248 protein-coding genes, 1 pseudogene and 2 other annotated features (2 of these 251 only partly in view) are annotated in these 230,686 nt (G+C 38.2%); of the genes and pseudogenes, 169 read left to right on the top strand and 80 right to left on the bottom strand.

The features are described 5' to 3' along the window. Window positions 1–30 carry the final stretch of a hypothetical protein gene (locus tag IHV12_RS09205; RefSeq protein WP_197190665.1) on the top strand. It extends 1,881 nt beyond the left edge of the window, so the window shows 30 of its 1,911 coding nt (coding positions 1,882–1,911); the start codon falls outside the window, past its left edge; it ends in the stop codon at window positions 28–30. 241 nt (window positions 31–271) lie between these two features. After that, on the top strand, window positions 272–1,792 hold the full coding sequence (locus tag IHV12_RS09200; RefSeq protein WP_197127088.1) for an MDR family MFS transporter: 1,521 nt from the start codon (window positions 272–274) through the stop codon (window positions 1,790–1,792). Window positions 1,793–1,837: 45 nt separating this feature from the next. On the opposite strand, the gene IHV12_RS09195 is transcribed toward IHV12_RS09200, so the two are convergent. Continuing rightward, window positions 1,838–2,488, bottom strand: a complete 651-nt coding sequence (locus IHV12_RS09195) for a hypothetical protein (protein WP_197190664.1) — start codon at window positions 2,486–2,488, stop codon at window positions 1,838–1,840. Window positions 2,489–2,645: 157 nt separating this feature from the next. Here IHV12_RS09195 and IHV12_RS09190 point away from each other — a divergent pair, with 157 nt between their 5' ends. From IHV12_RS09190 to IHV12_RS09170, 5 genes are all read left to right on the top strand, one after another. Next, window positions 2,646–2,954 (top strand): hypothetical protein, encoded by a 309-nt coding sequence (locus IHV12_RS09190; RefSeq protein ID WP_197190663.1) that lies wholly within the window; start codon window positions 2,646–2,648, stop codon window positions 2,952–2,954. A gap of 175 nt (window positions 2,955–3,129) precedes the next feature. After that, complete coding sequence (locus IHV12_RS09185) at window positions 3,130–4,482, top strand: hemolysin family protein (RefSeq protein ID WP_197128159.1); 1,353 nt, start codon at window positions 3,130–3,132, stop codon at window positions 4,480–4,482. A gap of 89 nt (window positions 4,483–4,571) precedes the next feature. After that, window positions 4,572–4,796, top strand: a complete 225-nt coding sequence (locus tag IHV12_RS09180) for a hypothetical protein (RefSeq protein WP_197190662.1) — start codon at window positions 4,572–4,574, stop codon at window positions 4,794–4,796. Window positions 4,797–4,961: 165 nt separating this feature from the next. Then, window positions 4,962–5,207: a hypothetical protein gene (locus IHV12_RS09175; protein ID WP_197127092.1), complete on the top strand. Its 246-nt coding sequence runs from the start codon at window positions 4,962–4,964 to the stop codon at window positions 5,205–5,207. 131 nt (window positions 5,208–5,338) lie between these two features. Beyond that, a complete protein-coding gene (locus IHV12_RS09170) occupies window positions 5,339–7,159 on the top strand; it encodes a PAS domain S-box protein (RefSeq protein ID WP_197127093.1) in 1,821 nt (606 codons plus the stop codon). A 58-nt stretch (window positions 7,160–7,217) separates the two neighbouring features. Here the strand turns inward: IHV12_RS09170 and IHV12_RS09165 are convergent, their stop codons facing one another. Next, a complete protein-coding gene (locus IHV12_RS09165) occupies window positions 7,218–7,373 on the bottom strand; it encodes a hypothetical protein (protein ID WP_197127094.1) in 156 nt (51 codons plus the stop codon). 282 nt (window positions 7,374–7,655) lie between these two features. Between IHV12_RS09165 and IHV12_RS09160 the strand changes: the two genes are divergently transcribed. After that, window positions 7,656–9,404 carry an alkaline phosphatase D family protein gene (locus IHV12_RS09160; protein ID WP_197127095.1) on the top strand — a complete coding sequence of 583 codons (1,749 nt, stop codon included), beginning with the start codon at window positions 7,656–7,658 and terminating at the stop codon, window positions 9,402–9,404. Window positions 9,405–9,722: 318 nt separating this feature from the next. Here IHV12_RS09160 and IHV12_RS09155 read toward each other — a convergent pair whose 3' ends face one another. Next, window positions 9,723–11,816, bottom strand: coding sequence for a DNA topoisomerase III (locus tag IHV12_RS09155; RefSeq protein WP_197190661.1), 2,094 nt, complete (start codon window positions 11,814–11,816; stop codon window positions 9,723–9,725). A gap of 191 nt (window positions 11,817–12,007) precedes the next feature. On the opposite strand from IHV12_RS09155, the gene IHV12_RS09150 reads away from it, so the two are divergent. The 5 genes from IHV12_RS09150 (at window position 12,008) to IHV12_RS09130 (ending at window position 16,062) form a co-directional block, all read left to right on the top strand. Beyond that, the gene (locus IHV12_RS09150) at window positions 12,008–13,225 is read left to right on the top strand and encodes an MFS transporter (RefSeq protein WP_197190660.1); all 1,218 of its coding nucleotides are present in this window, start codon (window positions 12,008–12,010) and stop codon (window positions 13,223–13,225) included. A 189-nt stretch (window positions 13,226–13,414) separates the two neighbouring features. Next, on the top strand, window positions 13,415–13,969 hold the full coding sequence (locus IHV12_RS09145) for a bifunctional transcriptional activator/DNA repair enzyme AdaA (protein ID WP_197128160.1): 555 nt from the start codon (window positions 13,415–13,417) through the stop codon (window positions 13,967–13,969). Continuing rightward, window positions 13,956–14,852: a DNA-3-methyladenine glycosylase family protein gene (locus tag IHV12_RS09140; RefSeq protein ID WP_197127098.1), complete on the top strand. Its 897-nt coding sequence runs from the start codon at window positions 13,956–13,958 to the stop codon at window positions 14,850–14,852. The genes IHV12_RS09145 and IHV12_RS09140 overlap by 14 nt, the downstream gene beginning before the upstream one ends. Further along, on the top strand, window positions 14,845–15,333 hold the full coding sequence (locus tag IHV12_RS09135; protein ID WP_197127099.1) for a methylated-DNA--[protein]-cysteine S-methyltransferase: 489 nt from the start codon (window positions 14,845–14,847) through the stop codon (window positions 15,331–15,333). Before IHV12_RS09140 ends, IHV12_RS09135 begins: the two co-directional genes overlap by 8 nt. Window positions 15,334–15,525: 192 nt before the next feature. After that, on the top strand, window positions 15,526–16,062 hold the full coding sequence (locus IHV12_RS09130; RefSeq protein WP_197127100.1) for a hypothetical protein: 537 nt from the start codon (window positions 15,526–15,528) through the stop codon (window positions 16,060–16,062). 89 nt (window positions 16,063–16,151) lie between these two features. On the opposite strand, the gene IHV12_RS09125 is transcribed toward IHV12_RS09130, so the two are convergent. After that, window positions 16,152–17,330 (bottom strand): NupC/NupG family nucleoside CNT transporter, encoded by a 1,179-nt coding sequence (locus IHV12_RS09125; protein WP_197127101.1) that lies wholly within the window; start codon window positions 17,328–17,330, stop codon window positions 16,152–16,154. 190 nt (window positions 17,331–17,520) lie between these two features. Here IHV12_RS09125 and IHV12_RS09120 point away from each other — a divergent pair, with 190 nt between their 5' ends. The 4 genes from IHV12_RS09120 to IHV12_RS09105 all read left to right on the top strand — a co-directional run bounded on the left by IHV12_RS09120 (window position 17,521) and on the right by IHV12_RS09105 (window position 21,934). Further along, the gene (locus tag IHV12_RS09120; RefSeq protein WP_197190659.1) at window positions 17,521–18,078 is read left to right on the top strand and encodes a cysteine hydrolase family protein; all 558 of its coding nucleotides are present in this window, start codon (window positions 17,521–17,523) and stop codon (window positions 18,076–18,078) included. An 81-nt stretch (window positions 18,079–18,159) separates the two neighbouring features. After that, window positions 18,160–18,633 carry a DinB family protein gene (locus IHV12_RS09115; protein ID WP_197190658.1) on the top strand — a complete coding sequence of 158 codons (474 nt, stop codon included), beginning with the start codon at window positions 18,160–18,162 and terminating at the stop codon, window positions 18,631–18,633. A 202-nt stretch (window positions 18,634–18,835) separates the two neighbouring features. Then, on the top strand, window positions 18,836–21,151 hold the full coding sequence (helD, locus tag IHV12_RS09110; protein ID WP_197190657.1) for an RNA polymerase recycling motor HelD: 2,316 nt from the start codon (window positions 18,836–18,838) through the stop codon (window positions 21,149–21,151). 336 nt (window positions 21,152–21,487) lie between these two features. After that, complete coding sequence (locus IHV12_RS09105; protein WP_197127105.1) at window positions 21,488–21,934, top strand: DUF4385 domain-containing protein; 447 nt, start codon at window positions 21,488–21,490, stop codon at window positions 21,932–21,934. A 54-nt stretch (window positions 21,935–21,988) separates the two neighbouring features. Here IHV12_RS09105 and IHV12_RS09100 read toward each other — a convergent pair whose 3' ends face one another. Then, window positions 21,989–22,366 (bottom strand): DUF1428 family protein, encoded by a 378-nt coding sequence (locus IHV12_RS09100; protein ID WP_197127106.1) that lies wholly within the window; start codon window positions 22,364–22,366, stop codon window positions 21,989–21,991. Then, a complete protein-coding gene (locus tag IHV12_RS09095) occupies window positions 22,363–23,214 on the bottom strand; it encodes an alpha/beta fold hydrolase (RefSeq protein WP_197190656.1) in 852 nt (283 codons plus the stop codon). The genes IHV12_RS09100 and IHV12_RS09095 overlap by 4 nt, the downstream gene beginning before the upstream one ends. A 182-nt stretch (window positions 23,215–23,396) precedes the next feature. Here IHV12_RS09095 and IHV12_RS09090 point away from each other — a divergent pair, with 182 nt between their 5' ends. From IHV12_RS09090 to hmpA, 3 genes are all read left to right on the top strand, one after another. Further along, a complete protein-coding gene (locus IHV12_RS09090) occupies window positions 23,397–23,843 on the top strand; it encodes a hypothetical protein (RefSeq protein ID WP_197190655.1) in 447 nt (148 codons plus the stop codon). 17 nt (window positions 23,844–23,860) lie between these two features. Next, a complete protein-coding gene (locus IHV12_RS09085) occupies window positions 23,861–24,364 on the top strand; it encodes a hypothetical protein (RefSeq protein ID WP_197190654.1) in 504 nt (167 codons plus the stop codon). 109 nt (window positions 24,365–24,473) lie between these two features. Further along, window positions 24,474–25,685 (top strand): NO-inducible flavohemoprotein, encoded by a 1,212-nt coding sequence (gene hmpA / locus IHV12_RS09080; protein WP_197190653.1) that lies wholly within the window; start codon window positions 24,474–24,476, stop codon window positions 25,683–25,685. A 38-nt stretch (window positions 25,686–25,723) separates the two neighbouring features. Here hmpA and IHV12_RS09075 read toward each other — a convergent pair whose 3' ends face one another. The 5 genes and pseudogenes from IHV12_RS09075 to IHV12_RS09060 form a co-directional block, all read right to left on the bottom strand. Continuing rightward, window positions 25,724–26,053 (bottom strand): hypothetical protein, encoded by a 330-nt coding sequence (locus IHV12_RS09075; protein ID WP_197190652.1) that lies wholly within the window; start codon window positions 26,051–26,053, stop codon window positions 25,724–25,726. A 116-nt stretch (window positions 26,054–26,169) separates the two neighbouring features. Next, a complete protein-coding gene (locus IHV12_RS09070; RefSeq protein WP_197127112.1) occupies window positions 26,170–27,198 on the bottom strand; it encodes an ABC transporter permease subunit in 1,029 nt (342 codons plus the stop codon). 1 nt (window position 27,199) lies between these two features. Further along, window positions 27,200–28,153 carry an ABC transporter permease subunit gene (locus tag IHV12_RS09065; protein WP_197127113.1) on the bottom strand — a complete coding sequence of 318 codons (954 nt, stop codon included), beginning with the start codon at window positions 28,151–28,153 and terminating at the stop codon, window positions 27,200–27,202. A gap of 118 nt (window positions 28,154–28,271) precedes the next feature. Continuing rightward, a pseudogene (locus tag IHV12_RS22625) lies at window positions 28,272–28,436 on the bottom strand (DinB family protein); the annotation flags it as partial. A gap of 3 nt (window positions 28,437–28,439) precedes the next feature. Next, window positions 28,440–28,919 (bottom strand): GyrI-like domain-containing protein, encoded by a 480-nt coding sequence (locus IHV12_RS09060; RefSeq protein WP_197127114.1) that lies wholly within the window; start codon window positions 28,917–28,919, stop codon window positions 28,440–28,442. Window positions 28,920–29,174: 255 nt separating this feature from the next. Between IHV12_RS09060 and IHV12_RS09055 the strand changes: the two genes are divergently transcribed. From IHV12_RS09055 to IHV12_RS09045, 3 genes are all read left to right on the top strand, one after another. Further along, the gene (locus tag IHV12_RS09055) at window positions 29,175–30,527 is read left to right on the top strand and encodes a glucoamylase family protein (protein ID WP_197190651.1); all 1,353 of its coding nucleotides are present in this window, start codon (window positions 29,175–29,177) and stop codon (window positions 30,525–30,527) included. A gap of 147 nt (window positions 30,528–30,674) precedes the next feature. Beyond that, window positions 30,675–31,652, top strand: a complete 978-nt coding sequence (locus IHV12_RS09050) for a hypothetical protein (RefSeq protein WP_197190650.1) — start codon at window positions 30,675–30,677, stop codon at window positions 31,650–31,652. A 210-nt stretch (window positions 31,653–31,862) separates the two neighbouring features. Further along, window positions 31,863–32,060, top strand: a complete 198-nt coding sequence (locus IHV12_RS09045; RefSeq protein ID WP_197190649.1) for a hypothetical protein — start codon at window positions 31,863–31,865, stop codon at window positions 32,058–32,060. Between the two features lie 54 nt (window positions 32,061–32,114). Here IHV12_RS09045 and IHV12_RS09040 read toward each other — a convergent pair whose 3' ends face one another. From IHV12_RS09040 to IHV12_RS09030, 3 genes are all read right to left on the bottom strand, one after another. Next, on the bottom strand, window positions 32,115–32,957 hold the full coding sequence (locus IHV12_RS09040; protein ID WP_197190648.1) for a carbohydrate ABC transporter permease: 843 nt from the start codon (window positions 32,955–32,957) through the stop codon (window positions 32,115–32,117). A 16-nt stretch (window positions 32,958–32,973) separates the two neighbouring features. Further along, on the bottom strand, window positions 32,974–33,858 hold the full coding sequence (locus IHV12_RS09035; RefSeq protein ID WP_197190647.1) for a carbohydrate ABC transporter permease: 885 nt from the start codon (window positions 33,856–33,858) through the stop codon (window positions 32,974–32,976). Window positions 33,859–33,946: 88 nt separating this feature from the next. After that, window positions 33,947–35,197, bottom strand: a complete 1,251-nt coding sequence (locus IHV12_RS09030) for a sugar ABC transporter substrate-binding protein (RefSeq protein ID WP_197190646.1) — start codon at window positions 35,195–35,197, stop codon at window positions 33,947–33,949. Window positions 35,198–35,589: 392 nt separating this feature from the next. On the opposite strand from IHV12_RS09030, the gene IHV12_RS09025 reads away from it, so the two are divergent. Both IHV12_RS09025 and IHV12_RS09020 read left to right on the top strand, forming a co-directional pair. Then, a complete protein-coding gene (locus IHV12_RS09025) occupies window positions 35,590–38,934 on the top strand; it encodes a GH36-type glycosyl hydrolase domain-containing protein (protein ID WP_197190645.1) in 3,345 nt (1,114 codons plus the stop codon). Between the two features lie 55 nt (window positions 38,935–38,989). Further along, window positions 38,990–39,958 carry a LacI family DNA-binding transcriptional regulator gene (locus tag IHV12_RS09020; RefSeq protein WP_197190644.1) on the top strand — a complete coding sequence of 323 codons (969 nt, stop codon included), beginning with the start codon at window positions 38,990–38,992 and terminating at the stop codon, window positions 39,956–39,958. A 49-nt stretch (window positions 39,959–40,007) separates the two neighbouring features. On the opposite strand, the gene IHV12_RS09015 is transcribed toward IHV12_RS09020, so the two are convergent. Beyond that, window positions 40,008–40,784, bottom strand: a complete 777-nt coding sequence (locus IHV12_RS09015; RefSeq protein ID WP_197127122.1) for a TerC family protein — start codon at window positions 40,782–40,784, stop codon at window positions 40,008–40,010. A gap of 394 nt (window positions 40,785–41,178) precedes the next feature. Here IHV12_RS09015 and IHV12_RS09010 point away from each other — a divergent pair, with 394 nt between their 5' ends. Beyond that, window positions 41,179–41,715 carry a nucleotidyltransferase family protein gene (locus IHV12_RS09010; RefSeq protein ID WP_197128161.1) on the top strand — a complete coding sequence of 179 codons (537 nt, stop codon included), beginning with the start codon at window positions 41,179–41,181 and terminating at the stop codon, window positions 41,713–41,715. A gap of 22 nt (window positions 41,716–41,737) precedes the next feature. On the opposite strand, the gene IHV12_RS09005 is transcribed toward IHV12_RS09010, so the two are convergent. The 4 genes from IHV12_RS09005 to IHV12_RS08990 form a co-directional block, all read right to left on the bottom strand. Beyond that, on the bottom strand, window positions 41,738–42,328 hold the full coding sequence (locus IHV12_RS09005) for a hypothetical protein (RefSeq protein WP_197190643.1): 591 nt from the start codon (window positions 42,326–42,328) through the stop codon (window positions 41,738–41,740). 17 nt (window positions 42,329–42,345) lie between these two features. After that, window positions 42,346–42,810: a hypothetical protein gene (locus IHV12_RS09000; RefSeq protein ID WP_197190642.1), complete on the bottom strand. Its 465-nt coding sequence runs from the start codon at window positions 42,808–42,810 to the stop codon at window positions 42,346–42,348. 2 nt (window positions 42,811–42,812) lie between these two features. Next, complete coding sequence (locus IHV12_RS08995; RefSeq protein ID WP_197190641.1) at window positions 42,813–43,202, bottom strand: VOC family protein; 390 nt, start codon at window positions 43,200–43,202, stop codon at window positions 42,813–42,815. A 146-nt stretch (window positions 43,203–43,348) separates the two neighbouring features. Continuing rightward, window positions 43,349–44,089, bottom strand: a complete 741-nt coding sequence (locus IHV12_RS08990) for an aminoglycoside phosphotransferase family protein (RefSeq protein ID WP_197190640.1) — start codon at window positions 44,087–44,089, stop codon at window positions 43,349–43,351. Between the two features lie 361 nt (window positions 44,090–44,450). Here IHV12_RS08990 and IHV12_RS08985 point away from each other — a divergent pair, with 361 nt between their 5' ends. After that, complete coding sequence (locus tag IHV12_RS08985) at window positions 44,451–46,052, top strand: MDR family MFS transporter (protein WP_197190639.1); 1,602 nt, start codon at window positions 44,451–44,453, stop codon at window positions 46,050–46,052. 57 nt (window positions 46,053–46,109) lie between these two features. On the opposite strand, the gene IHV12_RS08980 is transcribed toward IHV12_RS08985, so the two are convergent. Then, window positions 46,110–47,390 carry a serine dehydratase subunit alpha family protein gene (locus IHV12_RS08980; RefSeq protein ID WP_197190638.1) on the bottom strand — a complete coding sequence of 427 codons (1,281 nt, stop codon included), beginning with the start codon at window positions 47,388–47,390 and terminating at the stop codon, window positions 46,110–46,112. A gap of 136 nt (window positions 47,391–47,526) precedes the next feature. Here IHV12_RS08980 and IHV12_RS08975 point away from each other — a divergent pair, with 136 nt between their 5' ends. Together IHV12_RS08975 and IHV12_RS08970 are read left to right on the top strand one after the other, a co-directional pair. After that, complete coding sequence (locus tag IHV12_RS08975; RefSeq protein ID WP_197190637.1) at window positions 47,527–47,949, top strand: hypothetical protein; 423 nt, start codon at window positions 47,527–47,529, stop codon at window positions 47,947–47,949. A gap of 154 nt (window positions 47,950–48,103) precedes the next feature. Further along, a complete protein-coding gene (locus IHV12_RS08970) occupies window positions 48,104–48,553 on the top strand; it encodes a phosphotransferase (RefSeq protein ID WP_197190636.1) in 450 nt (149 codons plus the stop codon). A gap of 15 nt (window positions 48,554–48,568) precedes the next feature. On the opposite strand, the gene IHV12_RS08965 is transcribed toward IHV12_RS08970, so the two are convergent. After that, the gene (locus IHV12_RS08965) at window positions 48,569–49,177 is read right to left on the bottom strand and encodes a GNAT family N-acetyltransferase (RefSeq protein ID WP_197190635.1); all 609 of its coding nucleotides are present in this window, start codon (window positions 49,175–49,177) and stop codon (window positions 48,569–48,571) included. 76 nt (window positions 49,178–49,253) lie between these two features. On the opposite strand from IHV12_RS08965, the gene IHV12_RS22865 reads away from it, so the two are divergent. After that, window positions 49,254–49,385, top strand: coding sequence for a hypothetical protein (locus tag IHV12_RS22865; protein WP_255520063.1), 132 nt, complete (start codon window positions 49,254–49,256; stop codon window positions 49,383–49,385). 1 nt (window position 49,386) lies between these two features. On the opposite strand, the gene IHV12_RS08960 is transcribed toward IHV12_RS22865, so the two are convergent. Then, window positions 49,387–49,824, bottom strand: a complete 438-nt coding sequence (locus IHV12_RS08960) for a hypothetical protein (RefSeq protein WP_197190634.1) — start codon at window positions 49,822–49,824, stop codon at window positions 49,387–49,389. 94 nt (window positions 49,825–49,918) lie between these two features. On the opposite strand from IHV12_RS08960, the gene IHV12_RS08955 reads away from it, so the two are divergent. Next, a complete protein-coding gene (locus IHV12_RS08955) occupies window positions 49,919–50,386 on the top strand; it encodes a GNAT family N-acetyltransferase (protein WP_197190633.1) in 468 nt (155 codons plus the stop codon). 88 nt (window positions 50,387–50,474) lie between these two features. Further along, the gene (locus IHV12_RS08950; RefSeq protein ID WP_197190632.1) at window positions 50,475–52,235 is read left to right on the top strand and encodes a methyl-accepting chemotaxis protein; all 1,761 of its coding nucleotides are present in this window, start codon (window positions 50,475–50,477) and stop codon (window positions 52,233–52,235) included. Between the two features lie 64 nt (window positions 52,236–52,299). Here the strand turns inward: IHV12_RS08950 and IHV12_RS08945 are convergent, their stop codons facing one another. Then, on the bottom strand, window positions 52,300–54,027 hold the full coding sequence (locus IHV12_RS08945) for an ABC transporter ATP-binding protein (RefSeq protein ID WP_197190631.1): 1,728 nt from the start codon (window positions 54,025–54,027) through the stop codon (window positions 52,300–52,302). Beyond that, a complete protein-coding gene (locus tag IHV12_RS08940) occupies window positions 54,024–55,712 on the bottom strand; it encodes an ABC transporter ATP-binding protein (protein ID WP_231620716.1) in 1,689 nt (562 codons plus the stop codon). The genes IHV12_RS08945 and IHV12_RS08940 overlap by 4 nt, the downstream gene beginning before the upstream one ends. Before the next feature lie 251 nt (window positions 55,713–55,963). Between IHV12_RS08940 and IHV12_RS08935 the strand changes: the two genes are divergently transcribed. The 16 genes from IHV12_RS08935 (at window position 55,964) to lysS (ending at window position 69,829) form a co-directional block, all read left to right on the top strand. Further along, the gene (locus IHV12_RS08935; protein ID WP_197190629.1) at window positions 55,964–56,845 is read left to right on the top strand and encodes an SMP-30/gluconolactonase/LRE family protein; all 882 of its coding nucleotides are present in this window, start codon (window positions 55,964–55,966) and stop codon (window positions 56,843–56,845) included. 101 nt (window positions 56,846–56,946) lie between these two features. After that, complete coding sequence (locus IHV12_RS08930) at window positions 56,947–57,480, top strand: sigma-70 family RNA polymerase sigma factor (protein ID WP_197190628.1); 534 nt, start codon at window positions 56,947–56,949, stop codon at window positions 57,478–57,480. Window positions 57,481–57,482: 2 nt separating this feature from the next. Then, window positions 57,483–57,920: a PadR family transcriptional regulator gene (locus tag IHV12_RS08925; RefSeq protein ID WP_197190627.1), complete on the top strand. Its 438-nt coding sequence runs from the start codon at window positions 57,483–57,485 to the stop codon at window positions 57,918–57,920. Further along, entirely contained in the window at window positions 57,893–59,164 is a 1,272-nt protein-coding gene (locus IHV12_RS08920; protein ID WP_197190626.1) for an FtsW/RodA/SpoVE family cell cycle protein, read from the top strand. The genes IHV12_RS08925 and IHV12_RS08920 overlap by 28 nt, the downstream gene beginning before the upstream one ends. 93 nt (window positions 59,165–59,257) lie before the next feature. After that, window positions 59,258–59,611, top strand: a complete 354-nt coding sequence (locus tag IHV12_RS08915) for a YciI family protein (protein ID WP_197190896.1) — start codon at window positions 59,258–59,260, stop codon at window positions 59,609–59,611. Window positions 59,612–59,756: 145 nt separating this feature from the next. Then, entirely contained in the window at window positions 59,757–60,227 is a 471-nt protein-coding gene (locus tag IHV12_RS08910; protein ID WP_197190625.1) for an Lrp/AsnC family transcriptional regulator, read from the top strand. A gap of 3 nt (window positions 60,228–60,230) precedes the next feature. Next, entirely contained in the window at window positions 60,231–60,854 is a 624-nt protein-coding gene (locus IHV12_RS08905; RefSeq protein WP_370568787.1) for a LysE family translocator, read from the top strand. Then, entirely contained in the window at window positions 60,847–61,461 is a 615-nt protein-coding gene (locus tag IHV12_RS08900) for a LysE family translocator (RefSeq protein WP_231620698.1), read from the top strand. The genes IHV12_RS08905 and IHV12_RS08900 overlap by 8 nt, the downstream gene beginning before the upstream one ends. 354 nt (window positions 61,462–61,815) lie before the next feature. Next, entirely contained in the window at window positions 61,816–64,932 is a 3,117-nt protein-coding gene (locus IHV12_RS08895) for a GNAT family N-acetyltransferase (RefSeq protein WP_197190624.1), read from the top strand. A gap of 13 nt (window positions 64,933–64,945) precedes the next feature. After that, a complete protein-coding gene (locus tag IHV12_RS08890) occupies window positions 64,946–65,803 on the top strand; it encodes an amidohydrolase family protein (RefSeq protein WP_197190623.1) in 858 nt (285 codons plus the stop codon). Window positions 65,804–65,901: 98 nt separating this feature from the next. Next, window positions 65,902–66,462: a GNAT family N-acetyltransferase gene (locus IHV12_RS08885; RefSeq protein ID WP_197190622.1), complete on the top strand. Its 561-nt coding sequence runs from the start codon at window positions 65,902–65,904 to the stop codon at window positions 66,460–66,462. 40 nt (window positions 66,463–66,502) lie between these two features. Continuing rightward, a complete protein-coding gene (locus IHV12_RS08880) occupies window positions 66,503–66,832 on the top strand; it encodes a hypothetical protein (protein WP_197190621.1) in 330 nt (109 codons plus the stop codon). A 78-nt stretch (window positions 66,833–66,910) separates the two neighbouring features. Further along, window positions 66,911–67,150 carry a hypothetical protein gene (locus IHV12_RS08875; protein ID WP_197190620.1) on the top strand — a complete coding sequence of 80 codons (240 nt, stop codon included), beginning with the start codon at window positions 66,911–66,913 and terminating at the stop codon, window positions 67,148–67,150. A 46-nt stretch (window positions 67,151–67,196) separates the two neighbouring features. Beyond that, entirely contained in the window at window positions 67,197–67,421 is a 225-nt protein-coding gene (locus tag IHV12_RS08870) for a hypothetical protein (protein ID WP_231620697.1), read from the top strand. Window positions 67,422–67,530: 109 nt separating this feature from the next. Next, window positions 67,531–67,857, top strand: a complete 327-nt coding sequence (locus tag IHV12_RS08865) for a hypothetical protein (protein WP_197190619.1) — start codon at window positions 67,531–67,533, stop codon at window positions 67,855–67,857. Between the two features lie 86 nt (window positions 67,858–67,943). Further along, window positions 67,944–68,215 (top strand) — a binding site (T-box leader). A gap of 66 nt (window positions 68,216–68,281) precedes the next feature. Beyond that, a complete protein-coding gene (gene lysS / locus IHV12_RS08860) occupies window positions 68,282–69,829 on the top strand; it encodes a lysine--tRNA ligase (RefSeq protein ID WP_197190618.1) in 1,548 nt (515 codons plus the stop codon). A 67-nt stretch (window positions 69,830–69,896) separates the two neighbouring features. On the opposite strand, the gene IHV12_RS08855 is transcribed toward lysS, so the two are convergent. Continuing rightward, the gene (locus tag IHV12_RS08855; protein WP_197190617.1) at window positions 69,897–70,376 is read right to left on the bottom strand and encodes a DUF1641 domain-containing protein; all 480 of its coding nucleotides are present in this window, start codon (window positions 70,374–70,376) and stop codon (window positions 69,897–69,899) included. A gap of 15 nt (window positions 70,377–70,391) precedes the next feature. Next, entirely contained in the window at window positions 70,392–73,319 is a 2,928-nt protein-coding gene (gene fdhF, locus IHV12_RS08850) for a formate dehydrogenase subunit alpha (protein WP_197190893.1), read from the bottom strand. Between the two features lie 393 nt (window positions 73,320–73,712). On the opposite strand from fdhF, the gene IHV12_RS08845 reads away from it, so the two are divergent. Genes IHV12_RS08845 through IHV12_RS08835 form a run of 3 tightly spaced genes read left to right on the top strand, consistent with a single transcriptional unit; the run spans window position 73,713 to window position 75,295 of the window. Next, on the top strand, window positions 73,713–74,057 hold the full coding sequence (locus tag IHV12_RS08845; RefSeq protein ID WP_197190616.1) for a DUF2294 domain-containing protein: 345 nt from the start codon (window positions 73,713–73,715) through the stop codon (window positions 74,055–74,057). An 18-nt stretch (window positions 74,058–74,075) separates the two neighbouring features. Further along, complete coding sequence (gene fdhD, locus IHV12_RS08840) at window positions 74,076–74,867, top strand: formate dehydrogenase accessory sulfurtransferase FdhD (RefSeq protein ID WP_197190615.1); 792 nt, start codon at window positions 74,076–74,078, stop codon at window positions 74,865–74,867. Beyond that, window positions 74,864–75,295, top strand: a complete 432-nt coding sequence (locus tag IHV12_RS08835; protein ID WP_197190614.1) for an NUDIX hydrolase — start codon at window positions 74,864–74,866, stop codon at window positions 75,293–75,295. The genes fdhD and IHV12_RS08835 overlap by 4 nt, the downstream gene beginning before the upstream one ends. 89 nt (window positions 75,296–75,384) lie before the next feature. On the opposite strand, the gene IHV12_RS08830 is transcribed toward IHV12_RS08835, so the two are convergent. After that, entirely contained in the window at window positions 75,385–77,052 is a 1,668-nt protein-coding gene (locus IHV12_RS08830) for a serine hydrolase domain-containing protein (RefSeq protein WP_231618107.1), read from the bottom strand. Between the two features lie 218 nt (window positions 77,053–77,270). Here IHV12_RS08830 and mraY point away from each other — a divergent pair, with 218 nt between their 5' ends. Next, window positions 77,271–78,221, top strand: coding sequence for a phospho-N-acetylmuramoyl-pentapeptide-transferase (mraY, locus tag IHV12_RS08825; RefSeq protein WP_197190613.1), 951 nt, complete (start codon window positions 77,271–77,273; stop codon window positions 78,219–78,221). A gap of 324 nt (window positions 78,222–78,545) precedes the next feature. Here mraY and IHV12_RS08820 read toward each other — a convergent pair whose 3' ends face one another. Further along, window positions 78,546–79,724 carry an endonuclease gene (locus IHV12_RS08820; RefSeq protein WP_197190891.1) on the bottom strand — a complete coding sequence of 393 codons (1,179 nt, stop codon included), beginning with the start codon at window positions 79,722–79,724 and terminating at the stop codon, window positions 78,546–78,548. 212 nt (window positions 79,725–79,936) lie between these two features. Further along, complete coding sequence (locus IHV12_RS08815) at window positions 79,937–80,479, bottom strand: GNAT family N-acetyltransferase (RefSeq protein WP_197190612.1); 543 nt, start codon at window positions 80,477–80,479, stop codon at window positions 79,937–79,939. 115 nt (window positions 80,480–80,594) lie between these two features. Between IHV12_RS08815 and IHV12_RS08810 the strand changes: the two genes are divergently transcribed. Next, window positions 80,595–80,939 carry a winged helix-turn-helix transcriptional regulator gene (locus IHV12_RS08810; protein ID WP_197190611.1) on the top strand — a complete coding sequence of 115 codons (345 nt, stop codon included), beginning with the start codon at window positions 80,595–80,597 and terminating at the stop codon, window positions 80,937–80,939. After that, window positions 80,932–81,114 carry a cysteine-rich CWC family protein gene (locus tag IHV12_RS23065; RefSeq protein WP_197190610.1) on the top strand — a complete coding sequence of 61 codons (183 nt, stop codon included), beginning with the start codon at window positions 80,932–80,934 and terminating at the stop codon, window positions 81,112–81,114. The genes IHV12_RS08810 and IHV12_RS23065 overlap by 8 nt, the downstream gene beginning before the upstream one ends. A 33-nt stretch (window positions 81,115–81,147) precedes the next feature. Here the strand turns inward: IHV12_RS23065 and IHV12_RS08800 are convergent, their stop codons facing one another. After that, on the bottom strand, window positions 81,148–82,209 hold the full coding sequence (locus IHV12_RS08800; protein WP_197190890.1) for a DctP family TRAP transporter solute-binding subunit: 1,062 nt from the start codon (window positions 82,207–82,209) through the stop codon (window positions 81,148–81,150). Between the two features lie 95 nt (window positions 82,210–82,304). Here IHV12_RS08800 and IHV12_RS08795 point away from each other — a divergent pair, with 95 nt between their 5' ends. The 9 genes from IHV12_RS08795 (at window position 82,305) to IHV12_RS08755 (ending at window position 90,967) form a co-directional block, all read left to right on the top strand. Continuing rightward, complete coding sequence (locus tag IHV12_RS08795) at window positions 82,305–83,924, top strand: ATP-binding protein (RefSeq protein ID WP_197190609.1); 1,620 nt, start codon at window positions 82,305–82,307, stop codon at window positions 83,922–83,924. After that, a complete protein-coding gene (locus tag IHV12_RS08790) occupies window positions 83,896–84,579 on the top strand; it encodes a response regulator (protein WP_197190608.1) in 684 nt (227 codons plus the stop codon). Before IHV12_RS08795 ends, IHV12_RS08790 begins: the two co-directional genes overlap by 29 nt. 207 nt (window positions 84,580–84,786) lie before the next feature. Continuing rightward, entirely contained in the window at window positions 84,787–86,058 is a 1,272-nt protein-coding gene (gene dctP / locus IHV12_RS08785; RefSeq protein ID WP_197127158.1) for a C4-dicarboxylate transporter DctP, read from the top strand. 88 nt (window positions 86,059–86,146) lie between these two features. Continuing rightward, on the top strand, window positions 86,147–87,211 hold the full coding sequence (locus IHV12_RS08780) for an NAD(P)H-dependent flavin oxidoreductase (protein ID WP_197190607.1): 1,065 nt from the start codon (window positions 86,147–86,149) through the stop codon (window positions 87,209–87,211). A 98-nt stretch (window positions 87,212–87,309) separates the two neighbouring features. Further along, window positions 87,310–87,558: a phage holin family protein gene (locus IHV12_RS08775; RefSeq protein ID WP_191752959.1), complete on the top strand. Its 249-nt coding sequence runs from the start codon at window positions 87,310–87,312 to the stop codon at window positions 87,556–87,558. Window positions 87,559–87,712: 154 nt separating this feature from the next. Continuing rightward, window positions 87,713–88,051, top strand: a complete 339-nt coding sequence (locus IHV12_RS08770; protein ID WP_197127161.1) for an RNA polymerase sigma factor — start codon at window positions 87,713–87,715, stop codon at window positions 88,049–88,051. Between the two features lie 241 nt (window positions 88,052–88,292). Beyond that, window positions 88,293–89,546 (top strand): L-lactate MFS transporter, encoded by a 1,254-nt coding sequence (locus IHV12_RS08765; protein WP_197127162.1) that lies wholly within the window; start codon window positions 88,293–88,295, stop codon window positions 89,544–89,546. A 137-nt stretch (window positions 89,547–89,683) separates the two neighbouring features. Continuing rightward, complete coding sequence (locus IHV12_RS08760; RefSeq protein WP_197190606.1) at window positions 89,684–90,133, top strand: GNAT family N-acetyltransferase; 450 nt, start codon at window positions 89,684–89,686, stop codon at window positions 90,131–90,133. 192 nt (window positions 90,134–90,325) lie between these two features. Continuing rightward, window positions 90,326–90,967, top strand: coding sequence for a YrrS family protein (locus tag IHV12_RS08755; protein ID WP_197190605.1), 642 nt, complete (start codon window positions 90,326–90,328; stop codon window positions 90,965–90,967). A 182-nt stretch (window positions 90,968–91,149) separates the two neighbouring features. On the opposite strand, the gene IHV12_RS08750 is transcribed toward IHV12_RS08755, so the two are convergent. Next, entirely contained in the window at window positions 91,150–91,911 is a 762-nt protein-coding gene (locus IHV12_RS08750; protein ID WP_197127165.1) for a class I SAM-dependent methyltransferase, read from the bottom strand. 261 nt (window positions 91,912–92,172) lie between these two features. Here IHV12_RS08750 and IHV12_RS08745 point away from each other — a divergent pair, with 261 nt between their 5' ends. After that, window positions 92,173–92,667, top strand: a complete 495-nt coding sequence (locus tag IHV12_RS08745; protein ID WP_197190604.1) for a DinB family protein — start codon at window positions 92,173–92,175, stop codon at window positions 92,665–92,667. Between the two features lie 33 nt (window positions 92,668–92,700). After that, the gene (locus IHV12_RS08740; protein WP_197190603.1) at window positions 92,701–93,405 is read left to right on the top strand and encodes a polysaccharide deacetylase family protein; all 705 of its coding nucleotides are present in this window, start codon (window positions 92,701–92,703) and stop codon (window positions 93,403–93,405) included. A 49-nt stretch (window positions 93,406–93,454) separates the two neighbouring features. On the opposite strand, the gene IHV12_RS08735 is transcribed toward IHV12_RS08740, so the two are convergent. Then, window positions 93,455–93,907, bottom strand: a complete 453-nt coding sequence (locus IHV12_RS08735) for a universal stress protein (protein ID WP_197127168.1) — start codon at window positions 93,905–93,907, stop codon at window positions 93,455–93,457. Between the two features lie 160 nt (window positions 93,908–94,067). On the opposite strand from IHV12_RS08735, the gene IHV12_RS08730 reads away from it, so the two are divergent. The 13 genes from IHV12_RS08730 to IHV12_RS08670 all read left to right on the top strand — a co-directional run bounded on the left by IHV12_RS08730 (window position 94,068) and on the right by IHV12_RS08670 (window position 104,980). Further along, window positions 94,068–95,357 carry a phytoene desaturase family protein gene (locus tag IHV12_RS08730; protein WP_197190602.1) on the top strand — a complete coding sequence of 430 codons (1,290 nt, stop codon included), beginning with the start codon at window positions 94,068–94,070 and terminating at the stop codon, window positions 95,355–95,357. A 3-nt stretch (window positions 95,358–95,360) separates the two neighbouring features. Next, window positions 95,361–96,224: an RNA polymerase sigma-70 factor gene (locus IHV12_RS08725; protein ID WP_197127170.1), complete on the top strand. Its 864-nt coding sequence runs from the start codon at window positions 95,361–95,363 to the stop codon at window positions 96,222–96,224. A gap of 20 nt (window positions 96,225–96,244) precedes the next feature. Next, on the top strand, window positions 96,245–96,808 hold the full coding sequence (locus tag IHV12_RS08720) for a GNAT family N-acetyltransferase (protein WP_197190601.1): 564 nt from the start codon (window positions 96,245–96,247) through the stop codon (window positions 96,806–96,808). 11 nt (window positions 96,809–96,819) lie between these two features. Next, window positions 96,820–97,512, top strand: a complete 693-nt coding sequence (locus IHV12_RS08715; RefSeq protein ID WP_197190600.1) for an HAD family hydrolase — start codon at window positions 96,820–96,822, stop codon at window positions 97,510–97,512. A 255-nt stretch (window positions 97,513–97,767) separates the two neighbouring features. Next, entirely contained in the window at window positions 97,768–99,399 is a 1,632-nt protein-coding gene (locus tag IHV12_RS08710) for a M4 family metallopeptidase (RefSeq protein WP_197190599.1), read from the top strand. A gap of 437 nt (window positions 99,400–99,836) precedes the next feature. After that, window positions 99,837–100,733: an AraC family transcriptional regulator gene (locus tag IHV12_RS08705; protein WP_370568786.1), complete on the top strand. Its 897-nt coding sequence runs from the start codon at window positions 99,837–99,839 to the stop codon at window positions 100,731–100,733. Window positions 100,734–100,825: 92 nt separating this feature from the next. Next, window positions 100,826–101,995: a DNA polymerase III subunit beta gene (gene dnaN / locus IHV12_RS08700; protein WP_197190597.1), complete on the top strand. Its 1,170-nt coding sequence runs from the start codon at window positions 100,826–100,828 to the stop codon at window positions 101,993–101,995. A gap of 12 nt (window positions 101,996–102,007) precedes the next feature. Then, a complete protein-coding gene (locus IHV12_RS08695; RefSeq protein WP_197190596.1) occupies window positions 102,008–102,415 on the top strand; it encodes a GNAT family N-acetyltransferase in 408 nt (135 codons plus the stop codon). Between the two features lie 8 nt (window positions 102,416–102,423). Further along, window positions 102,424–102,978 carry a GNAT family N-acetyltransferase gene (locus IHV12_RS08690; RefSeq protein ID WP_197190595.1) on the top strand — a complete coding sequence of 185 codons (555 nt, stop codon included), beginning with the start codon at window positions 102,424–102,426 and terminating at the stop codon, window positions 102,976–102,978. Between the two features lie 233 nt (window positions 102,979–103,211). Next, window positions 103,212–103,394: an alpha/beta-type small acid-soluble spore protein gene (locus IHV12_RS08685; protein ID WP_191752941.1), complete on the top strand. Its 183-nt coding sequence runs from the start codon at window positions 103,212–103,214 to the stop codon at window positions 103,392–103,394. 152 nt (window positions 103,395–103,546) lie between these two features. Beyond that, window positions 103,547–103,984 (top strand): MarR family winged helix-turn-helix transcriptional regulator, encoded by a 438-nt coding sequence (locus tag IHV12_RS08680; RefSeq protein WP_370568785.1) that lies wholly within the window; start codon window positions 103,547–103,549, stop codon window positions 103,982–103,984. A 45-nt stretch (window positions 103,985–104,029) separates the two neighbouring features. Then, on the top strand, window positions 104,030–104,668 hold the full coding sequence (locus tag IHV12_RS08675; RefSeq protein ID WP_370568784.1) for a nitroreductase family protein: 639 nt from the start codon (window positions 104,030–104,032) through the stop codon (window positions 104,666–104,668). Window positions 104,669–104,686: 18 nt separating this feature from the next. Beyond that, on the top strand, window positions 104,687–104,980 hold the full coding sequence (locus tag IHV12_RS08670; RefSeq protein ID WP_197127183.1) for a putative quinol monooxygenase: 294 nt from the start codon (window positions 104,687–104,689) through the stop codon (window positions 104,978–104,980). 46 nt (window positions 104,981–105,026) lie between these two features. Here the strand turns inward: IHV12_RS08670 and IHV12_RS08665 are convergent, their stop codons facing one another. Both IHV12_RS08665 and IHV12_RS08660 read right to left on the bottom strand, forming a co-directional pair. Then, window positions 105,027–105,281 (bottom strand): YiaA/YiaB family inner membrane protein, encoded by a 255-nt coding sequence (locus tag IHV12_RS08665; protein WP_066392185.1) that lies wholly within the window; start codon window positions 105,279–105,281, stop codon window positions 105,027–105,029. 111 nt (window positions 105,282–105,392) lie between these two features. Next, window positions 105,393–106,958 carry a hypothetical protein gene (locus tag IHV12_RS08660; protein WP_197190594.1) on the bottom strand — a complete coding sequence of 522 codons (1,566 nt, stop codon included), beginning with the start codon at window positions 106,956–106,958 and terminating at the stop codon, window positions 105,393–105,395. A 90-nt stretch (window positions 106,959–107,048) separates the two neighbouring features. Here IHV12_RS08660 and IHV12_RS08655 point away from each other — a divergent pair, with 90 nt between their 5' ends. The 7 genes from IHV12_RS08655 to IHV12_RS08625 all read left to right on the top strand — a co-directional run bounded on the left by IHV12_RS08655 (window position 107,049) and on the right by IHV12_RS08625 (window position 116,765). Continuing rightward, the gene (locus IHV12_RS08655) at window positions 107,049–107,624 is read left to right on the top strand and encodes a GNAT family N-acetyltransferase (protein WP_197190593.1); all 576 of its coding nucleotides are present in this window, start codon (window positions 107,049–107,051) and stop codon (window positions 107,622–107,624) included. Window positions 107,625–107,820: 196 nt separating this feature from the next. Next, window positions 107,821–110,214, top strand: coding sequence for a M14 family metallopeptidase (locus tag IHV12_RS08650; RefSeq protein ID WP_197190592.1), 2,394 nt, complete (start codon window positions 107,821–107,823; stop codon window positions 110,212–110,214). Between the two features lie 395 nt (window positions 110,215–110,609). Continuing rightward, the gene (abc-f, locus tag IHV12_RS08645) at window positions 110,610–112,346 is read left to right on the top strand and encodes a ribosomal protection-like ABC-F family protein (protein WP_197190591.1); all 1,737 of its coding nucleotides are present in this window, start codon (window positions 110,610–110,612) and stop codon (window positions 112,344–112,346) included. Between the two features lie 252 nt (window positions 112,347–112,598). After that, entirely contained in the window at window positions 112,599–113,573 is a 975-nt protein-coding gene (locus IHV12_RS08640; RefSeq protein ID WP_197190590.1) for a bile acid:sodium symporter family protein, read from the top strand. A gap of 154 nt (window positions 113,574–113,727) precedes the next feature. Then, entirely contained in the window at window positions 113,728–115,002 is a 1,275-nt protein-coding gene (locus IHV12_RS08635; protein ID WP_197190589.1) for an ammonium transporter, read from the top strand. A 60-nt stretch (window positions 115,003–115,062) separates the two neighbouring features. Further along, window positions 115,063–116,040, top strand: coding sequence for a DUF294 nucleotidyltransferase-like domain-containing protein (locus tag IHV12_RS08630; protein ID WP_197190588.1), 978 nt, complete (start codon window positions 115,063–115,065; stop codon window positions 116,038–116,040). 23 nt (window positions 116,041–116,063) lie between these two features. Next, the gene (locus tag IHV12_RS08625; RefSeq protein WP_231620696.1) at window positions 116,064–116,765 is read left to right on the top strand and encodes an exonuclease domain-containing protein; all 702 of its coding nucleotides are present in this window, start codon (window positions 116,064–116,066) and stop codon (window positions 116,763–116,765) included. Between the two features lie 36 nt (window positions 116,766–116,801). Here the strand turns inward: IHV12_RS08625 and IHV12_RS08620 are convergent, their stop codons facing one another. Beyond that, window positions 116,802–117,116, bottom strand: coding sequence for a MerR family transcriptional regulator (locus tag IHV12_RS08620; protein WP_197127192.1), 315 nt, complete (start codon window positions 117,114–117,116; stop codon window positions 116,802–116,804). Between the two features lie 296 nt (window positions 117,117–117,412). On the opposite strand from IHV12_RS08620, the gene IHV12_RS08615 reads away from it, so the two are divergent. Next, window positions 117,413–118,711, top strand: a complete 1,299-nt coding sequence (locus IHV12_RS08615) for an Nramp family divalent metal transporter (RefSeq protein WP_370568783.1) — start codon at window positions 117,413–117,415, stop codon at window positions 118,709–118,711. Window positions 118,712–118,740: 29 nt separating this feature from the next. Then, window positions 118,741–119,094, top strand: a complete 354-nt coding sequence (locus IHV12_RS08610; RefSeq protein ID WP_197190889.1) for a VOC family protein — start codon at window positions 118,741–118,743, stop codon at window positions 119,092–119,094. Between the two features lie 123 nt (window positions 119,095–119,217). Here the strand turns inward: IHV12_RS08610 and IHV12_RS08605 are convergent, their stop codons facing one another. Beyond that, complete coding sequence (locus tag IHV12_RS08605) at window positions 119,218–120,267, bottom strand: NAD(P)/FAD-dependent oxidoreductase (protein WP_197190586.1); 1,050 nt, start codon at window positions 120,265–120,267, stop codon at window positions 119,218–119,220. 184 nt (window positions 120,268–120,451) lie between these two features. On the opposite strand from IHV12_RS08605, the gene IHV12_RS08600 reads away from it, so the two are divergent. The 12 genes from IHV12_RS08600 (at window position 120,452) to IHV12_RS23060 (ending at window position 132,135) form a co-directional block, all read left to right on the top strand. Beyond that, window positions 120,452–120,874 carry a DUF1801 domain-containing protein gene (locus tag IHV12_RS08600; RefSeq protein ID WP_197127194.1) on the top strand — a complete coding sequence of 141 codons (423 nt, stop codon included), beginning with the start codon at window positions 120,452–120,454 and terminating at the stop codon, window positions 120,872–120,874. A 78-nt stretch (window positions 120,875–120,952) separates the two neighbouring features. After that, entirely contained in the window at window positions 120,953–121,099 is a 147-nt protein-coding gene (locus IHV12_RS08595; RefSeq protein WP_197127195.1) for a hypothetical protein, read from the top strand. A 339-nt stretch (window positions 121,100–121,438) separates the two neighbouring features. Beyond that, window positions 121,439–122,671 carry a peptidase T gene (gene pepT / locus IHV12_RS08590; RefSeq protein WP_197190585.1) on the top strand — a complete coding sequence of 411 codons (1,233 nt, stop codon included), beginning with the start codon at window positions 121,439–121,441 and terminating at the stop codon, window positions 122,669–122,671. Window positions 122,672–122,731: 60 nt separating this feature from the next. Then, window positions 122,732–123,094, top strand: coding sequence for an NUDIX hydrolase (locus IHV12_RS08585; protein ID WP_197127197.1), 363 nt, complete (start codon window positions 122,732–122,734; stop codon window positions 123,092–123,094). Continuing rightward, window positions 123,095–123,574 carry an NUDIX domain-containing protein gene (locus IHV12_RS08580; protein ID WP_197127198.1) on the top strand — a complete coding sequence of 160 codons (480 nt, stop codon included), beginning with the start codon at window positions 123,095–123,097 and terminating at the stop codon, window positions 123,572–123,574. It begins immediately after the preceding gene. Window positions 123,575–123,692: 118 nt separating this feature from the next. Continuing rightward, window positions 123,693–124,961, top strand: coding sequence for an aminopeptidase P family protein (locus tag IHV12_RS08575; RefSeq protein ID WP_197127199.1), 1,269 nt, complete (start codon window positions 123,693–123,695; stop codon window positions 124,959–124,961). A 585-nt stretch (window positions 124,962–125,546) separates the two neighbouring features. Next, on the top strand, window positions 125,547–126,836 hold the full coding sequence (locus IHV12_RS08570) for an ABC transporter substrate-binding protein (protein ID WP_231620694.1): 1,290 nt from the start codon (window positions 125,547–125,549) through the stop codon (window positions 126,834–126,836). After that, window positions 126,814–128,487, top strand: coding sequence for an ABC transporter permease (locus tag IHV12_RS08565; RefSeq protein ID WP_197190584.1), 1,674 nt, complete (start codon window positions 126,814–126,816; stop codon window positions 128,485–128,487). The genes IHV12_RS08570 and IHV12_RS08565 overlap by 23 nt, the downstream gene beginning before the upstream one ends. Before the next feature lie 3 nt (window positions 128,488–128,490). Then, window positions 128,491–129,420, top strand: coding sequence for an ABC transporter ATP-binding protein (locus IHV12_RS08560; protein ID WP_197190583.1), 930 nt, complete (start codon window positions 128,491–128,493; stop codon window positions 129,418–129,420). Between the two features lie 27 nt (window positions 129,421–129,447). Further along, entirely contained in the window at window positions 129,448–130,101 is a 654-nt protein-coding gene (locus IHV12_RS08555; protein ID WP_197190582.1) for a TVP38/TMEM64 family protein, read from the top strand. A 10-nt stretch (window positions 130,102–130,111) separates the two neighbouring features. Then, the gene (locus IHV12_RS08550) at window positions 130,112–130,711 is read left to right on the top strand and encodes a CDP-alcohol phosphatidyltransferase family protein (protein ID WP_197190581.1); all 600 of its coding nucleotides are present in this window, start codon (window positions 130,112–130,114) and stop codon (window positions 130,709–130,711) included. Continuing rightward, entirely contained in the window at window positions 130,708–132,135 is a 1,428-nt protein-coding gene (locus tag IHV12_RS23060; protein ID WP_197190580.1) for a dihydrolipoyl dehydrogenase family protein, read from the top strand. Before IHV12_RS08550 ends, IHV12_RS23060 begins: the two co-directional genes overlap by 4 nt. Before the next feature lie 80 nt (window positions 132,136–132,215). Here the strand turns inward: IHV12_RS23060 and IHV12_RS08540 are convergent, their stop codons facing one another. After that, window positions 132,216–133,292, bottom strand: coding sequence for an FAD-dependent oxidoreductase (locus IHV12_RS08540; protein ID WP_197190579.1), 1,077 nt, complete (start codon window positions 133,290–133,292; stop codon window positions 132,216–132,218). Window positions 133,293–133,466: 174 nt separating this feature from the next. On the opposite strand from IHV12_RS08540, the gene IHV12_RS08535 reads away from it, so the two are divergent. Continuing rightward, complete coding sequence (locus IHV12_RS08535; RefSeq protein WP_197190578.1) at window positions 133,467–134,546, top strand: diguanylate cyclase; 1,080 nt, start codon at window positions 133,467–133,469, stop codon at window positions 134,544–134,546. A gap of 410 nt (window positions 134,547–134,956) precedes the next feature. On the opposite strand, the gene IHV12_RS08530 is transcribed toward IHV12_RS08535, so the two are convergent. Further along, window positions 134,957–135,295 (bottom strand): hypothetical protein, encoded by a 339-nt coding sequence (locus IHV12_RS08530; RefSeq protein ID WP_197190577.1) that lies wholly within the window; start codon window positions 135,293–135,295, stop codon window positions 134,957–134,959. 239 nt (window positions 135,296–135,534) lie between these two features. Between IHV12_RS08530 and IHV12_RS08525 the strand changes: the two genes are divergently transcribed. From IHV12_RS08525 to IHV12_RS08515, 3 genes are all read left to right on the top strand, one after another. Next, window positions 135,535–136,773 (top strand): molybdopterin-dependent oxidoreductase, encoded by a 1,239-nt coding sequence (locus IHV12_RS08525; protein WP_231620693.1) that lies wholly within the window; start codon window positions 135,535–135,537, stop codon window positions 136,771–136,773. A 189-nt stretch (window positions 136,774–136,962) separates the two neighbouring features. Beyond that, the gene (locus IHV12_RS08520; RefSeq protein WP_197190576.1) at window positions 136,963–137,457 is read left to right on the top strand and encodes a GNAT family N-acetyltransferase; all 495 of its coding nucleotides are present in this window, start codon (window positions 136,963–136,965) and stop codon (window positions 137,455–137,457) included. Between the two features lie 429 nt (window positions 137,458–137,886). Beyond that, entirely contained in the window at window positions 137,887–138,462 is a 576-nt protein-coding gene (locus IHV12_RS08515; RefSeq protein WP_197190575.1) for a hypothetical protein, read from the top strand. Window positions 138,463–138,468: 6 nt separating this feature from the next. Here the strand turns inward: IHV12_RS08515 and IHV12_RS08510 are convergent, their stop codons facing one another. Further along, entirely contained in the window at window positions 138,469–138,765 is a 297-nt protein-coding gene (locus IHV12_RS08510) for a hypothetical protein (RefSeq protein WP_197190574.1), read from the bottom strand. 121 nt (window positions 138,766–138,886) lie between these two features. Here IHV12_RS08510 and IHV12_RS08505 point away from each other — a divergent pair, with 121 nt between their 5' ends. The 4 genes from IHV12_RS08505 (at window position 138,887) to IHV12_RS08490 (ending at window position 141,579) form a co-directional block, all read left to right on the top strand. Then, complete coding sequence (locus IHV12_RS08505; protein ID WP_197190573.1) at window positions 138,887–139,900, top strand: Gfo/Idh/MocA family protein; 1,014 nt, start codon at window positions 138,887–138,889, stop codon at window positions 139,898–139,900. 75 nt (window positions 139,901–139,975) lie between these two features. Continuing rightward, complete coding sequence (locus IHV12_RS08500) at window positions 139,976–140,461, top strand: DinB family protein (RefSeq protein WP_197190572.1); 486 nt, start codon at window positions 139,976–139,978, stop codon at window positions 140,459–140,461. Between the two features lie 12 nt (window positions 140,462–140,473). Further along, complete coding sequence (locus IHV12_RS08495; RefSeq protein WP_197190571.1) at window positions 140,474–140,929, top strand: SRPBCC family protein; 456 nt, start codon at window positions 140,474–140,476, stop codon at window positions 140,927–140,929. A gap of 422 nt (window positions 140,930–141,351) precedes the next feature. Continuing rightward, window positions 141,352–141,579 carry a hypothetical protein gene (locus IHV12_RS08490; RefSeq protein ID WP_197127214.1) on the top strand — a complete coding sequence of 76 codons (228 nt, stop codon included), beginning with the start codon at window positions 141,352–141,354 and terminating at the stop codon, window positions 141,577–141,579. Window positions 141,580–141,620: 41 nt separating this feature from the next. Here the strand turns inward: IHV12_RS08490 and IHV12_RS08485 are convergent, their stop codons facing one another. Continuing rightward, window positions 141,621–141,884 (bottom strand): hypothetical protein, encoded by a 264-nt coding sequence (locus IHV12_RS08485; protein WP_197127215.1) that lies wholly within the window; start codon window positions 141,882–141,884, stop codon window positions 141,621–141,623. Between the two features lie 106 nt (window positions 141,885–141,990). Here IHV12_RS08485 and IHV12_RS08480 point away from each other — a divergent pair, with 106 nt between their 5' ends. From IHV12_RS08480 to IHV12_RS08470, 3 genes are all read left to right on the top strand, one after another. Next, complete coding sequence (locus IHV12_RS08480; protein WP_197127216.1) at window positions 141,991–142,620, top strand: LysE family transporter; 630 nt, start codon at window positions 141,991–141,993, stop codon at window positions 142,618–142,620. Between the two features lie 166 nt (window positions 142,621–142,786). Continuing rightward, window positions 142,787–144,091, top strand: coding sequence for an amino acid permease (locus tag IHV12_RS08475; RefSeq protein WP_197190886.1), 1,305 nt, complete (start codon window positions 142,787–142,789; stop codon window positions 144,089–144,091). Window positions 144,092–144,253: 162 nt separating this feature from the next. After that, window positions 144,254–144,670: a hypothetical protein gene (locus IHV12_RS08470; RefSeq protein ID WP_197190570.1), complete on the top strand. Its 417-nt coding sequence runs from the start codon at window positions 144,254–144,256 to the stop codon at window positions 144,668–144,670. Between the two features lie 78 nt (window positions 144,671–144,748). On the opposite strand, the gene IHV12_RS22610 is transcribed toward IHV12_RS08470, so the two are convergent. Continuing rightward, on the bottom strand, window positions 144,749–145,120 hold the full coding sequence (locus tag IHV12_RS22610) for a hypothetical protein (RefSeq protein WP_231620692.1): 372 nt from the start codon (window positions 145,118–145,120) through the stop codon (window positions 144,749–144,751). A gap of 153 nt (window positions 145,121–145,273) precedes the next feature. Between IHV12_RS22610 and IHV12_RS08460 the strand changes: the two genes are divergently transcribed. From IHV12_RS08460 to IHV12_RS08445, 4 genes are all read left to right on the top strand, one after another. Further along, window positions 145,274–146,296, top strand: a complete 1,023-nt coding sequence (locus tag IHV12_RS08460) for an NADP-dependent oxidoreductase (protein WP_197190569.1) — start codon at window positions 145,274–145,276, stop codon at window positions 146,294–146,296. Between the two features lie 68 nt (window positions 146,297–146,364). Next, window positions 146,365–147,381, top strand: coding sequence for a S66 family peptidase (locus IHV12_RS08455; RefSeq protein ID WP_197190568.1), 1,017 nt, complete (start codon window positions 146,365–146,367; stop codon window positions 147,379–147,381). 235 nt (window positions 147,382–147,616) lie between these two features. Next, a complete protein-coding gene (locus IHV12_RS08450; protein ID WP_197190567.1) occupies window positions 147,617–148,408 on the top strand; it encodes a DUF4397 domain-containing protein in 792 nt (263 codons plus the stop codon). After that, the gene (locus IHV12_RS08445; protein ID WP_197190566.1) at window positions 148,408–149,088 is read left to right on the top strand and encodes a class F sortase; all 681 of its coding nucleotides are present in this window, start codon (window positions 148,408–148,410) and stop codon (window positions 149,086–149,088) included. The genes IHV12_RS08450 and IHV12_RS08445 overlap by 1 nt, the downstream gene beginning before the upstream one ends. A gap of 80 nt (window positions 149,089–149,168) precedes the next feature. Here the strand turns inward: IHV12_RS08445 and IHV12_RS08440 are convergent, their stop codons facing one another. Then, entirely contained in the window at window positions 149,169–149,963 is a 795-nt protein-coding gene (locus IHV12_RS08440; RefSeq protein WP_197190565.1) for a TIGR00266 family protein, read from the bottom strand. A 21-nt stretch (window positions 149,964–149,984) separates the two neighbouring features. Next, window positions 149,985–150,416 (bottom strand): hypothetical protein, encoded by a 432-nt coding sequence (locus tag IHV12_RS08435; RefSeq protein ID WP_197190564.1) that lies wholly within the window; start codon window positions 150,414–150,416, stop codon window positions 149,985–149,987. A gap of 205 nt (window positions 150,417–150,621) precedes the next feature. Between IHV12_RS08435 and IHV12_RS08430 the strand changes: the two genes are divergently transcribed. Continuing rightward, the gene (locus IHV12_RS08430) at window positions 150,622–150,960 is read left to right on the top strand and encodes a MerR family transcriptional regulator (protein WP_197190563.1); all 339 of its coding nucleotides are present in this window, start codon (window positions 150,622–150,624) and stop codon (window positions 150,958–150,960) included. Window positions 150,961–150,978: 18 nt separating this feature from the next. On the opposite strand, the gene IHV12_RS08425 is transcribed toward IHV12_RS08430, so the two are convergent. Both IHV12_RS08425 and IHV12_RS08420 read right to left on the bottom strand, forming a co-directional pair. Further along, complete coding sequence (locus IHV12_RS08425; protein WP_197190562.1) at window positions 150,979–151,827, bottom strand: SDR family oxidoreductase; 849 nt, start codon at window positions 151,825–151,827, stop codon at window positions 150,979–150,981. 71 nt (window positions 151,828–151,898) lie between these two features. Beyond that, window positions 151,899–152,192: a hypothetical protein gene (locus IHV12_RS08420; protein ID WP_197127226.1), complete on the bottom strand. Its 294-nt coding sequence runs from the start codon at window positions 152,190–152,192 to the stop codon at window positions 151,899–151,901. A 310-nt stretch (window positions 152,193–152,502) separates the two neighbouring features. Here IHV12_RS08420 and IHV12_RS08415 point away from each other — a divergent pair, with 310 nt between their 5' ends. Then, on the top strand, window positions 152,503–153,156 hold the full coding sequence (locus IHV12_RS08415; RefSeq protein WP_197190561.1) for a C40 family peptidase: 654 nt from the start codon (window positions 152,503–152,505) through the stop codon (window positions 153,154–153,156). Between the two features lie 257 nt (window positions 153,157–153,413). Here the strand turns inward: IHV12_RS08415 and IHV12_RS08410 are convergent, their stop codons facing one another. The 3 genes from IHV12_RS08410 to IHV12_RS08400 are packed head-to-tail and all read right to left on the bottom strand — an operon-like array spanning window position 153,414 to window position 155,091. Then, the gene (locus tag IHV12_RS08410; RefSeq protein ID WP_197190560.1) at window positions 153,414–153,920 is read right to left on the bottom strand and encodes a DMT family transporter; all 507 of its coding nucleotides are present in this window, start codon (window positions 153,918–153,920) and stop codon (window positions 153,414–153,416) included. Between the two features lie 13 nt (window positions 153,921–153,933). Beyond that, window positions 153,934–154,638 carry a Crp/Fnr family transcriptional regulator gene (locus IHV12_RS08405; protein ID WP_197190559.1) on the bottom strand — a complete coding sequence of 235 codons (705 nt, stop codon included), beginning with the start codon at window positions 154,636–154,638 and terminating at the stop codon, window positions 153,934–153,936. A 27-nt stretch (window positions 154,639–154,665) separates the two neighbouring features. Then, window positions 154,666–155,091 carry a DMT family transporter gene (locus IHV12_RS08400; RefSeq protein WP_197127230.1) on the bottom strand — a complete coding sequence of 142 codons (426 nt, stop codon included), beginning with the start codon at window positions 155,089–155,091 and terminating at the stop codon, window positions 154,666–154,668. Window positions 155,092–155,292: 201 nt separating this feature from the next. Here IHV12_RS08400 and IHV12_RS08395 point away from each other — a divergent pair, with 201 nt between their 5' ends. Then, window positions 155,293–156,210: a hypothetical protein gene (locus IHV12_RS08395; RefSeq protein ID WP_197190558.1), complete on the top strand. Its 918-nt coding sequence runs from the start codon at window positions 155,293–155,295 to the stop codon at window positions 156,208–156,210. Window positions 156,211–156,462: 252 nt separating this feature from the next. Here the strand turns inward: IHV12_RS08395 and IHV12_RS08390 are convergent, their stop codons facing one another. Both IHV12_RS08390 and IHV12_RS08385 read right to left on the bottom strand, forming a co-directional pair. Beyond that, a complete protein-coding gene (locus IHV12_RS08390) occupies window positions 156,463–157,083 on the bottom strand; it encodes a cell wall hydrolase (protein WP_197127232.1) in 621 nt (206 codons plus the stop codon). 258 nt (window positions 157,084–157,341) lie between these two features. Continuing rightward, complete coding sequence (locus tag IHV12_RS08385; RefSeq protein ID WP_197190557.1) at window positions 157,342–158,127, bottom strand: lipase family protein; 786 nt, start codon at window positions 158,125–158,127, stop codon at window positions 157,342–157,344. Window positions 158,128–158,311: 184 nt separating this feature from the next. Between IHV12_RS08385 and IHV12_RS08380 the strand changes: the two genes are divergently transcribed. Then, a complete protein-coding gene (locus IHV12_RS08380) occupies window positions 158,312–159,058 on the top strand; it encodes a ZIP family metal transporter (protein WP_197127234.1) in 747 nt (248 codons plus the stop codon). A 4-nt stretch (window positions 159,059–159,062) separates the two neighbouring features. On the opposite strand, the gene IHV12_RS08375 is transcribed toward IHV12_RS08380, so the two are convergent. Together IHV12_RS08375 and IHV12_RS08370 are read right to left on the bottom strand one after the other, a co-directional pair. Further along, on the bottom strand, window positions 159,063–159,476 hold the full coding sequence (locus tag IHV12_RS08375) for a MarR family transcriptional regulator (protein WP_197127235.1): 414 nt from the start codon (window positions 159,474–159,476) through the stop codon (window positions 159,063–159,065). A gap of 208 nt (window positions 159,477–159,684) precedes the next feature. After that, window positions 159,685–161,157 carry an MDR family MFS transporter gene (locus IHV12_RS08370; protein ID WP_197190556.1) on the bottom strand — a complete coding sequence of 491 codons (1,473 nt, stop codon included), beginning with the start codon at window positions 161,155–161,157 and terminating at the stop codon, window positions 159,685–159,687. Window positions 161,158–161,517: 360 nt separating this feature from the next. On the opposite strand from IHV12_RS08370, the gene IHV12_RS08365 reads away from it, so the two are divergent. After that, the gene (locus tag IHV12_RS08365) at window positions 161,518–162,246 is read left to right on the top strand and encodes an AAA family ATPase (protein ID WP_197190555.1); all 729 of its coding nucleotides are present in this window, start codon (window positions 161,518–161,520) and stop codon (window positions 162,244–162,246) included. Between the two features lie 43 nt (window positions 162,247–162,289). Here the strand turns inward: IHV12_RS08365 and IHV12_RS08360 are convergent, their stop codons facing one another. Then, window positions 162,290–162,952 carry a GNAT family N-acetyltransferase gene (locus tag IHV12_RS08360; RefSeq protein ID WP_197190554.1) on the bottom strand — a complete coding sequence of 221 codons (663 nt, stop codon included), beginning with the start codon at window positions 162,950–162,952 and terminating at the stop codon, window positions 162,290–162,292. 135 nt (window positions 162,953–163,087) lie between these two features. On the opposite strand from IHV12_RS08360, the gene IHV12_RS08355 reads away from it, so the two are divergent. The 6 genes from IHV12_RS08355 (at window position 163,088) to IHV12_RS08330 (ending at window position 169,183) form a co-directional block, all read left to right on the top strand. After that, window positions 163,088–163,423, top strand: a complete 336-nt coding sequence (locus tag IHV12_RS08355) for a n-acetylglutamate synthase (RefSeq protein WP_197127239.1) — start codon at window positions 163,088–163,090, stop codon at window positions 163,421–163,423. Between the two features lie 194 nt (window positions 163,424–163,617). Then, entirely contained in the window at window positions 163,618–164,955 is a 1,338-nt protein-coding gene (locus IHV12_RS08350; RefSeq protein ID WP_231620691.1) for a copper amine oxidase, read from the top strand. A 64-nt stretch (window positions 164,956–165,019) separates the two neighbouring features. Next, window positions 165,020–165,997: a class F sortase gene (locus IHV12_RS08345; RefSeq protein ID WP_197190553.1), complete on the top strand. Its 978-nt coding sequence runs from the start codon at window positions 165,020–165,022 to the stop codon at window positions 165,995–165,997. Between the two features lie 173 nt (window positions 165,998–166,170). Then, window positions 166,171–166,962, top strand: a complete 792-nt coding sequence (locus IHV12_RS08340; RefSeq protein WP_197190552.1) for a nicotianamine synthase family protein — start codon at window positions 166,171–166,173, stop codon at window positions 166,960–166,962. Beyond that, entirely contained in the window at window positions 166,959–168,290 is a 1,332-nt protein-coding gene (locus IHV12_RS08335; protein ID WP_197190551.1) for an opine metallophore biosynthesis dehydrogenase, read from the top strand. The genes IHV12_RS08340 and IHV12_RS08335 overlap by 4 nt, the downstream gene beginning before the upstream one ends. Further along, on the top strand, window positions 168,287–169,183 hold the full coding sequence (locus tag IHV12_RS08330) for a DMT family transporter (protein WP_197190550.1): 897 nt from the start codon (window positions 168,287–168,289) through the stop codon (window positions 169,181–169,183). Before IHV12_RS08335 ends, IHV12_RS08330 begins: the two co-directional genes overlap by 4 nt. Before the next feature lie 34 nt (window positions 169,184–169,217). On the opposite strand, the gene IHV12_RS08325 is transcribed toward IHV12_RS08330, so the two are convergent. Further along, a complete protein-coding gene (locus IHV12_RS08325; protein ID WP_197190549.1) occupies window positions 169,218–170,585 on the bottom strand; it encodes an amino acid permease in 1,368 nt (455 codons plus the stop codon). Between the two features lie 84 nt (window positions 170,586–170,669). Next, window positions 170,670–170,898 (bottom strand) — a binding site (T-box leader). 217 nt (window positions 170,899–171,115) lie between these two features. Continuing rightward, the gene (locus IHV12_RS08320) at window positions 171,116–171,637 is read right to left on the bottom strand and encodes a DUF6843 domain-containing protein (protein WP_197127245.1); all 522 of its coding nucleotides are present in this window, start codon (window positions 171,635–171,637) and stop codon (window positions 171,116–171,118) included. Window positions 171,638–171,819: 182 nt separating this feature from the next. Between IHV12_RS08320 and IHV12_RS08315 the strand changes: the two genes are divergently transcribed. Further along, on the top strand, window positions 171,820–172,668 hold the full coding sequence (locus IHV12_RS08315) for a DUF2785 domain-containing protein (protein ID WP_197190548.1): 849 nt from the start codon (window positions 171,820–171,822) through the stop codon (window positions 172,666–172,668). A gap of 50 nt (window positions 172,669–172,718) precedes the next feature. On the opposite strand, the gene IHV12_RS08310 is transcribed toward IHV12_RS08315, so the two are convergent. Continuing rightward, complete coding sequence (locus tag IHV12_RS08310) at window positions 172,719–173,054, bottom strand: winged helix-turn-helix transcriptional regulator (protein WP_370568782.1); 336 nt, start codon at window positions 173,052–173,054, stop codon at window positions 172,719–172,721. 122 nt (window positions 173,055–173,176) lie between these two features. On the opposite strand from IHV12_RS08310, the gene IHV12_RS08305 reads away from it, so the two are divergent. From IHV12_RS08305 to IHV12_RS08295, 3 genes are all read left to right on the top strand, one after another. After that, window positions 173,177–173,671, top strand: coding sequence for a lactoylglutathione lyase family protein (locus IHV12_RS08305; RefSeq protein ID WP_197127247.1), 495 nt, complete (start codon window positions 173,177–173,179; stop codon window positions 173,669–173,671). A 137-nt stretch (window positions 173,672–173,808) separates the two neighbouring features. Further along, the gene (locus IHV12_RS08300) at window positions 173,809–174,459 is read left to right on the top strand and encodes a pentapeptide repeat-containing protein (protein WP_197127248.1); all 651 of its coding nucleotides are present in this window, start codon (window positions 173,809–173,811) and stop codon (window positions 174,457–174,459) included. A gap of 102 nt (window positions 174,460–174,561) precedes the next feature. Beyond that, window positions 174,562–174,762 carry a hypothetical protein gene (locus tag IHV12_RS08295; RefSeq protein ID WP_197190547.1) on the top strand — a complete coding sequence of 67 codons (201 nt, stop codon included), beginning with the start codon at window positions 174,562–174,564 and terminating at the stop codon, window positions 174,760–174,762. Window positions 174,763–174,819: 57 nt separating this feature from the next. Here IHV12_RS08295 and IHV12_RS08290 read toward each other — a convergent pair whose 3' ends face one another. Genes IHV12_RS08290 through IHV12_RS08275 form a run of 4 tightly spaced genes read right to left on the bottom strand, consistent with a single transcriptional unit; the run spans window position 174,820 to window position 177,840 of the window. Continuing rightward, entirely contained in the window at window positions 174,820–175,824 is a 1,005-nt protein-coding gene (locus IHV12_RS08290) for an ABC transporter permease subunit (RefSeq protein WP_197190546.1), read from the bottom strand. Window position 175,825: 1 nt separating this feature from the next. Next, complete coding sequence (locus tag IHV12_RS08285) at window positions 175,826–176,701, bottom strand: ABC transporter permease subunit (protein WP_197190545.1); 876 nt, start codon at window positions 176,699–176,701, stop codon at window positions 175,826–175,828. Then, window positions 176,694–177,296, bottom strand: coding sequence for a hypothetical protein (locus IHV12_RS08280; protein ID WP_197190544.1), 603 nt, complete (start codon window positions 177,294–177,296; stop codon window positions 176,694–176,696). Before IHV12_RS08280 ends, IHV12_RS08285 begins: the two co-directional genes overlap by 8 nt. Further along, entirely contained in the window at window positions 177,286–177,840 is a 555-nt protein-coding gene (locus IHV12_RS08275) for a sigma-70 family RNA polymerase sigma factor (protein ID WP_197190543.1), read from the bottom strand. The genes IHV12_RS08280 and IHV12_RS08275 overlap by 11 nt, the downstream gene beginning before the upstream one ends. Window positions 177,841–178,097: 257 nt before the next feature. Between IHV12_RS08275 and IHV12_RS08270 the strand changes: the two genes are divergently transcribed. Both IHV12_RS08270 and IHV12_RS08265 read left to right on the top strand, forming a co-directional pair. Continuing rightward, complete coding sequence (locus IHV12_RS08270) at window positions 178,098–178,883, top strand: aminoglycoside 6-adenylyltransferase (RefSeq protein WP_197190542.1); 786 nt, start codon at window positions 178,098–178,100, stop codon at window positions 178,881–178,883. A 16-nt stretch (window positions 178,884–178,899) separates the two neighbouring features. Next, the gene (locus IHV12_RS08265; protein WP_197127251.1) at window positions 178,900–179,040 is read left to right on the top strand and encodes a hypothetical protein; all 141 of its coding nucleotides are present in this window, start codon (window positions 178,900–178,902) and stop codon (window positions 179,038–179,040) included. A gap of 46 nt (window positions 179,041–179,086) precedes the next feature. Here IHV12_RS08265 and IHV12_RS08260 read toward each other — a convergent pair whose 3' ends face one another. Beyond that, window positions 179,087–180,280: a DUF418 domain-containing protein gene (locus IHV12_RS08260; RefSeq protein ID WP_197190541.1), complete on the bottom strand. Its 1,194-nt coding sequence runs from the start codon at window positions 180,278–180,280 to the stop codon at window positions 179,087–179,089. Window positions 180,281–180,470: 190 nt separating this feature from the next. On the opposite strand from IHV12_RS08260, the gene IHV12_RS08255 reads away from it, so the two are divergent. The 6 genes from IHV12_RS08255 to IHV12_RS08230 all read left to right on the top strand — a co-directional run bounded on the left by IHV12_RS08255 (window position 180,471) and on the right by IHV12_RS08230 (window position 184,232). Then, window positions 180,471–181,043, top strand: a complete 573-nt coding sequence (locus tag IHV12_RS08255; RefSeq protein ID WP_197127253.1) for a DUF2975 domain-containing protein — start codon at window positions 180,471–180,473, stop codon at window positions 181,041–181,043. 21 nt (window positions 181,044–181,064) lie between these two features. After that, a complete protein-coding gene (locus tag IHV12_RS08250) occupies window positions 181,065–181,268 on the top strand; it encodes a helix-turn-helix domain-containing protein (protein WP_066392329.1) in 204 nt (67 codons plus the stop codon). A gap of 28 nt (window positions 181,269–181,296) precedes the next feature. After that, window positions 181,297–181,989 carry a diphthine--ammonia ligase gene (locus IHV12_RS08245; protein ID WP_197190540.1) on the top strand — a complete coding sequence of 231 codons (693 nt, stop codon included), beginning with the start codon at window positions 181,297–181,299 and terminating at the stop codon, window positions 181,987–181,989. Further along, window positions 181,986–182,510 carry a GNAT family N-acetyltransferase gene (locus IHV12_RS08240; protein WP_197190539.1) on the top strand — a complete coding sequence of 175 codons (525 nt, stop codon included), beginning with the start codon at window positions 181,986–181,988 and terminating at the stop codon, window positions 182,508–182,510. The genes IHV12_RS08245 and IHV12_RS08240 overlap by 4 nt, the downstream gene beginning before the upstream one ends. Window positions 182,511–182,616: 106 nt before the next feature. After that, window positions 182,617–183,492, top strand: a complete 876-nt coding sequence (locus tag IHV12_RS08235; RefSeq protein ID WP_197190538.1) for a hypothetical protein — start codon at window positions 182,617–182,619, stop codon at window positions 183,490–183,492. Next, window positions 183,492–184,232 (top strand): DUF5694 domain-containing protein, encoded by a 741-nt coding sequence (locus IHV12_RS08230; RefSeq protein WP_197190537.1) that lies wholly within the window; start codon window positions 183,492–183,494, stop codon window positions 184,230–184,232. Before IHV12_RS08235 ends, IHV12_RS08230 begins: the two co-directional genes overlap by 1 nt. A 12-nt stretch (window positions 184,233–184,244) precedes the next feature. Here the strand turns inward: IHV12_RS08230 and IHV12_RS08225 are convergent, their stop codons facing one another. Next, window positions 184,245–184,481: a hypothetical protein gene (locus tag IHV12_RS08225; protein WP_197127258.1), complete on the bottom strand. Its 237-nt coding sequence runs from the start codon at window positions 184,479–184,481 to the stop codon at window positions 184,245–184,247. A gap of 84 nt (window positions 184,482–184,565) precedes the next feature. Between IHV12_RS08225 and IHV12_RS08220 the strand changes: the two genes are divergently transcribed. Then, window positions 184,566–184,898 carry a hypothetical protein gene (locus IHV12_RS08220; RefSeq protein ID WP_197190536.1) on the top strand — a complete coding sequence of 111 codons (333 nt, stop codon included), beginning with the start codon at window positions 184,566–184,568 and terminating at the stop codon, window positions 184,896–184,898. Between the two features lie 141 nt (window positions 184,899–185,039). Then, window positions 185,040–185,693 carry a uridine kinase family protein gene (locus IHV12_RS08215; RefSeq protein WP_197190535.1) on the top strand — a complete coding sequence of 218 codons (654 nt, stop codon included), beginning with the start codon at window positions 185,040–185,042 and terminating at the stop codon, window positions 185,691–185,693. A 22-nt stretch (window positions 185,694–185,715) separates the two neighbouring features. On the opposite strand, the gene IHV12_RS08210 is transcribed toward IHV12_RS08215, so the two are convergent. Further along, window positions 185,716–186,282 carry an MEDS domain-containing protein gene (locus IHV12_RS08210; RefSeq protein WP_197190534.1) on the bottom strand — a complete coding sequence of 189 codons (567 nt, stop codon included), beginning with the start codon at window positions 186,280–186,282 and terminating at the stop codon, window positions 185,716–185,718. A 197-nt stretch (window positions 186,283–186,479) separates the two neighbouring features. Between IHV12_RS08210 and IHV12_RS08205 the strand changes: the two genes are divergently transcribed. Next, complete coding sequence (locus IHV12_RS08205) at window positions 186,480–187,514, top strand: zinc-binding dehydrogenase (protein ID WP_197127261.1); 1,035 nt, start codon at window positions 186,480–186,482, stop codon at window positions 187,512–187,514. 101 nt (window positions 187,515–187,615) lie between these two features. Here the strand turns inward: IHV12_RS08205 and IHV12_RS08200 are convergent, their stop codons facing one another. Together IHV12_RS08200 and IHV12_RS08195 are read right to left on the bottom strand one after the other, a co-directional pair. Then, window positions 187,616–188,848, bottom strand: coding sequence for an MFS transporter (locus IHV12_RS08200; RefSeq protein WP_197190533.1), 1,233 nt, complete (start codon window positions 188,846–188,848; stop codon window positions 187,616–187,618). Next, window positions 188,838–189,890 (bottom strand): ArsR/SmtB family transcription factor, encoded by a 1,053-nt coding sequence (locus tag IHV12_RS08195; protein ID WP_197190532.1) that lies wholly within the window; start codon window positions 189,888–189,890, stop codon window positions 188,838–188,840. Before IHV12_RS08195 ends, IHV12_RS08200 begins: the two co-directional genes overlap by 11 nt. Before the next feature lie 169 nt (window positions 189,891–190,059). Here IHV12_RS08195 and IHV12_RS08190 point away from each other — a divergent pair, with 169 nt between their 5' ends. Further along, window positions 190,060–190,614, top strand: a complete 555-nt coding sequence (locus IHV12_RS08190) for a GNAT family N-acetyltransferase (RefSeq protein WP_197190531.1) — start codon at window positions 190,060–190,062, stop codon at window positions 190,612–190,614. Between the two features lie 198 nt (window positions 190,615–190,812). Continuing rightward, complete coding sequence (locus IHV12_RS08185; RefSeq protein ID WP_197190530.1) at window positions 190,813–191,772, top strand: LLM class oxidoreductase; 960 nt, start codon at window positions 190,813–190,815, stop codon at window positions 191,770–191,772. A gap of 192 nt (window positions 191,773–191,964) precedes the next feature. On the opposite strand, the gene IHV12_RS08180 is transcribed toward IHV12_RS08185, so the two are convergent. After that, window positions 191,965–192,840 (bottom strand): TetR/AcrR family transcriptional regulator, encoded by an 876-nt coding sequence (locus tag IHV12_RS08180; RefSeq protein ID WP_197127266.1) that lies wholly within the window; start codon window positions 192,838–192,840, stop codon window positions 191,965–191,967. Window positions 192,841–192,997: 157 nt separating this feature from the next. On the opposite strand from IHV12_RS08180, the gene IHV12_RS08175 reads away from it, so the two are divergent. Next, window positions 192,998–194,518 carry an MDR family MFS transporter gene (locus tag IHV12_RS08175; protein ID WP_197190529.1) on the top strand — a complete coding sequence of 507 codons (1,521 nt, stop codon included), beginning with the start codon at window positions 192,998–193,000 and terminating at the stop codon, window positions 194,516–194,518. A gap of 419 nt (window positions 194,519–194,937) precedes the next feature. Continuing rightward, the gene (locus IHV12_RS08170; protein ID WP_197190883.1) at window positions 194,938–196,407 is read left to right on the top strand and encodes an aldehyde dehydrogenase family protein; all 1,470 of its coding nucleotides are present in this window, start codon (window positions 194,938–194,940) and stop codon (window positions 196,405–196,407) included. 59 nt (window positions 196,408–196,466) lie between these two features. Here the strand turns inward: IHV12_RS08170 and IHV12_RS08165 are convergent, their stop codons facing one another. Further along, on the bottom strand, window positions 196,467–198,095 hold the full coding sequence (locus IHV12_RS08165; RefSeq protein ID WP_197190528.1) for a diguanylate cyclase domain-containing protein: 1,629 nt from the start codon (window positions 198,093–198,095) through the stop codon (window positions 196,467–196,469). Between the two features lie 124 nt (window positions 198,096–198,219). Here IHV12_RS08165 and IHV12_RS08160 point away from each other — a divergent pair, with 124 nt between their 5' ends. From IHV12_RS08160 to IHV12_RS08125, 8 genes are all read left to right on the top strand, one after another. After that, window positions 198,220–198,768: a DinB family protein gene (locus IHV12_RS08160; protein ID WP_197190527.1), complete on the top strand. Its 549-nt coding sequence runs from the start codon at window positions 198,220–198,222 to the stop codon at window positions 198,766–198,768. Window positions 198,769–198,901: 133 nt separating this feature from the next. After that, the gene (locus tag IHV12_RS08155) at window positions 198,902–199,666 is read left to right on the top strand and encodes an SDR family NAD(P)-dependent oxidoreductase (protein ID WP_197190526.1); all 765 of its coding nucleotides are present in this window, start codon (window positions 198,902–198,904) and stop codon (window positions 199,664–199,666) included. 216 nt (window positions 199,667–199,882) lie between these two features. Beyond that, window positions 199,883–200,347, top strand: a complete 465-nt coding sequence (locus IHV12_RS08150; RefSeq protein WP_197190525.1) for a GNAT family N-acetyltransferase — start codon at window positions 199,883–199,885, stop codon at window positions 200,345–200,347. Window positions 200,348–200,483: 136 nt separating this feature from the next. Beyond that, on the top strand, window positions 200,484–200,978 hold the full coding sequence (locus IHV12_RS08145; RefSeq protein ID WP_197190524.1) for a hypothetical protein: 495 nt from the start codon (window positions 200,484–200,486) through the stop codon (window positions 200,976–200,978). 12 nt (window positions 200,979–200,990) lie between these two features. Next, entirely contained in the window at window positions 200,991–201,266 is a 276-nt protein-coding gene (locus IHV12_RS08140; RefSeq protein ID WP_197190523.1) for a hypothetical protein, read from the top strand. Between the two features lie 82 nt (window positions 201,267–201,348). Beyond that, window positions 201,349–201,600, top strand: a complete 252-nt coding sequence (locus IHV12_RS08135) for a hypothetical protein (protein ID WP_197190522.1) — start codon at window positions 201,349–201,351, stop codon at window positions 201,598–201,600. A gap of 168 nt (window positions 201,601–201,768) precedes the next feature. Further along, window positions 201,769–203,226: a protein adenylyltransferase SelO gene (locus tag IHV12_RS08130; protein ID WP_197190521.1), complete on the top strand. Its 1,458-nt coding sequence runs from the start codon at window positions 201,769–201,771 to the stop codon at window positions 203,224–203,226. Window positions 203,227–203,451: 225 nt separating this feature from the next. Beyond that, window positions 203,452–205,398: an LTA synthase family protein gene (locus IHV12_RS08125; RefSeq protein ID WP_197190520.1), complete on the top strand. Its 1,947-nt coding sequence runs from the start codon at window positions 203,452–203,454 to the stop codon at window positions 205,396–205,398. A 95-nt stretch (window positions 205,399–205,493) separates the two neighbouring features. Here IHV12_RS08125 and IHV12_RS08120 read toward each other — a convergent pair whose 3' ends face one another. From IHV12_RS08120 to IHV12_RS08110, 3 genes are all read right to left on the bottom strand, one after another. Beyond that, window positions 205,494–205,637: a hypothetical protein gene (locus IHV12_RS08120; protein ID WP_197190519.1), complete on the bottom strand. Its 144-nt coding sequence runs from the start codon at window positions 205,635–205,637 to the stop codon at window positions 205,494–205,496. 162 nt (window positions 205,638–205,799) lie between these two features. Continuing rightward, window positions 205,800–206,486: a DUF1796 family putative cysteine peptidase gene (locus tag IHV12_RS08115; RefSeq protein ID WP_197190518.1), complete on the bottom strand. Its 687-nt coding sequence runs from the start codon at window positions 206,484–206,486 to the stop codon at window positions 205,800–205,802. A 70-nt stretch (window positions 206,487–206,556) separates the two neighbouring features. Then, on the bottom strand, window positions 206,557–207,009 hold the full coding sequence (locus tag IHV12_RS08110; protein WP_370568654.1) for a hypothetical protein: 453 nt from the start codon (window positions 207,007–207,009) through the stop codon (window positions 206,557–206,559). A gap of 148 nt (window positions 207,010–207,157) precedes the next feature. Here IHV12_RS08110 and IHV12_RS08105 point away from each other — a divergent pair, with 148 nt between their 5' ends. The 6 genes from IHV12_RS08105 (at window position 207,158) to IHV12_RS08080 (ending at window position 212,347) form a co-directional block, all read left to right on the top strand. Then, window positions 207,158–207,688, top strand: coding sequence for an RNA polymerase sigma factor (locus tag IHV12_RS08105; RefSeq protein WP_197190517.1), 531 nt, complete (start codon window positions 207,158–207,160; stop codon window positions 207,686–207,688). Further along, entirely contained in the window at window positions 207,669–208,733 is a 1,065-nt protein-coding gene (locus IHV12_RS08100; protein ID WP_197190516.1) for a hypothetical protein, read from the top strand. Before IHV12_RS08105 ends, IHV12_RS08100 begins: the two co-directional genes overlap by 20 nt. A gap of 88 nt (window positions 208,734–208,821) precedes the next feature. Continuing rightward, window positions 208,822–209,646 (top strand): prephenate dehydratase, encoded by an 825-nt coding sequence (gene pheA, locus IHV12_RS08095; protein WP_197190515.1) that lies wholly within the window; start codon window positions 208,822–208,824, stop codon window positions 209,644–209,646. Window positions 209,647–210,049: 403 nt separating this feature from the next. Then, entirely contained in the window at window positions 210,050–210,799 is a 750-nt protein-coding gene (locus IHV12_RS08090) for a hypothetical protein (RefSeq protein WP_370568781.1), read from the top strand. A gap of 330 nt (window positions 210,800–211,129) precedes the next feature. Further along, window positions 211,130–211,612, top strand: coding sequence for an NUDIX hydrolase (locus IHV12_RS08085; RefSeq protein ID WP_197190514.1), 483 nt, complete (start codon window positions 211,130–211,132; stop codon window positions 211,610–211,612). Window positions 211,613–211,675: 63 nt separating this feature from the next. After that, the gene (locus tag IHV12_RS08080) at window positions 211,676–212,347 is read left to right on the top strand and encodes a permease (RefSeq protein WP_197190513.1); all 672 of its coding nucleotides are present in this window, start codon (window positions 211,676–211,678) and stop codon (window positions 212,345–212,347) included. An 89-nt stretch (window positions 212,348–212,436) separates the two neighbouring features. On the opposite strand, the gene IHV12_RS08075 is transcribed toward IHV12_RS08080, so the two are convergent. Further along, window positions 212,437–213,090, bottom strand: coding sequence for a DsbA family oxidoreductase (locus IHV12_RS08075; protein ID WP_370568799.1), 654 nt, complete (start codon window positions 213,088–213,090; stop codon window positions 212,437–212,439). Window positions 213,091–213,192: 102 nt separating this feature from the next. Then, a complete protein-coding gene (locus IHV12_RS08070; RefSeq protein WP_197190881.1) occupies window positions 213,193–214,188 on the bottom strand; it encodes a Gfo/Idh/MocA family protein in 996 nt (331 codons plus the stop codon). Window positions 214,189–214,365: 177 nt separating this feature from the next. Between IHV12_RS08070 and IHV12_RS08065 the strand changes: the two genes are divergently transcribed. After that, complete coding sequence (locus IHV12_RS08065) at window positions 214,366–214,509, top strand: hypothetical protein (RefSeq protein WP_197127283.1); 144 nt, start codon at window positions 214,366–214,368, stop codon at window positions 214,507–214,509. A 75-nt stretch (window positions 214,510–214,584) separates the two neighbouring features. On the opposite strand, the gene IHV12_RS08060 is transcribed toward IHV12_RS08065, so the two are convergent. Further along, window positions 214,585–215,271 (bottom strand): CPBP family intramembrane glutamic endopeptidase, encoded by a 687-nt coding sequence (locus tag IHV12_RS08060; protein ID WP_197190512.1) that lies wholly within the window; start codon window positions 215,269–215,271, stop codon window positions 214,585–214,587. An 89-nt stretch (window positions 215,272–215,360) separates the two neighbouring features. On the opposite strand from IHV12_RS08060, the gene IHV12_RS08055 reads away from it, so the two are divergent. The 5 genes from IHV12_RS08055 to IHV12_RS08035 all read left to right on the top strand — a co-directional run bounded on the left by IHV12_RS08055 (window position 215,361) and on the right by IHV12_RS08035 (window position 218,657). Then, on the top strand, window positions 215,361–216,110 hold the full coding sequence (locus IHV12_RS08055) for a MerR family transcriptional regulator (protein WP_197190511.1): 750 nt from the start codon (window positions 215,361–215,363) through the stop codon (window positions 216,108–216,110). A 99-nt stretch (window positions 216,111–216,209) separates the two neighbouring features. Next, on the top strand, window positions 216,210–216,698 hold the full coding sequence (locus tag IHV12_RS08050; RefSeq protein WP_197190510.1) for a hypothetical protein: 489 nt from the start codon (window positions 216,210–216,212) through the stop codon (window positions 216,696–216,698). 137 nt (window positions 216,699–216,835) lie between these two features. Then, window positions 216,836–217,708, top strand: coding sequence for a DUF1835 domain-containing protein (locus tag IHV12_RS08045; protein WP_197190509.1), 873 nt, complete (start codon window positions 216,836–216,838; stop codon window positions 217,706–217,708). After that, window positions 217,705–218,274, top strand: coding sequence for a GNAT family N-acetyltransferase (locus IHV12_RS08040; protein WP_231620689.1), 570 nt, complete (start codon window positions 217,705–217,707; stop codon window positions 218,272–218,274). Before IHV12_RS08045 ends, IHV12_RS08040 begins: the two co-directional genes overlap by 4 nt. Window positions 218,275–218,303: 29 nt before the next feature. After that, window positions 218,304–218,657, top strand: a complete 354-nt coding sequence (locus IHV12_RS08035; protein ID WP_197190508.1) for a hypothetical protein — start codon at window positions 218,304–218,306, stop codon at window positions 218,655–218,657. On the opposite strand, the gene IHV12_RS08030 is transcribed toward IHV12_RS08035, so the two are convergent. After that, the gene (locus IHV12_RS08030) at window positions 218,650–219,504 is read right to left on the bottom strand and encodes a nuclease-related domain-containing protein (protein WP_197190507.1); all 855 of its coding nucleotides are present in this window, start codon (window positions 219,502–219,504) and stop codon (window positions 218,650–218,652) included. The two genes, IHV12_RS08035 and IHV12_RS08030, sit on opposite strands and share 8 nt — an antisense overlap. Window positions 219,505–219,924: 420 nt before the next feature. Between IHV12_RS08030 and IHV12_RS08025 the strand changes: the two genes are divergently transcribed. Both IHV12_RS08025 and IHV12_RS08020 read left to right on the top strand, forming a co-directional pair. After that, the gene (locus tag IHV12_RS08025; RefSeq protein WP_197190506.1) at window positions 219,925–220,083 is read left to right on the top strand and encodes a DUF3934 domain-containing protein; all 159 of its coding nucleotides are present in this window, start codon (window positions 219,925–219,927) and stop codon (window positions 220,081–220,083) included. 130 nt (window positions 220,084–220,213) lie between these two features. Next, entirely contained in the window at window positions 220,214–220,618 is a 405-nt protein-coding gene (locus IHV12_RS08020; RefSeq protein WP_231620688.1) for a hypothetical protein, read from the top strand. Between the two features lie 38 nt (window positions 220,619–220,656). Here IHV12_RS08020 and cphA read toward each other — a convergent pair whose 3' ends face one another. Both cphA and IHV12_RS08010 read right to left on the bottom strand, forming a co-directional pair. Further along, window positions 220,657–223,284: a cyanophycin synthetase gene (gene cphA, locus IHV12_RS08015; RefSeq protein WP_197190505.1), complete on the bottom strand. Its 2,628-nt coding sequence runs from the start codon at window positions 223,282–223,284 to the stop codon at window positions 220,657–220,659. Window positions 223,285–223,299: 15 nt separating this feature from the next. Continuing rightward, window positions 223,300–224,094 (bottom strand): cyanophycinase, encoded by a 795-nt coding sequence (locus IHV12_RS08010; protein WP_197190504.1) that lies wholly within the window; start codon window positions 224,092–224,094, stop codon window positions 223,300–223,302. 272 nt (window positions 224,095–224,366) lie between these two features. On the opposite strand from IHV12_RS08010, the gene IHV12_RS08005 reads away from it, so the two are divergent. The 3 genes from IHV12_RS08005 (at window position 224,367) to IHV12_RS07995 (ending at window position 225,670) form a co-directional block, all read left to right on the top strand. After that, the gene (locus tag IHV12_RS08005) at window positions 224,367–224,861 is read left to right on the top strand and encodes a competence protein ComK (RefSeq protein WP_197127291.1); all 495 of its coding nucleotides are present in this window, start codon (window positions 224,367–224,369) and stop codon (window positions 224,859–224,861) included. Window positions 224,862–224,984: 123 nt separating this feature from the next. Beyond that, the gene (locus tag IHV12_RS08000) at window positions 224,985–225,305 is read left to right on the top strand and encodes a hypothetical protein (RefSeq protein ID WP_197190503.1); all 321 of its coding nucleotides are present in this window, start codon (window positions 224,985–224,987) and stop codon (window positions 225,303–225,305) included. A gap of 83 nt (window positions 225,306–225,388) precedes the next feature. Further along, window positions 225,389–225,670 carry a hypothetical protein gene (locus tag IHV12_RS07995; protein ID WP_197127293.1) on the top strand — a complete coding sequence of 94 codons (282 nt, stop codon included), beginning with the start codon at window positions 225,389–225,391 and terminating at the stop codon, window positions 225,668–225,670. Window positions 225,671–225,790: 120 nt separating this feature from the next. On the opposite strand, the gene IHV12_RS07990 is transcribed toward IHV12_RS07995, so the two are convergent. The 4 genes from IHV12_RS07990 to IHV12_RS07975 form a co-directional block, all read right to left on the bottom strand. Next, window positions 225,791–227,233, bottom strand: a complete 1,443-nt coding sequence (locus IHV12_RS07990; RefSeq protein ID WP_197127294.1) for a sodium:solute symporter — start codon at window positions 227,231–227,233, stop codon at window positions 225,791–225,793. A gap of 43 nt (window positions 227,234–227,276) precedes the next feature. Then, entirely contained in the window at window positions 227,277–228,614 is a 1,338-nt protein-coding gene (locus IHV12_RS07985; protein ID WP_197190878.1) for an aspartate aminotransferase family protein, read from the bottom strand. Between the two features lie 90 nt (window positions 228,615–228,704). Then, the gene (locus IHV12_RS07980; protein WP_197190502.1) at window positions 228,705–230,087 is read right to left on the bottom strand and encodes a sigma-54 interaction domain-containing protein; all 1,383 of its coding nucleotides are present in this window, start codon (window positions 230,085–230,087) and stop codon (window positions 228,705–228,707) included. Between the two features lie 198 nt (window positions 230,088–230,285). Beyond that, window positions 230,286–230,686, bottom strand: partial view of an organic hydroperoxide resistance protein gene (locus IHV12_RS07975; RefSeq protein ID WP_066392468.1) — the 3' portion only. 22 nt of this gene lie beyond the right edge of the window; only the last 401 of its 423 coding nucleotides appear in the window; the start codon falls outside the window, past its right edge — the gene reads right to left on this strand; its stop codon occupies window positions 230,286–230,288.

The following is a 230,686-nucleotide window of genomic DNA, read 5'->3' as shown; positions in this document are numbered from 1 at the left end:
GATAATGAAGATTCTATCTTAGAACTTTAATAGGTAAGCTAAAAAGAGACGGCAGACGTGCTGTCTCTTTTTCTATGTGAAAGAATAGGAATAAGAGGTGTGGATAATTTATTAAATTCGAAATTCAACTATTTTTATAGGTTGATATGTAGAAAACACCCTAATTAAATGGAGAGAAATAGCGAAGGAAATAAATTGTTGGGGGACTGTCCCTCATGTATACTTAAGTTTATTAAGTATACATGAGGGTGTTAGGTTAGGAGATGGCGCTATGGTGCATAAAGAAACAAATCTAAAGTTAGTCGTAGCTGGTTTGTTGCTAGGTATTCTAATGGCTGCAATGGATAATACCATTGTTGCAACTGCGATGGGGACGATTGTAGCCGACCTAGGTGGTTTTGATAAATTCGTTTGGGTTACTGGCTCTTATATGGTGGCAGTAATGGCAGGGATGCCAATTTACGGAAAGTTATCCGACATGTATGGCAGAAAACGATTCTTCATTTTTGGACTTGTCGTTTTTCTTATCGGTTCTGCACTTTGCGGTCTTGCTCAAAGTATGGAGCAGCTGATAGCGTTTCGAGCGATTCAAGGTATCGGTGGTGGGGCATTGATGCCGATCGCTTTTACAATTGTTTTTGATATTTTTCCTCCAGAAAAGAGAGGGAAGATGACAGGGCTTCTTGGGGCGGTTTTCGGAACTTCGAGTGTTCTCGGACCTTTACTCGGAGCGTTCATTACAGATGCGATCAGCTGGCATTGGGTGTTCTATATTAACGTTCCAATAGGTGCAGCTTCGTTTTACTTGATCTTCCGTTATTACAAAGAAACACTGGAACACCGTGAGCAAAAGATTGACTGGTGGGGTGCCATCACACTTGTGATCGCAGTCGTTAGTTTGATGTTTGCCCTTGAACTTGGTGGCAAGACATATGCATGGGATTCAACGCAGATCGTAGCTTTGTTTACGATATTCACGGTCTTTTTCATTGTGTTCTTTGCTGTAGAACAAAAAGCATCCGAACCTATTATTTCATTTTGGATGTTTAAGAAGAGACTATTTGCTACTTCACAGATTTTAGGTTTTCTATACGGTGGAACATTCATTATACTAGCCGTTTTTATTCCTATTTTCGTTCAAGCGGTTTATGGAGGTTCTGCAACAAGTGCAGGCTTAATTCTTACACCAATGATGTTAGGTTCTGTTGCTGGAAGTATGATCGGTGGTATTTTTCAAACGAAAACCAGCTTCCGTAACCTCATGATTGTATCTGTAATTTCTTATTTTACTGGCATGTATATGCTAAGTGGTATGACACCAGATACTTCAAGAACGATGCTTACATTCTTTATGGTCACTGTAGGTTTTGGTATGGGGTTCTCGTTTTCCTTATTACCTGCAGCAACTATCAATAAGATGGAGTTTCGTTACCGAGGTTCAGCCAACTCTACAAATGCCTTTTTACGGTCATTAGGTATGACACTTGGTGTAACCATTTTTGGAGCACTTCAAAACCGAATTTTTTATGAAAGAATAAGCGAGAATTTAAAAGGCTTTGCAGGTCAAGGGTCTGCTACTATTAAAGATCTTGATCCACAAAAAGTGTTTCAGTCCGGAGAGCGTGATAAAATACCACCTGAAATACTTGATGGAATTTCAGCTTCTATGTCTGACTCCATTACAACAGTATTCACATATGCACTAATCCCAATCGCGATTTCGGCTGTTGTCATATTGTTTATGGGTAATGAACGAGTAGAGACATCGAAACAACATAAAGAAGCAAAATAATATTATAAAAGAGCTTGGGATGATAATATCCCAAGCTCTTTTAGGTTAAGCGGCACGCGTTGCTTTCTTTTCTTTTTTTGGAGCAACCGTATAGGACAACGATACGACTACATCAATCGCAAGTATCAGAGCCCAAATACGTGTGACATTATTAGCAGTATCGTTTTTGTAGAACAGATCTGTGTCTGTTGTGTCATACCAATCTTTTAAAAAAGTGTCTAGGTGTATGGATGATACGGCATCTGATAGTCCAAATACTAGCCAAAAAACACCTTGTACCGTGCTGAATAAAAAAATGTGCTTATAAAGATTTCGTCTTTCTTGCTTCGCGTGTTGCATCCCATACAGTGGTTTTGAATCGAGCTGTTCGGGTTCAGGCAATCCACGCCATTTTGCGACCTTTCGCTGAATAAAGCGATCCAACTTCTGAAAATCGCTTTTCCCATACAAAAAGGCATAAGCTATGACAACCAGAATTATGATTTGATATGTAGAGAATTCTCCTGTTCTTAAATAATCGAAATATCCCATCGCAGCAATCCATAGGTCATTTAAGAGAAAAAGAACGAAGAATGCAATGCTTAATTTCTTTAGATTGAACCAATAACGTACCACTAAAAAAGATAATGTAGAAACCCAAAATACGGTTTCTGCCAGAATTAGAAATACCCATTTATGATCCAGTACAAAATCCATTTGATGTTCATCCTTTCTTTGCTGCATTTTAAATCAGTGTTTTCTCATTTATAGAATACCACTTAAAAATGGGTAAGTCTCCCATATTTAGTATCATTTCTCTTTGTTAATATGTGATAATTAACAGGAAAAGAATATAAAAAACGGAGTGATTTTTATGTATTCAGATACAGCTTCTGAATTGCGCAGCATTCGTAGGACATTGATTGTATTAGGAATCTTGTTATTATTTGTAATCGGATCTATCAATAATGGTGGTAGCGAAGAGAATGAAGATTATCCTGTTATTACAACAAATGTAGAGAATAATCTTGTTCCATTAGGTAACGGGTATTTTGGACTGTACTCCAACTTTGAAGAAACTGGTTCGGAGCATGGAATGAAGATTTATTATTATGATGAAAAAGAAAATAAACTTGTGTTAAAAAAAGAAGAAGACTTAGACACAGTAGAAATTTCAGAATGATGGGAAAGGGTATTATGGATCACAAAAGTAAATGTAAAATACAAGTAAGTTGTTTTATTAAGTAAGTTCTTCAATTATATGATATACTTTTTCTTGATTATAAAAATTTATAACACTTAGGAGGTGACAACTTATATTCCAGTAACTTGGGGTATAAGGAGTCTTTTTGGACAGTTTGACCTTATTGAAATTACTTGCAGTAGCCGTACTTATTCTACTAACCGCTTTTTTCGTAGCAGCAGAATTTGCGATTGTTAAGATTCGTAAATCAAGAATTGACCAATTAGCTGAAGAAGGCAACAAACGAGCGATTGCAGCACAAAAGGTTATTTCAAACCTTGATGGATCACTCTCTGCCTGTCAGTTAGGTATTACAATTACAGCATTAGGTTTAGGTTGGTTAGGTGAGCCTACGGTAGAAGCAATTCTCGGTCCAGTATTTGAAAAAATGGATTTAAGCCCGGCGATTGTTCATACATTATCATTTGCAATTGCTTTTGCATCCATTACTTTTTTACACGTTGTTCTTGGTGAGCTTGCACCAAAAACAGTAGCTATTCAAAAAGCTGAAACAATCAGCTTATTGTTATCACCTGCATTGATTGGATTCTACAGAGTTATGTATCCATTCATTTGGTTCTTGAACGGAAGTGCGCAGCTTTTAGTAAGAATGTTTGGATTAAAACCAGCGTCAGAGCATGATATGGCACACACCGAGGAAGAACTACGTTTAATTCTAAGTGAGAGCTACAAAAGTGGTGAAATCAACAAATCTGAGTTCAGTTATGTAGAAAAGGTATTCGAATTTGACGACAGAACTGCAAAAGAGATCATGGTCCCTCGTACTGAAATGGTTTGTCTTTATGAAGATAATACCGTTGCAGAAAATATTAATATAATTGCAGAAGAAAAATATACACGTTACCCTGTTGTAGGGGAAGATAAAGATAATGTTCTTGGTATGGTGAATGCGAAAGAAGTATTTTTTGACTTGATTAAAGGAAAAGAATACCCTCTTGAACATTACATTAGACCAACATTGAGCGTATTTGAAAACACACCGATCAAAGAAACACTATTAAAGCTGCAGAAAAAAGGCTTTCATATGGCAGTTTTAGTTGATGAATATGGTGGAACAGCAGGTATTGTTACCATTGAAGATATTTTGGAAGAGCTTGTTGGTGAAATACGTGATGAATTTGATGACGATGAATCACCAATGATTCATGCAGTCAGTCCAAATGTTAAGCACTTTGACGGTAAAGTATTGATCGCAGAAGTGAACGACATTTATGGATTTGAAATTGATGATAGTGAACTTGATACGATTGGTGGCTGGGTCCTTTCACAGAACTCAGAAATACAAGAAAATCAGGTCATATCGTATGATGAATATGATTTCAAGGTGATTGAGATTGATGGACATCAAGTTAAAAAAATCGAAATTACGAAAAGGCTTAATCAGGATGACGAAACCTCTTCTTCATCCAAAGAATTAGAGCACAACTTAGTTGAAAAAGAAGCTTAAGTTTTAAGAGACCATCGTTAACAGATGGTCTCTTTTCTTGTTTATTATTTTTATGCAGGGAACAAATGAAGGTAAAGGAGGAGATTACTTTGAAAACTATTACTATTCAACTAGAATACGATGAAACAACAATCCAAGCATCGCAAAATATAGAAAGATTATTAGAAGAACCACTTTCTAGAACAGGATTTAAATTAGTTTCCTTATCCTCATCTTCAAAACATAATACGACTAACGGGATTAAAGATAAAGACACTACAGGAGCTGGTGGACAAACTTCGCCTGATTATGAAAAGCCACCTAACAGAAATTAAGACGGGATTTCCCGTCTTTTTTCTTTATCATTCTAATTTCCCAGGAAATCGACTTAAATTGACAGAATATATTGACAAATTTATAGTGATTATTTACTATTTAAATAACTAAACTTTTAATACAAAAGTAAAAGGGGATGAAAGATTAAAAGGGGGCTGAGGGATATGGTAAGAACACCGCAATATCGCTTTATTCGTGTGATAACAGGTAATGAAATAATGGATGTTGATCTATTTCTCTATACCAACAAAACAACTGTAGTGGTAAGTATGCTCTATTACAAACAAGAACATATTATCATGTCCTCTCATACAGCTCCGGATCGAAAAACTGCTTTGAAACAGGCATTCCATACTTTTTATGAAACTAAATTCATATATGATCAAAAACAACTATCTATAATTAACTAAAAGAAAAAATTAATCATTTTATAGTAAGAATATTTTTTAAAAAATATCTTTATTTGTAAAAGGACATGTGTTTATAATTTAGGTAATCATGAACGAAACGTTTTGATTAACGTTTTTAATGGAGGGTGGGTATGGAAACTTCAGATGGTCAAGTATTAGGAGACAGCCTTTTCATTAATCAAATGAAAACATACGCCAATCAATTTGAACATTCTGAAACACCTTTTCTTATCCAGAAAGATCGAACTTGGGTATATGTAAATCCCGCAGCAAGAAAGATATTAGAAGCGGAAGAAGAAATAATCGGTCAGCCGATATGGAATAACCTCCCAAATGAGTTGCATCATTTAGTGGAGGAAAGAATTCAAACATGCGACAAAGGTATTGCCCCTAAGCCAAGTGAACAAACATGGATCACCCAAAAAGGTAATTCTATTCAATTAGAAGTCATCGGATTTCCCCTAATGTTTACATCACACGCCACACAAATAATTATTCGAAATTTAACACAGCAGCATCTTGAAAAGAAAGAAACGCTTGATCATTTAAAGCTTATAACTGAAAACATGATAGATATTATTGGAATTGTTAGTCATGAGGGGATCTTCACCTATTTGACACCGTCCTATTTTTGGGTAACTGGTCACACTCAAAGTGAAGCGATAGGTACCACTCCATTTAACCTTGTTCATCCTGAAGATAGAGACCGTGTGATTCAAGAGTTTACTCGAATGATCATGAAGGAAATACCTCTTTCGATTGAGTATAGATACTTGAAAAAAGATGGGAGTTATATTTGGCTAGAGTCTAAAGGGACCCCTATTAGTCATAAAGACAACCTCTCTGCGATTGTAGCTTCTCGAGATATTACAAAGAGAAAAGAAGCAGAAGCTGCCTTAAGAAAGAATGAATTTAAACATAAGATTATCTTGGATCATAGCAATGATTTAATCTGCTCAGTTGACATGAATGGAGACTATTTATATGCCTCACGATCTTATAAAAATGTACTAGGAATCGAACCAAGCTCACTCCTCGGTACGAGCGCATTGAATTGTGTTCATTTGGAGGATCATGAGAGTGTAGAGAAATATATTAAATTAGTTGCCGCATTGGAAAATCCGCTACCTCTTGTTTATCGCAAGGTACATGCTTCAGGTCATCCTGTTTTATTAGAGGGGAAGGGCATGCCGATGGTGTCTGATGAAGGGGACATAGAAGGTCTCGTATTTATCTCTAGAGATATTACGGAAAAGAAAAAAGCAGATGAATATATACGAAATAGTGAAAAACTTGCCGTATTGGGAGAACTAGCAGCAGGTGTTGCTCATGAAATCAGAAATCCACTCACATCCATTAAAGGACTGTTTTCTTTAATGAAAAATAGTGAGATCGATCAAAACAAACTCTATTTATACAATGAAGTAATTTGTGAGGAACTTCATCGGATTGAATCTATCGTGAATGAGTTTATGGCATTAGCAAAACCAGACGCTACTCAATATATGAAGAATGTGAACATAATTCAACTTCTGCAAGACACTGTAATGTTACTAACGTCTGAAGCTAATTTGTACAATGTAGAAATTCGTCTATTATTTAAAGAGAGAGATCTCTTTGTCTCTTGTGAAAAGAACCAGATTAAACAAGTTTTTATCAACGTGATTAAAAATGCGATCGAAGCTATGAATGATGGCGGAATTCTCACGATAGCCATTGAAGAAACGACGGATCAGAAAATTAAACTTATCTTTGTAGATAATGGGATTGGAATTGAAGAAGAAAGATTAAAGAGCATTGGCGTCCCTTTCTTTACAAATAAGGAAAAAGGAATTGGCCTCGGCCTTACGGTTAGTAATAAAATTATTACAGAGCATAAAGGCCATCTAAAAGTAGAAAGTTACCCAGGGAAAGGAACAACCGTTTCTATCACTTTACGAAAAACGGAATAATTTAGAGCTTAAGGTTCTGAATGGAAAAGACTGAACTCGAAAAGAGAGTCCAGTCTTTTTAAATTCCGTCAAACAGCCTAAAAACACTTCTTCCAAGCAGTCGAATCAGCCAAAAAATAAGCTCAGGAATTACTAATACAAGATCAATAATTAAGTCTACCCATGTGTATGTTTCATTGTTGGACTTCTTTTTCTTTCTCCGTCTGAGTGCCATTTTGCCATCACCAATTCCTTTTAATCAAGATAAAATATCATAGATTATGTTTATGAAGTAAAGATTTAATAAAGAAGAACAGGACATAAGAAGCATAAGGTATTTTAGCGAATTGTGATTAATAACTAATGCAACAGTTCGTCTCTTTCATTGCATTATTAAGATTAGTAAGTTGTTCCTATGTGTAGTCCTTTATACGTTTACATAAAAAAATAGTTTCTTAACATTTCCTCTCTATAATGAACGTTGTACTAAATTCATTTAAAAGGGGTTGCATCAAGCATGGATGAAAGACCGATGGATGAATGGATTAAGAAGCTTACGGAAGACAGCTTAAAAAAAAACAAACTGAATCGCAGAACTTTTCTATCGGGTGCCGGGAAAATTGCAGGAATTTCACTGGGACTCACAATTGCTCAGTCGCTAGGCAGCTACGAAGTGAATGCGGCACCAAAATTTAGAAATTATCCGTTTACGCTAGGTGTAGCTTCAGGTGACCCGTTAGCAGACGGCGTTGTTTTATGGACAAGATTAGCACCAGATCCATTGAATGGCGGAGGAATGCCAAATCAAGCTGTACCTGTAAAATGGGAGATCGCAGAAGATGAACGATTTAAAAAGGTTGTGCAAAAGGGAACGGAGCTAGCGCGTCCTAATCTCGCGCACTCTGTCCACGTTGAAGTAGATGGGCTTAAGCCAAACCACGTATACTACTACCGATTCAAAAGTGGATATGAGTACAGCCCTGTAGGAAGAACGAAGACACTTCCTAGAAAAGGTGCGAATGTGAAAAGTATGACTTTTGCATTTGCATCTTGTCAGCAATATGAACATGGTTTCTTTACAGCCTATCAGCATATGTCAGAAGAAGAGCTAGATTTTGTTGTTCACTTAGGTGACTACATATACGAGTACGGACCGAATGAATATGTATCACCGTCTGGCAATGTTCGAACACATAGCGGTCCTGAGATCATGACACTCGAAGACTATCGAAACAGACATGCGCAGTATCGTTCAGATGGTAATTTGAAGGCAGCTCATGCAGCATTCCCTTGGGTCGTAACATGGGATGATCATGAAGTAGAGAACAACTATGCAAACATGATTCCCGAAAAAGGACAGTCTGTTGAAGCGTTTGTCAAACGACGTGCTGCGGGTTATCAAGCGTATTACGAGCACATGCCACTTCGTCAATCTTCTTTACCACACGGAGCTGACATGCTGCTCTATCGAGACTTCACTTATGGAAACTTGGCAATGTTCAACGTTATGGATACACGACAATATCGTGATGATCAAGCAAATGGAGACGGAAGTAAGCCGCCTACTCCTGAATCTCAAGATCCGAATCGAACGTTAACAGGAATAGAACAGGAACGATGGTTGCTTCAAAACTTAGGGAACTCTAAAGCGCATTGGAATGTTCTAGCTCAGCAAGTATTCTTTGCACAAAGAAACTATGGGACAGCTGAGGCGCCTAGGCTGAGTATGGATGCATGGGACGGGTATACGGCATCCCGTGAACGTATCACAAATTTTATACAATCAAAGAATTTAAATAATATTATTGTACTGACAGGCGATGTACATGCAAGCTGGGCGTGTGACCTGAAAGTGGATTACAATGATTCATCATCTAATGTAATTGGAGCTGAATTTGTAGGTACATCCATCACCTCGGGTGGAAATGGTGCTGATAAACGTTCTGATACTGATAAAATACTAGGATTGAATCCTCATATTAAATTCTTCAATGATTACCGTGGGTATGTACGATGTACGGTTACACCAGAAGAATGGCGAACAGATTATAAAGTCGTTCCGTTTGTCACTTCACCAGGTGCTGCTATCTCAACGCGTGCTTCCTTTGTCTATCAAAAAGATCAAAACGGTCTGCAACAGATCGGGGCAGCGAAGGTTGCAGAAGGAGTTAAGGTATCTCGTGAGGTAGAAGAAGATCGAAACAGAGCTCATGGTAAAGCACATGAGAAGCAGATGAAGAAAATCGGTGTAGAAGCTGGGCAATAAATTTAGTTAGATGCGGTTGTGACTTAGAAGCTTCTGCCACATATAAGGGTAAGTAAGAAGAGCTCCTTTGAGATTGGACAGATTAACTGTTCAATCGGACAGATAAATGCTCGAATTGGACAGATTACTCGTTCAAATGGACAGATTACTCGTTCAATTGGACAGATTAACACTCTAATCAGACAGATTCGTTATGCAATCGGACAGATTAACGTTTAAAGCGTACAAATCCAATTTACTCTAATTAAAGAAAGCTAACTTCACGAGTCAAAACTGCAATATCATGCTAGTTTTGGTTCTCGGAAGTTAGCTTTTCGTCTATTTTTTATCTTTCATCGCTGCTTTTAGAGCATCTGCTAGACTGTTTCCAAAGCCTTCATCTTCTTTGTTGTTACTATATTTCTTAAGAAGCTGGCGTTCTTCTCGCTTTGTAACCTTCTTTTTCTTGTCTTCTGCTTTTTCCACTACATTACATGGTTTACACTGAAAATAAGTCCCAGCCTTTCCGTTATGCAGTTCCATCTTTTTGTGACATTGAGGACAGCGTCGGTTCGATAGTTTAGGGTCTTTACGTCGGCGATATGAACACTCACGATCAGAGCAGACAAGCACCTTGCCGTCCCGCCCTTTAACTTCTTTCAACAACTTGCCGCATTCAGGACATTTTGAACCTGTAAGGTTATGTGCGCGATATTCCTGCGAGCTCGTCTTGATCTCCATTACAAGCTGTTTTGTTTGTTTACGGATGTTCTCTAAAAACTCTTTTGGATTTCCTTTACCACGTGCTATGGCTTCAAGTTCTTGCTCCCATTTAGCCGTCAGTTCAGGTGACTTCAGCTCATCATTTACAAGATCGATCAACTGTTTTCCTTTTGGAGTAGGATGAAGCTTATTGTTTTTACGATCAAGTACTTCAGATCCTAGAAGTCTTTCAATGATATCAGCTCGTGTTGCAGGTGTACCTAGACTGTATTTTTCCATACGAGATAAAAGGTCGGCCTCAGTAAAACGGGAAGGTGGCTCAGTGAGCTTTTTCTCCGCATTCACATCTTTAACAGAAAGGGTTTGCCCTTCTTTTAGATTGGCAAGTGCACGCGGGCTTTCTTCTTCTTTACCTGACAGCACTTTAAACCCTGGATCAAGGACTAGCGTTTCACGGGCCATAAATGTTTCACCTGCAACGTTTAATGTAGCGGTCAACGTTTCCGATCGATACACAGGGTAAAAAAGAGCAAGGAAGCGACGCGCAATCATGTCATATAATTTGCGTTCATCGTTATCGAGATCACCTAAGTGCAATGGTTCATCTGTCGGTATAATCGCATGGTGATCCGTTACTTTTGAATCGTTAAATACTTTCTTAGCTACTACGTTTCCTTTGTGCTTAAGCAAGGGCTGCACTTCTTCACGATAACCTGAAGACATCCCTTGAAGACGATCATACATCGTATTTTCCATATCTTTTGTTAAGTAGCGGGAATCTGTTCTTGGATACGTAACGAGCTTGTATTGTTCATAAAGTTTTTGTAGTACAGAAGAGGTCTTCTTAGCAGAGAAACCGAAACGACGATTGGCATCACGCTGTAACTCAGTAAGATCATAAGGCATCGGATGTGCTTCTGTTTTTTCTTTCTTTTGAAGTGAAGAGACTGTTGCTTGCTGTCCCTTTACTTTGCTTACGATGTCGTTCGCTTTTTTCTCTTCAAAAAGACGCTTCTCACCGTTATGTTCCCAAGACGCTTTTAACATACCAATCGTCGCATCAATCGTCCAAAAATCCTTCGGTTGGAACGCGTTGATCTCTTGCTCGCGGTCTAGGATCATCGCAAGTGTTGGCGTCTGCACTCGACCTGCAGAAAGCGGATCGTTGTACTTTGTTGTTAACGCTCTTGTTACGTTTAGTCCGATCAACCAGTCTGCCTCAGAGCGGCAAACAGCAGATTGATAAAGGTTGTCATACTGCTTAGCCGGTTTGAGTTGATTGAATCCATCACGAATCGCTTTATCCGTTTGAGATGAAATCCATAATCGTTTCACAGGTTTTTGCCATCTCACTTTTTCCATGATCCAGCGAGCCACAAGTTCGCCTTCACGCCCAGCATCTGTTGCGATTACAAGCTCACTAATGTCTTTTCGTTTAGAAAGTTGTTCAACTGCACGAAACTGGTGACTAACTTGTCGGATTACTTTTAGTCCCATATGGTTTGGAATAATCGGAAGGTCTTCCAAGCGCCATTGTTTATATTGCTTGTCATAGTCTTCTGGCATCTTTAACTCAACTAAATGACCAAGTGCCCAAGTAACGATGTGTTTCGGTCCCTCAATATAACTTTTATTCTGTTGCTTGCAGCCAAGAACACGAGCAAGATCACGTGCCACACTCGGCTTTTCAGCAAGGATTAATTGTTTCATAGTGTACCCCTTTCAAACTTCTACTTTAGTCATTATAACAGAGTGTAAAAATAAGAAAAAAATGAAGATTTATATCTCCTGCATGTTTTCTAAATACTGTATACTGAATAGTGAGTCTATTTTACTTTGTTAAGTATTTTTTAATCAATATAGTGACACAGTTTCGGTATAACTGAGAGGGGAAAGGGAACATGTGGAGAAACCGGAATTTTTTAATTTTGATGTTTGGACTTGCTGTATCTAGCACAGGTCTATGGGTAGGTATTATTGGGAATCTTGAATTTTTACAGATGAATGTTGAATCATCTTTTCTACAGGCACTAATTATCTTGGCTGGGTTCCTAGTAGGAATCTTTCTTGCACCGATGGCGGGTCGAATCATTGATCGCAGCAATAAGAAAAAGATACTGATCTACGCTGGATTTGCTCGATGTGCGGCTATCTTCTTTATGTATTTGGCAATCGCTTATAACAATGTTTGGTGGATGGTCGTTTATACGCTTGTTATCGGTATATCTGGAACGTTTTCTCAGCCTGCTATGCAAACCATGTTGCCCTTAATCGTAAAAAAAGAAGAACTTTTAGATGCCAATGGTGTCAACATGAACATCTTTACGGCATCAAGGATCGTAGGTACTGCACTCGGCGGAGTGATGCTAGTTGGCATGTCGCTATTTTCTTTGTACACGGTTACTCTTATTTCATATGTAATCCTTCTTATATCTACTTTCTTTTTAGATGTGGAGGAACAGCCTAAGAAAGCAGATTCCTCAGGTAGAAAGGATAATTTCTTCAGAACGCTTGGGGAATTGTATCCCATTATAAAGAACGAACGTAAAGTTGTGTATGGTATCTTTTTATTAATTCCTGCTTACCTATTTTTATCTGGATTTAACTTAATGGTGATTGAGATCAGTGAGTTGCAGGATAATGCCGGTATTAAAGGAATTCTTTATACGACTGAAGGCGTTTGTGTATTCATTGGAACATTTTTATCAAAGAAATTCTTTAGAGATAATCCGAAGTTAAGCTATATGTTCGCCATTACCTTTGTTATCGCTGCTGCACACACATCTTTGTTTTTAGCAGATCATCCAATCATGTCGGTTCTTTCTTTCGGATTGTTTGGTCTTGCTGCTGGAACGCTGTTTCCTGTTGTTACTACCATTTTCCAGACAGATGTCCCATCAGACTATCACGGCAGATTTTTCTCTATTAAAGGAATGGTTGATAATATTATATTCCAGGTTTTGATGCTGCTAACAGGCTTGTTCCTAGACACAATTGGATTTCATAAAATGGTCATAGGGTTTGGTATTACATCTTTCGTCATTGCAACAGTCATCTATTATCAATATAAGACTAAGAGTGGATCAAATAAGAATGATAGAATGGCAGCCATTAAATAAATACGGGTTCGAATGAGAGTGGCTAATCGTCACTCTTTTTTAATACTTTGGTTCTGGGTTTAGCGTTTCAATTATAGGACCATAACAGCAAGATTGAGGACGATTTGCTCAGTTAAAATGGTTAAAATAATAAAAAGATGATTGATGGAGGTGTGGTCTGTGGGTACGATACAAATGTCTTTTGATGAGATGTGGGATAAAATTATGGAATGTAACAGGTCATATGATGGCCTTTTTTATACAGCAGTAAAAACAACAAAGATTTATTGCCGTCCATCTTGTCGTTCGCGAAAACCTAAAAAGAAAAACGTAGTATTTTATGACTCAATTTCTCAATGTGAGGAAGCAGGCTATCGAGCGTGTAAAAGATGTCAGCCAGAGATCGAACATTGTCCACAAATAAATCTGATTAGAAAAGCTACAAGTTTCTTAGTAAACAATCATCAAAAAAGAATTCTTCTACAAGATGTAGCCGAACATTCTGGAGTGAGTTCATTTTATCTCGAACGATTATTTAAAGAAGAATTGAATGTTACGCCCCGAGAATATGTGGAGAACATTCGAATAGATAAAGCGGCTTATCTGTTAAGTAACACTTCAAAAACCAGCCTGGAGATATGCTACGAATCAGGATTTCAGAGTCCATCTAACTTTTACAAAACGTTTCGCACGTATAAGAATTGCTCACCAAGTGACTACCGAAAGTCCAGAGAAGCTAAGGTTACGAATCATGAGATGGACTGAAGAATTAGATGGAACATTGGAGATAGAATTGCCACCGGAATTCTCCTATAGCGAATGCCTTGTTTTTCTTGAGAGATCACCAGTAGAAGTTCTTCACCACATACATGATAAATATATTTATAAGTTAATAATTGTGAATGCTGAACTGGTCTTAATCAAGATCAGCTACAAAGATCACGTTCTTATCATCGAGTTCCCAGATAGGGAGCCACCTAACATGGATACGGTCGTTGAATATATAAGGAATTGGTTTGACTTGAATCAGGATCTTTCATCATTTTATGAAGCTGTTTCAGAAGACAGCCTATTACAGCCGCTCATAGAACGCTATTATGGTTTACGTATGATTGGTATTCCTGATCTTTTTGAAGCATTGACTTGGGCAATCATGGGACAGCAGATTAACTTGACTTTTGCCTATACTTTGAAGAAGAGGTTGGTTGAGAACTTTGGGAAAAAGCTAGTCCTTCATGAGAATGAATACTGGGCATACCCATCTCCTGAAATCATCGCAGATCTCCAGGTTGATGATTTAAGAAATCTCCAATTTACAACGCGAAAAGCGGAATATGTGATTGGTATAGCAAAAGAAATAGTGGAAGGTCGTCTGTCAAAGGAAAAACTGAGATCTTCTGAAGATCCTGCTAAACAACTTATCTCCCTCAGAGGGATCGGACCTTGGACAGCAGATTATGTGTTGATGAAATGCTTACTAAAGCCCGATGCTTTTCCAGTCGCTGACGTAGGGCTGCAGAATGCCGTGATGAAACAGTTAGAATGGCAGCAAAAGCCAACAAAGAATGAATTAAAGAAACATGCGGAAAATTGGAGTGGATGGGAAGCATACGCCACTTTTTATTTATGGAGGTCGTTATATGAGTAAGCACTATAAAGTAGAGTTAGATTCTCCTATAGGCGTTATCGAGATTTTAGGAACCGAAGACGTCGTTCAGTCCATTCTTTTCTTAGAAAAAGAGAAGGCGCTTGAGAACCAAGAGGAGATTTCTGCAGTTCTACTCGACTGCAGAAATCAACTTATAGAATACTTTCAAGGTGTAAGGCAAACTTTTACGTTTCCATTCCAATATAGCGGTACTCCTTTTCAACAAACAGTCTGGAATTCACTAATTGGTATTCCGTTCGCAGAAACCGCCTCTTATCGAGATATTGCCATCACGCTTCAAAAAGAAAAAGCGGTTCGGGCGGTAGGGAATGCCAATGGCAAGAACAAGTTAAGTATTGTGGTTCCTTGTCATCGAATAATAGGTTCAAGCGGAAGCCTAACAGGTTATGCGGGAGGCTTATGGAGAAAGGAATGGCTATTACATCATGAGAAAAAGGTTAAAGAATCACGATTAGTATAGAAAGATAACTTTTATATTAAAAGAAATAAGAATGTTAATTACAAGAATAGTTAGATAATTCAATCATATTAAGGCTTCAGGATTATTTTTAACCCTTTATAAGAAAACGGATACATTTTAATTTACAATAGTAAGAAAAAGTATTAAAATGAGAAAGTTCCAAAAAATAGAAATATATAGGGGGCTTTCTCGATGAAAAAGTTTTTAGCGGTAACAGCGGCTGCTGTACTTGCGCTTAGCGTAGGTTGCAGCAAGGAAGAAGAGAAACCAAAAGAAGAGGCTAAGCCAGCGGCTGCAGAAAAGAAAGAAGATGGAAATGCTGAAAAAATCACACTTCTTAACTTTGAAGGTGATCTTATGAACCAGCTTCGTGGATACCATGCTCCATTCAACGCATACGCTGCAGGTCTTGAAAAAGAAGGCGAAGAAGCACTTCCGCAAGCAGAGCTTGATAAATTAAAAGCAGATGCAAAAGCAAGCGGTGAAAAAGCAGTTGCAGAGATTCCATCCATTGAAGTACCATCAGATCTTTCAAAAGAAAACCAAGAAGCTGTAAAAGGTTCTCTTGAAGAGCTTAAAAAATCTTATGAAGCTCGTGTAGCTGGCTTAGAAGATGAAGCTAAAGCAACTGAAGCTGATGAGTTGTTCACAGGCTTTGAAGAAAAGTTGAATTCAGTTCACGAAAAATTAAAGTTGATCCCAGGTCAATTTGCTAAAGAAGTTCAATAATAGTTGATATTGCTGTCTCTTAAAGAGACAGCTGTTTTTTATATTTGGATACAAAAAAAGAAGCCGACGGCTTCTTTTTTTGAATTTCCTTATAGAAACAGACCCGCAATTGCAGCAGATAAGATACTTACTAAAGTTGCACCGTATAGAAGTTTTAATCCAAAACGAGCAACGGTATTACCTTGTTCTTCGTGCAGCCCTTTAACAGCTCCCGTAATGATACCGATAGAAGAGAAATTGGCGAATGAAACAAGAAAGACAGAGACGATCCCGACCGTTCGATCAGACATGTCTTTCGCGTATTTTGCTAGATCGATCATAGCTACAAATTCATTCGAAACAAGTTTGGTTGCCATGATTGTACCTGCAGAGACAGCTTCTGCCCAAGGGATACCAACTAAAAATGCAACGGGAGCAAATACATATCCGAGCATCGTTTGGAACGTAATCCCGAAAATCATATCAAACACATCGTTGATTAACGCGATTAATGCTACAAATCCAAGAAGCATGGCACCGACAATTACAGCTACTTTAAAGCCGTCCATGATGTACTCACCAAGCATCTCGAAAAAGGTTTGCTTTTCTTCTTCAATTTCGATGATGTCATCATCTTCAGTTACTTCATAAGGATTGATGATGTTTGCGATGATGAATCCGCCAAATAAGTTGAGTACGAGTGCTGTTACAACGTATTTTGGATCGATCATAGCCATGTATGCTCCTAGGATAGAAGCGGATACAGTTGACATGGCAGAAGTACAAAGCGTATATAGGCGATGCTTTGGTAGATGACCTAATAATTTTTTTACAGAGATAAATACTTCTGATTGTCCAAAAACAGCAGAAGCCACTGCGTTGTAAGACTCCAGTCTTCCTAAGCCGTTTACCTTACTTAGCGCAAAACCGATCCATTTGATGATGAATGGAAGAATTCTAAAGTGCTGTGCGATTCCTATTAATACAGAAATAAAGACGATCGGCAATAAAACAGTTAAGAAAAAAGGCATCGCAGCTTCATTTGCGAGGCCGCCGAACACGAATTCAACCCCTGCACCTGCATAACTTAACAACTTTTCGAACAGTTTTGAGATACCTTTTATAATGACAAGGCCAACGCCTGTATTTAATAGAAAGTATGTAAGGACAAGCTGTAACCCAAGCATAACCAAGATCGGCTTGTATTTGATCTTTTTGCGATCATTGCTGACAAGAAAGGCTAACAAGAAAACTGCTGCCACTCCAGCCAGAAAGATGATGTACTTCATTTTTCTTTCCTCCTAAATAACTCACTTGTTGAACCTTACTATTATTAGATAATATCCTGTTTTTCGCAACTATAAAAAATTCCTTCTTTGTTAGTATTAACCATTAAACGAAATAAATAATTGAGTTGCAAGGATTTTAGTTGTTTTAGAAGAAGTATTAATGGGATAAAAGGAAAAAGGAGCGGATCATTTGAAACATGCTTTATTGGTTATTGATGCACAGCAAGAACTGATCGAGGGGAATGAGAGTGAGCAGGGAGTTTATAACAAAGAGGGATTGCTTCAAAACATAAATAATGTAATTGAAAAAGCGAAGAAAGCCGAAGCTTCGATTGTTTTTGTTAGAGACTTAGATGTCTCTGAGGGAAGGGGACCAGGCTTTGAGGTTCATTCTGTCATTAATATACCAGAGGATGCTGAAGTTTTTGATAAAAAAGCAACGAATGCCTTTTACAACACACCTTTATTAAGTTATCTAAAAGATGAAAATATCGGCCATCTTGTTCTAATGGGTTGCAAAACAGAACATTGCATCGATACTGCTGTAAGATTCGCAACTGTCTCTGGCTTCGATGTCACCCTTGTTGAAGATGGTCACTCTACTTCAGATTCAGAAGTGTTAAAAGCAGAGCAGATCGTAAGCCATCACAATAAAGTTCTGCATGGCCACTATAATGTCGATCATTTTTCAGTTGTACGCAAGACAGAGGAAGATCTGTTCAATCCTATTCACGATAATTACCGATAAAACAAATAGCAAAACGTTTGTTTTGAAGTGAGTGTATACGTATGATGAATGGTGAAAGAGCAAATTCTAAGGAGGTTTATTATGAATCAATTAACAATTCAAAACTTTGAACTAGCGAGAAGTTTCTTTCTGAAGCAATTGGATGGTATGGATGAGTCTGCAGCAGATATCCAACCCCATGGGTTCAATAATAATATCCGCTGGCACATTGGACACGTCCTCACGACGGCGGAATACTTTATGTTCGGTTTCCCGGAACATTCTGCTAATCTACCTACGCACTATGTTGAGCTATTTAATAGAGGTACAAGTCCTGCAGATTGGAAAGGTGAAGTTCCTACACTTAAAGAACTCAAACAGCAGTTAGAAGAACAGTTAGTGCGTGTAAAAGAGATGCCAGAAGAACGCTTGTTTGAAAAGCTAGAGAAACCAGTATTCAATTTTACTACTTTTGGTGAGCTTGTGAATTTCACTGTTTTTCACGAAACGTATCACCTCGGACAAATGCATGCGATGAAAAGAGTCATCGAAAATCAAACAGCTAAACAAGCATAGTTTTTTTGAACAAAAAAACAGTGAAAACCTTTTAGGGATTCACTGTTTTTATATATGTACTTTATATACAGAAATGTGCTATTATAGAAAAGACGCACTAACTCATTAATTTTAATTATAATTGTTCCTAATTTTATTATACGATAAAACAGGAACGTGTGTCAACGATTAACTAATAAATTTTTTTGTAGGGGGAAATCGGATGACAACATGGGATCAGGAACAACGAAATGAACAAAAGCGTGTAGATCAAGTCATTCATAAACTTTCTGATGCAACAGATAAACTTCAAGATCATCTCGGAGGAAAGAAGGCAGATGTTGTTCAAATCCGAAAGAATTTTTGGTCTGATGTGACAGTTAACCTAGAAGATGCCGACGATGCGATTGAAACGGCAGCTAGCATCAAACAGCAGTCAGAGTTATTATCTGAGATTGAAAGAAGTCACACTTCTGCAGAAGCGCGACTTAAAACTTATGAAAAATTAAAAAGCTCCCCTTACTTTGGTCGAATTGATTTTAAAGAAGACGGTGAAGAGGAAACAGAACAAGTTTATATTGGAATAGCATCTTATTACGATGAACCTTCAAGTACGTTTCTTGTTCATGATTGGCGTGCGCCGATATCGAGTCTGTATTATGATCACTCTCTTGGCGAAGCTGATTTTCGTGCACCGAGTGGTACCATTGAAGGAAAGTTAGAACTAAAAAGACAATTTATGATTAAGAATGCTCATATAACAGGAATGTTTGATACGGGAGAAGCGATCGGGGACGAATTGTTACAGCACGTATTAGGAAACCAAGCGAATACACAAATGAAAAGCATTGTGGCGACAATTCAAAAAGAACAAAATGCTATCATACGAAATACAGCAAGTGATTTACTTGTTGTTCAAGGTGCAGCAGGATGTGGTAAGACATCAGCGGCTCTTCAGCGTGTAGCATTTCTGTTATACCGAGATCGAGAAACGATTCAGTCGCACCATGTTGTTTTATTTTCACCAAACAATATGTTTAACAGCTATGTAGCAAACGTATTGCCAGAACTTGGTGAAGAAAACATGGAACAAACCACGTTTCATGCTTATGTGGACCATCACTTAGGAGGAGACTACTCGATAGAAACACCTTTTGAGCAGATGGAGGAGCTCTTATCTGAACGAGAAGATTCAAAGCGTGTAGAAGCGATACAGTTTAAAGCATCAGTTGAATTTTTAAAAGCGATCCATCGCTATGCTGAGAAGTTAAGTACATCGGGCATTCAATTTTTAAATGTGAAATTTCGAGACCGTATCGTGATTCGTGCTAAACAGATCAGTGAATACTTCTATTCTCTCGATCAGAAAGAAACCGTCCCTTATCGAATGAAAAAGACGGTGGCATGGATTTTAGAAGAGCTGAAGAAAATAGAACGAAGAGAACGCAAGAAACCATGGGTTGAAAAAGAGATACAGCTTCTTGATAAAAATGTTTATACAAGGCTATATGAGAAGTTAGAGGAACGCAATAAATATGGAGCTGACTCATTCAACGATCTTGCAAGTGAACAAAAAGTGCTTTCGGCATATGTGACACGAATCGCCTTTAAATCACTTAGAGAGAGCATCGAACAGTTTTCGTTTATTGATATAAAGAGCTTATATGCTAAGTTGTTTCAGAAGAATAAACGATTGATGGAGGACGTGAACACTTGGAACGAAATCTGCAATCAAACGTTGTTTAACTTGAAACAAAACCATTTAGCGAATGAAGATGCCACTCCACTATTATATGTAAAAGAGCTATTAGTAGGTTTTCAATCGAATGCAGCAGTACGTCATGTTTTTATTGATGAAGCACAAGATTTCTCGCCGTTTCAGTTTGCTTTCATTCAGCGTATTTTCCCAAGAGCAAATCTAACGATACTAGGTGACTTGAACCAATCGATTTACGCGCATGCGTCAGATGAAACGTTCAGTATGCTCAAAAACTTATTAAACAAGAAGAATCCTGAAACGATTACTTTGCAGAGAAGTTATCGCTCTACAAAAGAAATTGTAGAGTTTACGAAAAGTCTATTGAAAGACGGAAGCGAGATTATTCCGTTTAATCGTTCAGGTGAAAAACCCGTTATTGCAGCAGTAGAACGTGAAGAAGATCATCTTGATCAGGTGAAGGATCTTGTTGGGAATTGGTTGAACAAAGGCCATGAAACGATAGCGGTGATCTGTCGTTCGGCTAAAGAGAGCAAGGCAGTTTATGAGAAGCTGAAAGTTAATCTAGATGTGCGGCTCATGATTGATGAGGATGCTTCTTTTCAAAAAGGAGTAATCGTCATCCCATCCTATTTAGCCAAAGGAATCGAGTTTGACGCAGTAACGATCTTTGATGCATCTGGTTATCAAATTGAACGAGAACGTAAATTGTTTTACACGGTTTGTACTCGAGCGATGCATGAATTAACAGTTTTTTACTCAGGGAAACCATGTCCATTTGTAGAAGGTGCATCGAAGAGTTTGTATGAGGTTGTTCAGTAAAAAGTAATCGATCCGTTGTTTCTTTAAGAAGCAGCGGATTTTTTTCTCTCATAAAACCTGTTACTTTTTGTTGTTATCTTAATATGTTGCTATTGATCCATTCCTTTCTTCTTTGCAAGTTGGTTGTAGCGGAAGGTTGCCGACTCCTACGGGACGAGCGGTCAGGTGAGACTCCTAAGGGCGCGAAGTGGCAGGAGGCTCACCGTTCGCCCCGTGGAAAGCGAACAATCTGCAGCGGAAACCAACTACTTTCAAAAGCAACAATGAATACGAAAACACTCTTTATTTTTGATTTCTTTCTTTTAGGGTAACGATAACAAAAAGGAGGAAAAGGAAATGGCTTTTGATTATGATCTTGACTTTGATACTATCGATTTTCGAAAACATCCTGAAAAGTATCGTGTCGGCCGTGGTGAGCAAGGGGTATTATTAGTGGAACCTTATAAGAGTGAGATCTTGCCGCATTGGCGCTTTAAGACCCCAGAAGAAGCAGAAAAATCTTCTAAGAAAATCTATGAACAGTTTCTAGACTATAAGAAAAATAATGACTTTGTTGGAGCGGATATGGCAAGGAAGTTTTTACAGATGGGATACACACGCGCAAGACGGTACACGAACTATAAAGGCGGAAGGAAGTATAATGAAGAAGGTGAGGTGAACAAACGAAAAATAGATCCTGTAAAAGCAAAATCAGCGTCAATCTTTGAGGAAAAGTGGAAATTAGCACGGACGGATGAAGAATATTTAAAAATGAAAAAAGCACATCAAAAAGAATTTGGGTAAGCATCTCCTTCTAGCAAGGAGATGCATTTTTTCATTATAGTGCTGGTCGTTCAATTATACGTTCACTACCTCAGTTTCAGAAACAAACTCACCAAAAACTAATTTTTCAAGTGGTGCTACAAGAGTTACAAATTCGTCTAAACGTTCTTTCATCTCTGGATCTTGATCGAAGTCCTCCATAGTCATGCGTGCATGTTCTTCAGATTGGAAGCGCAGAAGGCCGATCCAAAGTTCTTCTCCTTCATCAACTTGTAGTTTTTCAGAAATAGAGGAGAACCCATAATTTTTTGGAGAAGTGGATAATTTAAATATCTGTTCTGTTACACCTCCGTATTCTTGAAACTTTTTATTCGATCTTGACGATATTTCAAGGAACTTCTCTTTCACTTCAGGTTTCAATTTATAAAAATATACGAGTAGGTATGCCATCATTTAACCTCCGATTTTTTTAGCCATTTTGATAAAACTCCATCGATTACAACTCTGGGTCTGTCCCAGTGCAATAAGTGTGTCGTATTTGGCACTATATGTAGTTCGCCGTTCGCGTTCTTTCTAAACGTTTCAGCGGTCTGCAATCTCATTTCAGACAATCGCTCAGGTACGGTGGCGACAAGTAGAGTGATGCCTGGCGGAAGAAGGTGATAGATATCTTCTGTTTCGTTCAGATGCATGCCACGAATGATATGACGGGCAGTTTCACCTTTAGCATGCCAGCAAACCTTACCTTCTCTTTCGACACCTAGATCCTTTACAGCAATATCTTTTAACGGTGACCACATCAAGTAGTTCTTTTTTTCTGCTTGGAAAAAGTCATCCCAAGAATCGAACACATACTCATCAAAATCATTTTCATAATGATCCATTTCTTCTTCTAAAGACGAAGACCATATACGCTTTGTTTGATAGCCTCCGTCGATTAAAATCGTATCCAAAACGTGTTCAGGATAACGAACCAAATAGTGTAGAGCTAGAAAGCTTCCCCATGAATGGGATATGAGATAGAAATCGCTTACATTTAATTGTTTAAACAAACCATGAAGCCAATCAACAAGTCTAGGCATCTCATAATCCACAGCTGTGTCAAAGGGCTCAGACTTCCCGTGTCCAGGAGCATCGAATGCAATGATATAAAAATTCTTCTGTAACTCCTCGGCAACTTCTAGAAAGCTAAGGCTCGTACTTCCTAATCCGTGTAAGCAAACAATAGTAGGATTGTGAGCTTCACCCCATTCTGTAAGGTGGACTGTTTTTTCTTTGTATGTGATTGAAGATCTTCTCATCACTTTTCCAACTCCTGATTAATCGATAAGTGTTCCGTTTCATTCACTTAGTGAAGTTTTGTATCTTTCAATAGTATCATATTATTATAAAATCGTTTGAATAGTTTGAAAAGAACTAAAGGATATAGAACCATTAAATGGTAATATGATAGTGTTAAGTTAAATAGAGGAGGACGGTTAAAATGAATAGCAGCCAATATGTAAAGCGATGTTCGTTGCTGCTGTTAGCTATAATTCCTGTATTAATGGTGGGGTATTATTTTGCAGTAAATCATGAGAATCTGTTCTTTCTATATGAGTGGACGTTAATAGTGCTTGTACTTGGAGCAGGTTTAATGTCTTTAACCGGTGCCGTTAAAACAAAAGAAAAAGAAAAGTGGGTCTTACTTTCAATCGTAGCGTTTTGTGTTCAGTTTGCAGTTTTAGGTTTGTTTTTAGGGCCGTTGCATTATTATTCTATGTTTTTTGTGTATTATCCAGCAGCTATACTAGGGATGATTGTATTTGGAATCACGCTCTCTAAAGTGGATAGCTATCGATTCATTTCTGTTATCTTTATGATAATTTCCGTGCTGCTTATTGTATACATGATTCTCTTACAATCATTATGGGGGCAAGATCTAACGTAAAGAAAGCGGGGGATTAGATGTTACCGTGTCTTAAGAGAATAACGGTGATCACGTGGAGTCTGCTATTCTTATTAGCGGGGTGTACTTCATTCCGCTCCTCTAATGAAGTAAAAGTGACTTCTGAAATGAATGAGTTGATCTCGGATTATATCATCCAACATTATGATGGCGTATATCCCGAAACGGATAAACAGTTTGAAGTTCATAAGATCTATGGAGCGAAAGAAACTGGAGGAGTAACATCGGTCTATCTATATTCTTTGTTTTTGGGCTTTAACGAAAAAACGAAGACTGAGGGGCAGTCCGGCCATTCCGTTCCTGCCATAATCAAACTCAGGAGTGAAGGCGGCAAGTATGTGATCGCACATTATGAGGAACCGCGGGATGGAGCTGATTTTAAACGATCATTATATAAAATCTTTCCGAGAAAATACGCAGGAAAAGCATTAGAAGACACGAAAAATTCAGCAGATCTTCAAGAGGAAATGAAGCAAAAAGCAGAAATGTGGCTAAGAAAATAGCACTATTTATGTTCACAAAACGTCCTAAAGAAAAGTGATTCAAATCACACATTCTCTTTTATCATTCTTTTACGATAGAGTTGTAAGAAGAATACAAGGGGGAATTGACATGCTACAGCAAAGAACCATTGAAATTATTAAGTCAACCGTACCTGTTTTGCAAGTACACGGAGAAGCGATTACTTCCCGTTTTTATGAAATGCTGTTTCAGAAGCATCCTGAGCTTTTGAATATCTTTAACCACGCAAACCAGAAAAAAGGACGTCAACAAGCCGCATTAGCAAACGCAATATACGCAGCAGCAGCCAATATTGATAAGCTTGAAACCATTATTCCAGTCGTAAAAGGAATTGCCCATAAACATCGGAGTCTAGGCGTGAAGCCGGAGCATTATCCTGTGGTCGGTGAAAACCTGCTACTTGCAATTAAAGATGTTCTTGGAGATGCTGCAACAGATGAGATCATCAACGCTTGGGCAGAAGCGTATGGTGTGATCGCGGATGTCTTTATCGGTATTGAACGTAACATGTATAGTGATGCGGGTTGGGAAGGTTTCAGACCTTTTGCCATAACTCGTAAAGTAGAAGAAAGCTCTGTTATCACGTCCTTCTATTTAGAACCGGAAGATGGCATGCCACTTGCAAAATTTAAGCCCGGCCAATATGTGAGTATCAAGATGGATATACCAGGTCAGGAACACACACATATCAGACAATACAGCTTGTCTAACGCTCCAGGACAAAGCAGTTATCGGATCTCTGTTAAAAAAGAAATCGGTAGAGATACTGTCGATGGAATGGTTTCCGTTTATTTGCACGAGAGTGTTAAAGAAGGAGACATCCTTCATTTGAGCGCTCCAGCAGGTGATTTTTATTTAAATACAGATTGTGAAAAGCACGTTGTCCTTATAAGTGGTGGTGTGGGACTTACTCCTATGGTAAGTATGTTGAAAACTATAGCAAGTGAGCAACCGGAACGAGGAGTTACATTTATTCATGCTGCGATCAATGGCCAAACACACGCATTAAAGAAAGAAGTACTAGATATTGCAGAAGCTTCAGATCATATCACTACACACTTTGTGTATGAAAGTCCGTTAGATGAAGATCTAGACTACACAAAGAGGGGTTATATCGATCAAGGTTGGTTGAAGGAGATCTTACCTTTAAAAGATGATGCAGAATACTATTTCTGTGGCCCGATTCCATTTATGAGAGTGATAAATACAGCTCTGCAAGAGTTGAATATACCAAAAGAAAACATTCATTTTGAATTCTTTGGACCTGCCTCTGATCTACAGAAGGAAAGTATCAAGTCATAAAGAAGCAAAACACCTTCCTGAACGCGGAAGGTGTTTTGCTATCTACCGTAATGATAGTGAAAACGTTGTATCATCGATTTGCGTTTCACTAAGAGGAGAACCAATAAGGCCATTAGACTTATTGAAATAATCCATGCCCCTAAATAGATACCACCGATCGTAAATGCTCTAGAAATTTTTACAGAAAAGAAAATCCATCCTACAATGCCTACTGTACCTATGCATAAGTTAAGCATTAGGCTGACAAAGAAGTGGGGAAGCACCATGCCCGTATGTGATACTGTGAATTTAGCGTATTTATAGCTGATCGGTAAACCTAGTAGAAGAAACAAGGTATAAAAAATGACGTTAAGGTCTGCTTCACTCAAAGGGTTCACTCCTTTTTATTGTGTAATACTCCTTTATTCAAAAAGAACGAAAAACATGACAAATGATAAAAGACTCGATAAGGTAAATCCTTGCCTCATCGAGTCCTTCTTATACATTAATTGTCCGTTCCTGTTTTCATAATCCTATCAAACTGCTCTTGAGACAATTTCTTAACTTGTACAGGAGTTTTTGTCTTTCTTACTCTTCTTGTTCTTTTCGTGTAAGCACCTTTTGCGAGGTATTGACGTTTCATGGCTTCAACCATAAAGTTCAACGCGAGAATGGTAATTGCAAATCCTGCGAGAGGAGCAAATACGATCCAGCGATCACCACGAATTTGATAGTAGTTAGCACCAATCATGCTCGACCATTCATTGATCATAGCAACAGGCACCGTATTATTTTCTAGTGGATCGAGAGTGATAAAGTCAGTTCCACCGATAAAAACTTGTAAAATGCCAAGATGTGCTGCCAGTAGTAGGGTTGCGATTAGCTGTTGGCTGTATAGAATGCTTAATCGCGGTTTTAGATAAGGTAATACGTGTTTCCGAAGCTTGTGAATTCTGCCTCCACCAAGAACTTTAACGGAAGATATAAATTCATTCTCTAAAAACTTTGACGTTTCGTTGGCTACCGTTACCATCACGGTAGGGACTGCAATTAATATGAGAATCAGCAAAGAAAATATGGTTTGTTGATTCTTCGGAACAGACCAAGTGAAAATTTGGAGAACAGGATAGATAAGTAAATAGGCAACAATGGTTGCAGGAGCATAATAAAAGGATTCAAAGAGTTTGCTTGAAGCCCGAAGTATAGGTTTTGGCAGCTGACTCAAGATTAATCCTAGTATCGTTCCGAAAAATAGGCGAGCGAATGCGACTAAGAAGGCAAATCCTAGTGTATACTTTGCGCCGTCGATCACCTTGTGCAACATGCTGACACCAAATCGATCTGTTCCAAATGGCATTTCTTTAAAAGGAGCGATTGGTGCTGAATCAACAGGTTGTTTTTGTTCGTCAAATCGAATTTGCATCACGGGTTGTTTTTCATTCGGTACAAAATGTGAATAGATAATGCTTCCGAAAAACAAGGTGACAATAATTAGAAAGCCACTTAAAAATAACGGACTTCTCCATACAGACATCTTACGCCACCTCCTCATCATTACGCCCTAGCTTATACTCCAGAACGTAAGAGGAAAGTGTAAATAATAGATAAAACGGAACGAACATGAGCAAAACACTAACTGTAATGACATCCGGTGTCGTAGGACCGTTATCTAGCATAAAATCAGTGATGCCGGGAATCGCCATAATGGTTTCTACCATAAAGAGTGTAGAGATTAGTAACCAATACACGTTCTTTGAATAATAGAACAGACTTAAAAGTGAATTTCTTAGCATGTGAATATAAAGGATCAGCGCATATCGTATTCCTTTTGCGCGAGCAAATTCTACATACGTTTTCGAATCTTCATCATCGAGTAGAAACAGCAACGTTCTTATTAAGAAAAGAGTTGGCAAGATGCTCAAGCAAAAAATCGGTAAGAAATAGCTAGGATTTTGATCGCTATGTACGATTGGGAACAAGAGATTTCCCGTATTTCTAACATACAGAATCATGCTATATTGAATGATAACAACGATAAAGATATCGGGTAAGGACTCGAGTGAAAAAAACAAGAAACGAATTCCTTTTTGAATGCGGTCAGGTAAAATCTTGATGATTAAAGCTAGTATGATCGATGAAGCTATGGCTAGAAAGAATGCACCTAATACTAGTTTTATAGAATACAGATAAGGTTTTAAAATGGTTGGGAATAATAACTTCTCTTGTTGATATTCATAAAAAGTCACGTTTGAGAACGTTATGAGGTTTATGAACAAATCCCATATCTTATCAAGATAAGGCTCGAAAAATAATCCCAAATCCTGATTTAAAAAGAGTGCATTCTCGAGTGCACCAGAATCTAGTAAACGAGCAACAGCTTCAATACCTTGAACATTGCTGAAGAAAAGATAAGGAAGTGCACCAATGAAAAAAACACCTACGATCGGCATCAAAAAATAAACAATGCGCCGAAGGACAAGCAAATACATAAAATTTTCCCCCTAAATCTCTTTATCTCTTTTTATCTAATAAAGTTAACTATAATCATTCGACATAATCCATTATTTTCCTCTAAAGAGAATAAAAAAAGCTCCCACTTGGGGAACGTTATTTGAGTATGCTTAAGTATGTTTTCCATGGACCGACGTCACAAGCATAACGCTTAGCCAGAATTCTAGTAATCTGATTAATGTGTGTAAGATCATGAACGGCCCAGGTTGAGAGTAATTGGTGTAGGGTTATAGAGCCAAACTCAGGGTGTATTCCAGTTTTATTTTATTGAATGGTATCGTACAAATCAATTTCTAATTGATTACTTACATCAAAGGTATGAAATATCTCGATGTGCCAGTTTTTAAGGAGTCTGTTATATCCATTCTTTTGTATCCAGTTGTGCAACATTTCATAGCTGTTTTTAATTTCATCGTTTCTTCCCATATGTTTGGTCACTGCATATTTTTGAGGTGGTATGGTTAACTTCACCATGCCAGCCGGAACATCTTCATATTTTTCTACTTCAACACAAACCCAGTATCCATCTTCTTGTTTAGTTTGTGCATCAACGACGAACGCACCTATTTGTTTTGATGGATCCACGACATGCTGAATGGACGGTAATTGTGATTGCAGCGTAGTTGAAGCTTTAGGAATTTCGTGAATGTATTGATCTCCCTCACATAGCACCCTTAATCCAACTAACTTTATTTCTTTCCGTTCTTTTACAACTGGTGTTTCATAAACTGCCTTGTTGTTCATAGCAAAAACCCCTTTTTAAGACTATTTACTACTTTCTTCTAGTAAAAAAACCATTATCCTTTATTTCCCTAATAATCGGATTGATTTCCTGTTATTATCAGTTTTCTCCTACCTTTATACCGTTTATTATGAAAGCGCATACAACCTTTGGCGCAAAAGACTGTAATCTTCTTATTTATTTCATTCAAACGTGATAAACTATTGGTGAAACGTTTCGACTGATGATTTCTAAGTATGGAGAGGAGCAATGCATCCATGAAAACAAGTAAAATGATTAGCTTTGTATTAATGTTCAGTTTGTTTGCGAATGTTTTTGTAACATCATCTGCGTCCGCAACTGACAGAGGAAAAGATCATGCATTTCAAATGGAGTTAAAATCAATTGCTAAGAAGACATACAAATTTTATCAAGATCATACTGATCCAAAAACAGGTTTGACCTATGATGAGACTCGATATACAGCAGAAGGTAAGAAAGACGCAACACATACATCTCCTACAAACATTGGGATGTATATGATGAGTACAATCTCCGCTCAAGAGTTAGGTATCATCTCTAAAAAGGAAGCGGTAAAACGTATACAAGTCACGTTGAATACACTTGAAGATTTAGAAAAATGGAATGGCTTATACTACAACTGGTATAACACAAAAGATGGTTCGGTTAAAAAGGATTGGGGACAGTTCATCTCACAAGTGGATAACGGCTGGCTGTCTGCAGGGCTGATAGTAGTTGGACAAGCTTATGATGAGCTGAATCCACAAACGAGTAAGCTCGTTGAAGACATGAATTATACGACACTATATGATCCAGAAGTGGGACAATTCCGTGGTGGATATGATGTAGCACAAGGGAAATTAACCGATCATCACTACGGTTTGTTTAACACAGAACCACGTGTAGCAAGTTATATCTCGATTGGTAAAGGTGATGTGCCAAGCGATCACTGGTGGAAGATGTATCGTACGATGCCAAAAGAATGGGATTGGCAAGCACAAATTCCAGAAGGTGAAACTCATGAATATGATGGCGTTTCTGTATTTGAAGGCCATTATGAATACAAAGGTGTAAAATTCGTTCCGAGCTGGGGCGGAAGCATGTTTGAAAGTCTTATGCCTGGAATCGTATTAAATGAGGTTGAACTTGGCAAGAATGCGCTTGGGCTGAACAACAAGCGTCATGTTGAGTTACAGCAAGCTTTTGCAGAAGAAAAAGGATATAAAGCATGGGGCTTCTCTCCATCTGCAACACCAGATGGTTACAGTGAGTTTGCAGCAACACCACTAGGAACTTCTGGATACAAAGATGGCGCGACCGTAACGGCTCATGCATCTTTCTTAGCACTAGACTATGATCCAAAAGCTGTTCGAAAAAACATCAAAGCATTAAAAGAGCTCAATACGTATAGCAAGTACGGATTCTATGATTCTGTAAACGTGGAAACAGGTGAAATCGCTAAAGCTTATCTCGCGCTCGACCAAGGAATGATTATGGTTTCAATCGCTAACTATCTAAAAGATGGTGTGATTCGCGATTACTTCCACCAAGACCCCATTGGTAAGAAACCTGAGGATCTGTTGAGAAAAGAAAAGTTCTCTATTCAATAATTGTACGCAGCACCCGATTCCAAATGGATGAGGGTGTTTTTTGTTGGAGTTAGCTTGTTTTGTGGGCTTTCAGGTGGAAGTGTAGAGGTTAGCGGTGGTCAGCAGTGATTCATAGGTGCTCTGTATGAGTTTATCAGTAAAACCGAGATGCTTATCGGTGAAAAGATACAATTTAGCGGTGAACGTGTAAGAAAAATAAAAACACGTACCGTAAACGAGGATAAAAGGGTCCAGGATCTTTATGTAGAATCTATTTTTACTGACAGCTGTACCTATCATTTATTCAGCTGGAAATTTAAAAATGGAAGTGAAGAAGAGATGTGCACGAGTTTTGTTTTGCATGAAGAAGAGACGTATATTGGAATGAACTTTGATCTGTCTGAGCGGCCGATTAAAATGACTCTATCAGGTGATAATCAGCTCCTTATTTTGCAAAAAGAAGGCGGCCGTTTCCTACCAGCCATTGGCTTTAATAAAAAAGGAATCTTTATGAATCTTCATATGGTGAACCCGAATGAAGAGGGCAAATATAAAAGGAACAAAAACAGTATACATATGATGAGGTTATTTGATGAAGTGTTGTCTGAAAAAGTAAAAACATCAGTGCTGCCTACCTATCTTCAAGAAAAAGAAATCGTGAATGTTCCTGATTATAGTGTTCAAAGTTTAATAGTTGGTCCTAACAAGAAGTCGTTCCTTGTGGAACCTGGAAGAAAATATATAGACACAGATCAGCTAGAGGATAACTTTATGGTTCTTACAAATTTTTCAGTTCGAGATGCCATGGAACATGAAGATATGACCTTGCAAGGACCAGGAAGTGATCGTTATCAGCTAGTATATGGTGGATTGGTAAACAGAAGAGGTGACTTTTCCGTTGAACAAGGACTATCCATCCTGAAGCAAACCGCTCAAAGAGAAGGGGACTTTCCTACACAGTTATCTACAATATTTAGTCCAGAAGAAGAGAACATCTATTTTTCTCTTAAAGGAGATTTCAATAAAATCTATAGGTTTTCTTTCTCAGATCTGTTGATAACAACAGAGAGGGGCTTTGAGCGTAATCTAAGTTTTTTGGTAAAGAAAAAAGGAGTTTTATTGTCAGAGCTTGAGAGTTGGGGATGAAGTAAATAATGGATTTGCGGTATTGTGAAGTTTGAAAGCAATCAATTTTGCTTTATAGGCCGTAGTCTTTGATTTATAGTCCTTCAAGAAAATTTATAGTCCTTCAAATCGATTTATGGGCCTTCAAAATTGTTTATAGGCCCTAATAAATAACTTATAGGCTTTTCGACAAAAATCTACATTTCTACATGAATGATAGTGGAGGTACATATGAAGAAAACATCGGAGAAAAGATTAAACGCTTTTTTACTATTAACTGGAATCCTGTTTCTGTACTCTATCTTTTCAAAAATGTATCATTTCAACAGCATCCTAAATGATATTGTTTATGCTTTAGGGTTCATATTTGCAATCCTCATCCATCTTCATTATAGAAAGCAAAGCAAGCTCCAAAAAGTAGACAAATAAAACAAAAAGAACCCCCGATTACATATACGAATCAGGGGTTCTGCAGCAGTCACTCTATTTCATTCCTGAAATGGTATAGCCTTCAATAATGTGCTTTTGGAAGATGATGAAAATGATGACGATTGGAACAACCATGAACGTTGATCCTGCCATCTGCAACGCGAAGTTTCCTCCGTATTGTCCTTTCAAAAGGCTTAATCCGACAGAGAGTGTATACAGACTTTCGTCATTCGCGATGATTAACGGCCACAAGAAGCTGTTCCAGCCCGCGATAAACGTTAGAATACCTTGAACGGCCATAATCGGTTTAGATATAGGCAGGACGAGTTGCATGAACACGCGGAACTCACTTGCTCCATCTAGACGAGCAGCTTCAAGCAATTCGTCTGGGATAGTAGACATGAACTGGCGGAACAAGAAGATGCTGAATGCACCAACTAATCCTGGCAGAACAACACCAGCCATCGTGTTCGTCAAGCCCATCTGGTTTAAGATTAAATAAACAGGGATCATCGTTACTTGTCCAGGAATCATCATTGTTGCTAGTACAAGGTAGAAAAGCTTTTCTCTTCCTTTAAACTTGTACTTCGCAAATGCGTATCCAGCCATCGCATTAAAGAAAAGTCCGACGAAAGAACAGAGGACGACGACGATCGTATTTCGTAAATAAACACCAAAGTTCATGTTCTCAAACAGGTAGATGAAGTTCTCTGTTGTAAAGGTTTCAGGCCACAGAGTCGGTGTGAGCTGAAGGACTTCACTTTCAGGTTTGAATGCAGAAAGAATCATCCAAATAAAGGGGATGGCTACCAAAAGACCGCCAAGCGTCAAGACGATTCCTGCGATCCATTGCTGCATTTTGTATGTTTTTTTCGCATCAGATACTTTTGATTTCATGTTCTCACCTCACGTCCTAAATGTCGGCATCTTTCTTTTGCAATCGGAACTGAATCATCGTGATGATGATGATTGTTACAAACAGGACAAAAGATCCTGCAGCGGCATAACCAAAGTTGCTTAGCTGGAACCCGTTGCGATAGATGAAGAGGGCAACAGATGTAGTGCTATCCAAAGGTCCGCCGTTCGTCATAACGAATGGTTCTTCGAAGAACTGAATCCATCCGATCATCGTTGTGATCGACACGAAGAAGATAGCGTAACGAAGAAGAGGAATCGTAATCTTTGTGAGCTGTTTCCAGTTGTTCGCACCGTCTAGTTGAGCTGCCTCATAATACGTTTTCGGAATTCCTTGTAAAGCTGCTAAGAAAATAATCATGTTCACACCAATCGCGCGCCAAACAGCTAATGCGATCAATGATCCTTTGGCAATCGTTGGGTCTTGTAACCAGGGTATAGCAGGAATGCCGACTAAACCGAGTAGATAGTTGAACAGACCGAACTGTGGGTTGTATAGATACGTCCACACAACAGCTACTGCTACAACGTTTGTGATCGAAGGCATATAAAAAACAAGACGAAAAGCCTTGAAGATACGCGCTGTACCAAAGTTGATCAAAAGAGCGATACCAAGTGAACATGCGATAACGAGAGGAACACCGAATACGACATAAAAGACAGTGTTGCCGATCGATTTTAGAAAAATAGGATCTTTAAAGATATTGATATAGTTTTCGATTCCAATAAAGCTAATATTTGAATAGTCTGCAAGTCCAGCTAGGTCAATATCTGTAAAACTAATCACCAATGCAAGAACAATGGGAAAAAGAGAGAATAAAGCCAATAGTGCAAGCGCTGGTCCAATGAAGAGGTAAGGAGTCGTTTTTGAATAGCTTTTCATGTTTTCACATCCTTCATCGTTACCCGTGTTGATGATAAAAAGGGAACGAGCAGGATAACCTGCTCGTTATACCCCGGATCAACAGGATTTATTTCTTTAAGATCTCTTCAGCTTTTTTGTCGAAGTTATCTAATTCTTTCTGAACATCTGCTCCGCCTCTGTAGATCTTCTCAAAACTCTTTAAATAAGATTGAGCGATTTCTTCCCATTGCTTAATAACAGGCATCGGTTGTGAAGCTTCCATCTGTTCTCCGAATGCTTTGTAAAATTCATTTCCAGTAAGAGATTCGTCTTCCCATGCTTTTTGGGTTGCCGGAAGGGAATTCGTCATCTCCATCCATTTTAATTGTGTTTCAGGCTTACTCATATATGCTGCGAATTTTAACGCTTCTTTTTCGTGCTTCGTATGTTCAAATACAGAAAGGTTAGATCCACCTAGTGCTGAAATATTATTTTCTTTTGCCGGAAGAACAGCCGTACCCCATTTACCTTTAAGCTCAGGAGCTTGGTCGTTGATCAGTTTGATCATCCAAGGACCACTGATGAACATTGGTAGGATCCCGTCTCCACGGAAACCTTGAACGATGTCCATTCCTAGTTCTTCTTTTGGAGCTGCTCCACTCTCATAGAAGCTGTTCAAGTACTCAACCGCTTCAACGAACTTAGGATCATTGAATTTAGGCTCATTGTTAGGTCCTAATAGTTCAGCGCCGTTTTGGCGTGCGAACATGAATGACAAGCTTTGTTCTTTAGCATCGATCGAAATTCCATATTTCCCTTTTCCGCGGTCAGCTAGCTTATCAGCGGCTTCCTTCAACTCGTCCCACGTTTTAGGAGCTTCTTTAAATCCAGCTTTCTCGAGCAGGTCTGTACGATAGTAGAGCAAGCGAGTATCTACGTACCAAGGTACACCGACCATTTTGTCTTCAAACTTTGTCGTTTCAACAGAACCTTCAAAGAAATGTTTTGGATCTAGTTCCGGGTAATCTTTAACATGAGGTGTTAAATCTTTTAATGCTCCAGCGGATGCAAACTCAGGAATCCAAGTTGTACCCATCTGAACAACATCAGGTCCTTTTTTAGAAGCAACGGCTGTTAAAAGCTTATCGTGTGCTTGATCCCAAGGAAGGGCTTGTACTTTAACGTCAATCTTTGGATTTTCTTTTTCAAATTCTTCAGCGATCTTAGGAAGTGACTTTGCTTCTTCACCCATTCCCCAAACCGTAATTGTTGTTTTTCCGTCTTCTGAACCTGAAGAGCAGCCAGTTAAGACGCCGGATAGTACAAGTGCACCAACCATTGACGTAACCATCGATTTTTTAAACCAACGTTTTTTCATGTGAGTTCCCCCTATAATTTGCCTGTGAAAGCAATCAATTTTTATTATTCCCGAATTTTCTTTGAGATTATTGTTGAAACGTTTCGATAAGCACATTATAATTCAAGTTGTAATCGTTTACAACATGGAATTTTCAAAAAGAGGTTTCCTACCATAAATTGTTGGAAACATAAGGTTTCATATACTATTTCCCTTGTTACAAAAGGAAATGAAGAAGATAACAGTATGAAACTCAAAAACCTAGGAACTCTCTTGAATTTAATTGAAACGTTTCGATAAAATGCTTTCATTTATGTTAAAAGAGATGAAAACTTCATGTTTATATCAACAGAATTTACTTTATTAAGCTTTATTAACAAAATAGACATCATAAAAGAATTGAGGGATAGACAATGACAACATTAACGAAAGGGAACATCACGATTAAAGCTGGTGACTTTGCATTTGCGTTCTTAAGTACTGGTGATATCTACAAAGCTTCCCACCATGATACGATGATCAATCAATGGATGAGTAATCCGATCGATGGGTCTTTGAACAATCTTTATTTACGTGTGTTCAACAGTGAGGGTATCCATGTAACTCCGCTTCTGGGTAGTAAATCTAACAGCACCGTTTCGTATAATGAGAATCAAGTTTATTGGAGTGGTACGTTTCAAGACATCTCTTATATAGTCACTTTTTCATTAAAAGAAAGTGGTATCTGGTTTTGGGATGTTGAACTCGAAGGAAAAGCTGAGAAGGCTGATATTATTTACGGCCAAGACGTGGGACTTGCACATATCGGAGCTGTTCGAACAAATGAAGCATTCATCGCTCAGTATGTAGACCATGGTGTGTTTGAAGATGAAAAGCTAGGTTATGTGATCTGTTCACGTCAAAATCAGCCGAATGGAAAAGCCTTTCCATACCTGCAACAAGGATCGTTAACGAAATCTGTTGGTTATATAACTGATGGTTTTCAGTTCTTCGGTACTTCATATAAAGAAACAGATGTACCACAAGCGCTTTATAACGAGAACTTAGCGAGTGAAGTGTATCAATACGAATTCGCTTATATTGCACTTCAATCAGAGCGATTTGCACTTGATGGTAAACATCACATCAATTTTTATGGATGTTTTAAAGAGGATCATCAGGATGCTGTTACATCTATTGAATATAAGGATGAGATTGAATTAGCTTGGAATGAAGTTCAAGCTCAGCTAATTGAAGATACGATTGCGCTTGAAAAAGTTAATCGTAATGACCATTTTGACGGAACATTAAAAACAGTTGATCTTCAAATGGAAGAAGTGGAAGCTCTTTTCCCGGAGCGTATTTTAGAAGAGTATGAAGGAGATACGCTGCTATCCTTTTTTACACCGACCTATGAACATATCGTTTTAAAAGAAAAAGAAAGAATCGTAGAGCGACCTCATGGACATATTCTCGTTACGGGAGATAATGTGTCATTAAAAGAGGACACAATCACGACTACTTCTTATATGTATGGCATTTTCAATTCTCAATTAGTAGTAGGAAACACTTCGTTTCATAAGATGATGACAAATGCACGCAATGCGTTGAATGTTATGAAAACATCTGGTCAACGAATCTATGTTGAGTTAGATGGGAAGCTGAAACTATTAACGATGCCATCGTTGTTCGAGATGGGCTTTAACTATACGCGTTGGTTCTATAAAACGGAAGGTGAGACGTTTATTATCACAAATTACACAACAGTCGATACCCCTGAAGTTGAGCTGCATGTTAAGGCTCTTAGCGGTAGATCATATCGATTCGTTGTAACGAACCAAGTATCCATGAATAATCAAGAATACGAAGTGCCATTTAAAATGGAAAAAGAAGATGGGATCCTTTCATTCTTTGCAGATGATGCTTCTGACAGTGCAAAAACGTATGAAAATTTAAGCTATCGAATGAAGATTACGGGTACCGAGTGGAACGTAACAGACGAGAGAATCTTTGGGGATAACATGGATCGTGGATCTGCTTCTCTCGTGGTTTGCGATCTTGAACCAACACATGAGTGGGGCATCTCTCATCAAGGTCTAATCGACGGGAACAAGATTCCGTACACAAATAAGACGATTGAAACGGAAATCGAGCGCTACCGTACATTTATTCAAAACACGAACCGCGGATTCCGTTTGACTAAGGATGGAGTTGAGACACACGAGCTTCAGAAGATGAATGCCTTAGCTCATTGGTATACCCATAACATGCTTATTCACTATTCGGTACCACATGGTCTTGAGCAATATGGTGGTGCAGCTTGGGGAACGCGTGACGTTTGCCAAGGACCTGCTGAATACTTCTTAGCAACTCAGCATTATGGTGCAGTAAAAGACATCTTGCTTACAGTATATTCTCATCAGTTTGACGAGACGGGTAATTGGCCACAATGGTTTATGTTTGATCAATATTTCAAAATTCAGCAAGATGATTCACATGGAGATATCATTGTATGGCCACTGAAGTTAGTGACAGATTACCTTGCAGCTACGAATGATTTTGATATTTTACGTGAGGAAGTACCTTACACGTCTAACCTTGATTTTAACTTTACTGAGAAAAAAGAAACATTATTACAGCATATTCAAAAACAGATCCGCTACATGAAAGAGAACTTTTTACATGATACGCACCTTTCCTCATATGGAGACGGTGATTGGGATGATACGCTTCAACCTGCAAATCCACAGCTTAAAAAATTCATGTTGAGTTCATGGACGGTTGCCTTAACGTATCAAGTTATGACTCAGTTCTCCCAACAGTTACAGCATGTTGACGAAGAAGAGGCTTCTAAACTAAGCGAGCTCGCTAAAAATATTCAGGCAGACTATCAAGAGCATATGTTAGGAACCGATGTAATCCCTGGATTTGTTTACATGGAGGATCCAAAATCACCAAAATTGATGCTTCATCCTAGTGATAACACAACGGGTATTAACTATCGTCTATTACCAATGACGCGCAGTATGATTGCAGAATTGTTAACACCTGAACAGGCTGAACAGCACCTTGATCTGATCATGGAAAAGTTTTATTGCCCAGATGGCGTAAGGTTGATGGACAAACCTGCTCATTATAAAGGCGGTGTGAGTACGCATTTCAAACGTGCTGAACAAGCATCGAACTTCGGACGTGAGATCGGACTTCAATATGTTCATGCTCATATTCGTTTTGTTGAAGCCATGGCGAAGCTAGGTAAAAAAGAAGAAGTGTGGAGTGGACTAGAAAAAATCAATCCTGTTATGATTCAAGAAAAAGTTCCAAACGCAGAGCGACGTCAGAGTAATGCTTATTACTCAAGCTCTGATGGTGATTTTAAAACTCGCTATGAAGCGCAAGAACGTTTTGGTGAACTAAAAGATGGTGAAGCCAAGGTTAAAGGTGGATGGAGAATCTATTCTTCTGGTCCGGGAATTTACATGAACCAGTTGATCTCAAATTGTTTAGGTATCCGCCCACAAGGGGAGAACCTAATTATTGATCCAATATTAACAGAAGAAATGAATGGTCTAGAATTGCAGTATATGATCGACGGCAAACCTGTCAAAATGGTATTCCGAGATCGCGGTGGGGAAACGAAGCGACTCGTCGTTAATGGTCAAGAAGTGGAGAGCAGCACATATCAAAATATCTACCGAAAAGGTGGAGTGAGCGTGAACCGCTCTGAATTTGTAAATAAATTGTCAGCAGACGTGAATACCGTAGAGATTTATTCATAACCTTTCGTTATAATAAAGGAAACGTTTGCAACATGAGAGATAGGAGAGAAGTTCGTTGGTAAGTATTAAAGACATTGCAAAACAAGCAGGTGTTTCCATTTCCACGGTCTCCTATGCCTTGAACGGAAGTCCGAAAGTTACGAAGGAAACATCAGCACGAATTCTAGCGATCGCTAAAGAACTTAATTATATCCCAAGCGCAGCCGCTCGTTCCTTGAAAAAACGAGAAACAAAAATCATTGGAATCTATTTAACGAACTATAGTGGGGCTTTTTATGGACAGCTTCTGCAGGGAATGATGGAGACATTAAGCGAGAACGGCTATGAGCTTATCGTCTGTAGCGGAAAAGAGTCGCATCGTTTTCTTCCCGAGCGCATGATTGATGGTGCGATCATTCTAGATGCCACATATGAAACGAAAGAATTGTTAAGTCACGCAGAACGAGGACATAAGCTGGTCGTGATGGATCGCAGAATGGATCATCCGAACATCTCTCAAGTACTGCTTGATAATAAAGCTGGGGCTACCCTCGCGATTGATTATCTGGCTGAAAAAGGTCATCGAAAGATCTGTGTTGTTAAAGGTCCAGATATCTCGTTTGATGCGAGGCAGCGGTTAGAAGCTGTACAAAAAGCGGTACAACGCTATTCGCATATCGAGTACATCGAAATCGATGGTGATTTTAACAAGCATTCAGGTGAAGAAGCAGGAAAGAAGATTCATCAAGACTTTACAGAACCTGTAGGTGTATTCTGTTTGAATGATGAGATGGCGATCGGTATGTATAATTATTTCAGCCGTACAAATCTACGCATTGGTGAAGATGTTCATATTATCGGTTTTGATAATATTGAAGTGTCTCAATATATCCAACCGAGACTTGCGACGATCAATTATTCAAAGCATAAGTGGGGAGCATTAGCTTCTGAACTACTGCTGAATTTAATCCAAAAAAAGCAAGGTCCTGAACATGAACGAATCAACGTTAGCCTGATTGAAGGAGATTCTGTTCGAAAACGATAAAGAAGAAAGAGGAGCTATTGTCAGCTCCTCTTTTTTTGAGTTATTCAGCTTATTCAGCTTGTGATTGTGGTGATTTTTCTTTTGAAAGGAACCAACCGCCCACAGCGATTAAGACCAATACAACATAAAAAGTGATTTTCCACTCTGGTGACTTTGCAAAACCTTCAGAAAGGATAGCTAGGTCTTTGTGTGCTAGCGTATAAACAGCTAATTTTACACCAACCCATCCTACGATCAGAAAGGCTGCAATTTCAAGGCCTGGCTTGGATTGTAAGAGCTTAACAAAAAAGTTGGCCGCAAATCGCATGATGATGAGTCCAATCAACCCTCCGGCAAAGATTACTAGGAATTTTCCGCCATCTAGGCCGCCTATGTTAGGAAGTCCTGAATCGGGAAGTGCCACTGCTAATGCTACAGCTGCTAGGATTGAATCGACTGCAAACGCGATGTCAGCTAATTCGACTTTCAATACTGTCGTCCAAAAACCAGATTTTTTCTTTGCTGCTTTAGACGTTTCAGTTGATTCATCTGCTTTTTTCACCAACACTTTTCTGAAAATATGGTTGAGGGCGATAAACAGAAGGTACACAGCTCCTATAGCTTGAACCTGCCACACGTTGACTAAGAACGAAATAGCAAATAGTGATGCGAAACGGAAGAAGAAAGCCCCGACTAAACCATAAAACAATGCTTTTTTTCGTTGCTCTTCTGGTAAGTGTTTTACCATGATGGCTAAGACCAGTGCATTATCTGCCGCTAATAAGCCTTCTAATGCGATTAGCACTAACAAGATCCAACCATATTCTAACAAGATAGATAGTTCCATTGTGGTTCCTCCTTTAAAATGATAGATGCATGAATGAAGCGAGAATGATTTACATGAAGCGACCTCCTGATAACAAATAAAAAAAGACCTCTACCAATAGCAGGCAAAGGTCTTACATAGAAAAAGACCCTTACCAACCGAACGGTAAAGGTCTTGCTAACAACGAAAAGGTTGCCAATATAGCCGAGAGCACGAAGCTCCGAAATGACGACTATACTGTAAAAGCTACTCCCCTTTAGGAGTTATGAAGTTACTATTATCATATTATGCTCTCTTGGAAATTGTCAATTATTTTATGTCAGGAAAAATGTAGACACAACTAATTGTAGTATCTTTAACATATATACAGGAAAAGAGTGGATGAAAGTTGGACCAACATCAATACATAATAGACATGATAAAAAATGATGATTGGATGATGGAGATTTTACGTGCTGCCAAAACGTTAGCTTTACCAGATTGGTGGATATGTGCAGGGTTTGTTCGATCTAAAGTTTGGGATACACTTCATGACTTTCAAGAAAGAACGAGAATAGCAGATATTGATGTTGTTTATTTCTATCCTGAAGACCTCAAAAAAGAGAGTGAAAGAAAGTATGAGGAAATGCTTTTAGAACTCATTCCAGACTTGCCGTGGTCTGTAAAAAATGAAGCGAGAATGCATCTCGTCAATGATGATTTCGAACCGTACACGTCAACAGTAGATGCGATCTCCAAATTTCCTGAAACGGTAACAGCTCTAGGTGTTAAGCTAAATGAACAGGATGAAGTAATTCTTGCTGCTCCATGTGGAATTGAAGATGTTTTATGCATGGAGGTAAGACCAACGGATAGCTACAGAAGCACTGAAGATCGAAGAAAAAAATATATAGAGCGCGTGAAGAAAAAGAATTGGGAAGCTGTTTGGTACAAAGTTAGAGTGGTCGAATAGAGAAAAGCTTGAGCGCTAGTGCTCAAGCTTCTTTTTTTGACCTTAGATGTTCCTGATAGAAAGTAGAGAGCATCCGGAAATTTGAGATAAAATGAACATGCAGATTTCGTAGTTGCAAATCAATCATACTTCGTGGATGAAGACTCGAATGGTGTTTTAGTTCATCAATTTCTTTTTCAAGACTTAATGTTTGCGTTAATAGGCTGTGCAAATATTCCTTAGTACTTTCTGAATATTCCTCTTGAAACGCGAGATTGATGAGTGTATCTTTTGCTTCCTTAACCTCAAACTCCATATCAGTTAAGGTTTTCTTGGTGATGGTTATTGAATCTTTGTTGACCAACCAAGGAAGTTCATACATTTGTAATAGATATTCAACATCATTCGTGGTTAAGTCTTTAATGAATTCATCTTTCCTTTGTTGTTTGAGACGAGTTTCATACTCCATTTTGAATGTTTTTAATTCCGATCTATAATCATCTACGAGTATTTGATCTCCACCATAACGAATGGATTTTTTTAGGCTGAGAGGTGAGAATGGAAATACCCAATTAATCAATAAGAGTAGGAGGGCAAATCCAAATAAGGTCCATCGGATTCTTTTTTTCTTCATCCCCGCGTTCCTCTCCCTTAAACAGTACTTTTACTTCTGTATCTTCTTGCGTCAGATGGCCCTGAAGGCTTTTTAGGCTCATTCGGATCACGTTTTTTTCTTGGTCGGAATAAAGCATAACTTAAACAAAAACCAATCGAGCAAGTGATCCCATAACCAAACACAGCAAAAGTATTCAGTCCTTCAAACTTAGCCCAATAGAAGATAGTGAAACGGTATATCAAAAGAAAAATAATACTTAGTGCTACATATAAAAGAAGATGAAACCTAAATTTTAACCTCATTCTATCTTTAGAAGATTCAATAATAAATGCAATAGGCAATGTGCAAAAAAGAAAAAAGGGAAGTGCTGTAACAATCCCAAAGAATAGACCGAATAACACACCTTGTAGATCAAGCTTAAATGGATTCCCACCTGGAATAGCAAAAAAGAACAGTGCTCCACAAAGTACCGATATTACTGATGAAATGATGACTCTCATAACTATCTCCTAACTACCTGTTGAAGCTTTTCATTCAAGGCTTCTGAATCTTTATATTCAAATAATCCTAAGCGGTTTCCCCAAGGATCGGAAAACGTAGCCCATTTAACAGGAACTTCGACACGTTCAAAAATTTCAAACTCTTCAATATGTAAAACATCCATTAATCGTTTTCGCTCAGCATGGATATCAACAACACCTAAACGAAGAGGTCCATTTCCAACAGTGGGTGTTCCCTCAGCAACTTGCAGCCAGCAGTTAGGAAGCAGTTCCCATTCAGCAAACCCATCATGTGGAGTGAAGTCAGGTGCCCGGTTCAACAGAGTTTCATAATATTTTTGACCATCTTCCATGTTCGATACACGAACTTGAACTGTCATTTCATATATCATATGTAATTCTCCTTTACTTCATTTGTTATCTACTAACAACGTTTTTAGTGAGGCAGAGGTTTCATAACGTTTAATTACTTATTCATACCTTTATTCCTTTATTAATAATTGATAACAATAACTTTTTCTCGAAATCAGGAAGATTTTCACTTAATCGTGCTGCCGCTATCGGAATCATCCAACTCTCTAACGTTTTTTAAGGAGAACTGGTAATGTCTAGTATAACTTTTTCTATAATACATAGCTAAAAGTTTTCGTACATATAAAGTAGTTCTAAAATTTAGAAAAGATGTGCGATCTTGCAATCCGCCGTAACGCAAGATAAGGAGGGTTCGAGCTAAGTCTGCCATACGGTTGCCACATGTAGCATCAACCCAGTCAATGATTACAGCATTATCCTTTGTGATTAAAATGTTGTCAGGATGAAAATCACCGTGACACAGAGATTTGCCTTTAGGGAGTTTTTCTAACTCTTCAAGAATTCTTTTCTTTTGATCTTGAGTTAGTTCTTTTACTGAAGAAATCTTTTGTTTCAACACATCAAATTGTGTGGGAAGAGTAGGTAGTTCCTTTTCATGAACACTTGCTTGAAGAGTCGCCATCCTCCTCAAGTGATGAAGTGCTTTTCTAGGTTGAGATTCTAATAAACTCGTTAACGTGGTACCCTCGACCCTTTTATATATCAGCGCTCTTTTTCCAAAAATCGGTTTACTACACCTAACCTCAGGAACCGAAAGCCTTAACTGGTTGATCATTTTATTGACCTTATGCTCATGCTCGATAAAATCATCAGATATGTGACCATGAAAAAGCTTAACAACTTCGTTAGGAGAAAAGATAATTACCCGAGCGGTACTACCCTCGCCTATTATTTGCTTGTGCTCCACGTAAGTTTAAACCCCTCTGCTTGATTATCTATATGGATAATTTTAACACAATTAGCAAGAATAAAAGTTCAAATATTTTATTTGACTGACTGGTCATGTCCCAAGTATACTAACTAATGGTAATCGTGACTAAGTGGTCATATGATAGATGTATAATGAGTAGTTATAACTCAGTGGTAGTATTTATATAGTTGAAAGTGCAACTCGTGACTAACAAAGAAGTCTTTGAAGTAGAGGCACGGGCAATACTTAATCATGTGAAGGATTTAGTTTGTGAAGGAAATAGTGACCATATAAAACGAATTTAAAAGCATGGACGGGGATAAACGCTTACGTCCAGCTTATAAGGAGAAAGATGAACATGGAGACAACGCAAAAGCCATTAAACACGAAATTGATATTGGCCGGTTTGATCATTGGTATGTTTTTTAGTGCCTTAGAACAAACGATTGTTGGTACCGCGATGCCAACGATTATTGCTGATCTAAACGGTTTTTCTATCTTTGCTTGGGTGACGACAGCCTATTTGATCACTTCAACTACTGTAGTACCAATCGTAGGTAAACTTTCTGATCTTTACGGAAGAAGAAAGCTATATTTATTGGGGAATTTTATATTTATACTAGGATCTGCACTTTGTGGAACAGCAAATTCTATGGAAGAACTTATCATTTATCGTGGAATACAAGGAATTGGTGGAGGAATGATCATGCCTCTATCTCAAACGATTATCGGTGATATCTTTACAGCTGAACAGCGTGCAAAGTGGCAAGGTGTATTTGGTGCGATCTATGGATTGAGTTCTGTAATCGGTCCTTTTATCGGTGGACTTATGGTCGATCATATTAGCTGGCACTGGATTTTCTTGATCAATGTACCTTTTGGAATCATTTCTACAGCAATGATCGTAATCGGAATGAAGAATGAATTGATCAGAGCAGCGACAAGTAAAGTAAATATCGATTATTTTGGTATTTTTACACTGATTCCAGCCGTTGTATTGCTTTTATTAGGACTTACGTTTGGCGGAGATAAATTTGAATGGGAGTCTACAACAAGCTATTTGTTGTTTGGTGGAGTCATTGTATTATTAGCATTATTTATCACGATTGAAAAACGTGCTGTAGAACCTATCTTAAATCTGTCACTCTTTAAGAATAGAGTGTTTGCAACAACAAATATTTTAGGATTTTTGCTTGGTTTAGGTATGTTTGGAGCTATCATGTTCGTTCCCATGTACATGCAAGGAATATTAGGTGTAAGTCCGACAAAAGCAGGATCAACGATGACGCCTATGATGATTGCGCTAATCACAGCAAGCATAATCGGTGGCCGCTTATTATTGAGACTTAAATTCAGAACAGTACTAACATCTGGCATGGTGATCACAGCTGTTGGGTTCTTTTTAATGAGTACGATGGGTGTTGATTCTAATGAATTTACAGCATACGCTTATATGGTTATTCTCGGGTTTGGAATGGGTCTTGTTATGCCAACTTTAATGATTGCGGTGCAAAACGAGTTTCCAAAATCACAGCTCGGGGAGGTTACGTCTGCTTCTACATTCTTCCGTTCGATCGGAGGAACGATCGGGATCACGATCTTAAATGCCGTAATGAACCATTCACTCACAGATAAGATAAGTGAAGCAGCAAGCGGTGCTTCAAACCCGATTCTTGGAAAAGCGCTTGAAGAGATCGGGAAGAAGACAGATGCGATGTTTGGTATCTTAATCAATCCTGATCTGTTGCCACTTCCGACTGAGTTAAAAACACCTGTCATTGAAACGATTAAAGACGTGTGGTCAACTTCTTTCTCGAGTGTATTCTTAACGGGACTTATCTTTATCGGAATTGGAATTTTTGTTGCTTTATCGGTAGGGAACAGTCGTATCAAGAAAGAACCGATCGATCCAAACAAGGAAAGCGAGCAAATGTCGTCAAACCAAGCAGTTACAGAATAAACAATAAAGAGCTGATCCATGATCAGCTCTTTTCATTTTGATTTCAATCAATTGTGTTTACCGTTGTTTATTCACCATCATATCTAAAAGCACAGAATCGGTTGTACTAGATGTTTCAGCACCTAATCGGCAAAAGTTTTCAATCGTCTTTTCTACATCTTCTTCAATAAATCCATTTGTGGAAGGGATACATAAACCGTTTGATGCAAGGACAGCCGATTGGACAGCGGCACTTGAACAAGTAGCAACCTTCATAGCGCATCCGGCTTTCGCGCCGTCACAAACCATTCCACTTACGTTACCTAATGTGTTCTGAATCGCAGCCTTCATTTTTTCTAGGTTATCATCAAGCAAGTAGGTAATAGCAGCTGATGCACTAGCACCTGCAACAGTCACACCGCAGAGTGCAGACAATCGGCCGAATTTCGATTTCATATGAATCGATAGAAGGTGGCTCAATGTCACGGCTCGTAACATCTTTTCTTCAGTTACACCTAGTTTTTCTGCAGCCGCAACAACAGGCATCGTAACCGCGATCCCTTGATTTCCGCTGCCCGAATTTGCCATTACCGGCATAGTCGAACCAGCCATTCGTGCGTCAGACCCTGCAGCAGATAACGCCATACTATACGTAGCTAAGTCATCTGAAAGAATGCCCTTTTTTGTTTGGTCGTATAACGTTTTACCGACTCTTAAACCATAGTCATTTGAAAGGCCTTCTTTACAGATTGCAGAATTCAATTCGACACTTCGTTTAACAAGATCCAATCGATGAAGTGGAACTTCAGTAATGAACGTATAAAGGTCTTCGATCGTTAACTCAGGATTATCAGCTTTTTTAGAACTTGAGGACGGACCTGGCCGCGATACATCTACTAACACTTTTCCGTTTTGAGAGATAAAGCTTATGTTCGTATGGTCACCAGAGATCACAACAGTCGCTTTCTCTGTTGCGGTTTTCACTTCGACTTTAATATATAATTTTTCAGGACCGTCTGCAGTTGCAACTGAAACAATGCCTCTCTGGACTAAATCGATAGCTTTATCTTCCTCATTACGCGTAACACCTTCAAGTACTTGAAGTCCTTTCGACGGATCTCCTGCAATCATACCGAGAGCCGCTGTAAAATCGATACCTGTATGATTCATGCCGGGAATCCCTACAGATAAAGCGTTCTTGATAACATTTCCGCTCGCTTTGACAGAGATTGATGTTACCGGTTCACTAATATATTTTTTGGCAGTAGCTGATGCGAGAGCGATTGCAACAGGTTCTGTGCACCCAAGTGCAACAACTAGTTCTTTTTCAAGAAGTCTACAGATGTTTTCGTTAATCATGAATTCCACCTCATTCATTCCGCTATATTCTCTTTCTTTACAATAACTGGTGTGAGAGGTAAAAAGAAAGAGGTAAATCTTATAAATTACAAAGTAAACGCTTAAAATAATAAATGATTAAAGGAGAAAATTTTAATTGAAAACAATTTTAACAAAGATTTTACTAAAATATTTTAATGGAATTGATGGAATATCCATAGAAGAAGAACTGCACAAAACGAGTTGGCACAAAGATCTTCATTACAAAGTTAGGATCAATGGCAGGTTGTTTGCTGCTCGTTTTCTTCCGAATGATCGTTCACCCAACCAGGAATTTGGTGAGCTTACTAATGATGTTTTAGTAGAACAATTAAATTTTTGTCTATTCCTTAATATGCACGAAGTACCATTTATGAAGTTGCGAACAACAATAGAAGGAGAATTGTTCACAATTGTTGAGATTGAGCATATCATATATCGATTTGTCCTTTTTGACTGGATAGAGGGTCATCATATTACGAGTTATGTTGGTACAAGTGCAGAAAATTCGGACGAGCTGCTCGGGAATTTCACGAGATAGCTAGTCAGTACACATCAGATATTTTTAGTAAGACGTCTCATACCGTTGCCTATACATCATTTTATGACCAACTCAATAAAAAAATATTAAACGTTGAATTGTCGATACAACATTCTCATCAAATGAAATACTATTTAGAGATGTGTAATTTCATTTGGAGAACGCTAGCACTAGAAAATTGGATTTTATTGTTCAATCAGATTTAAATCCCCTTAATGTGCTTTGGGATGCCGAAGAAAGCATTAAAGGATTTGTTGATTTTGAGTCTATTGGATATACCGATCGAATCGAGGGATTAGCATGGTTAATTAAGTGGTACTCGAGAACGAATGGCATCCATTCTCGAAAGATGTCTTCAGAGGTAGCAGCAGCATTTCTGAAAGGGTATCAAATAGATAGAGCTATTCTACGATCTGAAAAAGTAAGATTATCTTCATTATTGTGGCTATCGGGCTGTTTAAATTGGAATTTTGTAAAAAGAACGATACAGATTTTAGAAAATCAACCTGAACTTCTCAATGACCACCTTACATGGTATAGAGAAAGAGGTGATTCACTTACTGACTTACTAACATTTTGTTTGAAGGAAAACGATTCCTGTTAAATAAGTTTGATTTTACTATTTAGGAATATATCGATTTTCTCTCTCAATAAAACCTTGTTTTACTGTTTTCCAATCTTCTTTTGTAATGGAATACAAAACGGCATTGCGAATATAGCCATTTGAGAGAATGCGTTCGTTCCGAATAAGTCCCTCTTTCACAGCACCTAATCGTTCAATCGCTTTTTGTGAGCGCTCATTTCGCTCGTCAGTTTTAAATTGCACACGAATAAAATCTAAAGTTTCAAAGCAGAACGTGAGAAGCAGTTGCTTACATGAAGCGTTTACGAATGTACGCTGATAATCTTTTCCGTACCAAGTGGAGCCTAACTCACACGAACGTTGAGTAGGATTTATTTCGTAAAGACGAGTAGTACCTACAATTTTCTCGTTCCTCTTGTTCACAATAGCAAATGGTAGAGCTAAACCTTCTTCACGATGTTGTATCGCATTATTAACCCATGTTTTCATTTCCTGTTGAGTGTCGATTGTAGTCAACATATAAGCCCAATTTTCAGAGTGATTAATTTGAAATAGTGGTAAAGAGTGTTCCAATTCTAAAGGAATTAGCTTAATATCGTTACTTTCTAAAGTAGGTGGATTTGTAAATAAAGTCTGGTTCTTCATTTTTATCTCTCCTAAAAAAGTGATACATATATATGTTAATATTTAGTTATTTCATACAAAGAGGTGACTAAAATTTATGGAGTTTTTTATTTTTATAATATTAATCGTGTTTTTGTTCGACGCTGCAAAAATCCGTAAGCAAAATGAAACCGTTATTTTGCAGAATGAAAAAATGATTGCACTACTAGAAGAGATAAAGAATAAATAAATTACTCTTCTTTATAAAGGTTAAAAAATTGATAATGATCTTTACCAGTAATCTTTAATACGAGTTTCTTGTTTTCTTTTAGTCGATTAAATTCCCCATCAAAAGTTACGGCTATTTGGTTTGGAAACTGATTCATTGAAAAGGTATATTTTCCAATCTCTGTTTGCTTTTTTTCTTGACCATAAGCTGTACTAAGCGTGAACGTTAGTTCTTTCGGCAGATTGTTTTTATCGTCAATATGTGTGAGCTTAAGTGAATTTGTTTTATCTACAGAGAACCCTGCTCGCCAGTAGTCATTTTCTCCAGAATAAATGATTGCGTCATTTTTGGATGTTGGTCCCCTGGTACTTGAAGTTGGAGCTGAATCTTTAAAGAAGATCGTTAAAACAGAAACAAATCCTATTAATAAAACAGCAGCTAAAATCAGCTTCCTTTTCATCCTCCACCGTTCCTCTCATCCACTACATAACAGTGTATTCTTTATTTAATGGTGAATTCCTTGTTTCAATCATTTCTAGAACGGAGGCCGATTCGTGAAAATTAGAATGTATGAGAGTAAGGATTTTCAGTCTGCAATGGAGTACTGTTTACCACCAGAACAATCATTATTTACATCTATGCCTGACGAGGTACTGAAAACGTTTCAAAGTGATATCTTCAATCAGCCTTTTGTTATTTATTTTAATCAACAACTTGTAGGTTGGTTTGCTTTATACACAGATCAGTCAGGTAATATTTATACGAATAATAAGCAGGCTATTTTATTAAAATCATTTTCAATCGATGTCAGATTTCAGAAAAGGGGATTTGGGCTCGATTCTCTGAAATTACTACCGAATATTGTGAAACAGCAGTACAAAGATAAGAATGAAATTATATTAACCGTTCATGAAACGAACGATGCCGCAATATCTCTTTACAGAAAAGCGGGATTCATCCATAAAGGTGAAAACTATAATGGGGAATATGGCATAGAAATGATTTTTCGTATGGGTATTTAGACCTTTACAAACTCTTAACCAAACCTTTACACCACTCCTTAGTAAATATTGTAATAATTTCTATACATAGACAAAAGGGGTGGCAAGTTTGAAGAAGGTTTTTCAACAAATGCGTTCACAGATTAAGAGTGTAAAGATTTCTGAACAACTGAAACGAATTACATCACAGAAATTAAAGCTTCATTTACAGACAAAGCTATTATTGATGATGCTATCGTTATTTATCTTAACCATTTCGATCGTAGGTCTTTTTAGTTATAACAAGGCATCTGAAACTACTAAAACAATTATTGAAAATCGTTTAGAACGTGAAACAGAAACTACATATGACATTGCAAAGAATCTTAAATTTAGTTTTATAAGAGATGAAGAAATGTTTAATCAGCGTGTGGCTGAAAGTATCAATTCACAATATGTGGGCCTTCAACAAGATGATATGCAAGCAACTATTTTCTTACTACAAAATGGTACGGTGATTCCGTATAAGACGAGCGGTAAAAAGCCAGTTGCTTTATCCTCAGGTGGTATGAAGAAAATCAGTGAGCTAGAAAACGGTGTTCTTCACACGTATATCCAGGATAAGCCTTACACACTAGCAATGAAACAGATCCAAGAGCTGAATGGAATCTATGTGATAGCTGTGGAAACAGAAAGTTACATGCAACCCGTTTATGAACTCAGAAACTTTATAACTGTTGCTGTAATCATTAGTATTCTTTTAACTGCATTAGTAATTATCTTCGTTATCAGAAGCATTACTTCGCCATTATTGGCGCTCAACCAAGTTATGAAACGTGTTCAAAAAGGCGATTTTAAACATAATGTGGATTATCGTTCTAGACATATTGAGATTCAGAGACTCATTGATAGCTTTAACCAGATGATGTTGTTTATTAGAAATATACATGATCAGATTCAACAAATATCAGGTGAACTAACTGTTCAAGGCAATAAACTTGAACATACGTACAGCGAGGCCAACCAATATAACGAACAACTTGTAAGAAAGATAGAGAATGTGATGACAGGGGCAAAAGAAACGGCGATAAGTTCAGAGCACAGTGTGCGACTATTCACAGATATGCAAGAAAAAGTGAGTGAGTTGAACAAAACGGTGATGACTGTAATGGATGAATTTTTATCTATGAATCATAATGCTGTTGCAGGTCAAGAAAAAGTAGAGAAGTTAGTTGGTGAGATTCATGATAACCATGACCGTTTCTTCCAACTAAACAAGATCATTGATGAGATGGGTACATACTCGAGCCACTCTCAAAATGTCATCTCTACGATTAAAGAGATTTCGGAACAAACAAAATTGCTAGCACTAAACGCTCGAATTGAAGCGGCTCGAGCAGGAGAAGCAGGAAGAGGGTTTGCAGTAGTTGCTGATGAGGTAGGAAAATTAGCAGACCAATCGAGTAAAGCAGCGGCAGATATCATTGCGACAGTAAACCAAATGAACCAAACAGCCTTACAGGCGATTCAGGAGTCACGCCTTCTTGGAGAAGCGAATCTCTCACATGTGCAGAAAGTGAAGGATACGACTGGATTCATTCAATATTTAATGAATTCAGTGGTAGACAACAATGAACGAATGGGTGAAATGAGTGTTGCTCTTCAAGAGTTAAAAGTGACGTTGCCTGAAATTGAAACGGCAGCTATTCAATTTTCAAGCATTTCTCAAGAAACTCTAGCAAGTTCAGAAGAGATGTCTGTAACTTCCGTAAAACAGAATGAAAAGATTAAACAGGCGTATCTTGTTGGAGCGACGTTATCGAGCCTGTCCCATCAATTAACTCAGGAAAGTCAGTATAAGCGTGTGAGTGAAGGAAAAGAAACAGCATAAATGAAGAAAGTGACGGGGATGGTGATCCGTCACTTTTTTAATTTTGACTCCATATATAACTGTCTTATGCTCCTACTTCCAAAGATCTTTCAGCATGTACGAGTTTTTTATACAGCGTTTCTCCTTGCATCAGTTCAAGGTGTGTTCCGGATTCCGCGATACAACCTTTATCCATGACATATATGACATCTGCGTTCTGAATGGTTGAAAGTCTATGAGCAATAATAATGGTGGTCTTGTTACATCTTATCTCATCAAAACTAGATTGAATTTGACGTTCTGTTTCAAGGTCCAATGCAGACGTGGCTTCGTCTAATAAAAGAATTTCAGGATTCGATAGTATAGCTCGGGCAAGTGCAATACGTTGTCTTTGTCCACCGGATAAAGTGATGCCTCTTTCTCCAACCTCTGTATCATACTTTTCTGGGAGAGATTCAATGTATTCATGGATATGTGCTGATTTACAAGCTGCAATTAATCTATCATCTGAATAGTTTCGTCCAAACAAAATGTTATTTTTTATAGTATCGGGAAAGAGGTAGGGTTCTTGTGAAACGAAACCTAACTGTTTAACCCAATCTTGGTAATGAAGATTTTTTAAAGGAACTTTGTTAATAAAGATAGCTCCTTGGGTAGGTTGATAGAATCGAAGTAAAAGTTTAGCAATCGTAGATTTTCCACCACCACTTGTTCCGACAAAAGCAATCTTCTTTCCTGCAGTTATCGTGAAGGAAAGTTTATCTAGTACCTTTTTAGATAGATCCTCTTCATAGGAGAATGATACATCCTGAAACGTGATACTTTCTATTTGGTTTGAAAGAGACAGATGCCCGTCTTTCTCAATAGGTCCTTCCATAACTGAACGTAATCGGTCTATGTTTGCATAAAGATTAGATAGTTCCATAGAAAAGGTAAACAATCGATGAAGGGCATCCATCAATTGTCCAGTAAACTGAAAAACAATCACAAATGTACCGATTGATAATGAACCTTGAATGACCTGATAGCCGCCATATCCTAACACAATTAAGGAAGCACCCCATTTTAAGGGTTCGCTTACTAATAACTGTTTATTGTTAATTTTTGCTTGATTCATAGCAGCATTAAAATAACGCTTAAAATATCGATTGTACTTTGAAGTTTCCCAGTCTATCCTGTTGAATGCTATTACTTCACGAGTAGAAGAGATACCTTCTTCAATATGGATAAGCAGATCAGTTCTACGATTCTGTGCTTCCTGTCCTGCTTTCCTTATTAAAGGAGAAAAGAATCTCCCCATAAAAAAATATAAGATGCTGAATACGAGGATAGCTCCTAACATGATTGGTGAAGATTGATATATAATCACTGTTAACAAAAGGATAGTAATAAGCAACTGTATGAGTCGAGGAATATGACCACCGATTATTGCTGCAACTTGCATGACATCGTTAGAGAAATAATGCACATACTTGGTAGCGCGTTCATTATGAAGCGTTTTTACGGGTATCCTTTGCATATAACTCATAAAATCAGAAGTTAGTTGGCTTATCATTTTAGCTTGAATCCGGTGAAATGTATGTGGTGCGGCCGTAAATAATAAAGCGTAAGCAACAAAGGATAAGGCAAATAAAAGTAGAATAGGGACAAGTCGATTATAGTGTCCATTTATAAATACATCGTCAATGATATATTTTTGCAGAGCTGTATTTGCAATTATTGATATTGATTCTAATATAAGTAAAGAAAGGGAGAGCAAAAATAACCATTTAATCTTTCTTATGTAATGAAACAACCATTTCATATTATTCATGAGATACCCCCAACTCTAACGGCTCGTGCTTCCTCTTGACCTTCAGCAAGAGAATAGAAAATTCCTCGCATTGCCATTAACTCCGAGTAGTTTCCTTTTTCAGCCACCTTACCTTTATCAACTACTACGATTTGATCATAATCTTGAATCGTCGATAAACGATGGGCAACTGTAAACGTTGTTTTTCCTCTTAATAGTGTGTCGAGTGCTCTCTGTACTTCTACTTCACTTACATTATCTAAGGCATATGTTGCCTCATCGAGAAGTACGATGCTAGGATTTTTCAAAAACATACGGGCAATAGAAATACGCTGTTTCTGTCCACCTGATAGCTTGATTCCTCGTTCACCTATCATTGTATCGTACCCATTTTCCAACTTCATAATAAACTCGTGTGCATATGCTGCTTTGGCAGCTGCGACGACCTGTTGCTCTGTTGCTTCAGGATCTCCAAAACGAATATTTTCTTTAACGCTAGTACCGAATAAATAAGTTTCTTGAAACACATATCCGATTGAATCACGTATCTGTGATAGCTCTAATTCTTTTAAAGACACACCATCAAGTAAGATTTCACCTTGGTTAGGGTCATAAAATCGTCCTAATAATTTTAAGAGGGTAGATTTCCCATTTCCACTCGTTCCTACAAAAGCTATTCTCTGTCCAGATTGAACGGTTAATTGAAAACCTTTTAAGATCTCATCTGAAGTAGGATAACTGAAATGTACATTGCAAAAGTCTATATTTCCCTTAACATTTAAAAGATGTAAGGGATGAGATTGTTCCTTTATCTCTGGTTCAATTTTTGTCATTTGATAGATTTTATCCACCTGATACATCAAGATTCTTTGCTCAGTTAAAGAGGTAACAACTGCTGTTAACCGATGCATAGCTGTAAAGTAATAGAGCAGAAAAGCTACAAACTCTCCAACACTAAGAGCATTGGATTGAACGAGAATTGATCCATAAATTAAGATTGCGATGGCTCCGGCGTTATAAGAAAGCCTTCTGACTGTACCTCTGATATAAGCATATAGAAATGCTTTGATCATGCTTTTATTTAAGGTTTCTACATCTTGATTTAATCTTTCATACTCCCACTTTTCTGAAGAGTAGGCTCGAACTTCAATCAGTGAACTGATTGTTTCATAGATTTTTTTGTTCAATGTAATTCGGTTGGTACTAAGTTCTTTGCTGAGAATAGATGCTTTTTGTTCAAACCGAGGTCCGATCAGATAATAAAGAAGGAAAGAAGGAATGATAATAAGAGCTAGTTTAACGTTCATCGTAAACAATATCGAAATGGCAATGATAGAAAAGATAGCTTCTTGAATCATAAACGGAATAAAATGACGGTACAGATTTTGAACGGCAGTAACTTCCGTATTCATTAAGGAAAGTGTTTCTCCTATAGGGGTTCTTTCAAAGTGAGAAAATCCTAGTTTTCTAAGGTGTGAAAAAATTTTGAAGTGAATATCCCGTGAAGCTTTTTCTTGGACAATTCGTTGTAGGTTGTTTCTGAAAGTACTTAGGTAGATCATAATGACAATTAATCCGATTACACCACTTAGTAATGTAAAGAAAAGCATAGTATCCTTATTTGGAACAATTACATCGATAAAGTACTGAATAAACTTAGGGATTAGAAGTTCGATACCTGTGACCAGAATGCTAGTGGTGATCATGAAAAAAAAAGCCATTTATAAGGACGAAGGAAGGAAAGTGCCCAAAGATACACTTTAAACAAATAAGAATTCGAGTGGGAAGACATAAATCAGCTCCTAACAATTTATTCCTTTCAAATAAGCGGAAGTTTTATTCTACATTAAGTTTGTTACCGTTTCCATAACTATTTTGATTTTTTTTAGTGGTATACTTGGAAGTAATAATCTCACCAATACTTTTACATACATCCTAGATTAGGGAGGAATAGATTATGTTTAATAGTGAAACAGAATTAGTTCTACCTGCAAAAGCATCTTTAGGTGAAGGACCTTGCTGGGACTCAGAACATGGCGTTCTGTATTGGGTCAGCATATTAGATAAAAAGGTAAACGTCTACGATCCACGGACTCACCAAAATCGAGAGATTCAACTTGATCAAATGGTAGGAACGGTTGTGCCAAGGGAGTCAGGAGGTGTAGTCGTAGCTCTTCAGGATGGATTTTATTTTCTAAATCTTAATACCGAAGAACTTACACCTATTGTAGACCCTGAACATGAACTTCCTGAAAATCGTTTTAATGATGGTAAGTGTGATCCGTTCGGTAGGTTTTGGGCAGGAACGATGAGTTTAAGTGAAGAAGCAGAAAAAGGCGCTCTCTATTGTTTAGATCACGATCTTCATGTGGAAAAGAAGCGAGAACATTTAACGATTTCAAATGGTTTGGCGTGGTCGCCTGATCAATCATATATGTATCTAATTGATACACCAACGAAAAAAGTAACGAGATTCCAATATGATATTAAAACGGGTCATATTCAAAATGCAACAGACGTGATTTCTTTTCCTGAAGGAGTAGGTGCTCCAGATGGAATGACGATTGATGAAGAGGGTATGCTTTGGATTGCTCATTGGGGCGGTGCGCAAGTTTCCCGATGGAATCCAGAAACAGGCGAACAGCTATCTTCTATCCCCATTCCATCATTAAATGTTACATCATGCACGTTTGGCGGAGAAAATATGGACGAGTTGTATGTAACAACAGCTAGGAAAAATACAAGTGCAGAGAACCTAGAAAGATTTCCAGAAGCGGGCGGGTTGTTTAAAGTAAGACCGGGTGTTAAAGGAATTCCAGCATATTCTTTCAAAGGGTAATAGAGAAACAAACAGCGTTATAATGATGCTGTTTTTTTTTTGATTAACAAAAACTTGCAATCATCGTTCGTCGTCTAATAATAAGAGAGGGGGGAATTGGTATGGAAAACATGTTAGTGGATGTGATCTCTGCAGAAGATAAAGAGCACATTTTAAACGAAGCCATGAATGATCATGGACAAGACTTGTTGCAGTTGGTTTATTCCTATGTGAACCATATAAGTGTTGCCGAAGATTTAACACAAGATATCTTTGTTAAGTGCTACAACGCACTGCATACATATAACGGAAAATCCAAATTTAAAACATGGCTATGGCGGATTGCCATTAACCATTGTAAGGACTTTTTGAAAAGTTGGTACAACAATAAAGTAGTAACCACCGATGATGAATCTTCTTTTCATCGAACTGAGGCGGATGTCGTTGAGCATGAAGTCATTCAAAAAGAAGAAGATGAGAATTTAATCCATGCAATTATGCAACTAGAAATAATATATAGAGAAGTTATCTATCTTTTTTATTATGAAGAGCTTCCTATTAAGGAGATCGCTTTAGTCACTGAAGTGAGTGATAATACGGTCAAAACAAGAATGCGTCGAGCTAAAGAACTATTGAAAATACGTTTGGAGGGTTAGGGATGGAGAACCGCTTAAAAAACTTAAAGAAATTAATGGACGAAAAAACTTTTTCACAAGTAAGGTTCACGGAAAAGCATCGCGAAACCATACAGAGTAAATGGAGTAATCAAGAAGATAAGGAACAGATTGTATTAAATATTTTGCAGTTGTTGAACGAAGAAAAGACAGGTTATCAGTTAGCGAACTTACTTCTTGCACGTGGGGTAAAACAATTTGATGACAATGAAGGATCTCTGTATGTATTGTTGCATCGTTTAGAGAGTAAAGGGGTCGTTCAATCTGAATGGCTATTGAAAGAGAAAACCAAGTATTATCAGTTAACAAGTAAAGGTAAAAGATTATTAAAGCAAGCAGAGCATAAGGAAAAACGATCATCAGTCATTCTGCAGCAGTTGATAGGAGGAGCGGAATGGAAAATCGCAGAAAGTCGTTTCTAAACGAAGTGACAAGTCAGATTCGTTCAAAGGAAGCAAAAGAACAAGTTTCTGCTGAGTTGAATTACCATATGAAAGAAACTAAAATGCGATGGGTAAATAAAGGATACTCTGATGTGGATGCCGAACAAAAAGCCATTGAGCAGATGGGAAGTCCAATCACGCTAGGTATTCAGTTGAACAAGATTCATCGTCCAAGAATTGATTGGATTTTGCTCTCGTTAATGACTTCTGTACTCTTACTAGGTTTTTTACCTGTACTTTCTTTGGGGGATGATAGCAATCATTACTTTTTAATGAGAAAGATGATATTGGTTGTCCTTGGTATGATTGTGGCTTTAGGCCTCATGTTTGTTGATTATCGAAAGTTAGTAAGGTGGGGATGGGTGTTTTATGGTGTAGGTATTTTGTTGCTACTATCTTTGCTCTTCTTTTCTAATGGTACGATTAATGGGAAGCCATTCTTACTAATCGGAGGGCTAACAATAGAAAGCATTGCTGCACTTCCATTCTTTATGATTGCCTGGGCGTGTTCCTTTAATCGAGATACTTTCAAAGTCTATCAATTTATATTATTATTCTTTGTTTCGCTGTTATTATTCTTTATGATTCCAAGTATTGCAACCACTTACTTGTATCTTGCCATGGTGCTATCCATGTTATGGTGGAGCAAATTTTCGACTCGTCAAAAAGGTGTTGTTTCAGGGATTACGATGGGTTCTTTACTATTAATTGGTATTTTCTCTTGGAACTATCAATCTTATTTTATAAAAGATAGAATGCTAGGTTTTCTGAATCCTGGAAAAGTAGCTGATGGAGCAGGATATCAGGTGCTTCAAATTCAAGAGTTACTGTCAAAAGCGGGATGGTTTGGAGGAAATAAGAGTATTCAACAGTTCATACCTGAAGCACACACTGATTTTGCATTTGTTAGCATCACGTATCGTTATGGCTGGATAGCAGCGATTTTTCTTATACTTATCCTTTTATTAATACTTACAAGAGTGGTTATCGCCACACAGCATGTAAGAGATTACTTTGGAAAACTTCTGATCATAGGCAGCTTATCTTTATTACTTTTTCAAATGGTAAGTAATATTGGAATGGCGTTCGGATTTTTCCCTCTTACTAGTATGTCACTGCCGTTTATTAGTTACGGGTTAGTTCCCATTCTATTAAACGCTGTATTGATTGGAGTTGTGCTGAGCGTTTATCGTAGGAAAGACTTAACCAGATCAGCTCTTTAAATTTCTTTAGTAGGTTGTCGATTTTGATGATTTCCGTTCGTTGTATACTTAAAAGAAGAAAAAATAGCTTCTACATACAAGGAGGAAATGGCTATGCTATTCATGCTGATTGTTAAAGCTTCAAAAAATTCGGAAGGTGGTAACCGTCCAAATGAAGAGCTTAATGAAGCGATGCGAAAGTACAATGAAGAATTAGTTAAAGCTGGCGTTCGAGTTCTTGCTAAAGGATTGCATCCAAGTTCAAATGGTATGCGAATTTCTTATCTGCACCCAGGAGAAAAACCAGTGGTTACGGACGGGCCTTTTACGGAAACGAAGGAATTGATCGCTGGATTTATTCTGATCGATGTGGAATCTAGGGAAGAAGCTGTTGAATGGGCGCTGAAAATGCCTGACCCACAAGGAAATGGAGAAGGTCAGATTGAATTAAGGCAAGTATTTGAGTGATTTATTCATGCTGCATTTTAAATGGATAGATTGCAAGAGAACCTCTTCTGCATTGGGGTTCTTTTTTTATTAATAAAAATCATTGATTTTATTTATTTTTGAAAGTAATATAGACTAAAATAATACGAAATGAAGGTTTTGTGCTATGGATACGTTTGATAAGAAATTAATAGAACTGTTACAGAAGAACGGAAGAATGAAATGGGCAGACTTAGCTACTCAGGTAGGTCTATCCGCACCAGCGACCTCTGAACGCGTAAACCGCTTGATGGAAAATGGTGTGATCAAGGGATTTGGTGCAAGAATTGAAGCTGATAAAGTGGGAAGTGAACTAACAGCTTTTGTTGCGGTTTCACTGGAACGTCCAGAGCATCGCGCTCCATTCTTAGCACGTATTGAAGAGTTAATAGAAGTGATGGAATGTCATCATATTGCGGGAGAAGATGATTACTTGTTAAAAATTCGATCTCGAAACACAAAGGATTTAGATCGGATCATTAGCTATGAAATAAAAGGACTAACAGGGGTTGTTCGTACCAAAACAACGATTGTTATGGATACGACAAAAGAGTCGATCGAAGTTCCTTTACAATCGCATGTCTTTTCAGGTGAATAAAAGGTGCTTACCGAACTTTTTATAAAAGGCTTAATCATGGGAATTTCAATAGCGGCTCCGGTTGGACCAATCGGTGTATTATGCATGCAGCGCACATTAACGCAAGGTCGTGTGGTGGGAATCGTATCAGGATTGGGTGCTACATGTGCAGATGTTATTTATGGTTTAATTGCAGGGCTTGGTCTCACTATGGTTTCTCAATTCATAATGAGCCAACAATCGTGGATTCAGCTAATTGGGGGAGTATTCCTATTGTACTTAGGTCTGAAAATCTCAACTTCTAAAGCGATACCTGTGGATGGCACACCTCAAAAGAGTAGTAGTCTTTCCTCCGCCTTTTTTACAACCTTTCTACAAACATTAACGAATCCCATGACCATACTATCTTTTGCTGCCATATTTGCGGGGTTAGGTATCGTTAACACTCACACAAGTTCTATTTCTTCCATAACTTTGATAGTTGGACTCTTTTGCGGATCTGCTGGCTGGTGGTTGTTCCTAACATTTACAGTGAGCATAATGAGTAAAAGGATGAATCAGAAGCACATGGTTATGATTAATGTTATATCAGGAATTATCATAGGTTTGTTCGGTGTTGTTTCACTTATACGTTTAATGATTGGATAGTGAGTTTTTAATGTTATTACTAAAGAGTATCATTCTAGGTTTTTCTATATCCGCTCCAGTTGGGCCAATCGGTCTGCTTTGTATACAAAGAACACTCTCACAAGGGAAGTCGGCGGGATTTTTAACTGGCTTTGGAGCAGTTACAGCTAACATTGTTTATGCAAGCATTGCAGTATTAGGCTTTTCAGCTGTGTCATCATTATTGATCCAATACGAAATGTTACTTAAAATATTGGGTACCATCTTTTTACTCTACCTAGGGGTGAAAACATTCTTGAAGAAAGTACCAAATCAAGCCGCTCAGTTAGCAGGGGAAAGCAAGTTGATGATGTTTTTCTCTACGTTCTTCTTAATGATTACAAATCCTGTAACGATATTAAATTTTACGGCAATGTTTGCAGGACTAGGATTTGGTGAGAGTCAGATGTCATTACAAATTGGAATGTACTTAATAAGCGGTGTGTTTATCGGTGCTACCTGTTGGTGGATGTTCTTAAGCATAGTGGTAAGCCTGTTAACAAAAAGTATTCAGCCGCACTTAGCTACCATTAATAAAGGAGCAGGAATAATAATTATTGGCTTAGCTTTAGCGAATATCTTAGCGTAATAATTAATATATAAATATTCGGAAAATTATATTTACTTTTACATCCATATATTTTACAATACAAGAGGTAAGGAAAAAATTTCAAGATAAGGAGGCGTTGGACATGATAAAATTTTTAGACACTACACAATCAACTTTATATTGTCCAATACACAACCTTCTTTTTTAGAACTCGATCTAACCATTGATACGTGAATCAGAGCCTCAGGATGTGTATACATTCTGGGGCCTTTTTATGTATTTTTGTACCTAAAAGTCACCCATCTATTTCTGGGTGGCTTTTTATTTTGAAGAAGCTGAGTAGAACGAACAACGGTACGATATTGAATATTGAAAAAGCGGAGGTTAGAAAAAATGGAAGTATTGAATACGCACATTACCGATCAGATTACGATAGTAGAATATGATCCGAGCTATGCAGCAGCAGTCGCTGAAATGTGGAATAAGAGCCAAGATGGCTGGGGCGGCGGAAACTCAATCATGACGGAAGATCAAGTATTGAAGAAAGAATCGAACTCATCAAACCTCCATTTATATCTCGCACTCGATGGAGACAAAGTCGTCGGCTACTGCAGTCTGGGCGAATATCGGGAAGATGAAGGAGCACTCTACATTCCGTTGTTAAATGTTAGAGGAGATTATCATGGTAAGAAGATCGGCAAAAAGCTTGTACTAAAAGCGCTACAAAAAGCGGTTGAAATGAAGTGGCCACGTTTGGATCTCTATACATGGCCAGGGAACACGAAGGCAGTGCCGTTGTATAAAAAATGTGGCTTTTTCTGGGAAGATCGGGATGACACGACACACCTTATGAACTTCATGCCTTCTGTGATGCAAACAGAAGCTGTTTTGGATTATTTTACGGATGGAAAATGGTATGAAAACAGTACACGTACCATTGAAACCATCCCGGATGGTATCAACGAAAATGAATTTCATTATTATGAGTATGCTTGGAATCACGAGACTCTGGGTAACTTGAAGATGCAATTCGAGCGTTTCGGAAGAGGGCTTCGCTACATTGAAACAGATGACTATAAAATCTCAGCAACTGTTGAACACTTTAATCTTGTTTTTGGCTCTGAATACAAGATTCAATACCACATGACGAATAAAACAGGTAAGCCATTAACCGTAGAGATTCAAGGTGTGGACGATAAGAACATTCAGTTTGCTACTTCAAAAAAAATCACTGTTCAAAAGGAAGAAGAGATTGAGATTCCTTTTGTGGTAAATCCGATTATTGAAGATCAAAGTGTATGGAGAACGCACCCAGCTGTTACTTCTCAATTACTAATCAATGGGAAGAAAGCGGAATTTAGAGTAGGTATTCGTCCTAAGTATCCCGTTAAGTTAAGCTGTAACACGCCAGGTAACCTTAGTTTTGTTGGGAGTTCTTCTCATCTTTATTTTAACTTTGAAAATAACTTTGATGAACAAGTAACGTTTAGCTTTGAACTTCCGTCATCAGAATTGGCTACCATTCAAGATCGTAAGGTGAGTGTTACACTAGCACCGAAAGGAAAGCAATCGGTATCTGTTCCTTTCACGCTAGTAAAACACGGATTTTACTCGGCTGACATTAAAGTCTCGGCAACTAAAATTAATGGAGATATCGTTACTTTTACGAAAAAGCTAGGTGTAGCACTGCAGGGAATTGGAGCTAAATTTGCTGGTGAGTGTGATGATTTTTATCACGTATGCAACGGGCAATATTCAATAAAACTAGATAAGTTCAATAACTGGATCGCACCTGGTAAAGGTGATGTGGATTATAAATTGGCTTTCATGGTGCCTCAACTCGGCAAACCTTTCTCTGAGGAAATTACGCGACTTCGTCCAGAAAAAATTGAACCATTGGAGGAAGATGGTTACTCAGGATTAAGAGCAACTTTTCAATCACAAGCGTTTCCAGAATTGCAGCTTGCAACTGTTGTGAAATTGTACGGTGAAGGTCTAGTAGAAAGATACGATGAAGTAACAAATATTAGCGATGTAGAATCTGCCGCAGAAGTATGGCTGAATACACCGATTATGTGTCCGATGTTAGACAAGGGTGTATTGCCTTACGAGGGAAGATACGTTGAACTCAATGATTCAATGGGATCTGGTTTATCCTATTGGGATCCTAGTAAAATTACGGAAAACTGGCTTTTTCTTCGTGGAAATGATAACCCTAGAGGCATCTCATGGCCGAGAGAAGGGAAGGTGAATTTTTCCGGTTGGTTCATGTATTTTGAAAATAAGTTAGGCAAGATTGCTTCTCAAGAAACAGTTGCGACAAAACCAATCACGATGACAATTGGTGCTTTCCGTGATTGGCAATCATTCAGAGAATTTGCGACGCAAAAGAATGATAAACCAGCCAGTTTGACCAATCATATGAACGTATCGGTTAACGGGGGAAATCCTTTTGTTGATAATGGTGACTGCAAAGCTGTTGTGAGAGATTATAAGTCTTCGTTTTTTAACGGGTTTATTGAAATGAAGTTAGACGATGAGATTCTGCAGAGTCACCTATTCGCTTCAGATGAAGAGTTAACACAGGCCGAGTTTGATATTGAATTACCTGACGATAGAGGGGTACATGTCTTAACGTCCAAAATGAATTTAGGTGCTGTTCATATTACACGGCAATCAGCCGCTTTTGTGATGAAGAATACACCCGTTCAGTTGGAAAAGTCGATAATAGAAGGTCTCGAAGTGTATACCGTAGATAATGGAGAAATGAAGATTTCTGCTTCAGCACAGTTCGCACCATCATTGTTCTCTCTTCAATACAGAGATCAAGAGTGGATGGATTCACCGTTTCCAAAGCCGACACCTAAATCGTGGTGGAATCCTTGGTTCGGCGGAATCGCAGGCCTTCTGACAGGCATGAGTCTTCATTCCTTATTAAAAGAGGAAAGCACTGTTGACTTTGTAGAAAAGGAAGATAGCAAAGGGAATGTGTGGAAAGGTCTCAAAGTCTCTACCATCTACAAAAAACACGAGACGTATAAAGGGATTCAGATTCATAAATACTTCTTGATGCTGCCAGGAGTTCCGGTGCTCTGCCATACAACGGAAATTGTCCAGAACATGAAGAGTTACTTGGATGGTAAGAACTTTTACACAGGATGCTTTTTAAATCCAGGAACAGAGCCTGCGAAGAGCTGGGGAAGCTTCCAGGCTGAAAATGGGGATTGGACCATGGTTTCTGGTGCGAAAGGTGAGCAGGAAATGACTGTTGAACGTAGCGTAATCTACGGATCTGATGATCATGAAAACAAGCTTCAAATTGTAGCGGACCAAAACGCTACACAAGTTGATTCTTATATCAATTTAGAAGTCATTGAGCTTGGGTACTCAGAAAAGATGAACCTTAAGCACGGTGCTAAGCAATTCACTTCCCCTGTGTTTTATGTATTCAATGATAAAGTTATTCCAGATACAGCTTTAGAAGATCTGAAGAAAATAAAATTCAGCTAGAAAGGGCAAATTCATGAAAATTATCGATGCACACATGCATTTTTCAAACATTGAAAGCTTTAAACATACGGCAATAAACCTTTCTAAACTTGACTATTCGTATGAAGGAATTATCAAAGAGTACCGAGAATCTGGCGTTGTGCTTGGCATCGCGATGGGATTAACAGAAAAAGAGGTAGAGGGTTTTCCTGACCCTCTAGCTCCAACTCCAATGGGGATTGATCTGGATAAGCACATACCTGAAAACGTCGTGTATTGTGCTGGCATCAATCCGTATCATTTAGGTGAAAGTGAATTGATACAGCTTGAAGAAACGGTTCAGCTTCCTGAAGTTGTGGGTATCAAAATTTACCTCGGTTATTACCCGTATTATGCGTATGATAAGGTGTATCAGCCGGTTTATAAGCTAGCTGCTAAATACGGATTGCCAGTTGTTTTTCACACAGGTGATACTTATTCAGAGCGCGGTTTGTTGAAATACTCTCATCCCCTGACACTAGATGAAGTAGCGGTTATGCACCGAGACGTAAATTTCATGATGGCGCATTTCGGTGATCCATGGACATTAGATGGAGCAGAAGTTGTTTACAAGAATCGTAATATGTATGCCGATCTGTCAGGGCTCGTTGTAGGAACAAGAGAAGATATTACGAGATACAAAGATTCACCACGCTTTTTTAATCATTTGCGTCATGCCTTAACGTTCACGGATAACTACGAAAAGTTTTTGTTCGGAACAGACTGGCCACTTGTTCCAGTACAGCCGTATATTGACTTTATAAAAGAAATCATTCCTGAAGAGCATCATGAAGATGTCTTTTACAACACAGCGGTAAAAATTTTCCCGAAGATTAAGGCGTTTGTAAAATAAACAAATAGTTATGAGAGGGGTGATGCCAATGGTACGTGTCTGCGGTTTTTATAAGGCGTATTTTAATAGATTAAGAACTGAAAGAAGGGATCACCACTATGATATCCGGAAAAAAAGTAGAGTTACGACCCGTTTCACTTGAAGACCATAAGCGAACATACCACTGGCGAAATGATGAAGAAACCGCTACATTTGATGCGGGCTCTGGTTATTATCGATACAGTCATGTGCCGCTGGAACAGATTGAAGCAAGCTATGAAAAAGATATTCGTACGATTGATAAACGTGAAGTAGGAGAATTCTCGATTTACACAATAGGGGAAGACGCCCGTCACATTGGTTCAATCGGGTACCGCAGCCTAGATATAATCTCACGTCGGTGTGTAGTAGGAATAGGAATCGGTGAGAAAGAGCTTTGGGGCAAAGGATATGGAACAGATGCTTTGAGAGCTTTGCTTCACTACCTATTTCATACGATGAATTTAAAACGCGTGCAATTGGATACATGGAGTGGTAACGAACGCGCGATCCGTGCCTATGAGAAGTGCGGTTTTGTGATTGAAGGACGACTCAGGAATGATGCTTATATCAATGGTAAATACTATGACACGATTGTTATGGGCGTTTTGAGGGAGGAATTTGATAATAAAGGAAGTTGAATTAAATGACATTTGAATATTGAATTAAATAGGAGTATTCATGACAGAGTTAATTAAAATAGGAATATTGACAATGTTAGGTTCACAAGCATCATATTTTATTTTGCTTATTCTCATATATGGTACGATGATGCATTGGTATGAATGGAGTACTTTCCCTAATCCAACTAATGTATTTGAGAAAACAGTCAACTTTTTAACAGCACTTGTATTCGGCTTAGCTTATTGGGCGGGTCTAAAAGTAAAAAAGCAAAAGTGGTATATTAGGCCGTTGCATCTAATAGGTTATTTAATTGTTTATACAATCCTTGCTATCATTACTTATAAGTTATTGAATTCAATCCTTACTTATATTGAATTGAACATTTGACTAATTAGATTAGCAATAATATTTGTTTTAACTACTCAGGGTGGATATTTTCTAGCTATCTTCTTAGCTGGGCATACAATGATAGAATGGTATGAATGGAGCATAATACCAAATCCAAACAAGAATATTTTCATCAGCATCATTAATGGTTTTACAGCAAGTTTTATTGGTATTGCCTATTGGGCTGGTAAAAGGGTAGATCATTATAATTGGTTTGTAAAAAGAGTGTATCTTTTAGGGTATGCAATATTATTTATTATAGCTTCAGCTACTTTTTATCAGACAGTTGACTATTTTTTAAGGTTAATAGAGTATTAAACCTATTATTTTAAAAAGTATACTTAAGTAAACATTGAGGTAACGGATGACAGAATTAATACGGATTGGCCTAGCAGGTATTTTAGCATCACAAGCTGCCTATTTTTTTTCGTTAATAGTTTTATATCAAGTAATGATGGATTGGTACGAATGGGGAACTTTCCCGGATCCTAGTAATATATTTGAGAAGACTGTTAATTTCCTAACTGCTCTAGTCTTTGGTGTCGCGTATTGGGCAGGATTAAAAGAAAAAAGCGAAAATGGTTTCTGAGACCAGTGCTACTAAGCGGTTATTTATTTCTTTATATTATCCTTGCAATGATTGCCTTTAAACTGATTAATTCTGTTCTCATTTACCTCGAGAGGAATGTTTTCTTGTAATGACCGAACTAGTAAGAATTGGTTTGATGGCGATACTAGGAACGCAAGGAGCTTACTTTTTAGCTGTATTTTTAGCAGGAAACACAATGATTAATTGGTACGAATGGGGAACGTTTAGGAACGCGGATACCGTTTTTACTAAAACGGTGAATGTACTCTCAGCTCTGTTTATGGGAATCGCTTATTGGTCAGGGAAAAGAGTTGATCATCATAATTGGTTTGTAAAAAGAATTTATCTTTTAGGATATGCATTTCTCTATACAATTGCAGGAATAATCATTTATGAATTATGTGACTATGTTTTAAGGTTCATTGAGAACCATTAAAGAATGCGCTAGATGGAGGTTCTTGTTTGTTATAAAAAGTTTTGACAACTTCCATAAAACTGATTATACTATTAAAAATTTAACAATTTATGGCTATGAAGAGAAGAGTAGTTAAGTAACATTATTTCCAGAGAGCTCTTGGTTGGTGTGAAAGAGCAATAATACCTTAACGAAAAAAGACTCTGAGCTTTGTACGGATGCAAAGATATCTTTGCTGATACTACAACGGGATCTCCCGTTATAGAGATAGGGTATACGCAAGTGATTATTTTCATTGCCGTACCTGAAGAGGTTGATATGGTGACATATGAACAAACTGAGGTGGTACCGCGAACGCTAATAAGCTCTCGTCCTCAAGATGAATAATCTTGGGGGTGAGGGCTTTTTTGTATTTCTTTCATAAAAAATGAGGAGTGATTTAAACATGCATTGGGCATTTCGTATTGCAGAAGAACTAATAAGAAAGCACCCAGATCGAGAGACGTTTGTTTGTGCATCAGGCATCAGTCCATCGGGCTCGGTTCATATCGGAAATTTTCGAGAAGTGGTTACCACATACTTTATTGTAAGAGCATTGCAACACCTAGGTAAGAATACGCGTTTTATCTTTTCATGGGATGATTTTGATCGTTTTCGTAAAGTCCCGAAAAATATTGATCCGACTTTTGAACAATATATTGGAATGCCATACTCAGAGATCCCATGTCCGTTTGGGTGCCACAGTTCTTACGCTGTGCACTTTGAAAAAGAGTTTGAACAGTCATTGAGAGAGTTCGGGATCGTTCCTGATTTTATTTATCAGAGCAAGGAGTATCAGTCAGGAAGGTATAATACTCAGATCGTTCATGCTCTTCACAATCGCAAGCAGATTTATGATATTTTAATGAACTTTAAATCTAGTGAACACAGTATAGAAGAGCGAGAACGCTTTTATCCGATAAATGTGTATTGTGAAGCTTGCAGGAAAGATACGGTAAACATTCACAGATTTCAAGATGAAAGATTAAGTTACACTTGTTCATGTGGTCATTCAAACTCTATCGAGGTAGCACTAGCGACAAACATTAAATTGAATTGGAAAGTGGATTGGCCGATGAGATGGAAGGCTGAAGATGTGGTGTTTGAACCAGGTGGAAGAGACCATTCTTCTGCGACTGGAAGCTTTAATGTTTCCAAGGAGATTGTTGCTGAGATCTTTAACCATCAAGCTCCCCAGTATGAGCCGTATGATTTTATTAGCATTAAAGGGACTGGTGCAAAAATGTCCAGTTCTTCGGGCAACAACATTACACCTGAAGAACTGTTGAAGGTCTATACACCTGAAGTGATATTTTTCATGTTTGCAAAATATCAGCCGAATGCGCCCTTTCATATCGGGTTGGATGAAGATGTGATTCGAAACTATACGGAATTTGAGAGGTTTAGTCGGGCAAATCAGGGTCTGCTGAAAGAGGAGATCAGATCCGCGCTAGATTTGTCAGCTGTGAATTCTGGAACACGTCGAGTGCCAAGGTTTAGTCATGTGGCGAGCATCTTGCCACTTGTAAATTTCGAAGCTTCTTTAGTTCGTGACGTATTGGGAAGAACAGGTGAGGAGTATGCGTTGGAAGAGGTAAGAGAAGTTTGTGCGCGAGCGGAATATTGGCTGAGGAACTGGTGTCCTGAGAAAGTGCTTGGAGTTAATGAACAAAAGAACCAAGAATATTATGCTTCACTGACTGATACGGAGAAGGAGTGGATTGTAGGATTTGTAGGCGTGCTGCAGGATGAAGTACAACTACAGGATGATGAGTTTATGAGAAAAGTTTACGATATCTGTCATGTGGATGATCCCAAAGTGAAAAGAAACAACCAAAAAAGGTTGTTCAGCATCATCTATCAGCTTGTTTTGAACACCAATAGTGGTCCGCGCATACCTTTACTTCTTCATTCTGTAGGGAGAGAGCGGTTGGTTGCTTTACTGCAACATTAATACTGTCCATTCGACAATTCAGCCATTATAAAAGGTGACGCCACCATAGCGTCACCTTTCCTTATCATCATTTCTTCAATTCCTGCCCCATGCCTTTCAAAAAGTGAAGACCAAAGCCGATTGCTCGATTAATATCAGGGTCCTTCAGAGACTTCACAAGATCGAACGCCCCAACCTTCTTATCGCTCTCCACAAAATCTTCCCCTTGCTTTAAGCCAGAAACAACACTATCCAGCAGTTTAGTCGTTACTTCAGGATCCATCTTCGTCAGTACACCTGCTGCACCCATTAAATTATTAATCATGTTCGTGACGGGTTCGCGTGTTGCTTGACCGAGTGCGATACTTGCAATTTTATCTTTTGCGACAAGCATGGAGTTTGCCGCTTCCAATGCGCCGATCTTGTCTAGCTCCCCAATAAAATCGAGTGCCTTAGTAAGTGCAGCATCTTTTTCAGCTAATGCTTTTTGCAGTTCAGTTAGCTTCTCTTGCTGAATCTGCTCTTCGGTTTTTACACTCTTTTTTACAACGGTCGTTGGTTGTGCCATATCGTATCCGCCCCCTTACACTTCGTCCGTCAAGTGAACATAGCCCGGACGGTTCCATTTACGCTGTACTTCAACACCGTTTTGCGGATAGCGTTTTTTGTTTCTTGGATTGTTGCCAGGAAGTTTCACTTCACCTTCACGGCTAATTATCTCCATACGTACTTTCGTCTGCTTGTAAGCCGGTGTATGTGTACGATGATCAACAGCGGGACCGGTTAAAAAGTTGATAGCAGTCTCGTTGTTTACGGAGTTCATCGGAAGATACAGTTCGTTGTTTTTCACACGGTCTGTAACGAGTGCATTCAACTTTACGGCACCAAACGGCGAGATCAACCGAACGACGGATCCATCGATCACACCGCGTTCTTCTGCAAGACTAGGTGATACTTCAACAAAAACATCAGGAACTTTATGCTGGATGCCTTTTGATTTGTTTGTCAGATTGCCTTCATGAAAATGTTCGAGCATGCGTCCGTTGTTGATATGAAGGTCGAATTCTTCTGGAAACTCTGCCGGGTGCATCCAGTCTGATAGTGCAAATCGTGCTTTTTTATCAGGGAAGTTAAAGCCATCTGTGTAAAGAAGCGGTGTGCTTTTACCACTAAAGTCTCCCCAAAGGAAGCTGCCCCAGCCTTCTAGCACATCATAGTTTGCTTCTCCAAACAGGGGAGCAAGTCCCGCCATCTCTTCAAAAATTTCACTCGGATGACTGTAGTTCCAATCTGCACCCATTCGAATGGCGATTGCTTGGATGATTTCCCAGTCAGGACGAGATCCACCTGTTGTAGGTAAGGCTTGGTACAAACGCTGCACACGACGTTCCGTATTCGTAAATGTTCCTTCTTTTTCTAGAGAAGGAGCTGCAGGCAGAACGACATCTGCGTATTGCGCCGTTTTTGTTAAGAAGATATCTTGAACAACGAAGAATTCAAGCTGACTCAGCATTTCATGAACGTGGTTGGAGTTTGAATCCACTAAGGCCATATCTTCACCGACTAAATACATCGATTTGATCTCACCAGTTCCGATTCCCTCAACCATCTGGATATTGTCTTTTCCAGGTTTGCTATCAATGGTTACGCCATACGCTTTTTCAAACTTCGCACGAGCAATGTCATCGGTAATATGCTGGTAACCTGGCAGCCAAGCGGGTAGTGTTCCCATATCACATGCGCCTTGAACGTTATTGTGTCCACGTAGAGGATAAGCGCCAGCACCCGGACGGCGATAGTTACCTGTTGCTAATAGTAAGTTTGAGATTGCAGCAGACGTATCACTTCCACCGGTGTTTTGCGTAACACCCATACCCCAGAGGACACATGTGCCGTCTGCATCACGAATCATTTTCGCCACATCAATGATCGTTTCTTGAGATAGACCTGTAATTTCCTCGGCATATTCTAACGTATATTTTTCAAGTACTTCTTTAAACTCTTCTAAGTAATGAACGTTTTCTTCAATAAATTTCTGATCGTGCCAACCTTGATCGATCATGTACTTCGTAACGGCCATAAGCCATACTTGGTCAGTTCCTTGCTTTGGACTCATGAAAATATCAGAGCGTTCAGCGAGTTCATGTTTACGAAGGTCCGCTACGATTAATTTTTGTCCGTGCAGTTTATGTGCACGCTTTACACGAGTGGCAAGAACGGGATGTCCTTCTGTCGGATTCGCACCAACAACGATGACTAGGCCAGCTTGCGCGATATCTTGAATCGTTCCTGCGTCACCACCCATACCGACCGTACGGAACAATCCATCGGTTGCAGGAGACTGACAATAACGAGAGCAGTTGTCAACATTGTTCGTGCCGATGATCTGACGCGCGAACTTTTGCATCAAGTAGTTCTCTTCATTCGTAATTTTGGATGACGAAACAAAGCCAAGTGCGTTGCTACCGTGTTTTTCTTTTATCGCGCTCATCTTATCAGCTATTACTGTAAGTGCTTCGTCCCATGTGGATTCTACAAAAACACCGTCTTTACGAATAAGTGGTGTAGTGAGGCGTTCTTCGCTATTTACGAAATCCCAGCCGAACTTTCCTTTGACACAAGTTGAAATTGCGTTCACAGGACCTTCACTTGGTTCTACCTTTAAAATCTTTCTGCCTTTCGTCCAAACTTCGAACGAACAGCCAACTCCACAGAACGTACAAACCGTTTTTGTCTTTTTCGTACGTGTTTCACGCATAGCAGCTTCCACTTCAGATATCGCAAAAATACCACTATATCCAGGCTCAACTTCTTTAACAAGTTCGACCATCGGCTCAAGTAGATCTTCTTTCAATCCTGTCATGAAACCCGCTTCGCCAAGCATTGATTTTTCCATAAGAGCGTTACACGGGCAGACGGTAACACATTGTCCGCAACTGACACAAGAGGAATCGTCGATACTTGATCCAGCATCCCATATTACGCGCGGGCGTTCGCGTTCCCAGTCTATGGAGAGTGTTTCGTTCACCTGCAGGTTTTGACACACTTCAACACACTGACCGCAGGTGATACATTGGTTGGCATCATATCGGTAGAACGGGTGAGACATGTCAATATCCACTGGTTCTTCTTTTGGCGAGTAGGGAACCGCTTGGTGTTCGATTTCCATCAACTCAGCTGTGTTATGCAGCTTACAGTTGCCGTTGTTGTTATCACAAACCGTGCAATAGAGAAGATGGTTCTCGAGCAAGCGGTCCATCGCCTCGTTCTGTGCATCCTTTGCTCTCGTAGAAGAGCACTCGATCGCCATACCGTCGAGTGCCATCGTTGAGCATGAACGCATCAGCTTGCCATCTACCTCCACGATACATGTATCACACGTTTCGATCGGATCCACTTGTGGGGTATAACAAATCTGGGGGTGAGATAGTTCGTTTTTATTGATAATATCGAGAATGGATGTGCCAGAAGGAGCTTCGTACGTGTTGCCGTCGATTTTAATTTGAATCATCTTATCCATTAAGAATCTTCCTTTCGTTTGATACTTCTAATATCGTAAACGTATGATTGTACAAAAAAATCCACCACGAAAGCACAGATTCTATAGACGTACAGAAAATGTGAGTTCATGGTGGAATAGTGTAATAGCAGGTCATACCATTAGGCCAATCCAGCATTGGATCTCTTTTATTTTAATTAAAAGATAGATCATTATGTAATTTAACAAGATGGAAGAAAAAACAGTGTGAACGATCTTCTCTACCAACTTTTCTCTTTTATTATAGCGTTTACATCATCAAGAAACAACAAGACTTGTATTCTAGCTTTTCATTTTAATCACGTGCGAAAAGTAAGTACATCATGTATGATTAGTAAAAAATGGAGAAATAGTGGTGATGTTCGAATGACGAAGAAAGTGCATGACTTTAATGATATTATTCGTAAACTTCGTAAGAATTTGTTAGGAAAAGGTCCTGAAAAAATACATACGGTCTTTGTGGAAAACATGGCGATCTCAACCATGTATGGAAATTTAACACCAACAGAAAAATTCATCGCCCGAACGGCTGAAGGCAAGGAGATGGTGCATGCTGCAAGGACTCGCCTGATTCAGGACGTTTATGTAACAGCTCCACCAGATGGATTAGAAGATGTGACGGGTGCAAAATTCGTTCATCTGTTCTCAGATTTTAAAGTGGATGAAGACATGGCTGTGTCTGTCTTTGTTTTTGATAAACCGATTGCATAGCGAAAGGGTGATTGTCTTATGAAACCGATTGTGACTAAGCGCAGCATTCTGCAGATTAAGAAAGGACTTGCAGCGAACGTAGAAGACACAATTGTGACCGAACTTCCTGTAACGATTAAGATCAATGGGGAAGAATTTGTAACGATGGTATGCAGCCCTGAGTACATTGAGGATATGGTCGTAGGCTATCTCGCCTCTGAAGGAATCATCCGCAACTATAAAGATATTAAAGACCTATGGATGCAGGAAGACGGAAGTTTTGTACATGTGACGACTGATCCTTTAAATCCGGTCTATCAAAATCTGCAGAATAAAAGATACATAACTTCATGCTGTGGCATGAGCAGGCAAGGCTTTGTTTTTGCGAATGATGCTCGTACGGCGAAATCTATGAATGAAGTCAGGGTGCGAGTTACGCCTAAGGACTGCTTCCGTTTGATGCGAGAGATGCAGAAAGGAGCAGGCATTTTTCAAGAAACAGGCGGTGTGCATAACGCGGCACTTTGTGATGTGAACGGAATCGTGCTGAGCCGGATGGACATAGGTCGTCACAATGCCCTCGATAAAATTTATGGATATTGCTTGAAGAATGATATTTTCATAGGGAATAAGATTCTCGTGTTTAGTGGTCGGATTTCTTCTGAGATTTTATTAAAAGTAGCGAAGATTGGCTGTGAAATCGTCCTCTCTAAATCAGCTCCCACAGAATTTGCTCTGCAATCAGCGGAAGAATTAGGAATTACTACAGTTGGTTTTGTAAGAGGGGATTCTATGAATGTGTATACACGTCCTGAGCGGATTGTTGTATGAATCTAAGAGTTAATACACTAGGGATTCTTTTAAACAATGGCCGGCTTTTGTTAGAAGAACGGGAAGGGAACCATTCGGAAGGAAAGGGGACGTATTATCGACCTATTGGTGGAACGATAGAATTTGGAGAAAAGTCAGAGCAAGCGATTGTTCGCGAATTTTACGAAGAGATAGGCGCAACCATTAAGGTGAAGCGTTACCTGGCATGTGTAGAAAATATTTTTGTTGTCGATAAAAAGATGGGACATGAAATCTCACAGATATACTTAGTGGAATTCGTAGATTCAGATTTATACATGCAAAAATCATTTGTTGTAACAGAAGGGCAGCAAAAGACTTTTGCGAAATGGATAGACTTAGATGATATCTTAAATAACCGTAAGCTCCTTTTTCCAAATGAATTGAGAGATTTACTAAAAGTTTACTAGTGAGCTTCTTTACGATTATTGGTTACAAGAGCAAATAATAATACAGGGTAAAGCAGTTCCGCCGATTAAAGCGAAACTGCTTTCTTGTTTTACCAACCGCGCTCTATCCAATCGTTTTGAACGATTGTTAATCGCTTCTTCTTTCCTCGACGATCACTTCCATATACATCATCTACATACCATCCTCTACCGTTTACAGAAGCATCGGTTTCATAGAGAAAGCGTACAAACTTTGTTCCTTCAGGGAGCTTTACTTTTTCGCGATCCCAAGTTTCTTCTTTTCCAGTATATGTGTTCGGAAGTGTTGTCCACGTTTCTTTGTCACTTGAAACTTGAACGGAACCTTTGTCACTTCCATCTTCAATACTGAACCAATGGTTAAAATGAAGAGTATCCTGATTTTTATCGACTTCAAATGTTAGTTCTTTTTTCAGGTTATCGCCATATCCGGCAAACCAAGCTTTATCTCTGTGATGAAGCGGCACTGAGATCGCATCAGCTGTTAGTTGTGCGACTTTGCGTCGTATCGGATTCATAGAGACCGTCGCTCGAGATGGGTGGACGCGATTCGTTAAAGTCAGTACAATCGTTTTATTCTTTGGTGAGACAACCATTGAGGTTCCGGTATATCCCGTGTGACCTAATGTTTCTTCATTGCTGAGAGCATCCATGTACCACCCTTGATTTAATTCCCAGCCTAGTCCGTGTGAGTTTGTTGGAAACTGTGGCAGCTGGTTTTCTGTTAATAAGCTAACCGTTTCTGGCTTAAGAATCTGTGTTTTACCATACTTTCCATTCTGTAAAACCATATGGCCGAAAATAGCGAGGTCTTTAGCGGTGGAAAAGACGCCGGCATGTCCTGCAACGCCATCTAAACTCCACGCGTTCTCGTCATGCACACTTCCCCAGACCATGCCGCGGCCGATTGCTGGCTGATATTCAGTAGCAGCGATTCGGTCACGAAGATCTGCCGAAGGGTTGTACATCGTATCTTTCATTCCGAGCGGCTCGGTGATGTTCTTTTTTACATAGTCGTCGAGACGTTGACCTGACAGTCTTTCAACTAAAACACCTAGAGTGATTAAATTTAGGTCACTGTATGTATACGTTGTTCCAGGCTCATTCTTTAAGCCGTATTTTAAGGCGATCTGCAGTCGTTCCTCGCGATTTGCTCCCATACTGTATAGAGGAATCCATGCAGTAAACCCTGAAGTATGCGTCATGATCTGCCGGATGGTTACGCTCTCTTTTGCGTTTTCATTGAACTCTGGAATGTATTTTCCGACAGGGTCATCTAGATTGAATTTTCCTTGTTCATATAGCTTCATTGCAGCCGTTGTGGTGAAGAGTTTGGAGATCGAGGCAATATCGAAAATAGTGTCTTTTCTCATCTCAACAGGATGATCCATTTCTGTGAACTGATCGTCTATGTAGCGAGCGGAATAGCCATAAGCATCATGCTTTGCGATACTTCCACTTCTGGCGATGAGAACGACAGCGCCTGGCATGGTTCGTTTCTCAATCTCACTTTCAATAAACGGACCGATTTGCTCTAGTGGTTCTCGTTTTAGTGAAGCTCTTTCTGGTGTTCCCGGATGTAGAACAGGTGATGATTTAGAGGGCTGGTTCCAGTCACCGTGGTGCGTTCGATTATAATGTTGGGAGGAGGAGCCCTCTGCAAAAATGGCAGGAGTAAAACTGGATAACAACATGGCTGTACTAAGCATGGTACAAACTAAAACACGTTTTCCTCTCATAAGTCATTCTCCTTATTCTGAATATTCTTACACTTACTTACAGTAGCAATCTGGAGAAAAGGTGTCTATCACTCGGAAGTCCCACAGCATTTTGTACTAGTTAAATTGTATAGAAATTGTAGGGGGTCAGACCCGGGTCAGACCCCCTACAATTTAAAGGAACTTTTCATCTTTTCTCGAATAGTTACAGTGGAGAAAGAAGAGAGGAGACCAAAATCGTGCTGTTACAACTAACACCTGCTTTTATCACGTTTTTGTTAACCGTAATATTTGCGCCTCTGTTAATTATGACGTTAAAAAAACTTAAACTCACACAGCCCATTCGAGTAGAACTTCCACAAGATCATCAGGAAAAGAAGGGAACACCCTTAATGTTAGGAAGTGTGTTTTTTGTAGGGATTTTCGTCGCGCTTTTTTCCACGACAAGTCCAATCATGCTCTTTTTAGTGGCAACCTTTATACTGTTTAGTTTTATTGGTTTTCTAGATGATTTTTGGAAAGCTTCAAAACAAGATCCTGGCGGGGTATCGGGAAAAACAAAGCTAAAATTTCAGTTCGCATTCACCATTCTTCTCTTATATGTCGGCATCGATCTTTTTAACATTGATACAAGCATACGGGTAACAGAATCTTTTAATATTGTTTTTCCGTATATCATCTATTTAATTTTAATTACACTGTTTATTGTCGGGACAGCGAATGCGATCAATTTTACGGATGGTATGGATGGACTTCTAGGCATGGTTGCAATACCTACATACTTCTTTTTCTTTGTAATCACTGAGTATACGGAAGTGAAAGTCTTTTGCTTAGTGATGATCGCTACAATTCTAGGTTTCTTAATCTATAATTTGTATCCCGCAAAGGCGTTCATGGGTGATACGGGATCACTCGCCATTGGAGGAACCTTATCGTTTCTTGCCATCATCGAAAACGTAGAGATCTTAATTCCAATCCTGTTTATTATCTATCTCGCAGAACAGCTTTCTGTCATCATACAAGTTGCTTATTTTAAACGAACAAAAAAGAAGTTGTTCCGGTTCACACCCATACATTATCACTACGGTATAAAATATGGATGGTCAGAAAATATGATCGTAACCGTGTTTGCGATGGTTTCTTGGGCGGCTTGTGGCATTTGTTTGATGTATTATGAGGTATTTATGTAGAGAGAGTGACACAATTTGGTGTGTCATTCTTTTTTTTTTTGCTGTTGTGTGTTTTTGGAGCGGAATTTTAATCTTTATGTAGATATCGTATAAACTTGGCAACTTATCTCTATACAGGGTTGGGTATCTGCGCCACTAACTAGAACTTATCGGATTAATCCTTGAAATATCGGTGTTATTCCCACGAGTTTCATCAATAATCCACCGAATTTTGAACATATATCAGCGAGTCGACATCTTTCGATAAAAATAACTAGTTGGATACCCTCGATCTCCCTAAACACAAAAAAAGCCCACCGAAGTGAGCCCTTCTAACACATATTCCTACCAAATTTCCTCAGCCCATTCTGGGTGATCGATGAACGGGTTACGATTATGCTGATAATCTTCGTAGATGATGTTGTTTCGGTTTCGCTCCCAGTTATCAACCGGATCCTCTAAGTGCCATTGCAGCAACACAGACATCTTACCGTGATAAGGAGCCGTACCATTATTAACGTTGTTGTTCAATTCTAGTTGTGGTTCACCGCTGTCCCCTTCATAACGAACAGCCATGTAAAACAACATGCGGGCAACGTCGCCTTTTACTGCATCACGTGGTTCCCATGAGTCGCTGTCGTAATAGTTGCCAAGTGCCTCAGAATGCTGCGAGCCGCCATTATCAAAATCAAGGTTTCCGCGAGAGCTGTTTACACTTACATCAGTTGGACGCAAGTGATGGATATCCGTACCTGGACCCATCGCTGTTCCAAAGTCTCCATGTGATTTTGCCCAAACGTGCTCACGGTTCCAATCGTTTACGTTCCCACCGTTAGTGGTTTTGCTCTGCGAACGGCCGGTGTATAGAAGGATGACATTGTTGCTGTTGTTTGGATCTTGATCGGTTACTTTAAGTGCGTTCCATACGGCATCATAAGAGAGTTCAGTATGATCGTCGATAATATTGTGAAGAGCCGTCTTTAATGCTGCGCCAGTTTTTCCTTGAGCAGGATCATAATACGATTCATCAAAAGTTGGTGGGTCAGTAGGATCTGTAGGCGGATCTGTAGGTGTTGTACCAGATGCTTTCTCCATAGCTGTTGGATCTTTTAGGCCAGCATGTGAGAAGTAAGCCGCTAGACTGCCTGTTACTTTAATGGATTGACCTTTTAAAGTAGGGTTTGTTTTTAGACCAAACTGTGATCGGTAAGATGTTGGAATCTGAACATAAACCATATTAGCTGTGTTTGTTTCAGAGGGACTGTCTGCTAAAGCAAGTGCATAATCATTTGGATAATTGCTTGTTACTACGGTTGTTGTTGCGGTAGGTTGTCCTACTACATAACCTTGAACAGTCTTTGCAGAATTGTTCTGATTCGAGATACTTTGAGAAACTGAATAAGGACTGGACCACGATCCATCTCCAGCCGCTTGAAGAGCTGGAATAAATGCTAACGTGCTGACCACTAACGCAATTACTACTGAGAAAAGCGAAAGAAACTTTTTGTTTTCATGCCTTTTCATCATCAACGCCTCCACCCATTTAATTTTTACACCTTGCACTTTGTATTTCTAGTTGTTTCACATATTTCAAAATGTTGGTGAAACAGGTTTTATTCTACAATACTTTTATTAATTTCATTTTACAGATTTGTAAAACGAGAAAACTAGCTACAAAGGGAGGAACTAAAGATGCGTTGAAAAACAGTTATATGGACCTAATAAATGAAAAGAAGTTAATTACTTCTTACTTTCTTACTGCGTAGAACCGAGATGAAACCGCCTAAGATCTCATGACTGACTGTAAATCCTTTACGTTGATAAAAGGATAATGCGTCATCGTTCCCATTGGAAACGTAAATAAAGTAATCATCCACTTCATCAAAAAGAGAAAGCCAGTTCATAGACATGTTAAATAATTTAGAACCCACTCCATATTGTCTGTACTCATCCTTAATATAAAACTGGGAAAGGCAACCGACGGCTTCTTTCTGAACGGAATTCATATCAAAAAAGGTGGCAAAATCGTTGCGATACACCTCTTTCGGAGAAATGTTAACATATACATATCCAACAGGTTCATTTTTATCTTTGACTACGACGATATAGTTATGCATTGCTTTACGCATGGATGGAATCAAGCGCGTTTCAAAGTTCATGGAGTCAAATAATTCAGGACTTATGTCGGCTTTTGATTTTTGATACTTCATGAGCTCGTTACAGAGTTCTCGGCAAACCTCGATCTCATGATCAGGAATAATCTCGTATTTTAATTCCATATTAATCACTCCCTACGTTGTTCATTACGCTATAATTTTATTACATAGAAAAAGGAAAACAAGTATGCAGTAATTTCTTACTAAGTCAGTAAAAACTGAGTAAAGGAGCCGGAAAATGAGTGAGGAAGGATATAAAAGAAAAGAAGATTGCCCGTTAACCTTTGCTCTAACACTAATCGGTAGTAAATGGAGACTCCCGATCATATGGGCATTGTGGAAAAATAAAAGAATTCGTTATAACGAACTGAAGCGTCAGGTAGATGGAATCACAAACATGGTTTTATCTCAGTCTTTAAAAGAGATGGAAAAACAAGGTCTGATCGTGCGAACGCAATTCATGGAAATACCTCCTAGAGTGGAATATTCATTAACAGAGGCAGGAGAAGCTTTAATACCATCATTAAAATCTTTGGCAGAATGGGGAAAAGAGATGCAGATAAAGGTGAAAGCTCATGTCTGAGTGCCCGTTATGTAAGGGAGATAATGTCTGTGCAATTTCAAACGGAAAGAACCCAGAAACGTGTTGGTGTATGAACGTTCAGATTCCAGCTCAACTTCTTGAATTTGCTGCTTCAAATCGTGAAACATGTATTTGCGAAAACTGTGTGGAGAATTGGAACAAAAAGGGGTGCTGATAATAAGTGATCAGCACCTAGGTTTTTTACAGGTTAAAAGTCTTTATATGAGTCTCTTAACTTTAACATCTTGGAAAGTAAATCTTCTCCAATCTCACTTTTGAAATCTCGGTACACAGTCTCCCAACGATTCGCCCACTCTCTTTTTTCTTCTTTTGTCAGATAATGAATATCAATTGAAGAGTTTTTCTCAATCAATGCAAGCTGTTCTTCGTTCATCGCGAAGGATTGAGTCTGGTTCCAGGAAGTGGATTCGTTCAAAGCTTCAGATATAATGTTCTGTTGCTTGCTACTAAGGTTTTTCCAATACTCACCATTCATGATTACGGCATAACCTAAAAATCCATGATTGCTTATCGTAAGGTGGCTTTGTACATCAAAGAACTTTTTAGAATAAATATTAGAGATCGTGTTCTCCTCACCGTTCAATTCTCCAGATTCCAATAATCTGTACGTATCGTTAAAATCCAATCCAACGGCTTTAGCTCCGACTTCATCAAATTGATTCTGGAGCACTGAACTTGGCATGATTCGCAAGTTTTGCCCTTTTAGATCATCGGGATGAACGACTGGCCCGTCGTTTGTTGTAATCTGTTTAAAACCATTGATCCATAACGTTAGGCCTTTCATATTTTTCTCTTCTAGTGACTGAAGCAACGTGTTCCCAATGTTTCCGTTTAACGCCTTTATAATACTTTCGGAAGTAGGCATGGCATAGGGGAGATCAAGAACTTGCCATTTTGGTGAAAAAGAGCTTAGTTTTGTAGTAGCTGGTGCGATCATCTGTACATCACCACGCTGCAGAGCTTCGAGTTCTTCTTGGTCGGAATAGAGTCCACCGTTTGGAATTACTTCTATTTTTATCTGACCACCTGATTTCTCGTTTACCCGTTTTGCAAAACGCTGTGCAGCGAGGCCTTTCGGTGTGTTCTCTGCAACCACGTGACTGAACTTGATGACGACCTGGTCCTTTATTCCTTTTTGATCATCGTCAAAGGGAAGTGTTCCTTCTGACATTTTTGCATGAAAACCAATCCAGATCGATACTGCTAAACCTACGATTAGTATCAGCGCGATCCCAATGAACGATTTCATCATGAATTACCCCAAATCCGTTACTTTTTTAAATAGTCTAACATATTGAAGTTGGAATGATACAATAGGAACAATGAAAAGGAGGATGCTAGTAAATGACGATAAAACGATTACCCATTCGAACAAAAATAATGATACTTACGTTGGGAATCGTGCTCTATGCTATCCTTATCGGCGGAGTCGTCATAATTGGTAAGATCCTCGATATCCAAGAAGAAGAGCTCGGTAAGCGGGCAATGATTACTTCACGCACGGTAGCGCAGCTTCCTGAAGTGAAGAAATACATTCAAGTAAATAAGGGCTGGAACGAGATAGAACCAGTCGTTGAAAAGATTCGTGTCATTAATGAAGCAGATTATGTCGTGGTCATGGACATGGATCATATTCGGTATTCCCATCCTGTTAAAGATATGATTGGTACGGTGTCTAAAGGAAGTGATGAAGGTGCAGCGTTTGCTGACCATACGTTTATTTCAAAAGCTAAGGGAGAGATGGGTACAGCCGTAAGGGCGTTTGTTCCTATAAAAAATGATGAGTTGGAGCAGATCGGCGTTGTGGTGGTCGGTCATGTGATTCCAGGTTATTATGAAGTGTTTCACGATCTGACAGATGAGATGACCCTCATCCTACTCTTAGTTCTCTTGTTTGGTGTGATCGGCTCCTATCTGTTAGCTCGTCATCTTAAACAGCAGATGTTCTATTTGGAACCGCACGAGATCGTTCGAATGTTTGAAGAAAGAACAGCAACGTTCCACTCCATGCATGAAGGTGTGATTGCCATTGATAATCAGGAACACATCACGATCTTTAATGATAAAGCTAAAAGTATATTCTCCGTGAGTGGAGACGTAGTAGGAAGACAGATTCGTGAAGTGATTCCAGATACTCGTCTGCCAGAAATTATAGAACTAAGTCGTCCTGTTTATAATCAAGAGATTCGTGTAAGTGGAAAGGTCATCATGAGTAATCGTGTGCCGATAAAAGTGAAGGACCAAATTGTTGGAGCTGTTGCTATTTTTCAAGATAGAACAGAGGTTGCGAAAATGGCGGAAGAACTGACAGGTGTAAAGGCATTTGTGGAGGCGCTGCGTGTTCAGAACCATGAACACATGAACAAGCTTCATACGATTGCAGGGCTTCTGCAGTTAGGAAATATGAAAAAAGCGATGCAGTATGTTTTTCAAATATCAGAAGAAAAAGGATCACTCACTCGTTTTTTAAATCAAAGGATTAAGAATGAGAGTCTAGCAGGTCTATTGTTAAGCAAAGTCGGACGTGGTAAAGAGCTCGGAATAAAAGTGGTCATTGATAATGAAAGTTTACTAAAAACGTTTCCTGATCAGCTTGATCAGCATGATTTTGTTACGATTATTGGTAATTTGATAGAGAACGCGTATGATGCTCTAAAAGGAATGCGGGATGGCAGGATTGATGTTTCCATCGCGCAGGATTCTGAAATATGTGCCATTTTGGTTGAAGACAACGGTTGTGGAATGAGTCAGGAAGTTCAGCAACACATGTTTGAAAGAGGATATACGACAAAAGGAAACAACGGGTCTGGAATTGGGTTGTACCTAATTCGTCAGATTGTAGAAAAAGGTAATGGAGAGATAGAAGTAACATCACACGCAAATCAGGGAACAAGTTTTGTTATCGTATTTCCGATGAATGATAGAGGTGAAGAAGATGAGGGAGATAAAGGTTCTATTGATTGAAGATGATCCGATGGTCTTAGAAATCAACAAAGCGTTTATAGAAAAAGTGAAGACATTTAAGGTAATTGAGACGGCATCAAATGGAACAGAAGGGCTGAAGCTGATAAAAAAACATAAGCCAGATCTCGTCGTGCTTGATATCTACATGCCAGAGCAGGATGGTGTCGAGACACTTCTACAGATCCGAGCGGAAAAAATTCAGGTAGATGTAATGATTATCACTGCTGCAAATGACTTAGAGACGATTCGTTCTATGATGCAGAACGGTGCGTTCGATTATATTATCAAACCGTTTAATTTTGAGCGCATTGAAAAAGCATTAAGTAAATATAGAACGTATCACTCTACAATGTCTCCATCAGGAACCGCTACACAAAAAGATCTGGATAACCTCTTCTTTTCTGAAATACGCGAAGTTCCTGCTACGATGGAACTTCCTAAAGGATTAAACGAGCTTACGCTAAAACAGATCGGCAGCTTTATAAAAGTACAAACAGAGGCCAAGTCCGCAGAAGAGGTAGCTGAAGGAATAGGAATCGCACGAGTGACAGCACGAAGATATCTCGATTATTTAGTGAAGAGCGGCACGATTCAAATGGACATTCAGTACGGTACTGTTGGAAGGCCAGTTAATCGTTATCTTCTTAAAACATAGTTCAAGACCAAAAAGACCAAAACGTCCAATAAGTTCTTAATATTCTAACAAAAGACTGAAAGCGTTATCATTATCTTTACAAATGATAACGCTTTTTTCTATGGCTTGTTTAAATTGTGTGGAAATTGTCTGGGGTCTGACCCCGGGTCAGACCCCAGACAATTTAACTCTTAGAAGTTCATTTTCAAACTCGAAAGGAGAAGAACAATGAAAAAGTTATTTAAGAACTTAACGTTTCAGGTTTTAACGGCTATCGCCGTTGGTGTACTAGTAGGACTCTTCTGGCCAGATTTCGGGAAACAGATGAAACCTGTAGGAGATACATTTATTAATGCCGTCAAGATGGTGATTGCGCCAATTATCTTCTTAACGATCGTACTTGGCATCGCGAAAATGGGTGACATGAAGAAGGTAGGTAAGGTGGGAGGTAAAGCTTTCATTTACTTTGAAATCGTTACGACCCTCGCACTCGTTATTGGGTTGATCGTTGTTAACGTGTTAAAACCTGGAGCGGGATTAGACTTTGATAAGCTGGAAAAGGGTGATGTTTCACAATACACGTCTGAAGAAGGCGGTAAGATTGATTGGATCGAGTTCGTTACACATATCGTTCCAAGCAACATGGTCGATGCATTTGCTAAAGGTGATATTCTGCAAGTGCTATTCTTTTCCATTCTATTTGGTGTAGGACTTACAGCACTCGGAAACAGTGGGAAGATCATTATCGAGTTCTTTGAAAAGTTGCTCAACGTCTTTTTCAAGATTGTCGGATATATCATGAAAGCTGCGCCACTTGGTGCGTTCGGTGCTATGGCGTTTACAATAGGAAACTATGGTCTAGAGTCACTCGTACCGCTCGGCAAGTTAATGATTGCGGTTTACACGACAATGTTCTTCTTCGTTTTTATCGTATTGAATCTGATCTGCAAGATGTATGGATTTAGTCTGTGGAAGTATTTGAAATTTATAAAAGAAGAACTCTTAATTGTACTTGGAACGAGCTCTTCAGAATCTGTATTACCAAGAATGATGAACAAGATGGAGAAGTTTGGATGCTCGAAGTCTGTTGTAGGTCTTGTTATTCCAACCGGCTACTCATTTAATTTAGATGGAACGTCCATCTACCTCTCGATGGCAGTCGTCTTTTTAGCTCAAGTTTTTGGTATCGATCTCAGTATCACGCAGCAGCTAACGATCATCGCTGTACTTATGCTAACGTCAAAAGGTGCAGCAGCCGTTACGGGTGGCGGATTCATCGTTCTTGCGTCAACGCTAACAGCTATGCAAGTTATTCCTGTTGAAGGACTAGCACTGCTATTAGGAGTTGACCGCTTCATGAGTGAAGCGCGTGCCATTGTAAACTTAATCGGAAACGGAATTGCAACGATCGTTGTATCCAAAAGTGAAAATGAGTTTGATGAAGGTAAAAGTGAAGAGGCCATTCAGGCGATGTACGAAAATAGAAAAATTGCGGTATAACGTTGGAAGGAGCTTTGGTCGAAACAGACTAAAGCTCTTTCTTTTTGATATGCTTATTTAAAAGATAAGAAATGGAGGAAGTTAACTTATGATCTGTAGCATGCTCAATATTAATTATCCTATTATACAAGCAGGCATGGCAGGTGGACCGACAACACCTGAATTAGTAGCAGAAGTAAGTGAAGCAGGAGCATTAGGTACACTAGGTGCAGGATACATGACTCCTCAACAAATTGAAGTTGCGTTACGAGAGATTCATCAACTCACACAATCCCCAATTGCGGTTAATTTATTCCTTCCCCAGACTTATGAAAGAGATGAGAATGCCATTCTAGCGATGCAGCAATACTTGAATACTTACCGCACAAAACTTGGGATTCCTAAGATTAATAACATTCCAGACATGGAGGATCTATTTGAAAAACAACTCGCTACAGTGATGGAAGCAGGTGTAAAAATAGTAAGTTTTACATTTGATGCACCGACTAAGAGATTAGTAGAGAAATTACACGCTTCAGAAATCATAGTTATCGCAACAGCAACTTCTGTTAAAGAAGCGGTTCAGCTTGAGTCCAATGGTGTAGATCTTATCGTTGCACAAGGTGCTGAGGCAGGTGGACATAGAGGGACGTTCTTAAATGTTGAAAATGAATCTATGATTGGTACAATGGCCCTCGTTCCACAAGTGGTAGATGCAGTCTCCTGTCCGGTTGTAGCAGCGGGAGGCATCATGGACGGCAGAGGAATGGCGGCAGCACTAGCATTAGGTGCCTCCGTAGTTCAGCTGGGTACAGCATTTTTAACAGTAAAAGAGAGCGGAGCGAACAATATTCATAAAGAAGCCATTCTAACTAGTAGCGAAACAGACACGAAAATCACGAAAGCTTTTTCTGGAAAAAGTGCGAGAGGTTTTAAGAATAAGATGATGGTAGAATTGGAGAGTCGTATAGAAGTTGATCTGCCTCCATATCCATTGCAGCACATATTAACATCTGATATTAGAAAAGAAGCAGCAAAGCAAGGAAATAAAGAGATGATGTCGATGTGGGCCGGGCAAGCATCAGGTCTAGCGCAAGTGAGATCTGCGAGGAATTTGGTTGAAAATTTGGTTGATCAATGTGATGAAGCACTCCAAAGAGCTTCATTGAATTGAAGTTTTCCTTAAACAGCTAAGGAAAATGGTCTTTTTTCATCCGAAATATAATAAGATTTGTATAAGTTATACAAATTTTATCGATTGGGGTGAAAATCATGGATTTTATGACCGATTTTGCGCCGTACGTTGGTTTAGCTGTGATTTTATATGCAATTCGTCATACGGATCGGTTTTCGAATAAGTATATCCCCATTGTTGCTGTTGTATTAGGTGTTCTTTATGCTTTTTGGGAAGCTGGTGGAGCTACACCAGAGGCTACATTGATCGGATTAAAATACGCACTTTTAGGAATAGGAACCGTCGCAGGTATAAAATATTCATTAGAGCAAAACTTAAAAAAATAAGAGTAAACAATAACAGTGCTAAAAATACAGCGCTGTTTTTTTGTTGTACAAAAGCTATATAATTATTTGACTGAACGTGTATTAAATGTTTAACATATTTAACTTATGGGAAATGAAAAATATCAAAGGAAGTAAACAGGAGGGTGTTGCTATAATGAACATACGACATGACCTTGAGAGTAAGGGTTTAAGCCGATTGCTCCAAAAGGATACAAAAGCTTTAAAACAGATGGTCGATTCATATAGCGCACTACTATTTCAAGTTGCCCTCCGAATTACAGGTGATAAGCAAGTAGCTGAACAGATTCTGTGCGAAGTATTTCGTGACTTATGGGAAAATCCAAACCATTACACCAAAGTGAAAGACAAATATATTTCAAGTTATTTAATAAAACTATGTAAATTAAAGTGTGTTGATCGCGAGGAGGTACATATTACTCGGTTATTATCTAAAAAGTCAAAAAATTATGTTGCGCATAATGCGACGATCTGATATTATAAAAACGCTTACAATAATATAAATAGTGATGGAGAAAATACAAGATCTGTACTTTTTCTATTCTACTTAAATGATGAATGAACGCTCTGCACGAGTATGTAGAGCTTTTAGGCAACATTCTACAAAGACTTATTTGAGAAAATAAGTACTTTTGAATGTTGTCTTTTTATTTGTCTTACATTAGGGTAAGTTTCATGAATGTTTAACTTCATTAACTTTTTAGGGGGGATTAAGAATGAAAAAGTCTAAAAATCGTTGGCTCATTGCTTTATCAGCTGTAGGGATTCATATTTCTATCGGCTCCGTGTATGCTTGGAGCAACTTTACAAATCCATTGATTGAAAAATTCGGTTGGACAGCTTCTCAAGTACAGATGACATTCAGTATCGCTATCCTATTCTTAGGTCTGTCGGCAGCTTTTTTAGGACATTTTGTTGAAAAACATGGTCCCAAGAAAGCGGGTCTGCTTGCAGCCATTTTCTTTGGTGTTGGGATTGCAGGCTCAGGGATTGCAGTCAATATAGGTTCGTTAACTCTGCTCTACATCTTTTATGGAGTGCTTGGTGGAATCGGACTCGGGGTAGGTTATATCGCGCCTGTATCTACACTGATTAAATGGTTTCCCGATCGTCGTGGCTTAGCAACAGGACTTGCTATTATGGGATTTGGTTTTGCAGCAGCGATCAGTTCACCAATCATGGACGCACTTATTAAATCGGCAGGTATCGCTAACACGTTCTTTATATTAGGAATTGCGTATTTTGCAGTTATGACTTTGTCCTCTCTTTATTTAGAAAAACCAGAAGAAGGATGGCTTCCGGCTGGTTTTAAAGAAAATGTAGAAAGTGGTAAAGTGAAAATCAAACAAGACCTCTCGCAACTAACAGCCAATGAAGCGGTAAAGACACGACGCTTCTATTATCTGTGGATCATGCTGTTTATCAATGTGACTTGTGGCATTGCTATTCTTTCTGCCGCTAAACCTCTTGCTGAAGAAAGTATTGGATTAACTACTGCAGAAGCTGCAGCACTTGTGGGTGTACTAGGATTGTTCAACGGTTTTGGTCGAATCGGATGGGCATCCATTTCAGACTACATCGGGCGACCTAATACATATACAACATTCTTTGTCTTGCAGATCGCTCTTTTCTTCATGCTGCCACAAACTTCATCATCGATTCTTTTTCAAGTCATGCTCGCAGTCATCTATACTTGTTACGGTGGAGGATTTGCATCAATTCCAGCATATATTGGTGACCTTTTCGGAACAAAACAAGTTGGAGCGATTCATGGCTACATCTTAACAGCATGGGCAGCAGCAGGTCTTGCAGGTCCGTTATTCGCGGCATGGATCAAGGATACAACGGGATCTTACGCGAACAGTTTAACTTTCTTTTCTGGACTGTTTATTCTTGCGCTCATTGTGTCCATACTCGTCCGTTTTGATATGAAAAAACTAGCTGAGAAACAAGAAAAATCCGTAGCATAATCTACTGAAATGCAGTGTCTTTATTAACGGAAAGGCACTGTTTTTTTAATGATTGTGAATTTGAGAGCAATCTGCCTATTATTCATATGTTATAATATGGTAAACAGGAGATGTAATTTACATTCAAAGGAGAAACTATGACACAAAAACAAGTTACAATCGCAGAATTAAACGCAGAAAATTGGTACGAATGCTGCTTTTTAGAAGTTGCAGACGATCAAGTGAGTCATATTGAACCTAACGCAGTTTCCATTGCACAATCCAAATTTGAACCAAGCTTAAAGCCTTACGCTATCTTTTTCGAGGGTAAAACAGTTGGTTTTCTTATGTTCAACTCAATGGAAGAAGAATTAGATGGGTATTGGATCTATCGTATTATGATCGATAAAAATTATCAGCAAAAAGGAATTGGAAAGGTCGCAACACAGTTGATGATTGATGAAATGAAGACATTGTTGAATGCTAAACGAATTGTAGTGGGATACCATCCGGAGAATAAGGGTGCACACCAATTGTATGCGAGCTTAGGATTTGTAGATAAAGGTGACAGGTTTGGTAAAGAAATGGCTGTTGTTCTAGAAAATTAATACATAGTTCTACGTTGGTAAATACTTCTGAAATCTCATGCCACCCTCAAATTTTTAATAAATGCTTTCGAATAATTAATGTTGAGTATATAAAAGTTTTGTAGAATTATTGAACTCCATGTTTAATGGAGTTCTTTTTGTTTTGTTTCATCACGAAAGGGAACGTTTGATACGAAGGAGTGAATTAAATAGATGAGAAGATCAGAACGCAAAAAGTCAAAAAAGAGAAATGTGGTATTATTCAGTGCACTAGGAGCTGTTCTTTTAGCATTATTATTCTTACCAAAAGATGCGCTGCTTATGGGCGGTGAAGAGGAACCTGCTACAGAAGAAAAAAATCAAGAACCAAAACATAAAGTGGTCAAACTTCAGCCAGATAACGAAAGTGCTTATGAAAAAGATGAAGATAATGAAGCAAATAGTGGGGACAAAGCAAAAAAACAAGAACCTTCTGAAGAAATCGGCATAGATCCTGAAAGAGAAACGGATAAAAAGAAAAAAGCAGAAAAAGCAAAAAAAGCTGAAGCAGAAAAGAAAAAACAGCAAGCTTCCGGTGACAAACCTGTTCTAAATAAGCCGATCGGTACGTCTCAAACAGGACCACATACTTCTAGTTATGATGAAGGCAGCGTGGACTGGAATGAAAAATTGAAAGCGATTCGTCTTGCCACAGGACTTGATGAAAACATGACGGTGTGGAAGATTGGTAACGGTGGCAGTCCTCAAAAATCAGTCGCAGAAGTAAGTCCGAATAAACAGCCGAACGAAAAATACACCGTTAACCTCGAGTGGGTTGATGAAAAAGGCTGGATGGTGACGAGTGTTCAGAAGTAGTCTCAAAACAAGTGGACAGTAAAATGTTGAAAGTGGACAGTAAAAAGCGATAAGTGGACAGTAAATTTAGAAAACTGGACAGTAAATCTTTATCTTCCTAACAATCCACCAGAACATTCTCAAGAAAAGCTGGCTCAGCGCGTTTAAATTGAACGATCGCCGGGTCAGCTTTTTAAATTTCCTTATTTTTTCCTCGCTTTTAGTAGAAAACGATGCTGTTTCACTTCAAAGTATCCATTATTTTGAATCATCTCATGAATGTGATGTAGCTTCTCCACAGAATCTTCAATTTTAAAATCTGGCACCTGCCAAGGTATCGCGTCTAGGTAATAAAGCAGGGCGCCAATATCATAAAAGCGCTGAACAGGAAATTCTTCTTTTGCTTCTAGTATTTCGAATCCACTCTCACGTAATTCATGTTCAGCAAAACGCAAATTCCAATGTGAAAATTCTTCATTAATTGGATAGCCGAGCATTGTATTAATTTCAGCGCAGTCCGAACCACCAACTTGTTGTGTAAGAAAAATCCCGTCCGCAGTTAATACGCGTTTTACTTCAAGTGGAGAATAAGATTCGTGTTTATTAATGATAAGGTCAAACGTATGATCTTCAAATGGAAGAAGATCGTCGTCACCAATTTGAAATATATTTACACCAAGAGGTTCAAGGCGTTCTTTTGCTATTGGGACGTTTGGAGGATATCCTTCTGTTGCACAAACTACTGCGGGAAAAGGTTGAAGCTTGGACAAAAGTTCTCCACCTCCAGTGCCCATGTCAAGCATCGATGAAACTTTGCCGATAAGAGGGGTCACCATACTTCCATAAGACCAAGAAAGCATTCCACTTGCCATTCGACCAGACTCAGTTATATATGAAAAATCCCATCCTGAAAATGGTTTGTTAACTTCCTTAATATACATTTCAAAATCTACATCTCTTTTCATACGTGCACCTCCAAAATTTTATGTTTCATTATGATGAGTCTTTAAGGTTCTGTTGGAGGTCCTCTTGATAAGTAGCAGTTTTATATCTCGTGTTCAAAATAATTCATAACGTTCTCCTTATAACAAGAGTAATTGTATCTTCTGTATTAAATTCTTCAAAACAATTCCAACTCCTCTTGAAACTTCACAAATAGAGGGAATCATATCGTGTTGTCGAAAATAGGCAAAAGGCTGAAGAATGAATTAAAGGGAGAGGACAATATGACTCATCACGCAATAAAGATGTACGAATATCACGTATGGGCGAACAAGGAGATTTTAAATCGTTTATTAGAACTTGGAGATGAGGTATATCACCAGGAAATGCAAAGTGTTTTTACATCCATCTCTAAGGTGGTTTCACACATGTATATCGTTGACCAGCTTTGGTTTCATATCGTCTCAGGCACGAGTATGACAGAAGCGCTCGAAATCGAAAAAGTAGAGTCGGATACAAAGAGTATTGAGGAAATCATTACGATGTACAAGGAATTAACCAATCAATATAGTGAGTTTCTTAACGATGGAGTCGATTTGGACAAAATGTTAATACTAGATACACCTTGGGCAAGAAGAAGAGAAACGAGTATCTCTGAGATGGTGATGCATATTACGACTCATGGTGCCTATCATCGAGGTAATATTACAGCTATGCTGCGTCAAAATGGTTACAGCTCGGTTACGACAGATTTAACGAGTTATTGGTATTCTGACTAACAAATCGCTCTATACATAAATGAGGAGAAATAAATGAAGAAAATAGTCATATACGTAAGCGTTGCGATCATTCTATTAATGGGATTGGCATACAGCGGTTTAAAGTTAAGCAGTTCTAGGGACTTTCAATTTTTCGGAGGTTTAGTAACAAGTGCAGATACTACTGAAAAAGTAGTTGCCCTTACATTTGATGATGGCCCTACAGATAACACTGATGAAATTTTAATGATTTTAAAAGAAGAGGAAGTTAAAGCTACTTTTTTTGTAACTGGCAGAGAGATAGAAGAGAACTTGGAAGATGCAAAAGAAATAGTTGCAGCAGGACATGAGCTCGGAAATCATTCCTATTCTCATGAACGAATGGTTTTGAAAACACCTTCTTATATAAAAAGTGAGATTGAAAGAACGGATGATTTAATCCGCAAAGCAGGATATAAGGGAAATATTCAGTTTCGCCCGCCGTATGGTAAAAAGTTAATCGGACTGCCTTATTACTTAGATAAACACGATCGAAAGACAATTCTTTGGGACATAGAGCCAGAAACATATCCAGAAGTTGCATCTGATTCTACCAAAATAGTGAAACATGTGATTCGAAATATTCAGCCTGGTTCGATAATTCTGTTGCACGTTATGTATGACAGCCGCACAGAATCGATGAAATCTGTTAAAGGTATCATCAAGGATTTAAAGGCAAAGGGATATACGTTTAAAACGGTGTCTGAAATGATTCAATAAAATAGAGGAGCCCATCTTTTAAAGAGGCGCTCCTCAAACAAATTAATTGTTATTTAGAAACAAGTACAGGTTGGTGCGCGTTAGAAACAACCTTTTGACTAACGCTTCCTAAGAAAAGTTTTTTAAATCCGCTATGGCCACGATTACCAATGACGATGAGATCGATGTTATGGCTATCCGCATAACCACAAATGGTGGTAGTCGGGTCACCATGCAAAATGGCTGTTGTTGTCTTTATTTGATGATCAACACGTCCTAACGCTCTGTTTAGGATTTCTTCACCATGACTTTGCTCCAAAATTTCTGCTTTTCTTACTTCTACAGTTGAACTCGCTACTCCGCCTGGATGTACGCCACCATACAAAGGCAGAACCATTTCATTGGTCACATAAAGTAACGTTAACTCAGCTCCTGTATGCCGTGCAATCTCATTACCATTGTGAAGAGCGGTGTAACTTCCTTCAGAGCCATCAAAAGCAACCAGAATCTTGGTATATAACATCACGTTGATCTCCTTTCTTGCAGATTTGGCAACTCGAATAAACATGTTACCTTATAAAATCATTACCCCTTGATATTTTATGTAAACAAAATACAGTTTTCTGTCACAAAGCAAAAGCCAGAATCGTCATGTTTGTAAAATCAGAAAGTGGTGATTACACATGAATACATTTGATGTGGCGATTGTTGGTGGCGGAATAGCCGGTTTAACTTCTGCCGTATATTTAGCACAAGCAGGAAAGTCTGTCTTAGTACTAGAGAAAGCTAGCCAATTAGGAGGTCGTGCACAAACCATCTCAAAAAACGGAGCACTTTTCAACTTAGGTGGGCATGCATTATATAGAGGGGGAGCGGCCGAGAAGATTTTGACTGAGTTAGAGGTGGAAATATCTGGAGCAGTTCCTGATACAACAGGATACGCGATCTGGAATGGAGAACTATTTAAATTGCCAGGATCATTAGGAGCAATGGTGAAATCAAAACTTTTAACATGGTCGAGCAAGACGGAACTTGTCAGAGTTATGTTGAAGCTACAAAGAATTGATGCCACATCAATTCCACATATGAGTTTGCGAGAATGGGCTGAAAAGGAAATAAAGAATCCTATGGTACGTAACGTTGTTTACGCATTATGCAGAACATCAACGTATGGTATAGATTACGATCAACAATTAGCAAGTGCTGTCATTCAACAAGTCAAATTAGGGCTGAAAGGTGTTCTATATGTTAACAACGGTTGGCAATCTATCGTAGAAAATTTGCGCTCAAAGGCTTTGTCTGCTGGTGTAATGATTCTTACAAACAAAATGGTCTTATCTACCGAATATGGAACCAGGCATCAACTTTTTTGTGCAGATGGAGAAACAATCGAAGTTTCAAATGTAATTCTCACAACAGGACCTGAGCAATCGATGAAACTAATGAAGCATTCAGAAGGAACATTGCTGCAAAAGTGGAGTCAACAAGCACGTCCCGTATATGCTGCTTGCCTAGACGTAGCTTTAAAAAAACTACCAAGATCGCGTCATCATTTTGCGATAGGAATCGATCAGCATATTCTGTTCTCTAACCACTCTAGAGCGTGTTCATTAAGTCAGGATGGTGAGATTGTTATTCAAATGATCAAATATTTAGGAACGAAAAAAGAAGAGAGTGGAAAAGTTCATAAACAAGAGCTTGAGAGTATTTTAGATCTCATGCAGCCAGGATGGAGAAAAGAACTTGTATCTCAGCAGTTTCTGCCAAAAATGATTGTAGTACAAGACATGATTAACGTTCAAGACAAACAATATTTTGGACCCTGTGTACCTGAAATACCAGGACTATACATTGCTGGAGACGGAGCAGGACATGGAGAAATGTTGGTGGACGCAGCATTTGCCAGTGCTAAAAGAGCAGCAAAAGCCATTATACAAAATGAAGGATTAAACCGTTTGCGAAGGGAGGCTTAATGGATGAACGATGTTCATACAGAGCAGTTATTTATAACATATAAATCACTCTTGTTTTCATTGGCGTTTCGAATGCTAGGAAGTGTGCAAGATGCGGAAGATATCGTGCAAGATGCGTACATTACTTGGAGTGAACAACCCGTTGATCATGTCAAGAACCCAAAAGCTTTCCTTTGTAAAATCGTAACGAATCGCTGTATTGACTTGCTTAAATCTGCGCGTAAACAAAAAGAAACATATGTAGGACCTTGGCTTCCAGAACCATTAATAACAGACAACGAAGATCCAGCATCACGTTATGTGATGAAAGAATCTCTTTCTACAGCATATTTACTGTTGTTAGAGCAGCTATCAGAAACAGAACGAGCTGTTTTTTTGCTTCGGGAAGTCCTAGAGTATGAATATCAGTTGATTGCAGAAGTGATTGGGAAGAGTAGTTCGAACTGCAGACAAATCTTTCACCGGGCAAAAAAGGCAATAGGCAGTCATGCAATTGGACAGTCGTCATCTCCAAAAGCGTCGGCACTAACTGAACAGTTTGTATCAGCTGTAGTTTCAGGAAATGTCGGCAAACTATTAAGCTTGCTTGCTGTGGATGCGAAACTCCTATCAGATGGCGGTGGGAAAACAAAAGCTGCTCTTGTTCCAATCTTGGGAGCAGAGCGAATCTCTCGCTTTTACATGGGAATCATGGCAAAAGCAAAGGAAGACTTTTCATTTAAATATACGATTGTTAACGGCGAACCAGGAATTATACTATATGCAGAGCATCAAGTATTGGGAGTTCTATCTTTACAGATTAAGAATGACCTGATTCAGACTATTTATTGGGTAGTAAACCCTGACAAACTAACTCATCTTACTTAAAACATTCTTGGAGGTGCAACATGAAGCCTATTCTAATGAATTTCCCAACTGAATTTACAACCGATCGACTACTTATCCGTATGCCAAAACCTGGAGACGGTAAAGCGATGTTTGAAGCAATAAATGCTTCACTAGCCGAATTAAAACCATGGCTTCCGTTTGCCCATTTTGAACAAACAGAGGAAGACGTAGAAGTAAATATTCGAGAGGCGCATATGAAGTTTTTAAGCAGAGAAGATCTGCGGTTGCTTGTGTTTTTAAAAGAAAATGGAAACCTGGTTGCTTCATCAGGATTACACCGTATCAATTGGGATATCCCAAAGTTCGAGATTGGATATTGGATTGATACTCGCTATGCAGGAAAAGGATATATGACAGAAGCTGTTCAAGGAATTACTGAGTTTGCTGCTAATGAGCTTAAAGCACGTCGAATTGAGATTCGCTGTGATACTCAAAATGATAAAAGTGCGGCTATTCCTGAGCGACTTGGTTTTACATTGGAAGGTATTTTCCGTAATGACGCATTGGAGATTGGATCAACTACGAAACTTCGAGATACAAGTGTGTATGCAAAAGTACTTTAAAGGGAGGGGAAATGGTGATAAAAGCTGTTTTTTTCGATTTGTATGAAACGCTGATCACGGAGTGGGAAGAAGGAAAGAAGAAAGCAGCATATTCTACCGAATCATTAGGGTTAGATAAAAATATATTTAAAATAGAGTGGGACCTTAGAAGAGAGCGAAGAATGAATGGAACGTTTCCGGATCACCAGAGTGTTTTAAGCGATATACTTCGTTCACAAGGGATAAAACCCAATCTAGAAGCTATCGATCATGTTCATGAAGAAAGATTGATAGTTAAGACTATTCCTTTTCAAGAGATGGACCCTCACGTGTTAGGACTCCTTCGTACTTTAAGGACTAAAGGGCTAAAGCTTGGTTTGATCTCTAATGCGGCGGCTGAGGAGGTTCACGCATGGGAAATGTGTGAGTTAGCTGACTACTTCGATGAAGTGGTTTTCTCCTATGAAGCACGAGTTGCAAAACCGCAAAAAGAAATCTATCAAATGGCTTGTGAGAAACTTGGTGTAACTCCACAAGAATCTGTTTTTATTGGTGATGGTGGATCTGACGAATTACGGGGTGCAACTGAAGCAGGAATGACAGCACTTCAAGCAATCTGGTTTTTACCACCTATGATCAGTGACAGAATTACAGGTTATCCCAAGTTGAAAAAACCACAGGATCTACTGGAGCATGAGGATATTAAATCCTGTACAATCGCCTAATCTTTTTATTGATGTGGAGAGCTCGCACTTGAATCAACGTGCGAGCTCTCTTTGATTTGAGTTAGTGTTTTTTATTAACAAATTTTAGGTAAAAAAGAACTATAGAGAAAATATGCCTTCAGACACTGTGATTTTATTTCCTATTTTTTACTCTAGTAACAACTAATTAACTTTCTGAAAATTCATATAAATAGAGTTCGAGAGGTGATATGATGTTGCAAACAAAGTAAATAAAAGGAAATTGGAGGCGTGACAATGACAAAGAAGAAGTGGGTTGCAATGGGGATTGCGGCAACATTAATCGCAGGTGCGTTCGGACCCTCAGCTATGGCTGCGACAGAAGAGGTAAAGGTGAAAGTAAGCAGTGATTCTGGGACACCAGCTTTTCTAGCAGGTAAGTTATCTTCTAAATCAAAAGCTTCTGCACAAAAGGTACTATTCAATTATGTGAACAGTCATAAATCGATCTTCAAACTAGGAAATACAACAGCAGAAGATTCCTTCTCTATTTTAGAGAGTACAAAAGAAGCGAATGGAAATACGGTACTAAGACTTCAGCAAGAATACAACGGTGTTCCGATCTGGGGTTATACCCAAGTGGCACACATTAATAAAAACGGTGAACTAACTGTAATATCGGGTGAAGTTGCTCCAGAAATGGACAAGCAATCAAAGTTAAATAACGCAAAGCAGATCAGTGGTAAAAAAGCGGTGGGAATTGCTACTGCTGCACTTGGTCTAAAACCGGAATATGAGAAGAAGCCAAAAGCGGAAAAAATCGTATTGATGAAAGAAGGTAAAGCGCATTTTGCGTATCTTGTAAACTTAAACTATTTAACACCCGAGCCGGGGAACTGGAACTATTTTATTGATGCACAGTCAGGTGAGATCCTCAATCGGTATAATGACATGCACGAAGTAACAGGAACGAACACGACTGGAACTGGAAAAGGTGTGCTAGGTGATTCAAAAACACTGAACCTCACGCTATCCAGCGGAAAGTATTATATGCAAGATAATACGCGTGGAAACGGAATCTTCACTTATGATATGAAGAACCGTACGTTCCTTCCTGAGTTCTTCTTGCCAGGAACGCTATACAATGGAACGGATAACGTGTTCGACAGCTCATACGATCAAGCAGTTGTTGACGCTCACTACTTTGCCGGATTAACCTACGATTATTATAAAAATACACACGGACGTAACTCTTATGATAATAGAGGAGCACAAATTAAGTCGTCTGTTCATTTTAATAAAAATTACAATAATGCTTTCTGGAACGGTTCGCAAATGGTATATGGCGACGGTGATGGAACGAACTTTATCGCTTTCTCAGGCGGCATTGATGTAGTTGCTCATGAATTGACGCATGCAGTAACAGATACGAGCTCTGATCTTGTCTACCAAAACGAGTCAGGTGCATTGAACGAAGCGATGTCTGATATATTTGGTACATTAGTTGAGTACTATAACGGTAAAAATCCTGACTTTGAGATTGGTGAAGATGTGTACACGCCTGCCGTAGCGGGTGATGCACTTCGCTCGATGTCAGACCCTGCGAAATACCAAGATCCAGACCACTATTCTGTTCGTTATACCGGAACAGGTGACAACGGCGGCGTTCATATCAACAGTGGTATCATCAATAAAGCAGCATATCTATTAAGTGAGGGTGGCAGTCATTATGGCGTGTCAGTTACTGGTATCGGACGAGACAAACTAGGTGCGATCTTCTACCGTATGAACACGGTATACTTAACGTCATCATCAAATTTCAGTCAAGCGAGAGCAGCAGCAGTACAGTCTGCAACAGACTTATATGGTGCATCTTCACAAGCTGTTACTTCAGTAAACCAAGCATTTAATGCAGTAGGCATTCAATAATTATTGATATAGCTAGAACCATTTTTGGTGGTTCTAGCTTTTTTTATGGGGAAATAGCGAATGTCGACGATTACAGACTCGTGGATTGAGGGCCGAAACTTCTGGATTGGTAGCTGAAACTCTTGGATTGAGAGCTAAAATTCGTGGATTGAGAGCCGAAACTTTTGGATTGGGAGCCGAAACTCGTGGATAGAGAGCCGAAACTCGTGGATTGGGAGCTAAAACTCGTGGATTGAGAGCCGAAACTAGTGGATCGGGAGCTAAAACTCGTGGATTGAGAGCCGAAACCTATGGATTGAAAGCTCAATCTCATGAAATTAACCCTCATAGGAGGACTGCTCCTGTCGATATAGAATAAGTAAATCGATAACTTAGCAAAAAAGGTTAAGAACGAATGAACGTTCGTGTATATGATGGAAGTAGGGTAGGTGATGGAGATGGATTATGAAGTTTGTATTCAGCGGACACTTGACTATATTGAAGAGAATTTGCAGAACCGCATCACATTAGAGGAGCTTGCAGAGCTCGCTTGCTTCTCGCCTTTTCATTATCATAGAGTGTTTCAGTTTCTAGTCGGCGAATCCGTTATGGATTATGTGCGGAAAAGAAGACTCTCATACGCGGCAAAGCGATTGTTGCAATCAGACGATAAAGTGATCGATATCGCTTTTGATCTAGGGTTTCACTACCATGAATCGTTTAATAGAGCATTTAAAAAACAGTATGGCCGATCGCCGCGAGAGTACCGTAATGCATCCGTTCATCCCGTCTCACTTCATCAAAGGACTTACCTGAATATAAATCGTTATACAGGAGGAATAAACATGGAAATGAAAATCATTAAAAAGCCAGCTTTCCACATCATCGGGTATGACTTAAACACACGAAACACAGATGGACAAAATAATATAGATATTCCAAAGTTTTGGCAAAATTATATTCAGAATAAATTAGGAGAAAAGATTCCAAACCCTCTAAACAGAAACCAAGAACTGGGGTTATGCACAGAATACAATACAACAACCGGTGAGTTTGTTTATATGATTGGAATGGAAGTGGATAAGGGTACACCTGCTCCAGAAGGGATGTCTTATAGAAGTTTTCCAGAGATGGAGTATGCTGTTTTTACCACGCCAAAAGCTTCAGAGGAGAACTTCGTACAATCAATCCAGCAAACATGGGTTGAAATCTTCTCCAAATGGTTTCCAGATTCAGGGTATGAGCATAATGGAAAGTTAGAATTCGAGCTTTACGATGAACGTTGCTATGGAGATGAGAACAAACAGATCGACATTTACATCCCGCTCGTTAAGAAAGCTGAAAAAGTGAAATAAATGGTGTGTGGCCCTTTTTGCTCAATGAGCTGAAAGGGTTTTTTAAATCTGAGAAATTGGAATTTTGTGTTAAAATAATAATCTGAATATTAATGAAAATCCAAGTAGATAAACGAGGAAGGATACATCAAATTATGAAGTTTACGGTTGATCAAAAAGTATTTAGTAAAGCTCTTTCTGATGTGGGAAGAGCCGTTACTCAAAAGTCACTCGTTCCCATTCTTTCTGGCATAAAAGTGATAGCAGAGGATGAGGGGATAACGCTCATAGGCACAAACTCAGATATTATCATTAAACGTTTTATTTCTAGAGACATAACGTCCCGAAATATCAGCATTGAACAAATAGGAAGTGCAGTCGTTTCAGAGCGATATTTTACAGAGCTCATTCGCAAGCTACCTGAAGACGTTCATATCGAAGTAAGCAATACTCAAGTGTTAAAGGTTAGATCGGGGGACATCTTCACTCAGCTGAATGGGTTTAGAGCGGACGAATATCCACAGTTACCTGAGATTGATCAAACAAACTTAATAGGTATGGATGCAAACGAATTAAAAGAGATTATCAAACAAACGGTTTTTGCAACAGCTAAAAATGAAACGAGGCCAGTACTTACTGGTGTTCATTTTACTTTCTCAAACAATAAGCTAACGGCAGCTGCCACTAATTCACAACGTTTAGCTTCTCGAATAAACGAAGTTCACGTATCGAAAGAGACCTCGTTTATTGTTCCAAGCTCCAGCCTGAGTGAACTTGTAAAACAAATCAGTGATTATTCAGGTATCGTAAAAATGTACTCAGCAGACGGTTACATCCTTTTTGAAACAGATGAGATTTCTCTGTATTCTAGATTAATTTCCGGGCAGTATCCGAATACGTCCAAACTCATTCCGAATGAACAAAAAACAGTATTGACTCTAGATAGAGAGATTCTTGTAAAAGGAATTGATCGCGCCTGTTTGTTTGCTAGTGAATGGAAAAACAACAATATTACGTTAAGTATTAAAAATCGTAAACTGTGCATCTCTTCAGGCTCTTCGGAGATGGGGAGTATTCAAGAATTACAAGAAATTAAGGACCTAGCAGGTGACGATGATCTAAAGATTTCAATTGATGGTCACTTTTTGAAGGAAGCCTTACATACGATTATGGACGAAGAGATCAACATAAAATTTAACGGCTCGATGAGACCAATCGTAATTGAATCCACACATCAAAAATCAAGTTATCTTCATCTCATTTCACCCGTTAGATCTTTTTAGGGAGTGTGTTCCATGAAGTACAAAGATGGAGAAAAACGAATCACATATGTTTTAGACAAGGATTTGTGCGTTACAAAATTCCTCTCGTTAGTGAATGCTGTATGGCCAGGTGAGTACCATGAACAGTTTACAAAAGAAGCTATACAAAAAACATTGAACATCACAGCATGGGATCATGAGAAACTCGTTGGCTGTATTCGAATTCTCACTGATGGCTATTTCTTTGGAACCATCACTGAAATTCTTGTTAGGCCAGACTATCAAGGCAGGAAGATAGGCAAACATCTAATGGAAATAGCTTGGAAACAAAGTCCAACATCCCTCTTTATAGGTGCTCAGCCTGGAAAAGAACAATTCTTTGAAAAGTTAGGTTATACAAAGTCCATTCAATCTTTTCAAAAGAAAAAACAAAGAAAATAGGTGAAAACATGCAAAAGGTACTTCCAAAAGTTCAACTTAGGGATCTCGTTATAGAGGATGCTGAAGACCGTTATGCATGGTGTTTAGACGTAGAAGTGACAAAGCACCTAAACATGCCTGACAAATATCCACCATTTAGTATGGAAGAAACAAGGAATTGGATAAGGCAGTGTATCGCTAAGAACAACGGTTATGAGCAAAAAGCAATACTTAGTGAAACAGGCGAACATATTGGATGGGTCGATCTGAAAAATATTGATCGATTGAATCAACATGCCGAATTAGGCATAGCCATTGGTGATAAAGGTTATTGGGGCAAAGGCTATGGTATTGCCGCTATGCATGAGATGCTAAAGTATGGTTTTAATGAACTCTCGCTTAATAAAATCTGGCTTAGAGTCGAGATCGATAATAATAAAGCCATCTCCTCCTATAAAAACGCAGGTTATGTAGAAGAAGGCATTCTAAGACAAGACCGTTTACGTGGCGGCATGTTTGTTGATCGGTTACGAATGAGTGTGATAAAAGATGAATATTTTGCAAATAGTGTTTCGCATCTTTAATTGTTGTATTCCAAATTCATACCTGTAAAATTTTATAAGATAAATGGAATAATTACTCATTTTAAGGAAAATCTAAAACTATACAAAGAACAGGTTTGCCACTTGTTTCACACAGGACGATACTCAAATAATCGTCCTATTTTTTTATTAACAAATACTACCTTTTTCTGTCGCGCATAAGAACGATTCATTGTGGGATTATAATCTTAATTCAACAAGGAGGTGAAAATAACATGGCTAACCAAAACCAATTAGTAGTACCAGGTGCACAACAAGCTATCGACCAAATGAAGTATGAAATCGCTTCTGAGTTCGGTGTAAACCTTGGACCAGATTCAACTTCTCGTGCTAACGGATCTGTAGGTGGAGAAATCACAAAACGTTTAGTTGCTCAAGCTCTTGGCGGAAAGCGCTAATTAAATTTAATATCATGGCTTGGCTATCTGTTCATCGCAGATAGCCTCTTTATTTTTTACATAAGAAACTCTTCTGTTTGACATTTGAAACAAAGTATTTTATATTAGTTGACGTATCAATTATTGAGCTATCAATTATCCGAAGGAGGGGGATGCTGTTGTCCAACTCATATATAGATGATGAGAAGATTATTAACCGATTGTATGAGATACATCGCAGAACGGTTCCTAAGTTTGAAAGCTGTACAGGGATCAGTCAGACTCGCTTAGAGCTTTTGCATGAATTATATGAAGTGGAAGAGATCAGTCAAAGAGCTCTTCAAAAGAAAGTGAATATTGATCATGCTGCCGTAACTAGGCATCTGAAACAACTTGAAGATAAAGGAATGGTGATCCGCAGGAAAGATCCTAAAGATCAACGATTTACGTATGTTTCTCTATCAGAGGAAGGTCGTTTGAAAATCATTCATTACCGGGAAGAGAAGGAACGTTTTATTTCTGGTGTATTACATGATTTTTCTGCTGAAGAAAGAAAAACTTTGCTTGAGATGTTAACACGTATTCAGCACAATATTGAACATTTTGAGTAATCACAATCAAGCACAACCAAGACTATTACACATAAAGGAGAATGTATGATGCAACAAACTAAAATCAATAACTTCAACGAAATTATCACTGGACGTCGATCCATTCGCAACTACGACCCATCAGTAAAAATCTCTAGAGAAGAGATGAAAGAAATCTTAACAGAGGCTTCTCTTGCTCCATCTTCTGTTAACTTACAGCCTTGGCGCTTTGTCGTAATTGATACACCTGAAGGAAAAGAAACGTTAGCACCTCTAGCTAAGTTTAACCAACGTCAAGTAGAAACATCATCTGCTGTAATTGCTGTATTTGCAGATAACAACAGCTTGGATTACCTTGAAAAAATCTACGACAAAGCCGTAGACGAAGGGCATATGCCACAAGAAGTTAGAAATCAGCAAGTGCCAGCTATTCGTGGACTTTTAGAACAAATGACTCCAGAGCAATTTAAAGATATGAACTTGATCGATGCAGGACTTGTTTCCATGCAATTAATGCTTGTTGCTCGTGCACATGGATACGACACGAATCCGATCGGTGGATATGAAAAAGCTGAGATCGCTGAAGCGTTTGGTTTAGATAAAGAACGATATTTCCCTGTTATGTTGCTTTCAATCGGTAAAGCAGCAGATGCTGGATATCAATCTGTTCGTCTATCAGTAGACGAAACAACAGAGTGGAGATAAGAAAGGAGAATAGATAAGATGATTATTATTCACGCAGGTTTAACGGTACAAAAAGAAAAAGAAGAAGCATTCTTAGCCGAGGTAAAAACATTAGTAGAGGCTTCGCGTGCTGAAAGAGGTAACATTCAATACGATCTTAAAAAAGATACAGAAAAAGAAGCAACGTATATGATGGTAGAAGTTTGGGAGAACCAAGAAGCGGTTCAAAATCATAACACAAGTGAGCACTTTGTGGCTTTCGGTCAAAAAGCAGCAAGCTTTATGGCTGCTCCAACGGATGTAAAAGTGTACGCTGGAGAACAAGTAAAATAATGATGAAAGGAAGGCGCATTAAATGTGCCTTCCTTTTTTTGTGGTCCTATTCTGCTTTCGTATACTTTCGCTCTTGCTCAGCAATTAGTTCGTCATCCTCCGCGTTATCACGAGTAACCTTTTGGGTCAGAATCGCACCAACGGCTACCAATATCATTACGGCGATGTAATAACCTTTTTCGTTCAGTTGCAAATTGTCTGCATTGTAGAGTCCGATACAAAACATGGACACTCCAGCGATGAAGGTGAAATAAGCTAAAACGGTAAAAGCAGGTGTGTTTCTTCTTCTATGACGTTGCATATGTAAACCTCCTTCATTTTCTTTAATATGGATAAAAATATATATGCCAAAAGCTATCTTCATTATAATCAATAAATAGTCTTATTTCCTTATTTTTCTTATTTCCATCCTTTAAAACATATACGGCCCAACAACAAGCGATAAAAAGAAAGTATTTAATACAGCAAAATAACAAATAGCCGTTAATTTGCCCCAATCTTGTTTTCTTCCATACCAGACTGCGGCACCACTAAGTAGTGCCACTACCACAGGAATAACAATGGAACTCCCTGCAAACGCCAAGAAATCGGGAGCATACATGTAATAATGCGTATTAAACAACTTTTGAATAAAGATGAATTGAACACCGAGAAACAGGGCTAAGATGGTGTACAAAATGCGCTTATCTTCTTCTTCCATCCATTTAATCTTTACTATGTAGATGACTAATGCAAAAAGGACTGCAGGAGTGATCCAATACACCGAACTCATCGCAAAGATTAATCCTTGAAAAAGAGATAATATCGTTGCAGAAACGGCTTCTTTAAGATCTACTTTTGTAATTTTAAGACTCTTTTCAATAACATCAGGATTTTTAGAAGCTCCACTAAATTTGTACTCTTTGTAACCCACTAAGTTTAACCACATAACAGAATCTTCACCAATCCAGTAAGGGTGAATGGACTGATAGTTTGTTGTACTGCGCAGCTCCGTTTTCCAAACATCTTCATCAGCTCGTGCTTCATATACATTAACAGCTTCTTTTTCGTTAGATTTTAATGCACGAGTAGTAAACAGTACTTTTGCTTGACCATTCTCATCAACGCCATATTGAATAAACTTTGGATTTTCAAGCTTCGTTCCTTTATTGTCTATGAATGTCATGATAGAAAAATCCCAATCAGTATTTGCATTCAATTGGTTGGTCCCTTGATAGATCTTATATGACTTACCTCCAGAATTGTTATTAAACAGAGAATAATAAACCGTCACATCATTTCCATTCTCAATAAAGTAAAAGCCAAAATGATTTTCATGAATTTGTTCATCTATATCTAAAATTATGTATTCCTTAAATCCAGAGTCAAACTGATTATCAGGTTTATAAAAAGTAACCTTAACTTGTTTAGTCGTTTCCTTAGAAGATTTTCTAACACTAATAAACGAATCAGATTTGTCGTTTAGAACAACTGAATAAATTTGTTCAGGCACTTTCTTTAAAGATTGAACACTCCATGAACTCTTATCTACTGCCAAAATTTCGTTTTCTTTAAAATAAATGATGTTGTTTGGATTAGAATCCATACCTCTAACGTCTTGATCAAGAACGTTTTCATTCTTCCCGTCATAGTGAATGAGCTTCTTGTCCCTGACAAATACAAACTGATCACCTTGTACCCAGAAATTTTGAGGACTCGGGATAGAGAGAGGTATCGTAATTTTATCTTTTACATCTAATTTGTCAGTAACTTGAAAACTCAAAACTTCATTTTCTTTCGGAACATATACGCGTTGCATTCCGTTTTGTTCTTGAAATACGGGCTTAACTTCACCTATCTTCTCTGTTTGTAATGGCAGTGAACGGCTCCAACCTTCAATAGGTAGTTTTTGTTCAGTCTTTAAATTTTCTAAAGTGAACGAAATAAAAATAACCAAGAAGAATAGAAGTGGAATAACAAAAGGCTTTATTTTATTCATTTTATTTCCCCCTTATTCCAAAATTCGACGAAAGTCCATATTTTTCCTTTTTTTGAATTAAGTATACAATAAAGTTAGGAGGAGTTTATCTTGGAAATCAAAGATATTTTTACGAACTTACCAACATTAGAAACAGAGCGTCTTCTTTTAAGAAAAATTACAGTAGGGGATGCACAAGATATGTTTCAGTATGGATCGGATGCAGAGGTTTCACGCTATGTTACTTGGGATGCTCACAAAACAATAGAGGATACGATGGAATTCATCGGTTTCGTGTTAAGGAGATATGAAAGTGCTGATTTAGCCCCTTGGGGAATTGTTTTAAAAGAAACCAACCAACTGATTGGTACGATCGACTTTGTCTCATGGCAGATCAATCATAAAACTGCTGAGATCGGTTATGTGATCGCGAAGAACTATTGGGGTCAGGGCATTACGACTGAAGCAGGTAAGGAGCTTCTGAATTACGGTTTTAAAAACATGAATTTAGTACGAATTCAGGCAAGATGTTTTATAGAGAACGGTGGATCTGAAGGGGTTATGAAAAAGCTATGGATGAAATATGAGGGTACGTTAAGAAAAGCGATGTTTACAAAAGGAGAGCATCGAGATCTAAAGATGTACGCTGTCTTGAAAGAAGAGTTTGAAATGAAAAATAGCCTTTAAAACTTGATAAACGTATCAAGATAAGATCTTCTACCCACTCCCAAATTACTAAATTTACCTTTTATTAATTATTTTTACAAATTTTGTAGTTATAATGATGGGCTTTTTCACTCTCTTTGTACATCCTTAAGTATGATTGAATTTTCTGATAATAAAGTTACACTTACCTTATACATACATAGGAGGTGTGCTTGTTATGAAAAGAAATAAGAGATGGCTATCTTCTGCACTTGTATTATCAACAGTTGCAGGGATTACTTTTTCAACGATGGATTCAGGTATAGCGCCACCGGTTGCTGAAGCTTCATCTCTCAAAATTCAGCCAGCAGAGTCAGTCTCTCTCGTTCAGCTTGCTGTTCCAAACACAAAAGAAGCGATGAGGAAGATTGAAGAATTTGGTATCGATCTGACACACAGGATGCACGTTCATAATGGACAAATTGAAGTAGATGCGGTCGTAACACCATCTGAAGTTGCGATGCTGAAGCTCTATGGAATTAACGTAAAAGAAACTCTCATTACTGAAAACCAACTCAACCAGCGTGCCTCAGAAAGAAGAATGGCAGTTAAGCAAGAACAAAAGCTAACAGCTGCTGAAGAAACAGTAACGATCCTGAGAGCAAACCACTTCACGAATCAATCGGACACATTCCTTTATGTTGAAGCAAAATCCACATCTGGTGCTGTTTCGAGCACAATCCTTACTGCTAAATGGACAGAAAATGGAGAAGAGAAAACCACAACACTGCAACAGATTCAGGATGCTGGAGAGTACCTCTATCATTCCTTTATGCTGCCAGTAACAGCGATACCGAAAGACATAACAATTGAAAGCTCATTAGGAGGATCAGCCACATCTAAAGTAACCGAATGGCTAGGTGAAGGAAAGCCGGACAAGCCTGGAAAACATTATGTAAAAAACTTTGTTGACCATTATATGGATCCAACTGAAATTAACGCGAGAATTGAGAACTTAGTAAAAGAATACCCAGAGCTTGCTGAAATTGTGGAGATGCCGAACAAGACGAACGGATATCGTAGACAAGCTCAAGCGACTCTAGGAACGTTGCAGAACACAGCGGTTGTTGTGACGTCTAGAGACTGGGGACATGAAGGCGGAAATGCAATCAGCATTGAATTGAAAAAGGCATCTGCTGCAGGTGCTCCTCTTTCTGTTGGAACAAGCGGAAACAAAATCATCGTTACGTTAGCAACAGATGCTGCAGGTAACGCGAAAAGTACCGCAAAAGAAGTTGTAGATCTTCTGAATGCAGAAGCTAGTGATCTTGTCTCTGCTACGACTTACCGTGGAAATACAGGTAACGGAATTGTTGAACCTGCTATATCTAACCTTTCGGATAACTTAAAAGCACCTGCCACCGTATCGCGTGATCCTTTTACTGTTAAAGCGATTCGGATCGGAAAGCACCGAGATGGTACTAAGCCTGGTGTACTCGGTTACTCACAAGAACATGCCCGTGAATGGGTAACACCGCTAGTTTCCGTTGAAACCGCTGAACGACTATTACGAAATTATTCGCATGATAAAGAGACAAAGAAACTTGTTGATAATCTTGATATCTTTATTATTCCGTCCATGAATCCTGATGGAGGGCACTATAGTTTCTATGACTTTAATTCACAACGTAAAAACATGACGAACCATTGCTCACCTCATCAGTCTGATAATGGTTATCGCAATTCTTGGGGCGTTGATTTGAATCGTAACCATGATGTGGGTTCTGCATTTGATGGTTATGTTGGAGCATCAACAACGAATTGTTTAAGTGGCACATATGCGGGACCTAGCGAGCATTCTGAACCAGAAAGCCGAAATCTTGTTTGGTTAACGGATGAGAATCCAAACATTAGATTTGCTATGAACATTCATAGCTATGGTGGTTATTTCATGTGGTCACCAGGTGCGTATACGCCAGAACGTGAAACATTGCCTCGTCCGTCTGCTGGTGAAGAAGCTTATTATTGGCAAGCATCTGATCATATTTTAAAAGAGATCAAAAAGCATCGTGGAACGGTAATTCTACCGAGTCGAACAGGTCCGATCCCAGACGTTCTTTATTCTGCCGCAGGAAACTCAGCAGATCACCTCTGGTATGAAAAAGGAATCTACGCTTGGAACTTTGAAGTAGGTGCTGATCTTTGGAACAAAGAAACAAAACGTTGGGAACTGGTTGGTTTTCAGCCACCATTTGAAGAAGGGCATGAGGAAGCCATGGAGTTTTCAAATGGATTATTAGGACTTATTGATGTGGCGTATCAATATTCTAAAGATAAAAAGGCGCCAAAATCAAGTATCACACCAAACGGCGGAAGACACGAAGATAAAGTTAAAGTAAGCTTCAAAACGAGTGAGCCCGCTACGATCTATTACACGTTAGATGGCAGCCGGCCAACGTTTGATTCTCAGAAATTGCAGTTGAGCGGTACACGTGAAGGGCCGGAAACATTAATGTTTGAAAAGACGACAACGTTAAACTGGTTCTCAGTCGATGCGAGCAAAAACGTAGAGAATCGATACGAACCAGGAAACAATAAGAAGTACAACACGAAGACATTTTTCATTAAGTAACCATTAAAATGGGAAGAGGCAGAGAACATGAACAGCTTCTTCCTTTCTTAAATTGACTTGCATTAAAGGAAGCATTGACATTTTTAATATACGTCCATATACTAACAATTGTAAGTTGAAGTCATTTTGGAAAGGAACGGTACTACGCTGATGTGGAAAACTCTTATTTTCTTAGGCTAACTCTAAACTAGTGAGACCTGGAGAATAGGATAAGTCTGCCCATTTTGCGTATACACGTACCATATATCCTTATGATTTTCACACAAAGGACTTTTTTGTTCTTGTGTTTATTTGGATACGTGTCTTTACCATATTGTGCGAACCGACCAACCTCTCTGGGCATCCAGGGAGGTTTTTTTGTGGCCTCCTTAACGACCATGAAAGAGGTGAACTGCATGACGACAGTATTACAAGTTAAACGATTGCAAAAAAAATTTGGTGATAAAGAAATTTTAAAAGATATCTCATTTGATATTAGGCAAGGTGAAAAAATTGGACTAGTAGGATGGAACGGTAGTGGAAAGACAACACTCGTTAACATCCTTATGAAATGTATCATCCACGATGATGGATCGATTACGACGTGGCCGGCAAATCTGAACATGGGATATCTGCCACAATCAACAGATTATGTGTTAGATGTTGACCAGGAGTTGCTTGAAACAGGTGAAGAATTAATGGCTACTAGCAAGAAGTTAGGACTTCAGAAACATCTGCTCACAAATGAAGAATTACATCATTTAAGTGGTGGAGAGCGACTTAAGGTATCCATCGCTAAGATATGGGCGAATCATCCTGAGTTCTTGATTTTAGATGAACCGACAAATCATTTAGATCTTCAAGGGATAAATTGGCTTACTGAAGAGGTTCAGAACTATAGAGGTGCAGCCATTATCATATCCCATGACCGACATTTTCTTGATCAATCAGTAGAGAAGATATTTGAACTAGAAGACGGTGTTCTTACCATTTACGAAGGAAACTATTCGGCGTATAGAAAAGAGAAACAACGCCGTTTTGAGCAACAACAAAGAGATTATGAGAAGCAACAAAGAAAAATACACATGATCGAACAGCAAGTGAACACGTTAAAAACGTGGTCTGATAAAGCTCACCGAGAAGCAGGTAAGGGAGGAACGGCAGCCGAGAACAGACAGATGGGGCTCAAAGAATATGAAAGGATGAAAGCGAAGAAAAAAGATAATCAGATCAAGTCTAAATTGAAGCGTTTGAATCTAGAACTCTCGAAAACAGGGATCGACAAACCCATTGAAGAAAGTGACGTTTTCTTTCAATTTGATTGTGCAGGAAAGAGGGGAAAAAGACTTATTGAAACCCGGGGTCTAACAAAACAATTCGGAGATCGAACCCTTTTTAAAGAAAGCCACTTTTATATCAAACATGGAGAAAAAATAGCATTACAAGGACCAAACGGATCTGGTAAGACAACATTTATTAAGATGTTACTTGGGGAGGAGTCTGTAACAGAGGGGGAAATTTGGAAAAGTGAATCGATGAAAATTGCCTATCTATCTCAAGATGTGAACGACCTGCCCGAAGAAAAAACGGTTTATGAATACTTTGATCTAGAGGAGAGGCATCAAGTGACGCAGGCAAGGACGATCTTTGCCAACATGGGAATTGAGGACCGCAAACTTTCGAAGCCAATCCGGCACTTAAGTTTGGGTGAGCGAACGCGGATAAAACTGGTGCTAATGATTCTGCAGGAATATGATGTGCTCGTTTTGGATGAACCGACGAATCATCTCGATCTGCCGAGCCGGGAGCAGTTAGAGGAAACATTGTCACAGTTTTCTGGCACACTTATCATCGTCTCACATGACCGATTTTTCGTTGAAAAGCTGTGTGATAAACTGCTAGTTATTGAGAATCAGCAGATCAAGAGGATAGAGATGGGCCTTGGTGAATACGAAGAACAAAGTAAACGTTCTACAAATGAAGGTGCTCAGCATCTAGCTGAAGAATTAGTTTTAGTAGAAAACAAGATTACAGAAATGCTTGGGAAAATAAGTTTTTGTAAAACGGGGACGGATGAGTACAGAGCGGTTGATGAAGAGTTACGACTATTAATGAGTAAAAAGCGGCAGCTCGTACAAAAAATATCTCTGTAAAACAAAGTCAGGTGGAAGTATCCGCCTGGCTTTGTTCAGTTGGATGAGCCTGAAAATTGATAATCACATAAATTTTTGAAGGAATAACATAAAAAATGGAGTCGATCACATAAAAGTAAGACCTCATCACATAAAAGTAAGACCTCATCACATAAAAAACACATATAATCACATAATTCTAAATTTTTAAGCAATAACCATTGAAATTTCAGATAACTCGTTTATACTCTCTTAAAAAGGAGAGTGACAACCATGAGATTTTTAGAGAAAGTAAGTAAGACAGCGGGCAACACCTTTGCGATTTGGGTGATACTTTTTGCCATTGCAGCATTTTTGATTCCAGAAGGCTTCACATGGATCGCTCCCTATATTCCTCTTTTATTAGGAATTATCATGTTCGGGATGGGGTTAACCCTTTCGCTGAATGATTTTAAAGCAGTGTTTCAAGCTCCAAAGAGTGTTTTTATTGGTGTGGCAGCACAGTATACGATCATGCCGCTTCTTGCGTTTGGACTAGCAACGGCATTTAAATTACCAGCAGAAGTAGCAGTAGGGGTGATTTTAGTAGGTTGCTGTCCTGGTGGAACGGCATCAAACGTGATGACTTTCCTAGCAAAAGGTAACACCGCTTTATCGGTTGCGGTGACATCCGTGGCAACACTGCTCGCACCGATCTTAACACCAGCTCTAACGCTGCTGTTTGCGAGCAAATGGCTTTCAGTATCTGCGGGCAGCTTGCTGTTATCAATCGTTCAAATTGTAATCGTACCAATTGTATTAGGTCTAGTTGTAAAACTCTTATTCCGTAAACAAGTGGAAAAAAGCGTGGCTGCACTACCACTAGTATCAGTAGTTGGAATCGTAGCTGTAGCATCAGCTGTTGTAGCAGCAAACGCAAAACAAATTGCTGAGACAGGATTATTAATCTTATCCATTGTGGTTCTTCACAATGTGCTAGGACTTTTAATCGGTTTTCTGATCGCGAAAGGTTTGAAGTTGGACTTTGCCGATCAAAAGGCCATTTCCATTGAAGTCGGAATGCAGAATTCTGGTCTAGGTGCGGCGCTTGCAGTGGCTCACTTTTCGCCGTTGTCTGCAGTGCCGAGCGCAATTTTTAGTGTGTGGCACAACATATCAGGACCATTGCTTGCAACATGGTGGGGAAAGAGAACGGAACGTGATGACGTACAAACGAGCACTCACACTACATCATCTAAAGTGGTTTAACAGTGAGAGAAGCAAACCTTTATACATTGTGGGGTTTGCTTTTTCTTTTATTAATTGTTCATTTCAAAAACCATGTTAGATAATCTTACATGGGTGTAGAATCTGCGCCAGAACTGTATAGAATGAAAGAAACAGTTCAGTAGGGGGCGTTCAGATGGAAGATATCATGTTTTCATTAAACAGTGTTTGGCTTGTGCTAGGTGCACTTCTTGTCATTTTAATGCAAGGCGGGTTTATCTTACTTGAAGCGGGATCGACTCGAATGAAAAATGCCGGCCACATTGCCGGAAAGACTGTCTTTACGTTTGGTTTAGCATCAATCGTATTTTGGGCAGTTGGATATGGATTTATCTTTGGAGGTAACTCAAACTTTTTTATCGGGTTGTCTGATTTTTTCTATTCAGGTGATCAAGCTGAGGGAATGGCCTACTCGACAGCGGCATTCTTCATGTTTCAGCTCGCGTTTGCAGGAATCTCGTTAACAATTGCGTTTGGAGGATTTGCTGAACGAGCGAAATTATCAGCCTATCTCGTGTTTGCTATTCTTTTCTCTGTAGTGGTCTATCCGGTTGTAGCTCACTGGATTTGGGGCGGAGGTTGGTTGGCAGAACATGGTAAGCAGGATTTTGCAGGGTCTACGGTAGTTCACTTAACAGGTGCGATGGCAGCCTTTGCAGCGACGATTCTCTTAAAACCGCGTATCGGAAAGTTCAATAAGAACGGTACATCTAATAACATTTTCGGTCACAACCAAGTGTACACGGCTTTAGGGGTTATCGTCCTTTGGGTAGGATGGTTTGGGTTTAATGGAGGAAGTACCTTTGTAGTTGATGATGGATTCTTTGGATTTGTTGCGTTAAATACAAATCTTGCTGCTGGGGCAGGTGCGGTTGCCGCACTGATTATTTCATGGATGGTCCTTGGTAAATCGGACATTCCGACAATATTAAACGGTGCGTTAGCAGGTCTGGTTGCGATCACAGCTTCTTGTGCATTCGTTGAAACATGGGCAGCAGTTCTGATCGGATTTGTTGCAGGAATCTTAGTATTCTATTCTGTTAAATTTTTCGATAGATTAAAAGTAGATGATCCGATCTATGCGTTGAGCGTTCACGGAGCAGCTGGAGTATGGGGGACGTTATCTACAGGGTTATTCGCTACGCCAGAACTTGCTACAGTAGGGAAGCCCGGATTGTTCTACGGCGGTGGATTTTCTCAGGTTGGCGTTCAAGCGATGGGTGTGTCTGTGTCAGCGTTATACGCATTTGTTGTTTCCTTCGTTCTTTTATACGCTATGAAAAAAGTCATGAAAGGTCTTCGAGTTTCTGAAGAAGAAGAAATTATCGGTCTGGATGTTAGTGAACACGGAAACTACGGTTATCCAGAGGCGTTCATCGCGAACGAAGAAAAGAATAGAATCGCAAATTAATAGTGGATAAAAGCATTGGGGTCTATTCCTCAATGCTTTTATCACATAGGATGTGTAAAAATGCCTTATTCACAGATAAAAAAATGGCGTGATAATAAATGGAACGACCATCAAGATTCATCTCATGCTTTAAATGATTTTCATGATGAACTGATGATGAAAGTATTCGATGCAGCTCTTGAAAGGCATATCTCAGAGTTTGGTCCAGTTCCTTGCCGTTATACGTGGTTTGTAATGGGAAGTGCAGGTAGATTTGAACAAGCGATCATCTCAGATCAAGATCATGGTCTGATCTATGAGGAAAGAAACGAAAAAACGAATCGATACTTTATTACATTCGGAAAAGAATTAGCGAATGGGTTAAACGAAGTTGGTTATCCGTATTGTGATGGAAATGTAATGAGCTCAAATCCTATTTGGAGTAAATCAATAATAGAGTGGGAAGAGCAGCTGTCAAAGTGGCTAACTGAAGAGAGCTTTGAGAGTATACGATTTCTTCTGATCTTCTACGATGCGCGAGTGCTTATTGGTGAAGAAGCATATTGCAAGAAACTTAAACAAATCGTACATGATTACATTAAGAAGAATCCGCGTTTTCTAGAACGCTTGTTAGAAAATACACAGCATGTAAAAAAAGCGGTCGGGTTCTTTCATCAATTTTTAACAGAACCACATGGCGCGCATGCAGGCAGTATAGAGCTAAAGCAATCAGGTTTCTTTCCGTATGTTAATAATGTGCGTTTGCTTGCAATGAAAGAAAGTCTAGAAGCTACTTCAACTCTTTCAAGACTAAAAGCGCTTAATAACATGTCTAAATACAAACAAAATCTTAGTTGGTGCGCTAAAGAATTTGAAAAATTGCTTCATTACAGGCTGCAGTATCATAAAAAAAATACAGAAAACTATGATGATATACACTACTTAAACATTAAAGAACTCAGTAAAGACGAGAAAAAAGAGATGAAACATATTCTATTAAACGGTCAAAAACTCCAAGAATATACTCAATCCGTCATTAAAGGAACGATAGAAACATGAGGATGAATCCGCTTATTCAATTTATGAAGCAAGTACAGGGGAAAATTAACTCAAGTGTTTATGCGTCGTTACAAGGGCAATCTAGTCCTCAACATGTCGCATTTTTAAGGCAGCTTGAAAAAGAGTTGAAAATGGAAGAGAGTTTAACTGTACCCCTCAATGATTTGAATGTAGTGGTTTTTGATCTAGAAACTACTGGTTTTTTTCCTGAGCAAGGAAACCAGATTCTATCAATCGGTGCTGTGAAAGTAAAAGGTGGAGAAGTAAGGCGTGAAGAAACTTTTTATTCTCTCACGCATTGTAAGGGTCAGCTTTCTCATGAGATCAAAGAGCTTACAGGAATTGAAGAGAGTGAACTTGAGAATGCGCCTCAATTATCCAAAGTGCTAGTAGATTTTTATGATTTTGCAAGAGGTCATGTCCTCGTGGCTCATCATGCAAGTCACGAAAAGAAGTTTCTGCAACATTATAATTGGAAGCTATTTCGAAGTCAGTTCAAACACCGAATAGTAGATACTTCATTTTTACTAAAAATTGCTGAGCCAAACGTTAATCTTGTTACTTTAGAAGATTGCTGTAAGCATTGTAACGTGCCTGTGATTGATCGACACCATGCCTTAGGAGATGCGAAGATGACGGCTGAGCTTTGGAGTGTTTATGTAGCACGCGTTCAAAAGTTAGGAATTAAGAATTTGAGAGAGGTATATGAACGACTCTCGAGATGAAACAGCTGGCACCATGAAATGTGGAGCCAGCTGTTTTTAATTTCTCATATTAAATTGAGCGTTAATCTGTCCGCGAATCATTTTATTACGTTCGTCACGTTTCTGTCTTTTCGTAAGTTCTTTTTTAATCTCAAATGTTTGTACACCATCTTCAATTTGATCAGCAATTTCCATAAGACGTTCCACATCCGAAAATGAGTATTTACGCGTGCCTTTACCTGTTCTTTCTGGAAAGATCAGTTTTCTTTCTTCGTAGTAACGGATCTTCCGCTCTGATAAACCAGTAAGTTCACTGATGATACCGATAGACATGACCTTTTTATCTTTATAAGATGATTTATCAACAGGCATTTTGAGCCTCCTATCCTAAGAAATGCAAAACCAGACAATTCTAAATATTGTTATTTATTATATCATATTGATGTTAGGTTTTCTTACATATATTTTATTCCAATACATTTTTCTTGGTGAATACAATTTTATACCGTTGTTTAGTTTCTTATAAGTATGAAAGAAGTCCTTTTCTAAAGAGCTGTTTTAAAGAAGGAATGGGTACAAAAGGAGTTGATAAAATATTCAGACATATGACATAATTAGCAGATGTTCTATTGAAAGCGTTTTATTTAAGGGAGAAGGAGGAGCTGAAATTGAACAATGAAGTGAAATTAAACAATGAACTTAATACTGTTGCTGCTAGTGAACCAGTACCACCTCAAACGATGGGTCAAAAGTTAAAAATGATCGGTCCGGGTTTCGTAGTAGCAGCAACTGGTGTAGGTACAGCAGATTTAGTAACTGCCATTGTAATCGGTACCTCATTCGGAATGACTTTTGTATGGGCCATCGTAATTGGTTCTATTTTAAAGTATTTCTTAAACGAAGGAGTTGGCCGCTGGTATCTCGCGACAGGTCAAACTATTCTACAAGGTTGGCATTCATTAGGGAAGTGGGCGACTGGCTATTTCGGTGTTTACTCCGTTATCTGGGGCTACATTTACGGTGCCACCGCAGCGATGACTTGTGGACTAGGTATGCATGCGATGCTTCCGATCATGCCGATCTGGGCTTGGGCAATCGTTCATTCCCTATTAGGTTTTGCACTTGTTTGGACAGGCCGTTACTTGCTTTTTGAAAGAATCATGACGGTATTAATCGGTGTCATGTTTATCACAATTATTGGTACATCATTACTCTTTTTGCCTTCAATTGGTGAATTTGCGGGTGGTTTTGTACCCAAAATGCCAGACGGATCGCTCATGTTAGCTCTTGGATTGATTGGAGGAGTAGGCGGTACGATTACTATGGCTTCTTATGGATATTGGCTAAGAGAAAAGAATTGGAAAGGAAAAGAATTTGTTCCCATTATGAGACTCGATACGAAAGCAGCCTATGTAATTACAGGAATCTTCACTATGGCTGCACTCGTAATCGGAGCTAAGTTCTTATTTGGAACGGATGTAAAGTTAGAAGGAGACCAGGGTCTTCTTAATCTTGCAGAACTGTTAGGTCAAGAATTCGGAACACCGTTACGTTGGTTATTCTTAATCGCGTTCTGGTCTGCTGCTTTTACTTCACTTCTTGGCGTTTGGAACGGTGTGCCTTATCTGTTTGCGGACTTCTTAAGAACAATCAAGACGAACAAGGAAGACTTACATTCGGTTAAGCCGGTTACGGAAAAAGATAAGTCATATCGTGCTTATTTAGCGTGGCTGACTTTCCCTCCAATGCTGATCTTCTTTTTAGGAAAGCCTGTTCAGCTGATAATAATATATGGTGTGCTAGGTGCATTGTTCATGCCGTTTCTTGCAATCTCACTCATTATCTTATTAAACTCTAAAAAAGTTGATGTTGAGTATCGCAACAAGTGGTTAACTAATGCAGTCTTGATCGGGTGTCTTCTCATGTTCGCCTTTTTAGGAATAAATGAGCTGCAAAAGCTGTTTTAAATAGGGAGGACTTTGCTATGAAGAAGAATATCGGAAAAGTTGTAGGTTTTGAACTTAGCAGTCAAGAACCTGAAAAGGCGGTAACTTTCTATCGCAATGTATTTGGGTGGCAGATTGCAGAACCTCAATGGGATTATTGGGCAGCTACAACTACTGAAGGTGAAGATAAGAATGTTAATGGTGGAATCGCAAAAGGTCCACAAGATTTTCCACATGGAACTCGTATTCAAATCGAAGTTGAAGTTATTGATGATGCGATTGAGCATGCCGTTCTTAACGGAGCGACTATTGTAAGAGAAAAGATGGAATTTGAAGAGTTTTATCTGGCTTACCTTAATGATCCAACAGGTATAGGTTTTGGATTAATACAGAATAAAAAATAGAATACGAACAAATAAAGCTCAGAGGCTGCTCTGAGCTTTTTAAATATTTAATGGACGATAGATAATAACACCCGACTAGAACCATTACGGGTTAAAAAAGGTGTTTTGTATGTGAATGATCTATTATCTCACCATCTGCTTGACGAGCTCGCGATTACGTTCTTTAAACACCTCATTATGTGAGGATACCATCGCAACTTTTTGTGCATCGGGCTGGATGAACTGCTTTGCTTTATTTACTGCATTTGCAGCGTCTTGAAAAGCACCAGAGATTAAATTTAGCTTTCCATCATGTTTGAGGATATCCCCAGCTGCATACAATCCTGGGATAGATGATTCACTATTAGCATTTCCTGCGATATAAAAGTTGTCCGCTAGTTCAATGTTCAATCCTCTGTTACCTAACAGAGATGTATCTTGTTCATAGCCATGGTTAATGATGACTTCATCTATAGGAAGGTAAGAGATCTCACCTGTTTCGTGATTCGTTAACTCGATCTGTTCAATAACTTCATGGTTGGGACACGCAAATAATTTTGAGATCGATGTGTTAAAAATGCAATCAGCACAGCTGTTCATCAATTGTGTTACTTGCGCTTCATGTCCAGCTAGATTTCCTTTTCGATAAGTTAGATACACTTTTTTAGCGATCGGAACTAATTCATTCGCCCAATCGATTGCAGTATTTCCGCCACCTGATATAACAACAGTCTTATCTTTAAAATGCTGAAGGGATTTAACCGTATAGTTTAAGTTTGACACTTCAAACCTTTCAGCACCTTCGATATCTAGTCGTTGAGGATTCAAGATACCGCTTCCAACCGCAACGATAACCGTTTTAGAAAAATGCTGCTCACCGGAAGAACCTTGCAAAATAAAAATTCCATTCTCATCTCGTGAGATAGATTCTACTTTTTCATTTAGTGCTACTTCAGGATGAAACGTAAGTCCTTGTTCCACGAGTTTTTCAATAAGTTTTGCACCAGGAAGTGGAGTATGTCCTCCAACATCCCAAATCATCTTTTCTGGATATACATGAATCTTTCCGCCTAACTGCGGTTGAAATTCAATAATTTTTGTTTTCATTTCACGAAGACCACTGTAAAAAGCTGAATAAAGGCCTGCTGGACCGCCGCCGATAATGGTAACATCGAAAACGTTATGTTGATCCATAATGTTCGCTCCCTTTTTGGAACATAATATTGATTATCATTCTCAATTAGTAGTATACAATCAGTTTTAAAACTTTACAATCAGGAAATTGAAAGTGTTAGAAAGAAAGGGGATTAGCCGAAGATGTAGAAGGTTTAGACATAGAAGGTTTATCTCCAAAATTCACATTAAAAAGGAGCAATTTATGTACGAGCAAAAGACAAAAGAAACCGATCAGAGTGTCGTGGAGTTTATTGAGAGTGTAGATCAACCAAAAAAGAGAGAAGACGCATACAAGCTGCTTGATATATTTACACAAACAACTGGGTTTGAAGCGAAGATGTGGGGACCGAGTATTATTGGATTCGGCTCCTATCATTACAAATACAAGACAGGGCATGAAGGGGACGCGCCTCTTGTTGGCTTCTCGCCAAGAAAAGCAAAGACTAGTCTGTATTTTGCCCCAGGGGACCCAGGTCGAGCTGAGCTGCTTCAGCACTTCGGTAAGCATACAACGGGTGCCGCTTGTGTATACATTAATAAACTAGCTGATGTTGATGTGAATGTGTTAAAAAAACTAATCAACAATTCTGTTGAGTTTTTGTTAAAAACGTATCCTCAAGAATAGGTATCTGTACGGAGTAACGATCGTCAAGAATTTGTTCGTGCTCTCAGGTTCCTTATTCGTAAAGGAGGTGAGCCGATTATGAAGAAAGGTACTAAACCTAATAAAAGCGGAATGGCAATCGGAATTGCAATTGGTGTAGCAATCGGCATTGCACTTAAAAACGTTGGATTAGGTATTGGTATAGGCATTGCATTAGGAATTGCTTTTGGTCTTGGACCAAAATAGAATGATATTTGAAAAGGAGCCCGATAGGACTCCTTTTTTAATTAATGTTTTTTATGACAGCCGCAGCTTTTCTTCTTCTTTTTCTTGCAACGCTTACATTTTAGATAGATATAGTGTGAAGAAGACTCACATTTGTCTTTTTTCCAACAACCCATTTAAATCACCCCATTATTTTCACAACACCTTTGTTTGGTGCTGGTAATACATCATATGCAGAAAAAGGACAAGTTGATTAGACGTCAAGAGGAGTAAAAACGTACATTTTTTTGTAATTCAGCAATATGTAATGTTTTGTAAAACATGCTATCATAAAGCAAAACACTAGGAGTTGATTGAAAATTGAAACAAGAAATAATGGATCGGTTTATTACATACGTAAAAGTAGATACACAATCTGATGGAAGAAGTGATACGACTCCATCTACAGAAGGTCAGTGGACTCTGGCAAACATGCTTGTTGAGGAACTAAAAGAAATTGGTATGGAAGAAGTAACAGTCGACAAAAACGGATATGTTATGGCGACATTACAATCGAATTCACATAAGGAAATCCCGGTCATCGGGTTTCTTGCACACGTAGATACAGCTACTGATTTTACCGGAACGAACGTTAAACCGCAGATCGTTGAAAACTATGACGGAGAAACGATTATCTTAAACGAAGACTTACATATCGAATTGTCTCCAAATGACTTTCCTAGTTTAATAGATTATAAAGGACATACATTGATCACAACAGACGGCACAACATTGCTCGGTGCAGATAATAAAGCGGGCATCGCTGAAATCATGACTGCGATGAAGTATTTGATCGAACATCCAGAGATTAAGCATGGAAAGATCAGAGTGGCTTTCACTCCGGATGAAGAGATCGGACGCGGTCCTCATAAATTTGATGTGGCAGCGTTTGGAGCAAAGTATGCCTATACGATGGATGGCGGCCCTTTAGGTGAATTAGAGTATGAGAGCTTTAACGCGGCTAGTGTTAGAATTCGTATTTTAGGAAAGAACATTCATCCGGGATCTGCAAAGAATAAGATGGTTAATGCGGCGAAAATTGCGATGGAACTGAATGGTAAGCTTCCTGTTGAAGAGGCGCCCGAGCATACGGAAGGCTATGAAGGGTTCTATCATTTAACGGGTCTAAAAGGTGATGTAGAACAAACGGATATTTCATATATCATCCGCGACCATGACAAGGAACTTTTTCAAAAGAGAAAAGATAGAATGCAAGAGATCGTGGACGAACTGCGTGAAAAGTATGGACAAGATAAGATTCAATTAGATATGAACGACACGTATTATAATATGAAAGAAAAGATTGAACCTGTAAAAGAGATTGTTGATCTTGCTTCTCAAGCGATGAAAAAGCTAAACATAGAACCAAACATCAAACCCATTCGAGGGGGTACTGACGGATCACAGCTGTCATTCATGGGTCTGCCGACTCCAAATATCTTTACAGGCGGAGAAAACTACCACGGCCGTCACGAATATATCTCGGTCGATAATATGGTCAAAGCAACTAACGTCATTATTGAACTTGTGCAGTTGTTTGAGCAGGAAGCGTAACCTATAAAGCTAACCAACTTTGTTTTGGTTAGCTTTTATCTTTCACTAGGGGGAGTAAAGATGTTAGCGCAAGGTGTTGTTATTTCTGATGGAAAGGTGCTATTAGTAAAACAAAAAGTAAAACGTGGGGACATTGTATGGAACTATCCGGGTGGGGGAGTTGAACCTGGCGAGACTTTCGAACAAGCATGTATACGAGAAGTGTTGGAGGAAACGGGCTATACCGTAAAAATAATAAAACTACTGATTCAAAGAAAAGAAAAACAAGTATTTCTTTGTGAACTAATCTCAGGGACGCTCTCCATTGAAGATGATGAAGACATACTTGATGTACGCTGGATCGACCTACAAGAAGATATGTATTTTGATGATGTTTCAAGACCTGTGGTTGAAATGGTGATAAATAATAGGGAGGTTGTGTAAATGAGCTATCCTATTCGTGTTAGAGCAGGTGCTTTAATTATTGAAAATGATGCGATTCTTTTAATTGAGTTTCATGATGAGAATGGACTTCATTATAATTTACCATCAGGTGGTGTTGAAGCAAATGAATCTGTAAAAGAAGCAGCAAAACGTGAGGTGAGAGAAGAGGCATCCATTGATGTAGATGTAGGTCCACTCGCGTTCACTTATGAGTATGCGCCGCATCTGACAAAAAATAGATACGGAACGATACATTCACTAGGAATGATGTTTGAATGCAACAGGGTTGGAGACTCCGAACCTAGATTACCGGATAAGCCAGATCCGTACCAAACTGGCGTAAAATGGATTCCTCTAGAGGATTTGGAACATATCATTTTGTATCCGAGAGTACAAAATCATATTAAGGAGTATGTTAAACACAAACAGATCAATTCTTTTATTGAAGAACATTTGTTAGATACCTATCAGAAAGTATAGGTAACGCATTTATAAAATTCTGAAAAAAGCTGTTAATGCTATGGAAAAATCTTTATACTATAGATATATATATAAATAAACTAATCAGTCGATTTTAATTATTTTAAGGAGGATCCACATGGAGTCTTATTTTTTTGAACGTAATCGTAGTAGATTAAAAGAATTGGTGCCGAATGAATCATTAACCATTCTTTTTGCAGGAAAAGCTCCGCAAAAATCAGCAGATGAACAATATCCGTTCACACCAAACCGAAATTTTTACTATCTAACTGGGATTTCGGAACAAAACGTGATCCTCGTGCTAAAAAAGAGCGGTGGAAAATTTGAAGAAACACTTTTTATCGTAAAAGCTGATCCAGTCATGGAAAAGTGGGTCGGGAAAACCGTGTCTAAAGAGGAAGCAGAACATCAATCTGGCATAAAAGATATTAAATATGTGGATAGCTTTGAGTCGTTTGTTGCCAGTCAATTCTTTACAAATCAAGCTCAGCACGTTTGTTTAGATCTAGAACGCCGTGGATGGACGGGTGCCCCATCTGAAACATCACAATTCGCAAAACATATTCGAGAGCATTATCCGCATGTGACGATTCACAACGTATATCCTGAAGTTGCTGAACTGCGTGTGTTCAAAACGACAGAAGAGATTCAAAAGATTAAAGAAGCGATCTCCATTACGAAAGAAGGCATCTATAATGTGCTGAAACACGCGAAAGCTGGAATGAAAGAAAATCAGCTCGAAGCACATTTTGACTTTACTTTAAAATCAAACGGTGTGCGTGATTTCGCGTTTAAGACGATTACGGCAAGCGGAAAAAATGCTACGATCCTTCATTATGAGCATAACAACGCGCAAACGAATCCCAGTGAGCTCGTTCTTCTCGATCTAGGAGCACAAAAGGATTATTATAATGCGGATATCAGCTATACGTTTCCAGTAGATGGTAAGTTTACAGATCGTCAAAAGGTTCTCTACAATATCGTACTTAAAGCGCTAAAGGATACGACGGCTATCATTAAGCCAGGTCTTGAATTTGCTGAACTCAATATTCATACGAAAAAAGTGTTAGCAGAAGAGTGCAAACGTATCGGATTGATCGAAAATGATGATGAGATCTCTAACTATTATTATCATGGTGTGAGCCATTTCCTTGGACTTGATACACATGATGTGGGTTCTTACAAAGACCGCATTTTAGAGCCTGGAATGGTGATTACAATTGAGCCTGGGCTTTATATCGAGGAAGAAGCGATCGGTATTCGAATTGAGGATGACATCTTAGTAACGGAGGATGGATTCGAGAACTTATCCAAAGATATTTTCCGTGAAGTAGAAGAAATTGAAGAGTTTATGGCTACTCAAGGTGCTCATGCGGTAAAAGCTTAATAGGTTTTGAAAAAGAGGTCCTTGTCAATGGCCTCTTTTTTTACGCTCTTTTCTAAAGGCTGTTTTCGTATTCATTGTTGCTTTTGACAGTTTTTGATTTCCGTTGCAGATGCTCGCTTTCCGCGGGGCAGGCGGTGAGCCACATTCGTACGTTCCACTTTTAAGTGTCTCACCTGGCTAGTTGCAGTGGCTAGCCCCTCGAGGTCAAAAGGTGAACGGTCAATAAGGCAAAATGCGCCTTCCTAGCCCATTCACCTTTTGCTTGTCGGGGCTGGACGAGCCACTTCCACTTTTCTGACTGCCCGCCTTAAGAAGTTCCTTGCTCCTGCGTCTACAAGTGATGCTTCGTAGTAAGCTTCCTCGTCGCATGCCTTGCAAGGAGTATCTCATGTGGTAGGCACGCACCTTCCACTACAATCAATGTCAAAGAAGAAAATAAAAAAGACTTGAAAATAGCCTTTTTTTTCTCGTTTTTCTTGAGATTCATAGCTTTCAATACATACATAAAAAAATATACAAAATTTCTTCAATATTTGTACGTGAGTTGGACAAAAAAAGGGAAACAATAAATTACCAATAAAAAGAATGAACCAAACGAAGAGAAGAAACGTTAGCTTAGTGGAGGGTGAGTATACGATGAAAAAAATGAGATTGTTGGTTTGGGTAATGCTGTTTTTATTCGTGTCAGCATGTTCCCCATCAACGGATGCAGCAAAAGAATCTAAAGCCATATTGAAAAAAGATTGGCGAGAAATTGAAGAGACCACTAACAAGACAGTCAGAATGTACATGTGGGGTGGAGACACAGGAATCAATCGTTATATGGATGATTGGGTCGCTCCACGGTTAAAGAAAGAATATAACATTACATTGAAACGAATACCGATGGATGCACCAGAATTCTTAAAAAAGCTATCAAATGAAAAAAGAGCAGAGAAAGATGAAGGAAACATGGATATCATCTGGATCAATGGCGAGAATTTCAAAAATGCAAAAGACAATGGGCTGTTATTTGGTCCGTTTGTTGATAAGATGCCAAATTACAAAAAATATGTGGATGCTAAGTCATTAGATATTCAATATGATTTTGGAACAAAAACAGAGGGCTTAGAAGCACCTTGGGGAAAAGTGCAGTTCGTTTATCAATATGATGAAGAAAAGGTGCCAAATCCACCTCAATCATTTAAAGAATTAGCTCAATGGGTTAAAGAAAATCCAGGGAAATTCACATACCCTGATCCTGCAGACTTTACAGGTAATGCTTTTGTTCGTCAATTATTTTATGAATCTAGTGGAAACGTAAAAAACATTTTGGACAATGGATATGATGAGGATTTTGCCCAGAAAAATAGTGTGAAGATGTGGGATTATTTGAACGAGATCAAACCTTATTTATGGAGAGAAGGGAAGACATATCCGAATAATCTAACAGAACTTGATCGTTTGTACAGCAAAGGCGAAGTATATATGACGATGGGTTATAACGAGGCGCGAGCAGAGAAATTAATGAAACAAAGTGTATTCCCCGCAACAACGAGATCGTTTGTTATGAAATCAGGTTCTTTAGGAAATGCTCACTTTTTAGCGATTCCTTTTAATAGTCCCAACAAAGAAGGTGCGATGACGGCTATTAATTTTATGCTATCTCCTGAGGCTCAGTTAACAAAGTTAGACTCGGAATTTTGGGGTGAAAATATGTCACTTGATCCAGCGCGACTTTCATCGGCAGATCAAAAGAAACTTCAAACCATCAAACGTGGAGAATCGGTTTTACCCGCTGAAACTTTAAAAAAATATTTGCAGCCAGAAATAGATTCAGAGTACGTTGCTTGGCTGAAGGAGAATTGGGTTAATGAAGTGGTTCAGAACAAGTAATCCTTATGTACTTTTGGCTCCAGCTGTTCTAATAACCATTCTTCTCCTCGGCTATGGAATAGTAATGGCGTTTCTAGAGAGTATTAAGTACTACAATCAACCAACCTTAAGCGTTTATCGAGAGCTGTTTAGTGATGAAATCTTTATCACTTCTATCCTATACAGTCTTCGAATTGCTTTTATATCAACGATTCTTTCCATTCTAATTGGGCTGATCATTGTCAGATCACTATATCCGATTCTAAAAGATAAGTTTCCAAAGTTAATCGCCTGGATGCCAATGGTCTTTCCACATTTCATTTGGGGTTATATGCTGTTTCTTCTCTTTTCCCAAACGGGGTATATTTCTTCGTTATTAAGTGGAATGGGGCTAATTGACCTGCCCAATGAGTTTCCTGTTCTGTTTAAAGATTCTTTTGGAATAGGTATCATTATCACTTACGTGTGGAAAGAGGTACCTTTTGTCATTCTGATGCTTCTTCCCGTATATGAACAACTATCGAACGCTCAAAAAGAGCTAGTGTATACACTTGGAGGGAGAAGATGGGATGTCTTCTGGCATGTTGAGAGGCCGTACGTTTTTCCTGTCCTGTTAGAGACGTTTTTTATCATCTTTGCTTTTGTTGTTTCCGCTTATGAAGTTCCTGCACTCCTAGGAGCAACCTACCCTAAGATGATTCCTGTCATCAGCTATGACTGGTTCTTTGGATCAGATTGGACAAAACAGCCGTACGCTTTTGCGGCAATGTTTCTTTTGACAATATTTATCGTTCTTATTGTCTTTTTAACATACGTGTTCACTAGGAAAGGAAGGATCCACTTATCTCAAAGCTCTGGATCATTTCACAATTTAAAAGCAGAAAATAGTAAGTATTCGAGAGTCCTGTTTTTTACTATGTTAGGAATGACGTTTCTGCCTATATTCATACTAGTTTTGACTAGTTTTGTCCAAGAGTGGGCATATGGCGAGCTCTTTCCAAGCTCATTTACGACCCGAGGCTGGTACGAAATGCTATGGCATGGTTCAAAATTTACAGAGGCGATCTATACTTCGTTAGGCATCAGCTTGCTAGTATTATTGCTGAATCTATTGATTGGACTTCCAGCTGCGAAAGGTCTGGCGTTTCATATCTTCCAAGGTAAAAGTGTAGTAGAGACGTTATTATTGTCACCTATCTTAATACCTTCTATTGTAATTGCGCTTGGTGTACATCTAACTTTTATTAAGCTTGGAATTGCTAATCATTGGACAGGAGTAGTCATTGTCAACCTATTACCAACTCTTCCTTACACGATAAAAGTGTTGCGCGCAGGATTTGAGCGAATCGGCAAAAGACAGGAAGAAATTGCGGTTTCTCTTGGTGCTGGTGCATGGGGGATATTCCGAAATGTTTATTTGCCACAGCTCATTCCGAGTATCCGAAGTGTTGTTTTTCTTGTTACTGTGATTTCACTCGGACAGTATTTTTTAACCGCACTTATCGGCGGTGGAGAAGTTAACACGATGGCAATCTTATTCTTTCCTTATTTTCAAACAACAAATGATGCAGTAATCGCAAGTTTTTCGATATTATTTGCCATGATACCTATAGCTGTGTGGCTGTTAATCGAAGGTGCTTTAAGACTACTTATTCCAAAACAACCGAGGTGAAGAATGGAATCTCATTTTATTGAATTAAGTGACATCAGAAAAGTTTACAAAGATAAAGAAGTACTGAATTTGAACCAATTGAGTGTAAAAAGGGGAGAGATTATTTCCGTAGTCGGTCCTTCGGGTACTGGGAAATCTACTTTACTTCGACTGATTGCTGGATTAGAGAAGACAGACACTGGAGAGATCAAGATTGATGGTGAATATTTAACAAACGTACCTCCACAAAAAAGGCCGGTAGTCTATATGTTCCAAGAATCACTTCTATTTCCGCATATGAACATCTTAGAAAATGTAGCTTTTGGACTAAAGATGGCAAAAGTCAGTAAAAATAAGAGATATGATAAAAGTAAAGAAATGATGAAAAGAGTGGGCTTAGAAGGTTTAGAATCTCGTTTTCCTCACGAGATTTCTGGTGGTCAGAAACAACGGGCAGCTTTGGCACGGTCTCTGATCGTACATCCTAAAGTTCTTTTATTGGACGAACCTTTCTCCAGTCTTGATATGGAACTTCGAAAAGAGACGAGGAGATGGATCAAACATCTATTAAAATCGGAAAACATAACCGTTTTGTTCGTCACGCATGATTTGGAGGAAGCGATGGCTTTTGGAGATCGTGTAGCCGTGTTAAATGAAGGTAGGCTCCAACAACTCGATCGTCCACATTTTTTATATGAATCTCCAGTTAATGCATTTGTAGCTTCGTTTCTTCAGGGGGGCATATGGACAAAAGAGCGCTTCATCCCCGTAAGCTGTCTTAAGATGGGACGAAATGATGATCAAAATGGAAGAAGTGCTGAAGTGATAGAAACCTATTATCAAGACGGAAAGTTTCATAGTGTTTTATCTATCGAACATTCAGAGGCTGTTATTACACTAACAACTGAAGAAAAGGTGAATGTTGGTGAACAGGTAAAGGTTTACGAAGGATAAGTGGTGTTAAGATTGGAGAAATAAGAGATGAAGAAGACGACTTTCTCTATTATATTTTTTGTTATTTTGGTTGTTTCACTTATTGTTTTGAATCAAACGGTTCTAGACGTTACTCCTCGATCAGTTCGTAGATGGATCTTAACAATGGGAGCTGTGGCACCTTTCGTATATGTTTTATTGTATTCCGTTAGACCTTTCGTTTTGTTTCCTGCTTCTGTTCTTTCTTTGACAGGAGGTTTAGCATTTGGGCCGGTGTGGGGATTCATTCTTACTCTTACTGGAGCTACGATTGGCGCTCTTCTTGCCTTTTTTGCTGCAAGAAAGATAGGGGCTCGTCGAATTGAATCTAGATGGGGAAGGAAATTGCACAAATTACAGAACGTGCTAGAAAAGAATGGATTTTTAGTCATCATCCTACTTCGGCTTATTCCGATTTTTCATTTTGATCTGATTAGTTATGCAGCGGGGATGTCTAAAGTAAAAAGCATCCAATTCTTTTTCGGGACATTAATAGGCATTGTTCCAGGAACTTTTGCTTATACGTTTCTAGGTGCGAGCACGGCAGCTGATACTTCAACCATCCTTTATATTGCAATAATTTTATTTATAATCATTACAGTTCTTCCCGTACTATATAAAAAACAGATCAAACAATACCTATCGGTGGAAGATCAGAAGTGAGGAGAAGTATATGCTAGATACTCATGCAAGAAAGTATGTGCAGCCGACTATTCTGAGTACGGCAAAGCTATTATTGAAAGCGGGACTTAGTGCGAATCAAGTTACTTGGATCGCTTTTATCATTGGGACTTCATCAGGTGTTTGGATCTATTTTGATAGACCGATCCTAGCTGTATGTGTCCTATGGTTTTCAGGGTTTCTCGATGCAGTTGATGGTTCGATGGCACGACTTACAAAACCATCTCCTTGGGGAACTGTATTAGATATTACGTTTGATCGAATTGTAGAGATTAGTGTGATCATTGGGTTAGCGCTTGCGTTCCCTGATTCACAGCTAGCACTTTTGCTCTTATCCGTGTCGATTATCGTTTCGATGACAATCTTTCTTACAGTAGGGGCAGTGAGTGAGAAGCAAGGCATGAAGTCATTCTACTATCAAGCAGGTTTAGCTGAACGGACAGAAGGCTTTATCTTGTTCAGTCTAATGATCTTATTCTCTAATTATTTGACGCTCATAACATTATTATTTTTTGTGATTGAACTTTATACAGCATTGCAAAGATTGCTTGAAGCTAAGAAAATCTTGCAACACAAGGAGAGAGAGATGTGAAGAAGTATGATGTTGTCATTATCGGCGGAGGTGCTGGAGGGCTTACAGTAGCTTCTGGAGCTAGTTCTCTTGGCGCGAAAGTAGCACTAATAGAAAAAGAACGGCATCTTGGTGGTGACTGTCTTCACGTTGGTTGTGTACCTTCAAAAGCACTTATACAAGCTTCAAAGGATATTTTTACTGCCAGAACCAAAGCGAAGGAACTTGGTCTTGATGTTTCTGGATCGGTTGACTTAGGAAAGGTAAATGAGCGTGTACAGCAATCCATACGTGTGATCCAAAAGCATGATAGTGATGAACGGTTTACGTCACTAGGTGTCGATCTGTATAAGGGAACGGGAACATTCACTTCAGCAAACACTGTGAGAGTTGATGACCAAGAGATATACGGGAAAAGGATTGTAATTGCTGCCGGTTCACGACCTCTCGTACCGCCGATTGAAGGTTTGCAGGAAGCGGGGTTTTGGACGAACGAAAACTTATTTGAGCAAAGAGAATTGCCAGAGAAGCTTGTTGTGATTGGCGGTGGTCCCATAGGGCTGGAACTATCACAAGCTTTATCACGATTAGGCTCCAAAGTTACTATAGTTGAAAAGGGAAAGAAACTCCTATCAACTGAGGATGAAAGTATCCAAAAAGCAGCGCTTTCCATATTGGAGAAGGAGTTAACGATTCAGTTAAATTCAGAAGTCAAAAAAGTAGAAATAACATTAAACGGAAGAAAAAGAGTCACGATACAAAAAGGTAATGAGCAATATACAGAGGAATATGACCAGATTCTTTTGGCTGTCGGTAGACAGCCAAATAGCAAAAATTTGAATCTGAATGCTGCCGGGGTGTTTCAGGATGAGCGAGGATTCATCCCAACAAATGAAAAGTTGCAGACGAATGTACCTCATATCTTTGCAATCGGAGACATTAACGGCAAATTTGCTTTTACACATGTAGCTGGGGAAGAAGGAAAAGTTGTCGTTCAGAATGCAATTCTTGGTGTACCAAAGAAAATGAGCTATGATCACATTCCCTGGAATATTTATACCCAACCTGAGATTTTTCATATAGGCATGACGGAACAAGAAACGCGAAAGTTAGGAATTAAGTTTTCGGTTTATGAAGTTCCTTTAACAGATGTTGATCGGTTTATCTCAGATCAAGAAGCGGATGGATTGATAAAAATTATTACCGACCAGAAGGGTAAGATCCTAGGTGGGCATGCGATAGGAAATGGTAGTGGTGATTGGATGCAGGCTGTTATTTTTGCAATGAAAAAGGGGAGCAAAATTGGAGACCTTTCACAGATGATCTATCCATATCCTAATCATGCCGCTGCTATTCAACGAACCGCTGATTTATACTGGAGGAGCAAGTTGTTTAGCGGTACATTACCAAAACTAACAAAAAAGTACATCAGTTGGTTTAGATAGAGTGGTACGAGCAGAAAATGTTCTGCTCGTTTTTTTGAGGACTTAATCAAAAGAATTTCATAAAGAAATTGTGGCTTGAATTAAAGGTGTTTGTTCATGAATTTTTGATCAATTCTATTCTTTAAGCTCCATGCCCATTTTCCATAAGTGACAAAATCACCATAAGTAAATAAACCGTGCTTTTCACCGGTCGAAAGGATAGAGACGAACTTTTTTTGTGGTTTGAACGGTACTAGTGGTCTGCCTGTGATTAAACGCTTAATATTTTTCCATAAAACAGGTCCTTGTCTAACCGCATAGACACCATTCTTCGGAAGATTAGGATAATCAGCCAGAGAGACACAATCACCAGCTCCAAACACATACGGATAATCAGCGTTCTGTAGTGTGTCATCAACGAGTAAATACCCTTTTTTGTCAGTCGAAAGCAATGCTTGTTTAAATAGAGAGCTTGCTTTTGGTCCGGTTACGGGCAGGATTGCTGAATACGCTATCTCTGTATCCTTATCAGTAATGATGATGTTGTTCTTCAATTTCTCTATCTTTTCATTTTCGTAGTATACGAGATTATGGTCATTAGCAATTTCTCTAATTTTCTGTGTCGCTTTGTTTCCATAAGAATGAAGAAGTGGAGAGGAGCTGATCAAGGTTACCGGGTTTTTCAAACTTTGATTTTGTCGCCAAGCGAATGTCGATAGGGCAAGCTCTACTCCAGCAGAACCACCTCCGACAATAACAGGGTTTTCGCTTGAGCGAAATTCTTTAATCTGCTCTATAAAGCGGTAGTTTGGTTTAATGTTCAAGCCAACAGTTTGGGTTAAGTCCGATGAGATCCCAGAACCAATATCAAAAGAAATCACATCAAAGTAATAGATTCCTCCAGAAAACCCTAATAACACTTTCTGCATGGGATCAAAAGAGATGATGGTGTCCTCTATAAACGAGACAGTGGCTCGACCGCATAAAGACTCTAAATCAATACGGATTTCATCTTCGTCATAAAGACCTTCTGTAAATCCTGAAAACATCCCTGAATAATATTGATATTTTGACGATGTAATAAGTGTAACTTCTAAATCACTAATTTCTTCATGCAAAAGACTACGGAGAATGGAAAGGTGAGCATGTCCACCACCGATTAATAAAAGCTTTGTCAATATGAACACTCCAGTTAAATTGATGAGTATTTTTACTTAATCATATAAGGATGATGTAAATCGTGCGAATGATTTGTTTAATTAAAGGTAAAAAAAGAGAAATGTAACAAATGAGTTGGTATTAATGTTAGTTTTTGGATGTATTATATGGTATTTTACTAGATGGTGATAAAAATGATAATTGTTAAACAGCTTTTTGCTAATCTTGCAATCTTAGTCGCACTATTGTTTCTGTATACCCAAATTAAGAGAGATCCACCGCTTAGAATGAATTCTTCTATAAAGAAAAAGCTCACAACAGGAGTTGCAGGGGGATTGTTCAGTAATATCCTCATGCAATACAGCATTCCGATCGGTACAACTCTGATTGATCTTCGACATATTCCGATTATTCTACTAGCCTATTTTGGTGGAGCAGTGCCGGCATTAGTAGGTATGGCTTTGGTTATTGTGGGGCGTTTTTTAATTGGGATAAACATCTCATCTTATACTTCAGGTTTGTTGATGATCGCTATTACATTGTTTGCTATCATAATTGCAAGAACGAACTTAAGTCATCAGATAAAAAAATGGTCGATGCTAACTTTTGCAAATCTATTAACTACCCTCTTATTTTTCTATCTGATTAAAGACCCGCAGTTGCTACTTTACTTAATTCCTGGGTATTGGTTCGTGTCGTTTCTCTCAGGTTATGTAGCGTTTCAAGTACTACATATTTTATTTAAGAGTCAGATGATGTTTGATAAGTATAAAGCAGAGTCTACGATCGATCCATTGACTGGGCTAAACAATGTAAGAAAATTTGATGAGGTATTTAACAGTTGTATGGCAGATCTTGAAAAGAAGAAAAAGCTGTCATTACTGTATATTGATATCGATTTCTTTAAAAAAATTAATGATACTTATGGGCACTCAGAAGGTGATGTTGTTTTAAAAGATTTAGGGTTGATCCTTAGATCATGCGCACGGCCAACGGACATTGTCAGCAGGAACGGCGGAGAAGAATTTACTGTTTTACTCATAGATTGTTCACTGGATCAAGCAAAAAAAATTGCGGAAAGAATTAGGACAACCGTGGAAGAGCATGCATTCCTCTTAAACAGTGGCACAGAAGTGAACATTACGGTTTCAGTTGGATTATCTAACTTTCCTGAAACAACAACGATTGGAAGCTTGGTGATTAAAGACGCAGACAAAGCACTATATGAAGCAAAGAGAACAGGCAGAAATAGAGTGTGTATTGCTAAACAATAGAAGATATAAAGAAAGGAACGAGGATTATGTCGTTCCTTTTTTTTCTAGAATGAAATAGAGTTGTTATTGTCGTTGACTCCTGGTGGTCCGATGGCGACGACGCTAATATTTCTGCAATCAATAATAAAAGTGCGTGTAATTCCTAAATCGTCTATATAAGAAAAGTAAGCGCAGCAGGAATTCGAATCAAACTTCAACAGTTGAAATATAGTGGAGCCTTCTTGCAATTCTCCTGTAAGTTGAATAGGGTCCCGTGTTCCTTTATTTAAAAGAAATATAGATGGATTCATACTGGCATCACAATTCGTGGAAAGTTTCTCTGCTAGTTCCTTTAAAACACAACATGCACATCCACTGCATTTTGAATGGTTTGAACAGCCACAGTTTTTTAGCATAAGTGCTCCTCCCCTTTATTGAAGCGGTACGATTCCACTGATCTCGTGACAGTCAACTGCGACTTGCAATGTAACAGTATTTTGTTCAATTCTGATTTCAAAGAATGTACAGCAACTTTCTGGATCAAACCTAAGAAATCGAAAAGGAATTGGTGTTTCGCCGACTGGTTGATTTTGACCTTTAGGAAGAATGTAGAAAAACTGATTATTTGCCGTACATCCATCTGTACATTCTTCGTTTAGTCTCCTAAATATTTCACATATACAGCTATCACAGTTATTCGAATCAATCTTTTTTTCAAAATGTGACGGATGATGCTGTGAGAATAAGCTGTTTTTTGATTGCTTCATCATCAGAGCCTCCCCCTAATATAATCTCGAGAATAATATATGCATAGGCAACTGCGGAGTGACAAAAATAATGGAATTACAAGTATTCAACAAGAGGGAAAAGGCTATGAATTAGTGAATTAATATATATATAATGATCGATTTGTTCGTTTTTTTCGTATTCTTTCTATAGGTTCTATTACGACATTTATAAGTTTAGATTCTATCTAATAAATCATGCTAAAGAAGGAGAGAAGGGTAGAATGAACATTAAAGGCTTATTTCAGCAGAACATGAATTTTGGTAAGAAATTAATCCGCCTGCACCATGTTAACGCTCTCCTTTTTTTAGTTTTAAGTGTAACGGGCTTTGTTTTATTTTCATCTTCATTCCGCTCAGCACTTCCAACATTCAGAGTATGGATAAAAGATATCCATATCTGGATCGGCATCGTTTTTTGTTTGCCCCTCCTTTTTTATATACCTAAAATGCGAAAACACTTAAAGTCTTTAAGTAAAAAGAAAGAACACCGTGTGAACCTGTATGTTGTACTTAGTATTGTAACGGTACTGATCATAAGCGGACTGCAGCTTACGTTTCATCGCCAATTTCCACCAGTCGTAAGTTCTGTATCTTTATTTTTTCATGATGCTGCAACATGGTTCGGGGTTCCTTACGCCACGTATCACAGCATAACGCGAAGCAAGTGGTTTAAACGATTAACTGCAGGCAAGACTGTCGATCTGCCTCAGGAAGAACCGATGATTATTAGTGAAGAGAATCCGATCTATAGAAGACGGACATTTTTAAAACTTTTAAGCGGAAGTATTATTGCAGTAGCGTTTCTGCCTTCATTCTTAAAATGGATCAAACCATTTTTGCCTGAGAATGCAGGACCCAGTGAACAAGCTTTACCAGATGGAAACAATTTAAATCCGCTGCCGAGTCCAAGTCCAAAGTCTGCCCCTCCTGTTGGTGGTGGACGAAGAGGGGAATTCCGCTATTACACCGTGACGGAGATTCCAGAGATCAATAATGATAATTTCAGCTTAGCGATTGATGGACTTGTAGAAAGAAAACAAAAGTGGAATTGGAATCAGTTTGTGAACGTACACCGTGATGTGCAAGTCAGCGATTTTCATTGTGTGACAGGATGGAGTGTATATGACGTTACATGGGAGGGAATTCCTCTTAAGAAATTGTTACAAGAAGCAGGTGTGAAGGAGAAAGCAAAGTATGTGAAGTTTTATTCGGCTGATGGTGTCTACACGGATACGCTTACGGTTGAGCAGGCGATGATGGATGACATCATGGTGGCTGTGTTGATCGATGGTAAACTGATTTCACAGAACAACGGAGGACCAGTCCGATTAATCGTACCTAAAATGTATGCATACAAATCCGTGAAATGGCTGAATCGAATTGAGTTAATACAAAAGGAGCACGTTGGGTATTGGGAAAAAAGAGGATATGACAAGAATGCCTGGATAAAATCAATCTAAAGTTAAACAACCTCCATTAATTTCACGGTAACTTCTCATATATTCACGGATAGCGTTAATAATTTCACGGATAACTCTCATAATTTCACGTATAAAATTTTTTATCCGATTTTCGACAAATCCCCCTTCTTTTCCATGAAAAGGAGTATTAAAATAAATGAAAAGCAATGTGATGAAGGGGCAAAGGGAATGGAAATTGTTGAGATACGGAATGTTGACGAATGTACAGACGAGCTTTCTGATCTATTAATAAAAGTAGTAGAAGAAGGAGCTTCCATCGGATTCTTGCCTCCGCTAAAAAAACAAGAAGCTGATGATTTTTGGAAAAGCTGTGTGAGTCCTGACATCATGTTTTGGGTTGCAAAAATAGATGGTGCGATCGCAGCCACCATTCAGCTTCACTTGTGCAAAAAACCAAACGGCACTCATCGTGCAGAGGTAGCGAAGCTGATGACACACCCAGCGTTCAGACAAAAAGGAATCGGGCGAAAACTGCTGCTTCACGCAGAACAAAGAGCAAAAGAAATTGGACGGTCACTGCTTGTCTTAGATACAAGAGAAGGGGATCCGTCAAATCTACTATATCAGTCGTTTGGTTTTCAAGAGGCTGGGCGAATACCTTTTTTCGCTAAGAATGAAAAAGGTGGATTAGACACAACCATCTTGTACTATAAAACGATTTGACTCATAACTTTTTGCCGTCACTAGATGAAGATATTGCTCTTCGAGTGCGGCATTTTTTTCGTTCTTAATGTTACATAAAGTGTGATTATAAGTAGCAAGTTCAATCTTAATTCCTCCCAATACGAGGTAAGTTAACGAATTTGCCATAAGATTGTTACGAAAGTATGAAAATCCTTATTTTTCCTATTATTAAATCCCCATTCCTTTACAATTAAATTGAAGTATAGGTAAAGGAAGGAAGGGGTTTGTTTGGATCGCCAACTATTAATCTCAATTGTCATAATCACTATTTTATTTGAGAGTTTATTTGTTTACTTACTTCTATTGTATAAGAAAGGAAAAATAGATCAGAACCCAATATTATTACTCTTCAAAAAGGAGTGGAACATTTTATATCATGCCTTCTTTAAATGGAGAACCAAAAAACGTATGATGATTCAGAATGATAGTTACCTCTTTCATAAAAACTCCAACTATTTTTATCTATTTCTTGCATTAATCCACGAGCAGATCATTGAGATGATCGTGTTTCATATTTACCTAAAAAAAGAAGAGCCTGATATAGCTCTTATTATGCTAGTTTTACATATTTACAGTGTAATTTACATGTTGGGTGATTATAACTTATTGAGAAATACCCCATTTCGTATCACCAAAGATAAAGTAGTGATGAAAATTGGTGCTAGACGATCTCTATATTTCGATTTAAGCCAGATTGACTATATACAGCCTGCCTCAATAAAATACAACAAAAGTGGAGGTATCATAAATGAAAAGAAAGTATTCCATGCTACCGCTTTTCCTAGAATTCTAACTATAATATTTGGAATAAGTGACGAATTGAAATACGAAATTATATTAAAACAGCCTGTAGATGCACGAGGTTACTTCGGACAAAAACAAAAAACAAATAAGGTATTGCTCTATATGGATAATTCTTCAGAGTTTGTCAATGAACTTCAAAATCGACTGGATATTACCGGCACAACAACTAAATTAGTATAGCGGTTCCTATCGATAAGGCTTTTCAGGATTTCGATTCCGAAAAGCTTCAATTGAAATAAGGTATGAGAAATAAACCCCGATTGCTGCATTGCCATAAAACACACCCATGAATATCCCTGCCCATAGATTTCCTGGATGAGCAAAAACTATTGATATGAATAACCCTAAGACATTAGCGATAGAATTTAGCCATGTACGGAGTTTAGGAAACAAGACCTTCAAAATAATTAACACTAGAATGATGATCGGAACCGCGATAATAGCATCCCAAAAATTTGTATGGACGACCGGAAACTCTTCCACTTTACATGCTCCTATTCTGCAAGAAGATTCTACTAGCTTTGACGTATAACCAAAAATATAAAACTTTTAATTCTCGTTATGTATAATGAATGTAAATCTAGCTTGAGGAGTGGTGAAGGTAATGAATGTAGCTCTACTCAGTAAATGGCACGTGCATGCTGTCGATTATGCACGAGAAGCATTGGAGAATGAATCGATCACAATAAAAACAGTATGGGATGAAAACAAAGAGCGGGGTACCCAGTGGGCGGAAGAATTGGGGGTATCGTTTGAAGCGGACCTACAGAATGTGCTAGATGATTCGAACATCCACGGTGTAATTGTTACTACAGCTACCAACCGTCATAAAGAGATCATTATTGCTGCTGCGAACCATGGAAAACACATTTTCACTGAAAAAGTCCTCGCTTTTACAGTAAAAGAGTGCGAAGAAATTTTAGAGGCAGTAGATAGAAATAACGTACAACTCATGGTCAATCTACCAAGGCTTACAGAAAGCTTTTACCTCTATGCGCAACAAGCAGTAAACAAAGGACTCCTTGGGAATCTTACATACATCAGATGCCGTGTTGCACATAACGGATCTGTACCTTCGGAAGAAAATCCAAAGGGGTGGCTTCCACCGTACTTTTATCATAAAGAAGAGTGTGGTGGAGGTGCGCTGATCGATCTTGGGGCACACCCGATCTATTTAACGAATCGTTTAGGCGGGAACGTAAAAGCAGTAATCGGTAAACTGAATGAATTATTCAAATTAGGCGTAGATGATAACGCTGTCGTTATGGTGGAGTATGAATCAGGTGCTATGGGTATGATCGAGACGGGTTTCCTATCTTATGGAAGTCCGCATCAACTCGAACTTTATGGCACGGAAGGTACAATCATGGTAGAAGGACAAGAGGTAAGGATTAAAAGTAAGCACCTTAACACAGAGGATTGGGTAAACCCAGAGCTGCCGAATCCGATTTCTTCAAATATGGAGCAATGGGTTGATGCCATTGAAAAAGGTACAAAATCGACGATTTCAAGAGATGACATCGTAAATTTAACCGCCATAAATCAAGCGGCGGCAATTTCGAGTAAAGAAGGTCGTCGGGTACTGTTAACAGAATTAGAAGTGAAGCAAAATATTTGAAGTTAATAAAAAGGAAATTAACCTCCTTGTGCAGAATGTATGTTCGTAAACAGTTCTGCACAAGGAGGTTTTTTTATGCATCAAAAAACAATTTTTTTGAATCAAATGGCAGCCAACCATAATGAACCAAACTGGTTTGTCCCCATTGATCGGGCACTTGAAGGACTTACAGCTGAACAAGCAAGAGAAAAAACAGGAGATAGCAACTCCATATGGGAGATCGTCAACCACTTGATTTTCTGGAACGAACGCTACTTACAGAGGTTTAAAGGAAATTCGCCTCAGCAAAAGATTGAAAGCAATGATGAGACGTTTGAGAACGAAAACAGTCAGGACTGGGAAACAACTAAAAATCAATTGTTTGCTATACTAACGGATTGGGCCTCGGTAATAAAAGAAGCAGATGATCGTTTTTTTGAGATTTCTGCTCATGAAGACCGTCACGATCCTTGGTATTCTGTGCTTGCTAATGTAAACATCCATAATGCCTATCATATCGGGCAGATCATAGAGATCAGAAAATCAAAAGGGAACTGGGATTCTAAAAAAGGTGTTCATTAAGGGGGCGAGAATGTGGAGAATCTGAAGTTTGTATATGTTACTTACATAGAGACTTCTACTAAGAAAGTGTGGGAGGCTCTGACTAATGGAGATCTAACAGAACAATACTTTTTCGGCAGTCGAGTGGATTCAGAATGGAAAGAAGGTTCACAGATTACGTATTCACGGGGCAGTAAGGTTACTGATTGGGGAGAAATCTTAACGTGTGAGCCAGAAAAGAGGCTTTCCTTTACTTGGATCAATAAGTGGGATGAAGAAGAGCGACAAGAGCCAACCATTGCGACATTTCTGCTAAAGGAGATGAACGGTACAGTGCGATTGACACTGCGTCATGAGAATTTGAAGGATGCAGATCTTGTAGAGGATGAAGATACGTTCGTAGGATTTAACAACGGCTGGCCAGCGATCTTGAGCAACTTGAAAACAATGCTAGAAACTGGACGAACATTGCCACCAGTAATTTCTTGATTACTACTTAAAAAGGGGAGAGAGATTCTCCCTTTTTTTATGTAACGAACCATTCACCTTTAAGCGAAGCGATTATTATTAAAGTAAAGGCCAGGTTGTTCGCTCACAATATTATTTCTGTATTACCAGAGCAAAACATATCATCTAATGTTGTCCACTCTTGACTCTTAGGATAAATGTATTGCTTTTCTTCTTTTACAGATTACACATTCTTCTAGTGAAGTAGAAGATTTAGGATATTGTGCGCTTGTTGTACATAGAAATTCTTCCAAATTGTTGTGCCCCCTTCTAAAATACTAAAGGCTAAGTCTAGTAAAGAAACTATGAAAATTATTGTGAAATCACTTAACAGTTCATAGGTCTCAGTTTTAAAAAATTGGGAGAAGGGAATTAGTAAACAAAACATAAAGGAGGTGGCTAGCATGTCTGTTTATGACCAGATCAGCTCTTGTTGCAGCAGGATCGAGAAAGCAGACACAAAGGAAGATGTACTTCGCGAAGTAGATAAGCTGGACAACTACGCCTCTTATCTAAACGCAGAGAAAGCAAAACGACTTCATATTTATTGTGATAACATTCGTAAACTAAATGTTGATGTTCGAACAGAAACGGTCAACCAAGCAGGGTTTATTCGAAATTTATTTGCCTAACATAAAGATCCCTCATGATTTTTTCATGAGGGATTCGTACGTTAATCGTACCTTGTTTCCTGCAGTGCAGCTTGCGTTTCATGAAGATGTCTCAAATATTCTTTGGCATGATGAATGTGTTTCTTTTCTTCATCTGACATTCCTTCACCTGCGTCATGTATGGATTGCTGAGCAGTTTCGAGCCTTAATTTTGCTGTTTGAAAACAAGAGGGCGTTTGGTTTGCTTGAGCTTCTATCATAGCTTCATCCGCACGTTTTACATGGTCTAGTGCTTCTTGAATCTTTGGACTTATTTGATGATCCATTTCTATGATCTCCCATTCACTATTTGATTTTAGGTCTGTTTAGAATTCCCTCCGAATAAGATTTAAGACAAGCATGAGTTGTCCATCTTATACGTGGAGGTCTTCAATGATTATATTTTTTAAATATGTACTGCTAGGTCTATCTCTGGCGGCTCCCATTGGTCCGGTAAACGCTGCACAGATGGACCGCGGAATCAAATATGGATTTTGGCAAGCTTGGATGGTCGGGTTAGGTGCAACCGTTGCAGATGCACTCTATATGCTCATGGTGTACATGGGGCTTGTTAGCTATATCAATACTCCGTTCATCAAAACTTTTCTCTGGCTCTTTGGCAGCTTTGTTCTCCTTTACACTGGAATCGAGACATTCAAAAAAGCTTCTTTAGAAAGAAAGAGCAGTCAGCAAGATTACACCGTACATAACAGCAGGAGCTTTCTGGCTGGTTTTCTAATGTCTCTTACCAATCCTCTTACCATCTTATTTTGGTTAGGAATATACGGTTCTATACTCGCAGAAACTGCAACGAAGTATTCGCTGGAAAGTTTACTTCTCTATAGTATGGCCATATTTTCAGGCATTCTCTTATGGGATTTCGCGATGGCTGTTGTATCCAGCAGTTTCCGGAAAATGCTGGCTGATCGCATTTTACATGGAATTTCAAAATTATCAGGATTATCACTGATCGGATTTGGATTTTATTTTGGGTATAAAGGTATATCGTTTTTATTATCGTAAACAAGCAGCTTTGGAATTTTTCTAATGCTGTTTTTTCTTCCGCCAATGAATATTCAAACGTTTAAGTAAAACAATAATACTTGTAAAGCAGGAGGGTATTATTGTGAAGAAATCTAGTTGTAATGGACCGGTTCAACCAAATCTTGATCAATCAGAAGCAAAGGATATGGCTTGGTGGCAGCTCTCTCTTGTTGGAGTAGGATGTACAATTGGGACAGGTTATTTTTTGGGATCAACTATTGGGATCCAACTTACCGGTCCTTCAATTGTTTTTTCTTTTATATTGGCAGCTATAGGAACTTACATCGTGTTTCAGTTGTTAGCCAAAATGACAGCAGCTGATCCTCAAAAAGGCTCGTTTTGTTACTATGCCACTCATGCTTATGGAAGATGGGCGGGTTTTAGTTGTGGCTGGAATTATTGGGTCTCGAGCATATTGATCATGGGGAGCCAGCTTACTGCGCTTTCGATCCTTTCTCAATTTTGGTGGCCACATGTTCCGCTTTGGATCTTTGCAGCATTCTACGCGGTGTTAGCCATTATTGTTGTTTTAGCAGGTACGAAGAAATTCGATCAAGTTGAAAATTTACTGGCAGTCATAAAAGTGGCAGCTATCGTGATGTTTATAATTTTGGCGATCGCAGGAATAATCGGTTTTGTGGACGGTAAAAGCTATAATCTGGATATACCAAGAACGTACAACGGTTATTTTACAGGTGGGTTAAAAGGATTTTGGTCCTCTCTAATCTATGCGTTCTATGCATTTGGCGGAATTGAAGTGATCGGCATGATGGCGATGCAATTGAAAAAGACAGAAGAAGCTTCAAAAGCGGGAACGATCATGCTTTTTATCCTTACCATTATCTATGTCCTTTCGATTGGACTTGCCGTGTCTACTGTCGCTATAGAAACATTTGATCATAAAGAAAGTCCGTTTGTTACGGCGATGGAAAGGTATCATCTAGGTTTTTTCCCTCATGTATTTAATGGAGCCATCATCGTAGCAGGGTTTTCAGCGATGGCGGCAGCTCTATTTGGAGTGACCAACTTATTAAGGACGCTTGCAGAAGATGGAGATGCTCCAAAATTGTTTGCGAAAACCATAAAATTTAAAAAACTGCCGCTTCCTGCAATGGGTTTAGGAGCAGGAGGACTTTTAGCAAGTATTATCACAGCCCTACTTCTCCCAGGGAAGATCTATGAATACATTACAACCGCAGCTGGGATTTTACTTCTATTCAACTGGTTGTTTATCATTATGTCTTCGATGAAGATGTTGCAGCAATCCTTATGGGTGAAGATGATTTCGATTTTTGCTATCCTATTAATTTCTTTAGCCGTAACAGGAACTTGGTTTGAAGAAACAATCCGGCCAGGGCTATACGTTAGTATCGGGATCTCAGTGATTATAGGAATAATTTCAATGGTTGTACAAAAGAAACGGAACGATCAAGCAGGTAAAATGATTTAATTCTGCTAATTTTAATCACTCGCTTCTCTTTAAAGCATTAACACCTAAATATTTGAAGGGTCATAAGTCTTTTGACTCATATTGATACAAAAAATGATCTGATTCGACATCCACTTCGTTAGCTTAGTGCAAGACAAAAAAATTACAGGAGTGTGATGAATCATGATGAAGAAATTTGCGAGTACAGGACTAGCTTTGGGATTGCTATTAGGTGGAGGTACTGCATCCTTTGCTCAAGATGACAACACCACTGTAGATCTTAGCGCGAAGCTCAATGCTGCGATCGAAAATAATGAAACCGTAACTTCAGCTGAATTTACAGCTTGGGCAGAAGCAAATCATTGGGAGATGTCCGATCTTCAAGCTTGGGCAGAAGCAAAAGGAATGACAGAGAGTGAAATTCAAGCTTGGGCAGAAGAGAATGGCTGGAGTGAGGAAGACAGCGCTTCTTTAGATTTAAACTTAGATGCTAGCCTAGATCTGGACAACATTTTGGATCGTAATGACAACGACCACTGGGAAGACGATGAAAATGATGACGAAGGAATTCTTGATGATATCCTTGGTGATCTATTATAAGAAATGTGAACAAAGAAAGCCGTTCCCGAGGGAGCGGCTTTTTCTTTTATACTCAGAATGTATATCTTGTTTGCACGATCAACCAAAACATACGAAGTTTCGAATCTGGGAAAATTGGTATCGTACACGTTGTCTGCGGCCGCCTATCCAAATATAGCCGGTAACGCTGTTTTGGCGAATTGCTACAGGGAAGAACCAAAAATCACGACCAAACTGACCTGGGCGACGAAGCCCTATGAGTCCCCAATTTCCTAAACAGCTGCACAACCGGGCACGAATTTGAGGAGGTTGGAATGTTTGAGTGAAAAAAGGTTGTGGTATTTGGCTTTGGGCAAATTGTTGTGGCGGTGGAGAAAATGGACCTGCTTCATCTTCTTCCGTTTGGCGTTCTAAATAGTGTGATTCATCTATGGAATGCTGATGTTGATGATAATATGGGTGATTGTTCATCGGATTATTATTCATAAGTTTGTTTCCTCCTTCCACTAAACAGTTTGTTCGATATATGAATATGATAGCTGTTCCTTTTGAGTAGCTTGTTCGTTGTACATAATAGTAAAATCAGAATGAAATGGGCTATATGATGGAGGTTTAATGTAAAGAATGAAAGCAATGACAATCGATCGTTACGGCAAGGACGTAGCATTACAAGAAACAGAAATGCACAAACCTGAAATGGGTGATCAGGATCTTTTAGTCAGAATACATGCCGCAAGTATTAATCCAATTGATTTTAAGATTAGAGATGGAAAAGTAAAAATGCTGTTATCTTATGACATGCCACTAATTCTCGGTAATGATTTTTCAGGAACCGTCGAGCAAGTAGGGAGTAAAGTTTCTACGTTTCAACCGGGAGACAAAGTGTATGGAAGGCCAAGAAAAGATCGAATTGGAACATTCGCCGAATTTATTTCGGTACACGAAGATGATGTAGCAATCGCACCAAGTAACATTTCTTTGATTGAGAGTGCTTCTCTGCCGCTAGTTGGCCTGACCACTTGGCAAGCCTTTCATGATGTAATTCAATTGAAAGAAGGACAAAAAATTTTAATCCACGCTGGTGCGGGTGGGGTTGGTACATTTGCTATACAGCTTGCAAAAGCCATGGGGGCATTCGTAGCCACTACAGCTAGTGAAAAAGGATACGATCTTGTAAAGTCTTTGGGAGCTGACGAGATCATCAATTACAAAGAACAAGCTTTTGAGAAAGTCCTTAAAGGTTATGACGCTGTTTTTGATACGTTAGGTGGACCTTCTTTAGAAAAATCATTCGAAGTGTTGAGACCAGGTGGAAAGATTGTTTCAGTTTCTGCCGTTCCGAATAAAGAATTTGCAGAACAAAACAACATGGGTTTATTCAAAAAAGTGATTTTTTCTATCATGAGCAGAAAGTTAACGATGCTTGAAAAGAGACACAACGTCCGCTACCATTTCCTATTTATGAAGCCGAGTGGAGAACAGTTAAGAAGGATTGCTCATTTGGTAGAAAAAGAAGATATCGTACCTGTGATTGATAAAGTCTTTTCATTTGACGATGCACAGAAAGCAATTAAATACGTGGAAACAGGGAGAGCGAAAGGTAAAGTTATCATCAAGGTGGAATCACCTCTAATTGCGAAAGGTTGAAGGAACTCTTACTTACTTTGTGGAAGTTTAGTGGACACAGAAAAATACAAAAAGTAGGATGATTTCAGATGATTAGATATCCATTATTAAAAGAAAAAGCATCAATCGGAGTAACTGCCCCTTCATCAGGTGTGCAATCGGCTCTTCATGACATGTTCAAGCAAGCCTGTCTGCGAATGGAGAATAGAGGCTATGAAGTAACTTGTGGTGATACGGTATGGACGCAAAATAAGGCGAAGTCTGCACCAGCAAAAACACGAGCTGTTGAATTTAATGAGATGGTAAGAGACCCAAAGATAGATGTAATCATCCCTCCTTGGGGTGGAGAGCTATTAATCGAAATGTTAGAACATGTTGATTTCACGAATTTGCCGAATAAGTGGATTTTAGGTTATTCAGACACAAGTACTCTTCTCCTTCCCATCACTTTGAAAACAGGAATCGCCACAGCACATGGCACAAATTTTGTCGATTTAAGAGGTGAGTACTCTGATGAAACCACAGCGATGTGGGAAAAGGTACTCTCAACAAGAGAAAGTGATAGTGTTCTTCAGAAGTCTTCTGATAAATATCAAAAAGAGTGGCTACACGACGCACCAACACCATACGTGTTTCATCTCACTGAATATACAGAGTGGAAGACGGTTTCGGGTAAGAATGAAAAGATTTCTGGGCGTCTGCTTGGCGGCTGTATTGATACGATTCGTCATCTAATTGGAACACCTTATGGCGATGTCGCACATTTTCATAAACAGATGATTAATGGTGAACCCATTTTATGGTACTTAGAAAACTGTGAAATGAACACTACTGATCTAAGGAGATCTCTGGTTCAAATGAAGCTAGCGGGCTGGTTTGAAAATTGTTCTGGTATTATGTTTGGCCGAAGTCCTGGAAATGAGCCAGTTAATGATTACACAGTGGAAGACGTATATGAAGAAACGTCTCGGGAGCTGAATATTCCAATCATCTATGATGTGGATTGTGGACATGTACCGCCTCAGATTACTTTTGTGAACGGGGCTTATGCCGAAGTTAAGGTAGAGTGTGGCAAAGGAACGGTTTTACAGCATTTTCGTCAATGACATTCTCTTATACCATTAAATAAAGCTGATAAAAATTCAATACAGTATAAATTAAAAGTTGTCTCCTTCGTGAAGGAGATAACTTTTTTTGGTGACTAAAATAATAATTTAAATAATAAATTGTAAATATTTAATAAATATGGTTTAAGTTTAAAGTTTAAGTGGTACATAGATTATACAAACATATTACATTTATTGTGCATTTGTTTGTATACCATTTGTGAGGAGAGATGAAATGAAAAAGTTTTTTGGGTCTGCACTAGCTGCAATCATGATGTTTGCTTTGATGGCATCGGGGGTTTTCGCTGAGTCTAATGATGCGATGGTTCGTATTGTACATGCTTCGCCTGATGCACCTGCAGTTGATGTCTACGTAGATGGAAAACTAGTAGTTGAAGGGGCTGAATTCAAGGCAGCAACTGATTACATGCCATTGCCAGCTGGCGAACATAAAGTTGAAGTCTTTGCAGCAGGAACAAAAGATAATGCAGTCATTTCACAAAGCTTAACGGTAGAGGCAGGTAAAGCTTATACGGTAGCTGCGGCAAACATGTTAGAAATGGTTGAGTTGGTAGTAGCAGAAGACTCCATGCAAGCAACTGAAGGAAAAGCAAAAGTACGTATCGGGCATCTTTCTCCTGATGCGCCAACAGTGGATGTTGGTTTAATTGGTGGTGATGCTTTGTTTAGTGGAGCTTCATTCAAAGCATTCACAGATTATAAAGAATTAGATCCAAATACGTATGATCTAGAGATCCGTACTTCAGACGGTACACAAGTGCTTGACCTCTCAGGAACAAAGCTTGAAGCAAATATGGTATACAGCGTGTACGCAATTAATACTGCTGATAAACTTGAAGTATTAGTTCTACAAGACTCAATGGTGATGCCATCAGAAATGCCTAAAACAGGAATGGGTGGAGCATCTGATGAGTCATCATCAAACTATACAGCAGGAATCATCGCAGCAGTGGCTGGATTTGGAGCAGTAGCGTTTGTCCTATATCGCAAACGTACAGCTCAATAATGATGAAGAAACAAATAATCTTATTTACAACCATATTCCTGCTGAGCAGTTGCTCAGCAGGATATAACTCTGAAAGTGATGAGAAACAAGAGTATAGGCAGAACGAGATTCTAGTTTCATCACAAGAAGAACGAGGGGAAACAAATACAAAAGCAGCCCAACAAACCGAGTCTATGATGAAAATGAATAACGAGGATACAAAAAAAGATCGGCCAGATGAGGCTGAATCTATAGGTATTGTTCCAACAAAAATAGAGATTCCAGCTTTAAAAGTTAGCGCTTCTGTAAACGGACAGGGACTAAACAAAGACGGACAGATGGAAGTACCAGATAACGGGGAAGATGTTGGTTGGTATGAACTGGGTGCTAAGCCGGGTGCGAATGGAAATGCGGTTATAGCTGGCCATGTGGATGATTATACGGGACCTGCTGTATTTTTTTATTTAAAGAACTTGAAAGCTGGTGATCTCATTCACGTTTATGGAAAAGAAAATGAAAAAGTTTCTTTTCAAGTGGAAAAGGTTGTTTCCTATAAAAAAGACGAAGCACCTTTACGTGTGATTTTTGGACCTAGTCAGCAGCCTAGGTTGAACCTCATAACATGTACAGGTGTATATAACAGGAAAAACAATGAACATGAGAAACGGTTGGTCGTTTTTGCAAAGCGAATCAAACAATAAAAAGAGCAGAGACCATCTACTGAAGATGATTCTGCTCTTTATTTGTAACTATTACATCTGTTTAACGCTCATCTTCTCAATCAATCTCCATTCAACATGCCGAACACGCCTTTAGCAATGCTGCCTTCATCGCTAGATCCGCCTCTATGAGGAGCTGCAGCAAAGACACGACTTGCTAAGCGGCTGAATGGAAGAGATTGAATCCAAACCGTTCCCGGTCCTCTTAATGTGGCAAAGAACAAGCCCTCACCACCAAAAAGCGCTGTTTTCACGCCTTTTACCATCTCGATATTATAATCGACACCGCTTGTCATCGCAACCAAGCATCCTGTATCTACACGCAACACTTCTCCAGGTGCCAATTCTCTTTTATGAATGGTTCCACCGGCATGGACGAAAGCCATCCCATCGCCTTCAAGCTTCTGCATGATAAAACCTTCACCACCGAAGAAACCTGCTCCAATTTTACGTTGAAATTCTATGCCGACTGTTACACCTTTCGCAGCCGCTAAAAATGCATCTTTTTGGCAGATCACTTTACCACCAAGCTCACTTAAGTCCATTGGAATGATTTTTCCAGGGTAAGGTGAAGCGAATGAAACGTGTTTCTTTCCGCGCTCTTCATTCGTAAATGTTGTCATAAACAGACTCTCGCCTGTCAGAACGCGCTTACCGGCATTAAAAAGTTTACCCATTAAACCGCTTCCGCCTGATGAACCTGAACCGTCCCCAAAGATGGTTTCCATTTCGATGCCGTCTTCCATCATCATTAATGCACCAGCTTCAGCGATTACCGTTTCTTTTGGATCTAACTCTACTTCGACGAACTGCATATCATCGCCGTAAATTTTATAATCAATCTCGTGGTTATTCATGTTCTGTTCCCCCAATAATGTTTAATCTGTGTTTCCTGAGACCATTTCAAAGTTTGAAGATTTACCGTTTTTGTATAATTGAATGGTTTCATAGGCTTTGTTTAATTCTACCTCATACAATAGTTGGTTTTCTATGTTCTTATCTTCATAATCAGCAATCGTCTCTTCTTCATAAAAGACTTTAAGTGTGGCACCGTCTTCTTTTACCTTAAGATTAAAGAATGTGATCGCGGGTTGATCTTGTAAGATGTTTACTCCATTTAGCATTAGGTAGATTCTTTCGTCTTGATCTTGAAACAGATGGATGCCATTTTGCTTTTTAGCAGTCTCGAAGAAAGACTGTACCTCTGAATCTGCTTCTTGAAGTGCAATAAAATCTGTGCGCAGTTTTGAATCATCCATACAGCCTGCTAACAAAATGATTAATTCAATCAGCACGAGTATCTTCTTCATCGAAGGCTCCTTAAGATTACTGAATGCACAAGTTATTACGCGTTAATAATCTTTTAGTTTCAATTAGTGTTTAAAAATTTTTGTCACACCTGTTAAGGCTTGAAGGAAATGAAAACGTAAGTAAGATAATCTAACAGCTTTGTTGAAAGAAAGTTTCATTGAGATATAGTAAAAAGAGGGGGTAGGGCGAAGGAGTGGCTACACTATGTCTTTTGAAAATACACCATATAAAGATAAGAAGGTTATTTCAATAGGTATTGTAAGTGAGTTAACAGGATTGTCATTCAGACAGATACGGTATTACGAAGAAAGAAAATTGATCTTCCCAGAACGTACTGAAAAAGGGACGCGGAAATATTCGTTTTCGGATATTGAGAAGCTGGTTGAGATTGCAAATAAACGAGAAGACGGAGTACAAACACATGAAATTAGAACTGAGATGAAAAAGGGGAAAGAAAAACAGTCAGAAAAGAGTTTGCTTAAAGAGATGCTTCGTGGCCAATTTAATGCTCATTTTAAGAGCAATCATGATCGAACATCATAAAAAGGCAGTCTCGGGTGACTACCTCTTTTTGTTTCCTACTAATCTTATTGTAATTAACCATTCTAGTATCTTCCATGGCAGGATGCTTTTTAGCCGTAACGTTAATCTCACTCCTTTGCCAATTGGATAACGGAGTTTAGGAGTTTTTGTAGAGATAGCAAGTTTAGTAACAAGTTTTGCGACATCAATAGGGTTCCCATGACCTGCCTTGCTGCTTTCCATGTTTTTCAGGAGTGCATCCATATAAAAGGAATAAGGAGACTGAGAATCGATAGTCAAGTTGTCGATCGAAGACCAAATGTTTGTTTGATAAGATCCAGGTTCTATAAGAACGACATCTATTCCGAACGGTCGCAGTTCCAAACGCAAACTTTCGCTGTATCCTTCCAACGCGTGCTTAGATGCCGTATAAGGTGATAGACCAGGAAACCCAAACGTTCCAGAGATGCTGCTCATATTAATGATGCGTCCTCGCTTGTTTTTACGCATGAAGGGAAGGACGGATTGGGTAACTGCCATAACACCAAATACATTTGTCTCAAACTGCAGACGATATTCATTGATTGATAGTTCTTCCGAAAAACCACCAAGTGCAAACCCCGCATTATTTACTAAAACATCAATGTTATGAAGCTCCTTGATATAGCCTTTAAATGTTTGGATAGAATCTGTTGATGTTACGTCCAGAGCATGAAGAAAAATTTGGTCACTTACCTTGTTTTCGTCTGCCAACTTTAATAAAGCTTCCGCACGACCGACATTTCGCATCGTACTCACTACATTAAAACCGGCCTTTGCAAGTTCAATTGCACAATACATACCAAACCCGCTAGAAGTGCCTGTAACAATGGCTGTTTTTCTGTTCATTTCAATCTCCTCATGTTAAAAAAGTTCGTTAGTTATGTACTAAACGTAAACGAACTTTTCTAAGCAATCAACTATTTATACGGATTGTTTGGCCGCTTATCTCGATAGTTGTAAATGACAAACACGAAACCTGAGTATGATCCAACCGCAGCTACTCCATAGATGATTCCCATTACGATTCCAGTCCAAAGACTATGTGGGTGTGCAATTAAAACAGATATGATTAAGCCTAGCATGCAGGCGATCGTTGGTATCCAAGCAGAGATGTAAGGAAAGAAGATCTTGAGGATTTCAATCATGATAATGATGGCGGGTATAGCAATCAATGCATCCCAAAAGTTAGTAAGAATGAACGGGAACTCCAAATAGATGCCTCCTTACCCTTTTTTGCCCTTTATATACTCTATACAGAATACAGCTAATCTTTCCTTCTATTTGTCCACATTCCCCAAAAATTTATTTGAATGATGTTTGTGCCGTTTATAGTCTAGTTACGTATGGTACTACTTCATATCTAACTCATATTTTCATTACCTTTTCAAATATTACAATGTGTAATTTCTCATACATTCTGCAGAAAATTGTTAAACCGCTGTAACTCCCTCACAATGTCTTTGTCATCTCTGCCTGTTAGTATGAGACAGGTCAGATTAAATAAGAAAAGGGGATGTTACTTTGAAAAAAGCAGCAGCAGGATTAGCAATAGCAGGTGTCGTGGCGTTCAATCCGATAGTGGGTGAAGCCGCTCTTGGAGATCAAACGCTGAAACCTGAGACGCAGCATTCAGACGTACAAGACCTCCAACAAACGTTAGATAAAAAAGGATATTTTTCATATAGCAAAACAACGGATTATTACGGTGACTATACGACAGATGCGGTAAAGAAATTCCAAGCAGATAAAGGTATCACAGTGGATGGTATCGCAGGTGATGAAACATTTAAAGCGTTAGGAATCGATACTTCAGAAAGTGATTCTTCAATTGTTGATGTAGCTAAAAAGTACGAAGGAATAGCTTATCAATGGGGTGGAGCGTCACCAGATGGTTTTGATTGCAGCGGATACTTACAATATATCTTTAATGAAGCAGAAAATGTTGAGTTACCTCGTACAGTGGATGATATTTATGCAGAAGGAACAAAGGTTGATTCACCAGCAGTAGGAGACATCATATTCTTTGATCTAGAAGGTGACGGGCCGAGTCATGCTGGAGTATATATCGGGAACGACCAGTTCGTACATGCTTCTTCTTCAAAAGGCGTAACAACTTCTGAACTTAATAGCTCTTATTGGTCAGAAAGCTATATCGGAGCAAAAAGTTACGAATAAATTTCATAAGCATGTGAAAACGTCCACTTCAAGTGGGCGTTTTTTTGATGGTGAAGAAGCTTTAGCGGCGAAACTGATTGAAACTTAGGTGTCAATCACTTTGTAGCAGGAGGAACTTGGGCACTTGTAGGTGATCATTAATGTGTTACAGGTGAAAAACACCACTTAAACGGCGAACATGTAATAAATATAATATCACGTACCGTAACAGTAAGAGAGACGCATAAAAAAAAGATGACCACGTTAGAAAACGTGAATCATCTCTCGACAGATGCACTTTGCTTTAGCGTATGCTTAACCACCTTTGTGACTTTACGTTGTTCAGCACGACTTCCACCAAACTTAAACACGATAACTCCACCGATAATGACGAGCACCCCTAATAATTGCTGAGAGGTAAACGGTATTTTTTCGAGACCGAACAAACCGAGTGAATCCCACATGAGTGCAGAACCTAGCTGTGACGTCAGGACGATCGATATCGCAAATGTTGGACCGAGCAGTCGTGTACCTTGTACTAAACAAACAACAACCCCGACACCAATCAATCCGCTGAACCAAAACCATGTCTCCATGTTCTTCAGTACGAACAATTCTTTTCCTTCAAAAACAACACCTAGTGTCATAGAAGCAAGAAACCCTAAACCTAACACAAGAGCTGTAGTCGACCAAGTTCCTGCAAGGTCATTGACTCGGGTATTAAAAATATTTTGCAGACCAACAAGTATGCCTGCCAGAATTGCAAAGAGTAAACCGATAAGCATGTTGCACGCTCCTTTATTTTTCGTATATATTCCGGTGATTAGCTAGTTCACTTAAGCCTTCTCGATTCTTCACTTCAATGAACCCTTTATGCCGTTCCACAAGACCATCTTTAGAAAGGTGTTGGATGACTCGGTTCAAGTGGCGATAGCTCGTTCCGATCAAGTTAGCGGCATCTATAAGATGACTCGTGCTCAACTTACCGCTATATAAAGCATCGGATTCGTCAAAACAAACCGACAAAAGATAGCTCGCAAAACGAACTTCGACCGGATACAGAAGATTAAAGCTTAGAGAACTTGATTTTACATAAAACTTCTTGGTGATCACGTTCAACAGAAATTTTAAGAGCGGAGTATGATCGCTACCGTATTTTTTCAACCAGCGGTGATGAATAGCGATCATATGCACTTCAGAAACGGCTTCAACCGTATTGATAAAGTCAGTTCCTTGAACGTACTCAATATCACCTACAACATCTAGAGGTGTTTTAAATGAAAGAATGAGAGTTCTTCCTTCAGGTGAGGTGTTGAAAATCTTCAGTTTTCCTTTTACTAACAAATAGAGGTGGTTGTAAGGATCACCTTGTGTACAGATTAATTCACCATGATCATAGCGGTATAATGTTAGATAAGGTAGAAGCTCATCATTTAAAATAGGTTTGATTTCAAAAGTCTGCAAATAATTCTGAAGCAGCTCAGGATCGTGAATTTCTCTCAATTTTCAAACACCTCATCTCATTCTTTCTTAAAATTTCAAGATGACAACTCCCGCGATCATCATCGCGATTCCAATAAATTGTGGAAGCTTCATCTCTTTCTTCAATACACCAAACCAGCCTTTGCCATCGATTAAGAACGTGATCGCTAGCTGTGAGATCAAGATTACCGCGATCGTTAATGTCACACCTATAGAGTGGATTCCATAAATATTTCCATAGATGACGACTGCAGCAAATGATCCTCCCGTTAAATAAATCGGTCGTACTTTCTTAAATTCTTTCCATTTTTGATCTTTTACGATCAAAACAATTAAGACGGCTGCGACAAAACCAGTCAATTGAGTAATCGTGGCTGCCTGCCAAGAGCCAATATCCTGGCTGATCCGTGCGTTCGCTACACCTTGCAGAGTAATAAAGGCGCCGGCAAAAAAAGCAAACATTATTCCTTTCATTTCATCACTTCCCAATACAAAATTCTATACCCATTAAAGAATAAGAGAGGATATGTTGGGAAGGACATATGTCCTAAAACTTTAAAATGTATGTTACGCACATGATAGTTACATGATGAAATGTTCCTTTTCCTTTCCACTTTTACATATTTCGTTTAAAATAAAAAGCTGCACGACAATCTCTATGAAAGAGGTAAGAATATGAAACGATTAAAGAATTTATCAAATAAAACTAATAAAAACAATGAACAATCAGCAGAATTTAAGAATCGTGAAAGCTGGTTAAAGATTATTATCATAGGCGCTTTTGCTTTATTGATCTTTTATAAAATAGCCACGGCACCATTCGTATTCCGCTTTTCAGATTTTATTTCCGTATTTAGTTCGTTGTTCGCTATAACGATCTCTCTCATCTATTTTAACAAGGTCAGCAAGTTAGAGAAGATGATTGAGTCTTTCACGTCCAAAGAGAGGGCTGTTCAGACTTATGAAACATCTCCGGCAGCTGCTGCAGTAGCTGATGAGCCTGAACAAGAGCAATTAGAGCTGTTCGAGGAAAAGGAAGAATTGATTGAAGCTCCTGTTTCTGAAGTAGAAAAAGATGAAGTAATTGAAGAAGATGAAAAAGAACAAGAAGGAAAAGAAGAAGTAATAGATGAAGAAGAAATCTGGGAAACACAGCGAATAAAAGAAGAAGAGCTAGCCAAGATTGAGATGGATAAAACACAGATCTACAACGAGCTCTTTACACGTGCACAGTTAAGCAACGAAGAAATGACATACTTTAACGAGAAAATCAGAGAAAAAGAAACGGAAAGCTTTAACACAAAACAAGAATTGAATCAGTTTAAAGATCGTATTCAAAATGTGTTCAAGAAAACTCCGCAATTTTTCCAAAAAAGAGATTCACGGATCGAAGGAATTGTTCGCATGATGAATCCAGTCACCCTCAAGAATGCGTCTCTTGAAGACTTAAATCAGCGTATGGATCAAGTGATTGATGTTATTCCTGAAGAAACGCTAAATTCCTTAATTAGAGATGGATTATTAGATGAAACATACCACCTGACACGCTCTGGTTACCGTGAATTCATGCACGTAAGTAAAACATTTCAATAATAAATGATAGAAAAAAGGTGTGCCTTTGGATTAAGGGCATACCTTTTTGTATATGTGTAAAGCTAGGCAGGACAATATATACAGATTGCTCGTTCAGAAGAAACAGGAAAAATAATTTCACGGTAATTCAGATTATATTCACGGTAATCAGCAATAATTTCGCGGATAACTAGCATAATTTCAGGGATAAAATAATTTTAACAACTTTCCACAAAACGACATCATCACCACAACAAACAGGTTCTCACAAATTTATTTTGCAAAAAGGTGATTGCCGATCTTCGTAACCGAAGCTCTTGAAAATATCCAGGTATCCGTTGCAAGTTCAGGGTTGTAGTAATAAACAGATCCGTAAGTCGGATCCCAGCCTTTCATTGCGTCAAGCACTGCACGATATGCATAGCTGGACGGCTTTAAGTGATATTGCCCATCATGAACGGCTGTAAATGCGTTTGTCTGATGAATAACATCACTTACATGACTCGGGAATGCAGGATCTTCTAAACGATTTAATATAACAGCGGCTACAGAAACTTTGCCTATGTAGGATTCACCACGTGCCTCACCATGAACAACACGTGCCATTTGTTCTACATCTTGTAGCATTAAAAAGGTAGCAGGACCAGCAACGCCATCGGATGAAAGATTCGTCTCATATTGAAAGTTAGCAACTGCTCGTTCAGTAATAGGACCATAATATCCAGTAACAGGTCCATAGAATAAACCAAGTGCTTTTAGTTTTTCTTGTAGGATGGAGACCTCATAGCCCTGACTTCCTTCAGTTAATAGTCCATGCGCTTGAACTTTAGTCGGAACGAACAAAAACGCCAATGCCACAAAAAAGAGTACCAGCTTACTTAGTAGGTTTCTCATTGTAAAACACCCTTCCCTTCATGATTTCTATATATTATCAATAAAGGATGATTTAGACATGAAGCGCATTCTCTATTTTTTTGCAGCAGTACATGTCCCTCTAAAGTAGGGAAATATGACAATTCATGTTACAAAACTACTAACTCGTTATATAAGCGTTTCAATCCAGAGTTAACGGGTAAATAAATGGATTGGTTAAGAAACGATCCTTACATAAAAATAAACCCATTTAACATTTTGTTAAACGGATATTGTCAATCACTCACAAATCGTGGATTCAGGAAAGAAGCCCGGATATTTGTTGCAAAGTTTTTTGTATTCAATTGGATATTGTTTGCTTAAAAAATGAATATAACAGAGGATTCTATGATTTTGGATATATTTTCTGTTCTTAAAATTCAGTTGATATTCCTGTCCAATAGGGAGGTTTAAAAGAGGCTTGTTCTTAAAAAAGAGAGGAGTCATGCAATTTGAGATGGCATCGTGCACATTTACAACTCGAATACTGTTTATCACTTCTTCATAGAACTTTTTAGTAAAATCTTCATTAGCGATCGGCAAGCTAGCAAAACTATAGAGAATAGGGTTTATAAAATTTGTGTTAACTGCCGCATCTAGTGTGAATAATGCAGCTAGACTGCCACCAAGGCTATGACCTGTCACGAGTAGCTGTTTATCACCTGTATATAGCTGGTTGATATCCTCTAAGAGAGTATCTCGAAATGTACTATAAATCTTTGTGATCCCTCGATGAGTTAACCCGCTATCCGTAACATAGATATATGGGATTTGTGAAACATCTAGGTATGAGCTTACATTATCCATGGTCTTTGTTCCCCGAAAAGCCACAATGAGTGAATCCTCAGATTCAGCAATAAATCCAAATGTTTCTCCTGAATCTGAGACGATTGCACGTTTCATCTCGTAATGCTTCGGTAATTCAATCGTGCTATGTTCGTGAACGATATAGGCTTTGTAAGACATCACTGCCAAGAATAGAGCCATTTCTCCATCGAACACAAATAACTCTTTAGTTATTTTCATACAAAATCACATCCTTCACTTATCCGATTTAATAGTATATGAAGGAAGCAGTGGACAAGTATAGACGCGTACACTGAGAGAATTAACTATTTTTCTTTAAAGTGGATGTCGTGGTTTATTAAAAGAGGAGATCGATACATACTAGTTGAGTGTACTTATTTGATAGTGGGAGAGGAGTTTGTAGATGACAAAAACAGTTCTTAGTTTCATATTTGTAATCGGGTTTGCACTTGTCCATTTAAGCTCTAAGTACTTAAGTTTTATAAAAGACTCTCCACGAAGTAAATTTTTATCTTTTTCAGGCGGCGTAGCTGTTGCTTATGTTTTTCTACATTTGCTCCCTGATTTGAACCACTATCAACAAAAGGTAGGGGAATCGCTTAAAAAAGGGATTGGGCACTACGTAGAGGACCATATTTATTTAATTGCGATGCTCGGTTTGGTACTTTTTTATGGACTAGAGCGGTTAGTCAAGAATTCAAAAAAGAAAAAAGATGCACAGTCAAACTCTGAAGAAGTTGCTGTTTCTTCAGGTGTATTCTGGATACATGTGACATCGTTCTTCCTTTACAATGCGGTTATTGGCTACTTGCTCATAAGAGAAGAGTACGAGACGAAATGGGGAATGTTTTTCTTCTTTTTGGCATTGAGCATTCACTTTGTCGCTAATGATCATGGCCTGAGAAAGGATCACAAACAAAAATATGACAAGTATGGAAGAGTGTTGCTTACAGTTGCGATTTTAATTGGTTGGGCAGTCGGAGCTATCACCGTAGTTCATGTACTGATCGAATCTATATTAGTTGCTTTGTTAGCTGGAGGTATCATATTAAATGTCCTAAAAGAAGAACTTCCAGAGAATCAGGAAAGCAGTTTTGTCGCGTTTATCGCAGGATTAACTGGTTTTTCGATACTGATGATGTTGGTTTAGAAGATTAGTCATTAATTTTCTTGAAAAGCTCGTTTAACTTTGTAAAAGAAAGCTTTTCTTCAGATGTTAATGGTGAAAGTGATGAAGAAATAATTTCGTTTTTTTTAACCAGCAACCTAGTGATTTCCTGTGAACCATTCTCTGTTAATGATACATAGACTTTTCTCCGATCAGATTCTGTATATTGCCGATCGACCATTCCTTTTTTAGCAAGTCGATCAATAAGAGTAGAAGTTGAAGCTGGAGTTGTATCGATTTTTTTAGCAAGTGCAGTTATTGTTTGATTTTGATTCTCAAGCAAATAAATCATCGTTTCTATTTGAAGATAATTCAGTTTTTCATCATGAAGAAATGATTCTTTAAAATTTTTAACAAATTTAATCAGTTCGTAGATCTCAAAGTTGTTATTGTTATTCATAATCATTCTCCTAAAGTAAATGAAAAGACGACACTTCTTATTAAGTGTCGTCTCATTTTACTTGATTTTTATATATTAAAACCTTATATTTTTAACTTTATTAACTTATTGCCTACTGTAACATAGTGTATACACGTGTTCAATTTGAAATAAATGGATGAAGGCTTGCCGAAGCCTTCATCATTGACAACTAAAAGAAAAAAATAATTTATCGAATGCTAGAAGAATGAATCTGTTCGTTCTGTTCATTTCTATATTTCAGTAGTAGAAATGAGATTCCAATCCCGATTACGGTTAAAAGAAGAGTAACACCGTAAATAGCATGAACCCCAGAAGCAATTATTTCTTGAAGTTGACCCAATTGGCTAGCTTTTAGTTCACCACCATGTTCAAAAGAAGCGTTCAAATCAAGGTCTTGTCCCGCTTTTTCAGCCTTAGAGATGGTAATCAAGTTAAAAATCGTTCCGAAAACAGCAGATCCGAGCGTCTGGCTGAATGTGTTCGTAAACGTATTGGATGCTACAGCTACCCCGCGTTTGTTGGAGGGTACAGATGCTTGGATAATAAGCATGTATATAGGTGTGATAAGTCCCATGCCGAGCCCTAGAACACCAGATGCAACATAGATTAAGTATGTTGGAGAATGAGCGTCTAACAGATAGAAAAGTAATGAAGCCATACTTACTACGCTTATTCCAAGAGTAATAATCCAATTATCCTTTAACCGTCCTACTAAGTTCCCCGCAACTAGTGAACCTAAAGTCCACATAACAGGAAGTGGCATCAAAACAAAACCAGCTTGTGTAGCCGTTTTCCCCATAACTCCTTGGCTCCATATCGGTAAATAAATCGTGATACAAATAACGACAGCACCAGATATCAAGGTGAGTGAGTTTACGATCAACACACTCTTATTGGTGAAAAGGTTAAGTGGAATGAGTGGTTCAGGTGATTTTTTTTCTATATATACAAACAGTACATAAAGCAGGATCGCAGTTAGGAATAGTCCGATAATGATAGGGTTGCTCCACTCTTGAGTTTGGCTGCCTGTTAGAAGTGCATATAGAAAAGCGATCGTACCAAGGGAAAACGTGACAGCTCCCCAATAATCAATATAAGGTTTACCTTTTGTAAGCTTTTCTTTGTAATTTGCTGCGAGCATGAAGAAAGCAAGAAGTCCGAACGGGATATTTAAGAAGAAAATATAGCGCCATGATAGCGTGTCAACAAGAAAACCACCAGCTAAGGGTCCAAGAACACCAGCAACTCCCCATACTGCTGAGATCCAGCCTTGTGCTTTCGCTCTTTCCTTTGCCTCAGCATACAGATCTCCAATGATCGTCATCGTAATCGGCATAACTGCACCAGCACCGAGACCTTGAATAGCACGGTAGAAGATGAGTTGTTCCATTGACATGGCGATTCCGCAAAGAGCAGAGCCTATCAAAAATAGAATAATACCTGCAAGAATTACCTTTTTCCGGCCGAATAAATCCGCAAGCTTTCCATAGATCGGAGTCGATACGGCAGTAGCCAGCATATAAACCGCGTAAACCCAGCTCACCAGTTCAATGCCGGAAAGATCGCTCGTGATACGTGGAATAGCTGTACTCACAATCGTACCTTCCATCGCAGCCAGAACAGTTACTAGCAATAAAGCGGTCATAATTTGTTTTCTCATATATGTCCTCCTTCGTATAAAAAAATGACAGAATCATAAGTAGTTCACTTTGTTAAATGAATAATAAAAAAGAGGCTAACCAAGAAATTAGTTTATCACGTCATTGGGGGATTAGCTATCTTGCAGTATTGCTAGAAGGGGATGGATTAGGCACAGAGCTGTAATTGGACAGATTATCTCAGACATTGGACAGATTAACCTCTAGATTGGACAGATAATATCAGACATTGGACAGATTAGCCTCTAGATCGGACAGATTATCATCTTGATTGGACAGATAGCGATTATTATCGGACAAATTATGACTGAAAGCGGTGAACGGCTGATCTCGTTTGTTATACTTTTAAATAGGTGATGCAAATGTTTTTAAAAAGAATAAAGCTGTTGCGTGATGAGATTAAATCGTTTAAAGAATATCCGTTCACTATTCCTGCAATCAGTAAAATGGATGAGATACATCTCGAAAAGAACGTGACTTTTTTTGTAGGAGAGAATGGAACGGGGAAATCGACGCTGTTAGAAGCGATCGCGGATAAGTGTGATTTTCATACAGCAGGTGGTGGTCGCAACAATATGTATGACGTGTACGCTTCGGAATCAGATCTAGGAGATTATATTCGCCTTTCGTGGTTGCCGAAAGTATCGAACGGGTTCTTTTTACGTGCAGAATCGTTCTACAGCTTTGCTACTCATCTAGAGGAAGTAGACAATACAGGATTCCGTGATTATGGAGGGCGGTCCCTTCACGAACAATCTCATGGTGAATCCTTCCTATCACTTTTTTTGAATCGTTTTAAAGGGAAAGCGATCTATTTACTAGATGAACCTGAGGCAGCCCTTTCACCTTCAAGACAACTCACTTTCTTAAAGATTATTCATGATCTAACAACCCAAGGTGATACGCAGTTTATAATTGCGACTCATTCTCCGATCTTATTAGGTTATCCGAATGCAGATATACTAAGTTTCGATGATGGAAAGATATCTACCATAGATTATGAATCTACAGATCACTTTCAAGTAACCAAGTACTTTTTAAATAATAGAGAGAAAATGATGAAAGAGCTTCTTAAAGACGACGATGATTAATTGAATTTGAAAATGATGTAAATGAAGCAAGGAGAACTAGTATTTATGTATCTAGTTCTCTATTTGTCGTTAAGCCAAATGGATCATAGATCATTACAAAAGTAGAGAAGGGGATCTCATCACTCGTAATCTCTTCAACGAGTGAAAAACCTAAGTGCTTATAGATTCTCACATTTTGCACTGTTTCTGTTTGAAGCAAACAAAAGGTTCTTTTCTCGTTGGTTTCTGCAACAGCGGCACTCATCATAGTGGTCATGTGACCTTGATGTCGGTGGAGTGGGTCTACGCATACTGAATCCACCAACAGAAAGTTTTTATAGTTATTCTTATAATAGTTAAGTTTGCTGTTAGATGATTGTAAACTGCTCGCTTTTCTCAAAAAATCTACTATAGATAGTTGTATGAAAACACCGGGCAGACGAAATGCACATGATAGAGCAGCAAGTATTGATTTTCCTAGCTTTGTTTTCTCTCCGTGCTGAGATACACAAAAGAGTCCCTCTACATGATCAGAAGTTACATATAGTGAGCCGTTAGATTGCAGAATACGAAGGACCATAGGGAAGACAGAACGTAAAATTTTTCTCCTTTTATTCGGGATAGGAAAAAAGTACACAAACATTGGATTATCAATAAACGAATTCGTTAAGACTTCACTTGCTTTTGTGAGGTGTTTTTTTTGCAGTTTTTTTAAGTGATCATACATGAAGTAAACTCCCTTCAATGATGAAATCCAACAATATGTCTGCGAGCCTAGCATTAGTCTAATGAATATCATTTACTGGGAAAAATCGAACTTCTATGTTAACTTATGTGAATATTCTAAAAAGGTGGTTGAAAGATGATTAATTACGACGGAAAAATATTCGTGTCTGTTCAAAACTCTTCGAACGGTGAAGTATCCTCACAAACAACGTTTCACTACAAACAAGAGGGGAATATCGTGACTGCTTCCTACGGAGGTGGAGATATCTTAAAAGGCACGTTAATCGGAATATCTAATGAAGATGGCAGCTTGAACTTCAGATACAATCATGTGAACACATCTGATGAAATAAGGGGTGGGGCATGTGTTTCACAACCTGAGATCTTGAGTGATGGAAGGATTAGATTGTATGAAAAATGGAGATGGGTTGAGGGAAGCTCTGGTGAATCCATAATTGAAGAAGTAAAATAACTACCTTTTATATGACCGGAAAATCCCGTTGTAATGGGGTTTTTAAGTGTTTTCCCTATCTGACACCGTAACAAAAACTCGAAAATAATAAATAAATGTTATAAAAAGTGATCCAAACTGAAAAACCTCCCGTTATCTAGATAAGAAAGTTAGCTAACTTCAAAAATATCTAGAGACAAGGGAGAGAACTTATCATGAACTTGAAAAAACTAATCGTACCCGCATTAAGCGTATCCTTACTTATTCCTACTGCTGGAAATGTACAAGCAGCTGAGAAACCAACGGTGAACACACCAGCTTCTCAGTTAAGAGCTGACTTAGATTATCTATTATCTGAGCACTTTGTCTTAGCTGTTACGGCTATGACTAAATCGTACGATGGAGCGAAAGATGCTGAAGCTGCGAACAAGGCTCTAGATCAAAACGCTCTAGATATGACACCTGCCATTGCGTCTGTATATGGTGAAGAAGGTGCAGCTGAATTCGAGAGAATCTTCAGAGAACACAACAACTACACAGATGATCTTGTAAATGCAGCGAAGGAAAAAGATAAAAATGCTCGAGCAGATGCTGAAAAAGAAGTAGCAGAATTCGTTGAAGAGTTCTCCACGTTCTTAAGTACAGCAACAGAAGGTAAACTTCCAAAAGAAGCTGCTACAGAAGCAGTAAAAGTACATGAAGCTCAAGTATTAGAAGTGTTTGATAATTATGTAGAAGGCGATTATAAAGAAGCGAACGAAACATTCCGTGAAGGTTATAAACACATGTACGTAATCAGTGATGCTTTATCAGGAGCAATCACTACACAAATGCCTGAGAAATTTGAAAACACGAAATCTGATACACCAGCAGCAGATTTACGTTCAGCACTGAACAGCTTAGCTGCAGAACACTTTGCATTAGCTGCGACAGGCATGCAAAAAGGATTTGACCAGAAGAAAGACTATGATTTTGTAAGCTGGGCGGAAGATGCTCATACAGCTGATTTCAAAGCAGCTATCGCTTCTATCTATGGTGAAGAAGGAGCAGCTCAGTTTGAAAAGGTATGGCAAGGAAACCACATTAATGCACAATCCGAAATCGTTGCAGCAACACTAGAAGGTGACGAAGCAAAAGCAAAAGAAGCAAAAGCAAAACTTGATCAGTTTGCAATGGATTTTGGTGCATTCTTAGGAGCAGCAACGGCTGAAAACTTGCCAGCTGCTGATGCTGAAAAAGCGATCAAAGCACATGAAGACTTAGTGAGACAAACATTTGATCAATACGTGGCAGGAGATTATGATGCATCATACGCTTCATTCCGTGAAGGTTACAAATACATGTTTGGTGTAGGTCAAGCATTGGGTGGTGCGATTGTAACTCAAATGCCAGACAAGTTTGCAGGAAGTGAAATGCCTTCAGATATGCCGAAGACAGGATTTGGTGGAGCGAGTGAATCTACATCTGCTTCTGCAATTGCTTTGACTGGTCTTGGCTCACTATTAGCAATGTCAGCACTGTTCTTATTCAGAAGAAAGTCAACTAATCAGTAATTAAAACATATATGGAGAGGGGGAAACCTCTCTTCTTTTTTTATAAAAGAGGTGTAATGATCACATGAAAAAAATCATCTTTCTTTCCATCAGCAGTCTGCTTTGTTTTGTCCTGGCAGCTTACAGTTACGGAATCTTTCCATCTCAAGCTTCTTCTCTACAAGAGAAATCTAAAGGAGAGCGTATTGAATCCAACCTGGAGAATGCAACACAAACACCTGATACAACTAAGAGTCCTTTAGCAAAAGAGTTCACACTTTTAAAGTCCGAAGTAAAAAAGCTGACTGAAGCTCAAGCAAGAGAGTCTGCGGAAATGAGAGGCATTGTTCCTGTTCGCATTGAGATTCCCGCAATCAATGTTAAAGCACCTATTGAGCAGGTAGGTATTTTAGAAAACGGACAGATGGGTGTTCCAGAAGATACGAATAGTGTAGGATGGTTTGAACCGGGTGCAAAACCTGGTGGAAGAGGAAGCTCAGTTTTGGCAGGACATGTTGATAGCAAAACGGGGCCAGCTATTTTCTTTGATCTCAAGAAATTAAAGCAGGGTGATGAGATCATTATTACCGATAAAAATGGAGCAGCACTGACGTTTGTGGTGAACAAACAAAAAAGCTATCAGAGAAACTCAGCCCCTATCAATGAGATCTTTCAAACTACTAGTGGCCAGAATCTGAATCTAATTACTTGCTCTGGTGTTTTTGATCGAACAGAAGGTACACACGAAGAACGACTTGTTGTATTTGCTGAATTAAAGAAAGAAAACGTTGAAAAACCCGTTACACCGCCGGAAGCTCCTGAGAATGTGGAGGTTAACGGAAGCTTTGTAACCTGGCATGCTGTTCGAAAGGATAACATCGTTGGTTATCGAATTTATAGAAGTGAACAAAAAGATGGGAAGTTCGAACAAGTTGGAAGCATCTCTGCTCATGAAAGAAAGAATTTCACAGATGAAAATGCAGAGAGTTACTATTATTATGTTACATCCATTGATACTTTAGGAAAAGAATCGAAACCTTCTTCAATTACTAAGGTAAAATAATGACCTCATTAAAAGTACTGCGCATTTAGCAGTGCTTTTTTTGTTTTAGGTAAAAGTGCAGTGATTGTAACGTTCAAGAATAATTATCATTGACTCGTGTGATGAAGTGATGATATTATGTAAAAATTAAATCGTAATAATTACGATTTACGATAAAGTGTATGGAGGTTCTAGTGAAAGAGAGATTTCAATTATTACTATCTTTGAAAGTCACTGAGTATGAGATCAATGAACTTTCAAAGTATGCCAAAGAATGTGATGAGTGTTATGAGCTATTAAAAGTAAAACTGGATAGTCTTCATCATTTTATGACAGATCCTACTAACCTGCACCGATGGAGAGAGTGGGGTGAAGATAAGGACATAGTGTCTTTATCTGAAAAGCTGCGGGAAGCTTCCGTACAAGCTCTTTGTGAGATGGAAAAATATCAGAGTTTGCGAACATGTAATCATCAATTGAATGCAAGTGAATACATAACTACACTTTCACAAACCGTGAAACAGGAACTAGATGAATTACATATTAACGAGAATTCAAAAGTGTTATTTATAGGTTCAGGAGCGTTTCCCATTTCCGCTCTTACCATTGCGAGTGAAAAGAATGCAGAAGTTTATTGTATAGACATTGATGAAGAAGCGGTTGAGATGGGTAGAAAAGTTTCTGAGATTACTGGCCTACAAGAAAATGTTAGATTCTCTAAATCTGTTGGAAACGACGTCCACTTTGTCCAAAAAACGACTCATGTCTTAATCGCTTCTCTAGTTAGAAACAAACGAGAAGTATTAAATGAACTAAAGGATTTATTGCAGCCTCATACAAAAGTAATACTTCGATACGGAAACGGTTTAAAATCAATCTTTAACTATCCGTTAGAGATGAAGTTGACTAACGATTGGGAACTGAAGAGCGTAAAGAGAACAGAAGGTATCTATGACACGATGGTCTTAGAGAAAATGAACGCATGAATGTAATGAAGGAAGTGAGTGAAATCGTGAATGATATAAGGCCAAGCGCCTTAGGGAATACGCTAATTGCAGGCGCTGGGCCAGCTGCCATTCAGACAGCCGTCCAACTATATTCAGGTTTTAGTGAAAGGATAGGACTGTATAATCGCCCTGGTGTACATGCGCAACGTATAAAAAAAGAACTGATTCATAATAATTTTGAAGTTAGCCTGACTATTCAAGGTAAAGAGGCGGAATCAACTGCAAAGATTGATTGTTTTTTTGATGATGTATCCCGTTTACGTGATGAATGGGACACTATAATTCTAGCAACTCCCTGTACGAGTTATGCAAATGTAATGAAGTCTTTTCAAACTGCAGAATTAAAGCGAGTAAGAACCATTATCCTACTAGCTCCTAACATTGGTTCAAACGATTTAGTAAAAAGTTTGATAGCAAAAAAAACAGTTGAAGTAATCAGTATGTCAACTTATTATGCTGCAACTAAATTTCATGCTGATTCTGCAGTCACTGCTCATACGAAAGCATTTAAAAAACGGATTTACTTAGGTTCTTCAAAAGGCAAAAGCCGTATGGTAGGTGTCCTGAAAGAATTTCTAAAATCGTTAAATATTGATGGGGTGATCGTTGATCATCCGCTCGATGCGGAATGCAGAAATATTACAACATATGTGCATCCAGCCTTCTTTTTAAATACATTTACTTTAAATGAAATATTCGATGTTCAACCTAAAGATAAGAAGTATATGTATAAGTTGTATCCTGAAGGGCCAATCACACAGCAAAGAATAAAAACAATGGTACGGCTCTGGAAAGAAATTTCAACTTTAATAGAAGAATTAGGAGCACATCCCATTAATTTATTAAAGTTTTTAAATGACGATAATTATCCAGTACCAGTCGAATCCATCTCAAGAGAAGATATTGATAACTTTTCAGAATATGAGGAGGTCAGACAGGAGTATCTGCTCTATATACGCTATGCTACTATTCTAATCGATCCGTTTTCAATTCCTGATCATGAAGGAAGATATTTTGAATTCTCAGCAGTTCCCTTTAAAAAAGCACAGGAGGAAATTGAGGGAGTGTGGAGTAACCCTAGGATCCCCTTTGAAGACTACCAAAAATTGATCCTAATCTATGGTCTTGCAGAGAAGTTAGGGATATCAATGCCTGAGATGAAGATGCTCATAAAAAATTTTGAATTAGAGTGTCAACAGATTGAAAAGATGTTAGGAATAACAGAGTCATTGATTGAAGCTAGAAGACTATCTTCATTGCGAGAAGTAACAGACATCATGAAGGAAAGAGAGAGGCGTTATTCATGAAAAACGGTGTTTTGCTCGCCATCCTATCTTCCTTTGTTTTCAGTATTATGAATGCACTCGTTAAGGCAGTTAGTTTAAATATCCCTTATTCAGAAAGTGTATTTTTTAGAAGTTTGATAGGAACCATCATCATCTTTATTATTATGAAAAAGAAAAAGGTAGCCTTTTCAAAAACCGGTGTACCAATGCTTATGGTTCGCGGAGTCTTTGGAGCGTTATATCTATTAGCCTATTTTTATACAATCGCAAAAATTCCATTAGCAGATGCTAGTATCCTGGCCCATCTGTCTCCCATTTTTGCCGTAGTATTAGCAGGTTTGTTTTTAAAAGAAAAACTAACGAAGACGCTTCTCTATATTCTTCCTGTCGTGTTAGCAGGGGCGCTCTTACTGATTAAACCACAAGAGTTTTCATCCTATTCCATGTATGCGCTAATTGGTGTAGGAGGTGCTTTTTTCGCAGCTTGTGCAGCCACTTCTATTCGGTATTTAAGCAGCAGACATCATGCTTATGAGATCGTATTCTATTTTCTCGCTACAGCAACGTTAGTTAGTATACCTTTAATGTGGAACCAATTTGTAGTACCTTCACCATTAGAACTGTTTTATCTGATCTGTATCGGAGTTGTATCTTTAGTAGGACAGTTATTCTTAACAAGTGCATTTACGCATGAAAATGTCATTGTTGTAGAGGTTACCCGTTACATTGGAATCGTCTTTAACGCTTTTTGGGGCTTTTTATTCTGGTCAGAGATTCCAGATGGTCAAACGATTCTAGGAGGTATGTTGATTATTGCTTCATGCATCTTCTTATCTCGAAGACGATCACTAGAAGTAAAGATTGATAAACTAAAGTTAAATAAAGTAGCGATGAATACAAACGATAAAAGGTAAGGAGAAAACGCTCAATTACGAGCGTTTTCTTTTGTTAACTTGCCATCTTTTCTGGATTCGAGTTAAGTGATTTTCTTCTAAACACATACGTTGCACTTATCAATAAATAAATGCCTAGTGTTACACTAGTGATTAAAATTGACGTGGTGAGTACAATGCCGATCAATATAGCAAGTAAAGACAGAATAGCAACCCAAGTGGTATAAGGAAAACATCTTACATAATAGCCGGAAAGCTGTTCATTCTTATTTCGTGACTTTAAATGTGCAAAGGCAATGATTAACCATATAAACAATACGGTATAGCCAAGTGATCCCATAAGATAGTTAAAGGTTTTGTCGCCTGCAAAAATAGAAAACAGTACACCTGCATATAGGGAAGCTGTACACATCAAAATCGCGATAAAAGGAACTTTCTTAGAAGAAAGTCGAGCGAAAATCTTAGGAACACGACCGTCAACGGCTTGTGTATACAGCACTCGCGATGAGCCATATAACCCTGAGTTCATGGATGAGATGATAGCAAGCAGAATCACACCATTCATCACATGATCTGCACCAGGAATTCCGATCATCTGAAACACCATGACAAAAGGACTTTCATTCACGCCATTTACTTGATCCCAAGGAATTAAGCCAACAATGATAAAGAACGGAAACAAGTAAAAGGCAATGATACGAGTTAACGTACTGCGAACAGCTTGAGGTACTACCTTTTCTGGATTCTTCGTTTCAGCTAAGGTTACACCGATAATCTCCGTTCCACCATACGAATAGATTACCACTAACATAGCTGTCATGAGACCGGCTGAACCGTTCGGGAAAAATCCACCATGATGAGTTAAGTTTGTGAAACTAGGTGCAACATGGTCACCAAACGAAACGAACAACAGCAAAAGTCCTGAAAGAATAAAAATAACGATCACACTGATCTTAATAAGGGCTAACCAATACTCCGTCTCAGCAAATATTTTTACGGATAACAGATTTACGATCGTAACGGCGATTGAAACCAAAAAGGCTAACATCCAAATCGGCGTATCCGAGAACCAATATTGAAGAAATATCGCTGCTACCACAGCTTCTGCCGCAATGTTTAGCACCCACATCTTCCAATAAATCCAATCAAGAAAATAAGCGGGGAACATGCCTAAAGCAGATTGAACAAGGTCCCGAAACGTTCGTGCACCACTGTTTTGAACAGCCATCTCTGCTAAACCTTGCATCACAAACAATAAGATGATACCACCGATTAAATAAGCTAGAACAACCGAGGGACCTGCTGAATCAATAGCCGCACTGCTGCCTTTAAAAAGTCCAGCTCCGATACTGCCTCCAAGAGCCATCATCATAATATGACGAGAAGTCATCGTTCGTTGTAAGTTCTCTGTGCTTTTTTTCATCTTCATAACCTCTCTTAAAGTGATGTTAGAATCTATAAAACAAATAACAAAAAAAGGCTTACCATCTCTGATCTCAGTTGTGAGAAAAGAGACGATAAGCCTTTGGCTGACCGCGGTACCACTCTTGTTGATTCGTCATAGAATCCTGCTTGTAGAACCTGTTAACGAAGGTTAATCGTCAAAACATAGAGAACGCGTTCTTTTTGTCTTGCTGCTCCAGGGCGAGTTCAAAGTTTTCATAGACTGCGTTCCACCAACCCGCAGCTCTCTAGACTACAAAATGACTTTTACTACTCCCGTTCGTTGCTTTTATCAAAATGATTATTCAGAATAATATGGATTACTATAAAGGCTGTATCTTGGGCTTGTCAACACATAAATTTTAAATGAAATAGCACAAGGTAGTATGGAAACGGTAACATTTATTCACTTTCTGAAGTTATTTCATGCTGATCTTAGCATGTCATGGGGTGAAGAATGCTAAATAAAAAAAGGGTGCAGGAGGTTTTTAAATTCTCCCGCACCGCAACTTATTTCTTTATTGCCAGCTTTTGAAAATAATATTTTCCTACATGGTTCACCTGCGCATTAAAATCATTTCTTCCATTTTCTTTAAAAGAAGGACCACAACTAGAAGACGTTACTTGAATAACGGAATACTTAATATCTTCACCGTTTCTACCTGAAAAACCACCGTTTGATCCAAGACTGATACACTGGTCGTTGATTTCTTTTCGTTTGCCATTTTTATCAACATAATAATATTTATCATTCACAACCCCATAGATCATGTCCTTCGTTGAGGTGAATGAAACACCATACTGACTGATCTCAGTATCTTTTAGTACATCCAAAGTCTTTTCTTTTACAGGAATTACTGTGTAATCATCTTCTTTTTTTAAAGCGGGTTCGTCTGGCATGTTATAGAACGTAAAGATAGAGCCCTCAAAGCCTTCTGGAATTAAAAAGATGTTGTTTGTAGTCTCTTGTTTGTTAAAACTACAGCCTGCTAAAAACAATATAGATATCGCAACAATTATATATTTTTTCAAGTGCATTCACTCTTTCGATTCATTTTCTTTATTGTATCATTGTATCCAAAATTCCAATAACAACTAACAAGCTTTCCACAGAATTGTAACGAGTTAAACAAATTTTTCCAAAAATAAACCTGTATTATACCATCTTTTTGTATAATGAAAATATAGAAATACTAAATGGGGGTAGAAAGATTATGACTACTTTGTTCCAAAGCGACAAAACGGTTGAAGAAAGCGAATTATTAAGGCTTTTGACTTCAATAAATAACAAGGAAAAGACATGGGAAGATGTAGATCAGGAAGTTGTTTTAGATGCGATGATTCTACATATTGGGTCACCTAGTAGTGATCTACGAGAGATGGTTTATCGATCGTTTTATATGTCAATTATCCACGATCAACTCGACTACGAGACATTAAAGAAACTTCTAGATTATAGTGTAACGCACCTTTTATTTAAAGGAATCGGCGAAAGTGGGACAGATTCTGTCTTCACCCGTGCTTTCACAACAATATTGATAGCGGTCATCATCAATAAAGATATCGAAGTGGATTTTCTTCCAAAAAACACCCTCACTGAAGTGAAAAATGAAATCAAGAAGTACATAGAGCTGGAACGTGATGTTAGAGGTTATGTACCCGTAAAAGGTTGGGCACACAGCATTGCTCATGTGGCGGATACATGTGATGAATTGATCAAGAGTGAAAAAATTGCCGAAGTTGAATACTTTCCTATCATTGAAATTCTTTTGAAAAAATATTGTACGACTCCGACTGGATTTTTGCATGGAGAAGATGATCGCGTTGTTACAGCTGTTCTTGCTATGCTGAATAAAAAGGTAGGGTTAGAAGAATTAAAACAATTTGTTGAAGAAATTCCCGGCCTTTTAAAATCTCAAAAAGAAGAATTGTCATCTGAAAAGTATTGGTTTGTTATGGCTAACTGTGTGTCCTTGTTAAAAAGCCTCTTTATAGGGGTTAGTGATGATCCGCTATGTAATTCACTACAACATACAATTCGAAAAAGCTTATCACAAATTTAAACAAGCTAAAGGAGGCAGGCCGTTGGTTTAGAGCACTGAACCTCCTTTTGTTATGCTAAATCTCCGTGCTCTGTTCCCCATTCATGCATCTGTTTTAAAATGGGCATTATTGTCGAACCGAATGCAGTCAATGTATATTCTACCTTCGGAGGTACTGTATTGTACGATTTCCGATCAATGAATCCGTCTTCTTCAAGTTCCTTTAATTGCTGAGAAAGAACTTTATGTGTCACTCCTGACAACAGGTTTCTTAATTCGTTGTATCGTAAAGTACCATCTATACCTAAGTGCCATAGAATAACCGTTTTCCATTTACCACCGATTTTTTGTAATGTATATTCAATTGAACATTTTAGCTTGCCATCGTCATGTGTTGATATTTTCACGAAACTAACATCCTTTCTTACTTCTAGGATAGTATGTCACTTTAAAGTGCGTTCTTACATAGTAGGAGAGTGTCTGGGTATAATGATTCCTGTAATCAACAAAAACAGGGAGGAAGATGAATATGCCAATCTATCCAAGAACATTTTCTCATATTGGATTGTCCGTGCCAAATCTAGAAGAAGCGATTAAATTTTACACAGAGGTTTTCGGATGGTACGTTATCATGGAGCCTTCAGATGTAGAGAATGACGATACACCAATCGGTCAAATGTGCCGTGATGTTTTCGGTGATGACTGGGAAACATTTCGAATTGCACATTTAGCAACAGGTGACAAGATTGGAGTAGAGCTTTTTGAGTTTCCTCATAACGAAAAGCCTGAAAATAATTTTGAATATTGGAAAACAGGTTTGTTCCATTTCTGCATCCAAGATCCGGATATTGAAGGAATTGTAGCTAAAATTAAAGAGTATGGCGGCAAACAGCGCATGCCAATTCGTGAATATTATCCGAACGAAAAGCCTTATAAAATGGTCTATGTAGAAGATCCATTCGGCAACATCTTTGAAATCTATACGCATAGTTATGAGCTTACCTACTCTCAAGGAGCATATTAATATATAAGAGAACCGCTGACTATTTTTGTTCAGCGGTTTTTTCATTGCACAGAAAATCAAAGAAAAGAAAAGACTACTATTTATTTTTTTACTTCTGTAAGCTTGATTTAATGAGATTACGTAATGGAGTGAAGAAAATGACAAAGAAATTCAAGGTGGATCTGCCAAAAATTCAGGGAGATTTAGAAGAAGCAAGATTTCGGGATTTGTATTTGGAGGAAGATCCTTATCTTCACGACTGCTCGATAACGGGAGCTTTTTTAGAGAATGAAGAAATCGACAAACTCATCCTATCCAAAGTGAAATTTAATAATGTGACACTAATCCACTCCAGTTTTTATAAAGTGGACATGACCGATGTTGTATTTGAAAACTGTGATCTTTCCAACACAAATTTTAAAGAAGGTATCCTTTATCGCGTTCATTTTAAAGAATGTAAGCTGATGGGTGTAGACTTCGAAAAGGCGAATCTTAGAAATGTAACGTTTGAGAACTGCATGTTAGACATGAGTGAGTTTGTAGAAACAGATCTTAAACCCGTTTTGTTCGATCAATCTTCGCTTAAAAATGCTAACTTTTATGAAACAAAACTTAATAAAGTGAAATTTGAGACGTGTAATATCGAGGAGATCGATTTTACAGAAACGGCATTAACTGGGATTGATATTAGTACTTGTAAATTCAATAACATTAATGTGGACATCACAAGTTTAAAGGGATGCACAGTATCTCGAGAACAGGCAATCGTGTTTTCAACATTGCTAGGATTAAAGGTAAAAGAGGAATAAAAGTAATACTAACGACTAATTGGATAATTATGTTAAAATTAAAGTGTAGGCACATATGGCATGACTTCATGTATTAAATCATTTTCCACTAGGAGAGATGAAATGAAGGAAAACCTTACACTAGCTTGGATTGCTGCGTTATTTGCTCTTATAGGACAGCTGTTGTTTTTTATAATAATCGCTATTTATTCCGGTGAATGGCGCTTCGTGATGTGGAGTTTCATCGTGAGTATGAGCGTTGGGGTCCCTAGTATGATCCACGTTTGGCAGGCACAAAAACGTACGAATCTAAACAGAAATTAGGAGTTTTTCTTTCTCAAATAACAACGGATTCTAAAATGCAAGTAAGCTCATTACCCCTTAGGGGAAATGAGCTTTTTTCGTCTCTTTAACAAATGAAAAAGATGACGCAACGGGGATTACATCAATGGGCTTTGTATGATCTCTAAAGCTTTTTTGTTTAGAAAAAAGGTAAGCCCTCTCTAGTCCGGAAAGTATAAATGTACATGCGATTATGGTTAATGTGAAAAAAAGAATGGGGACAAGTGGAATCCAAGGATGCGACATAAACGATGGATAATACATCCCTAGTAAACCCGTCCATTCATGAGTAACAGAATCAATATCTCCCCCATGAAAGACAATGGTTCCACCAAAAAATACTTGTAGTACTCCTAAGTGTATTAAGATGACAAGAACTTGAATGAATTGCTGCAGAAACAAGATGATAAGTATGGGATTGAGGTGAGGGGCAATATGTTTTCTTAAAAGATGAGGATAACGGCCACCTAATATTTTTGCAGAACGAACAAATTCTTCATTGAGTAATAATTTTATTTCATTTCCTAAATAAAACGTAATTGTCGGAACGGCGAATATGATTAAGATCATCATCTGAAAGCCAACCCTTAGATAAAAGGGTTCTGGTGTAGTACCGTTACTAAACGTTAGGACGTGTTGCAAGAGGAAATAGGAAATCATAGTCATTGGAATAACTGAAAAACTATCAAAAAAAGATTCAAAGCTTCTGAAAAGTGGTTTGTTAAATTTAGCAAGGGTTATCGCTAGTAATAAGCCAATAAAAATACGCATGAAAGTGATAAGTAGCCCAGCCCCTATTGTCCACTTTGCGCCTTCAATGATGAGATGAAGCAAATCATACCCTTTACGATCCGTTCCTAATAAGAATTCAGCTGACGGTGCAAATGGGGCAGCACTCACTGTGCCATTTTCATCAAAAAGTAAGGATACACGCCTGATTTCGCCATCATAGAAAACTGAATTTCCAATACTTAATACTACAAGAGTTATTAAAAACAGAAGAGCAATTACAGCTCTTTTTTGGCGTATGAAACAATACCACATATTAGATGACCTCTTTTAGCAGATGTGAATTGAATAGTCTGAACAGCTGGAAATAAATAAAAATGGGTACATAGATGAGTAATAATGCTACTGTAAAAGTTTCGATACTGTTATAGTCTTTTACAAAAATGAATATCCCAATAGAGTTAAAAAAATATTCAATAATATAAAGGTTGGATAACATAAACCAAATGTTGGTTTTTGTAAAAAAGAAGAAGCGGAGTAAGACGTTTCTTAACACATGTTTGAAAAATACAGTGAAATGACTTAAACCTTTGCCACTTGCAAGTGATACATATGGCTTTTCATACTCTTCTTCTGTATGAAAAAGTAAAATTTTCGTAAACATTATGGTTGTAGGAATACTTAAACAGATGATTGGAAGTGCTCTTATCTTTTGATCGCCAGCCGCTGCAACTTCCACAACGAGTATTCCGGTTTTTTTAAACAACCAAACGATAGACAACTGTAAGATCATAATGATTAAAATATCTGGTAAAGCTTCAAGGTACACAAGACTCTGCTTAACTTTGTTTACAATTCTAGGATTAAGACAGGTAAGACAATAAACGATAAGTACCGCTAGTACTAATGAGAAGATAAATGAGCTAGCAAATATAGTTATAGATTCTTTGTATCTGATTAAGATTTCAGGAAATAACGGACGTACAACTTTATAATAGGAATACGTTAAAGTAGAAGGTTCAAGTAAACTTGCAACTAGGTTACCGAATGCTTGGAAATATTGTGTGATATTTAACGAAAGTCCATTAAAAAGAGCCGGTGTAGCACCTAATGCTATAATCCCTGCTAATGACAATAATAGTTGAATACATGTGGATAATGAATGTTTGACCCAGTTAATTACTTTATTCATCTTCAGGCATGCTCCATTCAATACCGATTGATCCTGCAGGTTTGTGTGCAATCAGTATGTAGTTATTTGCATTCCCGTTATCATAAGCAGCTGGGTTTTCTCTATAAATTGAAAGGTATACAGTCACATTTTTTATATCCCATATGTTTTTTCGTTGTGGGTAAAGCTCTTGATAGAGTCTTGAGTATGTTGTTAACACCTCTTCTACATCCTTCTTGTAATCAGTTATTTCACCGTGGTCTGAAATCATCACTTCCATGGAGAAGGACTTTTCACTTTGTTGAAGGTTATAAATTTCATCGGTAAATCCTTTTTGTTTAGCCAAATTTTCCGCTTTTGTTAAAAACGGAATGGACAAATAACTTGTTGACGAATTATTTCCTGTTTTTGAAACGAGAAATGGTATGGTAGTTGTCATGATAAGTAGGACTAGCGCCGTAATCATAAGGTCTTTAGCAAAAAAGAACGAGGGTTTAACATTTTTTTTCTCTTTAATACTTAGTAAAATCCTTTTTTCCATTTGCGAGGTGAGCTTAATATGTCTATATACGCGCTGATCCATATGTTTTTTTAGATTTTGTAGTTTATCTTCCAAATGTAGATTCCCCCCATTTTTCTAATCTACTTTTAAGAAGTTGTCGGGCTTGATAGAGTCTTGATTTGACCGTTGTAGACTTTAATTTAAGAACTTGTTCAATTTCTTGCAGCGTTAGTTCTTCATAATAAAATAAGAGGATAACTTCTCTATACTTAGGCTTAAGCTTCATAATCTCTTGAACGAGTTGCTCTGATTCATCTTGGATAATTAACTTCAACTCTATCGATTTTTCATTAGAGGCTGTGAAAGATAGAATATGAGAAAGCTTCAATTGTTTGTAATGCCAGCTCTTTAAATAATCTTTGCATTTGTTTATAGCAATTCGATAGATCCAGCTTTTAATCGCTTGTTTCTCACGTAAATCGTCCATCTGTAAGTAAACCGTTAACATCGTATCTTGAAGAATGTCCTCAGACTTTGCTTGATCTTTAGTATAGGAATAACAAAGTCGTAAGATGCTTTCGCCATACTGCTTTATAATGCGTTGTAATTCTTCTTCACGGTAATCATATATTTGATTCTGTAATGGTTTTTGTTTCATCTGCATCCCTCATAAAAAAGTCATTTAACTAAAGACGATCCATTTTAATTAAGGTTGGATTTTTTTTAACAATTAACCATTTCTAATGTTTATTTGAAAAACCTTTTTTATCTAATTAGAAGGTACCATCCTCCTTTAAGAGGAATATGAAATGAAGATGATAATAGGGAGCTGGTTTTCGATGAGTGGGATTTGAAGCTTTACGGAATTTTTATCAGAAGAGGGATGGAGAACTGCCGTTACAGCGGAAAAAATTAATGAGAACTATAGAACAAGACCTAGTGGCAGATAAAAATGTTTTAGCCGTTTTTTATGGCGGGTCGATCGGAAAAGAAAGCACAGATCTCTATTCAGATATTGATCTTCGTGTTGTCGTGCGAGACGCCGTTTTTGAGAAGTTTCGAGAGAATAAAAAGAAAAGAGCGGCAAATTGGGGGCAAGTTCTTTTCTATGAAGATTTTCCTTGGACAAACTATTCTATCGCTCATTATGACTTCTTTATTAAAGTGGATACTTTCTATTACAAGAAAAAAGATCTTCAGCCTTCTATATGGATGCAGCATTTAAAAATAGTTTACGATCCTGAAGGTCATGTAAACTCAATAAAGCAACAATCACTTCAGCTATCCTACTCACCAACGATAGAAGAAGTAGAGATTTGGCGTACTAAATTCTTCGCATACGTTCATGAGTTCTATAGGCGAGTCATGCGGGGTGAACTCTCATACGCAAAACAATGTTTAGAAAACGGAATCTATTCTATGGTTTCTGGATGGTATATGATGGCAGGTCTACAGCCAAATAACTTTGCTGATTGGTCTAAGGTTGAAGGAATGAGGAGTCCGTTAGCTGACTGGCAGCGCATGCTTCTATCTGAATGGCGCCACAATTCAAACGAAGAGGACATGTTACGAGTCTTAATAAACATCTTACCTCAATTTCAAAAGTTGCATAAAGAGTTATGTGAAGTTGTTGAAATTACGTATGACCAGAATTGGGAAGAAGATATTTTGAAAAAGGTCCTATTTAATTTTAAAACTTGAATGAGGTGGTGAGTGTATGGGTGGAGCATCTGGGCTAGCGTTTATGGGCTTATTTACTTTTATTTTTCCAATAGCTGTAGGAACCTTTGTATTGGTCATGCTGTATCGAATGAATCAATCACTAAAAAGAATAGCGGATCGACTAGATGAGAAATAATCATGAAACAAAAGATAGCTGTCTCTGTGTAGACAGCTATCTTTATTTATATCGCTTTTCTATAATCATCCTCTAAAGAAGTATGTTTTTTGAACTTAGGTATCTTTAAGTAGACGACCAAGCGTACAAGATATTCAACGGGACCGATGGGCAGATGTTTTAAATAAACGGAACTAAGGAATGCTTGAGTTCCAAAGATAATAAAACCTACTACAGTAGCCAGAATTACACCAAGATCACCAAACCAACCTAAACCATAGCCGTAAAATAGAAATGTACAAATTATAGATTGCATGAGGTAATTTGTTAATGATAGTTTTCCCATACTTTCAAAACCACTTAAGAAACCTTTGAACTTCTGGTGGTTGTACATGTAAACGAACAGACTGATATAACCGATCGCAAGCATACTTCCTCCGATCATACTCATGTCTAAACGATAATCCCACTGCTTGCTGAGTAGAGGGGTAGCTTTTAGTAAGAGTCCGATTGGTATTAATAAACCACTTAGGATTGTGAACTGTTTGATCTTAGAAGACGTGTTTTGTAGCCATTTTCTATGTGCTGCATACATACCAATTAGAAACATCGGACTAAGAACAAAAGGAGTTAAAAATAACATGAAGGCTGCTTCACCACCACTCATATCAAGCATTTTGTCATCAAGACTGTGTGCTCTTATTTCTGAGTACGTTCCTGATCCATAGATTTTCTGTGTCTGTTGCATATATAAATCTATCTTGTCAGCACGGATCATTTTAATTTCTTCTGCCTCAAACAGGGAACCAATGAAGAGAAGAGAGAATAGTAGAGTAGCCCAAATCAATAGTGTCTTTGGTTTGCGATTTACCATGACTAAAAGTAGCAAGCCCATAAGCCCATATACAAAAAGAATATCTCCTTCCCATAAATACGTGCTATGCAAGATCCCAAGAGTCATAAGTAAAGCAAATCTTCTGAACAGATGCCACTTTACACGTTTGTTTCTTTCCTTTAACTTGTTACGCATAAGAATAAGCGAGTACCCAAAAATGAACATGAAGATAGGAAGAAATGCGCCTTCAATCACCACTTTTGTAAAGTAGTAAGCATATGTATCAGCTGTTGATAACTTGTAATAGTGAATTTCGTCCTTCCCAAAGATTCCAAACTGAAAAATGAGTAGATTTGCCAAAAGAATTCCTAATAAGCTAAATCCCCTTATACCATCGATGATGTTAATTCTCTGTTTAACCAACATTTTCACAATCCCCTTTATCTACATAATTACCAGTACCTAACAAATGTGTCGACGACATAACTATAACAGCGTATTTTATATAATTCAACAAATATTTATTGTTTTACGATAAAAAAGTAATGATTAAAGAGATTCTGTGCATTTTATATGGTATGATTAATTTATAAAAATCGAGCTGAGGAGAAGAAAGATGAAGTGGGAAATGTTTTATAAATATGGAGCAAAATTATGCTCTGTTCTGTTTTATGTGATTGGTTGTCTTAGTATCTTTAATTTGGTGTATCACTTGTCCTATTTAATGAGCCCAACAGGAGATTTAGCAAAGTCTTTCGGTACATTTGAGCCTGTTTACAGCAACTTAACGTTAGTTTTTGATACTCAACCTTTACTTTATAAGGATGAAGAATTCATCATCCTTTCACTCGCGGCCTCAATCATTATGTTTGTGTTCATATTAATTTTCCTTCGACTTATGAGAAATTTGTTACAGCATTTACATCAGGAAAGCCTATTTATGATGGAGAACGTAAAGATTTTATTCAAGATGGGTATCACCATTCTTGTACTAGGATCAGCTTTCACCTTTATGGACGAGCTCTTAATGACAAAAGCACTCAAGGAAATTGATGTAACAAACGCTGCTGTAACGTATACAGGATTAGCTTATGTTGATACGTTTTTCACAGGCATTTTCGTCATGATCCTAGCCTCTGCGCTAAAGGTAGCCGTAGAAGCAGTGGAAGAAAATAAACACACAATCTAAAGGTGGAGTAGGGATTGCGCAATGATTAGAATAAAATTAGATGTTATGATGGCACAGCGTAAAATGTCATTAAACCGATTATCCGAACTGGTTGATATCACCCCTGCTAATCTTTCTGTACTTAAAAATGAAAAGGGGAAAGCGATTCGTTTTTCAACACTTGATGCATTGTGTAAAGTACTAGAATGTCAGCCAGGCGATCTGATCGAATATATTGAAGACTAGTTGGAAATCAGAAAGAGAGGATTGTTACATGAAGAAAGTAGCCGTTTGCTGGAGTGGCGGGAAAGATAGCTGCTTAGCATTATATCGATTGCTTCAAGAAAAACATGAAGTTGTTTGTTTACTATCCATGGTTTCTGAAGAGGATGCACGGAATCATGCCCATGGTATTCCACTAGATATCTTACAACTACAAGTTGATGCGATCGACATTCCGTTAATTATGGTGAATTCAGCTGGCGAGTATGAAGCTTCTTTGATTGCGTCTTTGACTTCTATAAAAGAACAGCATGGGTTAGATGCGATTGCATTCGGCAGTTTGTATATGGAAGAAGATCGCAAATGGAATAAACAGGTTGCGGAAAAAGCAGGACTAGAAGCTCTTTTTCCAGTATGGATTTTAGAAGAACAAGCATCTGAACTATTGGAAGAATTTATTTCATTAGGTTTCCAGTCAATTGTTTGTCGAGCTTCAGCAGATATCTTGGACTCCTCTTGGACAGGTCGCGTGTTGAATGCAAGTTTTTGTGAGGATATTGAAGCAACAAAGAGCTGCTCAATGGGTGAACATGGAGAGTATCATACATTTGTTGTAGACGGACCAATCTTTCGAAAGAGGCTTGAGGTTGTTCACTCAGATGTTATCTTAAATTCAGGATTATGGTCGCTCGATATACAATCATGCAGGTTCATAGATAAAGATATGGAGGCTGTAATGAAATGAACATTCACTTTAGAAAGATGTTAAAACCTGAAGAAAATGTAGTAGAAGCTTTAAACCGCTGGGAAAACGACACGAAGCTGGTTCCATTAACACGGCCGAATAAAGATAGAGTAGAACTCGAAAGTAAACGGATCATCACGATAGAAGACTTATATCAACGTTTAGAGTTTCACGCGATTTATTTGATTTTTGTAGATGATCAATTAGTAGGTGAGATGAACTATATGGTCGATCCCCCTCATCTCTTTAATAGAACAGAAGGAACGGCATGGCTTGGTATTACAATAGGTGAATCAATCGGAAGAGGCAAAGGAATCGGCTTTCAAGCTTTGTCGTTCTTAGAAGGTGAAATTAAAAGTAATGGATTAAAACGCATTGAGCTTGGTGTCTTTGAATTTAACTACCCCGCACAAAAACTTTATCAAAAACTGGGTTACTCAGAAATTGGAAGAGTAGAGGCGTTCACGTATTATAAAGATCGAATGTGGGCGGATATTCGAATGGAGAAGCTGATCAAGTAAAAAAAGAGACTAATAGCTGTCCACTAGGGCAGTTTTTTTGATTTAAAGGGATTTTTTGGATTTTATTGAATTGTGATAGCAAGAAGGATAAAAAAGAGGGATCACAATGCAAATTATTGATACTGTTCCATTTTTTCTAGAAAACTATCAACCGTCTATTTCATTTTTAAAAGAATATTATAAGAGGAATCCATATATCTTTCATGAATATTTTTCTTATCACTGCAAAGATACAGAGGAAAGACATAATTCATCAATTGAAAAGTATCAAGACTCTTGGTCGTCTATACAACGTGTTCACGAGATGATAAAGCCGATTATTCAGGAAGTTGTTCAAGCTTATGAAGAAGCATATGGTGTAATTTTTCCTGTTGAAGTAAATCTAATCGTTGGTGGTTATGGCTCTAATGCTTACACGCATAGACAGATTATACCTAATATAACGTTTGCGTTGGAAAGGTTGTCTCCAGACTGCCATCATTTAAAAACCATCGTAGCTCACGAATTTGGGCATGCCACACAAAATATTTTGACAGATAAAACAATTATGAATTGGGAGAGAGTGAATTGGAGCAGTCCAATGACTTGGTTGAATCAAGAAGGCGCTGCAACCCATTTTTCTCAAATAATTGTACCTGGACTCCATCCCTCCGTATACTTTTCTTTTGATAATCATGGATGTGAGTGGCTTGAGTTTGCTCAAAAAAATGAAGATGAAATCTTACTTGCGTTTGCAAATGATTACAATTCATTGCCCTCTCAAACGATCTTTTCTGAATGGTTCTCCATAAATGGTGGAAAGAAATTTGGTTACAGTAGATTTGGCTATTACTTAGCGCATCTGTTCTTTCAAGACCAAGTCAAAATGCTGGGTGAGCGAGATGCGATAACTGCTTGGAAAGATGATGATTTCATAAAGAAAGCTGAAACTTGGGTTCGCCAACGCTCAGGAATAAGAAATAATCATTTGGAGCTGATGTGATGAGCATGAAACAAGAGAAACCCTTGATTATGATAGTAGGTACTTTTCATATGAGATACACACCAGACCTTCAACGTATGGACTTTGATGATTTATTAGCTGATTCTAGACAACAAGAAATTCATAAGGTGGTGAAGAAATTAAAGAAGTTCAAGCCATCGAAGGTTGCATTAGAGGTGGTGAAAAGTGAAGAGGACAAATTAAATCACGAATTTCATCAATACAGAGAAGGTGAACTGAAACTAGAGGTTGATGAAGTTCACCAGCTTGGGTTTCGAATAGCTTCAGATCTTCATCATGAAAAAGTTCATGCAGTGGATTGGATGGATACAATAGGGAATAGAGGATTGGGTCAGGTTTTTGAGTGGGCAGAAAAGAATCAACCTGAGTACTTTCGTTATATAAATGAAAACTATCGTTCAAATCATGAGCTGTCAATAGGGAAAAAGAGTGTATATGATATTATCAGATCACAAAATCATGAGTCATTTATAGAGAAACAGCATGAGATGTATATGGCGATAGCACGAATTGGCTCTAACGAAGAATACATTGGCATTGATTGGATCAGATGGTGGTATCAACGAAATCTAATTCTTTATTACAATTTAACTCAGATTACATCGACATCAGATCGTACCTTATTAATTATCGGTGCGGCTCATGTACATCTAGTTACTCAATTTTTAAAAGAGAGTAACTCGTTTAGTGTTGTAAATCCTTTAGACTATCTTACATAATGTTGAGTATAATCACCTATTATTTTTTCTTTCAATCAACGAAATCGTTAAGAATACGGTAAGAGAAGCTACTATAATGAAGGCTGCAGTGTTAGAAATATAATTAAAATCTAATTCATGAACGATTTTAGATTCTTCACCATAATAGTTTAGTAATTCCATTGTTTGGTTTTCATAGTCTAATAGAAAATAAGAAAGAACACTTCCGATGATTGCTCCGAAAATTAGTGAGAGCAATGTTTTATTCATACAACTTAGCACTCCCATTCATATATTTATTTTACGAGTAACATATGTATTATTGTACCATTATATTCCATCAAGGAGGAGCTTATGAATTCAGGTGCTGTGTTCGGAATTGTATTGACTCTAAGTCTTTTTGTGTTTAACTACTTTCCATATACTTTGAAAGAAAAGTTCAGACTGCCTTATTGGGTTTCAGGTATCCTCATTTGCTTTTTAGGACCACTGCTTGCTATGGGGGTAGGATCTTATCTATTAGATGAAGCTCATCGGGAAGGTAGCGACGGGTTCGGAGCAGGAATAGCAGGAGCGATTATAGCTATAGTCCTTATTGCAAACGGTGCTCTATATATAATCGGAAGTGTGGTTTCTGCCATAGAACAATATGTTACACGACGAAAGAAAGAAAAGACGCATAATTAGTGAAAAAAATGGATTAAAAATACAGATAGGAAGTAAGGAAATATGAAAGTATCCACTTGTAGAAAGCTATTTTAATGAAGAAAAGATTTGCATACTGCTAGAGGGCATTCTTGCAGAAAAAATTAGGAGTACAAAAAAGTCATGGAAAACATTTTACAAGAAATAAGTACGGGTATAAAAAAAGCAGGTCATCCATTGATAATAGGAATCTCTGGACATGGTGCTGCAGGAAAAACAACATTTGCTACTAAACTTATACAAACGATTGGGCAAGAAAAAGTAAATTCTATCAACACAGATCCTTATATCGTCCGTTCAGAGCTAAGAAAACGCACAATAATAGATTACGTGTATCACAATAACAACCATTCTTATAAAATGACTGCCTGTCATCCGCTTGCTCATCATATTTGGTCTTTAGAGCGAGACATAAAAATGATAAGAGATAAATTAGATCTATATACGATTGGGACTCATTTAACAGATAGTATCTTGGTTTCCTCTGAAAAACAAATAACAATAGTTGAGGGAATGAGTGTGGCATTTTGTGATCCTACACTGTTTGATCTTAAAATTTATCTATATACAGATGGTGATACTGAATTAAACAGGAGAGGGGTTCGTGATGTTTCGGAACGAGGGACAAACATTGATTATTTATTACGTTCACACGATGAACGAAGAATTCAATATGAAGTATTCATGCATCCCAAACATCAGCACTTTGATTATGTTGTAAAGAATTCAAATAGAGAGTATGTACTGGAAAAGGGAGTATGGCCAGTTAAAATTTGAAAACACTGCACATCGCAGTGTTTTATTTATTATTAGCTTTTAGTGTATAGTGTTCTGATACATTGAATTCCTTATCTATAAGTATATAAGGATGTGTTCTCAGTAAGCTTTTTTGAAGATGTTCTGGCATCTTATCACCCTCATACGCACATATCAGTGGGAATGCAAGCTCATTTACTGCGCCATCTACGATTTTCTCAAGATCTTCAATTAGATGAAAAGGATCTTCCATGGTCCCCCATTCAACATGTGCCCATGAGCGGAAAGGCTTGTTGTTTTCTACATAAGGTTTAACGACTTTGAAGAAGTAATCAACAATTGCAGGCGGATGATAACTGCCGCTTGAATAATAAAAGTCAAAATTATTGACATGATGAACAAGCTTCATTTGATTGGAATTTAATCGGTTGGCCAATTCTGGTTTAAGCATTCGATAGATTCGCTCATTTTCAATAACTACAACATACTCTCCTAATGAAGTACCATCTTGTATAAAATTCAGAATTTTTTCTGTGTAATCTTTCATTCCATTATAAGAATAAAGCACATGAACATTCCTTTTTTGTTCCAATAACACTTTCATATTCATATCCAAGTTATCACCACTCTCATATTTCTATTTTTATTAGTTTACCTGTTTTACAGAATAAAAGCTAAGGGGAAATATCAAAGAGGTTTGCTGAATCTTAATACTGATTGGCAAAGGTTTTACTCCATAATTTTTAGGTTACTATAAAGGATGGAGAAGTTAACTGCAAAAATTTTAGGATAGAAGGAATGATTTTATTGAAAGCCGTTCAAGTGACTGGTTATGGGGATGTAAACAAATTAGAAGTTGTTGAAATAGACATTCCAGAGCCAGGAGAAAATGAAGTATTGGTACAGGTAAAGGCTTGTGGCATCAATAATACTGAAATTTGGATGAGAGAAGGAGCATATGGGAAGGATTCCAAATCTGGATGGCGTCCAGAAGGCGTTCAATTTCCGAGAATTCCGGGATCCGATATTACAGGTACAGTTGTGAAAACAGGTAAACAGGTTGCGACTTCTATGATAGGAAAGGATGTTGTTCTGTTCCCTTTTACATCAACTGGAGAAGACGGCTGCGAACATATTTCTGATGATATGTCTTTTATAGGGTCAGAGTATGACGGAGGATATGCTGAATACGTAGTGTGGCCAGCTGAACTGTGTTTTGATATGCCTTTACAAAGTTTCACAGAAAGTGCAGTTTTCTCAGTTAGCGGTTTAACTGCTTGGCACATGGTTGAACAGATACAAATTCAACCGAATGAGACTATCCTTGTAACAGGTGCCAACGGTGGTGTAGGCTCACTGAATGTACAGATTGCTGCTAAAGTTTTTGGTGCTAAAGTAATTGCAGTAGTAGGTGACCTAACGTTAGAGGGAAAACTAAAAGAACTCGGGGCAACTCATGTCTTGTCATACAAATCGAGTGACCTTGCAAATGAAATTCAACAAATAAACGGGGGTCCAATTGACTCTGTATTAGATGTAGTTGGGGACGCGTTGTTTTCTATTTCTCTCCAAGCATTAAAAAATGGAGGCAAGTTCTGTATTTCAGGATCTGCCGGTGGACAGAAAACAGAACTTGATTTTAGAACCTTATATTTAAAACACATAACACTTTATGGTTCTGTCTTAGGAACAAGGACTGAATTTGTTCGAATGCTTCAAGCGATTTCCCAAGGCAAGATCGTGCCAGTTATAGATCGAACGTTTCCTCTCCAAGAGGCGAGAGAAGCTCAAACGTATTTTAAGAAAGCTGGAAAGTTAGGAAAGATTGTATTAATTCCTTAGGTCATATGTCTTGAAAAAGGAAGTAAAACTAGTTCACACCAAAAGTAAAGAATGGGCTGCCCAAAATTAAGTGTTCTTAATTTTTAGGCAGCCTTTGTCATTTAACTTGTTCTTTTTACTTGATCCTCTATAGCATTATCGTCAATCTGCAAACGGGTACGTATTAAGTAATATATACCTGGAACGGCAATAATCACTCCAATAAGAAGGTAAGTCATGCGCGTACTCATTCCTAAGAAACTGGAAGAAGCAAATAAAATTCCGAGTGGCATGGTTATACGGAGAAAAAGTAACCTTACCGCGCTTAATTGTGTTAAGCGTTCTCTAGGGGCTTTCTGTTGAAATAGAGCAGAGCTTTGCGCATTGAACATAGGGAATAAGATTCCTCCTAAAAGCTCGCATCCCCATGCAATATAAATAGTAGGTGCAAAGTATAACGCGATGAAAGACAATCCACCGCCTAAAAGACCAACGTACATGGTTTTGTTGTTCTTAGGTAACTTTGTAAGAAGTAGCATGCCAAGCGCATATCCGATCGGAAACATTCCCGCGAAAATGGCATATTCCCAAGCTTCTCCGGATAATTCTCCTCTTATAAAAGGCACGTTTAATACCAAAGTAGCTCCCACTGCAAACTGCACAGAAGATGATAATAGAGTAAGTCTTAATAGCTGTGGAAATTTAATGAAAGTTTGATACCCAGCTTTTGTTTCTTGCCACCAGAACTTTTTTGACCATGTCGCTACTCTTTTTGTGCTTATTTGAGGAATTTGAGAAAGCGATATTGAGCTAAGTAAGAACATAAGACTGGATAATCCATAGATGATATATAGAGGACTGACTAAAAGAAGTAAGGATGTAACGCCTGGTGCGATAAAACTCATGAGGCGCATAGTTCCGTCGAGTATGCTGTTAGCTGAGACTAATTCTTTTTCTTCACAAAGGTCGGGTAGTAAGGAGAACGAAAGACTAGCGTAGATTGGCTGCAAAAGTCCCAACACACATTGCAATACTACTAATCCAGCTATCGTGCCCATTTCTGTACCACTTACGTATCCGATCAAAGGAAGGATATAAGCAAATGAGCGGATCCGTTGAATATTTTTAAGCATTCGTTCTTTGATAACGTGATTTAAGAACGGAGCACTAATTCCTTGCAGAATTAAAGAAGGAAGAAAGTAAACTAGCCAAAGTGCTCCCATCCACTCTTTTGAACCTGTTATCTCAAACAATAGAAGCCCGTTTATGATTCCACCGGCAGCACCTCCGAATTCGGATATGATTTCTCCGATCCAGAGAGCTTTAAATGGTCTGGATAATGACTTATTCTTCATTCGTCTTTTCTCCTAAATAGTGCTGAAGTTGGTTGGAGAACGAATGAATATGGTGTGTGTTAGCTGAATAAATACCTTTGTCAACTTTAACAAATTTAGCAGCTTTTAAAAGTGAAAGCTGGTGATGTAGAGTTGTTTTTGATACGTTGAACTGAATGGTTAATTCTTGAAGAGAGAGTGGCCCTCTCATTAGTTGATACAATACCTTTAATCGCAGCTCGTCACCTAGTGCCTTATGACCTCGTACAAGCTCGTTTGGAGGAGAACCGGGCTCTAATAATGCTTCATCAGTTAATGGATAGAAGATCAGCTTTGTATCTGTTGTTTTCTGTTCCAAAATCCATGGTCTGTACGAGACATGTGGAATGAGTTTTATGTTCCAAACGGAAGGTTCTGGTACGTATTTTGCGCCTCTTGTAACACGTTCAATTTCTTCTAATGGTTTTTGGTTATCAAGAAGACCATGCTGTTTTTTTTCAAATGAGAGAGCTTGCATCCATTTTTCCCAATCCGTATTTTGGCTGAGCCAGTTGTACCATTCCGAAAGTGTATCAGTTAGCAAGGAGTGCAGTTCATCGCGGCTAATACTCCCAAGCGTTCGTACATATCCCTCTAAATAGTCGTGTCCTTTAAATAGAGACGCATATTGATAGAAAGCATCAGGCTGTTCATAACATTTCGCTGTCTCAGTTCTGTGCGACTCATATGAACGATTTTTATAAGGTAAAAGTGTTTCATAGAAAACGGTAGATGGTAATTCAGAAACCTTGACTGAAAATTCTCCAATTGAAGAAGCTGAAACCTTGTTCTGCAGCATGATCATTCCATACCACAAATTTGTCTGCTCGATTTTATCTAAATTGTTCTCCAAGGATACAGTCATTAAGGACTTTCGATTCGTCCACTGTTCATCTTGCTCAAATGTGTGACGCAACTTCGCATATGTATAACCCGCAATTCCTAAAGCTAGCTCCCATATCGGTGAACTTTCGATAGATAAATTAACAGTTTCCTGAGAGTGAGGAGAATGTATATTTTTCATAGTTACCTCCAAAAAGTAATGTATTCTAGTTTTATTCTAAAACAATGAAATTTATAATTCAATATATTTAGAATTAATAATTCTGAATGAATCGAATTATATAGATAGTTCTTTTTATCTCTAACCCGAGCAATTTGTGCTAAAATTAGGAAAAAAGGGGTCAGAGGTTATGTTTGTCTATAAAATTGACGAAGAGCTATCTCTTCGATTGTTTAATGAAAAAGATGCAACAGAGTTCTTCCAACTAACCATACAATCTAAAGAATATTTGAAAGAATGGTTAGGCTGGTTAGATTATACAAATGAAGAAGAGGACTCCTTAGCCTTTATAGAAGCAACCTTAAACGGAGTAAAAGAAACAGGGGGCTATCCAAAGACTACAGCAATCATCTACAAAGGAAAAATCGCTGGAATTATTGGGTTTAACGAAATTAGTAGGTTACATAAGATCGGTGTTATGGGATATTGGCTCGGTCAAGAATTTCAAGGAAAAGGAATTATGATGAGAGCGTGTAAAGCTTATATAAAATATGGCTTCCATGAACTCGATCTTAATCGAATTGAAATACGAGTAGCTGAAAAAAATAAAAAAAGCCGTGCGATTCCTGAAAAGCTAGGATTTCAGGAAGAGGGCAAGATTCGACAGGCGGAATGGCTTTATGATCATTATGTTGATCATGTGATATATGGTCTATTGGCTGAAGAATGGAAACAAAATAACTAGAATGTTTAAGAAAGCTGACACGAAAAGGTTTTTACAGACCTTTTTGCTGTCGGTTTTTTTTGCTATGAGTGTGTTTATTTAAACAAATGTTACCTGAAAGTGCCTACCTTACTTGAAAGTGCGTACTTTTAATTTTGGTTAAAGAGCGTATGATTGCAATCATAAAGGACATTTTTTTATAGGAGGGCACGACAAACAATGAATCCATTCAAGTATCATCGTTCTTATAATCGAATGTATAAAGAGGGTGAATTAACACTTGGACTACACATACCTCTTGAGAATTATAGATTTGCCACACCGACGATGGAACAACAAGTTGAAATGTCGCAGTTAGCTGAACAATTAGGTTTTACAAGTTTATGGTTTCGTGATGTTCTTTTGGAAGATCCGAATTTTGGAGATCCAGCGGTAGGACAGATTTACGATATGATGATCTATATGACTTATTTAGCAAGTCAGACGAAGGAAATCGCTCTAGGAACAGCAGCTGCAGTCTTACCGTTAAGGCATCCGTTGCGTGTTGCAAAAGAGATCGCAACATTGGATCAATTGTTCCCAGAACGTGTATTACTCGGTGTATCTTCAGGTGACAGGCGTGCTGATTTCTCAGCATTGGGAGTATCGCACGAAACAAGAGGGGAAGCGTTTGTGGAGGCTTTTCAATATCTTAACGAGGTGCTATACAAAGAGTATCCTAGTATCCGTTCATCTCGAGGAATTGTGCAAGGATCGAACCTTGTACCTAAGCCAACAAAACGAATTCCAACATTTATTACAGGCTATGCACAACAGGAAATGGAGTGGTTTGCAGAGCATGGAGATGGGTGGATGTACTATCCTCGCAGTCCAAAATATCAAGAAGTAACGATCAAGAGATGGAGAGAATTAGTAGAGGGTTATCATCCTGATACGTTCAAACCATTCACTCAGCCGATGCATCTTGATCTAGCAGAAGATCCTAATGAAGCTCCGAAACCGATTCGATTAGGATTTAGAATTGGCCGCAATCCATTGATCGAGCTGTTGCAAGTGTATAAAAAATCTGGAGTAAATCACTTGTTCTTTGCGCTTTTTGATAGTGAAAGACCAGCGAAGGAAGTTATACAAGAACTAGGTGAAGAAGTGATACCGCATTTTCCAGCTTTAAAACATTAACTCGTAACAATAAAGCCAAGCTAGCTGCTAGACGCAGTAGCTTGGCTTTTGCTTAGTATAGAACGTCTTGAAGAAAATTTTTCTAAAGCGTAAATATGTTGAAACTCCAAGCACTCATGGCTGTCCGTTGCATGACTCCTGTGCAAACATAAAATGGCTGATCGGAAGGAATACACCGACCAGCCTTCTTCTTTAACTCAGATTTCTTAAAAAGTACCATACCAAATTAGTAAACGTTTGAGCTTGAGAAGAAATAGGTGATTCTTCAAAGCACTTTTGAAATGGCTTCAATAATGGCTGAAGAACAATCTTACGAATACGCTCACGTTGAAGTTCACTCATGACCGCATCAAAAAGGTCTTGCTGTTCTTCTGTAAAGGTATAATCCTGCTGCAGTTGATCAGCGAGTGATAGAATGTCATCTATTTTAACTTGTTTTTTATTTGCGTTTGTACGAAGTAAATCAATAGCTGAAAGAGGGATGAGAACAGATTCGTTCGTCATCATCTTCGGTACGATCAATTCAATATAAGAAAGAAGTGTATCAACGACATGCTCTAAGGAGTATGTCGTATTTGTAATTTTTAGTGTAAACAACATATGGTGCATCATTCCGAAGAACAGGATGGTAGCTTCAAAAACATGCTCCCGAACTTCGTCGCCTAAGATCTCAATAAAACGATCGGAAATCCATTCCATCTCGTATAACCGGTGCTGCATAACGAGTTTTTTGAGGTCAGCTTCATTAGAAGATAGAATCGCTTCAAAAAGTGGCTGAAGGTTTCTTTCCTGGTTTAATCGCATAATGATTACAATTTGTTCAATGAAAACATCCCGATCGCCTGTATCCTTACCTATCTGAACGGCTATTCGCTGTTGACTGGCGTCATAGCGTAAAAATTCTAATATGTCTGCGATACAGTCACTTTTTGATGAGAAATAGTTATAAAACGTACCTTTAGATATATTTGCTTTATCAATGATTTCTTGTATAGAAGTCTGCTGAATACCTTTTTCTATAAAAAGCTTTAAAGCGGTGTCAGCAACTTTTCTTTTCCTGTTATTCATTTGTTCCTCCTAAGTCCAACCCTTATAGCTAGTATAAATTTCTTGAGATGGAAACACAACGCTTTTAGACTAACGGTATAAAAGAGTTGATATTTTTATACTGAGGGTATAAACTTAATAAAGTTAAGTAATTATTTTAATACAGAGGAGAAATGACATGGGGAATACAGATTCCACTTTACAACATAAAAAACCGCCCTATTTGATGCTTGCGATCTTGTTCGTTGGAGCGTTCGTAGCTTTCTTAAACAATTCATTGCTGAACGTAGCATTGCCTACCATCATGGTGGATTTAAATGTTAAAGACTATTCGACCGTTCAATGGTTGGTAACCGGATTCATGCTAGTAAGCGGTGTTTTGATACCGGCTTCGGCATTTTTAATCACTCGATTCTCAAATAGAATGTTATTTATTACAGCGATGGCTATCTTTACAATCGGTACAGCGCTATCGGCTTTTGCTCCTAACTTTGGTTTGTTATTAACTGGACGAATGGTGCAAGCTGTAGGTTCATCTGTGATGGGACCAATCCTAATGAACGTTATGCTCGTTAGTTTTCCACGCGAAAAACGAGGCATTGCGATGGGGATCTTTGGTTTGGTTATGATCACAGCTCCTGCAATCGGTCCAACTTTGTCGGGGTATATTGTAGAATACTACGACTGGCGTCTGCTTTTTGAAATGATTCTGCCTTTAGCTATCCTGAGTTTACTATTTGCAGTGTGGAAGCTTGAAAACGTGATGAAGCAAAACAAAAATGTTTCACTAGATTATCTTTCACTCGTGTTGTCTAGCATCGGTTTTGGTGGCATTCTTTACGGATGTAGCACAGCGAGTTCGGACGGATGGACAGATACGGTTGTTCTATCAACACTAATCATTGGTGGTATAGCGTTAATTATTTTCATCCTACGACAACTTAAGTTAGATGAACCATTGTTGAACATTCGAGTGTATAAGTATCCAATGTTTGCTCTTGCATCCGTTATTGCGATTGTTAATGCAGTTGCCATGTTTTCAGGCATGATTTTAACACCAGCTTACGTCCAAAGCGTGCGAGGCATATCGCCGTTAGATTCAGGGTTGATGATGCTTCCTGGAGCAATCATTATGGGTATCATGTCTCCGATTACTGGTAAACTTTTTGATAAATTTGGACCGCGTGCTTTAGCGGTTGTCGGACTTTCAATCACTGCGGTTTCAACTTATATGCTCGCTCACTTACAAGCTGATTCGGCTTATTCTTACATCATACTGATCTATTCCATGCGCATGTTTGGATTATCAATGGTCATGATGCCGATTATGACGAATGGTCTTAATCAGCTTCCAACGAGCTTAAATCCGCACGGTACAGCCGTTAATAATACAGCACAGCAAGTATCCGGTTCGATCGGTACAGCGATACTAGTCACGATTATGAACACTGTTACAAAAACAGAAGCAGAAAGCTTAATGAGCGGAGTAGATCCAGCGACGATTACCGAAGCCTCAACCGCTGCATTAACACAGCAAGCTCTTCTGTCAGGAATTCAATACTCATTCTTAGTTGCATTCGGAATTAACATCGTTGCTTTAGTGCTAGCCTTTTTCGTCAAACGCGTCGATACAAGTGCTGAAGCAGTAAATAAGATTGAAAAAGGTAACAAAACATCAACTAAATCAGTTACAGCTTAAAATTTTTCTACTAAAACCGACACTATGGGTACGATTAATACCCAATTTAGTGTCGGTTTTTTCTTTTTCTTTAAGGATTAGGTTCAGAATGTATTAGCTGAGTACGCCTGCAACATTAAACAGTATATTTACAGGTGAAGGTGCCTTGATCTCAGGTGAATAGGTTAACATTATCAGTGAAAGTTAAGTGTTTACCGGTGCTCAAAATAATTCTTAGGTGATTACACTCCTTTTATCGGAGAACATGTAACAAATATAAAAACACGTACCGTAAAACACTTTAGATCAACTAGTCATGTGTAGTATCTATATGTATTTGGGTAAAGTAATAAGCAGATTGATTTACATCGTCTAAAAATAGGAGTAAGGTCTTAACTAATCTTTTGTAAGTAAAAGGAGTGGAAATGAAGATGAATAAAATGAACACCGATTTTTCAAATATATATATTAACGGCGAATGGAGAAAAGGAAGCAGTGATAGCTTCATGAAAAACACGAATCCGTTCACAGAAGAAGAGCTTGTTACGATTCAAGCTGCCACGAAAGAAGACTTGGACGAAGCTTATGAAGCGGCGAGAATTGCTCAAGCTGAATGGGCAAACGAACTTCCACAAAACAAGCGTGCTGTTTTAGAAAAAGTAGCTGACGTTATGCAAGAGAATGAGGAGCTTATTATTGATTGGATCATCAAAGAATCAGGCTCAACGTATATGAAAGCTATCTCAGAATTTCGGGCATCTATCAATATTTTAAAAGAATCAACAACATATCCTTATCGTATGGAAGGAAAGATTCTTCCATCACAAACAGCAGGGAAGGAAAATAGAGTGTACCGTAATCCATTAGGTGTAATTGGAATTATCAGTCCTTGGAATTTTCCGTTCCATCTGGCTATTCGATCCATCGCACCTGCCATCGCGACTGGAAATGCTGTCGTAATTAAACCAGCTACAGACACGCCAGTTACAGGTGGATTAATCTTTGCGAGTATTTTTGAAGCGGCTGGCCTTCCAAAAGGTCTGATAAACGTTATTGTAGGACGCGGTTCAGAAATTGGGGATGAAATTGTTACACATCCAACTCCACGTCTGATCTCGTTTACAGGTTCAACGGAAGTCGGAAGACACATCGGTGAACTTGCTGGTAAGAACTTAAAGAAATCTGCTCTTGAGTTAGGCGGAAATAACGTATTTATTGCCTTAAAAGAAGCAGATATTGATCAAGCGGTAGATTCAGCGCTGTTTGGAAAGTTCTATCATCAAGGGCAAATCTGTATGGCGATCAATCGTATCTTTGTACATCAAGACATTTATGAAGAATTTGCAGAAACCTTTGTTCAACGAGCAAACAATCTGAAATTTGGCGATCCGTCCAAAAAAGATACGAACGTTGGTCCATTAATTAATAGAGACCAAGTTGATCGAATCTTAAAAGATATTGAAGACAGTGTTTCACAGGGTGCGAAGATTCGCATTGGTGGAGATGCAAACGGAAATGTTTTAGAACCTACTGTAATAACAGATGTGAATAACGAAATGCCGTTAGCCAAGAATGAAATCTTTGGACCAGTAGCTATACTAATTCCATTTGAAAAAGATGAAGACGTTGTTCAAATGGCAAATGCTTATCCGTACGGTCTAAGCGGTGCCGTTCATTCTAAAAACATTGAACATGCAACAAACATAGCTCATGACATTCATACGGGTATGATTCACATCAACGATCAATCAGTTAACGATGAACCTCACATGCCATTTGGTGGAGAAAAAGATTCAGGACTTGGTCGATTTAATGGTGAGTGGGTGTTAGAAGAATTCACTACTCTAAAATGGGTATCTGTGCAACGTAATCCAAGAAATTATGGACCTTTCATTAGCCAATTAAAGTAAATAAGTACAAAAAGCATCCGGATGTCTTCATTCGGATGCTTTCTTTATTTGAAGCAATTTTATGATGTTTTTCGAAATGGGTAAAAACTCAACTTATTTTTACCCGTGTTCTTTGAAACGTATAGTGCCTCATCTGCATATTCAAGTATGGTTTGTGGTGAAACGTCCTGAGCTACCCATTCAGCTGATCCCATGCTGCATCCAATTTTTATAGAATGTTCCTGAATAAAAAATGGTCGGTTAAGAGTGTCTATGAGGAATTGTGAGATCTCGGTTATTTCATTCAGATAATTCTCCTGAATCGGAAGTACAACTACAAATTCATCTCCACCCAAACGTGCTGCAAAATGTTCCTTCTTTATTAATGAATCAATGATACGCTTACCAACTTCTATTAAAAGTAGATCTCCTGCATGATGTCCATGTGAATCATTGATTGATTTAAAACCGTCCAGGTCCAAATAAAGCACCCCATAGCTACCATTAGAACAATCAAAGCGAACTGAATTCATGTACTCTAAAAGAGCTAACCGATTCGGCATACTTGTCAGATAGTCGGTATGTGCCATGTTCTCCATCTTGTCTAACTGTTTTTCTGTTTGTTTTAATGATGAGATTAAGCTTCTAAAAGAAGAACTTAGAACTTCTATATCTTTGATTCCTCGCAACAAAGGAATCTCTACGATCTCACCATCTTTCAACTTGTCAGCAGAAATAGCCAAGTCAAAAAGAGGACGAGAAACTCTCTTAGTGATAAACCATCCTATTACAGCCATAAGTAGAGAAATCACAATACCACAGACTAAAATGAATGTTTGCAGATATTGGACGGATGCATAAGCCGCTTGTTCTGATTGACGAATGACAACCGTCCAGCCTAATCCTGGATAATTTTGATATCCGTCGCCAAAAGCATAGCCTGTCACATACTCTTTTCCATCTGGCCAACGCACAAAATTCCACTCGTTTCTCTTTCCTTTATTATCGAGATCACTTATCTTTATTTTTTTACCTAGATCATTTTTATGGCCTAATAATACTGTATCTTCTTTACTGATTATGTACACTTCCACATCTTTTTTCTGCTCTTTAATGGGCTTTAGAATCGCAGCTTCCACTTCTTTAGACCACTCCCAGCTGAGATGGGCGGCTAACACACCTTGAAAAACACCATTTTTATCTGTTAATGGTGTACTGATATCAACTAATTGTAAGGGTGAACCATCCTTGGTTGGAATCAGTTTGGATAACAAAAGTGCATCATGAACATCACCGATAAAAGGCTGTTCAGTTGCTTGTTGAAAAACGGGACGAGCAGATATATCTTGGTTGATGAGGAGTTTCTTTGTTGAAGCTTGAATGACTCCTTTTTGATTCGTTATTCCAACCCAAGAGAAGGAGGGAATTTTATTTTGAAGCTGATTGATCAGAAATTGTGCTTCATTTATTCTTCTTGGGTCTTTCAGAACTTCCTGTTCACTCAAAACTTGTAGTTCCTGGTATCTGGACCACATAAAAGAATCAAGGTTGTGGGATAGTTGAAAAGCTGAAGAAGCTAAAGAATTACCTATTTCTTTTTCTAATAATTCGCTAGATTTATCACTGATAAAGATACTAAGAAATAATGATGTGGCTAATATGATCAATGAGATGCTCACGGACAGATACGTTTGAATTTTGATAGACATAAAACGTGACTCCTATAATAATTAAATTTATTTCATCAAGAACCCTTTGTTATATCGGAACAAGTATTGAAATGATTAGGAATCTATTAGATAAACGATGAGATAAAATTCTCAAACGAGAATTATGGCAGTTGATTATGCTACACTACGAGGACAAGTCATATACATTAAAGGTGATGAAGAGATGCTAATTAATGATAAGATACGCCAAGATTTGTTTGCAGAAGTGGAAGGAATAAATGACGAAAATTTAAATCAAAAACCTTCGGAAAATGAATGGTCCATTAAGCAAATTTTGGAACATCTATATTTAATGGAAGGTGGAATCGCAAAAAACATTAACCATCAACTTCAAAATGGTAAAGTGGTAAACGCAGAAAAGAAGCCGATCGAAGCAACAATTAATAGAGATATTAAAGTAGATGCTCCAGAATTTGCAGTGCCAACTTCAGAATATGCATCTATTGAAGAGCTAAAAATGAAATTGGCTGCGACACATAAAAATTTACTAGATATCGAGAAGACTGCTGATGCAAAAGATTTAGAAGCAAAAGGCTATCCTCATCCTATCTTCGGTGACATAAGTTTAAAACAATGGATTCCATTTGTGGCCTATCATGAACAACGACATATCCTTCAAATTAAAGAAGTGAAAGAAAAGTTAAGTCTTTAAAATAGATAACGGTCAGTACATTCTCCAAGGAGGAGGATGTACTTTTTTTATTGAATGAAATGAGGATAACAAGAATGAAAGTTTCGGTTTAGGTGCAATACTGATTGAAAGAATGAAAAAAGGAGGACTGAAGATGTTGTTGAAAAACAAAATCGCAGTCGTTTATGGTGCTGGTGGTGCAATTGGCGGTGCTGTTGCACGCGCTTTTGCAGAAGAAGGAGCTACTGTATTTCTGGCAGGAAGATCTATGGATTCTCTTCAAATTATAGCAGATGAGATAACAAATGCTGGAGGTAAAGCAAAAGTTACAAAAGTAGATGCTCTGAATCAAAATGAAATAGTAGGACATCTGGATCGAATCGTTCAACATGTAGGACAAATAGATATTTCCTTTAATGCAATAGGAATACGTGGGGACCTTCAAGGAACTCCACTAATTGAAATGTCAAAGGAAGACTTTATGACTCCTATTCTGACAGGTGTCCAAACTCATTTTCTAACAAGTACTGCAGCGGCAAAGCATATGATCAACCAAAAATCAGGGGTTATCCTAACTCTCTCTGCTTCAACTGCAGTATTGTCAGGTAGAGACCGAACCTATCATTTAACAGGAGGTTTTGCGACCGCATGTTCAGCCATTGAAGGATTTACAAGGAGCTTAGCCGGTGAGCTCGGTTCAAAAGGCATTCGTGTCGTAGCTATAAGATCAGACGCTATTCCAGAAACATGGAAACCAGATAATAATGAGATTCAGGCGTATATGGAGGAAGGAACAGCACTAGGACGTCTTCCGAAATTAAAGGAAGTTGCAGATGCAGCAGTATTTATTGCTTCTGACCGAGCAAGCGCAATAACGGGTGCCGTTATGAATGTAACGTGCGGTTCAATAATGGACTGAGTCATTTATTGGATTTTTATGTTAAAATTAACTCTATTGGAATATGAAAGCTAAAGGAGCGTATAAGAATGTCACATACAAATTGTGTAACATGGTCTCATGAGTAGACAAAGATGTTTATTCATGAAGGGTTAATGTTTATTTTCACCGATTCTCTATGAATGATGTCTCTGTTTACTCCCTTCTAATGATAAAAAAATAGAATGGAGAGATAGCATGATTCATTTAAACCTACTAACTGAGCAAGAATTTAAGGAATATCAAACATTCATGATTTCAGATTATGCCCTTGAAATCACTAAGAACTTTAACCTATCGTTACAGTCAGCATTAGAAGAATCAGAAATGATGATGAAGGACCTATGGAAAGATGGATTGTTTACTGAAGGTCAGTATTTATACAAAATTAAAGACTCAAAAACCAATGAAAAGGTAGGAATCCTCTGGTATGGGTTGATACCAGAAATCAATCAAGCCTACGTGTATCATATTTTCATAGACGATCTCTATAGAAGAAAAGGATACGGAAAAGGTACATTAGAAAAGCTTCAAAGTATGTTAAAACAGTCAGGTATAGACTCTATTGGGTTAAGTGTTTTTGGGGAAAATGAAGCCGCTTATCAGTTATATAAGAAATTAGGGTATAAAAATACAAGAATATCAATGGAATTCATCTTATAGAACATTATTAAATATAGGTTTGTGGTAAAGCTTAGGGTCATGGTGACTCTGAGCTTTTTTTCATTCTAATAAATGTGATTTACAGTAACAGGAATTAAATTCCAGAAGGAGAATATAGAGAATTAGAGGTGATTGTATGAAAAAAATACTTGGCTTTTTACTTTTAATCATGTTGGCAGCTTGCAGTGAAAAAGGAGCCGTAGAAAAGCTGAAAATGAATTATCCGAGTGTAAAGAAAGAGATAGAGCAAATGTCGACAGAGGTGCAGAATAAAATGGCAGCACCAGATTTTCTTCCTTTTCAGCCAAAAGATGTCCAATTAACATATGCTGCAGAACCGGCGGGAGATCCAAAAGGGGATATCTTACATACTGAATTTATTTATGGTAATGAAAAAGGTTCTGTCCTTCATGTAACCACGTTTCTAAATAAAAAGGCAACTTTTAATGATGAAGGTGAGAAGAAGACAACAAAATTGAAAGATGGAACTGAGGTTGTTATTGAAGCTGAATCATCTGAAGTTATGGCCATTCGTTGGAGGAAAGACGATGTTTATTACGGGATGATGTTAATGGGTACTGAATTTAAGATGGAGGATCTTTTGAAATCAGCAAATTCGATGGACTATTAGGAGGTGTTTGGTTTGAGAGAGAAAGGGAAATTTAGTTCAATTTCATTACTTGTAAGTGCTTGTACAGTCGCGTTCTTTTTATTTATACAAACTTATGCCTTTGCTATCGGATACTGGAGGTTGATTGTGTGGGTAGGAGTGCTCACTGCCATGTATTTTGCCTTTCGATCTCCTAAGAACTCTGGTTTTCGAGGTCTGGCCATAGCTGTTTCAATTATTCTTGCCATTCCTCTTTTGTTGATGGAGATGGTCGGATTAGCGTGGCGAAATGGTGGATTTGGGAATTAAAACGAGTTTAATCTCTGATTACCGAAACTTTCCATCTTCTAATACGTAATAATAGTAATACAAAAAATAGGGGTGGAGAGTAATGATTGAGGTTAGTGTAAAAAAGATAGATAACAACTTTATTATTCGATGGCAGCTATTAAGGGTAGAGATTCCTGCCGATGAAATTCTTAATGTAGGATTAGACGATACATATGGTGGAGAAGATAAAGAAGCTATCCGTATCGGTTTCCCGTATGGAATGACAGATCGGGTTTTTATTGAGACAAAAAAACAAACCTATATTTTGTTTACTTCTAATCCATCAGCTATTATGAAAAAACTAAGTGCTTAAGGAATGATATCGTTTAGACAGAACTCGGATTAAATTTTTCCGAGTTTTCTTATGATCAATTACTTTCTAATCAGAGTAATATACTGATAACAAACAAGGACAGATCTAATATGTTAAGGTGGAATTAGAAATCAAGGATATAATCATATAAAAGAAGGTGTTCTTCTCATGACGAAAGTAAAAGGCTGGAATTTAGATAACAGTTATGCTGAACTTCCAGATAAATTTTTCTCTATCATCGACCCAAATCCAGTTGTTTCACCAAAATTAGTTGTGCTTAATGAATCGGTGGCTATGTCTCTTGGATTGAACGCAGAATTCCTTCGAGATGAAGATGCTGTAAACGTATTTGCAGGCAACGAGCTTCCGGAAGGTGGATCTTCTATAGCGCAAGCCTATGCGGGACATCAGTTTGGTTATTTTAATATGTTAGGTGATGGACGAGCATTAATGGTAGGAGAGCAGATCACTCCTGATGGGAAACGTTATGACATTCAACTAAAGGGTTCAGGAAGGACTCCCTATTCTAGAGGAGGAGACGGACGGGCAGCTCTTGGTCCGATGCTTCGTGAATATATTGTGAGTGAAGCGATGCACGCTTTAGGAATTCCAACGACTCGAAGTCTTGCGGTTGTAACGACTGGTGAATCAATCATGCGTGAAACGGCTCTGCCAGGTGCTATCATGACACGTGTAGCAGCAAGCCATCTGCGAGTAGGTACGTTTGAGTTTGCATCAAAATGGGGAACACTCGATGAATTGAAAGAGTTAGCAGATTATAGTTTGAAGCGTCATTATCCTGAAGTGGAGAGTGACGGAAATCCATATTTGAGCTTACTCAAAAAAGTGATTGAACAGCAGGCGTATTTAATTTCGAAGTGGCAGCTCGTTGGTTTTATCCACGGCGTTATGAACACCGACAATATGACAATCAGCGGAGAAACGATTGATTATGGCCCTTGTGCATTCATGGACAAATATGATCCACTAACTGTTTTCAGTTCAATTGATAGAGAAGGGCGTTATGCTTACGCTAACCAGCCTCGAATAGCTGGTTGGAATCTCGCTCGATTTGCTGAAACCTTATTGCCACTCTTACATGATGATCAAGAAAAAGCGGTTGAATTGGCACAAGAAGTTCTATATGGTTTTTCTGATCTGTATCATGCAAACTATTTTAGAGGAATGCGATCAAAGCTTGGACTATATAATGAAGAGAAAGAAGATCAATCTCTGATAGAAGAATTACTTTCGCTCATGACTACCTATAAAGCTGACTATACCAATACATTCCGTTCTTTAACATTAGGGGGAAACGAGTGTTCTGCACTTTTTGAAGCCGAGGACTTTAAGACATGGCTCCATAAATGGGAAGAAAGAAAAGCAAGGCAGTCAGAGTCGAAAGAAGAATCTATTCAGTTGATGCGAAACAGCAACCCAGCTGTCATTCCAAGAAATCATAGGGTGGAAGAGGCTATTCAAGCAGCTGGAAACGGTGATTACAGTGTGCTGAAAAAACTTCACAATGTTTTATCAGTACCGTACGATTACTCTAAGAAACAAGAAGAATACACTACATTACCACCCGAAACAGAAGGACCTTATCGAACATTTTGTGGTACGTAATAACATAAAAATACATGACGGACATATAGATAAAAAGCTGCTCAAGTAGAGTAGCTTTTTCTGATATCCATAATATCTCATGGAAATAGAGGAAGGTATGTTTCGTTGACTTTTTAGTTAATAAGGTGTACTATCTTTTATATTGTTTTCCGCGAAAGTAATTGATAAAGTTCTAAAAATAAACTAGAATGATAGATTGGTTACTGAAACTTTAGAGGTGATAGAATGATTAACCAAAAACAATTATTAAACAAACATATGGGATTTTTCCTGCTTACAGTTGTTTTAGTTTGGATAAAATCTTATGCCGCTTATAAAACGGAATTTAATTTGGGAGTTGAAGGTGGATTTCAAGAATTCATCTTGTTTATCAATCCAATTGGATCGGCACTCTTATTTGTAGGCTTTGCCTTATTTGCAAAGGGAAGAAAATCCTACATTTGGATGATTATCATCAATACGGCAATGACTCTAATGTTATTTGCAAATATGCTTTATTACCGCTTTTTCACTGACTTTATCACGCTGCCAACATTAACGCAGACGAAGAACGCAGGAACGATCGGAAACAGTATTGGAGCTCTGTTCAATCCGTATGACATCCTATTCTTCCTAGATATCGTAGTACTTTTAGTATTAGTCTTAACAAAGAAAATTAATCCAGAACCAATCAAAGTAAAACGTAAAAGTATCTTAACGGTTGGTCTAGCTGCAGTCATTGCATTATCTGCAAACTTATTGTTAGCGGAAATGGATCGTCCGCAGTTGTTGACTAGAACGTTTGACAGAAACTATATCGTGAAATATTTAGGAATGTATAACTACACGCTCTATGACGCGGTCCTAAGCTCAAAATCTTCCGCTCAGCGTGCACTCGCAGACACAGATGATGTTACAGAAGTTGAGAACTATGTGAAAGCTAATCATGCTGAACCAAATCCGGAATATTTTGGGAAAGCAAAAGGCATGAACGTCATCTATCTGCACTTAGAGTCTTTACAGAATTTTGCGATCAATTACAAATTGAACGGACAAGAAGTAACGCCTTTCTTAAACTCGTTAACACAAGATAAAAACACGTTGTATTTTAACAACTTTTATCATCAAACATCACAAGGTAAAACAGCTGATGCTGAGTTTATGATTGAGAACTCGTTATATGGATTACCACAAGGAACAGCGTTTACAACAAAAGGCGAAAACACTTATCAAGCGGCACCAGCCATTATGGAACAACAAGGCTATTCGACAGCCGTATTCCATGGTAACTACAAGTCCTTCTGGAATCGCGATGTAATCTATAAGCGCTTTGGTTATCAAAAGTTTTTCGATGCAGAACATTATGATATGAACGAGGAAGATGTAGAGAACTATGGCCTAAAAGATAAGCCGTTCTTTGAAGAATCTATGCCGATGCTGAAATCATTAAAGCAGCCGTTCTACTCTAAATTCATTACATTATCAAACCATTTTCCTTATCCGATTACAGAAGAGGAAGCTACAATCGAGCCTCACACAACAGGAGATGGAACGGTAGACCGTTATTTCCAAACGGCAAGATATATGGACGAAGCTCTCCAACAGTTCTTTACTGACTTGAAAGAAGCGGGACTATACGATAACACGATGGTTGTGATGTATGGTGACCATTATGGGATTGCCGAAACGCGTAATAAATCAATGGCAAAAGTACTCGGAAAAGAGATTACGCCTTTTGAAAACACACAACTTCAAAAGGTACCATTATTTATTCATGCACCAGGATTAAAGGGTGGAACCATAGATAAAGTTGGTGGTCAGATCGATATTCGTCCAACGCTTATGCATTTGTTAGGAATGGATACGAAAGAATACATTCAATTCGGTACTGATCTATTATCTAAGAATCATGATCAAGTACTTCCGTTGCGTAACGGTGATTTTGTTTCACCTACCGTAACAGGAATTGACGGTAAGTATTACGACTCTAAAACTGGTGAGCCTGTTAAGGAAACAAAAGAAATCAAAGCCATCGAAAAAGAAGCAGAGACAAAGTTGGATCTATCTGACCGTACCGTTTATGGAGACTTGCTTCGATTCCACAAAGTCAAAGGATTCAAGCCAGTTGATCCTTCTAAATATGATTACAACATCAAAGAAGAAGAAAAACCTAAAAGTGAAACAAACGAGTAACTTAAAAAGCCGTCCAGATTTTGGACGGCTTTTTTGCTTTAAAAAGACAAGAAGCTCAACATGTATAAATGTTAAGCTTCATTCATAGAACAGTCTTAAATTTCTTCTAGTTTTTTACCCAAAAGCTGAATATCGCGTACTAACTTTTGTTTGTGTTTTTCACATTTACAGCATTTATATTCTTCAAACAATAGACCTAATTTTTTTATTATTTTTATTGCTATTTGGTCATCACACATCTTTAAAAACATCCTAATCTAGTTATATTATCCTAAATAAGAGCGTAGCACATGATGACTAGCTAGGAAACCTTCTGCTGTAAACTTTTTATTAAAATTTATAAATATATTAAGAAAAACCTGGATAGCGTTAGAATAAACTTGCACACCCATATTGTAGAATTAATATTTTATTGATATGCCATTTAATAAATGGTCCCAAGTATCATTATGTGTAATGGGATCTATTTTTACAGGTACATAAATGATACACACATGCTTCATACCCCAATTTACTTCTGTTAGTTGTCCTACCTTGTCTGTAGGATAAATCATTAGAATGTTAAAATCACCTTTTACACATGTGGATAATACCATCTCTAATTCAGCAGTTTCTTTTTTCAGTTGCTCTTCATCGATATCAATAACCGACCATCTAATAAATAATAAAGAAGAGCTCTTTCTAAACCATTCGTACATTCTCTGCACTCGTTGCTTGATGGTACGTCTAAAGTTTAGATAATTTAACATCCAATGTTGTTCTGGAATAATAGGGAAATCATGTACAGATATAACGTTATATTTATGATCCTTAATGAAGTGAGAATGAGAACCTGTAGTAACACCTTGATCATCTAGCACATAACCAGGTTTGTAAGTATGAATCTTTTCCATATTTCTATATTTCATGTACCTCTTAAATCTGGTCCTTAAAAGCTCATTGATTCCGGCTAAAGAATGCGAGCAAACCCAATCCAAGGGAAAAGCAGCCTTCCTCAAGGAATGTCTTCTAAGATGTATACCAGGACCGCATTCACTTCCAAGACTGATTACGGCATCGTATGGTTTCTTTATGTCCTGTAATCTCATTTGTTCACCTCTGTGTTTCAATAAATCTTGTAAAAAAACAACCTTCGCAAAGAAGGTTGTTTCTATATTGTTAATCGCTAACCGCAACCCCGGAGAAGCTTTCAGGTCCTACTCGGACAACGCCAACTAAACTTACTGAAATATAAGCTGAATATGTTTGTTGAATATCCGCTGGAGGATTAAAATCAAGCGCGTTAAATGCAAAAGTCTGTGGTCCTAAAATATTTAAGTCCATATTTTCACTGGCAGAATAAACTAGAGGAGAGTTTGGGCTTGTACCCCGCACGACTTGAATCGTTATCGTAGTGACGGCAGGAAGTAATGGCAGCTGCAGCGAAACGGCACCTTGTAAGAGCACCCTAATATTAGGGCCAGCTCCAACCGTACCTAAACCGATTCTTCCGAATAATTGGGGAGCACCTGCTACAGTAATCGGTTGGGCAATCGAGTTAGAGTAACTTGCATTTTGACTTGTTCTTAAATCAAGAAATTTAGCCAAGTAATCACCTCCCCTCTGTTTCAATATATGGTTCTTGGTGAAAATGGCTTGTACAACAGTACAAAAAAACAAAAATTTAAACGTCGGATAGAAAATAATTCAATCGTGGTGAAAGGAATTCTCTATTTATGCGTCTAATACATGAAAGTCTCTAGTAAAAGGGAGTGAAGCGATGAAAAAAGAAGAACAAATTAACCAGTGGTTTACTTTGTATCACAATGATATCTATAACTTTCTCATTTATTATTTAGGAACAAAAGACGTTGAAGATATGGTTCAAGAAGCATTTGTTAAAGGGTTTAAATATATAGATCAATTTGAACAGCGTGCTGATCCAAAAACATGGCTTATTTCTATTGCAAGAAATATTGCGATTGATCATATGCGGAAAAAGAAAAGACAATATGCTCTTGTTGATCAGCTAAGAAGTATTTTTCCTGGAAAAAGTAAACTTCCTCAAGATTGGGTTTTGGAGGACGAACGAAAAAAGCACTTATATAAATTAATTAACGAGTTGAAGACTTCCTATAGAGATGTAGTGATTTTAAGGGGAATTTTAGATTTTACCCCTGAAGAATCTTCTCGCATTTTGAAATGGAAAATAGACAAAGTAAACCTTACTTATTATCGCTCTATTCAATCTTTAAGAAAAAAGCTTACGTCTGAAAAGTGGAGTGATTATATTGAAACGATTAACCAATGAAGAAGTAATGATGGAACTGAAGAACTTTAAATCCTACAAGATGAACAACAATCAAAAACAATCGATCGAAAACGAATTGAACCGGTTATCTTCTGAAAAAACATCACCTTTTTATCATATCTTTCGTTTTTCCAAACCGCTCTTAAGCATGATTGTTCTGCTTTTTCTTCTAGTAAGTGGAAGTTATTTCGCAATGAATCAAGCAGAAGAAAAAACTATGAAATATATAACTGGATCCGGAATTTTCTTGCATGGTGATGAAACTTTTCAAATGAAGAAAAGTGAAGATTTTATTTTAAAAAGAAACAAAGATGGATCTGTGTTCTTTATGGCTGACGGTAAAAAAGTTGGTGGAGTAGAGCCGTTAACAGAAGATGAAAAACTTAAAAGTATCCAGTCTCAGAACACATTTATCAATGAAGAATTAGAAGGATATCGGTATGGAGGAACATTCATTTTAGATCATCAGAAAACGATGGAAGTAACGCAAATACTCCATTATTACTTTAATTCACCACACAGTAAGCTAAATTATCATGTTTACTTTCACACACCTTTTTTTAATGAAGATACTGCAGCAGAGTTAGCTCATTCATTTAAGATTTACAATGATGGTAAACTCCTTCAAGGAAGTGAGGAGAATTGGGAACTTTCAACCGAATTTGCAACACCTACCTTTGAAGTCTTGGTAGGAAAAAAAGATAGTATCGGAATAGCTGGACCGCCATTCATAGCTGGGAAAACAGATAAGTTTCTATGGCATTTCTTTGGAAGTCATAATGAGGTAGAAATATTAACAAGAGGTGACTTTAAGGTCATAGCTACGAACAAGGAAAGTGGTGAACATGAAAGGGTTCTTGTTCAAAATTCTGGGATGGTTTGGTCGTATGATTTTCAAAAAGATAGTCCTTTAACTCCGATAGAAGATATAGGATCCATTCATTCTATTCCAACAAATATGAAGTTCAGCAAGTCGGGAATCTACCGATTAGACACATATTTTGGAGGGAAAAGGTTTGGCAGTATCGTCGTTGAAGTTAAATAAGACAAATCTTTTAGTGAAAAAAGGTTGGTGTACGTCCTTAATCGTTGTATACTGATATGAAAAACTAAAGGCAGGCGTTATCTAATTCATGAAAGTTGCATACTTAGGTCCACAGGGAAGTTTCTCGGAAGAAGCTGCCTTTCGTTATTTTGCAGATCAAGAGAATGAATGGCATAAATGTGATTCTATTGTAGATGTACTTGAAGCCGTAGAAGAGGGTATAGCAGATAAAGGAATCGTACCCATTGAAAACTCAATTGAAGGCACGATTAATATTACGGCAGACGGATTGTTAAGACATGATCTCTTTGTAGAAGCTGAGATTATCTTTCCCGTTTCCTTGCACCTTCTGGCATTAAAAGGAGCTCATTTAGAAGAGATACGTGAAGTTTGGTCAATCGTTCCTGCTCTCGCGCAGTGTAGAGATTTTATTAGGGAAGCAAAAGTAAAGAGCATGCATTATGATAGCACATCTGCAGCGGCACAAGCTGTTAACAATCAAGAAAGAAAAGATGTTGCCGCCATTGCATCCAATTATGCTGCCGAAGTCTTTGATCTAGAGATCATAAAAAGTGGGATTCAAGACAACAGCAATAACCATACGCGCTTTGTTGTGATCAGCAAGGAGAATAAAAAAGTTCACCCCGAGAACACAAAAACGATGTTGTTGATTTCACCAACATCAGATTATTCTGGTGTCCTTTCATCCATATTGAACGTATTTACAGCGCTATCTATCAACTTAACGTGGATTGAATCAAGACCAACGAAAAAGCAGCTTGGGACGTATCATTTTTTTGTAGAAGCTCAAAATGGTTTTCATGAAGAGAAAATGAACAAAGCAATTACGATACTTGAAGCCTTCGGACATGATGTACGAGTATTGGGAAGCTACAGAACTACAAAGCTATAACTGGGAAAGAGCTCCGAGAATGTGGGGGCTCTTTTTATTTGGTCACTTATTTTGTTTTCAGCAATAATACAATGCAGTAAAGCATAGCGATCCCTACGACAAGCCATGTGTAAATCAACGAAAGACCGAGTCCTAAAGGTGTACTAAGATTATCCCGGGGACTAGTCAAACCTGCAATAATAAGGGGGAGTGCTCCGATTAGGTAAAGTAATAGAGTTGTACATACGTTTTTAGAAGTGTGTTTTCTTAGAAAGAGAATAAGTATAAACGAGGTAAATAAAAATAGTTCACTGACAAAAATAACGCTTTCCAATTCATAACCTCCTTAACATGTTAACGGTGCTAATTGATGATGATATACTTAATTGTAAATATATAGTATGAGTGTAAGGGGGGATTTTAGGTGTATCCAACACATCATATTCTTGAAACGTGGAAGAAGTTCGATTCTTTTCCTATGGAAACCTTAACGAAGGCTTGGTACTTCCATAAGGGAACGGCAAAAAAACAAAGAGACGTCTCGTTGATGAAAGAGCATAGGATTCAATACGGCAATACGGGAAACTGCTTTGATCTAGCACTATGGTTATTAGATGAATGTAAACAAGATAGAATCAAAGCCTATCCAATTGGTTCAAAGTTTCATTCCGATGAAGCACATGTAGCTGTTGTGGCATTGGACGAGAATGGTAACCGCTATTTGTGTGATCTAGGTGATCAGTGGCTGCAACCCATCCTCGTTGAAACAAATAGTAAAGACTTTTCAAATGAAAAATTAAAAGGGTTCTTTCCTGCGGCTGAAATCCAAGTCCAGTCTAGAAATCAAAACCAGATTGAAATCCTTTATCATAGACCAAATGGCAAAGTTTCAAATCAAATATTTGATCTGACACCTATTGATACTGATATCTTCTTAAGAGGAGCTGAATATTCGCAGAATCTCATATATCCAAAGCCTCTCTTTGAATGTAGATTACCTTATAAAGATGAGACTGCACACTGGGAGTTCTTCGATTGGGAAAGCTTTTTAAGTACGAGTGAAGGCTTGATTAAGGGAGATCAAACCGATTCAATTGAACATTGGGTGGAAGTCATTCATCAGAAAAGTGGCTATCGGAAAGATTTTTTAAATGAAGCGTTGTGCAGGTATTGATAAGTTGTTTACTAAGGAAGTGAATAAAATAAAATTAAAGGCGATAATAAACAAATCTGTCCTGCTAGTTCTAATCATTGTTACAGGTTTATATTGTGTAGTGCATATCATATTTGATCTTTCTTTTAATCCCACAATAAAACTTGCTACAAATATCATCGAAGCTTTGTTTTTTCTTTTTTCATTCATTTATGTAAGCGTTGATTTTGAAAAATGATTAAATATGGCCGTCTTATCATCGACCTATCATCACGAAATCATGGGAATAACTTCTAATTGAACTTATGATGAAATAGGGTAATAGAAATCTGTTTATTGGAGGTCATAGTGATGATAATGCCAACTCATATTGTGGCAGTGGCAGGATATGTGGAAGATGGTAAAGGGAATGTATTATTAGTAAAAACGATACATAACGGCTGGGTGTTTCCTGGAGGACAAGTAGAAGCAGGAGAAAATTTAATCGACGCATTGGTTCGTGAAATAAAGGAAGAGAGCGGTATTGATACTACCGTTTCATATCTCTCGGGTGTGTACTCGAACACGGCACAATATACTTGGCATGATGGAGTCACGAACGTTCCAACGAAAGTGATGTTTGATTTTGTGTGTAAACCGATTGGCGGGGAACTAGGGGTGTCTGATGAAACGACGGATAGCCGTTGGGTGCCAAAAGAAAATGTATTAGGCATGTTAACGGGAGAAGCCTACCTGACTCGGTATAGTGATTATTTAAACAATGTAGGAAAAGTAATTTATAAGGAATATGTGACAAAACCTAATTTTGAATTGAAGGTCGAGAGAAGCGTATAAATCATTATTTTGGTTCAGATGTAGAAGATTTTACAATATTAAGTGTATTAGGGGATAAGTTTGATGATAGGAATAAGTATAGCAACAAAGTGGGAATATGATGCGACCTTAGAATATTTTCACATAAAAAAGGAAGAACGCTTCGACTATCCTTATGGCGAGTATTTCATGAGAATAATTAATGATTCCGAACTTGTTTTTTATCGTACAGGTGTAAGGAAAGTAAATGGCGTTGGTGGTAATCAGTATATGATTTCAAAATTCAACTTAACGAAGGTAATCGTAGCTGGAACATGTGCAGGAATAGACGATGCGTTTAGTAATTTGGAAATTTTCGTACCTGATAAAGCCGTTCAATATGATTGTACAGTAAAAGAAGTTGAACCTTTTATTAAGCAATCCTTCATCGTGGATATTGATTTATCGAAATATGGAAATGATTTTAACACTGGAATAATTGGCACAGCTGATAAAGCAGTCGTTATGTGGAAGGACTATTTAGAGCTTAAAGAAAATCAAATAACAATCGCCGATACAGAAGCGAGTGCAATTGCTTATATCTGTAAGAAGAATGACGTTGAATGTATTATTATCAAAGGCATATCTGATTTTCCAACAGATGAGAGAAACTCAGATAAATTCGTATCAAACAAGGAACAGATTAATGTTTATTTAGAAAATACTCCTAAAGTTATGAACAAAATATTTGGTGAATATTTAAAGAGGTTTATATAATTAAGGAATTATGGCTTTAGTGAAAAAAACGCAGAGGATACTAATCCCTCTGCGTTTTCTAATATGCGATTTGCCATACTAATGCTCTGCTATTTCTTAGGAATTTCACAGCCATCATCGTCGCAGCTCATTCCATCTTCATCGTTTAGTATCGTGATTTTGTTTTCAGCTATGATTTTGTTCAACGCTTGTACAAAAACATCTGTCGGCTGTGCACCAGTAAGCGCATATTTTTTGTCGATGAGATAGAAGGGTACACCTGTTACTCCATAAGCTTTTGCTGTTTCTTCATCAGCTCTAACCTCATCAGACAACTTATCGCTTGAAAGCATCTGTCTGACAGCTTCTCTATTTAAAGCAACATCTTCTGCAAGATTTGCTAATGTTTCATGATCTCCAATATGTTTGGATTCTGTAAAAAAGGCATATAAGATACGCTCTGTCATCTCCTGCATCTTACCTTCTTTTTTAGCAAGCATCGTCAAACGGTGAGCATCAAAGGTATTGGTTAAGATCATCGTATCCATGTGATACTCTAGTCCTGAATCCTTTGCCATTTGTATCACGTTTTGCGTGTTTGCTTTAGCGGCGTCAATACTCATGCCATATTTTTTAGATAATTTTTCATAGATGTTTTCGTTAACGTCACGTTCCATTGTAGGATCCAGTTCGAAGCAGCGATACGTTACTTCAATAGGATGATTTATCTTTTTAATAGCGTCCTCCAGACGCTTTTTGCCAATATAGCAGAATGGTCAAGCAAAGTCTGTCCACATTTCAATGTGCAACATAGGTATCCCCCCAATTTATTGTTTCATCCATAGTATATAAGGATTCGATTATTTTTACACGTTGTTTGATCGGTCAGCTGGATAAGCAAGTCCAACCTGTCTTCTAGCCTCATCCATAATCTTCATTACTGCAAGTGAATTCGCATGTGAGTTCACTTTAGACTCAAGTTCACCACGTTCAACCAGCTCGATAAATTCTTTTGCTTCGTAATACATCTTTGGTTTATTCTGCTCTACTGTAATGTCTTCTGTACTTCCATCACGATAACGGATTTCAATCTTTGTCATGTCTTGTATATGATCGATCAAAATACTTCCGTTCTCTCCTTGAATTTCAGAAGGTACGTATGAATTTGAGATCTTGGAGTACATCACAACGGCTTCACTCTCGCCATAGTTTAAGAGTATACTCCCTTCACCATCGACGCCAGACTCTAGCAGGTAGGCGTTTGCTTTAACATCTACAGGTTCTCCGAAAAGAACGACCATCGGATACAAACAATAAATTCCAATATCCATCAACGACCCATTTGAAAATTCAGGTTTGAATGCGTTAAGGATCGTGCCTTCTTTATATTTATCGTAACGGGAAGAATACTGACAGGAGTTTGCAAAATAACGGCGAATCTTACCGATCTTATGCAGGTTCTCTTGAATGCTCTTAAAGTTCGGTGTCACTGTCGAACGCATAGCTTCCATCAGCAGTACGTTGTTCTCTTTTGCGACAGCGATCATTTTTTCTACTTCCCATGCATTCGATGCCATAGGTTTTTCACATATTACATGCTTGCCATGGTTCATGAGCGTGATGGCATACTCTGCATGGAAAGAGTTCGGGCTAGCAATATACACCGCATCAATGACATCACTAGCTGCCATCTTTTCTAAATCTGTAAACGTATGTTCAGCACCATTCTTCTCAGCAAATTCTTTCGCTTTTTCTTCTGTACGCGAATAAACTGCGCTCAATGTAAAACCTTTAACTTCTTTAGCGGCAGCAATAAAGCTCTCTGTAATCCAATTCGTTCCAATAACTCCAAATTTCAAGATGACTCATCCTTTCACACGCTGTAGGCAGTACTGTTGCTTATCATAATATGTATTCTACTCCTATAGTCATGATTTAGACAAATAATGAGGACTGTCGCACTATTTTTGTAGAAAAAGGTTTCTTACTATAACATACGGGGTAAATAGAAGTTAAAACCTGGTAAGGAGGGATAAGTTATGCTTACTATGACCAATCATAACCAGCAAACGATAAAGCCTTTGGATTTGCCAGTATCACGATACGTGCTTAAAGAACAGTCTGTAGTTGAACAAGAAAAGCGCAAGCCAGAATTTGAATTAACGCCTTTGAATCCGAAATAAAAGACGCTATATATGAAATATGAAGAAAGCGAAGACCTTAGGGGATCTTCGCTTTTTTTGTTTTATTTTTTGGAATTATCCTAAAACAGACAACGAGATTCCGATTCCATTCACAACTCCATGAATAATGATCGCTGGAATAATGGAACCCGTTTTTTCATATACCCAGCAAAAGACCAGACCTGATGCAAAGTTTACCGGCAATGTGTTATAAGTAGGTATGTGAACGATCATGAAAATGAACGAACTTAAAATCATTGCTTTTTTAATACCCCATCGTCTGAACCATGTATACAAAAAACCACGGTAAAAAATCTCTTCATAAATAGGAGAAACAACAGCAGCGGATAAGAAACCAATCACAAATGTAAATGGTGTAAGATCAGATTTTAAACTGTCTGTCTTAGCATTATTTGTTCCTATGGTGAGGACATCCATCACTACGACAATTGCGATACTAATGAGTATAAGAAGTATTGTCCATAGAACAATTGTTTTCCACATTTTTTTTGTGAGTGGTGCAATACCCACTGCACGCCATCCTAACTTGTTTGGTTTTAACGCGATCCAATAAACACCTAAAGTAAATACGATTGCCATGCAGAAACCAGTTAATGTTCCCGCGTACAATGTGCTATCCAGCCATTGAAGCAACTGATCATAAAGTACATTCTCCAATAGAATGGGTACGCCAACCAAACAAAGACCTAATAACAGAATGAGTTCGCGATTGTTCCATTTTCTCTCTGTAGTCACTTTCATCTTATTGTTCCTCCTGATTAACTTGTTATAATATGTTAATTGTAAGCGGTGACGTAACGTAACCTGCAAGAGAAAAAGGAGAAATAATAATGAGCTTATTTTCAACAGGAGAGGTTTCAAAGCAATATGGCGTTTCCGTAAGGACTCTCAGATACTATGATCAAATTGGACTGCTTTTACCGAGTATCAAGAGTGATAGCGGTACAAGAATGTATACGAAAGAAGATCTGCAACTATTAGAAAAGATTACACTCTTAAAATCTTTGTCTCTACCTTTAACAGAGATAAAAAAAATAATAGGAGAAGTTACGATAAAAGATATTCTTACGGTACAAAAGAAAGATGTTCAGACTCAGCTGGATCAATTTTATTCAGCGTCTGAAAAGATAAATACACTTCTCCATATTCTAGAGATTGAGGGAGAGTTGAATTGGGAACATATCCTATCTCTTGTCCAAACAAATGAAAATGTTAAGATTTCTGATAAGGATAAAAACTGGGAAAAGTTCTTTTCAGACAACGAGAGAAAAACGCTTCAATCTTCTTTACCGAAGCTTGAGGATGCAAGTACTGCAAAATGGGTGAACATTTTAAAAAGAATAGAAATCTGTTTAAGAAACAATAGTGAACCAACGTCAGAAGAAGGTCTATTAATTGCATCAGATGTTTTACTCTTATCTCATGATATGTTCCAGGGAGACACCGAATTAGAGGAAAAGTTTTGGAACGCTCGAAAATCCGAAGGTTCATCACACTCACTAAATTTATATCCCATTAGCAATGAAGTCTTAGAATTTTTGGATAGAGCTATAGTCAGTTATCAAACTATTAACACATGACCAAAGTTTTATAAAAATGTAAAACTTTGGTTTAACACCTTGTGAGATTAGGGTATCAAGAAATAGACTCCAAAATTATTCATGAGGTGAAAAGAAAAGATGAAAAAGATGATCGTTTTGATTGTAGCTTTAAGTGTGATGGTTTTAGGTGGTTGTAACATGTTGATTGAAGATGATTTTAATGCGTATTTGGATGATCGTAATAATCTCATTGATAAGGAAACTAAGTTATTTGAACAAGCACAAACCGATTTTGCTAAGATGATTGAAGATCCTAATGCAAAGGAACAAGTGAAAAAAACGATTGATAAGTATGAAGCACTTGTAAAGGAAGCTGAAGGGATAAGCTCCGATAAATTAGAGGACTTGAAAACGTCTCAAGATCATTTTGTGAAAGCGATTCAGTCTAATGCAGAAGGGATGAAGTTAAGTCTATCTGCATTTGAAAAACAAGACACCGAATTAGATAAAAAATCTCAAACAAAGTTTGAAGAAGCACAAAAAGCTGGGAAAAAGAGTGAGAGCGAATTAGAGAAGTTTGCGGAAGACAACGACTTTACATTAGAAGAAACAGAGACAAAAGAATAATAGGATTATAGGAGCTGAACATACTCAGCTCTTTTTCTTATTTAAAGTGATAAATTTTGGTAATTGAAGAGGGTATTACAGATAGAGTATAGAAGTTATTGGATGGTCAATTATGGAATGTATGTTAGGGAGCTGTAATGATGAACGTTCATCTAGTGTTTGGAGAATCTACGGCTGGCGCAATTAAATGGATGCTTAGTAAGGTGAAACGCCAGTACAGCCTAATTGGTTTTCCTGATTTTTTTGCTATTGGCCCTATTCATGAACTTGAAAATGAAAAGGGTTTAGTAGGTCGAGTGCAGTGGTTCAAAGACAATATGGCAAAAGGGGACATGGAAGCTTATTATACAAATGAATATGAAGCAGCTTTTAGGCAAGGGCTTCAGGATATTTGTGATATTCCCACTGATGCACGAATTACAATTTGGACAGCTGAAAATGCTCCGGAACAAATCGGCTTGAGATTTGTGTTGAAGTTACTTGAAGGTCGGGAAAACAATATTCATGTGATTAATGCTAGTGAAAGTTTTAACAAATATTGCAAACCTCCTGATATCTTCTATTCATCTTTGCACAGTAGTGAGATATCTCCAGAAAATCTAAAAGTCATTTTAGAGAAAACGAATAGCTACGAACCGATCTCGCGGGAATATAAAACTCAACTAATTAGAGAGTGGGAAGCATTGACCGTATCAGAAGAAGTGTTGAGACTTTGGGAAGATAATGCAATTACAAGTGTTTCTGTTGACCATCTGGATTCGTTTATCATTAATTCGGCCAGACGTTTGGAATGGAAGTATGGAGAAGGATTTAGAGAATGCTCACGTCTCGTAGGTGATGTGATCGTACATATTGAACAATATGTTGGAGACGCGTTTATCTTTAACCGAATTCTTTATATGATTGAACAAGGGATTTTTGAATATGAAGGAACACTAAGCAAGATGAGGAACTTTAAAGTGAAGCTTGCAAAAAAAGAATTCTTATATAAGAAACGGAGAGAAATATGATGAATCAAAGCGTGGAAACAAATGTTAAATTATCAGGAGACCATATTTATATTAGATTATTGACCGTTGAGGATGCAGAGGATATGGTAAATTTTCAATTAGAGAACCGGGAGTTCTTCAGTAAGTTTGCCATGGAACGCAGCGATGATTTTTATTCCCTTGAAAATCAGCAGAAACGAATTCAGATGTTAGTAGAGAATGCAAAACAAGATTTAGATTACTATTTTGGTATTTTTACAGTAGGAGAAGAGGTACTGATTGGGACGGTCAACCTGTTTGCGGTAATGCGCGGATCCATTCAAAGTGCCTTTGTCGGATACTTTTTAGATGAAAAGCACAATGGAAAAGGGTATACGACAGAAGCTGTGCGTTTGATTGTAAAATACGCATTTGAAGAGATTAACCTTCATAGAGTGGAAGCGGGTGTGATGCCGCACAACGTTGGTTCTATTCGAGTGTTAGAAAAAGCTGGTTTTGAAAAAGAAGGACTAGCTCGTAAGAATGTAAAGATTAATGGAAAGTGGGAAGATCATCAACAAATGGCTATTATCAATCCTGCTGATTGATGAAGAGATGGCTGGTTGTGCTTTTAATAATGATGAGTTTAGCTGGCTGCAATCAGGACGAGAAGTTGGTCCGTGTTGATTATCTAATAGGTGAGATGAGTACGGGCATTGATGGAATAATAACGGATGAAGACCAGGTAAAGTCGATTGGTGCGCAATTAGAAAAAGTGGATTGGGAAAACGCAAAAGTACAGATGGTGAGAAAAGAAGATATGACGTTAACTCTGTTCTATTTGTATGATCGGAACATGCCTGAGAGATTGGAAGAATATAAAATTTGGTTTCATAATGATATGGATGCGGAAATCGTGGACTTAAATGAACATAAGTACGGGAAGCTGAGTTGGGAAGATGCTGATAAGTTGAAGGATGCGGTCAAGTGATGAGGGAGTCTAGGTGATAGGTTCGAGTCCTGCGGGATGTTCCAGTGTATGGAAGATTTAGTGAGTTGAGCAGGTAGTAAGCTTGCATACTTGTTGATAAATGTAAAAAATCTTTACATTCTTTATTTGTTATATCCATCGAAATGATAAGAGCGTAATCCCTCAGAGCTCCAATATGTGCAGTCTTAGAGGTATGAAAACAGGCTGCACACTCCCATTTAGCGTTTATCCGATTCATTTGAGTGTTACATTTTGAGCAAAGCACCCCTGTTATCAACTCACTTTTATCAATTCCATAATAGCTTAGGATATCGGGATTATATGGTTCGTTTAACTTTATCAATAATCTTTTGATCCTTTTCCTTTCTTTCATCAAGAGCACATCCTTTTTATATTGAGCATTGAATTCTTCATACTTACTAAGTAACATCGGGCTTTTAATTACTAACTTTAATGCATTTCTATATGTCTCTGAACTATCAACAAAAGTTCGTGAGTTAGTAATAACAACTAATGTTTCAATGGGGATCTTAGGGATTTTGTGCTGTTCAAGCACCTGAGTTAAATGGAAAGATTGTCTTTTTACTTGTTGAATAGGGTCTTCGAATATTTCTCTTCCTTTACTTGAAGTCCGAATGAGTTGTCCATATTTATCATCAAAGAACAGATCTCCTGTATAGTTTTTTATCTCTAACAGAATAAGAAATTTAGAAGTAATAATAAGTGTATCAATCTGAAAAAAGAATTCCATGTGCTTAATTCGAATATTATGGATAATATCAGCCTCTTGTTTTGGTAGATACCGATAAAAATACTGTAGGGATTTTTCACCGTTATGGCCAGCCATATATTTTGCCAGATTTCCTTCCAATTTTGAACGTTTTTGATGACAGCTTTCTAATCTGTTAATAACTGTGCTGAGTTTTTGTATGACATAGGGAATGTGCGGTTGTTTTTTTATAAAATAGCCTCCTTTAGGGTTATGAACTCATTATAGGCCTCCATAATTTGGCTTTCAAAAAACTAGTTTCTGAATAACTGAACCTTAAAATAGTGTGAATCAAATAATTTCTTAGGGAAATCATATAAAAATGGGCACTCATCACATAAAAAATGGGGATTATCACATAAAAAATGGCCGACATCACATAATTTTATAATCCAGAACTCCTAGTACTGCCTAAGGAACTATCCCCGCCGCCGCTAATGTAGTATAATTCAAATTACTGCTTGAAATAAGCACAAGAACGGTCATGGAGTGATTAAAATGAGTAAAGCAAAAGGCAAGAAGAGCGGCGTAGGGCAAGGAACTGGGAAAAAGGGATGGAACCGCTGGAAAAACAGCAGTAAGAAAAAAGGTCCAAAACCTTATGTGAGTAAAGGTAAGAATAAACCAGAGAACGAAAGTGGAACAGAAAACAATTAATAAAAATAGAACAGTAAAATGCTGTGAATGGGCCATCTGACTACTAAAGTTAGGTGGTTTTTATTTTGGAATAAATCACTCAAATCTACCATAAGATGAACTATTCGTTTTTAAATGGGAGGGACGAGCTTTGACTACACAAAATACGAACTATACCATATCAGAAGACTTGATCATAAAATATAACAAACTTACCGAGAAGAAAAAAGAATTAGAAAAGGAACTAGATGAACTAAAAAAAGTCTTTCATATTTATTTTGATCATTTAGTTGGCCAAAACGAGAAAGGTGAAGTAACAGTAAACAACTACAAATTGCAGCGGCAGATCCGAAAATCAGAGAAGCTTCACGAAGAAAAGACAGTGAACAGACTCACTCAGATGAATATGACAGATCTCATTCATCATGTACCAAAACCAGATGAGGAAAAAGTAAAGTCTGCGATCATGCTCGGCTTGTTAAGTGAAGGAGATTTGGAAGGGTGCTTGATTAAGAGTGCTTCACAAGCGATTGTTGTTAAAACACTTAAAGCATAAACGGTAAAAAGCAGCTCCCTAAAAGGGAACTGCTTTTCTTATTCTGCCTTCTGAAGGACACCGACAGCTTTTGAATTTCTGATTTTCTGCAGAATACCTTGAATGGACGTGTATTCGTCATAGAGGAAAACAAGTGTATCACCAGGCTCTGAGCATTCCCATGCTTGGATCAAGGCCTCCGCTTCTTTAGGATATACAGAAACGGATGTAATGCCCTCCGCTTCTTTTACACCTGTATATAGGTGATGAACCGTTTCTCCAGGAATCCGTCCCCTTAGGTTTACATCTTCTTTGATGATAAAAATATCAGAGTGAGCTCCAAAGATTCGGCCCATCTCTTGTATCGTTTGGTCTTGTCTGTCTCCAGCTGCTGATCCAACCGTTATTACTCGACCACTCTTTAGTTGATCTACCGTTTCAAAAAGTGCCTTCAAACCTGCAGGGTTATGCGCATAATCTACTACAATTGTACGATCATGAATGTTTAGTACATTAAAGCGTCCTCTGTTTTGATTTTCCGATGAAAGAAAAGTGATCACTTTGCTTCTTAATTCAGACAAAGGTCTACCTAATGAATGAGCGGCTGCGAGTGCGCCTAGGACATTTGCGATATTATGTCGGGCAGCGCCATTAATCGTAATCGGAATGTGTGATACAGGAAGGAACCTTTCCGCTTTACCGTTCTCGTTGAATACCACCCAGTCATCTTCTAGATACCAAACTTTTAACCCTTGATTTAACTGATCTTGAATAACTGGATTCAATACTGATAGGGAGAAAAAGATTACTTCGCCATTTGTATGATTCGCCATATCCACACATCGTGAATCGTCAGCGTTCAAAACACATGTACCTTCAGGAAGAACAACTTCAGCAACTGTTTGCTTTAATTTCTTCAAGTCTTCTAATGTTTCTACCCCATTTAAGCCAAGATGATCTTCACTAACGTTTGTTACGATTCCAACATCACAATAGCGAAACGCAAGGCCTTCGCGCAGCATTCCACCGCGTGCGGTCTCTAATACGGCAACATCTACAGAAGGATGAGCTAGAACTTTACGAGCACTTCTTGGTCCGCTGCAATCTCCTGCGTCTAGTTGCTGATCACCAATCCAAACTCCATCAGAGCACGTATATCCAACCGTGATGTTTTCCTTTTGTAAAAGATGTGATACAAGACGAGTGGTCGTCGTTTTTCCATTTGTACCTGTTACAGCCACAACGGGAACCGCAGCTTCCTCACGAGAAGCAAACAGATAGTCCACGATGGCTCCACCAGCATCTCTACTTTTTCCTTGTGATGGATGAAGATGCATACGGATACCAGGAGCTGCATTCACTTCAAGAATGGCAGCTTCACCTTCAATAAAGGAAACCGTTACATCGGGCGATAAAATATCGATTCCTGCAATATCAAGACCTACTGCAGCAGCAGCTTCAATGGCCATGTTACGGTAGTCAGGGTGAACGTCTTCTGTCACATCGATTGCAGAACCACCTGTAGACAGGTTTGCGTTACCTAATACTTCTAGAGACTCTCCTTTGTTCAATACGGATTGAAGAGAATAGCCACTCTTCTCAAGATGAACGACCGTACGTTCATCTAAAGGAATCTTGCTCATCGCTTTTTCATGACCATCACCACGTAATGGATTTAAGTTTTCTTCATCAATGAGTTCAGCTATCGTCTTATATCCGTCACCGATCACAAATGGTGGAAGACGAAGACTTGCTGCAACTAACTCATTATTTACGACGAAAAAACGGTAATCATTTCCTGCATAATATCGCTCTAGAATATATGAAGTACCTTCGCTGAACACACAGCGGAAAGCAGCAATTAAATCTGTATTATTTTGAATATTTGTTATGATGTTCTGACCCTGTCTGCCGTTTAATGGTTTAATGACAAGTGGGTAACCAATATTCTCAGCTGACTGAAGCAGCTCATATTCATTGGAAACAACATCACCTTTCGGAACAGGGAGGCCAGCGCCTCTTACTAATGTTTTAGTCATATCTTTATCACAAGAATTTTCTACTGCCAAATAAGACGTTTGGGAGGAGATAGTCGCTTGGACGGATTTTTGCTTTTTACCCGTTCCTATTCTTAAGTAGCTATTTGTTCCGATACGCTCTACTGGAATCTTTCGTTTTCGTGCAGCTTCATAAATGGCCTCTGTACTCGGACCTAATTTATGTAGATGGTAAAGGTCAGAGGTGTGCGAGATGTACGAGTCAGCGCTGATTTCATCTCCTGCTAAGATAGCGGTTACAATTTCAAGGGCAGCTTCGAAAGCGTATAGACCTGATTTCGGTTCTGCATAATCATAGGTTACAAAATAAATTCCTTTTCGTTCACTTGTGATCGTTTTTCCCCGTTTCACTGAAATACCAGCAAGGTGCTGAATTTCAAGTGCAATATGCTCTAAGATATGTCCGATCCAAGTTCCTTCATGAAGACGTTCTACAAATCCACCAGCATACCCCCTAGAACATGTATGTGTGTGAAGGGAAGGGATGACTTTTAACAATGTATCTGTAAAACCCGGTAGAGTGTTAGAGGGTTTTTCCTCAAATTCTTCTATATCAAGCTCAATCCATATAGTAGGTTTAAAGCTGTAAAGGTTCGGTCCTGTTAAGTAATTGACGCGGTTGATTTTCATTAAGACGTTCTCTCCTTAAGTGATGATTAATTCTCGTTTGTATAAGTCAAAAACAGCACCTGCTCCTAGTGTATGGAAACGGATATCGGAAATCGTCATATTTCCTTTATTCTCAGCGATGTCTACGTAAGTCGAGGTTTTGCCATCAAATATGCTGACGTTGTACTCACCGATTACCTCAAACTGCTTACCGTCGTTATGAACCCAGATTGCCGTGTTTTCATCAATTCCGATGCCAATGATCTGAGGATTTAACGCGATAGCACGCATGAGACGACTAAAACGGTCACGCTGAGAAAAGTGCTGATCAATAATTACGTCTTCTAAAAATCCAAAGCCTGAACCTAACTCAAGTATGGAAACATCTTCTTTTTCAAACAGTTTTGATGAAATTATCATCAATCTGCTCATAACTGCAGCACCGGCACTCGTTCCACCGATGATTAAACCTTCTTGCCATTCTCGAAAGAGGTGTTTATAAAAAGATGTCCCACCTAAAATGCTTGTTAATCGTAATTGATCGCCGCCTGTCATGAAAAGACCAGACAGGGAAGAAAGCTGTTTGGGTAATTCAGGATCTTCCGCTTTTTCACGGGAATCTAAATGGAAAAGTAGTGGCTTCGTACCATGCAATGTTTGAAACAGTTGATAGTATTCACTGCCTACTTCTTCCGGATAGCCGGATGCAGTTGTCAGGATTCCGATCGGTCCCTGACGATTTTTACATAGTGCAGAGAATCTAGATAAGATTATTTTCTTTTCGCTCTTGTCCTCATTGCCACCAATGATCAGCAGATCACCTTTTGCCATCTTTCATCAGCCTCTTATTCATTAAGTAGTAGGAAAAACAGGTCGAAATAATCGTCCATTTCGCCCTGTTATGTATTCCACGATCCGCTAGTATTCAAACCTATTTGAGGAATTATTTAACTATTTATTTAAATAGTTAAAATTTTTGTAAAATTATATAGATTCTTGTCAAAACAATTAGTATAATTTACCTATTGGGAGTATTTTACTTTCGAATTTTTTAAAGGGGAGGAGTTATGATTCGTTTAACTATTTAAAGGGAGGATGTATAAATGGAAAAAACATTACTTCTTCGATCCTACGAAATTAACACGAGCACGATGGCACTCTTACCGTTTTATAACGAATATGGAGAGGTTCAAACCGAGATATTAGAAAGCGAAAAAAACGAAAGAGTTGCACTCAGTCCAATCAAGATCATTAACGAGAGCTGTTTGTTCTTTGGATCTAGCTATGAAGGCAGGCGTGAAGCAGTGCGTCGTTCAATGGGCTATGTGAGTCTATCTCCTATCATGATTAACCTCGAACTTGGCATTTTCTTTTTTCCTGTAGAATCTCCTAAGAATGAAACGTGCATCTGGTTATCCCAATCACATGTTCAACGGATAGATTCTATAGATTCCGACACATGCAGTGTCCACTTTAAAAACACCGCAAATTTAATCTTACCCCAATCTAAATATGCATTAGAGGCTAAACTTTTCCGGACAGCACAATATAGATATATTCTTAGTGAGCGAGTGAGTGAAAGAATAATAAGATATTAAGAGAAGTAGAATAATAGAATCACGCCCGATGCAATATGCATGGGCGTTTTTTCATTCAATGTTTTTCATTTATCTGGAACTTTCTTCCTTATGATGCGTATAACCAGTTAAGGAGGAGATGTTATGAAACACGTAATAAGCTGCATCGTAACCGTAATCTTAATGCTAGTCGTTAATTATGTGGTAGCCAACCTTTTGGGAGTGACGTTTATTGATTTTTCATTATTTGTTGGTTTGATTTTTGCTCTCACGATTCGATTTTTCACTTCAAAGGGCGGAATTTCATCTAACATGGTTCGTATGCAGGCTCAAGCGATGACAGGTATTAAGATTGAAGAAGAAAAAGCTACGTTCAAACCAAGTTATCCTTATTATACAGCTATTATTTATACGCTTGTTTCGTTAGTCTCCATCTTTGTTTATTACAAAGATTATTTTATTTAGTAGATAGTTGATTTTTGATGTGAAAATGGCAACAATGGATATTGAACATCGTTAGAAGAATTTAAACAGGAGTGTGCCATCAATTGAATCTGCGTTTTGGTCGTTTATCATTATGGTTTTGCATAGCGGGAATTGTTCTTGCTGGCTGGCCATTCATCGTTCGAGATGATGTAGCTCAACAGGTTGCTATCTTTCTATTTAGTGGAATCATGCTGTATTTTATCGGTGTGATTTTAAGCATTATAGCTATTGTCAAAAAAGAAGCTGGAAAAGCGAAATTTTTCGGGTTGTTTTTTATATTGTTCATGGCTCTAATCTCCGTATTCGGCCTATTGTTATTATCGTTCGGGATTGGTGGAAAATAAAAATTTTTTTGCCGCTAGAGAAGTAGATACTGTGGTTGTTTATCGAAGAAATTAAGATAATGTATGATCTGTTGAGTTATAGAAAAAGCCTTCCCAATGGGAAAGGCTTTTTTTCTAGTTTTAAGCTTGTTTTCTTCCTTCTTCTACATCATCAAGTGCTACATCTTCATCGAAAGGTGTGTCGAACTCAGTTGAAATTGGAGCGGTGAATAAGGAAATACCCACTATACTAACCAATCCTGCAGACATACCATAAAGAATGGGATTCGTAGCTGTAAGTCCTTCAATAAACAATCCTGCTAGTACAACAACTGTAGAAATTAAGATTGCGTAGAATCCTGAATTAGGAGTCGCTCGTTTCCAAAAGAATGTCATAACAAGTGGGATGAAGATTGCTCCAGATAGTATTGCATAAGCCACATCAAGTGCAACGAGTACATCTTGAATCCATATGGAAAAGGTAATGGCGATTAAACCGATAATAAGTGTTGTGATCCTTGATGCTCTAATCATTTGTTTGTCAGTAGGAGATTTTAAGAAATACTGTTTTAGAATGTCGTTCGTTATTAAAGTAGAAGACGCAAGTAACGAACCAGATGCGGTTGACATAAGTGCTGAACACACACTTGCAAGTACAAGTCCTAAAATACCAGTAGGGAGAATGGTAAGAGCCATCTCAGCAAACGTGTTCTGCGGATTATCTAGGGTAGGCAGCACCAAGAATGCACACATTCCGATGATGCTTCCTGCAATCGCGTATGCAAAGCTATAAACACCGGCAAAGATAGAACCGTTTCTAGCAATCTTACTAGATTTTGCTGTGAATACTCGTTGCCAGATGTCTTGTGATACGACCATACCAAGTGCAAACAACAAAAAGTATTGGAAGATCTGCTGATAACCGATACCTGTGAAATCTAAGTGAGACTGAGGAAGTTCTGTTAATAGATTTCCTAAACCATCGACTTTTGAAAGACTCATAGGAACCATAATGAAGAAGACACCGACCGTCATTACGATAAATTGAATAATATCCGTAACTGTAACACTCCACATACCGCCAAGGATTGTGTAGAAGAGAACGATTCCTCCGCCTACTAACATGGAAGTCGTTAAGCTCCAGCCTAAGAGTACATTAATGATCGTTCCCATCCCGATTACTTGGGTAACTGCAATCATCAAAGTATATATGGATGCCACGATGGCACTTAACAGACGTGTTTCGGATTTGTATCGTTTTCCTAATAATTCACTGATTGTTGTAACTTTTAATGAATCGATCTTTTTTATAAATATAGTACCTAAAAGAATAATGCCTAAACCGATCATAGATACAAACCAAATGCCGGAAATTCCAAACTGATATCCTAGCTTTGTCGTTCCAATCGTAGCCGCACCGCCTAAAATAACGGCAGACAGACATCCAAGATACATAAACATGCCAAGGTTTCGTCCTGCAAGAGTAAAATCTTCAGAAGTCTTTGCTTTAGTAGAGCCAATGATTCCTGCACCGATCAATACGGCAAAATACAAAAGAATAATAACTGTATCAAAAGTTTGCATAATAAAAAACCTCCTTTTTAGTGTAATGCTTTAACCATGCAATTTACGCGTTTTGATAGTTTTCCGAGAGTTGTGCATGCATCTCTTTCAAATATTCTTCAAGTGACTCTTCAAGGACAGCAAGACCTTGATCAATCTGCTCATGATTGATGGTAAGAGGAGGGATCATTCTAATTACTTCACCATGATTTCCACAAAGATAAAAAAGAACGCCTTTCTCTAAACACTTGTCTAGAATTTTCATTAGTGCTTGACCGTCTGGTTTACCTGTAAAAGGATCGATGATTTCAATTCCAATCATAAGTCCGACCGCACGAATGCTGCCGATCAACGGAGTTCGTTCCTGAAGCTTTTTCAATTTTGTACATGCATAATTTCCCATGTTCTTTGAGTTCTCAATGAGCTTTTCTTTTGTTAGGACATCAATAGTAGCGAGCGCGGCTTCGCAAGCGATAGGATTTCCACCAAATGTTGTACCATGACTGCCGAGGGGCCATTGTTGCATCAGTTCTTTAGAAGCAACCGTTGCACTTAGTGGCAGTCCTGAAGCAATCCCTTTTGCGATAGCCATGATGTCTGGCGTAACTCCAAATGTTTGAGCAGCGAACCATTCACCTGTTCTTCCAAAACCGGTCTGAACTTCATCGAAAATCAGCAGAATACCATGTCTGTCACAAACTTTTCTGATCTTCTTCAGCCAGCCACTCGGTGGGACAATATAGCCTCCTTCACCTAGAACGGGTTCCACAATCATACAGGCGACTTCTTCAGGAGTTACTTGATGATTGAAAAGTGTTTCAAAATCTTTCTCAAGCTTCTCGATAACAAACGTTTCTGAATCTACTCCACTCGGTGCGCTCTTTTCATCTGCGTAGGGAACTTGATAGGCAAGACCGTTCGGCTGCAGAAACTTGCGGTATTTGCTTTTGGATGTTGTCACGCTCAACGCACCTAGTGATCGACCATGAAAGCATCCGGTAAAAGAAATAACGTAAGGTCTTTTAGTGACATGCTTTGCGAGTTTCAGCGCTCCTTCAATTGCTTCAGTTCCGCTATTGGCAAAAAAGAAACAATCCAAATCACCGGGTAGAACATGAGCTAGTTCCTTTGAAAGTCTCAGGATTGATTCATACATGATGACCCCAGATGGCCCGTGCATGAGGTGATCTGCTGCATCTTTGATAGCTTGGACCACTTTTGGATGACGATGGCCAGTATTTGCCGTTGCAATACCAGAAGTGAAATCAAGATATTGTTTTCCATCCAATCCATAATAGTAGCAGCCTTCTGCTTTTACGACGGGTAGGTTCGGATGATCTTTTGCCATACTAGGCGCTAAAAGGTTAGGCATTTCGGTTACAAGGTTGCTCCAGTTGTTCATTGACACGTGTATTACCTCCTTGATATTCCATTCTCATGTTGTATAAATAATTTCTATATAGAATATCCATGCAAGGATCATGCCAAAAAACTAAATAATCTGATATTTTTTCATTTTTCTTACGATTGAAGGCTGACTAGTGCCGAGTGCTTCTGCCATCCGTATGGTCGTTTTAAATTTCTTTCTTGCTGTTAATAAAATTTGTTTCTCTGTTTCATCTAACATTTCTTTAAGTGTTTGTTCTGCATGAATAGTTGGCGAGGGTGTAGATGTACCTTTTTTTACATGATCAGGAAGATGTTCATCCGTAATAAGAGTCGTAGGGGAGAGTACCACTAATCGTTCCATGATGTTGATTAGTTCTCGTACATTTCCCCTCCAATCATAGTGCAGAAGATGATGAATGACAGCTTCATCTAATCTTTTCTTCTTGTTGTACTTTTTTTCAAATTGCTCTAAAAGCATATGTATGAGAGGTACGATATCTTCTGTTCTCTTTCTGAGTGGAGGAATCGTGACGGGTACAACATTTAAACGAAAATAGAGATCTTCACGAAAAAGCTTCTCACTTATTGCTTTCTGAAGATCTTTGTTCGTAGCAGAAATCAAACGGAAATCTACACGGATGGGTCTCGTTCCTCCTACACGATAAAACTGTTTTTCTTGAATGACTTTTAACACTTTTACTTGGTGCTGTAGGGGAAGTTCACCGATCTCATCTAAGAAGAGTGTGCCTCCGTTCGATAGTTCAATAAGACCGACTTTGCCTTTTTGATGTGCACCTGTAAAAGCGCCAGGTTCATAACCAAATAATTCCGCTTCAAATAAAGAATCTGGAATAGCGCCACAGTTAACCTCAATGAATGGACCTTTTGACCGGTGACTTTTATTGTGAATGAATTTAGCTAATAATGATTTTCCAACACCAGATTCCCCTAGGATTAATGCATTCACATCAACTTCTGATAACTGAAGTGCTGTTGAAACTGCTTTTTTCATATCTTCACTTTTGGCGATGATTCCAGAATCATGAAGCTGTTTGTTTCTTAATAGTCCAAGCTCCGTTTTTACACGATGCATTTCTTCTTCCATGGCAAGCAAAAACTCTTTATATTGAGCCAGTTCAGTAATGTCGTGTGAGTAGCTTACAATTCTATATAATTCGCCTTGTTCGTTATAAACAGGGATTCCTGTAACAAGCAGTTTTTTTCCTTTATTCGTTGTTTGAACAAACGTAATCTTTTTATTTTCTTTTACAACCATTGGAGTGAGAATCGGTGTAAATAACCCTTGAGCTTCTAGATCATAAACGGATTTTCCGATTAAACTATCTGATTCTACTCCGTAGATTTTTCCTGTAACTTCACTTACTTTAAGGATTATACCCTCTACATTTGTAACTAAGATGTCGTCTTTTAAAGAATGAAGAATTTGTTCATTTTCGTTCCAATCTTTTGATTGAGTCAAGTTCATCAGTCCTTTTATCAGTTAAATAAAATATTCATTTCTGAATAATTATTTATTTATGAATAATTATACGATTGTTCAATGTGGATGGATATAGAAACTGAGAATATTTTTTATATAAAACGAAAGGTAAGAGGTGGATTGAAGGGATAAGGGAGAATACAAATAAAAAAAGGACCAAAACAATGGTCCTTTTTGCCTCTATTATAGAAGTTCAGTTTTTAACTCAACGTCAATGTTGCCGCTTGTTGCTTTAGAATATGGACAAACACCGTGAGCTGTCTTTACTAATTCCTCAGCTTCTTCTTGTGTTACACCGTTAACACCGACGTTTAGAACTACTGCTAGTTTAAAGCCGCCATCTGTATCTTTTCCGATAGAAACTTCAGCAGTAACTTTCGATTCAATTCGTTTTTTGCTTTGACGCGCAACAAGGTTTAGTGCTGAATCAAAGCAAGCGGCATATCCTGCTGCAAATAGTTGCTCAGGGTTTGTTGCGTTTTCACTTCCAGATCCTCCAAGTGCTTTAGGCATAGCTAACTCATGATTTAGAACACCGTTATCACTCTTTACTGTACCTGCTCGTCCACCTTCAGCTGTTGCTT

This window comes from Fictibacillus sp. 7GRE50, from assembly GCF_015903875.1.
Taxonomy (GTDB): Bacteria; Bacillota; Bacilli; order Bacillales; family Fictibacillaceae; genus Fictibacillus; species Fictibacillus phosphorivorans.
This window is presented reverse-complemented; position numbering and strand designations above follow the sequence as displayed.

Coding starts and splice junctions, on each gene's coding strand:
- IHV12_RS09200 (WP_197127088.1), top strand. CDS start 272: ATGGTGCATAAAGAAACAAATCTAAAGTTAGTCGTAGCTGGTTTGTTG.
- IHV12_RS09195 (WP_197190664.1), bottom strand. CDS start 2,488: ATGGATTTTGTACTGGATCATAAATGGGTATTTCTAATTCTGGCAGAA.
- IHV12_RS09190 (WP_197190663.1), top strand. CDS start 2,646: ATGTATTCAGATACAGCTTCTGAATTGCGCAGCATTCGTAGGACATTG.
- IHV12_RS09175 (WP_197127092.1), top strand. CDS start 4,962: ATGGTAAGAACACCGCAATATCGCTTTATTCGTGTGATAACAGGTAAT.
- IHV12_RS09170 (WP_197127093.1), top strand. CDS start 5,339: ATGGAAACTTCAGATGGTCAAGTATTAGGAGACAGCCTTTTCATTAAT.
- IHV12_RS09165 (WP_197127094.1), bottom strand. CDS start 7,373: ATGGCACTCAGACGGAGAAAGAAAAAGAAGTCCAACAATGAAACATAC.
- IHV12_RS09160 (WP_197127095.1), top strand. CDS start 7,656: ATGGATGAAAGACCGATGGATGAATGGATTAAGAAGCTTACGGAAGAC.
- IHV12_RS09155 (WP_197190661.1), bottom strand. CDS start 11,816: ATGAAACAATTAATCCTTGCTGAAAAGCCGAGTGTGGCACGTGATCTT.
- IHV12_RS09150 (WP_197190660.1), top strand. CDS start 12,008: ATGTGGAGAAACCGGAATTTTTTAATTTTGATGTTTGGACTTGCTGTA.
- IHV12_RS09145 (WP_197128160.1), top strand. CDS start 13,415: ATGTGGGATAAAATTATGGAATGTAACAGGTCATATGATGGCCTTTTT.
- IHV12_RS09140 (WP_197127098.1), top strand. CDS start 13,956: ATGAGATGGACTGAAGAATTAGATGGAACATTGGAGATAGAATTGCCA.
- IHV12_RS09135 (WP_197127099.1), top strand. CDS start 14,845: ATGAGTAAGCACTATAAAGTAGAGTTAGATTCTCCTATAGGCGTTATC.
- IHV12_RS09130 (WP_197127100.1), top strand. CDS start 15,526: ATGAAAAAGTTTTTAGCGGTAACAGCGGCTGCTGTACTTGCGCTTAGC.
- IHV12_RS09125 (WP_197127101.1), bottom strand. CDS start 17,330: ATGAAGTACATCATCTTTCTGGCTGGAGTGGCAGCAGTTTTCTTGTTA.
- IHV12_RS09115 (WP_197190658.1), top strand. CDS start 18,160: ATGAATCAATTAACAATTCAAAACTTTGAACTAGCGAGAAGTTTCTTT.
- helD (WP_197190657.1), top strand. CDS start 18,836: ATGACAACATGGGATCAGGAACAACGAAATGAACAAAAGCGTGTAGAT.
- IHV12_RS09105 (WP_197127105.1), top strand. CDS start 21,488: ATGGCTTTTGATTATGATCTTGACTTTGATACTATCGATTTTCGAAAA.
- IHV12_RS09100 (WP_197127106.1), bottom strand. CDS start 22,366: ATGATGGCATACCTACTCGTATATTTTTATAAATTGAAACCTGAAGTG.
- IHV12_RS09095 (WP_197190656.1), bottom strand. CDS start 23,214: ATGAGAAGATCTTCAATCACATACAAAGAAAAAACAGTCCACCTTACA.
- IHV12_RS09090 (WP_197190655.1), top strand. CDS start 23,397: ATGAATAGCAGCCAATATGTAAAGCGATGTTCGTTGCTGCTGTTAGCT.
- IHV12_RS09085 (WP_197190654.1), top strand. CDS start 23,861: ATGTTACCGTGTCTTAAGAGAATAACGGTGATCACGTGGAGTCTGCTA.
- hmpA (WP_197190653.1), top strand. CDS start 24,474: ATGCTACAGCAAAGAACCATTGAAATTATTAAGTCAACCGTACCTGTT.
- IHV12_RS09070 (WP_197127112.1), bottom strand. CDS start 27,198: ATGTCTGTATGGAGAAGTCCGTTATTTTTAAGTGGCTTTCTAATTATT.
- IHV12_RS09065 (WP_197127113.1), bottom strand. CDS start 28,153: ATGTATTTGCTTGTCCTTCGGCGCATTGTTTATTTTTTGATGCCGATC.
- IHV12_RS09060 (WP_197127114.1), bottom strand. CDS start 28,919: ATGAACAACAAGGCAGTTTATGAAACACCAGTTGTAAAAGAACGGAAA.
- IHV12_RS09055 (WP_197190651.1), top strand. CDS start 29,175: ATGAAAACAAGTAAAATGATTAGCTTTGTATTAATGTTCAGTTTGTTT.
- IHV12_RS09050 (WP_197190650.1), top strand. CDS start 30,675: ATGCTTATCGGTGAAAAGATACAATTTAGCGGTGAACGTGTAAGAAAA.
- IHV12_RS09045 (WP_197190649.1), top strand. CDS start 31,863: ATGAAGAAAACATCGGAGAAAAGATTAAACGCTTTTTTACTATTAACT.
- IHV12_RS09040 (WP_197190648.1), bottom strand. CDS start 32,957: ATGAAATCAAAAGTATCTGATGCGAAAAAAACATACAAAATGCAGCAA.
- IHV12_RS09035 (WP_197190647.1), bottom strand. CDS start 33,858: ATGAAAAGCTATTCAAAAACGACTCCTTACCTCTTCATTGGACCAGCG.
- IHV12_RS09030 (WP_197190646.1), bottom strand. CDS start 35,197: ATGAAAAAACGTTGGTTTAAAAAATCGATGGTTACGTCAATGGTTGGT.
- IHV12_RS09025 (WP_197190645.1), top strand. CDS start 35,590: ATGACAACATTAACGAAAGGGAACATCACGATTAAAGCTGGTGACTTT.
- IHV12_RS09015 (WP_197127122.1), bottom strand. CDS start 40,784: ATGGAACTATCTATCTTGTTAGAATATGGTTGGATCTTGTTAGTGCTA.
- IHV12_RS09010 (WP_197128161.1), top strand. CDS start 41,179: ATGATAAAAAATGATGATTGGATGATGGAGATTTTACGTGCTGCCAAA.
- IHV12_RS09005 (WP_197190643.1), bottom strand. CDS start 42,328: ATGAAGAAAAAAAGAATCCGATGGACCTTATTTGGATTTGCCCTCCTA.
- IHV12_RS09000 (WP_197190642.1), bottom strand. CDS start 42,810: ATGAGAGTCATCATTTCATCAGTAATATCGGTACTTTGTGGAGCACTG.
- IHV12_RS08995 (WP_197190641.1), bottom strand. CDS start 43,202: ATGATATATGAAATGACAGTTCAAGTTCGTGTATCGAACATGGAAGAT.
- IHV12_RS08985 (WP_197190639.1), top strand. CDS start 44,451: ATGGAGACAACGCAAAAGCCATTAAACACGAAATTGATATTGGCCGGT.
- IHV12_RS08980 (WP_197190638.1), bottom strand. CDS start 47,390: ATGATTAACGAAAACATCTGTAGACTTCTTGAAAAAGAACTAGTTGTT.
- IHV12_RS08965 (WP_197190635.1), bottom strand. CDS start 49,177: ATGAAGAACCAGACTTTATTTACAAATCCACCTACTTTAGAAAGTAAC.
- IHV12_RS22865 (WP_255520063.1), top strand. CDS start 49,254: ATGGAGTTTTTTATTTTTATAATATTAATCGTGTTTTTGTTCGACGCT.
- IHV12_RS08960 (WP_197190634.1), bottom strand. CDS start 49,824: ATGAAAAGGAAGCTGATTTTAGCTGCTGTTTTATTAATAGGATTTGTT.
- IHV12_RS08945 (WP_197190631.1), bottom strand. CDS start 54,027: ATGAATAATATGAAATGGTTGTTTCATTACATAAGAAAGATTAAATGG.
- IHV12_RS08940 (WP_231620716.1), bottom strand. CDS start 55,712: ATGATCACCACTAGCATTCTGGTCACAGGTATCGAACTTCTAATCCCT.
- IHV12_RS08935 (WP_197190629.1), top strand. CDS start 55,964: ATGTTTAATAGTGAAACAGAATTAGTTCTACCTGCAAAAGCATCTTTA.
- IHV12_RS08930 (WP_197190628.1), top strand. CDS start 56,947: ATGGAAAACATGTTAGTGGATGTGATCTCTGCAGAAGATAAAGAGCAC.
- IHV12_RS08925 (WP_197190627.1), top strand. CDS start 57,483: ATGGAGAACCGCTTAAAAAACTTAAAGAAATTAATGGACGAAAAAACT.
- IHV12_RS08920 (WP_197190626.1), top strand. CDS start 57,893: ATGGAAAATCGCAGAAAGTCGTTTCTAAACGAAGTGACAAGTCAGATT.
- IHV12_RS08915 (WP_197190896.1), top strand. CDS start 59,258: ATGCTATTCATGCTGATTGTTAAAGCTTCAAAAAATTCGGAAGGTGGT.
- IHV12_RS08910 (WP_197190625.1), top strand. CDS start 59,757: ATGGATACGTTTGATAAGAAATTAATAGAACTGTTACAGAAGAACGGA.
- IHV12_RS08895 (WP_197190624.1), top strand. CDS start 61,816: ATGGAAGTATTGAATACGCACATTACCGATCAGATTACGATAGTAGAA.
- IHV12_RS08890 (WP_197190623.1), top strand. CDS start 64,946: ATGAAAATTATCGATGCACACATGCATTTTTCAAACATTGAAAGCTTT.
- IHV12_RS08885 (WP_197190622.1), top strand. CDS start 65,902: ATGATATCCGGAAAAAAAGTAGAGTTACGACCCGTTTCACTTGAAGAC.
- IHV12_RS08880 (WP_197190621.1), top strand. CDS start 66,503: ATGACAGAGTTAATTAAAATAGGAATATTGACAATGTTAGGTTCACAA.
- IHV12_RS08875 (WP_197190620.1), top strand. CDS start 66,911: ATGATAGAATGGTATGAATGGAGCATAATACCAAATCCAAACAAGAAT.
- IHV12_RS08870 (WP_231620697.1), top strand. CDS start 67,197: ATGACAGAATTAATACGGATTGGCCTAGCAGGTATTTTAGCATCACAA.
- IHV12_RS08865 (WP_197190619.1), top strand. CDS start 67,531: ATGACCGAACTAGTAAGAATTGGTTTGATGGCGATACTAGGAACGCAA.
- lysS (WP_197190618.1), top strand. CDS start 68,282: ATGCATTGGGCATTTCGTATTGCAGAAGAACTAATAAGAAAGCACCCA.
- IHV12_RS08855 (WP_197190617.1), bottom strand. CDS start 70,376: ATGGCACAACCAACGACCGTTGTAAAAAAGAGTGTAAAAACCGAAGAG.
- fdhF (WP_197190893.1), bottom strand. CDS start 73,319: ATGATTCAAATTAAAATCGACGGCAACACGTACGAAGCTCCTTCTGGC.
- IHV12_RS08845 (WP_197190616.1), top strand. CDS start 73,713: ATGACGAAGAAAGTGCATGACTTTAATGATATTATTCGTAAACTTCGT.
- fdhD (WP_197190615.1), top strand. CDS start 74,076: ATGAAACCGATTGTGACTAAGCGCAGCATTCTGCAGATTAAGAAAGGA.
- IHV12_RS08835 (WP_197190614.1), top strand. CDS start 74,864: ATGAATCTAAGAGTTAATACACTAGGGATTCTTTTAAACAATGGCCGG.
- IHV12_RS08830 (WP_231618107.1), bottom strand. CDS start 77,052: ATGAGAGGAAAACGTGTTTTAGTTTGTACCATGCTTAGTACAGCCATG.
- IHV12_RS08820 (WP_197190891.1), bottom strand. CDS start 79,724: ATGAAAAGGCATGAAAACAAAAAGTTTCTTTCGCTTTTCTCAGTAGTA.
- IHV12_RS08815 (WP_197190612.1), bottom strand. CDS start 80,479: ATGGAATTAAAATACGAGATTATTCCTGATCATGAGATCGAGGTTTGC.
- IHV12_RS08810 (WP_197190611.1), top strand. CDS start 80,595: ATGAGTGAGGAAGGATATAAAAGAAAAGAAGATTGCCCGTTAACCTTT.
- IHV12_RS23065 (WP_197190610.1), top strand. CDS start 80,932: ATGTCTGAGTGCCCGTTATGTAAGGGAGATAATGTCTGTGCAATTTCA.
- IHV12_RS08800 (WP_197190890.1), bottom strand. CDS start 82,209: ATGAAATCGTTCATTGGGATCGCGCTGATACTAATCGTAGGTTTAGCA.
- IHV12_RS08795 (WP_197190609.1), top strand. CDS start 82,305: ATGACGATAAAACGATTACCCATTCGAACAAAAATAATGATACTTACG.
- IHV12_RS08790 (WP_197190608.1), top strand. CDS start 83,896: ATGAGGGAGATAAAGGTTCTATTGATTGAAGATGATCCGATGGTCTTA.
- dctP (WP_197127158.1), top strand. CDS start 84,787: ATGAAAAAGTTATTTAAGAACTTAACGTTTCAGGTTTTAACGGCTATC.
- IHV12_RS08780 (WP_197190607.1), top strand. CDS start 86,147: ATGATCTGTAGCATGCTCAATATTAATTATCCTATTATACAAGCAGGC.
- IHV12_RS08775 (WP_191752959.1), top strand. CDS start 87,310: ATGGATTTTATGACCGATTTTGCGCCGTACGTTGGTTTAGCTGTGATT.
- IHV12_RS08770 (WP_197127161.1), top strand. CDS start 87,713: ATGAACATACGACATGACCTTGAGAGTAAGGGTTTAAGCCGATTGCTC.
- IHV12_RS08765 (WP_197127162.1), top strand. CDS start 88,293: ATGAAAAAGTCTAAAAATCGTTGGCTCATTGCTTTATCAGCTGTAGGG.
- IHV12_RS08760 (WP_197190606.1), top strand. CDS start 89,684: ATGACACAAAAACAAGTTACAATCGCAGAATTAAACGCAGAAAATTGG.
- IHV12_RS08755 (WP_197190605.1), top strand. CDS start 90,326: ATGAGAAGATCAGAACGCAAAAAGTCAAAAAAGAGAAATGTGGTATTA.
- IHV12_RS08750 (WP_197127165.1), bottom strand. CDS start 91,911: ATGAAAAGAGATGTAGATTTTGAAATGTATATTAAGGAAGTTAACAAA.
- IHV12_RS08745 (WP_197190604.1), top strand. CDS start 92,173: ATGACTCATCACGCAATAAAGATGTACGAATATCACGTATGGGCGAAC.
- IHV12_RS08740 (WP_197190603.1), top strand. CDS start 92,701: ATGAAGAAAATAGTCATATACGTAAGCGTTGCGATCATTCTATTAATG.
- IHV12_RS08735 (WP_197127168.1), bottom strand. CDS start 93,907: ATGTTATATACCAAGATTCTGGTTGCTTTTGATGGCTCTGAAGGAAGT.
- IHV12_RS08730 (WP_197190602.1), top strand. CDS start 94,068: ATGAATACATTTGATGTGGCGATTGTTGGTGGCGGAATAGCCGGTTTA.
- IHV12_RS08725 (WP_197127170.1), top strand. CDS start 95,361: ATGAACGATGTTCATACAGAGCAGTTATTTATAACATATAAATCACTC.
- IHV12_RS08720 (WP_197190601.1), top strand. CDS start 96,245: ATGAAGCCTATTCTAATGAATTTCCCAACTGAATTTACAACCGATCGA.
- IHV12_RS08715 (WP_197190600.1), top strand. CDS start 96,820: ATGGTGATAAAAGCTGTTTTTTTCGATTTGTATGAAACGCTGATCACG.
- IHV12_RS08710 (WP_197190599.1), top strand. CDS start 97,768: ATGACAAAGAAGAAGTGGGTTGCAATGGGGATTGCGGCAACATTAATC.
- IHV12_RS08705 (WP_370568786.1), top strand. CDS start 99,837: ATGGATTATGAAGTTTGTATTCAGCGGACACTTGACTATATTGAAGAG.
- dnaN (WP_197190597.1), top strand. CDS start 100,826: ATGAAAATCCAAGTAGATAAACGAGGAAGGATACATCAAATTATGAAG.
- IHV12_RS08695 (WP_197190596.1), top strand. CDS start 102,008: ATGAAGTACAAAGATGGAGAAAAACGAATCACATATGTTTTAGACAAG.
- IHV12_RS08690 (WP_197190595.1), top strand. CDS start 102,424: ATGCAAAAGGTACTTCCAAAAGTTCAACTTAGGGATCTCGTTATAGAG.
- IHV12_RS08685 (WP_191752941.1), top strand. CDS start 103,212: ATGGCTAACCAAAACCAATTAGTAGTACCAGGTGCACAACAAGCTATC.
- IHV12_RS08680 (WP_370568785.1), top strand. CDS start 103,547: ATGCTGTTGTCCAACTCATATATAGATGATGAGAAGATTATTAACCGA.
- IHV12_RS08675 (WP_370568784.1), top strand. CDS start 104,030: ATGATGCAACAAACTAAAATCAATAACTTCAACGAAATTATCACTGGA.
- IHV12_RS08670 (WP_197127183.1), top strand. CDS start 104,687: ATGATTATTATTCACGCAGGTTTAACGGTACAAAAAGAAAAAGAAGAA.
- IHV12_RS08665 (WP_066392185.1), bottom strand. CDS start 105,281: ATGCAACGTCATAGAAGAAGAAACACACCTGCTTTTACCGTTTTAGCT.
- IHV12_RS08660 (WP_197190594.1), bottom strand. CDS start 106,958: ATGAATAAAATAAAGCCTTTTGTTATTCCACTTCTATTCTTCTTGGTT.
- IHV12_RS08650 (WP_197190592.1), top strand. CDS start 107,821: ATGAAAAGAAATAAGAGATGGCTATCTTCTGCACTTGTATTATCAACA.
- abc-f (WP_197190591.1), top strand. CDS start 110,610: ATGACGACAGTATTACAAGTTAAACGATTGCAAAAAAAATTTGGTGAT.
- IHV12_RS08640 (WP_197190590.1), top strand. CDS start 112,599: ATGAGATTTTTAGAGAAAGTAAGTAAGACAGCGGGCAACACCTTTGCG.
- IHV12_RS08635 (WP_197190589.1), top strand. CDS start 113,728: ATGGAAGATATCATGTTTTCATTAAACAGTGTTTGGCTTGTGCTAGGT.
- IHV12_RS08630 (WP_197190588.1), top strand. CDS start 115,063: ATGCCTTATTCACAGATAAAAAAATGGCGTGATAATAAATGGAACGAC.
- IHV12_RS08625 (WP_231620696.1), top strand. CDS start 116,064: ATGAAGCAAGTACAGGGGAAAATTAACTCAAGTGTTTATGCGTCGTTA.
- IHV12_RS08620 (WP_197127192.1), bottom strand. CDS start 117,116: ATGCCTGTTGATAAATCATCTTATAAAGATAAAAAGGTCATGTCTATC.
- IHV12_RS08605 (WP_197190586.1), bottom strand. CDS start 120,267: ATGGATCAACATAACGTTTTCGATGTTACCATTATCGGCGGCGGTCCA.
- IHV12_RS08600 (WP_197127194.1), top strand. CDS start 120,452: ATGTACGAGCAAAAGACAAAAGAAACCGATCAGAGTGTCGTGGAGTTT.
- IHV12_RS08595 (WP_197127195.1), top strand. CDS start 120,953: ATGAAGAAAGGTACTAAACCTAATAAAAGCGGAATGGCAATCGGAATT.
- IHV12_RS08585 (WP_197127197.1), top strand. CDS start 122,732: ATGTTAGCGCAAGGTGTTGTTATTTCTGATGGAAAGGTGCTATTAGTA.
- IHV12_RS08580 (WP_197127198.1), top strand. CDS start 123,095: ATGAGCTATCCTATTCGTGTTAGAGCAGGTGCTTTAATTATTGAAAAT.
- IHV12_RS08575 (WP_197127199.1), top strand. CDS start 123,693: ATGGAGTCTTATTTTTTTGAACGTAATCGTAGTAGATTAAAAGAATTG.
- IHV12_RS08570 (WP_231620694.1), top strand. CDS start 125,547: ATGAACCAAACGAAGAGAAGAAACGTTAGCTTAGTGGAGGGTGAGTAT.
- IHV12_RS08565 (WP_197190584.1), top strand. CDS start 126,814: ATGAAGTGGTTCAGAACAAGTAATCCTTATGTACTTTTGGCTCCAGCT.
- IHV12_RS08560 (WP_197190583.1), top strand. CDS start 128,491: ATGGAATCTCATTTTATTGAATTAAGTGACATCAGAAAAGTTTACAAA.
- IHV12_RS08555 (WP_197190582.1), top strand. CDS start 129,448: ATGAAGAAGACGACTTTCTCTATTATATTTTTTGTTATTTTGGTTGTT.
- IHV12_RS08550 (WP_197190581.1), top strand. CDS start 130,112: ATGCTAGATACTCATGCAAGAAAGTATGTGCAGCCGACTATTCTGAGT.
- IHV12_RS08535 (WP_197190578.1), top strand. CDS start 133,467: ATGATAATTGTTAAACAGCTTTTTGCTAATCTTGCAATCTTAGTCGCA.
- IHV12_RS08530 (WP_197190577.1), bottom strand. CDS start 135,295: ATGATGAAGCAATCAAAAAACAGCTTATTCTCACAGCATCATCCGTCA.
- IHV12_RS08525 (WP_231620693.1), top strand. CDS start 135,535: ATGAACATTAAAGGCTTATTTCAGCAGAACATGAATTTTGGTAAGAAA.
- IHV12_RS08520 (WP_197190576.1), top strand. CDS start 136,963: ATGGAAATTGTTGAGATACGGAATGTTGACGAATGTACAGACGAGCTT.
- IHV12_RS08515 (WP_197190575.1), top strand. CDS start 137,887: ATGATGATTCAGAATGATAGTTACCTCTTTCATAAAAACTCCAACTAT.
- IHV12_RS08505 (WP_197190573.1), top strand. CDS start 138,887: ATGAATGTAGCTCTACTCAGTAAATGGCACGTGCATGCTGTCGATTAT.
- IHV12_RS08500 (WP_197190572.1), top strand. CDS start 139,976: ATGCATCAAAAAACAATTTTTTTGAATCAAATGGCAGCCAACCATAAT.
- IHV12_RS08490 (WP_197127214.1), top strand. CDS start 141,352: ATGTCTGTTTATGACCAGATCAGCTCTTGTTGCAGCAGGATCGAGAAA.
- IHV12_RS08485 (WP_197127215.1), bottom strand. CDS start 141,884: ATGGATCATCAAATAAGTCCAAAGATTCAAGAAGCACTAGACCATGTA.
- IHV12_RS08480 (WP_197127216.1), top strand. CDS start 141,991: ATGATTATATTTTTTAAATATGTACTGCTAGGTCTATCTCTGGCGGCT.
- IHV12_RS08475 (WP_197190886.1), top strand. CDS start 142,787: ATGGCTTGGTGGCAGCTCTCTCTTGTTGGAGTAGGATGTACAATTGGG.
- IHV12_RS08470 (WP_197190570.1), top strand. CDS start 144,254: ATGATGAAGAAATTTGCGAGTACAGGACTAGCTTTGGGATTGCTATTA.
- IHV12_RS22610 (WP_231620692.1), bottom strand. CDS start 145,120: ATGAACAATCACCCATATTATCATCAACATCAGCATTCCATAGATGAA.
- IHV12_RS08460 (WP_197190569.1), top strand. CDS start 145,274: ATGAAAGCAATGACAATCGATCGTTACGGCAAGGACGTAGCATTACAA.
- IHV12_RS08455 (WP_197190568.1), top strand. CDS start 146,365: ATGATTAGATATCCATTATTAAAAGAAAAAGCATCAATCGGAGTAACT.
- IHV12_RS08450 (WP_197190567.1), top strand. CDS start 147,617: ATGAAAAAGTTTTTTGGGTCTGCACTAGCTGCAATCATGATGTTTGCT.
- IHV12_RS08445 (WP_197190566.1), top strand. CDS start 148,408: ATGATGAAGAAACAAATAATCTTATTTACAACCATATTCCTGCTGAGC.
- IHV12_RS08440 (WP_197190565.1), bottom strand. CDS start 149,963: ATGAATAACCACGAGATTGATTATAAAATTTACGGCGATGATATGCAG.
- IHV12_RS08435 (WP_197190564.1), bottom strand. CDS start 150,416: ATGAAGAAGATACTCGTGCTGATTGAATTAATCATTTTGTTAGCAGGC.
- IHV12_RS08430 (WP_197190563.1), top strand. CDS start 150,622: ATGTCTTTTGAAAATACACCATATAAAGATAAGAAGGTTATTTCAATA.
- IHV12_RS08425 (WP_197190562.1), bottom strand. CDS start 151,827: ATGAACAGAAAAACAGCCATTGTTACAGGCACTTCTAGCGGGTTTGGT.
- IHV12_RS08410 (WP_197190560.1), bottom strand. CDS start 153,920: ATGCTTATCGGTTTACTCTTTGCAATTCTGGCAGGCATACTTGTTGGT.
- IHV12_RS08400 (WP_197127230.1), bottom strand. CDS start 155,091: ATGAAAGGAATAATGTTTGCTTTTTTTGCCGGCGCCTTTATTACTCTG.
- IHV12_RS08395 (WP_197190558.1), top strand. CDS start 155,293: ATGAAACGATTAAAGAATTTATCAAATAAAACTAATAAAAACAATGAA.
- IHV12_RS08390 (WP_197127232.1), bottom strand. CDS start 157,083: ATGAGAAACCTACTAAGTAAGCTGGTACTCTTTTTTGTGGCATTGGCG.
- IHV12_RS08385 (WP_197190557.1), bottom strand. CDS start 158,127: ATGAAAATAACTAAAGAGTTATTTGTGTTCGATGGAGAAATGGCTCTA.
- IHV12_RS08380 (WP_197127234.1), top strand. CDS start 158,312: ATGACAAAAACAGTTCTTAGTTTCATATTTGTAATCGGGTTTGCACTT.
- IHV12_RS08375 (WP_197127235.1), bottom strand. CDS start 159,476: ATGAATAACAATAACAACTTTGAGATCTACGAACTGATTAAATTTGTT.
- IHV12_RS08370 (WP_197190556.1), bottom strand. CDS start 161,157: ATGAGAAAACAAATTATGACCGCTTTATTGCTAGTAACTGTTCTGGCT.
- IHV12_RS08365 (WP_197190555.1), top strand. CDS start 161,518: ATGTTTTTAAAAAGAATAAAGCTGTTGCGTGATGAGATTAAATCGTTT.
- IHV12_RS08360 (WP_197190554.1), bottom strand. CDS start 162,952: ATGTATGATCACTTAAAAAAACTGCAAAAAAAACACCTCACAAAAGCA.
- IHV12_RS08355 (WP_197127239.1), top strand. CDS start 163,088: ATGATTAATTACGACGGAAAAATATTCGTGTCTGTTCAAAACTCTTCG.
- IHV12_RS08350 (WP_231620691.1), top strand. CDS start 163,618: ATGAACTTGAAAAAACTAATCGTACCCGCATTAAGCGTATCCTTACTT.
- IHV12_RS08345 (WP_197190553.1), top strand. CDS start 165,020: ATGAAAAAAATCATCTTTCTTTCCATCAGCAGTCTGCTTTGTTTTGTC.
- IHV12_RS08335 (WP_197190551.1), top strand. CDS start 166,959: ATGAATGTAATGAAGGAAGTGAGTGAAATCGTGAATGATATAAGGCCA.
- IHV12_RS08330 (WP_197190550.1), top strand. CDS start 168,287: ATGAAAAACGGTGTTTTGCTCGCCATCCTATCTTCCTTTGTTTTCAGT.
- IHV12_RS08325 (WP_197190549.1), bottom strand. CDS start 170,585: ATGAAAAAAAGCACAGAGAACTTACAACGAACGATGACTTCTCGTCAT.
- IHV12_RS08315 (WP_197190548.1), top strand. CDS start 171,820: ATGACTACTTTGTTCCAAAGCGACAAAACGGTTGAAGAAAGCGAATTA.
- IHV12_RS08305 (WP_197127247.1), top strand. CDS start 173,177: ATGCCAATCTATCCAAGAACATTTTCTCATATTGGATTGTCCGTGCCA.
- IHV12_RS08300 (WP_197127248.1), top strand. CDS start 173,809: ATGACAAAGAAATTCAAGGTGGATCTGCCAAAAATTCAGGGAGATTTA.
- IHV12_RS08295 (WP_197190547.1), top strand. CDS start 174,562: ATGAAGGAAAACCTTACACTAGCTTGGATTGCTGCGTTATTTGCTCTT.
- IHV12_RS08290 (WP_197190546.1), bottom strand. CDS start 175,824: ATGTGGTATTGTTTCATACGCCAAAAAAGAGCTGTAATTGCTCTTCTG.
- IHV12_RS08285 (WP_197190545.1), bottom strand. CDS start 176,701: ATGAATAAAGTAATTAACTGGGTCAAACATTCATTATCCACATGTATT.
- IHV12_RS08275 (WP_197190543.1), bottom strand. CDS start 177,840: ATGAAACAAAAACCATTACAGAATCAAATATATGATTACCGTGAAGAA.
- IHV12_RS08270 (WP_197190542.1), top strand. CDS start 178,098: ATGAGAACTATAGAACAAGACCTAGTGGCAGATAAAAATGTTTTAGCC.
- IHV12_RS08265 (WP_197127251.1), top strand. CDS start 178,900: ATGGGTGGAGCATCTGGGCTAGCGTTTATGGGCTTATTTACTTTTATT.
- IHV12_RS08260 (WP_197190541.1), bottom strand. CDS start 180,280: ATGTTGGTTAAACAGAGAATTAACATCATCGATGGTATAAGGGGATTT.
- IHV12_RS08255 (WP_197127253.1), top strand. CDS start 180,471: ATGAAGTGGGAAATGTTTTATAAATATGGAGCAAAATTATGCTCTGTT.
- IHV12_RS08250 (WP_066392329.1), top strand. CDS start 181,065: ATGATTAGAATAAAATTAGATGTTATGATGGCACAGCGTAAAATGTCA.
- IHV12_RS08245 (WP_197190540.1), top strand. CDS start 181,297: ATGAAGAAAGTAGCCGTTTGCTGGAGTGGCGGGAAAGATAGCTGCTTA.
- IHV12_RS08240 (WP_197190539.1), top strand. CDS start 181,986: ATGAACATTCACTTTAGAAAGATGTTAAAACCTGAAGAAAATGTAGTA.
- IHV12_RS08235 (WP_197190538.1), top strand. CDS start 182,617: ATGCAAATTATTGATACTGTTCCATTTTTTCTAGAAAACTATCAACCG.
- IHV12_RS08230 (WP_197190537.1), top strand. CDS start 183,492: ATGAGCATGAAACAAGAGAAACCCTTGATTATGATAGTAGGTACTTTT.
- IHV12_RS08225 (WP_197127258.1), bottom strand. CDS start 184,481: ATGAATAAAACATTGCTCTCACTAATTTTCGGAGCAATCATCGGAAGT.
- IHV12_RS08220 (WP_197190536.1), top strand. CDS start 184,566: ATGAATTCAGGTGCTGTGTTCGGAATTGTATTGACTCTAAGTCTTTTT.
- IHV12_RS08215 (WP_197190535.1), top strand. CDS start 185,040: ATGGAAAACATTTTACAAGAAATAAGTACGGGTATAAAAAAAGCAGGT.
- IHV12_RS08210 (WP_197190534.1), bottom strand. CDS start 186,282: ATGAATATGAAAGTGTTATTGGAACAAAAAAGGAATGTTCATGTGCTT.
- IHV12_RS08200 (WP_197190533.1), bottom strand. CDS start 188,848: ATGAAGAATAAGTCATTATCCAGACCATTTAAAGCTCTCTGGATCGGA.
- IHV12_RS08195 (WP_197190532.1), bottom strand. CDS start 189,890: ATGAAAAATATACATTCTCCTCACTCTCAGGAAACTGTTAATTTATCT.
- IHV12_RS08190 (WP_197190531.1), top strand. CDS start 190,060: ATGTTTGTCTATAAAATTGACGAAGAGCTATCTCTTCGATTGTTTAAT.
- IHV12_RS08185 (WP_197190530.1), top strand. CDS start 190,813: ATGAATCCATTCAAGTATCATCGTTCTTATAATCGAATGTATAAAGAG.
- IHV12_RS08180 (WP_197127266.1), bottom strand. CDS start 192,840: ATGAATAACAGGAAAAGAAAAGTTGCTGACACCGCTTTAAAGCTTTTT.
- IHV12_RS08175 (WP_197190529.1), top strand. CDS start 192,998: ATGGGGAATACAGATTCCACTTTACAACATAAAAAACCGCCCTATTTG.
- IHV12_RS08170 (WP_197190883.1), top strand. CDS start 194,938: ATGAACACCGATTTTTCAAATATATATATTAACGGCGAATGGAGAAAA.
- IHV12_RS08165 (WP_197190528.1), bottom strand. CDS start 198,095: ATGTCTATCAAAATTCAAACGTATCTGTCCGTGAGCATCTCATTGATC.
- IHV12_RS08160 (WP_197190527.1), top strand. CDS start 198,220: ATGGCAGTTGATTATGCTACACTACGAGGACAAGTCATATACATTAAA.
- IHV12_RS08155 (WP_197190526.1), top strand. CDS start 198,902: ATGTTGTTGAAAAACAAAATCGCAGTCGTTTATGGTGCTGGTGGTGCA.
- IHV12_RS08150 (WP_197190525.1), top strand. CDS start 199,883: ATGATTCATTTAAACCTACTAACTGAGCAAGAATTTAAGGAATATCAA.
- IHV12_RS08145 (WP_197190524.1), top strand. CDS start 200,484: ATGAAAAAAATACTTGGCTTTTTACTTTTAATCATGTTGGCAGCTTGC.
- IHV12_RS08135 (WP_197190522.1), top strand. CDS start 201,349: ATGATTGAGGTTAGTGTAAAAAAGATAGATAACAACTTTATTATTCGA.
- IHV12_RS08130 (WP_197190521.1), top strand. CDS start 201,769: ATGACGAAAGTAAAAGGCTGGAATTTAGATAACAGTTATGCTGAACTT.
- IHV12_RS08125 (WP_197190520.1), top strand. CDS start 203,452: ATGATTAACCAAAAACAATTATTAAACAAACATATGGGATTTTTCCTG.
- IHV12_RS08120 (WP_197190519.1), bottom strand. CDS start 205,637: ATGTGTGATGACCAAATAGCAATAAAAATAATAAAAAAATTAGGTCTA.
- IHV12_RS08115 (WP_197190518.1), bottom strand. CDS start 206,486: ATGAGATTACAGGACATAAAGAAACCATACGATGCCGTAATCAGTCTT.
- IHV12_RS08105 (WP_197190517.1), top strand. CDS start 207,158: ATGAAAAAAGAAGAACAAATTAACCAGTGGTTTACTTTGTATCACAAT.
- pheA (WP_197190515.1), top strand. CDS start 208,822: ATGAAAGTTGCATACTTAGGTCCACAGGGAAGTTTCTCGGAAGAAGCT.
- IHV12_RS08085 (WP_197190514.1), top strand. CDS start 211,130: ATGATAATGCCAACTCATATTGTGGCAGTGGCAGGATATGTGGAAGAT.
- IHV12_RS08080 (WP_197190513.1), top strand. CDS start 211,676: ATGATAGGAATAAGTATAGCAACAAAGTGGGAATATGATGCGACCTTA.
- IHV12_RS08065 (WP_197127283.1), top strand. CDS start 214,366: ATGCTTACTATGACCAATCATAACCAGCAAACGATAAAGCCTTTGGAT.
- IHV12_RS08060 (WP_197190512.1), bottom strand. CDS start 215,271: ATGAAAGTGACTACAGAGAGAAAATGGAACAATCGCGAACTCATTCTG.
- IHV12_RS08055 (WP_197190511.1), top strand. CDS start 215,361: ATGAGCTTATTTTCAACAGGAGAGGTTTCAAAGCAATATGGCGTTTCC.
- IHV12_RS08050 (WP_197190510.1), top strand. CDS start 216,210: ATGAAAAAGATGATCGTTTTGATTGTAGCTTTAAGTGTGATGGTTTTA.
- IHV12_RS08045 (WP_197190509.1), top strand. CDS start 216,836: ATGATGAACGTTCATCTAGTGTTTGGAGAATCTACGGCTGGCGCAATT.
- IHV12_RS08040 (WP_231620689.1), top strand. CDS start 217,705: ATGATGAATCAAAGCGTGGAAACAAATGTTAAATTATCAGGAGACCAT.
- IHV12_RS08035 (WP_197190508.1), top strand. CDS start 218,304: ATGATGAGTTTAGCTGGCTGCAATCAGGACGAGAAGTTGGTCCGTGTT.
- IHV12_RS08030 (WP_197190507.1), bottom strand. CDS start 219,504: ATGGCTGGCCATAACGGTGAAAAATCCCTACAGTATTTTTATCGGTAT.
- IHV12_RS08025 (WP_197190506.1), top strand. CDS start 219,925: ATGAGTAAAGCAAAAGGCAAGAAGAGCGGCGTAGGGCAAGGAACTGGG.
- cphA (WP_197190505.1), bottom strand. CDS start 223,284: ATGAAAATCAACCGCGTCAATTACTTAACAGGACCGAACCTTTACAGC.
- IHV12_RS08010 (WP_197190504.1), bottom strand. CDS start 224,094: ATGGCAAAAGGTGATCTGCTGATCATTGGTGGCAATGAGGACAAGAGC.
- IHV12_RS08005 (WP_197127291.1), top strand. CDS start 224,367: ATGGAAAAAACATTACTTCTTCGATCCTACGAAATTAACACGAGCACG.
- IHV12_RS08000 (WP_197190503.1), top strand. CDS start 224,985: ATGAAACACGTAATAAGCTGCATCGTAACCGTAATCTTAATGCTAGTC.
- IHV12_RS07990 (WP_197127294.1), bottom strand. CDS start 227,233: ATGCAAACTTTTGATACAGTTATTATTCTTTTGTATTTTGCCGTATTG.
- IHV12_RS07985 (WP_197190878.1), bottom strand. CDS start 228,614: ATGAACAACTGGAGCAACCTTGTAACCGAAATGCCTAACCTTTTAGCG.
- IHV12_RS07980 (WP_197190502.1), bottom strand. CDS start 230,087: ATGAACTTGACTCAATCAAAAGATTGGAACGAAAATGAACAAATTCTT.